Source organism: Mesorhizobium sp. M0045, assembly GCF_040323385.1.
Lineage (GTDB): Bacteria > Pseudomonadota > Alphaproteobacteria > Rhizobiales > Rhizobiaceae > Mesorhizobium.
Genome location: NZ_JAMYUY010000009.1, coordinates 55,670 through 247,157 on the forward strand (window position 1 = coordinate 55,670; position 191,488 = coordinate 247,157).

Below are 191,488 nucleotides of genomic sequence, written 5' to 3' on the forward strand. Positions count from 1 at the left end.
GGGTCCGGAATTCTGTCGTCGCGGCCTCTGCGGCACGAAGCGTGCCGGTCAGCGCAACCGCAAAACCCCTCCGCAGGGGATCTCCCCGGCTTGCGCCGGGGAGATCGTTCACATGGGCGGGTGCTTACTTGGCGTCTTCGATCGCGCTGACCAGTTGGGTCACCGCCTCGTCCGAGGTCTTGATCTGGCCGTGGACGAACTTCGAGACGACATCCTTGTAGGCGTTGGCAACCGCCGGAGGGGCGCCGTAGCCTTGCGCCAGCGAGCCGAACAGGGTGCCGCCTTCGTTGGCGGCCTTCAAATCGGCCATGCCCTTCTTGCCGCATGCGTCGAAGTCGGTGTCCGGCACGTCGGTGCGGGCCGGGACCGAGCCCTTGACCACGTTGAAGGCCGACTGGAAGCTCTTCGACAGAGTTGCGGTGGCCAGAGCGATCTGGGCGGCCTTGCGGTCTTCCGGAACCTTGAACATGCCGAACATGTCGGAGTTGTAGATCACGCTGCCGTCGGTGCCCGGGAAGCGATAGCAGAGAAAGTCGGTGCCCGGGACCTTCTTGGCGGCGTTGAATTCGCCCTTGGCCCAGTCGCCCATCACCTGTACCAAGGCGTCGCCCTTGATGACCATGGCGGTGGCGAGGTTCCAGTCGCGGCCCGAGAAGTTCGGGTCGACATAGGTGACGAGCTTGGCGAGATTGTCGAACGACTTCTTCATCGTGTCGGACTTCAGGGATTCCTCGTCGAGGTCGTTGAAGGCCTTCTTGTAGAACTCAGGTCCGCCGGTCGACAGCACGACCGAGTCGAACATGGTCGCTTCCTGCCAGTTCTGGCCGCCCAGCGCGAGCGGGATGACGCCCGCCGCCTTGGCTTTGTCGAGCAGCGCGATGAAGTCGTCGAAGGTCTTGGGCTCGGTCCCGCCGATCTTGTCCATCACCGCCTTGTTGATCCACAGCCAGTTGACCGAGTGGACGTTGACCGGAGCCGCGACCCACTTGCCGTCATAGACGGAGAATTTCTGCAGGGCGGCGGGAACGGACTTGTCCCAGCCTTCCTTTATCGCCGTCTCGGTCAGGTCGCCCATGACGCCGGCCGCGGCGTAGTCGAGCACGGTATAGCCAAGCATCTGCGAGGCGGTCGGGTAGTTGCCGGCCGCCACCATCGCCTTCAGCGCGGTCATGGCGGCGTCGCCGCCACCGCCGGCCACCGGCACGTCCTTCCAGGCAAAGCCTTCCTTGGCCAGATCCTGCTTGAGCACGTTCAGAGCGGCAGCTTCGCCGCCCGACGTCCACCAATGCAGCATCTGGACTTCCTTGACGTCCTCGGCATGGGCCGCGAACGCAACGCCCGCTGCGAGAGCCGTCCCGATAAGCAGTTTGCGCAACATGTACTTCCTCCCTTGTTGAACTTACAACGACCGGCGGATGGCCACCGGGTTCTTCCCAACTCAGCCGACCCACCATCCGGTGCGCTGGCCGCGATGAAACTGGATTGTCTTTTCCTCGGTATAATCCTCGACGGCGCGCTTGCCGAGTTCGCGTCCCAGACCGGACTGCTTGTAGCCGCCGAAAGGCAGTTCGGGATAACCTTCCATGAACGTGTTCACCCAAACGGTTCCCGAACGCACATTCCGCGCCACCGACATGCAGGTATCGATGCTGGCGCTCCACACGCCGGCCGACAGACCATAGGGCGTGTTGTTGGCGATGCGCAACGCCCTTTCAATCGATTCAAAAGTCAGCACCGAGAGCACCGGCCCGAACACTTCCTCGCGCGCAATGGCCATGTCTTCGGTGACGTCGCGAACGATTGTCGGATCAAGGTACTGGCCGGCGCTTGAAGCACGCTGCTTGCCGCCGCAATAGATCCGGCAACCGTCGTTTTCCGCTGCCGTCACGTAGCCGGTGACCTTGGCCACATGGTCGGCGGAGATCATCGCGCCGACCTTGGTGCGGTCGTCGAGCGGGTCGCCGACAACCATCTTGGCAGTAAGTGCTTTGACGGCGCCGAGGAAGTCGTCGGCGATCGCCTCATGGACGATTAGCCGGCTGCCGGCATTGCAGCATTCGCCGGCGTTGAAGAAGCCGCCGAATACCGCCGCGTCAGCAGCGGCTTCGAGGTCGGCATCGGGAAAGACAAGCTGGCCGTTCTTGCCGCCGAGTTCCATCGAGACTTTCTTCAGCGAGTTGGCAGCAGAGGCCATGGTCATCCTACCGACCCGGGTGGAGCCGGTGAACGACACCATCTCGACCAGCGGGTGGCTGACCATCGGTGCGCCGACATCGGCGCCCAGACCGGCAAGGATGTTGACGACGCCATCCGGCAGGCCGGCCTGCATCAGGATCTCGCCGAGCACGAAAGTCGAGGCCGAGGTCATCTCGCTCGGCTTGATCACCGCCGTGCAGCCGGCGGCGAGCGCGAAGGGCAGTTTCTGGCTGACGATAAGGAACGGGAAATTCCACGGCGTGATGATGGAGACGACGCCGATCGGTTCGCGCAGCACGACGCCGAGCATGGCGTCGCCGAGATTGGCGTAGCTTTCGCCGTGAAGCGTGCGGGCAAGTGCCGCGGCATAGCGCCAGATGTCGACGGCGCCGCCGATCTCGCCGCGCGCTTGGGCAATCGGCTTGCCGGATTCCAGCACGTCGAGCCGGGCAATCTCGTCCAGCCGCGCCTCGATCAGGTCAGCAGCCTTGAGCAGGATCGCGGCGCGTTCGGCGGCCTTCATGCGCGGCCAGGGGCCGGTCTCGAAGGCCTTGTGGGCAACCTGTACCGCCGTCTCGACGTCCGCCGCGCCGGCCTGTGCATAGCGCGAGACGGTGAAGCCGTGGCCGGGGCTGCGGCGCTCCAGCGTGCGGCCGTCCTGGGCATCGACGAACTTGCCGCCGATCAGCAGCCGGTAGCTTTTCGGCGCTGCGGCTGCCTCGGCGGGCATGGCGATGTTGAGAGGTGCGTTCATGTGAGTTTCAGGTTCCTAAGATCTTGAGAACGCCGGTTTCTGCTTGGCGCTGAAAGCCTCGACGCCGGTCCTGAGATCGCTTGTCAGCGCGATGAAGCCGCTGGCCAGCGCTTCGGTCGCGGCAGCACTCTCTTCGCCCTCCGCGATGGCAATCATCAGCTTGGCGGCTTCGGTCGCGAGCGGGCCGCGCTCGGCGATCTTGCCGGCCCAGGCCTTGGCTTCGGCGAACGCCTTACCGGTCTCGACCACCCGGTCGACAATCCCCAGAGCAAGAGCCTCGGTAGCCAGAAACACTTCGCCGCCGAGCGCCATCCGCCGCACTGCCTGCGCGCCGAAGCGGCGCACGGCGCGCTGGGTGCCGGACCAGCCGGGAACGACGCCGATCGAGGTTTCGGGGAACCCCAGCTTCACCTGTGTTTCCGCCACGCGGAAGTCTGCAGCCGCCGCCAGTTCCAGCCCGCCGCCCAGCGCATGGCCGGCAAGCACGGCGATCGTCGGCTGCCGCAGCCGCGCCAGCCGATCAAAGACGCGGTGGCCGTAGCGCACCCATTGCACCTGGAAATCGGCGGCGCTCATTTCTGCCCATGCCTCGACGTCGCCGCCGGCGCAAAAGCCCTTGCCTTCGCCGCAGATCAGCACGACGCGGATGCCGTCCGCCGCCTCGGCTTCGTCGAGTGCTGCTTCCAACGCTCGCAGCATCGGGATGTCGAGGGCGTTGAATTTCTCCGGCCGGCGCAGCGTGATTGTGCCGATGGCGCCGTCGGTTTCAAAGGTGACGAGGCGCTCAGCCATGGGCGCCTCCAAGCGAGGCGCCGCCATTGAGCGACAGGCCGATCGGCCGGTCCCGGTAGAGCGCATCCGGTGTGATTTTCAGGTCGTTGGCGACGGCGAGCGGGATCTCGGCCTGCGCCAGCACATCGCGCTCGAGGTCGATGCCCGGCGCCAGCTCCGTCACCATCAGCCCCGCCGGCGTCAGCTTCATCACGCAGCGCTCGGTGACATAGGTGATGTCCTGCCCCTGCGCGACGGCACGCTTGCCCGAGAAGGAGATATGCTCGACTTCGCCGACGACTTTCTTGACCTTGCCCTCCTGGTCGATGCGGATGCCGCCATCAGCAAGCGACAGCTTGGCACCGGCGTTGAAGAAACCGGAAAAGACGATCTTCTTCGCTCGCGCGGTGATGTCGACGAAGCCGCCGGCGCCGGCGGTGACGTGGGGCCGCGCCGAAAGCTTCGAGACGTTGACAGAGCCGTGGCGGTCGATCTGCAGGAAGGACAGCAGCGAGGCGTCAAAGCCACCGGCCTGGAAATAGATGAACTGGTGCGGAGAGGGCATGAAGGCGTCGGCATTGGACGAGCAGCCGAACTTGAAGTCGAGCAGCGGCACGCCGCCGACCGCCCCCTGTTCGATGACCCAGGTGACCTTGCCGTGCTGGCCTTCCTCGATCAGGATACGCGGCACATTGGCCGAGATGCCGAAGCCGATATTGACCGCCATGCCGTCGGCAAGCTCCATGGCGACGCGGCGGGCGATGACCTTCTGGACGTTCATCTCGGCGTTGCGAAAGCTCGACAGCGGCCGGAAAATCTCGCCGGAGATGGCCGGATCGTAGGGCGTCAGCGTCGTCTGCAACTGGTCGGGCGCCACGACAATATGATCGACCAGCACGGCGGGCACGCGCACATCGTGTGGCTTCAGCGTGCCGTTCTCGACGACGCGCTTGACCTGCGCGATGACGATACCGCCATTGTTGCGGGCGGCCAGCGCCTGTTCGAGGCCGCCGAGATAGGCACCTTCATGCTCATAGGTGAGGTTGCCGCGCTCGTCGGCGGTGGTGGCGCGAATGACCGCGACCTGCGGCACGATCGCGCGGAAATAGAGCCACTCCTCGCCATCGAACTGCTGCACCGAAACGATCGGCTCGCTGGCGGCAGCATTCATGGCGCAGCCCTGGTGGCGCGGGTCGGCGAAGGTGTCGAGCCCGACCTTGGTCAGCACGCCGGGACGCTTGGCGGCGGCTTCGCGATGCATGTCGAACAGGATGCCGGACGGCACGTTGTAAGCAGCGACCGAATTGTCGCCGATCATCTTCCAGATCTGCGGTGGTTCGGAAGATGACGGCCCGGAAGGATAGGAACCGCACAAAGTGCGCTTCAACAGGCCGGGCTTGGCTAAGTGATCGATGCCCTTGATGCCGTACATGTCACCGGCGGCGATCGGGTGCAGCGTCGTGATGTCCTTGGGATGGCCTTCGGCGTCGAAGCGCTCGCCGATCGCGGCAAGCACCGCATCCGGGCAGCCGAGGCCGCTCGACGACGACACGGAAACGACCACGCCATCCCTGATCAGGCCGGCAGCCTCAGCCGCGGACACGAGCTTGCTCATCCAGCACTCCCGAGCTTCGGGTCGATGGCAACGGCCTTGCCGGACCTGGCCGATTGCAATGCCGCTTCGGCTGATGTCAGCGACCAGACGCCGTCTTCGCCGGTGGCGGAAGGCTGGCCCTCGCCACGGATCGCCGCGTGGAATTGGCGCAGCGAACGGGCATAGAGATCTTCGCGGTCGAAGCTCAATTCCTCCTCGCCCTGTGCCGTGCGCAGCAACACCGAGCCGACCGGCTTCTGCGTCATCACATCCCTGGCGATCAGCGAGCCTTCGCTGCCATGCACCTCGAAGCCGGTGCCGGCGAATCTGGTGGTGAAGCCCTCATGCGACTGGGCGATGACGCCCGATGCGAAGCGCCAGAGGCACATGGCGCCGTCTTCCAGCCCGCAGGCGGCCATGCCGGCCGATTGCGTGAACGCCGAGATCTCGACGGGATCGTCGCCGAGCACGAAGCGCAGCGTGTCGGCATCGTGGACGGTGATGTCGAGCACCACGCCGCCGCCGGCGTCCGGCCTGGTGATGCGCCAGCCCTGCAGGTTTTCCGGCAGATAGACGGAGTGGAAGACGCGCGCGGCGATCGGTCTGCCGATGCGGCCGGCAGCGATCGCTTCGCGCATCGCCCGATGCGAGCCCGCATTGCGCAGATGGTGATTGGTGCCGAGCACGACGCCGGCGGCCCTGGCCGCCGCGACCATCTTGCGGGCGTCGGCGCTGGTCAGCGCCAGCGGCTTTTCGCAAAGCACATGCTTTCCCGCCTCAATGGCGGCGAGTGCCTGTTCGAGATGCAATTCGTTGGTGGTCGAGATGTAGACGGCGTCGATGTCGGAGCCGAGCAATTCATCAAGCGTCGAGACCGCCGCCGGAATGCGGTTTTCCCGAGCGTAGGTGGCGGCGCGCTCCGGGCTGGAGCTCATCACTGCGGCGATCTCGCCGTCCGGCCGCGCGCGGATGGCGCCGATCATGAACTGTCTTGCGATCGTGCTGGCGCCGATCAGCCCCCAACTGACGGTCATGCCGCGTCTCCCATTCCTGCGCAGCCATGCTCCTTGCGATCGGGGCCGCAGCTTTCCCTGACCACGAGGTTGACGGCGCCGATATGATCCTCGGCGCGCGTGGTGCGCGATTGGATCATCTTCAGCACGACATGGGCGGCGCGCTCGCCGAGGCCGGCGGTGTTCACCGCGACGCTGGTCAGCGCCGGCATGTAGTGCTCGGCCTCGGCGACGTCGTCGAAGCCGACGACGGCAAAGTCCGCGCCGGGTTCCAGGCCGCGCTTGCGCAGCGCCAGCAAGACGCCGAAGGCGACCGCATCGTTGAAGCAAAGGGCCGCGGTCGGCGGCGCGGCCATGGCGAGCGCGGTTTCCAGGCAGGCTATGCCGCCCTTGCGGCTGGTTTCGCCCTCAAAGACCAGCCTGTCGGCTGGTGCGATGCCGAGCGCTTCACAGGCCGCGCGAAAGCCGCCCAGCCGCTCGTGGTAGACGACAAGGTCGGACGAGCCGCCGAAGAAGGCCAGCCGGCAGTGGCCCTTGCCGATCAGATGGGCGGTGGCAAGATAGGCGCCGCGATGATTGTCGGGCGTGATCACCGGGATGCGGCTTTCGGGGAGGCGGCGCATGACGAAAACGACCGGAACGCCTGCGGTCTCAAGGCGGCGGAACGCGCCCGGCGTGGTGCCGCGCGCCGGCGACACGACGAGCCCGGCGACACCCTGCTCCATCAGCGATTTCAGAACCTCTTCCTGGCGCACCGGGCTCTCCGCCGTGTTGGCGATGAAAGGCACGATCCCGGCCGACTGGAAGACGCGCTCCATGCCGACCGCCATCTCGGCGAAAAACGGATTGGTAAGATCGTTGATGACCATGCCGATGACGTTGGAATGGGCCTTGCGCAGATTGGCGGCGCCGCGGTTGTAGACATAGCCGACATCCTCGATCGCCTTGCGCACCTTGAGCGCGGTCTCAGGCCGGATCAGCCGGCTGCCTTGCAACACCAGCGATACCGTCGATTTGGACACGCCCGCCTCACGGGCGATGTCGAGTATCGTTGCCTTGGCCCGGCTGGCCATCCAGATCTGTCCTCCCGGAGGTTTCTTATGCGATTTTTATTGGAACGATCTAATCTCTGCGAGGCATTTGAGTCAATCGTGTTTTTGCGAACCCGAGAAAAATGCGGCTCAGTGGGCACAATCGTCCACTAAGCACGGCTTTCACCTGCTGCGATGCAGCAATTTGAGTTGCGCGAGGCAGGGCGGCAAAGTCTCTTGATTTATTGGAACGTTCCACTTAATAGGCGCTGGGAAGGAGAAAGCCATGGACATCACCTTGCCCGGGGAAGGCGGCGGCCGCATCCTCTACCGGCTTATCGGCCAGCCGGTGCAGCCTGTGGCCGGCGCGCGGTTCTCGCGTATCGCCTACGCCGCGGCCCACGTCGTCGCCGATCCTTTCGCCATGACCAATCCATGGTCGAGGCCGGCGGTCGACTGGGACAAGACGATGGCGTTTCGCCATCACCTCTGGCGGCTCGGCTTCCGTGTCGCCGAAGCGATGGATACCGCGCAGCGCGGCATGGGCTTCGACTGGGTAAATGCCAGGGAATTGATCCGCCGCTCGATCGCCGAGGCGCGGAGCGTCGAGGGCGCCGCTCTCGCGTCAGGCGCAGGCACCGACCATCTGACGGCGGGGGCGGCGAGCACGCTCGACGATGTCATCGCGGCCTACGAGGAGCAGTTCGGGTTCATCGAAGGGCTTGGCGGCAAGGTGATCATGATGGCCAGCCGCCCGCTTGCGGCGATCGCCAAAGGCCCCGACGATTATGCCAGCGTCTACGACCGCATCCTGTCCCAGGCATCCGGCAAGGTCATCCTGCACTGGCTGGGCGACATGTTCGACCCGGCGCTGAAAGGCTATTGGGGCAGCAGCGATTTCGAAACTGCGCTCGAGACGGTGATCGCGATCATCGAACGTCACGCCGGCACCGTCGAGGGCATAAAGATATCGATGCTCGATGCCGGCAAGGAGATCGCGCTCAGGGACCGGCTGCCCGAGGGCGTGGTGATGTTCACCGGCGACGACTTCAATTACCCCGAGCTGATCGCCGGCGACGGCGACAGACATTCGCACGCGCTGCTCGGCATTTTCGATGCGATCGCGCCGGTCGCCAATGCAGCGCTGGCAAAGCTGGCCGACGGCGACCGCGCCGGCTATGACACGCTGATGGCGCCGACAGTGCCGCTGTCGCGCAAAATCTTCGAGGCGCCGACCGAATATTACAAGGCCGGCATCGTCTTCATGGCATGGCTGAACGGCCACCAGGAGCATTTTTCGATGATCGGCGGCATGCAATCGGCGCGCGGCATCCGCCACTATTCCGATGTCTTTCGCCTTGCCGACCAGGCAGGGTTGCTGGCCGACCCCGAGCTTGCCATTGCCAGAATGACAAGCCTCTGCGCGGTAGCGGGCGTCTGATCGCGAGCGCTACAGCGTCCGATCCAAAGGTTGCATCGGGTGGCTTTGCGATTTGCCTTGTCTGGGCAAATCTGTATGCGGTATGCGTCCGGCAACAGAGAAGCCGATCCGGCGCTCCGCCGGCCAACTGGCATAGCTGCCGTTCTGCATTGGGGTAAGCTGATGACCTTCGACCTTCAGGGCAAGCGTGTTTTCGTGGCCGGACATCGCGGCATGGTCGGCTCGGCTATCCTGCGCCGATTGGCCGACGAGGATTGCGAGCTCCTGACCGCCTCGCGCGCCGAGCTCGATCTTCTCGACCAGGCCGGCGTGCGGCGCTGGATGGCCGACCGCAAGCCGGATGCAGTGGTGATGGCGGCGGCCAAGGTTGGCGGTATCCTGGCCAACAACAGGCTTCCGGTCGATTTTCTGCAGGACAATCTCGTCATGCAGAACAATGTCATCGACAGCGCCTTCCACAACGAGGTGCAGAAGCTGCTGTTTCTTGGTTCATCCTGCATCTATCCCAAATTCGCCGCGCAGCCGATCTCCGAGGACGCCTTGCTGACCGGGCCGCTCGAGCCCACCAACGAATGGTATGCGATCGCCAAGATCGCCGGGCTGAAACTGTGTCAGGCATATCGGCGCCAGTACGGCGTCGACTACATCTCGGCGATGCCGACCAATCTCTACGGTCCGGGCGACAATTTCGACCTCAATTCCAGCCATGTCGTGCCCGCTCTGATGCGCAAGGCGCACGAGGCCAAGCGCGCCGGCCGCAAGAGCCTGGAGGTGTGGGGATCAGGCACGCCGATGCGTGAATTCCTGCATGTCGACGACGCCGCCGACGCGCTGGTCTGGCTGCTGAAGAATTATTCGGGCGACAGCCACATCAATGTCGGCTCGGGGGAAGACATCACCATTGCCGACCTTGCCCGCACCATCGTGTCGGTCGCCGGCGCCGATGCCGCAATAACATTCGATGCGACGAAGCCGGACGGCACGCCGCGCAAGCTGATGGACGTATCGCGTCTGTTCGCCACCGGCTGGCGCCCGCGCTACTCGCTGCGCAGCGGATTGGAACAGACCTATGCGTGGTTTCTCCAGCACGTCGAGACCGGCGATCTCCGCCTCGGCGCGGCCTGAAGCTGAATTGGCGAGCTCGGCATCAGGATTGGATGAGGCTGAGAACGACAGCCGATGAAAATACCGACGGCCAATCGAGGGATTGTCTGGATGGTGGGCGTGACAGGGATTGAACCTGTGACCCCTGCAATGTCAATGCAGTGCTCTCCCGCTGAGCTACACGCCCATCCGAAGCCGCGCATACACCATTTTTGGTTCTGCACGTCAATAGCGGGAAAGGGGAAAGAATGGCTGGCTTGCGGCGTCGGTCAAGACGCGACAAAAAGCGCGTCAGGCGGCCTGCAGCATCTTTTCGACTTCGTTGACGAGGTCGCGCAGGTGGAACGGCTTCGATAGCACCTTGGCGTCTTTCGGCGCCTTGGAGTCAGGGTTCAGGGCGACGGCGGCGAAGCCGGTGATGAACATCACCTTGAGGTCAGGATCGATCTCGGTGGCGCGACGGGCGAGCTCGATGCCATCCATCTCGGGCATGACGATGTCGGTCAAAAGCAGCGAAAAAGGCTCCTCGCGCAGCCGCTCATAGGCACTGGCGCCATTGTCGAAATCGCTGACCTGATAACCGGCGCGCTCCAGCGCCTTGACGAGGAACCGGCGCATGTCGTCGTCGTCTTCCGCCAGCAGAATGCGTGCCATCTTGTCCCGTCCGAATCACCCAACCGACAATGCCGTGCGGCAAGCCCGTTAACCATGCTGTATATGAGGAGGTGACGGTAAACATCAAGTGAACGTTGGGCGCACAATCCTGATTTGGCTGGCGCTTCGGCGGCTGGACATGCGAGCGGCGAGGTGGCACTTTCCTATCATGATGCATTGGTATTCCCGGGTTCGTTCAAATTGAAAACGGCAGCCGAGGATTTTTCGGTCGTTCCACCCTTCGAAATCCGATCGGGCGCCGAACAGCGCGTTCCCTTCCTCTTCAACTCGCCGCATAGCGGCCGCTACTATCCGGACCGGTTCATGGCGATGGCCAAGCTGGACCGCAACGCGATCCGTCGCTCCGAGGACTGCTATGTCGAGGAATTGTTCGGCGGTGCCGTCGCGCTAGGGGCGCCGATGCTGGCGGCAAACTTCCCGCGTGCCTATCTCGACGTCAACCGGGAGCCGTGGGAACTCGACCCGCGCATGTTCGCCGAACCGGTGCCGTCATTCTGCAACATCCGCTCAGCGCGGGTGGCCGGCGGACTCGGCACCGTGCCCAGGCTTGTAGGCGAGGGGCTCGATATCTATTCCGGCCGCTTGCCGCTGGCGGAAGCCGTGGCGCGCATCGAAGCGGTCTACAAGCCCTATCACGAGACGCTGAAACGGCTCTTGACCAGAACCCATGCGCGCTTCGGCTATGCCGTGCTGATTGACTGCCACTCGATGCCGGCAAGCATAAGGGTCGGCGACAGCGGATTGCGGCCGGATTTCATCGTCGGCGACCGTTTCGGCATCTCGGCCGCGGCGGCGTTGACCGAAACCGCGATCGGCCTGCTCACCGGCATGGGCTACAGCGTCGCCCACAACAAGCCCTATGCCGGAGGCTTCATCACGGAGCACTATGGCCGCCCGGTGCGCCATCTGCATGCGCTGCAGATCGAGGTCAATCGCGGGCTCTACATGAATGAGCGGACGTTCCAGAGATCATCTGGTTTCGACGCCCTGGCGGACGATCTGGCGCGGTTTTCAGCCGAACTGATGGCGATGCCCGATCACAATTTCATGGATCTGCCTCTGGCCGCAGAATAGCGCCGGAATCGCGGCACTCGCCGCTCATGCGGCGGCATAAAAAAAGACCGCATCGTTTGCACGACACGGTCGAAGTCTAGGGAGGAAACGCCCAAGGAGGGCATGGACAGGAACGCTGTCCGAGAACAAACGTATTGTGCGCTGCACAAATGTCAAGGCGCGTTCCGGCTTTTTTAATTCACTGTGAAGTGGAAATTGCATTTCCACGATGATTGCGTTGCATTCGAGCAACAGTTAGCGTCCAGCGAAAGGCTCCGAACGCCCTTGTTTCGGCATAAAACCGTGGGCTAACGGGCATCTCAAACATGCTGGAGCGGGAGAATCAGTTGGACGTCAGCATCGAGTTCATGCGGCGCGTTGCGCATGCCGCCGCGGCCGAGACCTTGCCGCGCTTCCGCAATCAGGGCGCGGTCACCAACAAGGAGCGCGGCAGCTTCGACCCCGTCACCGAGGCCGACCGCGAGGCCGAGCGGGCCATCCGGGCGCTGATCAACGCGCAATACCCCGATCACGGCATCCTCGGCGAGGAGCATGGCAGTGAAAACATCTCCAGCCGGCATGTCTGGGTGATCGATCCGATTGATGGAACGCGCGCCTTCATTTCCGGCCTGCCGGTATGGGGAACACTGGTCGGGCTGACGGTCGACGGCGATGCCGTCGCCGGCATGATGTCGCAGCCCTTCACCGGCGAGCTGTTCTACGCCAATGCCTCCGGCTCGCATTATGAAGGTCCCGGTGGCCCGCGAAAACTCGCCACGCGCAAGACGACGAATCTCGCCGAGGCGACGCTGTTCACCACCACGCCGGCGCTGTTCAAGGGAGACGCGCGCCTGCGCTACGACGTATTCGAGAAGCAGGTCCAGCTCGCCCGTTACGGCACCGACTGCTATGCCTTCGCCATGGTGGCCGCGGGCAGCGTCGATATCGTCGCCGATCCCGGATTGAAACCCTACGACATCGTCGCGCTGATCCCGATCATCGAGAAGGCAGGCGGCGTTGTCACCACCTTCGAAGGCGGGCCGGCGGAAAACGGCGGCGACATCCTGGCGGCGGCGACACCGGAACTGCACGCGGCGGCGATGGCGGCGCTGCGCGGCTAGGCATCCGTGCACCCACGCGTCTGGTTTTTGCGCAAATCCGACGGAAACCGCGGTACGGTTCCAAAGTGCGTCGCGCGTTGAATGGCGCGCGCTCGCATTTTTTGTATGTCGTTATCGCACAACCGCTGCGCACTTTTGCGCGACATGCATTAGCTATCGGCAGGCCAAGCATCCGAGAGACGCAGGCCCCACAAAATGAGCACGAAAGAGATGAGGCCGGTCGGCGCGGACGAATACGCCACACCTTTGATCACTGCTTCCTGAAGGGCACTTCCGTGGAAGGCTCCGGCCGCTAACGGCATAGTCTCGTTGCCGGCCGCCCAGGCGCTGGCGATCACGTAGGCGGCCAGGATCGCCAAAGCCGAATAGATCAGCAGCCAATGCAATCCGCGACGTCGCCGCGCCGAGATTGAGCCTAGACCATGTGAGGCCTAGCGCCAGCAAGAGAACGCCCTCCAGGGCGCCGAGCGTGTGCGCGGACAGTCCGAGCCGCGGTGCGGCGAGATACGGTATTGCAACCCTTCGAATGACGAAAACAGCAGCAGCGCGACGCCAATCTGCAGTAGCCGATGCCCCTGACGTGACAGCGTGTTCGATGCGTTCATGGTCGTTTTTCTCCCGGCGAATGGCCTCCAACCTCTTTGGCAGCAAGCTAGCGCTCGATGCCTGAACGGGAATAAGGGGGCACGCTGCGCCGGACAAGCGACCCGTGCGGGCCTTGTCGGCGGGCGCCGGCGAAGCGGTCAAACAGCGTCGCCGGTTCCGGGGATGAAGGCATCGAATGCCGCAAGCAACTGCTCGCGATAGAGGTCGGCTTCCTGGAGGATCTCATGGCGGGCGCCGTCGATCATCACTAGCGAGCCGACGCGCAGACGTCTCGCATAGGCTTCGACTGCCCTGGTCGAGACGACCTGGTCGGCGCCGGCGGCAATCATCAGCAAGGGCACCTGGATCTTGGCCATGAAATCCGGGTCGCTGACGATCAAGGATGCTTCCGTGGCCGCCTTCAGCCAGCGGATCGTCGGTCCGCCGAGCGCCAACTGGGGATAGGTTTCGTAGATCAGCGTATTGCGCCGATAGCGCGCCGGGTCGCTGGTCAGCTTGTTCATGGCGAAGGGCACCGATTCCTTCGGCCGCGGCCCCCATGCGGCATAGAGCCGGCCGAGGCCGAGAAGGCAGAACAGCGAACAGATGCGGCGAACGGTTTTTACCGAAACCGGCAGGTCGGGCACCGTGAAGAACGGTGCGATCAGCACCATGCGGCGCACGCGGTTCGCCATTGAGGGCGCGGCAAGCAGCGCAATCACCGCGCCAGCCGAATGGGCCAGTATGTAGTAGGGTCCTCGGCAATCGGGCAGCACGATCTCTTCGAAGAACTGCTCCAGATCACCGGTATAGTCGAAGAAGCTCTGGACGTGGCCGCGCTGTCGGTCGCCGATCATCCGATCGGAAGCGCCCTGGCCACGCCAGTCGAGGGTTGCCACGCCAAAGCCCCGGTCGGCAAGGTTGCGAATGGTCTCGAAATACTTCTCGATGCACTCGTTGCGGCCGGTCAGGACGACCACGGTGCCCTTCATGGGGCGGGCAACAGCGGCAAACAGCCCATAGCGGATCTTCTTGCCGTCGCGCGTGGTGAAGAAGCCACCGGCTGCGTTTTCCGGCAGCGGATTGTCCGGAGTTTCGTGGAAGACGGGGGTCTGGTGGAAAAGATCGGTCATACGGTGTTTGGCTGGTGTCGGTGCCGACGGGCGCAAGTCAGGCATAAACGCCCATGCGCCAAAAGCAAAGGAATTCGGGACGCCGGGGAGGTCGACAGGCAGCGAAGAAATAAGGCCGGAAGCAGCCTTGGGCGTACTTCCGGCCTCTGTCGACCCGGGAGGAAGGGACGTTGCACCCGGTTCGGCCTCGTCGTGTCGCCTTTTTCGCGACCTGTTCGTTATCTCGAGAACAGTTTAATGCCGCCTGGCTGAACGCTCGCCGAAGCCACCGTTCATCTGCCGTTCATCGGCATTGGGACGTCGGCCGAGACCAGTCCCGTTTGGACGCGGGAAAATCTTGAAATGCCGTCGTCCGCTTCCCAAATTTGTCATGCGGTCGCCAATGTCGGGGCCGCTGGCCCATCCGAAACGCTGTTACGGGTTTCGCACCGGCCATACGCAACCTTGTTGCTCAACAGGAGAACACATCATGCGTCACGTTGATTTTTCCCCGCTCTACCGTTCGACCGTCGGTTTCGACCGGCTGTTCACCATGCTCGATTCGCTTGCGCAGCCGGAAGGCCAGACGTATCCGCCTTACAACATCGAGCGCACGGGCGAGGATGCCTATCGCATCTCGATGGCTGTGGCCGGCTTCTCGGAAGATGAGATTTCGATCGAAGCTCACCGTAATGTGCTGACCGTCAAGGGTGAGCGCAAGGAGGAAGGCAATGGCGAAGGCTCCGAACTGCTCTATCGCGGTATCGCCAGCCGAGCCTTCGAGCGCCGCTTCCAGCTTGCCGATCACGTCGAGGTTGTCGGCGCCGCGCTGAAGAACGGGCTGCTCTCCGTCGACCTCAAGCGCAACATCCCCGAAGAGCTGAAGCCGCGCAAGATCGCGATCACCTCGGCTCCGGCCAAGGCCAAGCAGATCGAGGCCAAGACTGCCGCCTAAGCCAGGCAGCTAAGTTCTCTGGGGACGCCAACTCCCCGGGAAGAAAGGGCGGTGCAGCAATGCGCCGCTCTTTTTGCTGGTGGGGGTAAGGCTTGCTAACCGGCAAGCAGGTAGCCGAAACGGTCGACCTCGTCGGGCGTGGTCGCGAAGCTGGTGACGAAGCGGTAGAGCGCTTCGTCCTCGCCGATGTGGCCATCGTAGCCGAGCGGCCTGTGCCAGTCATGGAAGGCCGCGCCTGCCGCTTGCATGTTTTCGGCCTCGGCCTTTTTCATGACCGCGAAGACCTCGTTCGCCTGCGGCAGCCAGGCCAGCCGGGCGGAAGGCGAATCTTCTATCGCCGCGGCAAGCCGTGCCGCCATCGCATTGGCGTGCCGTGCCGTATCGAGCCATAGCCCACCCCTGAAATAAGCATCGAATTGCGCGGCGATGAAGCGCGATTTCGAGAACAGCTGGGCCGCGCGCTTGCGCAAAAAGGCCAATTCCTTGGCTCGCTCGAGGTCGAACAGCACGATCGCCTCGGCGCACCAACAGCCATTCTTGGTGCCGCCGAAGGAGAGGATGTCGACACCGTGCTTCCAGGTCATTTCGGCCGGCGTCGTTTCCAGCGCGACGAGCGCATTGGCAAAGCGGGCCCCGTCCATGTGCAGCGGCAGTCCGTGCTGCTTTGCGATCGCCGAAATCCTGGCGATTTCGTTCAGCGTGTAGACGGTACCGACCTCGGTCGACTGAGTGATCGAAACGGCAACCGGCCGCCCGGAATGGACGTTTTCGGGTGCGAAACGCTCCACCGCCCGTTCCAGATTGCCGGCATCGAGCTTGCCGAGCGCCCCTTCGACTGTATAAAGCCGCGAACCGCCGCTGAAATATTCCGGTGCACCGCATTCGTCCTCGATGATGTGCGATTCGCGATGGCAGAAGGAAATGCCGCCTGGCTTGTTATAGGTAGTCAGCGACAGCGAATTGGCAGCGGTGCCGGTGGCGACGAAAAACACCGCGACTTCGCATTCGAAGATCTCATTGAAGCGTTGGTAAACTGCTCTGTCGAGGACGCCGTCGCCATAGGCGGTGGAGAAGCCGTCGGCATGGGCCGACAGGCCGGCAGCGATACGGGGATGGGCGCCTGCCCAATTGTCGGAAGCGAAAATCATGCGTCTGCCTATGCTGGGGAAATCGGTGCGAGCTTGGCCGCTTTCGCATGCCGGCCGCAAGGGGCAGATACCGAAAATCCGCTAAAGCCAGCGAAAGGCATGAGCGTACATGCAGCGACGGAAGGTTACGCTGACACCGCGTTCCGCGCAATTTTCTGTCGCGAAAGCTTCAAGAATTTTGTGAATCGGTCTTGTGTGCATCCAAAATTTCTGTCATAAAAATTTAGGACAGTAGTGCTGTCTTATTTTGTCGCACAAAACTGGCCGCATTGGCATATGATTGCGCCTCTGCGGCCATTGCCGCGAGCGACAGCTAGACAGCCTGGCTCCGGCCTGTACGAATACCATATGCGAACGATGCGGAAAGCCGCACGGTCGGCAAGAATTTCGCAAGACGTGCCGCAAGATTGAAAGGGGAGCCACGCGCTTCCCGACGGAAACCAGCGCCCGAAGGGGACGGAACGGAGGACAGGACGATGACGGACATGACGCCATCTGCGACGAAGGCCGCGCAGACGAAAGCGGCAGCCGTCAAAAATCCGTCCCTGACCAATATTCGGCGAACCAACACCGGCTATGCCGCGCGCGGCCTCTACGATCCGCGCAACGAGCATGATGCCTGCGGCGTCGGCTTCATCGTCAACATGAAGGGCGTGAAGTCGCACCAGATCGTCGAGGACGGCCTTGCCGTGCTCGAAAACCTGACGCATCGCGGCGCGGTCGGCGCCGATCCGCTGATGGGCGACGGCGCCGGCGTGCTGGTGCAACTGCCGGACCGCTTCTTCCGTGAGGAGATGGCCAAGCAAGGGGTCGAACTGCCGAAGCCCGGCCACTATGCCGTCGGCCAGGTGTTCATGCCGCGCGACCCGGAGCTGCAGGCGCATATCGAAGGCATCATCGCCGAGGTGGCGCAACTCGAGGGCCAGCCGCTGCTCGGCTTTCGCGACGTGCCGGTCGACAATTCGTCTCTGTCCAAGGCGCCCGACATCGCCGCTTCCGAGCCGGTGCACCGGCAGGTGTTCCTGGGCCGCGGCGCCGAGATCGAGAACGACGACGATTACGAGCGGCGGCTCTACATCCTGCGCAAGGTCATTTCCGGACGTATCCACGAGGAGACCAAAGGCGTCGACAACGGCTTCTATGTCGTCTCGATGTCGTCGCGGACCATCGTCTACAAGGGCATGTTCCTGGCCTATCAGGTCGGAGCCTACTACAAGGACCTCACCGACCCGCGTTTCGAGACGGCGCTGATCCTGGTCCACCAGCGCTTCTCGACCAACACGTTCCCGTCGTGGAAGCTGGCGCATCCCTACCGCATGGTCGCCCACAATGGCGAGATCAACACGTTGCGCGGCAACGTCAACTGGATGGCGGCGCGCCAAGCTTCGGTCGATTCCGAACTGTTCGGCAACGACATCTCGAAACTGTGGCCGATCTCCTACGAAGGGCAGTCGGACACCGCCTGCTTCGACAATGCGCTCGAATTCCTGACGCAGGGCGGCTATTCGCTCGCCCACGCCATGATGATGCTGATCCCGGAAGCCTGGGCCGGCAACAAGCTGATGGGTCAGGACCGCAAAGCCTTCTATGAGTATCACGCAGCCCTGATGGAGCCGTGGGACGGGCCGGCGGCGGTCGCCTTCACCGACGGCCGCCAGATCGGTGCCACGCTCGACCGCAACGGGCTGCGGCCGGCGCGCTACATCGTCACCGACGACGACCGTGTCATCATGGCCTCGGAAGCCGGCGTGCTGCCAGTGCCGGAGGAAAGGATCGTCAAGAAGTGGCGGCTGCAGCCCGGCCGCATGCTGCTGATCGACCTGGACAAGGGCCGCATCGTTTCCGACGAGGAGATCAAGTCGGAGATCGCTACCAGGCACCCCTACAAGAGCTGGCTCGCCAACACCCAGCTCATCCTCGAAGATTTGAAGCCGGTCGAGCCGCGCGCCCTGCGCAGGGACGTCAGCCTGCTCGACCGCCAGCAGGCGTTCGGCTACACCCAGGAAGACACCAAGCTGCTGATGTCGCCGATGGCGACCACCGGCCAGGAAGCAGTCGGCTCGATGGGCACCGACACGCCGATTTCGGCGATGTCGGACAGATCGAAGCTGCTCTACACCTATTTCAAGCAGAATTTCGCCCAGGTCACCAACCCGCCGATCGACCCGATCCGCGAGGAACTGGTGATGAGCCTGGTGTCCTTCATCGGGCCGCGGCCCAACATCTTCGACCTGGTCGGCAATTCGCGCCGCAAGCGGCTCGAAGTGCGCCAGCCAATCCTGACCAATGGCGATCTCGAAAAGATCCGCTCCATCGGTCACACCGAGGACCGTTTCGACACCAAGACGATCGACATCACCTATGCTTCGAATGAAGGCGCGGCCGGCATGCAGGGTGCTATAGACCGGCTATGCGAGCGCGCCGAGGCGGCGGTCGCCGGCGGCTACAACATCATCATACTGTCGGACCGTCAGCTCGGCCCGGACCGCATTGCCATTCCGGCGCTGCTGGCAACGGCGGCCGTGCATCATCATTTGATCCGCAAGGGATTGCGCACCTCGGTTGGGCTCGTCGTGGAATCCGGCGAGCCGCGCGAGGTGCATCATTTCTGCTGTCTCGCCGGCTACGGCGCCGAGGCGATCAATCCCTATCTCGCTTTCGACACGCTGCTCGACATGCACAAGCGTGGCGAATTGCCGGCGGAGGTCGATGCCTACGAGGTCGTCTCCCGCTACATCAAGTCGATTGGCAAGGGCATCCTGAAGGTGATGTCCAAGATGGGCATCTCGACTTATCAGTCCTATTGCGGCGCGCAGATCTTCGATGCCATCGGGCTGAAGTCGGAGTTCGTGCACAAATACTTCACCGGTACGGCGACGCTGATCGAAGGCGTCGGGCTGGACGAGATCGCCGCCGAAACGGTCAGCCGTCACACCGACGGCTTCGGCAACGACCCGGTCCTGCGCAACAGCCTCGAGGTCGGCGGCGAATACATGTTCCGCATGCGCGGCGAGGCCCATATCTGGTCGCCCGACGCAGTGGCGACCTTGCAGCACGCTGTGCGCCAGGGTTCGTGGGAGACGTTCAAGGACTATTCCGCCCAGATCGACAGCGAGACGGCGCAGGCGCAGACCATTCGCGGCATGTTCAAGATCAAGCTTGCGCAAGAGACCGGGCGCAAGAAGGTCGAACTCAACGAGGTGATGCCGGCGGCCGATATCGTCAAGCGCTTCTCGACCGGGGCGATGTCCTTCGGCTCGATCTCCAGGGAAGCGCATACGACGCTGGCGCGCGCCATGAACGCCATCGGCGGCAAGTCGAATACCGGCGAGGGCGGCGAAGAGGCCGACCGCTATCTGCCACTGCCAGGCGGCGGCAAGAACCCCGAACGCTCGGCGATCAAGCAGGTCGCTTCGGGACGCTTTGGCGTCACTGCCGAATATCTGGTCAATTCCGACATGATGCAGATCAAGGTCGCGCAAGGGGCAAAGCCCGGCGAGGGCGGCCAGCTGCCGGGCCACAAAGTCGACGCAACCATAGCCAAGGTCAGGCATTCGACGCCGGGCGTCGGCCTGATCTCGCCGCCGCCGCATCATGACATCTATTCGATCGAGGATCTGGCGCAGCTCATCTACGACCTGAAGAACGTCAATCCGGCGGCCGACGTATCGGTCAAGCTGGTCTCGGAAGTCGGCGTCGGCACGGTTGCGGCCGGCGTCGCCAAGGCGCGTGCCGACCACATCACCATATCAGGCTATGACGGCGGCACCGGCGCTTCGCCGCTGACCTCGCTCAAGCATGCCGGCAGCCCGTGGGAGATGGGCCTTGCCGAGACGCACCAGACGCTGGTGCTCAACGGCCTCAGGTCGCGCGTCGCGCTGCAGGTCGATGGCGGCCTGCGCACAGGGCGTGACGTCATCATCGGCGCACTGCTCGGCGCCGACGAGTTCGGCTTCTCGACCGCGCCACTGATCGCGGCCGGCTGCATCATGATGCGCAAGTGCCATCTGAACACCTGCCCGGTCGGCGTCGCAACGCAGGATCCGGTGCTGCGCAAGCGCTTCAAGGGCACGCCCGAGCACGTCATCAACTTCTTCTTCTATGTGGCGGAAGAGGTGCGGGCGCTGCTTGCGGAGATGGGCTACACCCATCTCGACCAGATCATCGGCGACACCGACCTTCTGGAAAAGCGCGAGCTGATCCAGCACTGGAAGGCGCGCGGACTCGACTTCAGCAAGATGTTCTACAAGCCCGATGCGCCGCACGAGGCGGTGCACTGGACCGAGCGGCAGAAGCATCCGATCGACGACGTGCTCGACCGCAAGCTGATAGAACTGGCAAAGCCGGCGCTCGAAGCCAGGCAGCCGGTCAGCATCGAACTGCCGATCCGCAACGTCGACCGTTCGACGGGCGCCATGCTGTCGGGTGAAGTGGCAAAGCGCTTCAAGCACAAGGGCCTGCGCGAGGACACGATCTCGGTGAAGCTCACCGGCACGGCCGGCCAATCCTTTGGCGCCTTTCTGGCGCGTGGGATTTCGTTCGAACTGGTGGGCGCTGCCAATGACTATGTCGGCAAGGGGCTGTCGGGCGGCCGCATCGTCATCCGCCCGCCGGAGAACACGAAAATCGTTGCTGCCGAGTCCATTATTGTCGGCAACACCGTGCTCTACGGCGCAACCGAGGGCGAGGCCTATTTCTGCGGCGTTGCCGGCGAGCGTTTTGCTGTGCGCAATTCGGGTGTCGCCGCGGTCGTTGAAGGCGTCGGCGACCACGGTTGCGAATACATGACTGGTGGTATCGTCGTCGTCATCGGCCAGACCGGCCGCAACTTCGCCGCCGGCATGTCGGGCGGCGTCGCCTATGTGCTCGATGAGGCGGGCGATTTCGCCGAACGCTGCAACATGGCGATGGTCGAGTTGGAGCCGGTTCCGGAAGAGGACGACCTGATGGAGAAGCTGCTCCACCACGGCGGCGATCTCGACCATAAGGGCCGTGTCGACGTATCGGGCGATATGACCAGCCACGACGAGGAGCGGCTCTACCAGCTGATCTCCAACCACGTCCACTACACGGGCTCGGTACGAGGTCGCGAAATCCTCGACGATTGGGCGACTTTCCGGCCGAAATTCCGGAAGATCATGCCGGTCGAATACCGCCGCGCGCTGATCGAGATGGAGCGGATGCGCATGAACGTGGCGGCGGAATAGATTTGGAAATTGCCGGGGGCCCATGCGTCCTGGCAACCATCTTCATCAACAATCCTGACCTCGGACTGAAGGTTGCCACGGCTGCCTTATGAGGTTAACGGGTGCGTCGCCAGGCGTACCTTCCGGACAGCAGGGACTGGACTATGGGCAAGGTAACAGGGTTTCTCGAGATCGACCGGCAGGTGCACAAGTACCAGCCGGCTTCCGACCGCATCCGGCATTTCCGTGAGTTCACGCTGCCGATGTCGGACAAGGAGGTCGAGAAACAGGCCGCGCGCTGCATGGATTGCGGCATTCCGTATTGCCATGGACCGACCGGCTGCCCGATCCACAACCAGATCCCGGACTGGAACGACCTCGTCTACAATGGCGACTGGGAAAACGCGATCCGCAACCTGCATTCGACCAACAATTTTCCGGAATTTACCGGCCGCATCTGCCCCGCACCTTGCGAGGAAGCCTGCACGCTGAACCTCGAGGATATTCCGGTCGCCATCAAGACGATCGAGCAGGCGATTGCCGACAAAGCCTATGAGACCGGCCATATCCGGCCCTATCCGCCGGAACGGAAGACCGGCAAGCGCGTCGCGATCATCGGCTCGGGGCCGGCGGGAATGGCGGCTGCCCAGCAACTCGGACGCGCCGGCCATGATGTTCATGTCTATGAGCGCGAGAGCCGGCCGGGCGGGCTGATGCGCTACGGTATCCCCGACTTCAAGATCGAGAAGCATTATATCGACCGGCGTATCGAGCAGATGCAGGGCGAAGGTGTCAGCTTCCATTGTGGCGTCAATGTCGGCGTCGACAAGCCGGTCGCCGAACTGCTCGCCGAATATGACGCGGTCCTCTATTGCGGCGGTTCCGAAACACCGCGTCCGGCCAACATCCCTGGCGACGATCTCGACGGCGTGCACGACGCGATGCCGTATCTGGTTCAGCAGAACAAGCGTATCGGCGGCGAGCCGATCCAGTCGGTGGCATGGCCGTCGCGCCCGATCGTCGCCGGCGGCCAGCACGTCGTCGTCGTCGGCGGCGGCGACACTGCCTCCGACTGCGTCGGTACCGCCTTCCGCCAAGGCGCGGTGCGCGTCACCCAGCTCGACATCCGGCCGCAGCCGCCGGAAAAGGAGGACAAGCTGTCGGTGTGGCCCTACTGGGCGACCAAGATGCGCACGTCATCCTCGCAGGCCGAAGGCGCCGAGCGCGAATTCCAGGTGGCGACGCTTGAATTCATCGGCGAAGACGGCCAGCTGACCGGGGTAAAATGCTGCGAAGTCGACGAAAAGCGCAAGCCGATCGCGGGCACGGAATTCGTCATCCGCGCCGATCTCGCGTTCATCGCCATCGGCTTCGCCGGGCCAGCCGCTCGCGGGCCGGTCTCGGAACTCGACGGGCAGATGAAGATCGTCACCGACAGCCGCCGCTCGAAGAATGTCGAGGCCAATGACCGGGACTACAGGACCAGCGTCGAAAAGCTCTATGCGGCGGGCGACGTGCGGCGCGGCCAGTCGCTGGTCGTCTGGGCGATCCGCGAGGGCCGCCAGGCGGCGCGTGCCATCGACGAGGCGCTGATGGGATCGAGCGTGCTGCCGCGCTGAGAGCCCGTTCCGAAACTCTACAGAAAGAGGCGCCAGCTTTACTGCCGGATCGCCGTCGTCGTATCGGATGCGGCCGCCGTCGCAGGCTGTGTCTTGGGCGGCCAGGAGAAATCGTCAGCGCGGCCCGGTGAGGCGTCGGGCGCCTTGCCCTCGACGATCAGCCTTTCGCCCGGCAAATTCTTGTCAGCTTTTGCCGGCGGGGCGGCGCCGAGAAGTTCCGAACCGCCGTCCAGCGCTGGATCGCTGAGCAGCATCGGCACGGTGCGATCGACAGCTATCGGCGCGGCAGCAGGTGCCGGCGCCCCGACGGGAGCGCCGGCCGGGGCAGAAGCCGTCACCACGCTTCCCGGCGCGGCCAGCCCCAGGATCTTCATCAACGGCTTTTCGGTATAGAAGGCGAGCTTGCGCTTGCCGGCCTTCGACATGTTGATGCCGTCGTCGGAGCGCAGGCGCACCGATTGGCCGTTGATGTCCGGTCCGCTGGTGATGAAGGCGCCGTTCTCGTCGACAAACCCGTCCCAGACGTCGACGAATTCGCCGCCGTGGCTTTCGGCGGACGAGCGGAAGATATCGTTGAAGGCCAGCATGTCGGAGGTCATTTTCGAGACCCGGAAGGCCGGCATGCCAACCCACAAATACGGCACCTTGGTTGCGGCGATGGCCTTGCCGAACGCATCGGTCCGGCGCTCGTATTCCTTGGTCCAGTTCTCGGATCGCGGCTGCTCGCGCACATCGCCGACGCGCATCTGCTGCCGGTCGTTGGATCCGAGCATGACGACGACGGCTGCCGGTTTTTCGGCCGCGATCAGCGACTTGACCTGTTCTGGCCAGTTGTAGACATCGTCACGCACGAAGCCGGACGATCCGTTGGCACGGACGACGATCCTGACGCCGGTGTTTTCGGCAAAGGCGGCGTCGAGCCCCTCAGCCAGCCCAGACGCCATGAAATCGCCGACCACCAGAACGACGCGTGCATCCGGCGCCTTCTCGGCCACTGGGGTTGTCAGCTCGGCCGGCGGCGGCCGGCGAACTGACCGGGGCTTTCTCAGCTTGGGCCTAGGCTTTGTTCTCTGGAATTCTCTCTGGAATTCGGGCGGCGGCTGCTCAAACCGCTCGCTTCTGCGCGGAAACAACAGGTCGCGCAGCGACCAGCCACGACTTTCCGGCTCCTGCGCCATGGCCGAGGTATGAAAGGCACTGGCGGCACCGACTGCCAGAACGGCGATCGCCAGAACCAGAATCGGCACGCGACGAACGATTAACCGGATGCGCGCAGCCGAAACCAATCACCCTCTCCATCCCGTAACCGGCTCTAGTTCTGCCTGAGCCATTTGAGCACTTCCTTGCTCGGATACCCGTCCTGGGTCAAGCCGGCCTTTGCCTGGAAGGCCATGATGGCGGTTTTCGATCCGTCACCGATCTTGCCGTCGAACTTGCCGTCGTAAAAGCCGTGCTCGGAAAGTCGCTTCTGAAGCTCCTGCCTTTCCTCGAAAGAGAGCTTGGTAAACGGTCGCTTCCAGTCCTGCACAAGCCCGCCATAGCCGGCGATTTCGTCGGCAAGAAGGCCCACGGCGAGCGCATATTTGTCGGCATTGTTGTAACGCTTGATGACCGAGAAATTCGTGATCATCAGGAAAGCCGGCCCGCCGCGGCCGCCGGGCAGCTTCAACGTCGCCTTGTCGGCACCGTTCTTGAACGGCTTGCCGTTGGCACGGGTGACGCCCAGCGCCTGCCATTGCGACAGCGACTTCGAGCCTCCGGGCAGCTTCTTGCCGTCCGGAAGGCTGACTTCATAGCCCCAGGTCTTGCCTGCCTGCCAGCCGTTCTTCCGCAGCAAATTGGCGGCTGTCGCCAGTGCGTCGGGAATCGAATTCCAGATGTCGCGCTTGCCGTTGCCGTCCATATCGACCGCATAGGACAGGTAGCTGGTAGGGATGAACTGGGTATGACCCATCGCGCCGGCCCATGAGCCGCTGAGATGGCTTTCGTCGATGTCGCCGGTCTGCAGGATCTTCAGCGCCGCGATCAGCTGGGTGCGGGCAAATTTCGCTCGCTTGGGGTCGGCATAACCAAGCGTCGCCAGCGAGCGCACGACATTGCGCATGATATCATCGCGCTTGAGGGTTTCGCCGTAGTTCGATTCCATCGACCAGATGGCCAGCAGGATGTAGCGGTCGACGCCGTATCTTGCCTCGATCCTGTCCAGCCAAGGCTTCCATTTCCTTGCCATTTGCTGGCCGACGGCGACCGACTGGTCATGGACGCGGTTGTCGAAATAATCCCAGGCGGGTGCGGTGAATTCGGGCTGAGTACGAGCCTTTTCCAACACCACCGGGTCAGCATCGTTGATGCCCTTGAATGCCTGGTCGTAGACGGAGCCGGAAACGCCGCTCGCCACGGCGGTAGCACGGAAGCTGGCGACCCATTGGCGGAAGCCGGCATCGGCAAAAGCCGGCCCGCTGGGCACGAGCAAAGCAAGCGAGAGGCTGGCGGCCGTCAGGACGCTGGTGAAGCGCCTTGCGGCGTTGCGAACGGACATCTTTTCCTCCTTCTTCATCTCAGGAAGACTATTCATCGCCGAACCCGGTTAGCATTTGGTTTACCATAGGTGCCGTGCGGGGTGAAAAGATGCGTCAATGCTTTACCAGCTGAGATTTATGACCCGCCGTTCAGTAATCCTCGATTTCGGCATGAAAATGTCTCGAATCGGGATTGCCGAACAGGCATGCAAATGGATAATTGGCACATGAAGAGAGTTCGCAAGGCAGTGTTCCCGGTTGCCGGTCTCGGCACGCGCTTTCTCCCTGCTACCAAGGCCATTCCCAAGGAAATGCTGACGGTCGTCGACAGGCCGGTCATCCAGTATGTGGTCGATGAGGCGCGCGATGCCGGGATCGAGCATTTCATCTTCGTGACCGGCCGGAACAAGGCGGTCATCGAGGATCACTTCGATGTCCAGTTCGAGCTCTACGACACGCTTGCGCAGCGCGGCAAGGACGACCAGCTCGCCCGCCTGCAGCGGCTGCAGCCGGCGCCGGGGCAGACCAGCTTCACCCGCCAGCAGGTACCACTCGGCCTTGGTCACGCCGTCTGGTGCGCGCGCGAGCTTGTCGGCGACGAGCCCTTTGCGCTGCTGTTACCCGACATGATCATGCAGTCGGAAAAAAGCTGCATGAAGGATATGGTCGAGCTTTACGCCGAGACCGGCAACAACATCGTCGCCGTGCAGGAATGCGATCCGGCCGAGGCGCACAAATACGGCATTGTCGGCCGCGGCGATGACGCACATCACGGTTTCCGCATCACTGGCATGGTGGAAAAGCCGAAGACCGGCACGGCGCCGTCGAACCTCTACATCAACGGACGCTACATCCTGCAGCCTGAGATATTCAAGATACTCGAAGGCCAGGAAAAAGGCGCCGGCAACGAGATCCAGCTCACCGATGCAATGCTGAAACTGCAGAAGCAACAGCCCTTCTACGGCTACCATTATCGCGGGCGCACGTTCGACTGTGGCTCGCCCGAAGGCTTCGTCGAGGCCAACGTTGCCTTCGCGCTGTGGCGCAGCGACATGAATGGAAGCATGGCCGGTGTCATTCGCACACTTCTCGACGAACTCGCGCCGTCAGAGCGCCGCAGCCTAGCCTTATAGTGTCAGCACCGGTTGCCGCGCTGGTCGGCGAAAGCGCGCCGCGTTCGACGGGCCTCATGCGACGCACCTAGGTTCTTGTTTTTATGCAAGTCGTTATCGCAAAACCGCTGCACACCCTCGGGTCAAGCCCGAGGGCATGCTTTTGCGCGACATGCATTTAGCGCTGCAACTTCACGCCAACGAAAATGCTATTGGCCGTGTAGTCGCGCCCAACCAGGTTGCTGGTCAGTTTTTCAGTCCTGGCGCGGGTGGTTAGCCCGGTGTAGCGGTTCAGCCACCACGTCAGCCCTGCCTCGGCGCTCAGCGTCAAATCATGATCGTCGGAGCCGGTATAGTCGCGCCATTCAAGGCCGAGAGCGGCATTTCCGGTCAGGTTGGCGCGGATCTGCCGCTCGCCCGTGAGGCTGCCGGAATAGAGCATGGAGCCGCTTTCGCCCGCATTCGTCGTGTTCTCGGCGGTCGTCTGTGCGGTGAGCCCGATCGTGGTGCCGCGTTCCGGCGACCATTTGAGATCGGCATTGACCGTCGCGCCCGAAATCGCCGGCAGGGCGTCGTCGTCGATAGCTTCGCGCAGCCAGCCGACCGAGAACTCGCCGGTAAGCTTCTCGCGGAGATCGAGCTCGACGCCGGCCCGTGCGCCAAGCCTGGTCGAGGAGCGCTGGAAGCCGTTTGGATCGACGCGCAAATCATAAGCGCGCCGGCCGATCTCGATTTCGGTGAACGGCGTGATGGCAGGCGAGATCTCGTAACCAGTGCGCAAAATGGCCGTGTAGAGCGTCGAGTCGCGGCCCTTCTGCGACAGTGATCCGCCCGACGAAAGCTTAGCGTCGCCAAAGATGTCGTGCTCGACCGCGCCGGTCAGCGCGAAGCGCATCTTGCCGGCATCCTTCTCGACGGCGAGACTGCCGTTCACTGTCTGGCGCACCGGCTGGCCAACGGCGCCGACGACTGCGTCCGGCGCCGAGGCCGATTCGGGCACGGCCTCATAGCCCAGCTTGGCGATGGCGCGCAGATCATTGTCGAGATCGATGTTGAGTGTGCCGTCGACGTGGCCTTGCGCCTCGTGAATGTCATAGCCGGACAAGGTTTCGCGGAAGATGCCATAGCCCTCAACCGTCGCCGAATTCTCCCGCCAATCGGAGACGGCGTTGAAGCGCAGCGTCGTTTCCGACAGCAGGGCCGGCTTGCCGAGGCTGCTCGAATCGGCGTTTGTCGAAGACGTCAGGCCTTGCTCGAGCGTGGGCCGGATCACGAACGAGCCGAGCTTGATGCCGGTGGCGGCGAACGGGTCGTCCTCGTTCTTTTTGTTCTGGCCTTCGATGGCCTCGGTGCGCTCGGCGCCGGGGTCGAGCCTGAGCCTTTCGGCGGAATCGATGGTCACCGCACGGCGGTTGGCCGTATCCTGCTCGTCTATGGCGGCGGCGTCGGTGTCATTGGTCGTCGCTGCAGTCGCGGTTCTCTTGCTCGTATGGCTGTCCGTGGTCTCGGCTTCGGCGTTGGCCGCGTTGGCGGCGCGCGTTGCGCTTGGCCGCCGTCGCGGCGGCGGAGGAGGGTTGTCGGGAAATGGGTCGCCGCTGGCCGCCGGCGGATCGAAAGTGCCGCCGGTTGCGGCCGCTTTGCCCGTGCCGTCGTCAGGCAACGCCCCCTGGCTGGCCGGACGATAGGTAGGCAGCGGCGTATTGTCGTTGGGGGTTGCAGCCGCCTGGGCGGCTTGGGTTCCAGCCATGCTCGTTTGCCTGATCTTGTACTGCTGGTCGTCCAGGATTGTCGATTCCGAAACCTCGCCGCGCAGCTCGGTTTCCTGGGCGCAAAGCAGTGTCGGACGCGACAACGCAAAGACAGTGGTTGCCAGCAGCAATGCGCGAACCGCCTTGCCCTTTCGTCCCGTTTTGTTTTGAGGCTGAAACCCGGACATCGGCACCACTGCTTGCGCGGCGCACGCGCGCCATACTTACGAAACCGTAAATGGGGATGGTTAACGGAGCGTTGAGGGATGGCCCGCCAGGGTGTTCGGGGCGGCAATTCCGTTGGACAGGCGCGCGCCGAAGCGCTAATCGCATCGTCCATGGACGTGAAATCCCCAGACAGGAAGCGGCACGACGGGCAGGCCGCGATTGCCTCGGCGCTGAGAACGGTGGCGACAGAGCAGGCCGGCGTCGCGGCATTGGCCGACGCGCTCGAAAACGGGCTGGCCGAGCCGTTCGCACGGGCCGTCGACATGGTGTCGCAGATCGATGGCCGCGTCATCGTCACCGGGGTCGGCAAAAGCGGCCATATCGGCTCGAAGATTGCCGCAACGCTCGCCTCGACCGGCACGCCAGCCTTCTTCGTTCACCCTGCCGAAGCCAATCACGGCGACCTCGGCATGATCGCCAGGAACGACGCCATCATCGCCCTGTCGTGGTCGGGGGAAAGCCTCGAGCTCAAGGGCATCATCGCCTATTCGAGGCGCTTCTCGATCCCGCTGGTCGCGGTCACCGCGGGCGAAAAATCGGCGCTGGCGCGTGCGGCCGACGTGGTGCTTCTGCTGCCGCGAGCACCGGAAGCCTGCCCGCACGGGCTTGCGCCGACGACCTCGACGCTGCTGCAAATGGTGATGGGCGATGCGCTGGCCATCGCGCTGCTCGAGGCCCGCGGCTTCACCCCGGACCATTTCCGCACGTTCCATCCCGGCGGCCAGCTCGGAGCCAACCTGACGCAGATCCGCGAGATCATGCATGTCGGCGATAGGCTGCCGCTGGTGTCGTCCGGCACCGGCATGCGCGAGGCAATCCTCGAATTGTCGCGCAAGGGGTTTGGCTGCGTGGCGGTGACTGCCGCGGACGGCAAGCTGATCGGCATCATCACCGATGGCGACATCAGGCGCCATATCGGCAGCGATCTCTTGGCCATGAGCGTCGATCAGGTGATGACCAGAGAGCCAAAAATGGCCGCGCCCGACACGCTGGTGGCGACGGCGCTGCAGACGATCAACGACTCGGCCATTACCAGCCTGATGGTGGTCGAAGGCAGGCGGCCGATCGGGCTCGTCCATCTGCACGACCTGCTGCGTATCGGTGCTGCCTAGTCTAGCGAGTTTTCTAGACCGCCTCGACCGTCAGTTCCAGATCGGTATCAGCGGCACCCGTCACGCGCACCTGCGTGCCGGCCGGGAGGTCGGGGCCGGAGACACGCCACAAGGTGTCGCCCAGCTTGATGCGGCCGCGCCCGTCCTTGATCGGCTCGGCAAGGGTCGCCGTCCGGCCGACCATCTGTGCGCCGCGGCGGTTGAGCAGGGGCTGGTCGGTCTCATCGTGGCGTCCCCCCACCAGCCGCTTGCCGACATAAGCCGAGACCAGCGACAGCACGAGGAAGGCGACGACCTGGACCTGCCAGGTCCAGAAACCGGCGCCCCAGATGAGCAGCGAGACGACGCCGATCAACAGTGCGGCAATGCCGATCCACAGCATGAAAATGCCGGGCGCGATGACCTCCATCACCAGCAGGACGAGGCCGAGGACCATCCAGCTCCACGGGCCGAGTTCGGAAACAATGCGGTCGAACATGGCCTCAGGTCTCGCTGGGACGAACCACGGGCGGGCGGGCCTGTCGTGCTGGACCGGCGGTGCCTTCGCCCTTGAAAACTTCCCTGGCGATTTCGCCAATGCCGCCAAGCGTGCCGATCAGTGAGGAAGCCTCTATCGGCATCAGCACGAGTCTACTGTTTGTCGCGGAGCCGATCCTGGTCAGCGCTTCGGTGTATTTCAGCGCGACGAAGTAGTTGAGCGCCTGCACGTCACCCTTGGAAATCGCCTCCGACACCACCTGCGTGGCGCGTGCTTCAGCCTCGGCCGATCGCTCGCGCGCCTCGGCGTCGCGGAAGGCGGCTTCCTTGCGCCCCTCGGCCTCCAGAATCTGCGACTGCTTGAGGCCCTCGGCGGCGAGGATCTGGGCGCGCTTATTGCGCTCGGCCATCATCTGGCGGCCCATCGATTCGACGAGATTGGCCGGCGGGTTGATGTCCTTGATCTCGACACGGGAGATCTTGATGCCCCAGGGATGCGCCGCCTCATCGACGACGCGCAGCAGGCGCTCGTTAATGGCGTCGCGGTTCGACAACAGCTCGTCGAGGTCCATCGAGCCCATGACGGTGCGGATGTTGGTCATCGTCAAATTGAGGATAGCGTTCTGCAGGCCGGCGACCTGGTAGGCGGCCTGCGCCGCGTTCAGCACCTGATAGAAGGCGACGCCGTCGACGGCAACAGTGGCGTTGTCGCGCGTGATGATCTCCTGCGTCGGGACGTCGAGCACCTGCTCCATCATGTTCATCTTGGCGCCGATACGGTCGACGAAGGGCATGATGAGGTTGAGGCCCGGGCTCAATGTCTTGGTGTAACGGCCGAAGCGTTCGACGGTATAATTATAGCCTTGCGGAATTGTCCGGATGCCTTTGAAAAGCACCAGCACGACAAGGGCGACAAGAACAAGAAGCGCGATATCGAAACCACTGAAACCCATTTGGCTCTCCCCTCAAAGGCCGGCCATGCCGGACAGTTCCACGCGGCCGGCTTGATCAAACACTTAAGTGTGTTTCAGCAACGTTACAATCAGGTGATCATGGATTGCCGGTGAATAGACGGGTGATCTGTTCAGGCCCAGCCGGACAGCTCGCGCCGCACCATTGCCTCGATCACCGCCATGCCCTCGGTACTGTCGTTGAGGCAAGGGATGTGTGCGAACTTTTCACCGCCGGCATGGTGGAAGGTCTCGGCCGCTTCCCTGCCGATCTCGTCCAGCGTCTCGATGCAGTCGACGGAAAAGCCGGGGTTGACGATGGCGATCGATTTCACGCCTTCGCGCCCTAGTCTTTCGACCGTCTTGTCGGTGTAGGGCTGCAGCCATTCCTGCGCGCCGAAGCGCGACTGAAAGGTGGTGATCAGCTTGTTTTCCCCCCAGCCGAGCTTTTCGCGCAGCAGCCGCGTCGTCTCGAGGCAATGGGCCTGGTAGGGATCGCCCTTGTCGGAATAGGGTTTCGGAATGCCGTGATAGGAAGCGATGACAATTTCCGGTTCGAAGTCGAGGTTCGCCAGATGCTTTTCGATCGAACGGGCGAGCGCCTCAATATAGGCCGGCTCGTTGTAATAGGGCGGCACGCTGCGAATGGCCGGGGCGCGGCGCATCTTCATCAGCGCGCGAAACAGCTGGTCGTTGGCAGTCGCAGTCGTCGTCGCCGAATATTGCGGATAGAGCGGGAAAGACAGGATGCGCTCGCAGCCTTGCTCGACCAGTCTCTTGGCCACGCTCGCGGTCGAAGGGTTGCCGTAGCGCATCGCCCAGTCGACAACGACATTGGGGAGGTCGCCGAGCGCGAGCCCGAGCTTCTCGGCCTGGCCGCGGGTGTAGGTGCGCAGCGGCGACTCGTTGCGCTCCCGGTTCCATATCCTGGCATAGTTGGCGCCCGACTTCTTCGGCCGGGTGGTGAGGACCAGGCCGTAGAGGATCGGATACCAGATCGCCTTGTTTAGCTCGATGACGCGTGGATCGGACAGGAACTCCCGGAGGTAGCGCCACATCGGCTTGAAGCCGGTGCCGTCGGGGGTGCCGAGATTGATCAGCATGACACCGACCTTGCCGGTCCTGACCGGAGGGCGCCCTGCCGACGGCGAGGCGGCGGTCTTCTCGGCTTTGATTTCAGCAGGGTTGGCAAGCGTCATGAGGTTCTCCAACACCGCGAACCAACGGTGCCGCGGCGAAAGTAGCGATGCCGCGCCGGTTTTCAAATGCTGCGTCTGGCCGCACCTTATCCCAGAAATGCAACACCCGCCCGGTCTGCCGGGCGGGTGCATTGCGTTCCTGCGGCCGGATTACTTCGACGCCGCCGGGATCGTCAAAGTTGCGCCGACCGGCAGCCGGCGTGGCTCGTAGGCTTTGTTGGCATCGGAGATTATTTTCCATTTGGTGCCGTCGCCATAGGCCTTCACCGCGAGATCCCAATAGGTATCGCCGGCGACGATTATATGGCTGCCTTCGGCCGGTGCCGGCTCAGCCGGCTTGGCGGGCTCGGCAGGTTTTGCCGGCTCGGTTGGCGCCGGTTCACTTGGGGCTGGCTGACTCGGGGCCGGCTGACTCGGGGCAGGCGCCGTCTCGGCCGGTTCAGCCGGAGCAGGGGTCGCCGGAGCCGGTGTGACCGGAGCCGCAGGTGCCGCCGGCTGGGCCGGCTCGGCGGGTGCGGGTGCCACCGGCGCGGTTTCCGCCGGGACGGCCGGCGGCGTCTTGGAAATGTCGCCTGAGCCGGCCGGCATTTCGGGCATTGCCGGTTCAGCAGGCTTTGCCGGCGCAGCCTCAGCAGGTTTTGGCGGTTCGGCAGGCTTGGCCGGTTCCGCGGCCGGGGCCACGGTCGCGGCGATCTCGGTGATGCGGCCGTCGAGCTTGGGCGTATAGGGCCGGTGCGCGCCGAGGTAGTCGGCGACGACCTGTTCCAGCCCCGGGCCGTAATCATAGGCGTTCTTGGCCTTCTCGGCGAACACCTTATAACCGTCGCCGCCCTGGCGGACATAGTTGTTGGTGGCGACAAGGTAGTCCTTGTCCGGCTTGATCGGCGTCCAGACGCCGCCTTCCATGACCTCGACCGATTTGACGCGTCCGTTAGGCGGCGCCGATTTGTCGAACGCATATTTCATGCCGGCAACCTGCGGGAAGCGCCCGGCGCCGTCCTCGACCTGGCTGAGGCCGCTTTCGAGGCCGGCAACCAGATCCTTGCCGGAGATCTGGAAGGTCGCCAGCGTGTTCTGAAACGGCAGAACGGTGAGAATCTCACCCATGGTGACGGTGCCCTGGTCGATCGAGGCGCGCAAGCCGCCGCCATTTGAGATGACGATCTCGACACCCTGGCCCTTGACCCGGTCGAGGACGGCGTCGGAGACCAGATTGCCCATCTCGCATTCGCGGGCGCGGCAGTTTTCCCGGCTGCCGTCGATCGCCTTGGTGGTCTCGGCAACTTCCTTGTTCTTCAGAGCCTCGATCGGCGCGCCGAGTTCCTTGATGCGGGCAAGCACGGCGGGGTCGGGCGTGATCGATTTGTCGAGATGGATGGGATCGCCGCTGGCCTCTTTGACAACGCCGTTGTCGTCGAACACGACCTTGAACTCGCCGAGATATTTCGAATAGGACGCCGCCTGGACGACCGGCACTTTGTAGCCGTCCGGATTGTCGACCATCGTCGGATAAGGGCCTTCCGCCTTGGGGTCGGTGTTGGAGAGCAGCGAATGGCTGTGGCCGCCGACCACCACGTCGACGCCCGGGATCTTGGCGATCACGTCGCGCTCGCGCTTGTAGCCGATATGGGTGACCGCGATGATTTTGTTGACGCCCTCTCCCTTCAGTTTCTCGACCTCGGCGGTGATCGACTTGACGTCGTCTTCGATGGCGATGTTCGGGCCAGGCGAGGTAAGCTCCGGCGTGTCGTTGGTGACCGCGCCGACGATGCCGATCTTCTGGCCGCCGACCTCGACCACGATCGATGGCTTGACGCGGTCGCCGAGCTTGGATTGCGCATTGGCCTTCACGTTGGCGCCGAGCACCGGAAACTGGATCATGTCGAGAAACGGCGCCAGCGCCGACTCGCCATCGTCGAACTCATGATTGCCGAGAGCCTCGGCATCGAACTTCATCTGGTTGAGGAATTCGCCTTCTGTCTTGCCCTTGTAGGTCGTGTAGAAGAGCGAGCCCTGGAAATTGTCGCCAGCGCTGAGCAGCAGCACGTTCTGGCCTTCCAGCTTCTTGCGCTCCTGCGCGATCGCTGTGACGAGGCGGGCGGCGCCGCCGACGCATTCACCCTTGGTCTCTTCCTCGGCCGAGCAGGTCGATTCGTACTTGTTGTTGCTCTCGATGCGGCTGTGCCAGTCGTTGATGTGCAGGATGTTCAGCGTGTAGTCGGCAAAGGATACCCCTGCCGACAGGCCAAGTGCCGATGCCGACAGCGCGGCGATGGCAGCGATCTTCTTCATTCTCGTCTCCCGGATGACTCGAGTACAGCGCCGCGCGTCATTTGGGACGCGCAAAGGACGCTGTACCATTTTTATTTTGCGCATGATCCTTTCCGAAAATCGACTCCGATTTTCGGGGTCATGCGCAGACGCGTTTAACGCTCTTGTTTGACTTGGATGTAACAGCCCTCTCGGGCCATGTTCACATCGCGTTTCAGTCGATGCAAGCGGAAATCGGCATCAGCTTTGCCGGCGCAAGAAGACGGCGGCTTGAAGCCGCCGCCCTTGTGCAAAGTCAATTCGGAATCGAACTTCAGGTGCGCCTGGTCAGCACAAAATTTTGTCCGCTCGCGCTGGTGCAATTGAGCTGGCTGGTGGAGACCATCAAGCAGTTGAAGCTGATCGGCGTCTGGCGGATCAGCGAAGTGCCATGGATCTCGACCGAGGTGCCGCCGGTCATGGTGTAGCTGCCATCGGCAAGCTTCTGGCCGGTGTCGGTGGCGACGGTCGCGAAGCTGCCGCCCTTGAAGGTGGATAAGCCGGTGCCCTGCGCGTCGATCCAGGAGCCTTCGACCCCTTTGGCGGTGATCACCGGTGGCTCGCCCGGGCCGGTGGTGGTGCAGGCCGCCAACGTGACGGCAGCGGCCGCGGCAATGCCAGCCGAAAGCAGTCTTTGCGCAATCGTCATCATCAAGATCCTCTCCTCTCGCATCGGCTCGAAAATCGATCCGATTTTCGGAAAGCACGATGCGCACATTCAAAGTGCTGGAGCGTACTTTGTGCGTCCAAATGGACGCACGTCGCTCTAGGCCGCCCCTCTTCAATCGCCCGATTTCCGGGCGATTGCAAGCTGGCGGAGTGTCGAGGCAACGCTGCTATCGAACGAGGATGTTGCGGAATTGCCACGGGTCTTTGGTGTCGAGGTCCTCGGGAAACAGACCAGGCCGATTGTCGAGCGGTGTCCAGTCCGTATAATAGCTCCTGACCGGCCCCAGATAGGGGTTCTGCACGTCGAGGCAGCGCTTGTAATCCATCTCGTCGGCTTCGACGATGCCGGCCTCCGGATTTTCCAACGCCCAGACCATGCCCGCCAGCACCGCCGACGTGACCTGCATGCCGGTAGCGTTCTGATAGGGCGCCAGCTTGCGCGCCTCGGCCAGCGACAGCTGCGAGCCGTACCAGTAGGCGTTCTTGGCGTGGCCGTAGAGCAGCACGCCGAGTTCGTCGATGCCATCGACCAATTCGTTTTCGTCGAGCACGTGATGCGCGGGCTGGGCCTTGCCGGCGGCACCGAACATCTCATGCAGCGACAGCACGGCGTCGTTGCAGGGATGATAGGCGTAATGGCAGGTCGGCCGGTACTGCACCTTGCCCTTCTTGCCATGCAAGGTGAAGAAATCGGCAATCGAAATCGCCTCATTATGCGTCACCAGGAAGCCGTATTGCGGACCGGCCGTCGGGCACCATGTGCGCACGCGCGTGTTGGCGCCGGGCTGCTCCAGAAAGATAGCGGCCTTCGAGCCGTTCTTGTGCTTTTTGGCGTTCTTCGGCATCCACGCCTCGTGCGTGCCCCAACCGAGCTCGGCCGGCTGCAGGCCTTCCGAAATGAAGCCTTCGACCGACCAGGTGTTCCAGAACACGTTCATCGGCTTGGGTTTCTTGGTGCGCTGGGTGTCGCGCTCGGCGATATGGATGCCCTTTACGCCGGCCTTCTTCATCAGCTTGGCCCAGCCTTCGCGATCGTGCTGCGCGGGTTCCGCGAAGTCGAGGCCAAGATCTGTGGCGAGGTTGACCAGTGCCTGCTTGACGAACCACGAGACCATGCCGGGATTGGCGCCGCAGCATGAGATCGCGGTAGTGCCGCCCGGATTCTTTGCGATTTCCGTACGCACCGTTTCGCGCAACGCATAATTGGTGCGTGAGGCGTTGTCGGCCTTTTCGTCGAAATAAAAGCCGAGCCAGGGCTCGACCACCGTGTCGATATAGAGGACGCCAAGCTTGCGGCAGAGCTTCATCAACTCGAGCGAGGAAGTGTCGACCGACAGGTTGACACAGAAGCCCTGGCCGCTGCCATTGGTCAAAAGCGGCGTCAGCAGCTTCTTGTAGTTCTTCTTGGTCACTGCATCCTGCATGAAAGTGATGCCGCGCTCGTCGAGCAATTTGCGGTCGGCGTCGCGCGGGTCGATAACGGTCATGCGCGACTTGTCGAATTTGAAATGGCGCTCGATCAGCGGCAGCGTTCCCCGTCCGATCGAGCCGAAGCCGATCATCACGACAGGGCCGGTGATCTCACCGTAAACGGGCCAGTTTTCATTCGCCATTTATCGATTACTCCCTCAAAAAACGCTTCGGAACAGCGGCTTGGCCGCGGCGCGACAAACCATAGATCATTGTCACAATAAAGCGAAAAGCGGACGGCCGGGCTCACGCCGCGCCATTCCGGCTACGGCTCGACCAGTCTTGCGAATTCAGGCTTGAAGAGGGCATGTGCCTCGGAGACCGGCAGTTCAAGCAGATCGTCGGCGCAGGCCTGGATGGCATGCGGTAGGGTCTGGAGCCCGAACACCAGAACCTGCTTGTCGCCCTCACGCCAGAGGCTGACCGCCAAATATTCGCCGACGAGATCGTCCATACCGCATTCAGCTTCGTGATCAATATCGGTCTGATCGGTCGGTTTCTTGCGCCGCTGCTTGACCAAGGAGACGAGGGAAGGACCGGGCTTGCCATCCACCGTATCTGAGAAAATGTCCTGAAGGCCAAGCAGGACGCCGCGCCGCACATCCATGATGTAGGCGTCCGAATAGTTGGTCGGATGCGCTCCGCCGCAGAAGATGCTGCCGGACTCCCGCCAGCTCATCAGCAGCGGCGTCAGCGAGCTCACTTCGAATGTGCTGTCCGCATAGCCTCCGAGCGTGCCGTCGTTCACGCCGTCAATCGGCCCGCCTTCGTTGAAACCGGCATCTTGCGCCGCCACGCAGCCCAGTGCGCCGATGTTTGCGCGCCAGTGCCTGTCTTGCAGCAGAGCATTCGCGGCCTCGATCGGAACGTTGCCGGACAGTTCGACAATGCGCGGCGTGGCGAATTTGGTGCGGGGGTCGACGACATAGCGGTAGGTCGCGTCCGGCCAGCCAGTCGTCTTGCCGTTATCAAGCTGAGTGTTCAGCCGCAGATAGTCATACGGGGACGTCTCCATGGTGATCGGCGTGTCATTGGCGAAGAACTTCATGAAGCTGAAATCGTAGAGATCGAGCGGGCTGCCGGGCTCGTTCCCGGTCACCTGCCGACTTGCGACCCGCTCCAATCTGAGCGGCAGCGCCCTCTTTCCGTTCCAACTGCCTTCAAGGGTCTTGCCGTTACTGGATGAGGCCAGGCGCCACACGGCGGCAATCGGCGCGGCCTTTCCGTCATCGCAATTGTCGGCGCCGCATGCCTCCTCCTCGGCCAGTTCGAACCTGCTGCCCTTTTGGGACCGGGCCTGCAGCGGGATGTCGACGCCCTTCGAGCGGTAGAAATAGCGGCCGGCCAGCGGGCTGCCGGGCGCCGCGGGGTCGTCGGTGAATTCGACGACGATATCGCTCTTTCCAAGCTTGCCGGCATAAGTCACCGGCTCTGCCTCGGCTGCTGTCGACAGTACCAGGATCGCGGCCATGAACGTGACCGGCCTGCTAAGATGCTGGATCATTGTTCCCCCAAGCCACAAGTTAGAGTTGTCGTCCGCCAGCAGTCACGGTCGGCTGTCAGGCCCTTGTAGTCAAGTTGTGCCTCGTCCAGCACCAGACGCTGCTCAGCGAAAAAAGCTGCGACGCCGCCCCTGGTGCGGCTGCCGCATCCGCCCGTTTCAGCTACACCGGAGTGGCGCTGATTGCGCTCGGCTTATCTGGATCAAGGGGCAACTCGAAGCCGAGCGGCTCTATCTCGCGGGGGGATTGGCCGCGGCCATGTATGGAGCATTCTTCGCGGCCATGCTCTCGCGGCCGATCTACGGCGGCGTGCTGTATGACGAGAACGGCTATCTGCCGTTCCGGCCGCCGTTTGGACCGGCGGGCTGGCGGTGGGATGTCAACGTCACCGTCTTTACCGCGATGTCCGCGATCCTGCTGCTGGGCGTGGCTGCGATTTAGGGAATCCGAGGAAAAGTGTGAAACGGTTTTCCGTCCGGAATTGCGCAAGAACAAAGAGATAGAGCGGTTCGGCGTTTCCGTGAAACGACGAACTGCTCTAGGACAGCGCCAGCGCCCCGAGCCGCTCGACCAACCGGTCACGGTCGGCGGTCATCCCCTTGTAGTCGAGCTGTGCCTCGTCCAGCGCCAGAAGTTGTTCGGCAAAGGACGCTGCGAGCGCCGCGCGGTCGCGGTGGCGCTCCAGCAGGGCGAGCGGGTCGAGATGAATGCGGATGGTGAAGAGTATGTCGCCGGAGACCGGGAGCTTTCTCAGCGTCTGACGCTCGACGCGGATGAAAGCATGAGCGTCGATGTCGCCGTCCGGGAATCTCGACGGGCGATTGCTGGCGCGGTCGATGCGTTCGATGTTGGAGAGCGGATGGTAGAGTGCGTCGCCGGCCTGGATCGACCAGTTGTAGCGCTCGACGGCTTGGCCCTGGAGGCCATCGAACATGCGGTTGATGAGATCGGCCGGGCGTGTGCCTGGACCGAAACCCGGTACCGGCGCATGGATCTGCTGCAGCGGCTTGCCGAATTTTTCGATCAGCGACCATGACGACGGGAAGCAGAGCGAGCCGGCCGCCAGACGCCAGCCGCTCTCGTCACGGCGCATCAGGATCAAATCCTCCTGGACGAGCAACGAGGCCGCGACAAGCGGCGCATCGCTGAAAGAAGCTGAGGTGCCTGAACCCTCGAGATTGTCGATGCCGTCGATCACCTCGATCGCATTGTCGGTACGCCTGTGGGTTTCAGGAAAGTTCGCCGCCAGATGCGCACCGAGCAGATCGAGCACTTCGCGCTGGGCGTCGCGCGTTGCTTGCTCCTCGACAAAAACCTTGTCTGGAATTTCCGTGTAAAGCCGGCGTTTCTCGGCAAGATAGGGCAGCAGATATTCGTCGACCTCGATCCATCTATCGAGACTGAGCGGCTTCAACCCGATGGTGAACAGTTTCGAGGAGCCGTCATAGGGTGTGTGAGTCGGTGGGCGGAAACTCATGCTTCTTTGTAGGCTTCCAGTGCGGCAGCGGCCATTCTCGCCGTGAATTCGGTGATTTCATAATCGGCGGCACCTGCCTTGGCGAAGGGATCATCCGCCAGTCTGGCATCGAGCACTTTGCGTGGACCGCGCGCGATGATGATGCCGCCGGTCCTTGGCCGCTTTGGCCCGGAGGCGACAAAGATACCTTGCGCATAGCAGGCCTTCAGCCACTCGACATGCGCTTGCTGCAGGCGGTCGATCTCGGTCAGCGGCACCTTGTAGTTCAGCGAAACCACGAACATTGTTGTCTCCCGATGCTTCAGCCCAGCCGCGCCGGGATCAATCCGCGCAGCGAGTTGCCGACGAACAGCGCCTTGGCCGATTTCAGTTCGTTCCACGTGTAGACCGCTTCACCGGCGCGGCCTTGATCCAGCAGTTCGCCGCGCAGGACGCCAGGCAGCAGGCCGCAATCGAGCCGCGGCGTGGCCAGCACGCCGTCGCCGAAATCGGCAAAGACGTTGGTGATCGTGCCCTCGCAGATTTCGCCGCGCTCATTGGCGAGCAGCACCTCGTCGGCCCGGCCGGCCAGATATTCGGCGCGGGCGCGCGTATAGGTTTGTCGGCGGCTGGTCTTGTGACGCAGCAGCGTGTCGCTCGAATCAAGCCGCACCCGTGCCAGCTGCAGGGTCCAGACCTTGTCTGCGGCGAGCGGCTCGTAGGGCTGCACCGAAACCGCGACTTCGCCATTGCGCGACAGGACGAGGCGGGTGCGCAACGCGATATGCTGGCGGCCGACCGCATTCATCAGCGCTTCGCCGACCCGTTGCGGATCGCAGGCGAAGCCGAGTTCGTTTGCCGAGCCGTAAAGCCGCGCGAGATGGCGGTCGAAACGGAGGAAACCCGAGCCGGGTTCCCAGCGCATTGTTTCGATCAGTTCGAAATCGGCAGTGTTCCCGTCGCGAAACGGGCTTTCAGCAGACACTCCTGATACTCCTCTTCGGCTGTCGAATCGAAGACGACGCCACCGCCGACATTGTAGACCGCCTCGCCATTGGCAAAGAGCGAGATGGTGCGGATCGCCACCGAAAAGCGCATCCGGCCGCCGGGCGCGATCCAGCCTATGGCGCCGCAATAGACATCGCGCGGGCCACCTTCCAGCTCGCGCAGGATCTCCATGGCGCGGATCTTCGGTGCGCCGGTAATCGAGCCGCAGGGGAACAGCGCGGCGAAAATCTGCCGGATGGTGAGGCCGGGCAAGAGTTTCGCCCGCACGCGGCTCACCATCTGGTGGACGGTCGGGTAGCTCTCGATGCGGAAAAGCTCCGGCACGTCGAGCGTGCCAACCTCGCTGATCAGTGAGATGTCGTTGCGCAGGAGATCGACAATCATCCGGTTCTCGGCCTGGTTCTTCTCGTCGTTGCGCAAGAATGCTTTCAGGCGATCATCCTCGGCTTTTGTTGCGCCGCGCGGCGCGGTGCCCTTCATCGGATGCGTCTCGATCATGCCTTCCACGTCCACCTCGAAGAACAGTTCGGGCGAACGCGACAAGACGATCGGATCGCCGAGCGCGACCAGCGCCCCATACTTCACCGGCTGGCGTTCGGTTAGCGCGTTGAAGGCGACCAGTGGATCGCCCGACCATTGTGCGTGGACCGGAAAGGTCAGATTGCCCTGATAGCAGTCGCCCTTGCGGATATGGTCATGCAGCCTGGCAAAGCGTTTGGCGTAGTCGTCCGAAGACCAGGCTGCCTTGGCGTCAAAGATTGGGCCGTTGCTAACCAGCAGATCGCCTGGCGCGACCGTCTCTTCGACTGGCGCGTCGAACACGCCGAGGCAGAAAAGCGGGGCGCGGCGGCCGGCCGGCAGCAGCGGAACGAGCTTGGGTTCGAGCAGGTAACCGGCCTCGTAGGAGAAATAGCCGGCCAGCCATTTGCCGCCGTCATGTGCTGCCTGCGCGGCTTCCAGGGCCGGCAAAAAGTCCGCCTCGCCATGCGCTGCGATTATCTCGGCCGGCCGGTCGAAAACGAGCTGACGCGCGGTCTCGTCGTTCCGGAAAATTGCAAAGGGCAGGGGCATAAGGCTCGAATGCTGCGGTCACCAGCGATCGATCTATATGGGGGCTCGACCGTCTGCAATCGAGGGAGCGGCGTCTCAAGACGCAAAGGCGCGGGGCAAAAACAAATGCGGCGCCAATGGGCGCCGCCTTGTTCCAAAAGGCCACCTTGCGATGGATCAGGTGTTGCTGGCTTCCCCCGCGGTCGGGAAGCGGCGCGCGAATTCCTTCTCGTCACCGGCGGCAAGCAGTTTCGCCTGCTCGATCCAGCGTTCACGTTCGATGCGGCCGTCGAAATTCAGCGTCGCCTCGATCCGCTTGACATCGTCGGGCGTCCAGGCGGCGATCTGGGCATAGGTCGTGACGCCAAGCCCTTTGAGCAGCCGCTCGTTGGTCGGGCCGATGCCGATCAGGCGACGCAGATCGTTGGCTTTGCCTGGGGCCGTGGCTGTTGCCTTGCCGGTCGCGGCTTTCTTTGCAGCTGGTGCGGCCTTGCTTGCAGCCGGCGCAGCCTTGCTTGCCGCCGGCGCGGTCCTGGGCGCACTCGCTTTCGATGCAGGCGGTTTCGGCGTTGCTGTTTTCGCGGCACTTGCGCGTGGCGCGGTCGCAGCCCTGGCCGTTGCAGATTTCTTCGGCGCCGGTTTGGCTGGTGCGGATGTCGACATCAGCGTTGAAGGCGCCTGCATCGCGGCCTTGGTCGTGCCGGTCTTGACGGCTGGCGCCTTGGCTGTTGCCGCCTTCGCGGTTGGCGCCTGGGTGGTTTTCGCCTCGCCCAGCCGGCGTTCGAGATCGGCGCGGGCGCGGCCGCATGCATCCAACTCGCCGGTCAGACGGTCGCTATCGGCCCGCAATCTGTCGCGTTCGCTGCGCGTGCGGTCTAGATCGCCGCGCAAACTGTCGAGCTCGCCACGCAGGCGTCCCCAAATGAACCAGCCAACCAACACACCTACCAGGAACGCCAGGAGCATGTAGAAAAAAGTGCCCATTGTCTTTCTCTCTCCAGTCCCATCCGTCCGCCCTGGCCTGTAGAGCCATGACCTCGGCGAAGGACCATTCGATGGTGGTTCCGCAATTTGCAGAACAGCCGGCTTCGATCGAGCTGTCGGCGACCGGTTTGCCCCTGGCCAACAGCCATTGTCGCATCCGCCGACACGCCATGACCGGTCGGGACTTTCCGACCAGGCCCATTCGTGCCCGGCTGAGCTTGAGGGCGGACGCTATCATACAGCTTACGGGAATCTAACGGAAAACTTCCATGGAAAGTTATTTAAGAACAAATAACCAAGACAAGAATAGAACCATCGCCAATATGCATTGCAGCTAAACTGTTCTGGAAAACCGTCATCCGGTGTTGCGCATCACCAGTGTTGCGCATCAATTGTCGAGTGCTTCCAGCTCGTCGATCAGTCCGCTGATCACGCCAAGCCCGATTTGCCAGAAGGCAGGGTCGGCCGCGTCGAGGCCGAACGGCGCCAGAAGCTCGGAATGATGCTTGGTGCCGCCGGCGCGCAGCATGGCAAAATATTTCTCCTGAAAGCCGCGCTCGGCGTTCTGGTAGACCGCGTAGAGCGAGTTCACCAGGCAATCGCCGAATGCATAGGCATAGACGTAGAAAGGCGAGTGGATGAAATGCGGAATATAGGTCCAGAAAACCTCGTACCCGTCGCGCAGCTTGATCGCCGGCCCGAGGCTTTCCGCCTGCACTTCCAGCCAGAACTGGCCGAGCTTGTCGGAGGTCAATTCGCCGCTCTTGCGCTCGGCATGCACCTTGCGCTCGAACTCGTAGAAGGCGATCTGGCGCACGACGGTGTTGATCATGTCCTCGACCTTCTGCGCGAGCATGGCCTTGCGTTCGCGCTTGTCGGTGGTCTGCTCGAGCAGCGAGCGGAAGGTCAGCATCTCGCCGAACACCGATGCCGTTTCGGCCAGCGTCAGCGGCGTCGACGCCATCAAGGCGCCCTGGCCGCCGGCCAGCACCTGGTGCACGCCGTGGCCGAGCTCGTGCGCCAGCGTCATCACGTCGCGCGGCTTGCCCATGTAGTTGAGCAGCACATAGGGATGCGCCGAAGGCACGGTCGGATGCGCGAAGGCGCCAGGCGACTTGCCGGGTCTCACCGGTGCATCGATCCAGTTGCGGTCGAAGAAAGTTCTGGCGATCTCCGCCATGTCGGGCGAAAAGCGCTGGTAGGCGGAAAGCACGGTGTTCTTGGCCTCGTCCCAGCCGATGACCGCCTGCGGGGTCTCCGGCAGGGGCGCATTGCGGTCCCAGTGGTTCATCACCTCCATGCCGAGCCAGCGCGCCTTCATCGCATAATAGCGATGCGACAGGCGCGGATAGGCGTCGCGAACCGCGGCGGCGAGTGCATCCACCACGCTGCGTTCGACGCGGTTGGCGAGATGGCGGGAATCGGCAATATCCTCGAAGCCGCGCCAGCGGTCAGAAATCTCCTTGTCCTTGGCCAGCGTGTTGGTGACCAGCGTAAAGACGCGCAAATTCTTGCGGAAGGTCGTGGCCAGCGCCTCGGACGCCCGGCGGCGCACCTCGCTGTCTGCGTCCTGCAGGCGATTGAGCGCCGGCTCCAGCGTCAGCTCCTCGCCGTCGACGTCGAAGCGCAAATCGGTCATCGTCTCGTCGAACAGGCGGTTCCAGGCGCCGCGCCCGGTGATCGATTTTTCATGGAAGAGCTGCTCGATGCGGTCTTCGAGCTGATAGGGCTTGTCCTTGCGCAGATCGAGCACCCAGGGCCGGTAGTGGGCGAAGGCCGGATCGGCGGCGAGTGCGTTTTCGATCGCGCCATCGTCGATGAGGTTCAGCTCGAGCGCGAAAAACAGCAGGTGGGCGCTGGCATCGGTCATCTTTTCCTGGATGTCGCCGTAGAGCTTGGCGCGCTGCGGATCCGACGTGTTGCCGGCATAGACAAGCCCGGCATAGGAGACGATGCGGCCGATCAGCTCCTCCAGCGCTTCATAGGCCTGAAGCGCCTCGCCAAGCCTGCCGGCGCTGCCACGCCCGGCCTCGGCGGCGAGCGTGCCTTTCCAACGACTCTCGAAGGCGACGGCATCGGCGGCGGCCTTGGCGATGTCGCGCTTCAACTCGGGCGCTTCCATGCCCGAATAGAGATCGGCCAGATTCCATTCCGGCAGATCGCCAAGCTCCGCCACGCCCTGACCGGGCGCCGCCGCCAGCTTTCGAGCAAAAACCATGCGCATTGCCGATCCTTCCAGACACAAAAATTCGAGGAAACGAGAAGCCGGTCAAATCCTAAGGAATTCGTTCACCGGGTTTTTTGAAAGCTTATTTAGAACCCTGTGCCAAGATGATCCATAGGGCGCATTCTCGGGCGGGCACGGTCGGATCAGTCATGGCAGCTTCCATACTCATAGTCGATGACGATCCCGTGCAGCGCCGGCTGCTCGAGGCGGCGGTGACGAAATTCGGCCACACCGCGATCGTCGCCGATGGCGGCGAGGCCGGTCTCGATGTCGTCGACGGACCCAATGCGCGCGACGTGTCGGTGGTCATCCTCGACCTGATGATGCCCGGGCTCGACGGCATCGGCGTGCTGAAGGCGATGCGCGAGCGCGGTATCCACATCCCCGTCATCGTGCAGACCGCGCAGGGCGGCATCGAAACCGTCGTTTCGGCAATGCGTCACGGCGCCTTCGACTTCGTCGTCAAGCCGGCCTCCCCCGACAGGCTGCAGGCGTCGATCGGCAACGCCCTCAAGGTCGAAGCGCTCGAAGGCGAAGTGAAGCGCTCGTCCCGACAGCGCGGCGGCCATCTGACGTTCAAGGACATGATCACCCACAGTCCGGCGATGGATCGGGTGATTCGGCTCGGCCGCAAGGCGGCGGCGTCCAACATTCCGATCCTGATCGAAGGTGAATCCGGCGTCGGCAAGGAACTGGTGGCGCGCGCCATCCAGGGCAGCGGCGACCGCCGCTCGAAACCCTTCGTCACCGTCAATTGCGGCGCCATCCCCGACAATCTGGTCGAATCGATTCTATTCGGGCACGAGAAGGGTTCGTTCACCGGCGCCACCGAAAAACATACCGGCAAGTTCGTCGAAGCGCACACCGGCACGCTGTTCCTTGACGAAATCGGCGACCTGCCGCTCGACGTGCAGGTCAAGCTGTTGCGCGCGGTACAGGACGGCGAGGTCGATCCGGTTGGCGGGCGCTCGACCGTCAGGGTCGACATCAGGCTGATCTCGGCAACCCATCGCAACCTGCTGCAGCAGGTCAAGGACGGCAAGTTCCGCGAGGACCTATTCTATCGGCTGAACGTCTATCCAATCTTCGTGCCGCCATTGCGCGACCGTCGCGACGACATCCCCTATCTGGTGGAGCATTTCATGGAGAAGGTGGCGCCCGCCGATCCGCGCCACCGCCTGCGAGGCATCTCGGCTGCGGCGCTTACCATGCTGCAGGCCTATGACTGGCCGGGCAACATAAGGCAGCTCGAAAACGCCGTCTTCCGGGCCTCGGTGCTCGCCGACGGCGACATGCTGACCGAAGAAGAATTCCCGCAGATCCGGGCGCAGGTCGAGGGCACCGTCAATCTCGATTCGGGTATCGCCTTGCCCAATTCAGTGGGGCCAGCTTCAGGGTGGCCAGTTTCCGGGTTGGCTTCGGGCAGCCAGGCGCGCGACAACATATCGGCCGCTGGCGGCATCGCATCCGCCGACGCCGATGCACCGGCCAAGCCTCGTTTCGGCACGCTGCGGGCGCTCGACGAGCGCGGCAATGTGCGTGCGCTGGCCGACGTCGAACTCGAAATGATCAAGCTCGCCATCGATCACTACAACGGCCAGATGAGCGAAGTCGCCCGCCGCCTCGGCATCGGTCGGTCGACGCTCTACCGCAAGCTCAAGGAATACGGCATCGACCCGGAAACCGGCCGCGTCGAACGGCTCGCTTCCTGAGTCACAGGGCCAAGCCGGTTCGCATCCGGACATCATTCCACGCAACTGCGCCTCGAAATGATGTGTTCGCCACAGTGTTCACGTATTAAGGCGGACGGTAACAGATCGTGTTTCGAGCTGGCGACAAAACATGATCTAAACCAGCGGTTTACCAAGATATCCGGCGCAATATTTTTGGCGGGATATCGCCACCGTGTTACCGCATTTCGGCTTCAATAAGCGATGATTAACCATTAGGATCGATATTCGGATGCACACACCACGCATCCGTTTGGTCAAATCCGGGGACAAAACGGCAGCCTGCAAGGCCTTTTGATTTGAACAGAATCGAACGACACGAAAACGGGCGGCATTATCATATGAGCGTCTGGCCGAGATGGCTGGCAGCGGTGATTGTTGCCGTCGGGTTCCTTGCAGCGGCGGCAACCGGCGCCAGCGCCGAGACACGTTCGCTGAAGCTCTATCATCTCCACACGCATGAAAAGGCGGAGATCGTCTACAAGCGCAACGGCCGCTACGACCAGGCGGGCTTGCGAAAGATCAACATCATCCTGCGCGACTGGCGTCGCAACGAGCCGACCAAGATGGATCCGCGTCTGCTGGACCTGGTCTGGGAAGCGTACCGGGAGAGCGGCGCCACCGATTACATCCAGGTCGTCTGCGGCTATCGTTCGCCGGCCACGAATTCGATGCTGCGCAGCCGCAGCAGGGGCGTCGCCGAGAAGAGCCAGCACATGCTCGGCAGGGCGATGGATTTCTACATTCCCGGTGTCCCATTGAAGAAGCTGCGTGATATCGGCCTCAGGATGCAGGGCGGCGGCGTCGGCTACTATCCCAGCTCCGGCTCGCCCTTCGTGCATATGGATGTCGGCAATGTGCGCCACTGGCCCGGCATCAGCCGCCAGGAACTGGCGCGCGTGTTCCCCAACGGCAAGACGCTGCATGTGCCGAGCGACGGCAAGCCGCTGCCTGGTTATCAACAGGCGCTCGCCTCCTACAAAGCCCGCAAGGGCGCCGGCGCGCCGGCCATTGAGCTGGCCAGCGCAAGCGGCGGCAAAAAATCCCACGGGTTCCTGGCAGCCTTGTTCGGCGGTGGCGAGGACGAGGCGGACGACAGCGCCGATGTGGCGATGGCCGAGCCGGCACCAAGGCCCCGTAACGTGAAGCCGGCGCCGTCCGCCAAGAGCAGCAACCTGCCTGGTATTGCCATCGTGGCGCCTCAGGATGCCAAGCGCGCCGAGATTCCGGAAGTCGCCGATGCTCCGGCGCCTGAACCGGAGAACGACACGCCGGAGACGATCATCGCGGCATTGCCGGCGCGCAGCATTCCGCTGCCGGATTTTGCTCCGCGTCCGAAGACCGACGTCGGCGCTCAGCCGCCTGAAAACGTTCCGTTCGGCGTGGCGGATGCGGCTGGATCGACTGAACAGGCGGTGGCGACCGCGCAAACGCCGGCAAGCGTGGCGCCGGCAAATGTTCCGTTCGGCATGGCAGACGCGTCTGCTGCGGCCGGCCCGGTGCAGGTCGCGGCAAACAACATTCCCGTGCCGAGCTGGCGGCCCGATCATTCGCTGCCGGCCGACCTGTCACCGGCGGGTCTTGCGCCGCAGGACAAGCAAGTGTTGCTGGCGCTGGCGAGTGCGACAGAGCGGAGCAACACCGCCACCGACGCATTCTCGGTATTGCCGTCGGCGCGGCCCGACACTTCCCAGCCCGACGAGGTCAAGGCCGTTCTGGAAAGGGTCAGCGCGACCGACGAATACAAGGTCGCGTCGCTTTCCGAGCAAGCATCGGTGTTCGAGGAACCGGCTAGCGACGACCGGGCATCGAACGACGGGGCATCGCCACGCGAGGCCATCGTTGCCCGCCCGGCCGGCTCCGATCCGGCTGCCGTCATCGGTGCAGGCGTGAAGACCACACGCAAGGAACCCAGGGCAACCGCCCGCGACCTGAAACCCGGCCCCAAGCCGGTGGTGGTCGCCGCCGCGCCGCAGGCCGCCCGTTGGGCGCTGCACAGCGGTGAGTATGTAGCAACCGTTTCAGATGCGACAACGGCGCCGCGCTACGCCTACGACTTCGTCCGTACGGCGCCGAGCGAGGTCTATACGGTAGGCTTCCAGCCGGGCAACGAGATGGCCGACGCCAACCGGTTCACCGGCAAGGCCGTCAAGTTCATGTCGGTGGCACGCTTCAAGACCGAGTAGGCCGCGCTCGGCACCTCGCGCGGCTGCCTCCACACCGGCACTGGATTCCTTCATCCCGGGATGCTAACCAGCGGTCAGCATTCTCCCGCTTCGTCTAATGGTAGGACAGCGCCCTTTGAAGGCGTGAATCGTGGTTCGAGCCCATGAGCGGGAACCAGCCGGCGAACCAGGTCGGCCAGATCGGCGGCGACTTTTGATGCAGATGATGCTAGCGCCCGAGCTTGCTTGCCGCGCGTGCCAAGGCTTCGATCTCGTCCCATTTGCCGGCCTTGACCAGATCGTCCGGCGCCACCCAGGAACCGCCGACGCAGATGACGTTGGGCAGGCTGAGATAGTCGGCGGCGTTCTTGCCGGTGATACCGCCGGTCGGGCAGAATTTCACGTCGGCAAGCGGCGAGGCGAAAGCCTTGAGCGAGGCAATGCCGCCCGACTGTTCGGCCGGGAAGAATTTCAGAAAGCGCAGGCCGGCTTCGCGCGCGGCCATGACCTCTCCCGGCGTGATGGCGCCGGGCAGCAACGGCACATCGCTGTCCTTGGCTGCCGCGAGAAGCTCGCGGGTGATGCCGGGGCTGACGATGAATTTCGAACCGGCGGCCGCCGCCTCGCCGAACTGGCGGGCGTCCAGGATGGTGCCGGCGCCGACGACGGCGTCTTCGACCTCGCCCGCCACCCGGCGGATCGCCTCCAGCGCGTCGGCGGTGCGCAGCGTAATCTCGATCGCCGGCAGGCCGCCGCGGGCGAGCGCCCGGGCCAGCGGCACCGCGTCGGCGGGATTGGCGATCTTCAGCACCGGTATGACCGGCTGGCCGTTGAGGAGCGACAGGAGCTTTTCGGTCGTGCTGGGCATTCGTCGTCTCTCCTATGTTGATCAAGTCGACCGGTTAGCAGAAGGCGGTTTTTCTGTCCACGAAACGCGGCGTGTCGCGATGTCACGCGTGATGTTCGAAACGCACCCGCGGTCAGACCGCTCCCGGCTCTGCCTTGATCCGGCTGCCGTGAGCGTTTAGTGGCTTGGCGATGACACTGCCCAGCCAAGCCTTCCGCGTTGCCGCGCTTTACCGCTTCGCCCGGCTCGACACCTTCGAGGCGCTGCGCGCGCCGCTTGCTGCCTTCTGCTGCGCGCGCGGCATCAAAGGCACGCTGCTGTTGGCGCGTGAGGGCATCAACGGCACGGTCGCCGGCAGTGAAACGGCAATCGCCGCGCTCATCGATCATCTCGAATGCATCGACGGTCTCGCCGGCCTCGAGATCAAATTCAGCAGCGCCGCAACGATGCCGTTCCACCGCATGAAGGTGCGGTTGAAGCGCGAGATCGTCACCATGGGCGTGGACAATATCGATCCGGCAGCTGCAGGAACCTATGTCGCGCCGGCCGACTGGAATGCACTGATCTCGGATACGGGTACCATCGTCATCGACACGCGCAACGCCTACGAGGTGTCGCTCGGCACCTTCAAGGGCGCTGTCGATCCCGCCACCAACAGCTTCCGCGAATTCCCGGCCTGGGTCGAGCAGCATCGGCACGAGCTCGACGGGCGCAAGGTCGCCATGTTCTGCACCGGCGGCATACGCTGCGAGAAGGCGACGGCCTATGTGAAGTCGCTCGGTTTGGAGCATGTGTTCCACCTCAAGGGCGGCATTCTGAAATATCTCGAGGACGTGCCCGCCGAACAGAGCCTCTGGCAAGGCGAATGCTTCGTCTTCGACGAGCGCGTTTCGGTATCGCACGGGCTGGTCGAAGGCGAGGCCGAACTCTGCCGCGCCTGTCGGCATCCGCTAGCCGCAGAAGACCGGCTGTCGCCGAGATATGCTACCGGCGTTTCATGCCCGCATTGCTTCGATGCCCGCTCGGACGAAGATCGCGCCCGTTACGCCGAGCGCCAGCGCCAGGTCGAGCTGGCGCAAGCACGCGGCTACCGCCACATCGGAAGTTAGCTCACGTGAAGCAACTTCACGTCAAGCAACAGAGAAGCGATCGATGACCCACAGCCATGTCCCGTCGTTCTGCCGGCGCGCCACCTCGGTGGTGATCGTGCCGTCGGGAAGCCGGGTCGAGGTGAGCGCCAGGTCGCCATTGATGACAGCCGGACGCTGATCTCCGGATTGAAATTTTCGGCCGGTTGCGGTGATCTCCGCGAACAGCGCCCGGATGGCTTCGCGGCCGAACGTCAGCTGTCCGCCACCGCTGTCGATGACTGCATGCGGCTCAAAAAGCGCGGCCATGCCGTCAATGTCTCCGATCCATTGCCGTGAAATCAGCAGGCGCTCCAGTTCCTGGGGGTCGCGTGCCGGTTCGCGGTCAGTCTCATCGGTCATGCCAGGCTCCTCTCAAGCGACATGCCGCGACATTAGTCGAAGTCGAGGGCGGTTTCGACACGTCCAATGTCCAAAGCGCCGCCTGTTTTTTGAGCACGGAAGGAGGCTGCAGCACTTTGAGTTCCGCGTGAAATCCCAGCAGATGTCGGTGCGAGGTCATGCGTGGCGACGGGCAAAAGGATGCACCCGTCATTGTAATGTCAAACTGCGGGACCTAGGTCTTCGACGTCCAAACCTGCCCGCGCACCTTCGGCCGGGCCAATTCTGGAGGCATAGATGTTCGATCCCAAGAAGCTCCTCGACGATCTGCTCGGCTCGCAAATTCCTGGCACCGGATCGACCGTCCGCGACAAGGCCGGGCAGGCGGTGCAGATGGCCAAGGACAATCCGCTTGCAGCCGGTGCGCTGGCCGCGGTGCTGCTCGGAACCGGCCCAGGCCGTCAGGTCACCGGTGCGGCGGTGAAGCTTGGTGGGTTGGCTGCGATCGGTGGCCTCGCCTACAAGGCCTACCAGAACTACAAGAACGGCAACGCGCCGGCCGAGACGCAAGCTGCAGGCGAACCGGAATTGCTGCCGCCGCCGGCCGATACCGCCTTCCATCCGTCGCAAGCGCCGCAGGGCGAAGACGAATTCACGCTGACGCTGGTCAGGGCGATGATCTCGGCGGCGAAGGCTGACGGTCACGTCGATGACGAAGAGCGGCAGAAGATCGCCGGCAAGCTCAGCCTCGCCGGCGTCGGCGCCGAAGCGGAGAAATTCCTGATGTCGGAACTGGAGGCGCCGCTCGATCTGGATGTGCTGATCGCAGGGGGCAAGACCGATGCGCAAAAGCTGGAACTCTACACCGCCTCGCGTCTTGCCATCGATCCGGACACGCGGGCCGAACGCGGCTATCTCGACCTGCTTGCCGGCCGTCTCGGCCTGCCGGATGCACTGGTCGACCATGTCGAGGCGACGGTGACGGCGGCGAAGGTGCCGGCAGCGGGCAGCACAGCCAAGCCGGTCGCAGGCTCGCGCTGGTAGCTCGAAAGAGGAAGCCTGGGAACTCGGCGCCGTTGGCGTTAGCTTCTCGTTAACCGCGGAAGCGCATGATTTCAGGCAGTCGGATCGGCTTTCCTCCTCCCGTGCCCGGTTCGGATCAGGGGCGGTCGCCAACGGCCGCCCTTTTTGTGAGCACAGGCTTTGGGCCGGCTTGCCATGGTTCCCGCCATTTGCGATGCCTCATTCCTTTCAGGGAGTACAGCCATGACCGACTATAAAACCGCCATCGTCACCGGCGCCGGCACGGGCATCGGCAAGAGCGTCGCCACAGCGCTGCTCAAGGCCGGCTGGAATACGGTCTTCTGCGGTCGTCGCAAGCCGGTGCTGGAGGATGCGATCGCCGCGGCCGGGCCGACGCAGGCCAAGGCATTGGCCTTTGCCTGCGACATCAGCAAGGCCGATCAGGTCGACGATCTGTTCGAGACGGTGGCTGCGGCTTTCGGGCGCGTCGACCTGCTCTTCAACAATGCCGGCACGAGCTACAAATCGACATTGATCGACGACATCCCGGTCGAAGTGTGGAACGACATCGTCGGGGTCAATCTCACCGGCTCGTTCCTGTGTGCTCGCGCCGCGTTCGGCGCCATGCGCAGGCAGCAGCCGATGGGCGGCCGCATCATCAACAACGGCTCGGTATCGGCCTATGCGCCACGGCCGGGCTCGGTGCCCTATACGGCGACCAAGCACGCCATCACCGGGCTGACCAAGACGCTGGCGCTGGACGGCAGGCCCTTCGACATTGCTTGCGGTCAGATCGACATCGGCAACGCGCTGACCGACATGGCGCAAGCGATGACGGTCGGCGTGCCGCAAGCCAACGGCACCATTGCCGCCGAAGCGGTGATGGATGTCGAGCGCGTCGCCGATGCGGTCCTCCATATGGCCAGCCTGCCGCTCGACGCCAACGTGCTGTTCATGACCGTGATGGCGACGAAGATGCCATTTGTCGGGCGAGGCTAAATCAGTCTCAACCCGGTCCTAAATCAGGGCCGGGTGACCGGAAGCGGCACGCCGGGTAAATATAGCGAAATCGGGCGGATTTCGTAGACGGCGGTCGGATTGACGCGGCGAAGGTCGCGCGCAATATCGATAGCGGCGTCACGGTTGGCGCAGTCGACGACATAGAGCCCCAGCAATTGTTCCTTGGTCTCGGCGAAGGGGCCGTCGATAACCATTCCGGTGCCTGGCCCGCGCAAGGTGCAGGCGTCTTGTGTCGCGCCGAGCCGGGCCGCAGGCCCAAGGGTGCCTTGACGGTAGAGCCGATCGTTGATCTGGAGAAGATCGGTCATCAGCGCCGCATCCTGCTCAGGCGTCAGCGCCGTGATCGCTTCTTCCTCGTGATAGGCAAGAATGGCATAGAACATCTGGCGTCTCCTTTCGTCGTCCTCACTTCGCCAGGAACGCCTCGATCCGCTCCAGCGCGCGCAGGATGTTCTCTTCGGAATTCGCGTAGGACAGCCTGACATAGCCTTCGCCGAGAATGCCGAAATCGGGGCCGCCGATCAGCGCCACGCCGGCATCCTCGAGCAGCGCCGAGGCGAGCTTCTTGGCCTTCCAGCCGGTCTTGGAAACATTAGGGAAGGCATAGAAGGCGCCTTTCGGCGTGATGCATGAAACGCCCGGCAAGGCATTCAACCCCTCAACCACGACCTTCCTGCGGCGGTCGAAGGCGCGCATCATCTTGTCGACGTCGTCCTGCGGGCCGTCAATGGCGGCTATGCCGGCATACTGGCTCGGCGCGTTGACGCAGGACCAGCAATTGACCGCCAGCTTGCGCACCTTGTCATAGAGATGCGCGCCCTTGTCGCCGTTCGGCCAGATCGACCAGCCCATGCGCCAGCCGGTCATCGCCCAGGTCTTCGACCAGCCGTTGAGGACGATCAGCCGATTACGGATTTCGGGGAAGGTGAGCAGCGAACAGTGCGTCTCGCCGTCATAGGTCATCACGTCGTAGATCTCGTCGGAGAGGATGGCGACGTCCGGGTGTGCTTCCAGGCCCCTGACCAGCTTCTCGATCTCGGCTCGGGGGGTGACGCCGCCGGTCGGGTTGGCAGGCGAGTTGAGGATCAACAGCCTGGTCTTCGGGGTGATCAGCGCCAGTGTCTCCGCAGCCGAAAAGGCAAAGCCGTTCTCCTCGCGCATCGGCACCGGGATGGGGGCAGCGCCAGTGAACTCGATCATCGAGCGGTAGATCGGAAAGCCGGGATCAGGATAGAGAATTTCGGCGCCCGGCTCGCCGAACATCAGGATCGCCGCGAACATTGTCGGCTTGCCGCCGGGCAGGATCATCACCGCTTCCGGCGAGACTTCGACGCCGGTGGTGGCCAGTGTGCGGCGTACCACCGCTTCGCGCGTCGCCAGCAGGCCGTTGGCCGGCGTATAGCCGTGATGGCCGTCGCGCAGCGCCTTGATCGCCGCCTCGACGATATGCTGCGGCGTCTTGAAGTCGGGCTGGCCGATGCCGAGATTGACGATGTCGCGGCCTTGATGGGCCAATAATGTCGCCCGCGCGAGCACCGCGAATGCATTTTCCTCGCCGAGGCGGTCGAAGGCCGAAATCGTGTGGAGCATTTTTCCCGTCCGTGTGGTTCTTTCAGCGAGCGTGCGTTTTTGTGAGCGTCCGCCCGAAAAAGTCAACGGATCGGAGCTTCGCGTGTCGGAAAATCTCAAGAATTGGCAACCGCGCCCGCGGCCCGAACGCAAGGTGCTGGAGGGCCGCACCGTCAGGCTGGAGCCGCTCAACGCCGAAAAGCACGGCGACGGCCTGTTCGAGGCCTCGTCGGTGGCCGATGCCGGCGATCGCTTCGCCTGGCTGCCCGACTACCCACCGCAGACCCGTGCCGCCTTCCAGCCTTGGCTGGACAAGGCCGAAGCCAGCGAGGACCCGCTGTTCTTCACCGTGATCGACAAGGCCAGCGGAAAAATTGCCGGACGCCAGACGCTGATGCGCATCGACGCCGCCTATGGCGTGATCGAGATCGGCAACATCTATTGGGGTCCGCTGATCTCGCGTAAGCCGGCGGCGACGGAAGCGCAGTTCCTATTCATGAAATACATCTTCGATGAGCTTGGCTATCGCCGCTACGAATGGAAATGCAACAACCGCAACGAGCCGTCGAAGCGCGCGGCGGAACGTTTCGGCTTCAAGTTCGAGGGCATTTTCCGCCAGCATCTTGTGGTCAAGGGCGAAAACCGCGATACCGCGTGGTACTCGATCATCGACAAGGAGTGGCCGGCATTGCGCAGAGCCTATGAGGCATGGCTCGATCCGGCTAATTTCGACAGCGATGGCCAGCAGAAGCGGCGGCTCGAGGATTTTCGCGCTGAGTTCGGCGCCTGACCATGATCCCCGAAAAGTGAACGCCGGTTTTCGGATAAGATCATGGTCAAACATGAAGACAGAGCCTCCGTTCCGAGTCTGCCGGGATGGATCAGGCTCTAGCAGGAGCTCATAGATGGCGCATACCCACGACCATGCTGCGCAGGGCCACGACCACAGCCATGGCGCAGGTCATGTGCACGGCTCGACCGACAAGAAGCGCGTGCTGATCGCTGCTTGCTTGACCGCCGGCTTCATGGTTGCGGAGACGCTGGGCGCCATCTTCACCGGCTCATTGGCGCTGCTGGCGGATGCCGGCCATATGCTTGCCGATTGCGTCGTGCTCGGCCTTGCCTGGTATGCCTTTCATCTTGCAAGCCGGCCGGCCACCGTGCGCCTCACCTATGGCTTCGGCCGGGTCAAGACGCTGGTCGCCTACACCAACGGCATCGCCATCTTCGCCATTGCGCTGTGGATCGTCTACGAGGCTTGGGGCCGCTTGCAAGCGCCGGTTCCGGTGCTCGGCGGGCCGATGCTGGTCGTCGCGATCGCCGGCCTGCTGGTCAATCTCGGCTCGTTCTACGTGCTGCACGGCGGCGACCGCGGCAGCCTGAATATGCGCGGCGCCATCCTGCACGTGCTCGGCGATCTGCTTGGCTCGGCGGCGGCGATGGTCGCGGCGCTGGTGATCCTGGCGACGGGCTGGACACCCATCGATCCGATCCTGTCGATCCTGGTCTCGCTGCTGATCCTGTCCACGGCCTGGTCGCTGATGCGCGAGGCTGCCCACGTCCTGCTCGAAGGCGTGCCTGCAAGCCTCGACCGCGACCTGATCGCGAGGGACATCGAAGGCTCGATCAAGGGCGTGCGCGAGGTGCATCACATGCATGTCTGGTCGCTCGACGGCTCCAGCAACATGGCGACGTTGCATGCCTGCCTCAACGACGGCGTCGACGCGCATATGGCGGTAAGCGCGATCAAGAAGCGGCTTGCGGCGGAACATGGCATAGCCCATGCCACGGTCGAACCGGAATTCGGTCAATGTGCAGACAGACATGAGCATGATGACGAGCACGAGCATGCGCATGACACGGCAGCGCACCGCGGCCATTATCACTGACTTCGGGAGTTCTGGGCATTGGCAACGATCGACATGAACTCTCGCCGCCCTGGCGCCGCGTGATGGACCGCGACACTCGCAATGCGGCGATCGGCGCCGGCTGGGTTTTGCTGCTGTTCGGCATCGCAGCCTATTATCTTCCAACAGTGATGCTGGCGGTCGGCAAGATCTCGACGGTTCTTGCCGGCGTCGTCGCGGCGATCTTCATGGTGGCAATCTTCGTCGTGTTCTGGCTGCGTAGCCGCAGCCAGCGCAAAAAGGGAAAGTGACATGCGCATTCTGATTACCGGCGCGGCAGGCATGGTCGGCCGCAAACTCATCGCCAGGTTGGCCAAGGACGGGGCGCTCGGCGGCCGCAGGATCGCCGCGCTCGATCTTCACGATATCGTGCCGCCGCAAGCGCCGGTGCTCGAAGGTGTCGGCATTACCCTCCACACCGGCGACCTTGCCGCACCGGAAGCGACCACAAATCTGGTCGCGCTGCGCCCCGACGTGATCTTTCATCTCGCCGGCGTGGTGTCGGGCGAGGCGGAGGCCAATTTCGATCTCGGCTACCGCGTCAATCTCGACGGCACAAGGGCGCTGTTCGATGCCATAAGGCTGGCGGAGTTTGCGCCGCGTGTTGTCTTCACCTCGTCGATCGCCGTGTTCGGCGCACCGTTTCCCGATGTCATTCCGGACGAGTTCCACCCAACGCCGCTGACCTCCTACGGCACGCAGAAGCTGATCGGCGAGGCGCTGCTTGCAGACTATACGCGGCGCGGTTTCTTCGACGGCATCGGCATCAGGCTGCCGACCATCTGCGTCAGGCCGGGAAAGCCGAACAAGGCGGCCTCGGGCTTCTTCTCCGGAATCATCCGCGAACCGCTGAGCGGCCATGAAGCGATCCTGCCGGTGCCGCGCTCCGTCGTCCACACACACGCCAGCCCGCGTTCGGCGGTGAATTTCCTGATCCATGCGGCTCAGATCGACGGTGCCGCCGTCGGACCGCGCCGCAACCTGACGATGCCGGGCGTCGCCGTCAGCGTCGGCGAGCAGATCGAAGCGCTGGAGCGTGTCGCCGGCGCCAAGGCGGTGAAACTGATCCGCGAGGAGCCCGACGAGACGATCTGGGCTATCGTCAAGGGCTGGCCGACACGCTTCGAGGCGCAGCGCTCGAGGGACCTTGGCTTTGCCGCCGAGACGAGCTTCGACGAGATCATACGCGTCCATATCGAGGACGAGTTGGGCGGCAATATCCCTAGTTAAAGCGCTCCGATCGGACGCAACGAGGTCAGGCGCCGGTCAGGCTGGCCGAGAGCAGCAGCAGGCCGAACAGGAAGACGAAGGCGGCGCCGCCGATCTCGACGAAGGAATGGATGCGGTTGCCCATGCGGCCGTCGCCGGCGAAATACACCGCCCAGTTCTTGGCGGTCACCGCAAGCGTTGCCAGGGCCGAGACGGTGATTGCGGTGCCGAGGGCCATGGCCAGCACCGACAGGATGCCGCCGAACCATAGCCCGTTCAGCAAGGCGAAGCTCAGCACGATCAGCGCGCCGGAGCAGGGGCGGATGCCGACGGCAGCGACAGCCGACCAGGCCGTGCGCCAATCGAAGCGATCGCCCGAAAGCAGCGCCGGGTCGGGCGCATGCGAGTGGCCGCAGGTCTCGCAGACCTCGCCAGCCGCATGGCTGTGGTGATCGTGCGCAGCATGGGCGTGGCCGTGTGCGCCGTGGTCATGATGGTCATGCGCATGGTCGTGATCGTCATGCGCATGAAGCGCGTGGGAATGTGCCGCATGGGCGTGCGCGGAATGTGAGTGGCTGGCATGTGAATGGCCGGCATGGGCAGCCGAGAGGCTGTAGCCAGGGCTTGCGCCGAACAGGCGAAGGATGGCCGGGCCGGCCTTGCGCCACAGCAGCCAGGCGCCGAACAGGGTGACGAAGACATAGCTCATGATTTCGAGGAACCATGCGGCGTCGGTCATCGAGACAGCGGTGCCGCGCAACACGAAATAGGCGAGCAGCATCACCACGATCGCGGTCAGCGCCTGCAGCAGGGCCGAGACGAAGGACAGCATGATGCCGCGCTTGAGCGCCACCTCATTGGCCACCATGTAGGACGAGATCACCGCCTTGCCGTGACCGGGGCCGGCGGCGTGGAAAATGCCATAGGCAAAGGACAGGCCGATGAGCAGCCACAGCTTGCTGCCATCCTGGCGCATCGCCTTCATCGCGCCGGCAAGCGCATGATAGAATTCCTGCTGGCGCAGATTGATCCACATCAGGATGTGCGCGAACGGGCCGGTGGCGGTTGGAGCCATGCCGTCATTGGTGCCGATGCCCAGCGAACTCTGGGCGTGGGCCGAGCCGAGAAAGTGCGTCATCACCAAGGTGGCGGCCAGAAGACCGAATGCCAAACGCAGGGACGGTTTCGCCACTGGATCTATCCTTCCGGCTGACAGGTCAGTTCAAGCTTGGTGGCAAAGATCTTGCTCATGTCGGTGCCTGTCGGATCGTTGAAGAAGGCCTCGGTCAGGGTCTTCTGGTTCTCGGCGATCGCCTCGTCCGGGTTGGGGCGGACAACCTTGCTGGTGCAGGCCGGCGGCAAGCCATCGACCTGCAGATTGGCATCCTCGGTGAAATCGATCGCGGTGTAGAAGGTCGGATCGTAGACGCCGATATCGATCTTGCCGCTAAGTTTGATCGGCACCTTCGGTTCGGATTCAAACAGGATGATCAGCTGGTCATTATCGAAATTGGCCATCAGATGCGGCGGCGGGGTCATTGCCACGTCCTTGCCGTCGACGGTGACGAGCTGGAAGTAGTTGAATTCGGCAAGCGAGGCATGGACGGTGTCGGCAACATCCTTCAGCTCCTTGTCGTCGAGCTTCAGGTCGGAATTCTTGTCGAACTCCATCATCACCGTGCTCGAAAACAAATCGTCGAACCGCCAGACATGGCGCAATGCCTTCACAGTTTGGTGATCCGGGCCCAGGACCACTTCGAGGCGGGCTTCGGCGAAGACGTGGGGATGCACCTCAGCCGGTCCGACGGCGGCAAACGTCGCGGTCAAGGCCGAAGCCAGCATGGTGGCTTGCTGTTTCAGGTGCATTCTCGGTCGCGATTCAATCGGCTTCGGTGAATTGCCGACAGTTACCAGAAAGGGGGCGAAAATGGGACCGCAAGGCGGCTGAAAGCTCATGCGTTGTCCAGCGCCTTGAACCACTGCACCAGGAAGTCGACGAAAACGCGAACTTTCGCAGGCAGATAGCGCCGGTGCGGATAGACGGCGAAAATGCCGCCGCCAGGCAGGATGCGGTCATCCAGCGCAGTCACCAGCTTGCCGTTTTCGATGTCGGGCGCGGCGATGAAATCCGGCAGGATGGAAAACCCCAAGCCCGCCACGGCCGCCGCCCTTGCCGTCATCGGGCTGTTGACCTCCATCGGGCCGGAGACCGAAACGCTCACCGTATCGCCGCTGTCGCCCTTGAAAGGCCAGTTGGTCAGCCAGCGGCCATTGGTGTCGATAATGCAGGGCACACGGGCCAGATCCTGCGGCCTGACCGGCATGCCGTGCTTGGCGATCAGCTCGGGAGACGCGCAAAGCCGCACCGAAAACGGCGCCAGGCGCCTGGCGATCAACGAGGAATTTTCCAGCCGCGAAATGCGCACCGCCAGATCGAAGCCCTCCTCGACCAGATCGACGAAACGGTCGTCGAGTTGAACGTCGAGTACGATATCGGGATGCTGCTTGGCGAAGTCGATCAGCGACTGGCCGATCGGCGCGTCGGCGAAAGTGCGCGGCGCCGACAGCTTGATCCTGCCGCGCACGTCGCCGGAGGATTCGCGCACCGCATCGGCAAGGCTGTCGACCTCGCGCACGATCTCCGAGGCGCGCCGGTAATAGGTGTGGCCCGCCTCGGTCAGCGAGAATTGCCTGGTGGTCCGATTGAGCAGCAGCGCGCCGAGTTCGTCCTCCAGTTCGCGCACATATTTTGACAGCAGCGCCTTCGAGCGGCCGATCTTGCGCGCCGCCGCCGAAAAGCCTTCGGCCTCGACCACGTCGATGAAGGCGCGCATGCGGGTCAGCGTATCCATGTCATGCGCCTCCCTGGTAAGCTGAAAGGATGCGGGCGGCCAGCGCAATCAACTGCCGGTCGCTGTTCTTCGGACCGAGCAGCGAAAGCCCGAACGGCGCCCCGTCGACCTTGCCGAGCGGCAGCGTGATCTGCGGAAAGCCGGACAGGCCGGAAAGACACAGCAATCTCAGCGCGCGCTCGCGATAGGCCTGCAAATCGTCGAATGACGCGGCCTTGAGAGGCGCGGCACCCGGAGCGGTCGGCAGCACAAGAACGCCGTCATCGCCAAGCAGGCCGGCAACCTCGAGGCGAAACGAAACGCGACGTTCCGTTTCACGCTGTGCGGTTGCCGCGTCGATGGTCGCGCCGTGCTCGAAACGCTCCTTGACCCCGGGTCCGAGCATGCGGTCGCCGCCGGCGATCCAGGCGCCGTGACTTTGCCAGGCTTCATAGCCTTGCAGTTTGCGGAAGCACCAATAGAGATCGTCGGTGGAATGCGACAGCGGGCCGACGGTGCGCGGAGCGCCCAGCACGGACGCGACACTGCGGATCATCGAGCGATATTCCGCGGCCTCCAGCGTGCCGAGCACGAGGCCGTCCAGTGCATCGAGAGCGATGGGGCGCCTCAGTTCGTGGCGATGCGGATCGTCGCCGAGCAGCAGCGTGCCGACCTTTTCGTAGATGACGATGTCGCTTGCGAACCAGCCGAACGTGTCCAGCGAAGGCGCCAGCGGCATGGCGCCGTCGAGCGAGATGCGGCCATGCGTCGTCCTCAGGCCGATCAGGCCGCAGAAGCTTGCCGGCGCACGGATCGAGCCGCCGGTGTCCGATCCGGTGGCGATGTCGGCCAGCCTGCCGGCGACTGCCGCGGCAGAACCGGAGGACGAGCCGCCGGTGACGCGGTCGGGTGCTGCCGGGTTGACCGGCGACGGGAAATGCGCGTTCAACCCCAGCAGGGAAAATGCGAGTTCGTCGGTCTGCGTCTTGCCGACGAAACGCGCACCCGAATCAAGCAGCGCCTGGACGGCCGGCGCGGTCGCCATCGCCGGTGAAGCGTCCCGGTATTTCTGCGGATTGCCGCAGCCGGTGCGGTAGCCGGCGACATCGAAGATGTCCTTGACGGCCAGCCGCAAGCCGGCAAGCGGGCCGGATTGCGCATTGGCTACAGGGATTGGATCAAGGTCGAGAAAAGCGTTCAGCGGGCCGCGAGTGCCTGTCATGCGTTCGATATCCGGATGTGCTTGCCGCAGCATTTTTCTTCTGGTTGCCGCAGCATTGTTCGATGCCACAAATTTTACAACCTGCCATACGATTTTTATTGATTGTGAAATCTTTCGATCTTATATCGCGCTTGCCCAAAGTCGCACGTGCCTGTGGGTGTCCGCCGATCCTCGAATGGTGAGGGCAATCGGTAAGGTAACTGGAGCCAACCCCTCCAGTCGGTTTAGCGGCCAACCGCCAACCGAGGACACCTTGAAGCAACGACGGTGCGGGCCTTTCTGGTGTTCTGCCGGTCGTCCAAAGACCGGGGTTACTGAAGAGGCACACCTTCATTGCCGGCAGTGCGGACGGGTCTCCCATCCAAGCCAAGGCAGACAAAGCGAACCGAGGCCGGGCAAGGCCAAGGTTCACCGCCGCGAGACGGCGCTTCATGGTTCCGGGGTCTCCACCGGCTGGTTCCATGGAATTGACGTCCCGCCTTTGTCCACCGCGTGTTCGCGGGGCCGAGAGCCCGCGTCCGCAAGCCTTTGTGCGCGCCGAAAGGCGCTGATGGAGAGACCTGATGGCTACCCAGCGCATCCTTGACTTTCTCGCCACCCGACGTCCGAACGGCCCGTGCCTCGTCGTCGACCTCGATGTCGTGCGCGACAATTTCCGCGCCTTTGAGAAGGCGCTTCCCGATTCCAAGGTCTACTATGCGGTGAAAGCAAATCCGGCGCCGGAAATCCTGCGCCTGCTTGCTGCGATGGGCTCGTCCTTCGACACCGCTTCCGTTGCCGAAGTCGAGATGGCGATGGACGCCGGTGCGCCGGCGGACCGCATCTCCTTCGGCAACACCATCAAGAAGGAGCGCGACATCCAGCGCGCCTACCAGCTCGGCATCCGGCTGTTTGCGGTGGACTGCGTCGAGGAAGTCGAGAAGATCGCACGCGCTGCTCCCGGCGCCCGTGTGTTCTGCCGCGTCCTGACCGACGGTGAGGGCGCCGAATGGCCGCTGTCGCGCAAGTTCGGCTGTGTGCCGGCGATGGCGGTCGACGTGCTGCGCCATGCCAAGGCGCTCGGCCTCGACGCCCATGGCGTGTCGTTCCATGTCGGCTCGCAGCAGACCGACCTGACCGCCTGGGACCGCGCGCTCGCCGACGCCAAGAAGGTATTCGCGACGCTGGCCGACGAAGGCATCGTGCTGAAGATGGTCAATATGGGCGGCGGCTTCCCGACCCGCTATCTCAGGGATGTGCCGGTGGCGCAGGCCTATGGCCAGGCGATCTTCTCGGCGCTCAGGAAGCATTTCGGCAACGCCATCCCCGAGACGATCATCGAGCCGGGCCGCGGTATGGTCGGCAATGCCGGAGTGATCAAATCGGAGGTCGTGCTGATCTCGAAGAAGGCCGACAACGACAATGTGCGCTGGGTGTTCCTCGACATCGGCAAGTTCGGCGGTCTCGCCGAGACGATGGACGAGGCGATCCGCTATCCGATCGTCACCGCGCATGACGGCAGCGAGACCGCGCCTTGCGTGCTCGCCGGCCCGACCTGCGATTCGGCCGACGTGATGTATGAAAAGACGCCGTATCCGCTGCCCTTGTCGCTGACCATCGGCGACGAGGTGCTGATCGAGGGCACCGGCGCTTACACCACGACCTACGCCTCGGTCGCCTTCAACGGCTTCGAGCCTCTCCGATCCTACGTGATCTGAAGGCTTCGGCCCTCAGATCACCCCGAGGTGGGCGCCTGTCGCCCGCCCGGGTTCGCCTGTGGAACAGATCTCCGCTCGTGAAGGATCGCGGAAATGGACATTGTAGATTTCGTTGTTGAAGGCGCCGCGGGAATCTCCCCCCTTGAGGGGGAGATGGCCGCGAAGCGGCCAGAGGGGGTCGCCGCGCGTGAAGCGCCGACGTTCTTCGTCCACGATAGGGTGTCGCGTCAGGACGGGCCGACCCCCTCTGTCGCCTGCGGCGACATCTCCCCCTCAAGGGGGGAGATAACCGGCGCTTTTGCGATCGTCGCCGAAACTGCGGCAGATATTGCATCGCGCGAGGCTTTGCTCGATCGCGCCATGGGGCCGAAGCGCCGGAAGAAGTCGTCGGAAAAGCTGCGGCGCGGCCGCCGGCCGTCGGAGGGCCTGGCCTTTGTCGCGCGCGACGCGTCGGGCACTGTTGCCGGCACCGTGCGGCTGTGGGACGTGGTGCTGGGCGAGGGCGGCAAGGCAGCGCTGCTGCTCGGTCCGCTTGCGGTCGATCCGGCGCTGAAAAATGCCGGCATCGGCTCGGCGCTGATGCGCCATGCCGTCACTGAGGCCGAGCGCCTTGGCCATGCGGCGATCCTGTTGGTCGGCGACGCGCCCTACTACGAGCGCTTCGGGTTCTCGGCCGAAAAGACCGGCTCGCTGGCCATGCCGGGGCCTTACGAGCGGCACCGCCTGCTGGCGCGGGAACTGGTTGTCGGCGCGCTCGACGGCGCGCAAGGCACGCTGAACGCGGCCGGGCGCAAGCTGAAGGCACAGCGGCTGCCGCTCGCTGCGTGACGGATCAGAAACAAGCCGCCCATTGCACGGCGGCTTGTTTTCATCCCGGACCGGAGTGGATCAGCCGATCAGCTGGCTGAGCGCCATGGCGACGCTCATGTCGCCTTCGACCTTTATCTTGCCGGACATGAAGGCCATGGTCGGGTTGAGATCGCCTGAGATCAGCGAGTCCAAATCGTCGAGCGACAGCTTTATCGTGCAATCGGCCGGCGCATCGGTGGTCGAGACATCGGCGCCGTCGATGACGATGACGCCGTCGCTGCCGGTGTCGAATTTCACGGAACGGTCGAACCCGGCGCTCGCCACGCGCGCGCTGATCTTGTCGGCAATTTCCTGAACGCCCATGGCGGTTCTCCTCGTCTCATTGCGTTTGTCGCACGTTGGCACTTCGACCCGGGACTCTTCGATCTGGCCGAAGTCGCCGTCTTGCGCATTTCGCGATCACGGTCGCCGGCGCATATAGCTTCGGGTTGACGTTTACGTCAACGCGGCTCCCCGAGATGAAGATGGGCTTTATCGCCGCAGCATCACGCGGGCATGACACCTTGGCGGCCGGCATGTTGCCATGCGATGCCGCCGGGCGTATCAGGCACCACTCCCCCTTGTATATCGGCGAGCCGCCCGGTGCTTTCCAGAAAAGAACCGCCCAGAAACGAACCGCAAGTCTATGCCCGCCGGTTGCGCGCGGTGCTGATCAGATCTATCCCGCTGCTTGAGGCACGCGGCATTGCCGTGGTCATTCTGGCGGCCCTGGTCGGGATGATGGCGGGTGCGCTGGTCACCGGCATGAGCGGACTGGTGCAGGTCCTGCATCGGCTCATGTTCGGCGTTCAGCCCGGCGGTCGGCTTTCGGCGATGTTTTCGCTGCAAAGGCCGGAGCAGGCGCTGATACCGGCGATCGGCGGCATCCTGCTCGGGCTGACGGTGATCTGGCTGAGAAAGCGGAAGTTCCGCACGCCGGTCGATCCGATCGAAGCCAATGCACTTTACGGCGGCCGCATGTCGCTGACCGACACCTTCATCATCGCCGGGCAGACGATGATCTCGAGCGGCTTCGGCGCTTCGGTCGGGCTCGAGGCCGGCTATACGCAGGTGGGTTCGGGCCTGGCGTCGCGGCTGGCGCGCTTCTTCAGGCTGCGCCGCAACGATGTTCGCATCCTGGTCGGCTGCGGTGCCGCCGGCGCGATCGCCGCCGCTTTCGACGCGCCGCTGACCGGCGCCTTCTACGGGTTCGAGCTGGTCATCGGCATCTACTCGGTCGCCAATGTCGCGCCGGTGATGGCCGCCGCGATCTCAGCCTCGCTGACCGCCGAGGTGTTCGGCGGCGTGCCGTTTCCGCTGGAGCTCGCCGGCCTGCCGGCGCTCACCGTCAGCCAGTATTTGCCGTTCATGCTGCTCGGGCTTCTGGGCGGCGGCGCTTCCATCGCCATCATGCATCTGGTGAGCATGATCGAGCGCGTCTTTGCGCGGCTGTCGATCGACGCCTCGCTGCGCCCAGCTATCGGCGGCGTCATGGTCGGGCTGATGGGCCTGGTCACGCCACAGGTCCTGTCCAGCGGCCATGGCGCGCTGCACCGCGAATTCGCGATGAATTACGGGCTGGCCGTGGTGGCCAGCGTCTTCGTGCTGAAGCTGGCGGCGTCGGCGATCTCGCTCGGCTCCGGCTTCCGTGGCGGCCTGTTCTTTGCCTCGCTGTTCCTCGGCGCGCTGCTCGGCAAGATGTTTGCCGGCGCTATGGCATTCGTCTCGCCGGCGACCGGCATCGACCCGGCCGTCGCCGCCGTCGTCGGCATGACCTCGCTCGCCGTAGGCGTCGTCGGCGGCCCGTTGACGATGACCTTCCTGGCGCTGGAATCGACCCGTGACCTGACGCTGACCGGCGTGGTGCTGGCGTCCTCGCTGATGGCGGCGATCCTGGTGCGCGAAACTTTCGGCTATTCCTTCTCGACATGGCGTTTTCACCTGCGCGGCGAAACCATCCGCAGCGCGCATGATGTCGGCTGGATGCGCAGCCTGACTGTCGGCTCGATGATGCGAAAGGATGTCCGCACCATCGACGCCTCGACGACGCTTGCGGAATTCCGCAAGCAGGTGCCGCTCGGTGCCTCGCAGCGCGTCATCGCCGTCGACGCCGACCTGCATTATGTCGGCGTGCTGATCGTCGCCGAACTGCACAGCCATTTGTCGGACGACGAGAGGCCCGTGCTGTCTTTCGTCAAGTTCAAGGACGCGGTGCTGGTGCCGAGCATGAACGTGCAATCGGCGGCCGAGACTTTTCAGCGCGCCGGTGCCGAGGAGTTGGCGGTGGTCGAGGATTTCACCGATCGCAAGGTGGTCGGGCTGCTGACCGAAGGCCATCTGATGCGCCGCTATGCCGAAGAACTCGACAAGGCGCGGCGCGATCTGTCGGGCGAGGGCTAGCGCACGTAATCGGCTACGTCTTGGTCATCAATGGTAGTGAGACGGTTGTCCCGGTTATCCCCATGCAAGAGGCGGCATCAACGCAGCCTCGACAAGGTCGACCTGCCATGCTTCGGGTCTGCCGGTAATCATCGAAGGAGAGCATCAAGGTGAACGAAGACGCCGCCAGTCCAAGGCCGCTTTCGGAAATTGCCAGCTATCACGCGCACATCTACTATGACGGGCAGGCCGAGCGGCAGCATGCCGAATGGCTGCGCCTGCGCATCGGCGAGCGTTTCCGCGTGCGCCTGGGCAATTGGCGCGACGAGCCGGTCGGCCCGCATCAGCAGGCCATGTACCAGGTCTCCTTCGCCACCGGGATTTTCGCTACGCTGGTTCCATGGCTGATGCTGAACCACGGCGGCCTGAGCATCCTCATCCACCCCAACACCACCAACCCCAAGCGCGACCATCTGGTCGACCCGATCTGGATCGGGCGGCCGTTGGGGGTGAACGGCGAGGTTCTCGGCGAGGACGATGAGGCGGAGGAGGCGCTGGAGGTGAATACGTAGCCGACGGTGGGGGTGTAGCAGGCAATCGCATAGGGCAACCAAGGTCTTCGCTCTACGAGTACCCCCACCCCTAACCCCTCCCCACAAGGGGGAGGGAAACTTCTGTTGGCGCTGACCTCGGCAAATTGCATGCCCTTCCAATGCCAAGGAGGACGTAAAGGTGCGCGGCAGCGTTCCCCCCCTTGTGGGGAAGGTTAGGGTGGGGGCCTCCTCGCAAGAATCTCATATGCGGTTGTCGGGGCGGGCGAAGAGTGCGGTAACTTTGGGCCGGTGTCTGCTTGACGAAGATCGGTGCTCTGTTTGAGAACGGGAGCTGCATGGGCAGACAAGCAAGCGGTGGGGCGACTGTGAGGCGCGTTCTTCGAATACTGGCCGCGCTGACCATGGCGTTCGGGGTGGCCGGCTGCACAAGCATTTCCTACTACGCGCAGTCGCTGGAGGGTCATGTACGGATCATGGCGGCGCGCAAGAATATTGGAAGACTGATCCGTGATCCTTCGACGCCCAGGGCATTGCGCAGCAAGCTGACGTCGGCGAGCGCCATAAGACAATTCGCGACAGATGAACTGGCTCTGCCTGATAACAGCAGCTACCGCAGCTACGTCGACATCCACCGGGACGCTGTGACCTGGGCCGTTTTTGCCGCGCCGCAATTCTCGCTCGCGCCGAAAACATGGTGCTTTCCGGTTTTTGGCTGCGTTCCGTACCGGGGTTACTTCTCCCGGAAATCCGCGACGGACAGCGCTGTCGCGCTTCAGAGACAGGGGCTGGACGTCTACGTCACAGGCATCACCGCCTATTCCACGCTGGGCTGGTCCAGCGACCCGCTGCTCAGCACCATGCTTGGTCAGGACGACACCTATCTCGCAAGCCTTGTCTTCCATGAACTGGCGCATCAGCGCCTCTATGTGGAGGGCGATTCCGCGTTCAACGAGGCTTTCGCGGTTGCCGTCGAAACCACCGGCACAAGGAAATGGCTTCGCGCCGCCGGCGATCGGGCAGGATTGCGCCGCTACGAAGTCGCTCGCAAGCGCAACGCCGATTTTCTCAAACTGGTGGCGAAAACGCGCGACGAGCTGGCCCAGATCTATGGAGGTCCCCGTACCCCGCAGCAGATGGCGGCCGCCAAGGCAGCGGCGATCGACAGGCTGCGGATGCGCTACCGGCACATGCGCGACCGGCGCTGGGCCGGATACCGGGGATACGACCGCTGGTTCGATACGCCGATCAACAACGCCAAGCTCGCCGCGACTTCCGTCTACGGCGAACAGGTTCCGGCATTTCTCCGCCTGTTCGACCTGTGTTCCGGCGACTATCCAAGGTTCTACGCGTCTGTTCGACGGATCGCGGACAAACCGTCCCGCGCCGAAGCGCTGAAGGCGGTGAAAAGCTGTGATTGAGTTGAACAGGCGCGGCGGGCTGGGTATCCACCCCAACACTACCCGCCGCGACCATCTGATCGACCCGATCTGGATAGGCCGGGCGCGGGGGTGCACACAGGGAGATTCTCGGCGAGGACGACGAGGCGGAAGAGGCGCTGGAGGTGAATACGGAGCCGACGCTGGGGGCGTAGGGGGGGCGGGGTAGCCCTTCGGTATGTGAGGTTCGGCGTCGGAAATCGCGTGTGCCTGCAGTGCAGTTCAGGCTGGCATGACCGGCCGCTTTGCGCCCAATACCAGTCACTACGACAGCGCCGTTCCTTCGCCAAAAGCGGCCATCACGAAATTCACAGGCCAAGCAACTTTACTCCCAAAGCAGAGGTCATCATCAGTGAAAGAAGTTTCGTTGACGATTGCTACTTCAGCGTAGCTAGAAGGTGCTCGGCAGCCTTAACATCCGCAGTGTCCTGGCCCTCAACGAAATGCTCCACGACTGGTTGCAAGAGCTCGCGAGCGCTATCCGCCTCCCTTCGCCCGGCCATCAGCGTCGCCATGTCGGTTGCGGTTCGCAACTCCCATGCCCGTGCGCGCTGACTTCGGCTCAACTCCAGTGCCTGCATGAGGTAGGCGGCAGCTTCATCACGGTTGCGCTCCGACTGGAGAATGAGGCTTCCCTTCATCCGGAGCAACTCCGGGAGGTACAATTGATCGCCGTTCTGTTCGACTTGACCAAGCGACTCGTCGATCAACGCAATGGCTTCATCAACCTGACCGGTCGCGGACAGTCCCCTAACTAGCGAGAGATTGAGCGGCGTCGTGAGCAATTCATAAGGCGCCGCGTGGAGCTTCTGAAGAGATGTCTGCAGGCCCTCGACGCCGCTTTTTGCATCGCCGTGACGGATCGCGACTTCGCTTTTGAAGCCCCGACCGACCAGCAGGTAAGGAGTCATGGAATGGGATTCCGCGCGAGCGATGAGCATATCTATGTACGCCTCGGCGCTCTTCAGGTCGCCGGTCCAAAGGAAGACCGATATCGCCCAGATCAACGCGATCGCCAACGTTAGAGAATGATCCATGGCGGCAGCCTCTTCGACGGCCTGTCGGGCGTGTGCCATGGCTTGATCCGGATGGCCTTGTAGCCAAAGGTTCCTCGCCAGGATGGCCCTGGCCAGGATTTTGCCTTCGAAGCCCAGATAGATCGTCGTGGTCCGCTGGGAGCGCGGCCCACGGTCGAGCGCCGCCTCCAGCTCTGCGCGGGCCTGCGCGAGGTCGCCTCGCAGGTGGAGCGAGATGCCCAGGATCGAGTGTGCCAGCGCGCTGGCGACCGAGTCGTCCAAGGTCGCGGCTGTGGCTGAACAACGCCTTGCAAACTCAAGGGCGGTTGCGAAATTGCCCGTCCGCAGATGGAACATGTTGAGCGGCCCCAACAGACGCACCCGGTCCAGCGGATTGCCGCGCTCCTCGGCGATCGCCAGGCTCCTCTCCAGAGCTACGCGCGCCCTGTCGCGTCCTCCCCGCATGAACATGAAGGACACGCCGAGGGCTGCCTGAAGATGCATCTCGTCAAGTCCGCCGCGGGCGGCATCGTCGAAAGCGAATATTGCTCTTTCAGACCAGCGATGACACTCCGGTAACAAGGACATTGCCAGGAAAACCGGCGCGACAGCGGTGGCGAGTCCGACGCCGATGTCGGCGTTTCCGCTGTCGCCGAAGCACCATTCCAAGGCAGCCCGGACATTGTTGATGGCGGCGAAGTGAGGCGCCCGCTCCTCACCGGTCGCCAGGCTTGGCCACTCGATCCCGGTCTGCTCCAGCCATCTCCGATAGTAGGCGGCGTGGCGCACTGCCAGATCGGCAGCCTCGGCGTCATCGATCGGGATGTCGAGAACGTAGGCGCGCGTCGTATCGAGGAGCCTGTAGCGCATCATTGCTCCGACCGGACGCGTCGCCACGATCGATTTGGCGACAAGACTGTCCATGGCGCCAAGGACGGTCGATCGGTCGAGGGTCGCGCTCGTCACCACCTCCAGTGCGGCATCGAGCGTGAAATGACCGACGAATACAGCGAGCCTGCGAAGCACCACGCGCTCAAGGTCGGTCAGGAGCCCCAAGCTCCAGTCTAGTGTCGCCTGCAGGGTTTGCTGACGCGGCGGCGCGGTCCGCGAACCGAGCCACAGCAGTGTCAGGCGTTGATCGAGAAGCGCGGCGGTCTGTTGCAGCCCATAGGATTCGACGCGCCTGGCCGCCAGTTCGATCGAGAGCGCCACGCCGTCGAGCTTTCGACAGATGCTTGCGATGAGCAGGGCTTCCGCATCGCTGACGTCCAAACGAGCGCCGCCTGCCACCGCTCGTTCGACGAACAGTTGGGTGGCCGGGAAGGTCTGGACAATGGCCGCCGTTAGTCCAGGTTCGTCGGGCGGATAGGCAAGCGCATCCAATCGATAGATATGCTCGCCCTCAACCCGAAGCACCTCGCGGCTCGTTGCCAGAATGTGGACCTGTGACGTCGCATCGACGATGCTTGCTGCCAAAGGCGCCACCGCATCCAAGAGATGCTCACAGGTATCGAGGATCAAGAGAATCCGCTTGTTGCGCAAGTAAGCGATTAGGTTGGGCGTGGCATCTTCTGTTTGAACGGACAGCCCAAGCATCGAGGCGACGGCTGTCGTCACCAGACCGGGATCACCGATCATTCCCAGATCGACGAACAGAACTGCCCCATAAAATGCGTCGATCAGATGATGCCCGACTGCGATCGCGACGGTGGTTTTACCGACACCGCCGGCGCCAACGATGGTGACGAACCGCGAAGCATTCAGCTGCGCCGACAGCTTGAGAACGTCCTCATCCCGCCCGACCATTCTGCTCAAGCGGTTTGGAAGATTCGCATGCGGAAACCCAGCGGCGATGAATGGGGCTTCGTCGTGTGTGCTTGATCGCGAGACCGGTGCAACGAAGCAATAGCCGCGCCCCGGAAGCGTCGCGATGTAACGCGCGCCATCCTTTCCATCGCCCAGCGCCTTGCGCAGCCCGGTCATGTGGAACCGCAGGCTGCCTTCCTCGACAACCACATCGGGCCAGACCCGCGACATCAGATCCTTCTTGCTGACGACTTCATTCGGCGCGGAAGTCAGGACGATGAGAATTTCAAGGGCGCGCGAGCCCAACTCTACGGGAGCGCCCTCTCTTGTCAGGAGCCTTTCACCCGCAGCCAAGCAGAAAGGGCCAAACGACAATCTGTCTTTGGCCTGACTTGCCCTTCTCGTCATGGCGTCTCTTCTTTTGGGAGCCGCCTGCACCCAGCGCCTCAGTTTAAGTCAAGGAACGCTCCCGCACCATAGGGAGTCTCCACTGTCTGGCCCCTCCTACCTGCTCAAAAAAGCGGCTGGCGGGCAGCGACTAACAAGAGCTCACGACGCATAACGGGCTAATCCCATCTCCCGGGGGTACGTCAAGCAGTGCAGATCGCATCCATCAACCCCAGGAGAGTCCCATGGACACGACCAGAACCTCCGAAACAATCGACCAGGATCGCCGGCGACTCTTGGGCACTGCCGCGGTCGGCATCGCCGCCGCAGGCGCCGCGAGCCTGCTCCCGTCACACAAGGCCGCCGCATCAACCAGCGATGACATCCGTCCCTTCACCGTTAGCTTCCCGCAGGAGGAGCTCACCGAGCTTCGCCGGCGCATCGTCGCTACGCGCTGGCCCGAGGGCGAGCTCGTATCCGACGAGGCCTCCCGGCGGATCTGGTCGACCCCTGCGACGGTAGGGCCAACGCAGGGCGTGCAACTCGCCACGATGCAGAAGCTCATGCAGTATTGGGGAACGGAATATGATTGGAGCAAATGCGAGGCGCGGTTGAAGGCGCTGCCGAATTTCGTCACCGAGATCGACGGCCTCGACATCCACTTCATCCACGTGAAATCCAAACATCGGGGCGCACTGCCTGTCATCATCACGCATGGCTGGCCCGGTTCGGTCATCGAACTCCTGAAGATCATCGATCCGTTCACCAATCCCACTGCGCACGGCGGTACCGCGGCCGACGCGTTCGACGTGGTGATCCCGTCGATGCCGGGCTACGGCTTTTCCGACAAGCCCACCGAAACCGGTTGGGATCCGGGGCGCATCGCGCGGGCGTGGATCGTGCTGATGAAACGCCTCGGCTACGACCGCTACGTCGCGCAGGGCGGCGATTGGGGAGCACTCATCACGGAACAGATGGCCCTGATCGCACCTCCCGAGCTGGTCGCCATCCACACGAATATGCCGGGGACCATTCCGCCGGAGATCGTGAAGGCGCTAGCCTCCGGCGGTCCGCCCCCCGCCGATCTTGGCCCCGACGAGAAGCGTGCCTACGAGCAGGTAGCGTTCTTCTACAAAAACGGCCTGGGCTACGCCAACGAGATGGCTCTTCGTCCGCAAACTCTCTACGGGATCGTCGATTCACCGGCCGGCCTGGCGGCGTGGATCCTCGACCACGATGCGGACAGTTATGCGCTGATCGCCCGTTCCTTCGATGGAGAGCCGGAGGGCCTTACCCGCGACGACATCCTCGACAACATCACGTTCTACTGGCTGACGAACACGGCGATCTCGTCGGCGCGTCTCTATTGGGAACATACGCAAACGGCGAAGGCTGGCTTCTTCGACGCCAAGGGCATCACAATTCCCGTCGGTGCGACTGCGAACCCCAGCGAAATCTACACCGCACCGAAGAGTTGGACCGAACGCGCGTTCCCGAAGCTTCTGCACTATGGCCGCACGGACAAGGGCTGCCATTTCGCCGCCTGGGAGCAGCCGAAGAGTTTCACCGATGAGGTGCGCGCAACATTCAAGACGTTGCAGACATGACGTGTTGGCGGGGGATGGCGCGCCGGACGCGCGTCATCTTCCGCCCAGCGATAGCTGCGTAGCGAACCTCCGAAGGGAGCGACTGCAATGAACCCCCTCATCAAGACGCTCGCCGCACTCGCGGCTTGCACTGTGCTCGCCACGGGCGCGTTTGCCCAGAGCACAGTCGTTCCCATCGACAACGAGCCCGCACCCAAGCTGATCGTGGAGCCGCCGCTTCCGGGTCCGCTGGCCGGCGGCGTCGTGTTCATCCCGTACCGGGTGGAGAACTTGCGCATCCTGCCTGTGGGCGGGGCGGCCGCGCGCAACGTGTCTCCGCGGGTCGGGCATCTGCACGTCACCGTCGACGACCTGCCTTGGGCGTGGGCGGACTACGGTCAAAGCAACACCATCATCTTGGTGGGAATGCCAAGCGGCCAGCACATAGTGCTGATCGAGGTGGTGGATCCAGAAGGCAAAGTCTTCACCAAACAAACGGTGACGTTCCACACTCCGGACAAGACGGTGCAGCCATGAGGCTCGACCAACTGGCGGCCCTGCTGGCATTCGGGCTTTGCGTCCTTTCCGCGCCCGCCTCCGCCAACCCAGTTGAGGATCGCTCGATCCGGCCCTTCAAAGTCTATGTGCCGCAAGCGCCGCTCGATGATCTTCGCAGTCGCATTGCGCAGACACGGTGGCCCGACCGGGAGACGGTCGATGACCAGTCGCAGGGCATACAGCTCGCGAAGATCAGGACGCTCGTCGAGTATTGGGGCACGGCCTACGACTGGCGGACAGCGGAAGCGAAGCTGAATTCCCTGCCCCAGTTCATGACCACGATCGACGGCGTGGAAATCCACTTCATTCACGTTCGCTCGAAACATCCCAATGCCCTGCCGCTGATCATGACGCATGGCTGGCCCGGCTCGGTGCTCGAACTGCTCAAGACCGTCGGCCCGCTCACCGATCCCACGGCGCATGGCGGTAGCCCGGAAGACGCGTTCGACCTCGTACTGCCGTCGTTGCCGGGTTTCGGCTTCTCCGGCAAACCCACAGATACTGGCTGGGGTACTGACCGCATTGCACGAGCCTGGGCAGAGCTGATGAAGCGCCTTGGCTACACAGATTACGTCGCCCAGGGCGGCGACTGGGGCTCTCCCGTTTCGAATGCAATGGGACGTCTGGCCCCGGCAGGCCTGCTCGGCATTCATGTCAACCTGCCGGCTGTCGTACCGCCAGAGATTGCCGCGGTGCTCGCCGCCGGCGGACCGGCGCCGTCGGGGCTCACGGACAAGGAGCGCGCGGCGTTCGATGCGCTCAGCATGGCCGCCAAGATGGGGAACAGATCCTACGCCACGATGATGGGCACCCGGCCCCAGACGATCGGTTACGCCATCAATGACTCCCCCGCAGGGCTCGCCGCTTGGATGCTCGGACATCCGGGCTTTTCGGGCTGGACCTACGACAAAAGCGACCCTGAAAAGTCGCCTGACGAAGTGCTGGACGATATCACGCTGTACTGGCTGACGAACACCGCCACCTCGTCCGGGCGAATTTACTGGGAGTACGGCGGCGGGCGCAGTCCCGTTTTTGCCGGCGCTGAAAAGACCAGCGAAGTCTCGCTGCCGGTGGCCATCACGGTCTTTCCGGGCGAAGGCTATCGGGCCCCCGAGACCTGGGCCCGGCGCGCCTACCCCAACCTGATCTACTTCCATGAGGTCGACAAAGGCGGCCACTTCGCCGCGTGGGAGCAGCCGGAGCTCTTTTCTGCCGAGTTGCGCGCCGCGTTCAGGCCGCTGCGGCAAACCAAACAACCACCTCACTCGAAAGGAACGACAAATGTCTCAAACCATGAAAACGCCCCATGACGAAAAGCGCGAAACTGCGACCGGGACCCTCAAAAAGCAGGCGCTCGACATGAAGCTCGAGGTCGTGGTCATCCCCGTCTCGGACGTCGATCGCGCCAAGAGCTTTTATAGCGGCCTGGGCTGGCGGCTCGACGGCGATTTCGTCGTCGGCGATACGTTCCGGGGTGTGCAGTTCACACCTCCGGGCTCGCCTGCCTCGATCCACTTCGGCACGGGGATCACGACGGCGGCGCCCGGCTCGGCAAGCGGACTTTATCTTGTCGTGTCGGACATCGAGGCGGCGCGCGTCGAGCTCATTGGCCACGGCGCCGAGGTCAGCGAGGCGTTTCACCGCACAGGTCCCGGCAGGCCGGCGGTCAAGGGGCGCGATCCCGAGCGGCGCAGCTACTCCTCGTTCGCTACGTTCAAGGACCCGGACGGCAACGAATGGCTGCTGCAGGAAATCACCACCCGCTTTCCCGGCCGGATCGACTCCAATGTCACGACCTACGCTTCCGGAGCGGATCTTGCTGCCGCGCTGCGACGCGCGTCGGAGGCCCACGGCGAGCACGAGAAGCGCAACGGCGGCCAGCGCGATGAGAACTGGCCGGACTGGTACGCGGAATACATGGTGGCTGAGCAGGCCGGCAAAGAGCTTCCGCTTTGAAGGATTCAGCGCGCAGCGCGCCGCCGAATCGTCTGCGCGGCGATATCGATCGAAACTGAAAAGGCGTCGTCGATGAAAGCAACCAAGCTGCTCGTCGCCGTGGCGCTCGCACTGGCAATCGGGGCTCCGATTGCCAGTTTTCTGGGAGACACGAATGTGGCTCAGCCGATAGCCTCCGCACCGATGAGGGTTCCGTTTCTTCACGGACTTTTCTCCCTCCAGTTTGAGGGTCAATCCGAGCTTGCTTCGCTTGGCGTGGCGAACGAGTGGATAAATTCGCCGCCGCTGACGGCGTCGGCTTTGCATGGCAAGGTCGTCCTCATCGATTTCTGGACCTACACCTGCATCAACTGGCTGCGCACGCTTCCCTACGTTCAGACCTGGGACGAGAAATACCGGAAGCATGGTTTGGTGGTGATCGGAATCCACGCGCCGGAGTTCGCGTTCGAAAAAGACCTGAACAACGTGCACCGGGCGGTGAAAGACCTGGGGATCGATTACCCGATCGCCGTCGACAATGACCATCTCATATGGCGGGCTTTCAGCAACCAGTACTGGCCGGCACTCTATTTCGTCGATTCGCGAGGACGCGTCCGGTATCACCACTTTGGCGAGGGCTCATACCAACAGTCGGAAATGGTCATCCAGGAATTGCTGACTGAGGCTGGCGCCGGCGGATTCGACCGTGAGCCTGTGTCGGTGGATGCCCGCGGCATCGAAGCCGCGGCCGATTGGGAGACCCTCAAGTCTCTGGAAAATTATCTCGGCTACGAACGCACCCAGAATTTTGCCTCCGGCGATGAAGCGGTCTTGGACGCGCCGCACATCTACGACGTGCCGGCGCGACTACCCCTGAATGAGTGGGGGCTGTCTGGCAGTTGGACGGTAAGGAAAGAAACCGCCGTACTGAACAAGTCCGATGGCCGCATCGCGTACCGTTTTCACGCGCGCGACCTTCATCTGGTCATGGGTCCGGCAGCGCCGGGAACGTCTGTGAGATTTCGCGTGCTGATCGACGGACAGCCGCCAGGCAAGGCTCGCGGCGTCGACGTCAATGAAAAGGGCGAAGGCGCAGTGACAGAGCAGCGCCTGTACCAACTGATCCGACAATCGAAACCCATCATCGATCGGCAGTTCGAGATCGAGTTTCTCGACTCAGGCGTGGAGGTCTTTGCATTCACGTTCGGCTGATCGCCCGCGCCAGGATAGAGGTTCCCAAATGCATTCGCTCAATACCCCGGATGAGATCGACCAAGATCGCCGTCGGTTCTTTGGCGCCGCCGCGATGGCTGTCGCCGCCACTCAGTTCGGCCTGATCGGCCCGGCACAAGCGCAACAGACGACTGGCGAGCCTGCGGCGTCCTTTGGGCCCTTGAAGCGGATCGAGGCCGGCGTGCTGAGCGTCGGCTATGCGGAACTTGGACCGACCGACGGCCCGCCCGTCATCCTGCTACATGGCTGGCCGTATGACATCCACACCTATGCCGATGTCGCTCCCCTGCTTGCCGCAAAGGGGTACCGCGTGATTGTGCCCTACCTGCGCGGATACGGCACGACCCGATTCTTGTCGGATGACACGATGCGCAACGGTCAGCAGTCTGCGATTGCCGTGGACGTTGTCGCCCTGATGGACGCGCTGGGCATCGAAAAGGCGACGATTGGCGGCTGCGACTGGGGCGCCCGCACCGCGAACATCATTGCCGCACTATGGCCTGAACGCTGCAAGGCGATGGTCTCCGTGAGCGGCTACCTCATCGGCAACCAGCAAGCCGGCAAGCTGCCGCTGCCACCCAAGGCCGAGCTGCAATGGTGGTATCAATATTACTTCGCCACCGATCGCGGCCGCGCCGGCTACGAGAAATACACACGGGATTTCGCCAGGCTGATCTGGCAACTCGCGTCGCCGCAGTGGAATTTCGACGATGCTACATTCGAGCGCAGCGCCGCAGCCTTCGACAATCCCGATCACGTGGCCATTGTGGTCCACAATTATCGCTGGCGGCTCGGACTCGCCGCCGGCGAGCAGCAATACGACGCGTTCGAGGAGCGACTCGCGCAGGCACCGGTCATCGGCGTGCCGACGGTCACCCTCGAAGGCGACGCCAATGGCGCGCCGCATCCGGACGCCAGCGTGTACGCCACGATGTTCCCGGCCAGATACGCGCATCGGGTCGTCACCGGCGGCATCGGGCACAACCTGCCGCAGGAAGCGCCGCAGGCCTTTGCCGATGCAGTTGTCGAAGCCGACGCCTGATGGAGTTCGCGGCAACCGCCCAAGCGGCGGTTACCGCTACCAGCAAAAGAATGCCAATGAGCCACATCGCAAGGGTTGTCTATACGGCCAGGACCGCAACCACGGGCAGCCGCGAAAATGGCGCCTCGCGCAGTTCCGACGGCCTTCTGGACATCTGGCTATCGACGCCTGGATCGGCGCGCATCGGCACCAATCCGGAGCAGTTGCTCGCGGCCGGCTGGTCGGCCAGCTTCGCAAGCGCAATCGCATCTGCGGCCCACGAACGAAAAATCGCGCTGCCTGCAGGGATGAGCATCGAGGCCGAGGTGAATCTGAACTACGGAGAAAACGGCCACTTTCTTAGCGTCCAACTGGATATTGCCGTGCCGAGTCTGGAGCGCGATATGGTACAAATTCTGGTGGATGAAGCGCACGAGATTTGTCCTTACTCCAAAGCGACACGGGGCAATATCGATGTCATAATGAGGATCGTCTGATTTGACCTACATCGCTCTTCGGCGTTGAAGCTTTTGGCACCTCGCTCCCAGTCTGTTCGGGGTCAGATCATGATCATGCCCACTCGACGTGAATGTCCGCTTTCGATATCCGCGGGCTCGAAGCTGCCGGTCCGTTGTCGGCCCCATCAACGACGTTTGAGACCTTGATGCTAGGCAATGCCGACGACCTCACCTACCCCCCAGCCAACCGCGGCAACAAAAAAATCTCCGCCCCCTCTGGCAATTCCTTCGACCACGTATCCCGATAAATCGTCCCGTCGATGGCGACGGCAATGCCCTTCTCGATCAAGGGCTCGAGGCCGGGATACTGTTCAGCCAGTTTCCTGAACAGCTCCCGAATATCCTTGGCCTCGATCTCGACCTTGCTCTTGCCTCCGGCGAGCGCGCCAAGCGATCCCCAGAGCGTTACTTCGACCATCAGCCTTCCCGTTCAGCCTCGATCGCCGCCAGGATGCGCGGCGGCGACATCGGGATATGCGTCATCCGCACGCCCGCGGCGTTCGACACCGCATTGGCGATCGCCGCCAGCGGCGGCACGATCGAGGTCTCGCCGACGCCGCGCACCCCGTAAGGATGGTTGGGATTGGGGATCTCGAGGATCTGCGTGTCGATCATCGGCAAGTCCGAGCAGACCGGAATGCGGTAATCCAGGAAGCCAGGGTTCTGCAGCCGCCCGTCCTTGCCGTAGATATACTCCTCGTTGAGCGCCCAGCCGATGCCTTGCGCGGCACCGCCCTGGTACTGCCCCTCGACATAGGTCGGATGCACCGCCTTGCCGGCGTCCTGAACGACGGTGTAGCGCAGCACCCTGGTCGAGCCTGTCTCGGGATCCACCTCGATATCGCAGATATGGGTGGCGAAGGAGACGCCGGCGCCGTCGGCGACGAGCTCGCTATGGCCTGCGATGGGTCCGCCCGTCTTTCCGGAAGCGGCCGCGATCTCCTTCAGCGACAGCGGCGAGAGGTTGCCGTGCGTCGCGCCCTTGGCAATCGCGTGACCCTCTTCCCAGACCACCTCGTCGACGGGTATGTCCCACATTTGCGCGGCGCGCTGCCTGAGGACCTTGATGGCGTTGCGAGCGGCGGAGATCGTCGCCATCGAAGACGAGAAGGTGCCGCGGCTGCCGTCCGTCATGTCGTTGTAGCCGAGGCTGGAGGTATCGGCGACCACCGTCTTGATCTGCTCATAGGGGATACCGAGCTCCTCCGCCGCCACCAGCGACAGCGACGCGCGGGAACCACCCACATCGACCGTGCCGACGGCAAGCGAGACCGAGCCATCCATGCCGATGTTGAGGTCGGTGCAGGTCTGGCCACCGAAGTTGAACCAGAAGCCGCAGGCCATGCCGCGGCCCTGATTCTTGCCGAGCGGCGCCTTCATGTGCGGATGGTTCTTCGCCGCCTCCAGCGTCGGCCCGATGCCGATCGGCCCATATACCGGGCCGTAGGACGATCTGGTGCCTTCCTGCGCCGCGTTCCTGATCCGAAACTCGACCGGGTCCATGCCGATCTCCTTGGCCAGCTCGTCGACCGCGCTTTCCACCGCAAACGCTGCCATCGGCGCCGAAGGCGCGCGATAGGCCGCGGTCTTGGGCCGGTTGACCAGCACTTCGTAGCCGACCGTCTTGACGTTCTCGAGCTTGTAGCAGGCAAAGGCGGTCATGGCGCCGATCTCGGCCCACATGCCGGCATAGGGGCCGCAGGAATAGCGCAGCGTCGCCTCGGCCGCCGTGATCGTGCCGTCCTTGCGGGCGCCGATCCGAACATCGATCGAGGTGGCGCTGGTCGGGCCGGAGGCGCGGAACACCTCGTCGCGCGTCATGACCAGCTTGACCGGCCGCCCGGCCTTGCGCGACAGCGCCAGCGCCACCGGCTCGGCCCAGACATGGGTCTTGCCGCCGAAACCGCCGCCGATCTCCGACGAGGTGACGCGCAGCTTCGAGGCTTCCATGCCAAGCAGCTGTGCACAGTGCTGGCGGTAGACAAAATGGCCTTGCGTACAGACCCAGAGGTCGGCGGTGCCGTCGGAGCTGACATTGGCGACGCAGGCATGCGGCTCGATATAACCCTGGTGCGTCTGCTCGGTCTTGAAGGAGCGTTCGACGACGAAATCGGCCTGGCCGAAGCCTTCATGGATGTCGCCATGGCCGTACTGGGTGCGCTTGGTGACGTTTGAAGGCTTGACGGGCTTTTCCTCGAGGCCCTCGGTGAAGATGGCGTCGTTGATCAGGGGTGCGGAGTGCTTCATCGCCTCGTCGACGTCGGTGACATGCGGCAGCACCTCGTAGTCGACCTCGATCAGCTTCAGTGCCTGCTTCGCCGTGCGGGCATCGACCGCAGCGACCGCGGCCACGGCATGGCCGTCATAGAGCGCTTTCTTGCGCGCCATGCAGTTGTCGAGGATGTCGTACATGGCGGCATCGCCGTCGGTCAGGTCGGGCAGGTCGGCCGCGGTGATCACCGCCTTGACGCCGGCGAGCTTCTCCGCCTTCGACGTGTCGATCTTCCTGATCGTGGCATGCGCATGAGGACTTCTGAGAACGCGCCCGACCAGTTGCCCGGCCATGTTGAAGTCGGCGCCGTAGCGTGCGCGGCCCGTCACCTTGTCGACACCATCGGGACGAATGGGACGCGTGCCGACAGAGGTGAAATTGCGTCCGGAGTAACGCGGATCGAAATTCATCGTCATGCTCCCTTCATCACGCTTGTTTCATTACGATGGCGGCGTCCTGGACGGCGCGCACGATCTTGTCATAGCCGGTGCAGCGGCAGAGGTTCCCGGCGAGGCCGAAGCGGATCTCCTCCTCGGTTGGATCGGGGTTCTTGGCCAAAAGGTCCTTGGCCGCCATGAGGAAGCCCGGCGTGCAGACGCCGCATTGAAGTGCGGCGTGCTCCAGGAATTTCTGCTGCAGCGGATGCAGCCTGTCGCCATGCGCCATGCCCTCGATGGTCTCGAGGTGCCGGCCCTCGGCTTCCGCACCGAGCACCAGGCACGAGCACACCAGCCGGTCGTCGAGGATGATGCTGCAGGCGCCGCAGTCGCCAGTGCCGCAGCCTTCCTTGGCGCCCGTCAGCCCCAGGCGATCGCGCAGGACATCAAGCAGCGTCTCGTCCGGCTGGCAAAGGAACTCGACATTGTCGCCGTTGATTGTCGTTGATACTGCCACACCAGCCATCATTTGCCTCCTGCACGTGCATAGGCGGTCGTGGCGGCCCGCTTGGCCAGCACACCCGCAACTTTCCGTCTGAATTCGATAGTGCCTCGCTTGTCGTCGATCGGACGGCAGGCACCCGAGCAGACCTTGGCGAGCCTTTCCAGCGTGGCTTCGTCCAGCTTGGAGCCGATGAGAACCTCGGCGGCCTCCTCGACCAGAACCACCGTCGGCGCCACGGCGCCCAGCGCCAGGCGGGCGGATTTGACGCGACCTTGCTCATCGAGCGTCAGGTTCACGCCGGCGCTGACCACCGCGATGTCCATCTCGGTGCGTGGAATGAAACGCAGATAGGCATCGCCCGAACGCGGCAGACGTTTGTCGAGCAGGATTGCCTCGATGATCTCGCCCTTTGCCAGCGACGTCTTGCCCGGCCCAGTCGGCACCGCTTCCACGGCAATCGTGCGCCTGGTTCCCGGGCCGACGACCACCGCCTTGGCGCCAGCGGCCACCAGCGCCGGCACGCTGTCGGCGGCCGGCGAGGCGTTGCAGAGATTGCCGACGATGGTGCAGCGTCCCTGCACCTGCTTGGAGCCAATCAGCTTGGCCGCTTCGACGACGCCGGGCCATGCCTTCTGCAGGGCCGTGTTCTCGCCCAGCACGGCGCATGGGACCGCCGCGCCGATGCTGAAGCCCTCGGCTGTTTCCCTGATCTCGCCAAGCCCGTCGATCGCCTTGATGTCGACGATCAGGTCGGGTTCGATAAAGCCGCCCTTCATTCTCACCAGGAGGTCGCTGCCTCCGGCGAGGATGGCGGCCGTGCCGGCTGAGTCGGCCAACAGGCCGGCGGCGTCTTCAATTGAAAGCGGACGTATGTAACGCATCGTCTCCCCTTACTGGTCATAGTCACATCAACTGATATAACCGTCTCTCGACAATGGCCATCCTGTTCGTGCATTCGCGGATTGGGCCAGGCGCCGCAATTTCATTTTGCTCGTCCAACTGGACGCACCGCCAGCCACTAATGCTCGATCGGCCCCTTCGGCATGACCAGCGCCGTGCCAGCGGTCGTCGGGCGCTCGATCATGCGGCGGACGCGCGGTGGCTCGTTGCCGCTGTGCAGCGCCCTTATACGCTCGCCGATGACGGCGTCCGCGTAGGTGGCGCGCCTGTTGTGGCGGATATATTCGACCCAGGTCGGCGTGTGGTAGTGCTCGATCCATATCGACGGATTTTCAAGATCGCGCGCCAATGTCCAGTTGCGGGCGCCGTCACGGCGGCGGATGCGGCCGCGCTCGGCCATGGTGGCGAGGAATTCCGGCACGTCCTCGTTACGGATGATATATTCGATCATGATGGCGATTGGACCGCTGCGCGGCTTGAGATCAAGCGCCAGATGCGGCTCCTGGAAGCGGTTGAGCGGATCGAGGTTGAGCACAGCCTGCTGCGGCAGCGGCAGCAGCAGGCCGATGGCACCGCCCGCCAGCATGGCGACGCTGGCCGCCATCAGGGCGACTTCGGCGCCATGCGCGTCGGCGACGACGCCCCAGACCCAGCTGCCGAGCGCGATGCCGCCGAAGGTCGCGGTCTGGTAGACCGAAAGCACGCGGCCGACCACCCAGCGCGGCGTCGACATCTGTACGGTGACGTTGAAGTGCGACAGCGCCGTCACCCAGCAGGCGCCGCCGACCAGCAGGCCGAGCGACGTCTGCCAGGCATGATTGCTGACGGCGGCGTTGAAGGCGCAGACGGCGAAACCGGCGAATGCCGTGCGCACCATGGTTTCGCTGGACAGCAGCTGCCGCAGCCTGACGCTGATCAGCGCGCCGCCGACGGCGCCGATGCCGAAGGCGCCGAGCATGATGCCGTAGCTCAGGGCATCACCCTTGACGACGTCACGCGCGACCAGCGGCAGCAATGCCAGGACCGCGCCGGCGCTGAAGCCGAAAGCGGAGCTCCTGACCAGCACCTTGCCGATGTTAGGCGACATGGCGACGTAGCGCAGGCCGGCGCCCATTGCGGCGCCCAGCGTCTCGCGCGGCAAGGTCGATGCCGGCAGTTCCGGCTTCCAGCGGGCCAGCACGACGATGAGGCCGACATAGCTCAGCGTGTTGACGGCGAAGGCCGCGGCGGCACCTGCCGCGGCAACGATGATACCACCGATCGCCGGGCCGACGCTGCGCGTCAGGTTGAAGCCCATCGAGTTGAGCGCGATCGCCGCCGGCACCTTGGTGCGAGGCACCATGTCACCGACCGAGGCCTGCCAGGACGGGCTGTTGAGCGCGGTGCCGCTGTCGATCAGGAAGGTGAAGGCGAGCAGCGTCCACGGCGTCATCAGGTCGAGATAGGTGAAGACGGTCAGAAGAGCCGAGACGACGAGCATGAAGATCTGCGCGATCAGCATGATTTTGCGCCGGTTGAAGCTGTCGGCGATAGCGCCGGCCAGCAGCGCAAACAGCATGATCGGCAAGGTGGTCGAGGCCTGGACCAATGCCACCTGGTAGGACGAGGTGGCGATCGTCGTCATCATCCAGGCGGCGCCGACGCCCTGGATGAGGCCGCCGAAATTGGAGACGAGGCTGGCGGACCACACCGCCCGGAAGATGCCGTGCCGGAACGGCGCCAGCGCCGAGGCGCTTTCGCTTTCCGGTGTGTCGTCCCTCATAAATGCTTTCCCGGGCTCAAACGCGTTTGTTCTTCCGATGAATTCGGCCCCTCAAAGCCATGGATTCAAAAAATAGAACATCATTTCGCAAAGGGCGAACGCATTCTGGAAAAACATCATGGTCCAACAACACGATAGCGCCGGCCCGCCGTGGCGCTCGCCGCGCCGAGTGCGCCATATGAGTTGCGGGCACCGGCAGCGCCTCTAGCGGTCCTCGAAGCCGGTCAGCACGCCGACGGCGTTGATGCCGATCTCCTCGACGGCGTAGCCGCCTTCCATGACGAACAGCGTCGGCAGGCCGAGCCTGGCGATGCGGCGGCCGATCCTGGGATAGTCGCGCGTTTTCAGCTTGAACTGGCTGATCGGGTCCTTCTCGAAGGTGTCGACGCCGAGCGAAACCACGACGACGTCAGGAGCATAAGCCGAAAGCCTCGTGCAGGCGTCCTCAAGTGAGGCGTTCCACACCTCCCAGCCGGTGCCGAAGGGCATCGGATAATTGTCGTTGAAGCCTTCGCCGTCGCCCTCGCCGCGTTCGTCGGCATGGCCGAGGAAGAAGGGATATTCGGTCATCGGATCGCCATGCAGGTTCAGCACCTGAACGTCGCCGCGGCGGTAGAAGATCTCCTGGGTGCCGTTGCCGTGGTGATAATCGACGTCGAGGATCGACACGCGCCCGGCGCCATGGTCGCGAAACCATTGCGCGGCGACGGCGGCGTTGTTGATGAAACAGTAGCCGCCCATGAAGGCCGCGCCGGCATGGTGCCCCGGCGGGCGGCAGAGCGCGAAGGCCGAAGGCTCGCCGGCCTTGACCAACGCGGCGGCGGTCAGAGCGACGTCATAGGACGACTTGATCGCGTCCCATGTACCTTTGACGAACGTCGCGCCGCCATCGAAGGAGTAGAAGCCGAGCAGCGCATCGATGCCTTTCGGGCGCACGTCGCCGCGCAGGCCGCGCGTCGGCCAGGTGAAGGGAATCGCCGAACCGCTGCGGCCCGATGCTTCCCAGAGCGGCCATACGGTCGGCAGGAAATCGATGTAGTCGCTGGCATGCACCTTCCTGGCGGCGACGAGGTCGTGGATTTCCGGCGGCAGGATCGGACCGAGCTTTTCGCTCTCCACCCGCGCCCTGATGAACTCGGCGCGCGAAGGCTTTTCAAATGCGGGCACGATGGCGCCGGCGATCAATTCGACATTGCCGGAATGGCCGGCATGGAGAGGCGAAAAAACAGTCTTCATGAATTGTTCCGTGGTGAGACGCGGCGACCCTAACCGTCCCGCATGGCCCTTCACAAGGCGCTGGGCCAACCAGCCATGGCTTGCTGGCCCGGCAGCCGGTCGTCTAGCCTGCCGGCAGCGCAACCGAACCGCGGGTAATCATGAGTTCAAATGCCGACCTGATCGTCACCAATGCCCGTGTGCTGACCATGGACGAAGGCAATCCGACGGCCGAGGCGGTGGCGATAAAGGACGGCAACATCCTGGCGGTTGGCGATCGCCGGACGATCGAGGCGCTGAAAGGGCCGGCCACGAAGGTCATCGATGCGCAAGGCGGGTCGGTGGTGCCGGGCTTCATCGAAGCGCATATGCATCTTTTCGGCGGCGCGGCCGAACTCGACAATCTGCACCTTCAGGGCGTGCATGGCTTCCATGCGCTGAGGGAAGCGATCCGTGCCTATGCGGCGGCACGACCGTACGCCAAGCTGCTGCTTGGGGCCGGCGTCGACTACACCATCCTCTCCAGGGAAGAGCCGGTCACCCGCCACCATCTCGACCGCATCATCCCCGATCGGCCGTTCGCGATGTCGGCTTCCGATCACCACACGATGTGGGCCAATACCAAGGCGCTGGAGCTGGCCGGCATCCTGCACGGCAAGCAACTCGGGCCCGGCAACGAGATCGTCATGGGCGCCGACGGCCTCGCGGCCGGCGAATTGCGCGAGGGCGAGGCGTTCGGGCCGATCCTCGAGCTTTCCGGGCAGAACCGCGTGCGGCTCGGCCTTGCGACAGGCGGCGAGCCCGACCCTTATCCTTCCGCCGCCGAAGTCGCGGCCGATCGCGACCTCATGCGTCGCGGGCTGGAATGGTGCGCCCGCCACGGCATCACCTCGATCCAGAACATGGACGGCAACCTCTACCAGCTCGAGCTGCTTGCCGGTTTGGAGCAGGAAGGGCGGCTGCTCTGTCGCACCAAGATACCTTTTCATTTCAAGAACTTCATGACGCTTGACAGGCTGGAAAAAGCGTCGAGGATGGCCTCCGCCTACCGATCGGAATGGCTGTCGTCCGGCATGGTCAAGATGTTTTACGACGGCGTGCTGGAAGGCTGGACCGCGGTCATGGTCGATGACTATGCCGACCGGCCGGGCTGGCGCGGTGAGCCGCTGTTCACGCCGGAGCATTTCGCCGAGGTGGCGCTGGAGGCCGACCGACGCGGCCTGCAGATCGCCGTGCATTCGATAGGCGACGGCGCGGTGCGCGCGGTTCTGGACGGCTACGAGGCGGCGCGGCGGAAGAACGGCAGGCGCGACAGCCGGCACCGCGTCGAGCACATCGAGGTCATCACCGGCGCCGACGTGCCACGCTTCGCCGAACTTGGCGTCATCGCCTCGATGCAGCCGCCGCACCCGCCCGGCGCAATGGACTTCCCGCTGGAACCGACGCTTTCGCGCATCGGCCGCGAAAGATGGCCGCTCAGCTATGCCTGGCGGACGCTGAAGCAGGCGGGCGCGCATGTCGTTTTCGCTTCCGACTGGCCGGTGTCGCGGGTCGACCCGATCTTGGGCATTCAGGCGGCGATGCTGCGCAAACCGTGGGCAGAAGGCGACCCCGACCAGAGCTTCTCGCTGATCGAGGCGCTTGCCGGCTACACGGTCGAAGGCGCCTATGCCGAATTCATGGAGCACCGTAAGGGCCGGCTGAAACCAGGCTATCTGGCCGATCTGGTGGTGCTGTCGGCCGATATCGAGGCAACTGAACCGGCTTCCTTGCACAAGCTGCATCCGGTCAGCACCATCTGCGGCGGCAAGATCACTTATCAGGTTTGATGATGGCGCTGACGATGGCACGGAGCTTGCGTTTTGAACCGAGGCCCAGATGCACGGTTGCCAAGCCGACCGGCATATGCTGACAATCGAATGGGAACTGGATCCGCCATCAAGAGCGAACATGAGAATGGGGTAATGCGTGCCGGATCAACCGGGTAAGAGTGCAATCGAGGTTCGCGGCGTCCGCAAGGTGTTCGGTATCGGGGACGCACAAGTCGCCGCCCTCGATACGGTTTCGGTGTCGATCCGCGAGAACGAGTTCTTCACGCTGCTAGGACCGTCGGGCTGCGGAAAGACGACGCTGCTGCGGCTGATCGCCGGCTTCGACTTCCCCAGCGAAGGCGAAATCCTGCTGCATGGCCAGGACATCGCGCCGCTGCCGCCGTTCAAGCGGCCGGTCAACACCGTCTTCCAGTCCTATGCGCTGTTCCCGCACATGACGGTGGCCGAGAATATCGGCTTCGGCCTTGAGATGCTGGGCAAGCCGAAGACCGAAATCAAGGCGCGCGTCGCCGAGATGCTGAAGCTGGTCAAGATGGAGGCGCTGAGTGCCCGCCGCACCAGCCAGATCTCCGGCGGCCAGCAGCAGCGCGTGGCACTGGCGCGCGCGCTGGCGCCGCAGCCAAAAGTGCTGTTGCTCGACGAGCCATTGTCGGCGCTCGACTACAAGCTGCGCAAGGAAATGCAGATCGAACTGAAACGGCTGCAGCACCAGACCGGCATCACCTTCATCTTCGTCACCCACGACCAGGAAGAAGCGCTGACCATGTCTGATCGCATCGCCGTGATGTCGGCTGGCAAGATACTGCAAGTCGGCACGCCCTGGGACATCTATGACAAGCCAGCCGAGCGCTTCGTCGCCGACTTCATCGGCGAAACCAATTTCCTGACCGCGGCCATCACCGGCATCGGCAACGGCAAGGCGCGCGCGACACTAAAGTCCGGCGCGACGATCGACGCGACGGTGGCTGAGGGCTTCCAGCCGAAGGCGAATGCCACCCTGGTGGTCAGGCCGGAACATGCAAAGCTGACCGGCGGCAAGGGCGATCTTTCCGGAACCGTCGAAAACATCGTCTATTTCGGTACCGATACGCATATTCATGTCCAACTGGATAGCGGCGAAGCCTTCACCGTGCGCCAGCAGAACACGCGCAGCGCAGGCTGCGGTTTCGAGCGGGGCGACAAGGTCGGCGTCTCGATCGGCAACGACGCCGCGCAAGTGCTGAGGGATTGATGGCGAGCGCGGAAGAAGTCGCCAAGGCGGCCGAACGGCGCGACATCCGCGACCGCTGGCTGCTGTCGGCGCCGGCCCTGCTGATCATCTTCCTGGCAGCGACCGGCCCATTGCTGATCGTGCTGGTCTATTCGTTCCTGACACCCGGTCCTTATGGCGACGTGAAGTGGCAATTCTCGCCGGAGGCGTGGATATCGGTGTTCATGGAACGCGATATCTTCGACGACACGCTGTCGCTCGCCGCTGCCCATGTCACCATCTTTTGGCGCTCGATCAAGCTTGCCATCGTGACCACGCTCGCCACCCTGGTCCTTGGTTTTCCTACCGCCTATTTCATGGCAACGCGCAGCGAGAAGACGCGCGATCTCTGGCTTTTCCTGATCACCATTCCGTTCTGGACCAACTTGCTGATCCGCACTTTCGCCGTGCTGCAGATCATCCGCAACGAAGGGCTGATCAACACGGTGCTGCTCAAGCTCGGCATTATCTCCGCGCCGATCCAGATACTCTTCACCGACACGGCGATCCTTATCGGCATGGCCTATGTCTATCTGCCGCTGATGGTGCTGCCGATCTATGCCAGCATGGAGAAGCTCGACTTCCGGCTGGTCGAAGCGGGATACGATCTTTATGCGACGCGCTTCCAGGTGCTCAGGCGCATCATTTTCCCGCTGGTCAAGCCCGGCGTCGTCGCTGGCTCGATCCTCGTCTTCATCCCGGCGCTGGGCGCCTATGTCACGCCGAGCCTATTGGGCGGCGGCAAGAACATGATGCTTTCCAACCTGATTGAATTGCAGTTCGGGCAAGGCCGCAACTGGCCGCTCGGCTCGGCGCTGTCGATCGCTGTGATGGTCATCGTCATGGTGGCGCTGCTTGCCTATGTGCGCAATGCCGGACAATCGGAGATGCGTCATGGCTAGCAGCTTCTCCATCAAGCATCAGTCCGGCTTCACCGCGATCGCCGCCACCTGCTTCGTCGTGCTTTATCTGCCGATCGTCGTGCTCGTCGTCTATGCCTTCAACGCCGCGACCTCGACGTCGGAATGGGGCGGCTTTTCGCTCAAATGGTTCCAGTCGGCGTGGCAGAACACGCAAGTCATAGACGCCACCTTGCGCTCCTTTCAGATCGGCGCCACGGCGGCGATCCTGGCCACCGTCTTCGCCACCATGGCGGCGCTCGCTACCACGCGCACGCCGCCCTATCCCGGCCTGACCTTCAAATATGCCGCCATCAACCAGCCTTTGATGGTGCCCGAGATCGTCACTGGCGTGGCGTTGCTGATCTTTTTTTCGCGCATAAAGATATTCACCGGCTATTCGGGGCTCGGCTATCTGATCGCCGCGCATACGGCGTTTTGCATTCCCTTTGCCTATCTGCCGATCCGGGCGCGGCTGGAGAACATGGACCTGACGCTGGAGCGCGCCGCCGCCGATCTCTACGCGACGCCGTGGCAGACGTTCAGGCGCATCACGTTGCCGCTGCTGTGGCCCGGCATTCTGGCGGGACTGATGTTGGCCTTCGTCATTTCGCTCGACGATGTTGTCATCACCGAGTTCGTGAAGTCGGGCGGCCAGGACACGTTGCCCACTTACATGCTTGGCCAGATACGTCGAGGGATAACGCCGGAGATCAACGCGATATCGACCGTGTTCCTGCTCTTGTCGGTCGCCATCGTGACGTTGTTTTTCTTCATCAGCAGGAAACGGGACTAGACATGAAAATGGGAGCTAAGACCATGAACTGGAAGACCACGGCGACCGCCATCGGGCTGGCGCTGCTCGCCTCGACGAGCCTTGCTCGCGCCGACGGTGAGCTCAACATCTACAATTGGGGCAACTACACCAGCCCCGATGTGATCAAAAAGTTCGAGCAGAAATACAACGTCAAGGTGACCATCACCGATTACGATTCGAACGATACGGCGCTGGCCAAAGTTCGCCAGGGCGGCACCGGCTTCGACATCGCGGTGCCTTCGCAAACCTTCGTGCCGATCTGGATCAAGGAAGGCCTCGTGCAGGAGACCGATCCCGGCAAGATGGAGAACTTCAAGAACGTGGCGCCAGAATGGGCCAATCCCGATTTCGATCCCGGCCGCAAATATTCCGTGCCGTGGGCTTGGGGCACGGTGGGCATCGTGGTGAACACCGATGTCTACAAGGGGCCGTCGGACAGTTGGGGGGTCATCTTCAACACACCCGACGAATTGAAGGGCAAGGTCAACGTCGTGCCGGAAATGAACGACGTCATGTTTGCGGCGACCAAATATGTCGGCGGCGCGCAATGCGCCAGCGACAAGGAAACGCTGAAGAAGGTGCGTGACACGCTGGTTGCCGCCAAGCCGAACTGGATCGCGATGGAATACAATACCATCGAGAAAATGGGCGCCGGCGATTTCAAGGCAACCAGCGACTGGAACGGCTCAGCCCTGCGCCAGCGGCTGGCGAATCCCAAGATCCACTATTTCTATCCCAAGGAAGGTTTTGGCCTCTGGAGCGACAATGTCATGGTCCTGAAGGACGCAAAGAATGTCGAGAACGCCAAGCTGTTCCAGAACTTCATCATGGATCCGGAAAACGCCGCCGGCCTGTCCGCCTTCCACCGCTACGCCAACGGCATTGCCGGTTCCGACAAGTACATGCCAGCCGATATGAAGGATGCGCCGGAAGTCATCATCCCGGAAGACGTCAAGGCGCATGGCGAGCTGCAAAAATTGTGTTCAGAGGAAGTGCAGGCCATCTACAGCAAGATCTGGACCGAACTGCAGAAGTAATCCACATCCGGACGAAACCCGGCGGCAATTGCCGCCGGGCCTTTTCCCGGCGATCGGACTGCCTATGATTTCTTATCGCAACAGCGAACCGGCGCCGCCGATCATGCAGGGTTCGCCGCCGCGGATGGTGCCGCCGAAGCTCGACTGGGACCGGCCGCCATGGAACCGCTGGGCGTTTCAGCATATTCGCGAAATCCTGCCGACCGTCGAGGTCTGGCGCGGCAATGGCCATCGCCACAGGCTGGAGCGAGCCGAGGTCGATCTCGACGTGCTGCCGGTGGGCGACAGCATGGGGCAGCCGACGACGCTGGCTGGACTGCTTGACGAGACTTACACCGACGGCTTCCTGGTGCTGAAGGGCGGCAAGGTCGCCTATGAGCGCTACTTCAACGGCATGACCGAGCGCACGCTGCATCTGTCGCAGTCGATGGCGAAGTCGGTCACCGCATCGGTGTTCGGCATACTGGTCGGACGCGGACTGATCGATCCGGGTTTGCCGGTGACCACCTATCTGCCGGAGCTGGAAGCGACCGGCTGGGAGGGCGCCAGCGTGCAGCATGTGCTCGACATGACGAGCGGGGTGCGCTTTTCCGAGGAATACACTGACCCCTATTCCGACATCGGCCAGGTCGATGTCGCCACCGGCTGGAAGCCGGTGCCGCCGGACTGCGATCCGGAATTGCGCTGGCCATCGCATATGTTCGAACTGATCCTGGGGCTCAAGGAAAAGAGCCGGCCGCACGGCGCTGCCTTCGAATACCGCTCGATCGAGACCGACGTGCTTGCCTTCATCATGGAACGGGTGAGCGGCAAGCGCCTGGCGCAGCTGGTCTCGGAAGAGCTCTGGCAAAAGCTCGGCGCAGATGAAAGTGCCTGCTTCACCGTCGATAGCGCCGGTTATGCGGTTGCCGATGGCGGCTTCAACGCCACGCTGCGCGACTATGGCCGCTTCGGCCAGCTGATCCTCGACAATGGCGGCGGCGTCGTGCCGGCCGAGTGGATCGAGGCGACGCGCAATGGCAGGCATGGGCCGGACTTCAGCCCCAGCCTGCCGGAAGGCAGCTATCGCAACCAGTTCTGGATCGAGGATCCGCGCTCGTGGGCGCTGATGTGCCGTGGCGTGTTCGGGCAGCTGATCCACATCGACTGGGATACGAAAATGGTCGTGGTCAAGCTTTCGAGCTATCCGGATTTCACCAACGTCGCCTATTCTGTGGCGACGCTGAAAGCGGTGCACGCCATCGCCGCGGCGCTCGCCTGAAACTCGGCCAAAAGATCCTGAAGGAAACGCTATGACCGGCAAGACCGCGTTCGAGACCAGGTATGGCTTTGCCCGAAACCAAGTGCTGCTCGGCAATTGGCGGGAAAGCCCGTTCAGCCGGTGGTCGTTCCAGAATGTCGGCGAGCTGGTGCCGAGCGCTGCCGTGACGGCAAGGCCGGGCAGCAGCGAGGCGCCGGCGCAGGATTTCGGCGGGCTACTTGGCGAAAAGGTCACTCTGGCAGGCGGAGCGGAGACTGTCGCGGCGTTTCTCGCGCGCTCCGACACCGACGCTCTGACGATCATGAAAGCCGGCAAATTCGTCGGCGACTGGTTTGCACCGCATATGGAGTTCGGTGAGCGCCACATCGTCTTTTCGATCAGCAAGTCGCTGACCGCCATTGTTGCCGCCATATTGGAAGGCGAGGGGATTTTCGATCCGCAGGCTCCGGTAAGCCGCTACCTGCCCGAAGCCGTCGGCTCGGCCTATGGCGATGCGCGTGTGCGGCACGTGCTCGACATGAGTGTCAGCCTCGATTTCGAAGAGGCCTATCTCGATCCGGAAAGCGCCTTCGCCCGCTATCGCCGTGCAATGCTGTGGAATCCAGGCGGGGGCACCGAGAGCCTGGCCACTTTCCTCACGACGCTGCAGGGCCTGACCGAGCCGCATGGCCGGACGTTCCGCTACCTTTCGCCCAATTCCGACCTGCTCGGCATCCTGCTCGAACGCGCGTCAGGCCAGCGTTTCGCCGATCTGATGCGCGAGAAATTATGGGAGCCGCTCGGCGCCGTCGGCGACGCCTCGGTGACAGTCGACATGGAAGGCACGGCGCGTACCGCCGGCGGCATTTCGGTGACACCGCGCGACCTTGCGCGCGTCGGCGAGATGATGCGGCAAGGTGGCGTGGCCAATGGCCGCCGCGTCGTGCCGGAAGCCTGGATGCGCGACACGACCGAATCCGGCGGTGACGCCGAGGCATGGCGGCGCGGTACGATGGCGTCCCTGTTTCCGCGTGGCCGGTATCGCAACAAATGGTACCAGACGGGCGCGGCAAGCGGCGCCTTCTGCGGCATCGGCATCCACGGCCAGTGGCTTTACGTCAATCCGATGGCCGAAATTGTGATCGCAAAGATGTCGTCGCAGCCGGTACCGGTCGACGATCCGCTCGATCTGGATATGATTTCTTTCTTCGAGGCGCTGAGCCGGATGGTCTGATCCGATCCGTACCGCTTATGCAGCTTTCCTGTGGACCTTTCAGCGGGTTGAAAACGCTGCGGTTGGCGCAGCGGGCGTCTCCGCCTATGGTCGCTGCTCTTTTCGACCAACGACAGGTAGGACATGGCATCCGACATCAAGCGCATCGCAACCATCATAGCCGCCGAAATCGGCGCGCGGCCCGAACAGGCTGCGGCGGCGATCGGTTTGCTGGACGACGGCGCGACAGTGCCGTTCGTGGCGCGTTACCGCAAGGAGGTCACCGGCGGCCTCGACGACACGCAGCTGCGCGATCTTGCCGAGCGGCTCGCCTATCTGCGCGAACTCGACGCGCGCCGCGACACCATCCTTGGTTCGATCCGCGAGCAGGGCAAGCTGACCGAGGAGCTTGAAGCGAAAATCGCTGCTGCCGTGACCAAGGCGGAACTCGAAGATATCTACCTGCCTTACAAGCCGAAGCGCCGGACCAAGGCGGAGATCGCGCGCGAGCGTGGGCTGAGCCCGCTGGCGGAAGCTATTCTCGCCGACCGTACGGCCATGCCCGCCGAGCTGGCGCTGGCCTACATCAGCGAAGACGTGGCAGACGCCAAGGCAGCGCTCGAGGGTGCGCGCGACATCCTGTCCGAGCAGTTCGCCGAGAATGCCGACCTGGTCGGCAGATTGCGGACTTATATGAAGGAACGCGCATTCCTGCGGTCGCGCGTCGGCGACGGCAAGCAGGAGGCCGGCGCCAAATTTTCGGACTATTTCGACCATGTAGAGCGCTGGGCCAACGTGCCGAGCCATCGCGCGCTGGCCATGCTGCGCGGCCGCAACGAGGAGGTTCTGTCGCTCGACATCGAGGTCGATGCCGACGATGCCTCGCCGGTGAAGCCGGTCGAGCGGATGATTGCCGATGCTTATGCCATCGGCCGCCAGTTGCCGGGAGACCGCTGGCTGATGGAAGTAGCCAGCTGGACCTGGCGCATAAAGCTGTCGCTGCACCTGACGCTCGATCTGATGCGGGACTTGCGTGAACGGGCCGAGGAAGAAGCGATCCATGTCTTCGCCCGCAATCTCAAGGATTTGCTGCTTGCCGCCCCTGCCGGCTCACGGCCGACGATGGGCCTCGATCCGGGCATTCGCACCGGCGTCAAGGTGGCGGTGGTGGACGGCACCGGCAAGCTGCTGGCGACGACAACGGTCTATCCGTTCCCGCCGAAGAACGATGTCCGCGGCACGCAGGCCGAACTGGCCAAGCTCATCCGGCTGCATAAGGTCGAGCTGATCTCGATCGGCAACGGCACCGGCAGCCGCGAGACCGAAAGGCTGGTGGCCGACATGCTGGCTGACATGCCTGCCGGGTCCGGGCCGAAGCCGCTCAAGGTGATCGTCAGCGAAGCCGGTGCCTCGGTCTATTCCGCCTCGGCAACGGCGGCGGCGGAATTTCCCGGCCTCGACGTATCGCTGCGCGGGGCGGTGTCGATCGCCCGGCGCCTGCAGGATCCGCTCGCCGAACTGGTCAAGATCGAGCCGAAGTCGATCGGCGTCGGCCAGTATCAGCACGACGTCGATCAGTACCGCCTCGGCCGCTCGCTGGAAGCGGTGGTCGAGGATGCGGTCAACGCCGTCGGCGTCGACCTCAACACGGCGTCAGCGCCGCTTCTGGCGCGGGTTTCGGGTCTCGGCGCATCGCTGGCCGAGGCGATCGTCGCGCACCGGGACGCGACCGGCCCGTTCGCAAACCGCCGCGAGCTGTTGAAGGTCTCCCGCCTTGGACCCCGCGCGTTCGAGCAATGCGCCGGCTTCCTGCGCATTCCCGACGGCAGCGAGCCGCTCGATGCCTCCGCCGTGCATCCGGAAGCCTATGGCGTGGCCAAGAAGATCGTTGCGGCCTGCGGGCGCGACGTTCGCTCTCTGATGGGCGACAGCGCCGCACTCAAGGCGCTCGATCCGCGCGTCTTCGTCGATGAGCGCTTCGGCCTGCCGACGGTGCGCGACATCCTGGCGGAGCTGGAAAAGCCCGGCCGCGATCCGCGCCCCGGCTTCAAGACCGCGACCTTTGCCGATGGCATCGACGACATCAAGGATCTGAAGCCCGGCATGCAGCTTGAAGGCACCGTCACCAATGTCGCGGCCTTCGGTGCCTTCGTCGATATCGGCGTGCACCAGGACGGATTGGTGCACGTCTCGCAACTGGCTGATCGGTTCATCAAGGACGCGCATGAGGTGGTCAAGGCCGGCGACGTGGTCAAGGTGCGTGTCGTCGACGTCGATATCAAGCGCAAGCGCATCGGCCTGTCGATGCGCAAGGATGGCGACGGTGGCGCACCGAAGCCACGCGACAATGGCAGCAGGCCGGTGCCGCGTGCGCCGGCGCCCCAACGCCAGCCGGAGCGGCCGGCGCAGCAGGGCGCGTTCGGCGCCGCGTTGGCCGATGCGTTAAAGCGGAAATAATTTCGCGAGCCGGGCTGTGGCAGGTCAGACGGCGGCGCTCGACATTGATGATCCATCACCAATGCTCATAGATCGGCGAAGCTATTTCGTTTGATTTTTTCAGGACGGGAGCCGATAAGCCGCGCGTTTCAAGATTTCTGTTTCGATGCATGTCGTTATCTCCAGGCTGCCGAACACCCCTCGGGTCAGGCCCGCGGGCAAGCTTTGGGCGACATGCATGAGTTTGGGAGACCGAGAGCCATGGCCACCGACAAGAACGCATTCGTCTGGGATGATCCTTTCCTGATCGAGGACCAGCTTTCGGAGGACGAGCGCATGGTGCGCGATGGCGCCGCGGCGTTTGCCGCCGACAAGCTCGCTCCGAAGATCGAGGAAGCCTACCTCGAGGAAAAGACCGACGCCGGGATCTTTCGCGAAATGGGCGAGGCGGGTCTGCTCGGCATTACCATCCCCGAGGAATATGGCGGGCTCGGCGCCAACTACGTCACCTACGGGCTGGTCGCGCGGGAAGTGGAGCGGATCGATTCCGGCTATCGCTCGATGATGAGCGTGCAGTCGTCGCTGGTGATGTATCCGATCCATGCCTATGGCTCGGAAGAACAGCGCAGGAAATACCTGCCGAAGCTGGCGTCGGGCGAATGGATCGGCTGCTTTGGCTTGACCGAACCTGATGCCGGTTCCGACCCGGGCGGCATGAAGACGCGGGCCGAGAAGACCGCGAACGGCTACAGGATCTCCGGCTCGAAAATGTGGATTTCCAACGCGCCGATCGCCGACGTGTTCGTCGTCTGGGCAAAGTTGTCCGACGAAAGTGGGGGCGCGCATGACAACCAGATTCGCGGCTTTGTCCTTGAAAAGGGCATGAACGGGCTGTCGGCACCGAAGATCGGCGGCAAGCTGTCGCTTCGCGCGTCGATCACCGGCGAAGTGGTGATGGAAGGCGTCGAGATCGGCGAGGACGCGCTGCTGCCCAATGTGTCGGGCTTGAAGGGGCCGTTCGGCTGCCTCAACCGGGCGCGCTACGGCATCTCCTGGGGCGCCATGGGCGCGGCCGAGGATTGCTGGCACCGCGCCCGCCAGTATGGCCTTGATCGCAAGCAGTTCGGCAAGCCACTGGCCGGGACGCAGCTTTTCCAGAAGAAGCTCGCCGACATGCAGACCGAGATCGCGCTCGGCCTGCAGGGCAGCCTGCGCGTCGGGCGGCTGATGGATGAAGGCAAGATGGCGCCGGAGATGATCTCGCTCGTCAAGCGCAACAATTGCGGCAAGGCGCTCGACATCGCCCGCCAGGCCCGCGACATGCATGGCGGCAATGGCATCCAGATCGGCTACCACGTCATGCGCCACGCCCAGAACCTGGAAACCGTCAACACCTATGAGGGCACGCATGACGTGCATGCGCTGATCCTCGGACGGGCGCAGACCGGGTTGCAGGCGTTCTTTTAGAGCAATTCCAGGAAAAGTATGAAACGGTTTTCCGCCCGGAATTGCGTCAAACAAAAGGAATAGAGCGGTTCGGCGTTTCCTTGAAACGATGAACCGCTCTAGCATTGGCAGGGGTCCTCCGCTTCCAGGGCGCCATTGCCTGGTATCCCCCCGTAAGGCCGGCGATCGGCAGCTTTCGACGACGGTGCCACATTTTGTTCTTGCTTTGTGCCGGCAGCTATGCTACTAATTCGGATATGGTGCTAATTGGCTCCAACGACCCGCCCGCCGAGGCGGGTTTTTCTTTTCCGCTGTTTTCGACGAAGCATCGCGTGTGCTGCCGATCATCGATATCGGCGGGAAGCGCCCGGTGCTGACCCGCCGCACTTCGGCTCTGCAGCGTTGCAACGTTTTGCCGCCACACTGCGGAATCCAGGGGTCGGCGCTCCGTTTCGTGAGCTATGAAAGCTGCTTAATTTAGGTGCAGCGCAACATCTCTGCTTGGAGAATGCTCAGCATTCGTGTCAGGGTTCAGCGAACTCCTTTGAAACGCCGACCTCAGGGGCACCATGGCAATTCTGGCAGCCGTCTATCACCTGACCCATTACAAATACGACCGGCCGGTCGTATTAGGCCCGCAAGTCATAAGGTTGCAGCCTGCGCCGCATTCCCGCACGAAAGTGCTCAGCCATTCGCTGAAGGTCGGGCCGGCAAATCACTTCGTCAATTTGCAGCAGGACCCCTACGGCAATTTCCTTGCCCGCTTCGTCTTCCCCGAGCCGGTGACGGAACTGAAGATCGAGGTCGATCTCGTTGCCGACATGACGGTCTACAATCCGTTCGATTTCTTCGTCGAGCCCTCGGCCGAGACGTTTCCGTTCGAATACCCCGAAGAGATCCGGGACGATCTGACCATCTACCGGACGCCGGAACCGGCGGGGCCGCTGTTGGAGGCATTCCTCAAAACCCTCGACCGCAGCCCGACCAACACCGTCAATTTTGTCGTCGACCTCAATGCGCGGCTGCAGCGCGAGATCGCCTATATCGTGCGCATGGAAACCGGCGTCTTCTCGCCCGAGGAAACGCTGGCCGCCGGCAAGGGGTCGTGCCGGGATTCCAGCTGGCTCCTGGTGCAGATACTGAGGAACCTCGGCATCGCTGCGCGCTTCGTTTCCGGCTACCTGATCCAGCTGAAGCCCGACCTCGTCGCGCTTGACGGGCCGCCCGGCACCGCCGTTGACTTCACCGATCTCCATGCCTGGTGCGAGGTGTATCTGCCGGGGGCCGGTTGGATCGGCTTCGACCCGACCTCCGGCCTGCTCACCGGCGAAAGCCATGTGCCGCTCGCGGCAACGCCGCATTTCCGCAATGCCGCGCCGATCTCCGGCATGGCGAGCTTCGCCAATGTCGAGTTCGGCTTCGACATGCGGGTCGACCGCATCGCCGAGCATCCGCGCATTACCAAGCCGTTTTCCGACGAAAGCTGGCAGGCGCTCGATGCGCTGGGCAACCAGGTTGACGCCGCGCTTGATGCCGGCGACGTGCGGCTGACCATGGGCGGCGAGCCGACCTTCGTCTCGATCGACGATTTCGAGGCTGCAGAGTGGAACACCGCCGCCGTCGGGCCAACCAAACGCGAAAAGGCCGATGCGCTGATCCGCCGGCTGCGCGAGCGCTTCGCGCCGGGCGGCTTCCTGCATTACGGGCAAGGCAAGTGGTATCCCGGCGAAAGCCTGCCGCGCTGGACCTTCTCGCTCTACTGGCGCACCGACGGCGAGCCGGTGTGGAGCGACCCGTCGTTGATCGCGCGTGAAAAAAGCGAGGCCGATGTCGGGCCGATGCAGGCCGAAAACCTGCTGACGGCGATTGCCGATGAACTCGGCATCGACAAGACCATGGTCAGCGAAGCCTATGAGGATCCCGCCGAATGGCTGCTCAAGGAAGGCAAGCTGCCGGAGAATGTCGATCCGTCCAATTCGAAGCTGGAGGACCCGGAGGAGCGCAGCCGTATGGCGCGGGTGTTCGAACGCGGGCTGACCAAGCCGTCGGGCTATGTGCTGCCTGTCCAGCGCTGGAACAGCCAGGCGTCAGGACCGCGCTGGCGCTCGGAGAAGTGGAAGACGCGGCGCGGCAGGCTGTTCCTGGTGCCGGGAGATTCACCGGTAGGTTACCGCCTGCCGCTCGGCACGCTGCCTTACGTGCCGCCGGCGCGGTTCCCCTACATCGTGCCGGTCGACCCATCGCTGCCGCGCGGACCATTGCCGGCGCGTGAGGCGATCTTGCCCGATTCTGCTTCTTCGCCTGCGTCGGCCGAACTTGAAGGCGCCGACGAGATGGCGCGACGCCAGCAGGCCGTTTCCTTCACGGCCGCCACCGGCCAGCAGGACCGCGTCGAACAGCAGATCACCGAGATCGGCGGCGCCGTGCGCACGGCACTTTCGGTCGAGCCGCGCGACGGACGGCTTTGTGTGTTCATGCCGCCGGTCGAGGCGCTGGAGGACTATCTCGAACTGGTCGCGGCGGCGGAGAACGCGGCAAAGGCTATTGGCCTGCCTGTGCATATCGAGGGTTACGGCCCGCCGCACGATCCGCGCCTCAACGTCATCCGTGTGGCACCTGATCCCGGCGTTATCGAAGTCAATATCCACCCCGCTGCGAATTGGCAGGATTGCGTGGCGACGACCACGGCGATCTACGAGGAGGCGCGGCAGACGCGGCTTGGCGCCGACAAGTTCATGATCGACGGCCGCCATACCGGCACCGGCGGCGGCAACCACGTCGTCGTCGGCGGCGCAACGCCCAATGACAGTCCGTTCCTGCGCCGCCCCGACCTGTTGAAAAGCCTGGTGCTGCAGTGGCAGCGGCATCCGTCGCTGTCCTATCTGTTCTCCGGCCTGTTCATCGGCCCGACCAGCCAGGCGCCGCGCTTCGACGAGGCACGCCACGATTCGCTCTACGAACTCGAAATCGCGATGGCGCAGGTGCCGCATCCGGAGGGCGCGGCACCCCTGCCGTGGCTGGTCGACCGGCTGTTCCGCAACCTTCTGACCGACGTGACCGGCAATACCCATCGCTCGGAAATCTGCATCGACAAGCTGTTTTCGCCGGACGGGCCGACCGGCCGGCTCGGGCTGGTCGAATTCCGCGGCTTCGAGATGCCGCCCAACGCGCGCATGAGCCTGGCGCAGCAATTGCTGGTGCGCGCCATCATCGCTCGGGCCTGGAAGAACCCGCTCGACGGCCGCTTCGTGCGCTGGGGCACCTCGCTGCACGACCGTTTCATGCTGCCGCATTATGTCTGGGCTGACTTTCTCGATGTGCTGGACGACCTCAAGCTGAACGGCTTTGCATTCCGTCCGGAATGGTTCGACGCCCAGCTCGAATTCCGCTTCCCGTTCTGCGGCGAGGTCCAGCATGCCGGTATCAAGCTGGAGCTCAGGCAGGCGCTGGAGCCGTGGCATGTGATGGGCGAGCAAGGCGCGATCGGCGGCACCGTGCGCTTTGTCGATTCCTCCGTCGAGCGGCTGCAGGTGAAGACCGAGGGGCTCAACCCGGAGCGTCACGCGGTCGTCTGCAACGGCCGCCTGGTGCCGATGAAGGCGACCGACAACCGCGAGATCGCGGTGGCGGGCGTGCGCTTCAAGGCCTGGCAGCCGGCGTCGGGCCTGCATCCGGCGCTGCCGGTCAACACCCCGCTGGTCTTCGACATCTATGACCGATGGTCGGGCCGCGCGGTCGGCGGCTGCGTCTACCACGTCGCGCATCCCGGCGGGCGCAGCTACGACACGTTCCCCGTCAACGGCAACGAAGCGGAGGCGCGGCGGCTCGCCCGCTTCGAGCCGCGTGGCCATACGCCGTCCAGCTATGTGCTGCGCAACGAAGAAGCCTCTGAAGATTTCCCGATGACCCTTGACCTTCGGCGACCGCAAAGACTCTGATCAGCCATGGCGAAGGGGAATCACAAAAGGCTGCGCAGCAAGCCGCAAACCCACAGTCTGCTGGAGCACTACCAGCCGATCGACGGCGTCGTCGACGAGATGGTCGATGCGTCAGGCAATCCGCGGCCGGCCTGGCGGCACTTCATCGAGGCGCTGGAGGACCTGGGGCCGGAAAAGCTTGCCCAGCGCTTCGCCCGCGCCGACCAATACCTGCGCGACGCCGGCGTCTACTACCGCGTCTATGACAAGGCCGGCGCCAACGAGCGGGAATGGCCGCTGGCACATGTGCCGCTGCTGATCGAGGAGCAGGAATGGGCTGACATCAGCGCCGGCCTGGTCCAGCGCGCCGATCTGTTCGAGGAGACCATCGCCGACATCTACGGGCCGAACCGGCTGGTCGAGAAAGGCATTCTGCCGGCCGGATTGATCGCGGCCAGCCCGGAATATTTGCGGCCGGTCGTCGGCACCAGGCCGGCCAGCGGCCATTTCCTGCATTTCTGCGCCTTCGAGCTCGGTCGGGGCCCGGACGGCCGCTGGTGGGTGCTTGGCGACCGCACACAGGCCCCATCCGGCGCCGGCTTCGCACTGGAAAACCGCGTCGCCACCACCAGGGCACTGTCCGACATCTACGGCGAAATGCACGTGCACCGCCTGGCCGGCTTCTTCCGCCGTTTTCGCGATGCGCTGATCGGCATGGCCAAGCAAGCCGGCGGCCGTGTCGCCATCCTGACGCCGGGACCGCTGAACGAAACTTATTACGAACATGCCTATATCGCCCGCTATCTCGGCATCATGCTGCTCGAGGGCGAGGACCTGACCGTCTCGGGCGGCAGGCTGATGGTGCGCACGGTTTCGGGGCTGATGCCGGTGAGCGTCTTGTGGCGGCGGCTCGACGCCGCCTTCGCCGATCCGCTCGAACTGCGGCCGGACTCGCAGATCGGCACGCCGGGGCTGGTCGAAGCGGTTCGGCAGGGGGCGGTTTCGGCCGTCAACGCGCTGGGCTCCGGCCTGATGGAGACACGCGCGCTGCTCGCCTTCCTGCCGAAGATTTCGCGCGCCCTGCGCAACGAGGAACTGCGGCTGCCGACCGTCGCGACGTGGTGGTGCGGGCAGGAGGCAGAGCGCGAGCATGTGCTCGCCAATATCGATAGCATGGTGATCGGCCCGGCGCTGTCGACGCGGCTTGCCTTCGAGGACGACGGCTCGACCAAGCTAGGGTCAGCGCTGTCGGTCGAGGAGCGGACCGAACTCGTCGCCCGGATCGAACGGGACGGCGGCGACTTCGTCGGCCAGGAAGCGGTGACGCTGTCGACCACCCCGGTCTATGTCGGCGGCTGGCTGGAGCCACGGCCGGCAAGCCTGCGCGTCTATCTGGCGCGGACGCCCGAAGGCTGGACCGTGATGCCGGGCGGTTTTGCCCGTGTCGGCTTTTCGCTCGAGCCGACGGCCATCGCCATGCAGCGCGGCGGCCAGGCGGCGGATGTCTGGGTGGTCAGCGACAGGCCGGTGGAGCGCGAGACGCTGCTGCCGCAGGAGCACGACAGCTTTACCCGAACCTTGCCAGGCAGCCTGCCCAGCCGCGCGGCGGAAAACCTGACATGGCTTGGGCGCTATATCGAGCGGTCGGAAGACACGGTGCGCATCCTACGCGCCTACCATGTGCGGCTGGCCGAGACATCCGATCCCGAGATGCCGCTGCTCGCCGATATCAGGGACCATCTCGCGCCGTTCGGCATCGATGTCGAGACGGCAATCCCATTGGGGCTCATCAGCACCCTGGACAGCGCCGTCTACAGTGCCGGACAGATCCGAGACCGTTTCTCGCCGGATGGCTGGCTGGCATTGAAGGATCTGTCGAAGACCATCCATCAATTTGCCGCCACGGTGGCGCCGGGCGATGACGCGACAAGGGCAATGACGGTGATCCTGCGCAAGCTGGCCGGGTTTTCCGGCCTGCTGCACGAGAACATGTACCGCTTTGCCGGCTGGCGTTTCCTCGAAATCGGCCGCAGGCTCGAACGCGGCATCCAGATCGCCCGCACGCTCGCCCGGCTGACCAGAGCCCAGGCGCCTGAAGGCGCACTCGACATGATGCTGGAGATCGGCGACAGCGTCATGACGCACCGTCGGCAGTATCCGGTGCAGGCGGGGCGGCGCACCGTGGTCGACCTTCTGGCGCTCGATCCGCTCAACCCACGATCAATCCTTTTCCAGCTCGAACGGCTGAAAGCCGAAATCGCGCTGCTACCCTCCGTCGGCGCTGAAGGCCATATGTCGCCGGCGGCCAAGGAAATTCTGCAGCTCAACACGTCGATCGCCATCAAGGAGCCCTCGGACATGACGGCCGAGGCCCTCGGCGATCTCGCCAATGAAATCGGCGGGCTCTACAACAGCCTCGCCAAAGCCTATTTCGGGTAGAGACAGCATGCTCTACGACATCAGGCTTCACCTGCGTTACGACTATGATGCGGCGGCCGGCGGCGGCCGCCATCAGGTGCGCGTGCTGCCGCCGACCATCCCTGGCGTGCAGCGCGTCGTCGCCGCTTCACTGTCTTTTGTGCCGGCGCCCAGCGAACGCTCCGACTTTTCCGACTTTTTCGGCAACAGTGTCACCTCGATCGCCTTTCGTGACGCGCATGATGCGCTCGACATCAGGATGAGCGCGCGTGTTTCAGTATCGCGGCAGGAGCCCGGGCTCGACGTATCGCCGGACATACGCCGGCTGAGGGAAGAACTCGGCGCCGTGCACTCGCTGGCGCCGGCGTCGCCGCATCACTTTCTGGCCGCCAGCGATCATGCCGGCATCGACCCGGCAATCACTGCCTATGCGAAAGGCAGTGCCGGCAGTTCGACAGTCGGCACGGCCATGGCTCTGTGCAACCGCATTCACCGCGATTTCACCTATGACGGCGAGGCGACCACCGTGCAGACGCGGGCCAGCGACGCCTTCGGCCTGAAGCGCGGCGTCTGCCAGGATTTTTCCCACATCATGATCGCCGGCCTGCGCGGCCTCGGCATTCCCGCGGGCTATGTCAGCGGGTTCCTGCGCACCATACCGCCGCGCGGGAAGCCGCGGCTCGAAGGCGCCGACGCCATGCATGCCTGGGTCAAGGTATGGTGCGGACGCGATGCCGGCTGGCAGGAATTCGATCCGACCAATGGCATGCGGGCAAGCAACGACCATATCACGGTCGGCTACGGCCGCGACTACTCCGATGTGGCGCCGATCGTCGGCGTGTTGAAAACCACGGGCGGGCAGGTCGGCGAACAGGCGGTCGACGTCATACCGGTCGTGCTCGAAAAGGCGTGACGACGCACGTCGTCATTGCACGCGACGTCGCTAGGCTGTCCTGAGACCAAGAAATCAAGAGGCGTGGAACCGGCAGCCGGCAAGCGGCTTATCTACGGAAATTCCGTGGAGAGGACATGCTGGACAAATCCGAGTCGTCGTCTGGCCGATCGGCTGTGAGGAAAGCTGCACCAAAGAACGGGGTGCCGCAGAACGGGGCGTTGGAGAATGGCGCGCAAGCCTCGGCCGTTCGGGCCTCGCTCAACTATGTCAGCGACACTGAGCCCGGTATTCGCCGGCTGCGTTCGGGCAAGGGGTTCTCGTACAAAGGACCCGACGGGCGGATTGTCGACGGGGAGGCGCTGGCACGCATCAAGGCGCTCGCCATCCCCCCGGCCTGGACGGATGTCTGGATCTCGCCGGATGCCGACGGTCACATCCAGGCGACCGGTCGGGACCAACGCGGGCGCAAGCAATACCGCTATCATCCGCACTGGGCCGAGGAGCGCGACGGCGTCAAATATTCGAGCCTGGTCGCCTTCGCCGAAGGCCTGCCCGAACTGCGGCGGCAGATCGACGTCGATTTGCGCCGTCACGGCCTGCCGCTGGAACGCGTCGTAGCGGCTATAGTCTGGTTGCTCGACAACACGATGATCCGTGTCGGCAATGCCGCCTATGCGCGCGACAACAAGAGTTTTGGGCTGACCACGCTGCGGGACCGCCATGTCGACATCAGGGGCTCGAGCCTGCGTTTTGCCTTCGTCGGCAAATCCGGCAAGGAATGGAGATTGAAGCTTGTCGATCGCCGGATTGCCAAGGTCGTGCGCGGAGCGCAGGACTTGCCGGGGCAGAAGTTGTTCCAGTATCTCGACGAGGACGGAAACAGGCGTCCGGTGCGCTCAGACGACGTCAACCGCTATATCAGGGAAAACGCCGGAGCGGAGTTCAGTTCCAAGCACTTCAGAACCTGGGGCGGCACCATTCATGCCGCGTCGCTGTTTGCCCAAACCGAACGTCCCGAAAGCCAGGCGCAGCAAAAGCGGGTGATGAACAATGTCATCGACAAGGTTGCCGAGCGGCTCGGCAACACACGCGCGGTCTGTCGCCAATGCTACATCCATCCAGAAGTGTTCCGTGCCTGGTCGGAAGGACGGCTGCTTGACGAAATGGCGGATGCCAACAAAGGCAAGCGCTCGGTCGCCGGGCTCGACGACGAGGAGGCCCTGGTCTTGAGATGGCTGAAGGCGAGAGAAAGCTGACGTCGGACCGCGGCGTATTTTTTTGTCGACGCCATGTCGGCATCGGTCCTAGTGTTTCGTCCTTTGACAGAGAAAAGGACGAACCATGCTCTACGCGATCCTCTGCTATGCCTCTGAAGACGTCGTCTGCTCCTGGAGCAAGGAGCAGGACGATGCCGTCATGGAAAAACTTCTGGGTGTGCAGGAAAAATATGCCCAGGCGGGCCGCCTTGGCCCGGTGGCGCGGCTCTTGCCGACGACCGCGGCGACGACACTGAGGAAGGTCAAGGGCGAATCGATCGTCATCGACGGCCCGTTTGCCGAAACCAAGGAACAGTTCCTCGGCTTCTACACGCTCGAATGCGCCGACCTCGATGAGGCCGTCGACTTCGCGCGTGAGCTTTCCGAGGTCAACCCGAGCGGCGGCTCCTATGAAATCCGGCCGGTCTCGCTCTTCAATCCCGCCAAGGTTTCCGCATGACCGAACTCGCCTGGATCAGCACGGCAATCAGCACCGCTCGCCCGCAGGTGATGGGGGCATTGCTGCGCTACTTCCGCGACCTCGATGCCGCGGAGGAAGCATTCCAGGACGCCTGCCTGAGGGCACTGAATAACTGGCCGAAAAACGGCCCGCCGCGCGATCCGGCAGCCTGGCTGATCTTCGTCGGCCGCAACAGCGGCATCGATGCGGTGCGCAAGCGCGCCAAGCAGGCGCCCCTGCCGGAGGAGGACCAGATCTCCGACCTGGAGGATGCCGAGAGCGACGTCGCCGAGCGGCTGGACGGGGCGCATTACCGCGACGATATTTTGCGGCTGCTGTTCATCTGCTGCCATCCCGACCTGCCGGCCACACAGCAGATCGCCGTGGCGTTGCGCATCGTCTCCGGCCTGACGGTCAAGCAGATCGCCCGCGCCTTCCTCGTCGGGGAAAGCGCCATGGAGCAGCGTATCACGCGCGCCAAGGCGCGCATCGCCGACGCCGGGGTGCCGTTCGAGACGCCGGGAGCGGTCGAGCGCTCCGAACGGCTCGCCGCCGTCGCTGCCATGGTCTACCTGATCTTCAACGAAGGCTATTCCAGCAACAGCGGCGAGGCATCGGCGCGTGCGCCGCTTTGCGAAGAGGCGATCCGGCTGGCCCGGCTGCTGCTCAGGCTGTTCCAGACCGAGCCGGAGATCATGGGACTTACGGCGCTGTTGCTGCTGCAACACGCACGCGCGCCTGCCCGCTTCGACGAGAACGGCGAGATCGTGCTGCTCGAAGACCAGGACCGCAGCCTGTGGAGCCGCAAGATGATCGATGAAGGCCTGGCGCTGGTCGATAAGGCGTTGCGCCATCGCAAGCCCGGTCCGTACCAGGTGCAAGCGGCGATCGCCGCACTGCATGCGCGGGCGGAAAAGCCCGAGGATACGGACTGGAACGAGATCGACCTGCTCTACGGCCTGCTCGAGCAGATGCAGCCGTCGCCGGTGGTGACGCTCAACCGCGCCGTCGCGGTCTCCAAGGTGCGTGGACCGGAAGCCGCACTCGCCATGATCGAGCCGCTGGAGGGGCGGCTTTCCGGCTATTTCCATTTCTTCGGCCTCAAGGGCGGACTGCTGATGCAGCTTGACCGCGGCGAGGAGGCGCGCGTCGCTTTCGACCGCGCCATCGCGCTTGCCAATACCGCCGCCGAGGCAGCGCATATCCGCATGCATATCGACCGGCTGATGAAAGAAGGCGCCAAGCAAACGGCGCATTGATCCGACGCCTTCGCCTGGTTCAACGGTCTGACCTTTGCTTAGACCATGCCGGGGTGGCGATTTTTCCCTGAAACGAGTAATGCCACGCCATGACAGCGCCTGGTGTGCCGACCGGCAGGTGGCGGGTATGGCGCAAGGCTTGGACCGAGGCCGTATGAGCGACGGGATCTGAAAGGGATGAAAATGACGATTGCGAAGGAAACGGCCGGGCTTCTGGCGAAACTGGGCGTTGCCGAAGGCGCGCTTACGGGCGGCGACCTCATCGTGCGCAGCCCGGTGACCGGCGAGCAGATCGCCGCGCTGAAGACCATCTCGCCGGCCGATGCGACGACGACCATCGACAATGCCTACAAAGCTTTCCTGGCGTGGCGGCAGGTGCCAGCTCCCAAGCGTGGAGAATTGGTACGGCTGCTCGGCGAGGAATTGCGCACACACAAGACCGAGCTTGGCCGGTTGGTATCGATCGAAGTCGGCAAGATCCCATCCGAGGGTCTTGGCGAAGTGCAGGAGATGATCGACATCTGCGATTTCGCCGTCGGTCTTTCCCGGCAACTGTACGGCCTGACCATCGCCACCGAGCGTCCCGGCCATCGCATGATGGAAACCTGGCATCCGCTCGGCGTCGTTGGGGTCATCTCGGCCTTCAACTTTCCGGTCGCGGTATGGTCGTGGAACGCAGCACTTGCGCTGGTCTGCGGCGACGCGGTGGTGTGGAAGCCGTCCGAGAAGACACCGCTGACGGCGCTCGCCTGCGAAGCGATCTTCAAGCGTGCAGCAGAACGTTTCGGCGATGCGCCGAAGGGGCTGGCGCCGGTTCTGATCGGCGACCGCGCCGTCGGCGAGATCCTGGTCGATCATCCCAAGGTGCCGCTGGTCTCGGCCACCGGCTCGACGCGCATGGGCAGGGACGTCGGACCACGGCTGGCGAAGCGCTTTGCCCGTGCCGTGCTGGAGCTCGGCGGCAACAATGCCGGCATCGTCTGCCCGACGGCCGATCTCGACATGGCGCTCCGCGCCATCGCCTTCGGCGCCATGGGCACGGCCGGCCAGCGCTGCACGACTCTCAGGCGCCTGTTCGTGCATGAGAGCGTCTACGACCAGCTCGTTCCTCGCCTGAAGAAGGCTTATGAAAGCGTCTCGGTCGGCAATCCGCTGGAGACAAGCGCTCTGGTCGGCCCGCTGATCGACAAGGCTGCCTACGAGAATATGCAGAAGGCGCTGGAGGAGGCGGCTTCGCATGGCGGTAAGATAACCGGCGGAATGCGGGTCGAGAACGGCCATCCCGAGGCCTACTATGTGCGTCCCGCGCTGGTCGAAATGCCGCGGCAGGTTTCGCCAGTGACGGAGGAGACCTTCGCGCCCATCCTCTACGTGATGAAATATTCGGACTTCGACGCCGTGCTAGAAGAACACAATGCGGTGGGAGCGGGGCTGTCATCGTCGATCTTTACCCGCGACCTGCAGGAATCCGAGCGCTTTCTTGGCGTCGACGGATCGGACTGCGGCATCGCCAACGTCAATATAGGCACGTCAGGGGCCGAGATCGGCGGCGCCTTCGGTGGCGAGAAGGAAACGGGCGGCGGCCGCGAGAGCGGCTCCGATGCCTGGAAGGCCTATATGCGGCGCGCTACCAATACGGTGAACTATTCCAAGGCGCTGCCGCTTGCGCAGGGCGTGTCGTTCGACATCGATTGAAATGCCAGACGTCCGTCGCGGCGGCGCCAAGGCCGCCACGACGGCGTTCGGCTCGCGGTTCAGCTGGCTTCGGCAGATCCAACGCAATTGTCGAAGGCTGAATCGATGATGGCGAGCTTGACCGCCTGGGCGGTCATGTATTCCTGATAGAACTCGCTCGACACCCACATGACCGAATGACCGCGCTGGCCCAGCCAGCCAATACTGCCAAGTTCCTCGGCAGCGCGCAATTTGCGTGACAGGTGGGTCCGGGAAAGCTTGAGCCAGTTCGCGAAATCCCCGATTGAGACGACACCAGTCGGAATTCGGTCCAGGTCGGCATGATCGGGATCGATGCCGGACATCAGCCAATCCATGACAATGCCGCCATTGTCGAGCCAGGTGAACAAGGAAAAGGTCTGTCTCGGCTCGCGCACGGCATGCGACGAAAGCAGGCCGTCAGCCACCAGCGGCTGCAGTTTGGCGAGCACGTCCGGTTGTGCGACGAATGCTGCCAGTCGAGATCCACCGTCCAGGCTGTCCAGCGTTTTCAGATGAGCCATGACCCAGCCGGCAACCGTCTCCAGAGTGCCGGCGACCGGCTCAAAGGGGCGGATGCGCCCGTGTTTAATCGGCAGATGCCGGATGAAACCGTAATGCAGCATCTCCTTCAGGAAGGCATCGGCGGTGTTGCGGCTGGCCACCGAATGCCGGCGGATGCCGTCCATGAACCGTGCGGACGTAAGTCCCTTGCGATGGTCGTCCGGCTCTCGATCGAAATACAAGGCAAGGCCGATGTGGGCCATCAGCCAGCGTTGTTGCGTGGCGAACACCGAAGCCAGCCGCGGGGTTGCTTCATAGGTCTGGAGCAGCGTCCGCGACTGAGCCTGGACGTGCCGACGCAATGCCGGATGGCTGGCAATGTCTTCAGAAACCAGCGCCATCCCCGCCGAGCCCAACCAAATTTGCAACTGGAAATACCGGTCACAATTTCAGCCTTCGCGGACCGTGTCCAGAGCCGGCTCACCAGGATACGAGCTGAATCTCGCCGGTTAGCAATTACGCGAGTTGGTCGCCGAGGATGCGATCTCGCGAGGCGCTGATCTTGCCGCGCGAGACTAGCCTGCTTGAACCCATAATGGTGGCTTCGCCTGGCCAGCCGGGATTCCCCGACGGCGAGGCGGAACCAACACCGGTTTTGCTCGTTGAAGAACGCCGATTGGACTGAGACAGTGAGGAATTACAAAATGGAGAATGGGCTTTTCGCCACGCCGCCTGCAGCGTTCCGAAAAACAGAGTCGGTTTGGCTACGGGCGCTCAAGTGGCTGTTAAGCCGGGTGCCCAGCGCCTCCGACAGCTCCGGAACCATGTTGAAGCCAATCCTTGCTGGACCCGAGAATGATGGCGGGGTCCACTCCGCCTCGACGCGTTTGAGCCGATCTCGACGCGTTTGAGGCCGATCGCGCTGCGATTTTGTCTCCAAAAATAGCCGCTCACATATTTTTTCTTTCTATGGCCGCCGCCGCAACCGACGCCCATAGCCGCTTCGAAGGCCGGCCACGGCGGCTTGTCGGCCTGATGCAGCAGGCGGGAACCATCGGGCATGCTTGGCTATTAGATACAGGCGGCTGCTGGTCTGCCGGGCCAGGAGCCATTGCTTATGATCATCGATCCCCCACCGAAAAGCGCCATCCCGGCATCAGTTCCGTCGGTCGATCCAAAAGCCGCCCCGACGCCTCGCAATGCCGAAGCGGAGGTCTTTTATATCGAAGCGATCCGCGAGCTTGTCGCGACCGGCATCCCCTTTCTCGTCGCCGGCACCTATGCCGTAAGCGCCTATACCGGGATCACCCGCCCGACCAAGGATCTGGACATTTTCTGCAAGGCCGGCGACTGCGCGCGCATCCTCGCCCATTTCAAGCAGATCGGCTACGCCGTCGTGGTCGAGGACGACCGGTGGCTGGGCAAAGTGTTCAAGGGCACGCATTTTTTCGACGTCATCTTCACCTCGATGAACGGCACAATGCCTGTCGACGACCAGTGGCTGGAGCATGCTCGCCAGGCCGAATTGCTGGGCAGCCAGGTGCGGATCATCGGCCCAACCGAGCTTATCTGGTCCAAATGCTTCATCCAGGATCGCGGCCGCCACGATGGGGCCGACGTCGCGCATACCATCCTCAAGGCGCACGACCAGATCGACTGGCAAAGGCTGCTTTCCTACATGGAAGTCCATTGGGAAGTTCTGCTGATGCATCTCTTGAACTTCCGATGGATCTATCCGACGGAGCGCGACCGGGTGCCCGCGTGGCTGCTCGACGAACTGCTTGACCGGCTGGCCAAGCAGCGCGAATTGCCGCCTTCCCGGATGCGGATCTGCCGCGGGCGCATGCTTTCACGAACCGACTATGAGATCGACGTCAAGCAATGGGGCTTTGCCGACGTCGGCGGTGAAGGAGAATATAGCGATGGCTGACGGGCTCGAATCTGCTTCGGCAAAGGCGGAAAATGGCGGCACTCTCAAGGTCGCCGCAATCGGCGATCTGCATGTCGGCAAGGAGGACCAGGCCTCGTACCGCGACCTTTTCGGCGAGATGTCGCGTGAAGCCCAGGTTCTCGTGCTGACGGGCGACCTTACCAATCTCGGCAAGCCTAGGGAGGCCGAAATCCTTGCCGAGGAACTGCGTGCCTGCACGATCCCGGTCGTCGCCGTACTTGGCAACCACGACTATGAGTCAGGCGCCGTCGAGCAGGTTACCGATATTCTGCGCCAGGCGGGCGTTCACCTCCTCGACGGCGAGGCGACGGAGATTCATGAGGTCGGGTTCGTGGGGGTCAAGGGTTTCGTTGGCGGTTTTGGATCGCGCATGCTCGGCTCCTTCGGCGAACCGGCCATCAAGTCGATGGTGGCGGAAAGCGTGAACGAAGCGATGCGGCTTGAAAACGCTATGCGGCAGGTCCGCGCCAAACGCACGCTTGTCGTCCTGCACTACGCGCCTGTCGTCGAGACGGTCGAAGGCGAGCCGCTGGAGATCTTCCCGTTTCTCGGTTCGTCACGTCTGGCCGAGACGATAGACCGGTTCCAGGTCAGCGCGGTTGTGCATGGTCATGCGCATCGCGGCGCTTACGAGGGCCGCACGCCGGGCGGGGCGTCGGTCTATAACGTTGCCATGCATGTCGCCAAGCCGACCGGCCGCCCCTACGCCATGCTCGAAATCTGACAGGCGGCGCCACTGGCGCAGGCAATCGCAGTACACACTGCAGAACGATCACGGCAATTGCCGGCTAAAAAGCCGTCCGCTTCGGTGGAATGTCGTTTTCATCCGGGTTGGGAACGGGGTCCTCGTCGGGGAGCCTGTCGGGGTCCGGCTCACGCACGGGCTTGGGATCGGGAATAGGAGGCGGTGGCACCGGCGTCGGTGTCGGCTCGGGTGTGGGGATAGTGGCCATCGTAATCATCTCCTCTTGGCGCAGAACAACGCAACGGGTCGGCTGGTTCCCGGCTTGCCCGTTTTTGGAAAACCACACCGTCGCACTTGCCGGTCAGCCCATTTCGGGATTCTGGCTGCCACCCGACTTGCTTGACCGCAGCAGCAGCGCCAGCGGAACCAGCAGGGCGGTTGCCACCGCGCAGTAGCGGAAGACATCGACATAGGCGAGCAGCGTGGCCTGGCGGGCGATCAACTGACCAAGCCAGCCGATCGCCTGCTGCTTCGCCTCGACCATCGGCGAACCCTGGGCGACGAAATGCTCAGTCGCCTGCCGAAGCGCCTGCTGATAGGCGGGCGACGATTGCACGGTGTGGCCGACCAGATTCGATTGATGGATCTGGGAGCTTTGCGAAATGACGGTGTTGGACAGCGAGACGCCGATGCTGCCGCCGATATTGCGTGCAACGTTGATCAGCGCCGACGCCTGGTTGGTCTTCTGCGGGGGCAGGCCGACATAGGCCGCGGTTGAAATGGGAATGAACAGGAACGGCAGCCCGACCATCAGGAAAACACGGGCAAAGGCAAAGAAGCGGAAGCTGGCGTCCGGAGTAAGCGAGGTCATGTGCCAAAGGGCCACTGCGACCACCGACATGCCCATCATGATCAGATATTTGGGCTGCACGATGCTGCCTACAAATCCGGACACCGGCATCAAGATCAGCATGGCGATGCCGCCCGGCATCATCGAAAGGCCCGAGAGCGTTGCGGTGTAGGCAAATGTCGTCTGCTGCAGCTGCGGCACGATCTGGGTGGTGCTGAACAGGATAGCACCGACTGCCATCATGACCAGGAACGCCGTGCCGAACTGGCGCGTGAACAATAGGCGCATGTCGACGACCGGATCGCTGCGACTGATTTCCCATGGGATAAGCAGCAGGAACGCGATCGCGGAAATCACTGCGAAAGTGGTGATGAAATTCGAGGCGAACCAATCGTAGCGCTGGCCCCGGTCGAGAAAGATCTCCAGGCACCCCAAGGCTATCGCCACCAGGACGAAACCGACCCCATCGATCTTCAGGCCGCCTTTCAGCCGTTCCTTGCGTTCGCGTTCGAGTACGTCCGGTTCGATCAAGAGCCACTGCACCAGCGCCAGCGACAGGATGCCGAACGGCACGTTGATGAAGAAGATCCAGTGCCAGGAGAAATGGTCCGTCAGCCAGCCGCCGATCGTCGGCCCGACCGTCGGCGCGACGATGACCGCAATGCCGTAAAGCGCGAAGGCCTGCGAGCGCTTTTCTGGCGGGAAGGTATCGGCAAGGATCGATTACTCGCTTGGCGCCATGCCGCCGCCGCCGAGTCCCTGAAGGACCCTGAACAGGATGAGCAGTTCCAGGTTGGGCGCCAGTCCGCACAGCAGCGACGCGACGGTGAAGGTCGCAACGCAGAGCATGTAGTAGCGCTTGCGGCCGATGACGTTTGCCAGCCAGCCGCTGACCGGGATGATCACCGAGTTGGCAACGAGATAGGTGGTAATCACCCAGGTGCTTTCGTCCATTCCGGCCGCCAGGCTGCCGGCGATATTGCGCAGGGCGACATTGGCGATCGAGGTGTCCAGCACCAGCATGAAAGTGGCGATGGAGACGACGACGGCGATAAGCCAGGGATTGTGCGTCCCGGCGGCGGATCGGCTTTCGCCCTGATTTCTGGCGGTTTCGCCGTTCATCGCACCTTGACCGTCGGCACCACCGACAGACCTGGACCGAGAAGCACATCCGGCGGCTTGTCGAAGACGATCTTGACCGGCACGCGCTGCACCACCTTGACGTAATTGCCGGTGGCATTTTCAGCCGGCAGGAGGCTGAAGGCGGTGCCGCTGCCGGCCTGGATGCTGTCGACGCGGCCATGGAAGGACTTGTCCGGGTAGGCGTCGATGTCGATGTCGACCGGCTGTCCCTGCCGCATCAGATCGAGCTGCGTCTCCTTGAAGTTGGCCTTCACCCAGACCTCGTCGGGAACGAACATCATCAATACCTGGCCGGGTTGGGCGTAGGTGCCGTTCGCGGCGGAAATGCTCGTTGCGCGCCCGGCTGCGGGTGCTGTGATAGTCGTGCGCGACAGCGTCGTGCGAGCTTGCTCCTGGCTGGCCTTGGCCTGCTCGAGCTGCGCCTCGGCGCTCCTGGCCTGTGCCTGCAAGACCGAAACCTGGCTTTTTGCCGAGGCGACATTGGCCTCGGCGCTGTCCAGCGCGGCCTGGTCCTGACGCAACGTCGATGCCGCCTGCTGCGCCTGCTGCTGCGTTGCCGTGCCCCTGGCCAGGAGTTCGCGGTTGCGTTGATCCTCGGCCTTGGCGAAATCCAGCGCCGCCTTGGCCTGGGCAACCTGCCTCTGGGCAGCGTTCACCTTTGCGTTTTGAGCCTCGATCTGGGCGGTGACATTGACGATTGCGGCCTCGGCCGCAGCGACGCCGGCATCGGCCTGCTTCAGGTTTGCCTGATAGTCGCTGTCATCGATACGCAGGAGGACATCGCCGGCCTGTACATGCTGATTGTCGGTAACCGCCAGCTCGGTCACGCGGCCGGCTATTTGCGCGCCGATCGTCACCGTGCGCGCGTCTATGAAGGCGTCGTCGGTCGATTCGTACTGGCGAGCGTTCAGCCACCAGATCGCGATGCCTGCCGCGACGAGCAACAGCGCAAGTGCTATCGCTGCGGCCGCATAGGGATGGCGCCTGGGAAAGCCGAGCAGACCGGCCTTTCGTTGCGAGGCATTCCCGTCGGGCTGTTCCTGCCGGGGCTCTGCCGATCGCCCACGAGATTCTCGCACCCGGGCCGGTTGCTCCCGAGTTTCATTTACGGGCTCGACGTCTTGCTCGACGCTTTGAGGCTTCGTGTCCAACGGAATTGCTTTCAAGACTGATATTGCAGCCGCCGAAGCGGACGCAAAGCCAAACGGCAAGCTTCCGCAAAAGTTCCTGTCCGGAATGGGGTGGTCGGGTTAACGGGTCGACATCGAACGCATCGAGCGGTGCCGACGCGTTGGAACTAGAGCGCCGTTTCACCGGGCAGGTGATTCATATGCTTCATGTTGCGGCGGTCCGGCCTTGTCAGCGCTCCACGGCGCGATAATTGCTCATGAAGGCGTGGGCAAATTCACCTGTCGACAGGAGCCGACCATGAAACATCAAACACTCGACCAACTGCAAGCCGTCGCGGAAGTTGAGTCCTTCGCGGCGTATCCGGCGATGACTCGAAACCAGCGGATTGAACGTTGGGCGGAACTTCTCGAACAAAACCCGACGCGATGCCTTGGGGCGCTTCCAGGCACCGAATATATGAACAGGGAAGCGCGCGACAGATCGCGTGGTGCTGGAACGCCGCTCACCGTCGCCTTCGAGGATCCGGTTCTGCGTGCCATGGGGCTGAAGGACGATACCTATGGTGAGGCAAAGCGCTTCTTCGAACTGAGCGATCGGCAGTTGCACCAAATCGTTTGCCATTGCCATGTCGGTGCTACGATGCAAGCGCGATGGGCCGCTGCCAGGGTGCGCGGGATAGTCCGCGGCAACAGATTTGTTGCCTGGTTGAAGGGATTGATCGCGCATTGACGCGGTACGAGGAACGGCGGAACACGCGTTCTTTCCGCGCCGTGGAGAGCGCTTCCGAACTTGGAAGGGCACGTGCCACGTCGGGCCGCGCAGATTGTGAAAGTCCTCGACGCTTGGCTGCGCCTTGTCGCGGCCATGCGTCCGTTTTGATGCGAGAATTTGAGTTGGCCCGCCGCAAGTGAGAGCCGTCGTCCGACCGGCGTTCGAGCGCAGTCGAGGCAGGTGCGATCTGGCTACGATGGACCCGCGACCCTTTGACGTGGCTAACGATCGATTTCTCCGAACACGATGTCGAGCGAGCCGATGATCGCGGCGACATCGGCGATCATATGGCCTCGGGACAGGAAATCCATCGCCTGCAGGTGGGCGAAGGAAGGTGCGCGGATCTTGCATCGGTAAGGAATATTGCCTCCGTCCGACACGAGGTAGACGCCGAACTCGCCCTTCGGCGCCTCGACGGCGGCATAGACTTCACCGCTCGGCACGCGAATGCCTTCGGTGTAGAGTTTGAAATGGTGGATCGTCGCTTCCATCGAGCGCTTCATCGTGGCACGCGGCGGCGGCGTGATCTTGTGGTTCGGGATCGCGACCGGTCCCTGGTCTTCGGGTGAGCGCAACTTTTCCAGGCATTGCCGCATGATCCGGACCGACTGGCGCATTTCCTCCATGCGTACAAGATAGCGGTCGTAGCAGTCGCCATGCTTGCCGACCGGAATATCGAAATCCATCTCCGAATAGCATTCGTATGGCTGCGCCTTGCGCAGATCCCAGGATGCCCCCGATCCGCGCACCATCACGCCGGAAAAGCCCCAGGCCCAGGCATCATCGAGGCCGATCACGCCGACATCGACATTGCGCTGTTTGAAGATGCGGTTCTCGGTCAACAGCTCGTCGAGATTGTCGCAGACCTTGAGGAACGGATCGCAGAACTTCCAGATGTCGTCGAGGAGTTCCGGCGGCAGATCCTGATGCACGCCGCCGACCCTGAAATAATTCGCGTGCATGCGGGCGCCGGACGCGCGCTCATAAAAGACCATCAGCTTCTCGCGCTCGGCGAAACCCCAGAGCGGCGGCGTCAGCGCGCCGATGTCCATGGCTTGCGTGGTGACGTTGAGGAGGTGCGATAACAGCCGGCCTATTTCGCAGAAAAGCACGCGAATGAGCTGTCCGCGTTTCGGAACCGATATTTCGAGGAGCTTCTCGGCGGCGAGACAGAATGCATGCTCCTGGTTCATCGGCGCGACGTAGTCGAGCCGGTCGAAATAGGGCAAGGCCTGCAGGTAGTTCTTGTACTCGATGAGTTTTTCGGTGCCGCGATGCAGCAGGCCGATATGGGGATCGGCGCGTTCCACGATCTCGCCGTCGAGTTCGAGCACCAGCCGCAGGACGCCGTGAGCGGAGGGATGTTGTGGCCCGAAATTGATGGTGAAGTTGCGAACTGCAGCCTCGACCATGACAGTCCTCCGCGATCAGGCGGGCTTTGGTTCCGTGCCGGAGCCGGCTTGTGCGCTTTCAGCCGCTCACGTCGTCGTCTGGATGATCAGCGTCAGCGTGCCGTCGCCGTCGATATTGGCCGCCACGACCTGCGTGGAATTAAGCCCGTTCGCCGCCAGTGCCGATGCCGCCTGCGGCGATGCGTCGATCGAACTTTGCAGGATGCGCAAATCCTCGGCGCTGGTCTGCGTGACGACGGCCTCCGCCTGTGCCTTGATGTCAGGAGGCAGATCCTCCATCGCTACGATTGTCACTGCGGTGAAATTCTGGGCGGAGAAGGCATCGTCCGGTGTAGCCTGGTCGGGAGTGGTCCCTTGGGGCGTGGCTTGCTCTGGCAAGGTTTGCGGCGCCGTCGGCGGCACAGGGGCAAGCTCGGGTTCCACGGATTGCGCATAGACCGGCGAGGCAAGGGCCAGTGCCGAAAGTGTGGCAATTGTCGTCGATAGGCGCATGGCCGTTCCTTCCGTTTGCTCAGCGGACGATCAATTCGGTGACGACAAAACCATCGTGTCGAAATATGGTTCCGTGACTGAGGTGCTGTCTGTACTGAGTGCTGTCTGGCCGAAAGCCGTGATTGTCGCGGAGAGCAGGGCGCGAAATCCGGCGTTGCCTGTCTCAGGCAGCGGCGTGGCTGCGATCGGGCTGCGGCCAGCGCTGCAAGGCTTCACGGCCCTGAGCGGTCAGTTCGTAGATCCCGCGATCGGTGCGCGCGAACCAGCGATACACGTTGTGCAGCAGAATCTTGGGTGCGTTCGGCAGGTTGGGCTTCAAGTCACGCGGCCGTTTTGGGCCGTCGGCGAGTGCGGCGGCGCATGCCAGTGCCTGCTGGCGATAAGCGGTCATGATCGGCGCACGTGAGCCGCCGCCGGCGACAGGATCGCCCTGCCGACGCCGATGTTCGTCGATTAGTTTCGAGCGGCGCCGGGGGTCCCGACGCGGAGCCAATGCCGTCGGGCTGAGCAGTACCTGAACCTCGCCGTTCGGTCGCACGCCAAGCAGGCCAAAGCCGAGCCGACGGCAGAGATTGCGGTATCTCACATCGCTCTCGCGGCCCTTGCCACGGGCCGACATGCATGCCGCGAGCCAGACCTCGTCGCTCGCCGCCATACGGTCGACGCCCTGGAGGATCAGCTCGAGATTGAACTTCAGCTTCAGCTCGCAGATGACGACGATCGGTGGAGAGTCGGCACTCAGCGCCAGCAGGTCGCAGCCGCCGATCTCGCCCTTGACCATAAATCCCAGCCCTTCGAGGAAGGCCTTGACCGGGCTGTAGAGGGAGGTTTCGAGCATGGGCCTTTGTTGGCTGCGAATCATCCCGCCGATCGGCGGGTCAGCGCGATGATCGCTCTTTGCCGTTGAACAGGAGGTAAACGACGGGCAAACAATAGGTCAGAGTAGTGCCGCGGCCGCTTGCGAATTTGGTATGCTGGTATAATGTGTACCTGAGGTAGCATGCTCCGCGTGGCTGGGCTGGACATCCGGGCGCCCGAGACATCGTCCAGGCATCGTCATTTGAGCGACGGCGTCCCCGCGTTTTATCCGCCAGCCAGCGGCAATGTGCATACAAGTCAATGAGATGACGATCGGTAGGGCCGTCGTTGGAATTCAGGAGTAACGGACATATGACAACGATTGCGCTGTTTGGTGCAGGCGGCAAAATGGGTTACCGTCTGGCGACCAATTTTCGCGGATCTTCGTATACGATACGCCATGTCGAGGTCAGCGACGCCGGCCGCGAGCGGCTGAAGTCGGGCCTCGGCATCGATGCCGTCAGCGCCGATGAGGCGCTTTATGGCGCCGATGTGGTGATCCTAGCTGTGCCCGACACGCACATAGGCAAGGTTGCGGCGAGTATCGAGAGCAAGCTTGCGTCAGGCACGATGGTCGTCGTGCTCGACGCCGCGGCACCTTTCGCCGGGCATTTGCCGAAGCGGCCGGATCTGACCTATTTCGTCACCCACCCCTGCCATCCGCCGATCTTCAACGACGAGACCGACATGGCGGCCAAGAAGGACTATTTCGGCGGCGTCAAGGCCAAGCAGCATATGGTCAGCGCCTTGATGCAGGGACCGGAGGAGGATTTCGCCAAGGGTGAGGCGATCGCAAAGATCATCTGGGCGCCGGTCATGCGCTCCCATCGCGTCACTGTCGATCAGATGGCCCTGCTCGAGCCCGGCCTTTCGGAAACGGTATGCGCTTCGCTGCTCGTCGTCATGAAAGAGGCGGTCGACGAGGTGGTGGCGCGCGGGGTCGACAAGCAGGCGGCGCTCGACTTCCTGCTTGGTCATATGAACGTGCTTGGCGCCGTCATCTTCGGCGAGACCAAAGGCGTGTTCTCCGACGCATGCAACAAGGCGATAGAGTTCGGCAAGCCGGTTCTGATGCGCGACGACTGGAAACGGGTGTTCGAGCCGGAGGAGATTGCCGCAAGCATCCAGCGCATCACTTGAGGGCAGCGACGCGTCTTTCGGAACATGTCACCTGAAATTGTCATTGACTCATTATACCAGTTGCCTTAGCTGTTCGATGGATCGAACCGTCAAGCTTCGCAGCAGGCTCAGGGGCTGGATGAGTGGAGGATAGTGGGAAGCGATCCGTCGAAGTGAAGCCGGCAAAGGCTTGTGAATCTGACGCGACCCGCCGCCTACGGCCGGCTAGCGAAATCGAATGCATATAGCCTTGGGACAAGGCGCGGATTTTCAACGGGAGGAATACATGAAACTGACACGCAGAATGACGCTTGCGGCTTTCGCCGGCATGCTGGCGCTTGGCACCGCCGCACCCGCCTATGCGGCGGATTTGATCGCCATCATCACGCCCTCGCATGACAATCCGTTCTTCAAGGCGGAAGCTGTCGGCGCGGAGGCCAAGGCCAAGGAACTCGGCTACGAGGCGTTGGTGCTCGTCCATGACGATGACGCCAACAAGCAGTCCGAATTGATCGATACGGCGATCGGCCGCGGCGCCAAAGCGATCATCCTCGACAATGCCGGCGCCGACGCCACAGTCGCTGCGGTGCAGAAGGCCAAGGACGCAGGCGTTCCTTCCTTCCTGATCGATCGCGAGATCAATGCCACCGGCGTTGCCGTCGCGCAGATCGTCTCCAACAATTATCAGGGCGCCCAGCTCGGCGCGCAGGAATTCGTCAAGCTGATGGGCGAGAAGGGTAATTTCGTCGAGCTCGTCGGCAAGGAATCCGACACCAATGCCGGCATCCGCTCCAAGGGTTACCACGACGTCATCGACGACTATCCGGACCTGAAGATGGTGGCGCAGCAGTCGGCCAACTGGAGCCAGACCGAGGCCTACTCCAAGATGGAATCGATCCTCCAGGCCAATCCGGACATCAAGGGCGTGATCTCGGGCAACGACACGATGGCGATGGGCGCCTATGCGGCACTTGCCGCTGCCGGCCGCAAGGACGTGATCGTCGTCGGCTTCGACGGGTCGAACGACGTGCGCGACTCGATAACCTCCGGCGGCATCAAGGCGACGGTCCTGCAGCCGGCCTTCGCGCAGGCGCAGATGGCGGTCGAGCAGGCCAACGACTTCATCAAGAACAAGAAGTCTCCGGGCGAGGAAAAGCAATTGATGGATTGCGTCCTGGTCAATGGCGACAATGCCGCCAAGCTGGAGACATTCGCGCTCACCAACTGAGCCGGCGTAACATCAAGAGCAAGGGACGAGCTCCGGTTCGTCCCTTGCTTCCATTTCGCCCTTGCTTCCATTTCTGGGTGCTCCTGACCGCCATGCCGAACGAGCCGACATGTTCAACACGCTGACCCGGCCGATCCTCGTGTCGTTCCTTGCAGCTATAGTCAGCCTGACCGCCTGCAAGATCCTGCCGACGCCGTCAGCGGAAAACGGCGGCACTGGCTCGGCCTTCAATCCCGACAAGATGGTCGAGGACATCTGGGCGGCGAAAGCGATACCCTATCTGCAGCAGAAGGCCGGCCCGTTTCCCGAGGTTCATGCTTTGGCGAAGACCGATCCCGCCGCTGCCGGCGCCAAATACGGCAATCCGAAAAAGCAGGCGAATTCGCCGTGGACCTTCGCCGTCCGGCTCGGGGGCAAGGTCGTTGCAGCCAATACACAGTCACGCGCGGCGACAATGGACGTCGATGCCGACGGCGACGGCAAGGCGGATGCGCGAGTGCAGATCGGACCCGCCATGCGCGGTACAGCGCTGCGCGACAGCCTTGACTTCATTCAATTCAACGATTTCACCAATCAGATCGACTTCGCCCAGTTCGGCAAGGCCTTCAACGCCTACGCCGACAAGACCGTGCTTTCCAAGCTGCCGCGCGAGGCACTCGAGGGCCGAAGCGTCAAGATCCTCGGCGCCTATACGCCAGGCAGTGGCCAGGACCTGCCGCTGGTGACGCCGGCGGAGGCAGAGATCGGGCCGAAGCCATGACCGGCGATCAAGACGTCATCCTGAAGCTGGAGGATGTCTCGAAAGTCTATTCCGGCACCGTCGCGGTCAAACGTGCGAATTTCGAGGTGCGCAAGGGTGCGGTCAACGTGCTGGTCGGCGAAAACGGGGCCGGCAAATCGACGCTGATGAAGATCATTGCCGGCGTCGAGCAGCCGACCCTCGGGCGCATTCTGCTGGACGGCGAGGAGGTCTCCTTCTCGTCGTCCGGAGACGCGGTAACCCGCGGCATCGGCATGGTATTCCAGGAGCTGAACCTGTTCGGCAATCTGACCGTCGCCGAAAATATTTTTGCCACCCGCGAGATCACCAACCGCTTCCGCAAGATCGACCGCAAAGAGCAGGAGCGCCGCGCGGCGGAATTTCTTGAACGCCTGGAGGCTGGCATACGGCCGGACATGCTGGTCGAGGATCTGCGCATCGGCCAGCAGCAGCTGGTCGAGATCGCCAAGGCGGTTTCGCTCGATGCGCGCATCCTGATCATGGACGAGCCGACCTCGGCGCTCAGCGCGGCGGAAGTCGAGATCCTGTTCAAGGTGATTGCCGACCTCAAGGCGGGCGGCGTGGCAATCGTCTACATCTCGCATCGGCTCGAGGAATTGATCCGCATCGGCGACACCATCACGGTGCTGCGCGACGGGCGCATCACCGGCCAGGCGGAGATGAAAGACATCGACACCCAGTGGATCGTGCGGCAGATGATCGGCTCGGACGCCAAGGACTTCGCCAAGGCCGACGGCCATGTGCCGGGCGAAGAGATATTCCGCGCCGAAGACATTTGCCTACCGCGCCTCACCGGCGGGCTTGCGGTCGACCACGTCTCGCTGTCGCTGCGCGCCGGCGAGATCCTCGGAATCTACGGCCTGATGGGCGCCGGACGCAGTGAGCTGTTCGATTGCATCATGGGCCGCCACGGCCATTCGACCGGCGCGATATTCATTGCCGGCAAAAAGGTGCACGAGCGCGACACGACGCGGCGAATCCGGCGCGGGCTGGCGCTGATCCCCGAAGACCGCCAACGCGAAGGGCTGGTGTCGATCCTCTCCGTCGCCAGCAATCTGACTCTGGCCAGCCTGTCACGGTTCGTGCGCCTGTTCCACATTCGTGATGCCGCCGAACGACAGGCGGTGACCCAGACGGTGCGCGAACTGGCCATCAAGGTCGCTGATCCGACGCAGGAAGTCTCGTCGCTGTCGGGCGGCAACCAGCAGAAGGTGGTGATCGGCAAGGCGCTGCTCACCGGACCGAAGGTGCTGCTGATGGACGAGCCGAGCCGCGGCATCGACGTCGGCGCCAAGGCCGACGTTTTCCGCACCATGCGCAAGCTGTCGCGCGACGGTCTGGGGATCCTGTTTGCCACCTCCGATCTCGACGAAGTGATGGCGTTGTCCGACCGTATCGCAGTGATGAGCAATGGAAAATTGACCGGTATCTTCGATCGCGCGGAGGCGACTGAGGCCGCGCTCGTCGCTGCCTCGGCCCTCGGCCACGGCCCGGTCCCGCACGGAGAGCAAGGCGCATGACTGACATTCCAGCCAAGGCGGTGGTCAACTCCATTTCGAGCGGCTCGGTCCTGCTGACGCTGATGAAGGCGAGGACGTTCATCGCGCTGATCGCCGTGCTGTTATTCTTCTCGATAGCTGCGCCCAATTTCCTATCGGCCGCCAATCTTATCCTGATGTCGAAGCACGTGGCGTTGAACGCATTCCTCGCAATGGGCATGACCTTCGTCATCATCACCGGCGGCATCGACCTGTCGGTCGGCTCGATCGTCGGCCTGTGCGGCATGGTGGCCGGCTATCTCGTGCTGAACGGCGTCGACCTTCAGGTCGGCTACACCATCTATTTCAACGTCTTCGAGGTCGCGCTGATCACGCTTGCCGTCGGCATATTGATCGGCGCCGTCAACGGCTTGCTGATCACCAGGCTTAACGTTGCGCCGTTCATAGCCACGCTCGGCGTGCTCTATGTCGCACGCGGCCTGGCACTGCTGTCGTCCGACGGGCGCACCTTCCCCAATCTCGTCGGCAAGCCGGAGCTCGGCACCGCCGGGTTCGGCTTCCTCGGCGCCGGCCGGCTGCTCGGCTTGCCGGTTTCGATATGGATCTTGGTCGTCGTGGCACTGGGGGCGGCCTATCTCGCCAGATACACTCCGCTCGGCCGCCATATCTTCGCGGTTGGCGGCAATGAGCGGGCGGCGCGCATTTCGGGCGTCCGCGTCAACATGGTGAAGATGTTCGTCTACATGTTTTCCGGGTTCTGCGCGGCGATCGTCGGGCTGACCATCTCGTCCGAACTGATGGCCTCGCATCCGGCGACCGGAGAGAGCTTCGAACTCAACGCCATTGCCGCGGCAGTGCTCGGCGGCACCTCGATGTCGGGCGGACGCGGCACCATCGGCGGCACCATTGTCGGCGCCTTCGTAATCGGCATCCTTTCGGACGGGCTGGTGATGATGGGGGTGAGCTCGTTCTGGCAAATGGTAATCAAGGGCCTCGTCATCATCGTAGCCGTTGTCGTCGACCAGGCACAGCGCCGGCTGCAGAGCCGCGTCACGCTGATGCAGATGGCAAAGGCCGGCTGACATGGCGGAGCTGCGTGGCGCGCTGATCGGCTGCGGCTTCTTTGCCGTCAACCAGATGCATGCCTGGCGCGACATAGAGGGCGCTTCGATTGCCGCCATCTGCGACCGCGATCCGGACCGGTTGAGGGTCGTCGGCGACCAGTTCGGCATCACGCGGCGCTATACCGACGCTGCTGCGCTGTTTGCCGGCGAAAGGTTGGATTTCGTCGACATCGCTACCACCGCACCAAGCCACAGAACGCTGGTGGAGATGGCGGCGCAGTGTGGCGTTCCGGTAATCTGCCAAAAGCCGTTCGCGCCGTCGCTTGCCGACGCCAAGGCCATGGTGAAAGCCTGCGCCGACGCCGGCGTGCCGTTAATGGTGCATGAGAATTTTCGCTGGCAGTCGCCGATCCAGACGGTGCGTGCGGTGCTCGACAGCGGCGAAATCGGCGCCCCCTTCTTCGGACGGATCTCGTTCCGATCGGCTTATGACGTGTTTTCCGGCCAGCCCTATCTGGCGACCGGAAGGCGCTTCATTATCGAGGATCTAGGCATTCATATCCTCGACATCGCCCGCTTTCTGCTGGGCGACGTCTCGACGGTCACCGCGCGAACGGCGCGCGTCAATCCCGGCATAACCGGCGAGGACGTTGCGACGATGCTGATGGACCACACGGGCGGCGCCACTTCCGTGGTCGACTGTAGCTACGCCAGCAAGCTCGCGACAGAGCCGTTCCCCGAGACGCTGATCGAGATCGACGGCAAGGATGGCACGATCCGGCTGGCGCAGGGCCACCGCCTCACCGTCACCGGCAGGAGCGGAACGGTCGTTAGCGACGTCTCGCCGCCGCTGCTCGCCTGGGCATCGCGGCCGTGGCACAACATCCAGGAAAGCGTCGTCGCCATTCAAAAACATTGGGTCGATTGCCTGACCAACGGAACCGAGCCCGCGACCTCGGGCGCGGACAACCTCAAGACATTAGCGCTGGTCGAGGCAGCGTACGCCGGCGCCGCAAGCCGGGAGCCGGTGCAACTCGACGCCTTGCTGAAATGACAGCCGACCCCTTCCTCCTCTACGGCACACGTGACGTTGAAGCCGAACCGGTCAGGCTGCAAGCCGGCGCGCTGACGGCGGACTTCGTCAACGGCAATCTCCGCACCATTCGGCATGGAGGCACCGAAGTTCTGCGCGCTATCGCCTACATCGTCAGGGATCGCGACTGGGGCACCTACGAGCCGAGACTGGCCGATCTTGCCATCGAACAAAATGCCGAGGCTTTTTCCGTCAGCTATTCGGCAAATTGCCGGGCACCGGACGGCAGCCGGCTCGACTTCCGCGCCACCATCAAGGGCTCCGCCGATGGCAAATTGGTCTTCGACGTGAGCGCTCTTCCCGAGAGCGATTTCGAAACCAATCGCTGCGGCTTCTGCATCCTGCACCCGATTGCCGGCTTGGCCGGCAGCCCGGTCACGGTCGAGCATACCGATGGCAGCGTGGTCGCGACCAGGCTTCCAGAGCTGATCGATCCTTGGCAGCCTTTCAAAGACCTGCGGGCGATCACCCATGAGGTCCGGCCGGGCGTCACCGCTGAATGCCGGATGGAAGGCGACGTTTTCGAGATGGAGGACCAGCGCAACTGGTCGGATGCCTCCTACAAGACCTATGTCCGGCCGCTCGCGCTGCCATGGCCATACGTGCTGCCTGCCGGCAAGACCTTCCGCCAGACCATCAGCTTGCGGATGGAGGATGGCGGGAAAGCGCCGGCTGCCGCGGCAAGCGCCGAACCGATTCGTATCACGCTCGGCCAAGCCGGACCGGTGCTGCCGGATATCGGCGTGATCATCTACCCGGATGAGGTCGAGGCGGCGTTGGGCAAGCTGCCGATGCTGTCCGAGCTTGGCCCGCAGCAATTGATGTTCCACTATGACCCGACGCGCGGCCACGAGCTCGACGTCTTGCGGGCTTACGCCCAGCTCGCCGCCGCCTATCCGGTCCGGACAACGCTCGAATGTGTCATTGCCGGCGACGGCGATCTCGATGCCGAGCTTTCAGGCGTCGCCGACAGGGTGCGGCAGGCCGGGCTCGAGCTTTCGGCCATTGCCGTCTCGCCCTCGGCCGACCGGCAGTCGACGCCACCGGGCAGCGCGTGGCCGCACTGCCCGCCGCTCGAGGACGTCTATGCCGCGACGCGGCGCGCCTTTCCCGACAGCCGCCTCGGCGGCGGCATGTTCAGCTATTTCACCGAACTCAATCGCAAGCGTGTGCCGGCCGACCCGCTCGATTTCGTCACGCATTGTACCTGCCCGATCGTGCACGCCGCCGACGATCTCAGCGTCATGCAATCGTTGGAGGCGCTGCCTTCCATCACAGCCGCGGTGAGGGCGATCTTCGGGGCAAAACCCTATCGGATCGGGCCGTCGACCATTGCCATGCGCCAGAACCCCTATGGCGGTGCGACCAAGGCCAATCCCGACAGTCAGCGCATTGCCATGGCCGACCGCGACCCTCGCCATACCGGGCTGTTCGGAGCCGCATGGACGATCGGCTATGCCGCACGTGTTGCGCCGGCCGAACTCGAAATGCTGACGCTCTGCAGCTTCACCGGACCATTCGGCGTGCTGGCCTCGTCGGGCGAACCTGTCGAAGAAGGTACACCCCGGCCGATTTTCCACGCGGTGAAAGGACTTTGCGATCTGGCCGGCCATGCGCATGTGGCGGCGACAACGACCGATGAGAGGCGAGTGCTGGCACTTGCCGGCCGCTCCCAGACAGGCAAGATCATCATCTGGCTGGCGAACCTTACCCCGGTCGACGTTCCGGTCGACGTTTCCGGGCTCGGCTCCGATCAGGGTCCTCTCAAGATTTGGGATGGACGACTGTCACGCCAGATTCCGCGCGATACGTCGGGCCGAGACCATCTTGTGATGACACCCTACGCAATCGTCAGGATCGGCTGAAGTCATTTGCCGAGGCTCATGGGTAGCCTTCCGTAGCGGTTGCGTGTAGCCGCAGCACTCCCCTGCCGAGTTGTCACCGGATTTGCTTTCGAAACTCGCCCGGTGCCATTCCAGTTGTCTTGGAAAAAAGACGGCTGAACGAGGCGACGTCCTGATAACCCACCCGATAGCAAATTTCTGAAACGCTCAGTTTCGTTTCCTCAAGCATGGACCTTGCCAACTCCAGCCGCCTTTCCTGGATCCATTTTCCCGGCGTTGTCTGGAGTTCGTCGAAAAACCTGCGAGACAGCGTTCGCGAAGACATGCCCAATTCGGTTGCCAGAAATTTCAGATCGATTTCCGACATCTTGTCTTTCGAGAGTTCACGCAACTTGTCCTCGAATGGGCTGGCCCCGTTCGAAATTCCATCGAGGGAAAATTCGTAGGGACTCTGGAATGTGCGCGGCGGCGGGAGAACCAGAAGTTTTCGAATGATCCGCTCTTCCTTCGAGAAGCCCAGATCGATCAGCAAAGCCCTGGCGAGTTCGAGTCCGGAAAACCCGCCTCCGCATGTGTAGAGGCGGTCCTGGCGAATGAGGAGCCGGGAAGCGTCCCATCGCACTTGCGGAAACCGGCGGCTTGCCTCGGCTCTCAGCCACCAGGATATCGTCGCGCGTTTACCGTCCAATAATCCCGAATTGGCGAGCAGATAACACGCGCCGCAATGTGCTGCGATGATTGCGTCCTGCTGCTGCGCGAGCGCGATCAGCGGTTTTGAATGTTCACTCTCCTCGTCGAGCGAGCGCAGAAGCTCCGGAATCTCGACACCCGGCATGGCAATGAGAATCAGGACATCCATTTTCCGGGATGGTTGAGCTTTTGTCGGGAAAGAAATTCCGGTGCTTGATGCCAACGGCGCGCTCCTTGAAACGAACTCACAGGAGAGAACCTGCGAACGGCAGACGTCATTCACAAGCTGAAACATTTCCACGAGCGTCGAGACGACGGCCGAATAGAAATTCGACGGCAGCCAGATCACAACGTGGAGGCTCCTGACAGCCATTGCGGTACTCCAGTGTCGTTCTCGTGGATGGCAAGCCTAGCATAGTCTTTGCAAGAATTGCCAATTCCAGAACAAGCGCGCGGGCTCCAGGAGGGCCTATGCGGGCTTGCTGATGAAGGCGGGGCCGCGGAAATCGTTGAATGAAAACACGCGGCAAATACATCGGATTCAGAGGGCAACAGAAAACTGCGTCGGTCCGGGCTCAGGCTGATCTGTGGTCAGTCAGTAGGCCGAGAGCAGGTGCCGGCCGCTACGCCGGTCGGGACCTTGCTCTTGTTTTCAGCTGCCGGAGTTCATCACGTAAAGCGCACGCGAGCGTTCGAGGTGCTTGATCATCGCCTTCTCGGCGCCATCCGCATCCTTGGCTTCGATGCGTCCGATGATCTCTTCGTGCTCGGTCAGCGTGAACTTTTCCTTGCCGGTCCAGATCAGCATTTCGGTGTGGTATTCCTTTAGCCAGCCAAGCATTGCCTCGCTGACGGCGACATAGATCGGGTTGCCGGATATTGCCGAGATCTGGGTGTGGAATTTCATGTCGGCGGATATGAAGGCTTCCGAGTCGCCACGATGGCTGCGCTGCTCTGCAACCGTTGCGCGCAACCGCTGCACGTCCTCGGCGGTTGCCTTCTCCGCGGCCTCCCTGACCATGCCGCGCTCGAAGAAGATACGCGCGTTCTTGAGGTGCTCCAGCGTGTCCTTCGACGACGACAGGATGATCTTGGCGGCGCCGTCGACCTGTTTGATGATCGACTTGGCGGTCAGCTGCAGCACTTTCGCCCGTTCGCCATGCGAGATCGCGACGAGGCCCATATTGCTCAACGCCTGCATTGCCTCGCGGATCGCCGGCCTGCCGACCTCGAAGCGCTCCATCAATTCGCGCTCCGATGGCATGTCGTCACCCGGCAGCAATTCGCCGCTGGTGATCAGGCGCTTCAGTCTCAAGAATACTTCGTCGGAAAGCTTGCGCCGGACGATCGGCTCCGAACGGTTCATCGTCGCGAATCACTCCTTTGACCGGCCCCTATCTAGCATTTTCGGCGCGAATTCCGGAACGCCTGCTGCCGGCTCGTCCGGCTCTGCCCAGCCGGATAGGGCTTGCAAAGCTTATGTACTCATTATACCAGATTTCAAGGGCCAAGGAACCTTTTTCGAACCACCCCGGCAGGCCGCGCGAATATGATTGTTCTCACCTATCGCATCGAAACGCCCGGCAATATCGAGGCGCTGGCGGCCAAGATCGCAAGCGACCAGTCGACCGGAACCTTCGTCGCGCTGGCCGGCGAGACCGAAGAGCTCAAGGCCAGGGTCGCGGCGCGAGTCCTGGCGATACGGCATCTGCCCGATGCGGATCGGCCGTCTCTTCCTGAAACCGGTCCCGAAACGCGCAATGGCCCGGTCAAGCGCGCCGACGTCGACATCGCGTTTCCGCTAGACGCCATCGGCACCGATTTGTCGGCGTTGATGACCATCGCCATCGGCGGCACATTTTCGATCAAGGGCCTGTCCGGTATCCGGATCGTCGACATGAGGCTACCCGAGGAGTACCGGGGCGCGCATCCGGGCCCGCAATTCGGCGTCACGGGCAGCCGCAGGCTGACCGGTGTCGCGGATCGTCCGATCATCGGGACCATCGTCAAGCCGGCGCTGGGGCTCCGCCCGCCCGAGACGGCCGCAATGGTGCAAGAGCTGATTGCCGCCGGCGTCGATTTCATCAAGGACGACGAGAAGCTGATGAGCCCGGCCTATTCACCGCTGTCGGAGCGGGTGAGGGCAATCATGCCGCTGATCCTCGACCACGAGCAGAAGACCGGCAAGAAGGTCATGTATGCCTTCGGCATCTCACATGCCGATCCCGACGAGATGATGCGAAACCACGACCTGGTGGCAAAGGCCGGCGGCAATTGCGCCGTGGTCAACATCAATTCGATCGGTTTCGGCGGCATGGCTTACCTTCGAAAACGCTCCAGCCTTGTGCTCCATGCCCACCGCAATGGCTGGGACATTCTCACCCGCCATCCCGGCCTCGGCATGGATTTCAAGGTCTGGCAGCAGTTCTGGCGGTTGCTCGGCGTCGACCAGTTCCAGATCAACGGCATCGCCTCGAAATACTGGGAACCCGACTGGTCCTTCGTCGAATCCTTCAAGGCGGTGGCCACGCCGATCTTTTCGCCGGCCGATTGCGCATTGCCGGTCGCCGGTTCCGGCCAGTGGGGCGGGCAGGCGCCTGAAACGTTCCAGCGAACCGGCCGGACGGTGGATCTTCTCTATCTGTGCGGCGGTGGCATCGTCAGCCACCCGGACGGGCCGGGCGCCGGCGTGCGCGCCGTGCAGCAGGCCTGGCAGGCGGCGGTCCAGGACATTCCGTTGGCGGATTATGCCTTGAGCCATATCGAGCTGGCGCGGTCGATCGAGAAGTTCGGCGGCGGCGAGGCGGCCTGACGCCATGCAAAACCTGCTTCTGAGTTACTATGGCGACGACCTGACCGGCTCGACCGACGTTATGGAGGCGCTCGAGCTCGGCGGCGTGCCGACCGTGCTGTTCATGCGCCAGCCGGACGAGGCGCTGCTTTCGCAATTTGCGCATTGCCGCGCCCTTGGGCTGGCCGGCACCAGCCGCAGCGAGACGCCGCAGTGGATGGACACGCATCTGCGAGATGCCTTCGCCTGGCTGAAGACCGTCAACGCCGAGATCTGCCACTACAAGGTCTGCTCGACCTTCGATTCCAGCCCGGCGATCGGCAGCATCGGCCGGGCGATCGAGATCGGCCGCTCGGTTTTCCGGCAAGACGGCGTGCCGCTGGTGGTCGGCGCGCCGCAGCTGAAGCGCTACACCGCGTTCGGTCATCTGTTCGCGGCCTATCGCGAAAAATATTTCCGCATCGACCGCCATCCCGTGATGAGCCGCCATCCGGTCACGCCGATGGACGAATCCGACCTGCTGATCCATCTGTCGCGCCAGACAGACCTCAGCTCGGGCCTGATCGACCTGGCGACGCTGCAGGCTGCGTCGCGGTCGGAAGCATTCGACCGGCTTGTGGAGGATGGCACAGGTATCGTGCTTGTCGATGTCGACAGCCTGGAAACCCAAGCGCTTGCCGGCAAGGAGATTTGGCGCGCTCGCAAGCCGGGCGGTTATTTCGTCGTCGGCTCTTCGGGCATCGAATATGCCTTGCTGGTCGAATGGGCATCGAGCCGAATCGTGGATGCCAAATCTGCCTTTTCGCCGCCGGGCGCTGCCGACAGGATCGCCGTGGTCTCGGGGAGCTGCTCGCCGACGACGGAACGACAGATCCGGCATGCCCTGGCCGAAGGCTTCGACGGGATCGAGCTCGACCCGGTCGAACTGGTTTCTGAGGCTTCGAACGACGCTATTGCGCGCGCGGTCGCAACCGGCCGCTCCAGCCTACGGGCCGGGCGCAGCGTCATCCTCTACACCGCGCTCGGACCTGCGGCCGAGCGCGGTGCTGAAATCGATCTCAGGGAGGGCGCCCGCCATAAGCTCGGCCGCGGCCTTGGCGAGCTTCTCCGCGAACTGACGCTTCAAGAGAACCTGCCGCGCGTGGTCATCGCCGGCGGCGACACGTCGAGCCATGCACTTGGCCAGATGGGCGTCGACGCGCTGACGGTGCGAATGCCGCTGCCGGCATCGCCGGGCTCGCCGCTTTGTGTGGCGCATTCGCGCATAAAGGCGATCGACGGGCTGGAAATTGCCCTCAAGGGCGGGCAGGTCGGAACCGACCGCTATTTCTCCGCTATTCGCGATGGGGTCGGCGGCTGAGCGCGGGGAACATCAGTTCAAATCGGTGATGCTTGATCGAGATCCAGAAACCCCAGACGTTTAGGTCGGCGGCAATACCACTCATCCCGCTATCTTGTACGGCGCATTGCCCTGCTTGGATGATACTGACGGGCATAGGCGACACAGGCGTCCACCGTGCTGACACAGAGCGCATCGCGGTTGTTCGGCAGGTTGTTGTCGCCGGCGTAGGCAACCTCGGCAACACGACCGTCAACCATTCGAATTTGCGTGTTGCAATAGCCGCCGGGGGCGACGTTGACGGAACCTCCGAGCGCAGGGACCGGGCCAATGGCCACGGTCGGAACCACAATGTTGAGATTGCCGCGTTGAACGACCCGCTGATAGGTCCAGATCTGGCCGGATTTGCCGACATCGGCAGTGGCGGTCGGAAAGCCGGCGCACATTCGAACGTCCGCCTCGCTAAGGCCGACCATCTCCTTGCGGGCTGCCGCCGCCGTGGCGTCTTCCCTCGCGGTGCTCGACGTGTCGTCTGGCATGACGCAGGAAGACAGGATGGCGGCGCCCGCCGATAGAAGGAGAAGGGCAAGCTTTCGGGTGTGGAAAGATATCATACCAACTTCGGATTGCACGGGAGCCCCGAATGCCAACCTAGGAAGTGGGCCAATCGAGTCAACCGGTAGAAAATTCACGAAGTCGTTTGGCACGTCATTCCGCCGCACGCATCTGCTGCAAGAGGTTGAGGCTGCCGCCGTGACCCTCGCGCCCTATCTTCCGCCTGGGTATCGGATTCCCGATCCCTTCTTGTCAGATGTACTGGCGCACGGTGCTGTGACTTTGGTTCGGCCGACGGTGTGCTAGTTTCCAGCCAATTGCTCCGGAGACGTCATGCCTATCAAGCTGCAAGAAATCGCCCTCGCTCTTCTGCTGCTGGTTGCCGGAACTGGGGTCGGTCATGCGGAGACGGCCCAGCGGCCGCCGCCCACAGGCGGGGTTCTCTCGCTCCTGCCACCGCCGCAGACTTCCGATCATTCGATCGTCATTGCCGGACGGACGCTCGATTACGAGGCCAGGGCCGGCACGCTGTCGTTACCGTCCGGCAAAGGCGATATCACCGCCGAGATTTTCTATGTCGCCTATGCTCTGCACGCCGGGAAAGAAACGGGACCGGATCCGCGTCGCCCGATCACCTTCGTTTTCAATGGCGGTCCGGGAGCAGCTTCCGCCTATCTTCATTTGGGCGCGCTCGGTCCGCGGGTTCTGGCGACAGCGGCCGATGGAAGTTTCCTGCCGCCGCCGCAGAGGCTGTTCGACAACCCCAACACTTGGCTCGACATGACCGACCTGGTCTTTGTGGACCCTGTCGGAACCGGTTACAGCCGTGAAGCGCCCGGCACGGAAGCACACAGCTTCTGGGGCGTCAGCCAGGACGCCGCGTCGATAGGCGCGTTTATCCGGCTCTATCTGGCGCAGACCAGCCGTACGGCATCGCCTGTCTTCCTGGCTGGCGAAAGCTATGGCGGCTTTCGAGCAGCATTGCTCGCCAGGAAGCTTCAGGAAGACATCGGCATCAGCCCGAGCGGCGTCGTGCTGATTTCGCCGGCCCTCGAATTCACACTGGTGCGTCCGGACGAGTTCCAGCCGCTCCACTGGGCGCTGGAACTGCCGTCGCTGGCGGCAGTGCGCCTGCACAGCGAAGGCGTTTCCGGCCCGGCCCTGCAGAAGCGGCTGGCGGAAGTCGAACGCTATGCGCTCGGCGATTATCTGGCCGCGCTGGCAGGTGGGCTGGAGCAGGGTGGACGCCTAGCGAGCCAGCGTGTCGCCGCAATCACCGGTCTGCCGCTCGATCTCGTCCAGCGGCACTTTGCACGCATTCCCATAGGGCTGTTCGCCAAGGAGTTTGCACGGGCAAAGGGCAATGTTCTCAGCGCCTATGACGGCAACATCGCAACGGCGGACGTGGCGCCAGAGAGCCTGGGAGTCGAGGGTCCCGATCCGGTGCTCGACCGAAGCGTGCCGGCGCTTACCTCCGCTTTCGTCGGCTATGTGCGTGATGAATTGAACTTCCGTACGGATATCAGCTATCGGCTTCTCAACCGCGAAGTCAGCGGCAATTGGGATTATGGAACGAGCCCGACGCGTCAGGGCTATGCGGGTGTCATGGACGACCTTCAGCAGGCGCGCACGCTGAACCCCAGCCTCGGCGTGCTGATCGTCAACGGCTACAGCGACCTGGTGACGCCGTACATGGGCTCGCGCTACCTGCTTGGTCAAATTCCTTCGCTTGCCGGCGCAAAGCCGATTCGCAGCGAGGTGCTGGAAGGCGGGCACATGATGTATCTGAGGCCGGATGGGCGGGCGGCGCTGAAGCAGGCTGCGTCCGAGCTTTACCGAATAACGCAATGAGACGATTTGCGCAAAAAAGCGCCGGATGCGCTGTTCGCCCTCTCATCAGGCCCTAGTTCCATCGCGATTGATCGGTTACACACCTAGGATGGCGTCTTTTAGCGACGTTCGACAGCGGATTAGCCGGCTCTCCAGAATCGCGCCACTGGCGCGGCGTGCTGCCGAGCGGGCCATTCGGAATACCAGGCCACACAGGCTGACAAGCCTCGTTGACCGCTGGAATGCGCTGTCGCTGGCCACGCAGTTCCTGCTCGCGGGTGGTCTATTCTCCCTGTCGGCCATGGTGGTGGTGGGGATTTCAGTCACGAACCATATAGAAACCGTGGTCACGCAGAATTCGGCTTCCGCTACGGCTCTTTACGTGGACAGCGTTATTGCACCGCTGCTTCCGGATATGCGCAAGAGCGAAGTCCTCGACGAGAGCGTAGCCCATGCGCTCGATGAAACGCTGGGACAAGGGGCACTCGGCACAAGGCTCGAATCCTTCAAGCTCTGGCGTCGCGACGGAACCATCCTGTATTCGACCGACAAGACATTGATCGGCAAGCGCTTTGAACCCAGCGACAATCTCCGGGCGGCATTCGCCGGCCAAATGGTTTCGGAGTTCGACAGGCTCGACGATCCGGACAGCGAGGCCGAAAGAGCCAGCGGCTTGCATCTCCTCGAGATCTACAATCCGGTGCTGCAGCCATGGTCGGGGGAAGTGGTGGCCGTTTCGGAATTCTACGAAGTCGCCACTGATTTTGAAAGAAACCTGCATCAGGCCCTCATTCGAACCTGGCTGGACGTTGCCGCGGTCACAGCGGCCTTCTTTCTCGGGCTGTCGGCAATCGTGTTTCGTGGCAGCCGCACGATCAGTTCGCAGAGCCGCTCGTTGAAACAGCGCATTGCCGAGCTTTCCGATCTGCTCGCTCAAAACAGATTTTTGAGGCTGCGGGTGCAGCGCGCTTCGCAGCGTGCCACCGCACTCAACGAACGCTATCTCAGGCGCATCGGCGCGGACTTGCACGATGGCCCCGCGCAACTGGTTGCTCTCGCGGCGCTGGGGATCGATAGCCCGGTCATTGCCGATCCTGCTACGCCGCAATCGAAGCGTGCGCAGGAATTGCGGGCCATCAAAGCACATCTGGACGATGCCATGCGCGAGATCAGGAGCATCAGCAAGGGCCTTGTCCTGCCGCATATAGAGCATGCCGAACTGCGTGAAATTCTCCAGATTGCCGTACAGGCGCACGAAGAACGAACCGGCGTCAAAGTAAGATTATCGATGACCGGCGGCCATACACCGCTGTCGCCAGCGGCCAGGATCTGTATCTTCCGCTTCGTCCAGGAGACGCTGAACAATGGATTCCGTCATGCCGGAGGTGAAGGTCAGTCGGTCGAGAAACATTTCGACGGCGAACGCGTTTGTATCGAAGTGTCCGACGCCGGCCCCGGCTTTGATCCACAAATCGTGCGTCCCGAGGGGCTGGGGCTTGTTGGGCTGCGCGAGCGGGTGGAAAGCCTCGGGGGCCAGTTTACCGTGACGTCCTCACAAAGTGGCACGATCGTGAAAATGGCTCTCAACATCGTTGAAATGGGGCAGACATGACAGCAGCCATCAGGCTCGCCATCGTTGACGACCACCCGCTGTTCAGGGAAGGCGTTGTGCGCACGCTCGATCAGATCGGCGGGTTCGAGATCGTCGGCGAAGGAAGCAGCAGGGATGATGCCTTGCGGATAGTCGAAGACCGGCGGCCCGACATTCTGCTGATGGACATCTCGGTGCCCGGAGGCGGCCTCAGCGTGATCGGACCGGCCCTCGAGAGCCATCCGGCACTGAAAATCGTGATGCTGACCGTTTCGGAAGAAAACCAGCACGTGATGACCGCATTGCAGAGCGGGGCAAGGGGCTATGTTCTGAAGGGGGTCGGATCGAGGACGTTGGCTACGATCCTGCGCACGGTAGCGTCGGGCGAACGATATGTCTGTCCACAATTGTCGGCACGCCTGTTGGCCGATCTGTCGGCTCAATCAAATGAGCCGGCGAAAGCCGACGGACTTGCCGAACTCACCAGCCGCGAAAGGGAGATCCTGACGCTGGTTGCCGCGGGACTGAGCAACAAGCGGATCGGGCTTCGGCTGAACCTGCATGAGAAAACGATAAAGCACCACATGACGCGAATCCTGGCCAAGCTCAACGTCAGCAACAGGACCGAAGCCGCAATGACTTTACGCGATGCGACTGAGCGCCGGCATTCGCCTGTTCGCGATCATGCTTGAGCCGAAATTGCCGCACAGGCGGCTATGTGAACCGGCCTCAGTTGATCATTTCAAGCAACCTGTCCCGATCGGAACGCGTCGCCAGGCGCCGAATGATGGTACGGCCCTTGGCATCCCGCATTTCATATTGGCCGCTATCAACGCGCTCGCTGAGGCCGTTCGAATGCACCACGCCAATGCTCGGCCCACTCACCTCGATCCGGTCTCCCGTGGTTGCATTGATAAAGAGTTTTGGCCTGCTGCCCGGGGTTACCGCAGCGGCGGGATCAGGGAGATTGTCGTCCTGCGACTTTGCTTTGCCTTTGCCGGCACCGGCGTTCGAGTTCGAATTGCCGGAGTTTCCACCCGGATTGCCGGAATTGCCGCCCCCATTCCCATTTCCGTTCCCGCCATTGCCGTTGCCGTTCCCGCCGTCTTTGGCCCAGGCGGCCTGCGGGCCGAGCGGCTGCGATAGTCCGTCGAACACGACGCGATAGGGGCTCACGACGAGAACGAAGGTCAAAACGACTACAGAAATGCCGACATGACGTCCTCGCGAAGATCCGGTCCTTCGTCTCCGGGTCGTCATCAACGAACTTGCCACTCGCATGGCGGAAATCCCCTTAATCATACGGACCTGTCGTGCTGCCTCCAGTTCGAATTCGTGTGATGCTTAAAACAATGGTTTGTATCGGTAAGGTCAAGACCCACCAGCCCCACGATGGTAACTGGTGGGTCTCGCTGGCGCAGGAAGGGACTATTTACTGCGCAAGTCTTTTGCCTTCGCTTCGTTGCGTCTCTCGGCGGGGGCGCCGAGTTCTCACCGTCAGCCAACAATAAATCCAATGGCTGCGATCCCGAAACACAGGCCAAATAACGGAAAAAGCAGCCAACGCGCCTGGTGAACGCTCGAATCCATAGCGGCCTCCTGTAACAGTCGGCATCGCAACGGGGCTCTTCTGAACTCGGTTCCTGAAACTCTCGCGTTTCGGGCTTTTGCGATAGCAGCTTCGGACCAAAGTTCGGCTGTGCAGGCCCTTGGTCGACAGGCCTACAGACTGAAGTCCCTATGCAAGGAGCCGCCTGCATTCGGCGACCTTTGTGTCCACCAGGCGGCGCGATCCACCGGTCCCTTCGAATGCTTTACCTTCCTGGCTCTATGGCGAGGCGACGTTGGTCCACTGCATGTCATTGAAACGTCACCAGTAGCGACCCATATGCGGATTGCGTCGGATGTCTCCTCCCATTGCGTCCGGCGCGTTCCCCTCTGGAGGTTACAGACCTTCACGCTTGGCCGGGCTCAACAGTCCGGCCTTTTCTTTTGGTCATCGCGTCTGGGTTGAGCATCGTCCTGCCGCAGCGCGCCGCTTCAGTTGCGAGGAGGGAGCTGCTGGACAGACCATGTGTTGCCGTCAGGATCCTCAAAGAAGACAAATCTGCCCCAGGGAAAATCCTTGATATCGCTGACCTCGATGCCTTGGGCGGCCAGATGCCGGTGCGCCTCATCGATGTCGGGCACAACCAGCTGCAGACGCGGTATGGATCCCGGGGTGCTGTCGACGATGCCTTTGCCCATGGCAATCGAACAGGCCGAACCGGGCGGCGTCAATTGCACGAAACGTATCTCGTCGCTTACCGTGTGATCATGATCGAGGTGAAAGCCGACCTTCCCAACATAAAAGGCGATGGCATTGTCGACGCCCGATACGGGGACCGGGACCAGTTCCAGCTTCCAATCCATGACAACCCTTTCGCAGCTTTCGCCAAGTGGTGCCGAACACCGTGGGCGACATCCCGCCATCTTCCCAATGCCATTGTCGGCGCGGGCCGCTCAATCGGTCAAGAGATATCCGGCAAAAGCCGGGTTCGGGCAACGTGAGGACTGGTCTCATTGCTGACGGCGTTCGGAACCGATAAGCGCAAGCTCAGTGTTGGCCAAGACGTTCTTGTGCTTTCCGCCACGCCCGAACCGGGCAGGGTGGCGGTTCGGCCGAGTTTGCCGCGCGCTATGCAGCGCGCTTCGGACCGATCGGCAATTATGCCGTGAACGCCCACGATTCGGCCTGTCTTCTTCTTGCCGCGATCAAAGACGCCAGCACTGTATCCAAGGGATATCCGAGCCGGCGCGACGTTCTGGCGGCAGTGCGCGATATCCGTTTCAAGGGAATCGCCTATCGGGAGCCCATGAAAAGGCGACAATCCGGCCGCGGTGACTGCACTCAACGTGGTGGCAAATGGCCGGTTCCGACAGATCGCCGAAATCCGGCAGATGCAGAGCGTAGAGCAGACCTGATGCCGACAGGCCTCTCCGACCGAACCGGTTTCCGCCGCTTTGCCAGGCGATTTTCACATGACCACGAAACAATTATCTCCGGTCGCCGTTTCGCCCGCAGAACCTTCGAGGAGGCGACGATGAGCGCAACCGGCTTGGACGCCTTTGACAAAACGCTGCAGATAACAAACATCTGGCTTGACGAGATCATGGTGGATCTTGGTCCGGATCGACACGTCGCCTGGCATACATTGGGCGCCGTTCTGCGAACCCTTCGGGACAGGCTGCAGATCGGACTGGCGGCTAAATTGGGAGCGGAACTGCCGCTGCTCGTGCGGGGCGCCTACTATGATCGCTATCGGCCCGCCGACATGCCCGACAAGACACGCTCGCTCGAGGAGTTCCTGCAACACATCGCCGATGAATTGAAATCGACCCGTGCTGTCGATCCCGGGGATGCGGCACGCGCGGTGCTGCGTGTGCTTGCACGGCATATCGACCTTGGCCAGTCGGCAAAGGTGCGGGATGCGCTGCCAAAGGAAATCCAGGTCCTCTGGCCTGAAAGCGTGGGCGTCAAATAGCGGCGATCCTGCTCATGCGGACGCGCGACGGACCGAAGCTTCGAACGTAAGCGCGGGTGGGTCTGGTCGACCCCGGTGACGCTATGCTCGATGGCGAGGCTTAGCTGGGCAGCCGATGTGAACTGTCGCGGCTTAACCTGGAAAGATCGTGAAACCGCCGTCGACGCGGATTACCTGCCCGTTGATGAAGCGCGCGCGCGGACCGGCGAGGAAGGCCACCGCTTCGGCGATCTCTTCCGGCTCCGCATACCGGTTCAGCGATTTCTTGCTCGAGTCCATACGCTGCGGATCGACCACGCGGCTCGCCTGGAAGCGTGCCGTCTTGGTGGCGCCAGGGCTCACCGCATTGACGCGCACGCCATCGTCGATCAATTCCTTGGCGAGGCAGCGCGTATAATGGACGACAGCCGCCTTGAGCGTCGAGTAGACCACCTCGGGCGAGCATCCGATATGCGCTGCCGCCGAGGCGATGTTGATCACCGAGCCCGAGCCGCGCTTGATCATGGGCGGAACAAAGGCCTGGCAGACCAGCATCGTGCCTATGAGATTGTTCTCGGTCAGAACCTTGATGTCTTCGTAGTCGATATCGAGTGCGTTGTTGGGATTGGGCTTTACGCCCTTGGCGCCGATGTCGCCGCCGGCGCAGTTGACCAGAATGTGCACGTCGCCGAGATCGGCCTCGATCTTCCTCTTCATTTCGGCGACAGCTTGTTTGTCGCCTATATTGCCGGTGACCGCGGTCACCCGCGTCCCATGCTTCTCCAAGCCCCGGGCAGAGTCGCCGAGATCCGCGAATTCGCCATATTGAGATGGCCGGGTCCAATCGAGGTCGTGGACCGCGACGTTTGCGCCAAGTCCGGCCAAGCGGTCGGCCATCACGCGGCCGAGGCCGCGTCCCGAGCCGGTTACGAAGGCGGTCAGGCCGCTGAGTTCTCGGGCAGTCATGCTGATTTCTCCATTGCAATGAAATCGAACTTCTTCATGTTGGCGGCGCTGCGCCGGATCATGTCGAGCTCGTACGAAACGAGCGCGCCGTCATCGTCCCGTTCCCATGGCGTGCGGTAATCGGCGTCGTCCGCAAGGCGGTTCACGCGCGCAGCACTCAGGCACGCGGCGAACTCCCGGGCGGTCTTCGGCGCATATCCGTTCCACCAGTCGTCGGTGAGCCAGCGAACGTGACGGGCCTCCAGCGCGCCTGGCTCAAGCACCGCCGTCAGCGTGTCGTGGTGCTCGCCAAGGATGGCTGCCAGTTCGGCGAATGGCACGGCGCCGTCGCCGATCGCGCAGCGGACCAGACGGTAGCCCTCATCCGTGAACTGAATGCGATAATCCTTGAGGTGAACATGGCGGACATGGGGCGCGATCCGGCGCGTGAAGGCAAGCGGCGCCTCGCCGACAGGAAAGGTGTTGCCGGTGTCGTAGGTGATGCCGACACCCGGCCCGCCGAGTTCGCAGAACGCAACCAGTTCGTCGCTGCCGAAGTCCTGATGGTTCTCGATGCCGAGCATCCAGCCCTCGGCCGCCGCACGCGGCCCCCATTCCGTCAAGGCAGCGCGAATCGTTGCGTTGAACTCACTCCATTTCGGTCCCCACGCATTGCGGTCGCCGCACAGGACAGGCGTCAGTGCGATACGGATCGTCGTCGCCTCGAGCAGGCGAGCAGCCCGAAAGGCGTTGTCCAGCGGACCTGCCACTAGAAATCCGCCGCTCACCACCGGGACGATGTCCAGCGCGGCAAGACGCCTGCGCAGGGCGACGATTTCGGCGTCAGTCAAGTCGGTCAACCAGGGTTCGTAGATCTCGAGCGTGCGTGCGCCTATTTCCTGCGCCAGCGTAATGAAGCCTTCCAGCCCCACGCCGTCCGGATTGTGCCGCGGCGTGCCGCGGCCCTGCAGTCCGAGATGATAGGTCAGTCCGTAGGGGTTGAGGCCGAGACGAAGCATCAGCTTGGCGGTTCCAATGGAGAGCGAAGAAGCGTCACTAGCGCAGACCAGCATCGACGGTAATGGACTGTTTGGTGATCATGCGGCTGTCGTCGGCTGCCAGGAAGAGCACTGTGCGTGCAATCTCCTCGCCCAGCAGGACGCGGCGGATCAATTGCCGCTGCACCGTCTGGTCGACTGCCTCCTGCGTCTTGAACCACAGCTCGCGTTGCCGCTCGGTCATGACGGCGCCGGGTTCGACCGCATTGACGCGGATGTTATCCGGTCCGAACGAGCGCGCCAAAGCACGCGTCAGCGCCACCACAGCCCCCTTGGCGGTGGCATAGGCCACCATCTGGTCCGCTCCGAAACGCCAGGCGATGGAAGAGAAGTTTATGATCGAGCCGAAGCCGAGTTCCTTCATATGCGGATGCACAGCCTGCGCGGCGAAGAAGTGATGCCTCAGATTGACGTCGAAGCTGCGGTCCCAACAGTCGGCCGTTACCGCGTCGATGGGATGGCGTTGGTCATTGGCGGCGTTGTTCACCAGGGCGGCGACCGGACCAAGCCGCGCGCGCACGCCTTCTACCGACGCCTTTAGGGCATCGACGTCGGTCACATCGCAATGGAGATATAAGGGAGCCTGCCCGGCGGCACCAGCGAGCTCGCGCACCAACGCCTCCGCTGGCTCATCTTGCACATCGAGAAAGGCTACCCGGGCGCCATTCGAGGCGAAGGCACGGACCATATCGGCGCCGATGCCGGAGGCGCCGCCGGAGATCAGCACGACCCGATCGGTCAAGCTCGGATAAGTCGCGAATTGTACGGACATCGATTACAGAAGCGCCTTGGTTGTTGGATCGAACAGACAGGCGCGCGACATATCGATGCCCAGCGTTATCGTCTCGCCCATGACGGGAGCGTCGTCCGGCTCGAAACGGCCGGTGATCTCCAGGTCACCCAGCCTGAGCACGGCAAGCGTCTCGGCCCCGGTCGGCTCGACCAGTTCGACCGGCGCCTGCATGGACGCCACAGCAGTTTTGCGCGACTTCAGGTCGGTCGTGAAACGATAGATGTGTTCCGGCCGGATACCGAGCACGACGTCCTTTGGCGCACCAGCGGGCATCGGCGCGGCAAGAGCAAGGCTGGCGTCGCTGCCGTCAGCGGCGCGTACCGAGATGCTGGTCGATCCCGTAAGCCGGGCGGGGATGAAATTCATCGCCGGCGATCCCATGAAACCGGCAACGAACATGTTGGTCGGCCGGTCGTAGATCCGCTTCGGCGTGTCGAACTGCTGGACCGAGCCCTGGTTCATCACCGCAATGCGGGATGCAAGCGTCATCGCCTCGACCTGATCATGGGTGACGTACACCGTGGTCTTGCCGACGCGATGGTGAAGCTTCTTGATTTCGGTACGCATATCGACGCGCAGCTTGGCGTCTAGGTTGGACAGGGGCTCGTCGAACAGAAACAGCTTCGGGTCGCGTACGAGGGCGCGCCCCATCGCGACGCGCTGCCGCTGGCCGCCCGAGAGCTGGCCGGGCTTGCGTTTAAGCAGCTGTTCGATCTGCAGGAGCGCGGCAACCCGTTGGACAGCTTCCGCCTGCGCCGCTTTTGGCACGCCGCGGCTTTCCATGCCGAAGGTGATGTTCTGGCGCACCGTCATGGTGGGATAGAGGGCGTATGACTGGAACACCATCGCAATGTCGCGGTCCTTGGGTTGCACGGAGTTCACCAGCCGGTCGCCGATCCATATCTCGCCCGACGTGACGGTTTCGAGGCCAGCGATCATGGCGAGCAAGGTTGACTTGCCGCAACCCGACGGGCCGACAAGGGCGACGAATTCTCCGGTCTTAGCCTCGAGATTGATGCCGGCAAGAATCTCGAGCGAGCCGTAGCTCTTGTGAAGGTTGCGGATCATCAACGCGGACATGGGCGACGCCTCATTTGATGGCGCCCTGGGTGAGGCCGCGCACGAAGTATTTTCCCCCGAACAGATAGATCAGCAGCGGTGGCAACGCGCCGATCAGCACGGCTGCGCTCATCACATCGTAAGCACGCGCGGTCGTGCCGCCGGCCGTGAGCGCGACCAGTGCCGCGGTAATCGGCTGCTGCTGGCCTGATGTGAAGACGACGCCGAACAAATACTCGTTCCAGATGCCGGTGAACTGCCAAATGACGGTGACGATCAGAATGGGCGGCGACAGGGGCAGGATGATCTTGCGGAAGATCCGCCAGAAGCCGGCGCCATCAATGCGTGCCGCCTTGATCAGGTCGTCCGGTATGCTGACGTAGAAATTGCGGCAGAACAGGGTGGTGAACGAGATGCCCTGGACGACGTGGATCAACACCAGCCCATATGTGGAATTGGTCAAGCCGAGCTTGCCGAGCAGGAACGCCCACGGCATCAGCGAAATCTGGCCGGGCATGAATACGCCGAGCAGCATCAGATTGAAGATCAGTTCGGAACCCCTGAAGCGCCATTTGGAGAGGATGTAGCCGTTCATCGCTCCGAGAATGGTCGAGATGATGGTGGCGGGGATCGTCATCGCCAGCGAGTTGAAGAAATTGCGCTTCATGCCCTCGCAGGTACCGCTGACGCAGTAGGATCCCCAGGCCTGCGCCCATGCATCGAACCGGAAGCTGCGCGGTACGGAGATGAGGCCGTTGCGGGCAATCTCCGACTGCTCGCGCAACGAGTTGAAGATCACCACCAGCAATGGCACGAGATAGACGACCGCGAAAAGCGTCAGCACGGCATAGACAAGGAAGCGGCTCCAGAAATGCCGGCGCGTGGCAGCGGCTTCCTCCGGATCAAAACGTGGCATTGGGGGCAACTTCAGCCATTGCGGCCCTCCGCCCGCCGGCGCCAGACGATCCACAAGGAGTACGGCACCAGCACCACCGCGACCGCCGCGAGCATCATCATCGCCGCGGCGGCACCCTCGCCGATTTGGCCGCGCTGGAACATCAGGTCGTAGACATAGATGGCGGGGAAGGTCGTGGACACGCCCGGCCCGCCCCGCGTCAACGCCGCCACCAGGTCGAAGGTCTTGATGGCGAATTGTATCTGAATGACCGCCACCGCCAGAAATATCGGAGCGATGGTTGGCAGGATGACCCTCCGATAGGTCCGGAAAACCGACGCGCCGTCGATTTGCGCGGCTTTGACGAGATCCGGATCGACCGACCGCAGACCGGCCAGGAAAAGTGCCATTGCGAAACCGGACGACTGCCAGATACCGGTTATGATCACCGCATAGATCGCGGTGTTGCGGTTGGCCGTCAGGGCGAAGCTGAAGTCGGTCCAACCAAGCCCGCGAACGAAGGCCTGGATACCGTCGACAGGGTTATACAGCCAGCTCCACACCGTACCGGTGACGATGAAGGACACCGCCAACGGATAAAGGAAGATGGTGCGCCAAACCGCCTCGCCGCGGACGCGCTGGTCGATCGCGATCGCGAGCAGCAGGCCAACCGCCATCGAGCCTACGATATAGAAGCCGCTGAACAGGAAGAGATTCGTATAGGCGATGTTCCAGCGCCGGTTCGCCCAAAGCGAAGCGTAGTTGTCCAGGCCGACGAATCCATAGGTCGGCAACAGCGACGAATTGGACAGCGAGATGTAGAGCGTCCAGAATGTGAAGACGAAAACATAGATGAAACTCGCCGCAATCGACGGCGCCAGCACCAGAATGGGCACCATCGTGCCCAGGCGCTCGCGCCACGGACGGGCGGCGGCAGCTGCGGCTGGTACAATCAGATCATGGGTGGACATCGGGCTGCTCCGGCGAGGTCTGGCCAGGCGCTTCGCCCCCGGCCATCATCGGCAGCGTCACTTCTGCGCTTCGGCCGCATCCGCCATCGCATTGGCCGCGTCCTGCGCACTCATATCCGGCGTTGCTACAAACTCGGTGATGCTGTCCATTATTGCGCCGCGGACCTTTTGTGGCACCGTCATGTTGTGCGCCATCGAACGGACGAGCGTGCCGGCGGCGATCGAGGCTTGCAGATCCTTTTGCGAGAGTTGCTGGCAGGGATTGAAGCCGTTCGAAAGATCGACGTCGAGGCGGGCCGGGATGGACCCTTTGGTCTGATTGAAAATGGTCTGAAATTCGGGCGACAGGATGATGCTGGCAAGCAGCTTCTGTCCCTCGATGTAGTCCGGGTCCTTCTGCTTGAAGAACACGACCGAGTCCGAATTCAAGATGAAGCCGGGCTTGCCCCAATCGGTCGGCGCCTGTGCGCAGACATAGTCGGTGCCCTCCTTGAAGCCGCCGGCCGTCAGCAGGCCGATCGTCCAGTCGCCCATGATGTGGAAGGCGGCCTCGCCGCGGCCGACGAGATGCGACATGGTATCCCAGTCACGCCCGTTCATGCCGGGGTCCATGTACTTCGAGGTCATGGTGCGAAACTGCTCGAAGGCCTTGACCATGCCGTCGCTGCGCATGGCATCGACGTCGCCCTCGACGAAAGCTTTCCTGTAGAGATCGAGGTCCTGACCGTACACGACCACTTCGAAGACCGTCGAGTCGGTCCAGTCGGCGGTTGAGTGTGAAATGCAGATCTTGCCGCTGGCCACGATCTTGTCGCAGGCGGCGTTGAACTCCGCCCATGTCTTCGGCATCTCGTTGACGCCCGCATCCTTCATGACCTTCGGCGATGCCCACAGCCAGTTGATGCGGTGGATGTTCATCGGCGCTGCCACCCAATTCCCGGTCGGCTTCATCACCGGCAGCAATTCGGGAGCGACGACCTTCTCCCAATTTTCCGCCTTCGCCAGGTCGTCGAGATTGGCTGTCATGCCCGTCTCGTTCCATTCGGCGATCTCGGGGCCCTTTAGCTGCACAGCGGGAGGTGCGTTGCCGGCGATCACATCGGCACGCAGTTTGGCCAATGTATTGGCCGTATGGCCTGCGATGGAGGTCTGCTGCCAGGTGCCACCCTTGGCGGTAAACATCTCGCCGAGCTTGGCGATAGCCTGGGCGTCCGATCCGGTGGCCCATTGATGCAAGAGGTTGGTCTTCGGCTCCGCGAGCGCTGTTCCGGTAATCAAGGTGAAGGCGGTAGCGGCCGCAAAGGCCGTCCTCAGGTATTTCATCGTTTCACTCCCATATGTGATGCACGGTTCGTTTCGACCGCTTGTGGCCTGCGATTTGAGGTCGTGGCCGGCGAGATGCAGTAATCTCCGTTCTTTCCAAAATGACATATTTGAGCTATCAGTCAACATGCCTTGTGCTCATCATGAACAAACCTTCGCTTAGAAATTGGCTGATCGACAGGCCGTCCGCGTCGCCGGAGAGCCTGATCGTCCGATGCTTGCGCGAGCGCGGCGTGCTTTCCGCGTCGCAAATTACCCGCATTACCGGTTTGGCGCGGTCGACGGTTTCAACCGCGCTCAACGGCTTGAGAAAGTCAGGGATGGTGATCGAATCCTCGGCCCATCATGACGCGGCCAGGGGCATTGGCAGGCCGGCCACGACATTGACGCTCAATCCTGCTGCGGGCACCTGCGTTGGCATCCATCTGGGCCTCGACGAGATGCGGTGCGTCGTCGCCGACGTCTCGCATTCTTTCGTAGCCGAACAAACTATCCCCATGGGTCTGGACTACCAGCCGCAACAGGCGGCCCAGCTCGCCAAGTCAGTAATTGCCCGATGCTACGAAGAGAACGGTCTGCCGATGGCGGGGCTCCTGGGGGTTGGGGTCTCCGTCTCGGGCCCAGTCAGCCGCGAAGGAGTGGTGCTGCGCGCGAGTATCGTTCCGACCTGGGCCGGGGTCAACATCCGCGATGTGTTCGGGCCGGTCCTCGAACAGCCGATCTTCGCCGACAATGAGAGCAACTGCTCGGCCATTGCTGAGCTGATGTGGGGTGCGGCCGTCGGCCACGACGATTTCGTGCTGTTCAAGGTCGATCTGGGCGTCGGCGGGGCCATTGTCCAGCACGGCCGGCTGGTGAGCGGCATCGCCGGCGGCGCCGGCGAATTCGGGCACATCAGTATCGATCCCGGCGGCGACCTTTGCCGGTGCGGCAATCGCGGATGCCTGGAGCTCTATGCCAGCTTTGCCCGGCCGCTCGAGCAGATTTCGCGCATCGTGCGGCGGCCGGTCACGATGGACGATGTGATCATGATGGCCGAGCAGGGCGACGTGAGGGCGCTGCGGATGATCGAGGACACCGCCGAGTTCGCCGGCCGTGGCCTTGGCCTGATCGGTTCGGTGCTCAATCCGCCGCTCATCATAATCGGCGGCCGCATGGCCTTGGCGGGCGACATTCTCCTGGCGCCACTGATCGCGTCATATGAACGCCATACGCTGATCAAGTCCCGCGATGTGGCACCTGCGCTGCGCACGCGGATAATCGTTGGCAAGCACACGGAGAACGACGCATTGCTCGGCGCGGTCGGCCTCGTGCTGCGCCACAACAGCCGGCTTCAATGACCTGACTCCGCTTCGGTTGGTACTCTGAGGCTCGTTGTTCCAAATCGGTGCGCACCCGCATCGCAGCCAAGTCCCTCCGGCCTTTGGACTGGTTCACTCTGGCGCGTTAGAGCGTGGCCGATGATGAGCGTGCCGAGAGGTGTTACAAGAATCGCGTAGGTTTATGGTGTTAACGGGCAAAGCTTGGGGAGCAGTCGTCAATGCCGTATTGCTGCAGCAGGCCGAGCCCTGCCTCTCGCCCGGCCGGGAGAACTGTACGATGAAGCAAAGCGGAGTTGTCTTGCCGCACGGCGGTGGGCGGATGGTGCCGGCTCTCGGGATCGACGTCCATGTGTGGCGGGTTGCTCTCGATGCTCCCCTTTCGCAGTCGGACATGGCCGTGCTCAATCCAGCCGAATTGACCAGGGGCGGACGGTTTGTTTTCGAGCAGGATCAGCGGCGCCATCTGGCAGCTCATGCCGGCTTACGCCGGGTGCTATCCATGTACACCGGCCGAGCGCCGGGAGAGCTCGATCTGCGGGAGACCCCACAGGGAAAGCCGTTCCTTGCGGACGGGCGCCTCGCCTTCAACCTTTCGCATTCGGGGGATCTTGCCCTTGTGGCCGTGGCTGCCGCCGGGCAAGTCGGCGTCGATGTCGAGCGCGTCGCCCCGCGGAGCGGCGAGATGTCCATGGCCCGTTCTCTGTTCGCGCCCGGCGAGATCGCACAACTTGAGTCACTGGCGCCAGAGGCCCGCCGCCTCATGTTCTGCCGGCTTTGGACTTGTCGCGAAGCCGTGCTCAAGGCTGCCGGCGTCGGCCTCGCCGGGGTGGGACTCGAGATTGGGATGGACGGGAGCGGCGAGGCCTATATCCTCTCGCCGCCACTGGAATTGGTTGAACCCCTCAGGCTCATTGAGTTCCGCCCAAGCGCGCACCACGTGGCCGCCGTCGCCTGGAGTGCACGCAGTCCTCAGGTCGTCGCACGCCGCTTCGATTTCGACTTGGGATTGCGTTGACGCTCCGGAACGGGCCTCGGGGAACGCCTGTTTTTGGCGACGAGGATCGAGCGGACGGGTTCTCTTCAAAAGCAGCCACATCGGCCTAAAAACTAATCAAATTGGCCTAAAAAGTAATCAAATCGGCTTAAAAGACACATTTTGCGATAAAAATGCTAACCTGGCGAGTTTTGCTCTTGGAGCTTCGTTAGGACATGCACTTAAATACGCCGTGACTTTAAGTGCGCCGTGGGTTGGGCAACCCACGGTGTATACTAGGCGGGGGTCTGGGCATGAACATTCATCGTGGGGGCGATGCCCCTCAGCAGGTCATTGAGTCAACACAGCCAATCGCAGTTATCGGAATTGGTTGCCGGTTTCCTGGAGGAATCCAGGACGCGGACTCGTACTGGAACTTTCTCCTGGAGAAGAACTGCGGCATCGTCGATATCCCGGCGGATCGATGGAATGTCGATGCTTTCTATGATCCGGAGCCCGATGCCCGGGGAAAGATGCGGACGCGCTGGGGTGGGTTTCTTGCCAGCGACGTTTTCGGCTTCGACCCGAGTTTCTTCGACATGTCGCCCCGCGAGGTGACAACGATGGACCCGCAGCAGCGCCTGGCGTTGCAAGTGGCCTTCGAGGCCGTCCAGGATTCCGAACGCACATTGGCCGACCTGCGCCGCGGGCGCACCGGCGTGTTCATCGGAATCTCGACCAACGATTTCGCGCAGAACCTGCGCCGCGGACGTGTCGGTGGTGGGGATATTTTTGCCGGCACCGGTTCGGCGTTCTCGATCGCGGCCAACCGAATATCCCACCGTTTCGATCTGAAAGGGCCGAGTATCGCCGTCGACACGGCATGCTCGTCGGCGCTCGTTGCCATCGACCAAGCGGTGCGCCACCTGAGCACCGGCACCTGTGAGACGGCGCTCGCCGGCGGCGTCAACTGCATGCTCGATCCAGGTCCGTTTATCGCATTCTCCAGCGCCAACATGCTTTCGCCGACCGGCGGTATCTACACCTTCGACGAAAGGGCGGACGGGTTCGTGCGCGGCGAAGGCTGCGGTTTCGTTTTGCTGAAGCCTCTTGAGCGGGCAATTGCCGACGGCGACCGGATCTATGGCGTGATCCGTCATTCGATGGTCAATCAGGACGGGTATACGCCCACCCTGACCTCGCCGAGCGGGGAAGCACAGCAAGCGATGCTGGAGGCGCTGGTGGAAGGCGCCGCCATCGATCCGGCCGATGTCGACTATGTCGAGGCCCATGGGACAGGCACGCCGGTCGGCGATCCAATCGAGGCGGCTGCCATCGGCCGCGTGTTCGGTGTGAATTCACGGTCAAAGCCGGCCTATGTCGGATCGTTCAAGCCCAATCTCGGCCACCTCGAATCAGCGTCCGGTATTGCGGGTTTCATCAAGACGGTGCTGACGGCGGGAAAGGGCATCGTGCTGCCGAACCGGAATTTCGAGCGCCCGAATCCGAGCATTCCGTTCGACGCGCTCAACATCGCTGTAGCAACGACGCCGACGCCGATCGACCATCACGGCCGGCCGGTCCTGGCCGTCGTCAACTCCTTCGGCTTTGGCGGCACCAATGCCTCCATCGCAGTGGAAGGATGGCGGGGGTTGTCCGCGAACGCCAACCGTGCGCCAAGGCCCGTGATAGCCGGCCATCCGATAGCCGTCCCGATCTCGGCCGGCAGCACGGCCGGACTGGAACTGTGGGCAGGCCGTCTGGCCGATGCGCTGGAGGAGGGGGGCTCCCTTGCGAAGACCCCGGTCGAAGACATCACCGCCCATTTGAGCAGCACGCGCGATAACTTCGCGCAACGGGCGGCGCTCATCGTCGAGCCGGAGCGTGCCGCGCTCCAGGCCCAACTGCGCGCATTAGCTAAGGGAGCCATCGAGCAAAGCGTGGAAGGGCCGACCATCATCACCGGGAGGGCATCCAACCGTCGGCTCGCCATCGCCTTCTCGGGCCAGGGCGGCCAGTGGTGGGCCATGGCGCGCCGCCTGTTGAAGGAAGACCGTGCGTTTCGCCGAACCGCCGAGATGTTCGACGAGGTGCTGCGTCCGATGGTCGGCTGGTCGACCGTCGAGGAGATGCTGCGGGACGAGACGAAGACCCGCATCAACGATGCCGACGTTACCCAGGCATCCATCTTCACCACGCAGATATCCCTCTACGAGCGCTGGACAAAGGCCGGCGTGCGGCCTGAGCTTCTGATCGGCCACAGCTTCGGCGAGGTCGCGGCCACCTACGTTTCAGGTATCATCGATATCGAGACGGCGGCTCGCATCATTGCCAAACGCGGCCTCATCCCGCTGAAGAGCGAGCGGCGCGGTGCAATGGCCACGATAGGGCTGACGGTCCATCAACTCGAACCTTTGCTGCCCGGTGACGAAAGCGTTGTCATTGCCGCCTACAACGGCCCGATCGCGCAAACGATTTCCGGCATGGAGGACGCGGTGCTTGGCGTACTGGCCAAGGTCGCGGAAGCCTATCCCGATGCGACGGCCCGCCGGATGACCATGGATTTCGGATGGCACAGCGCGCATCTGGAAGACTGCAAGGAATGGTTCCTCGGCGAGCTGGGTCCGGTCGCCTGGAAAGAAGGCCGTCTGCCGATCATCTCGACCGTCACCGGCATATTCGAGACGAAGTTCGACGCCGACTACTGGTGGGCCAATTTGCGCCAACCCGTCAGCTTTACCAGGGCCTTGGATTTCACCCTCGATTTCGGCATCAATACTTTCCTGGAAATAGGTCCGCACCGCACGCTGACGCCGCTCATCCGAGGCATCTCGCAGGAGCGCGGGGTAGACGCCGCCGCGGTGAACTCGCTCGATCGCAAAACTGACGATTTCTGGACGCTGGCGCGGGCCGAGGGCAGCCTTCATGTTGCCGGCGTCGAATTCGACCGGCCGAAATCGTTGAGTGGCCACGTGGCCGTTCCCAAGTTACCCTGGAACAACCAGCGCCTGCTGAATACATCCGAGGAGACCAAGAACTTCCTGTTCGAGGCACCCCGGCACGCACTGCTTGGATGGCGCGACTTCACTGCGGCGCCGTCCTGGACGAACGAAATCACGCTCAGAGGCTTCAAATTCCTGGCTGACCATCGGGTCAGCGGCGATTGCCTCTTCCCGGCCGTCGGTTACATCGAAATCATGGGGGCCGCACTGCGCGACCATTTCGGCTCTGAGTCCGTGGAACTGCGTGATTTCAAACTGTACGAAGCGCTTTCCATCGCGGAGGACGACGTCGTACTGTTTACGACGACGTTCGATCCGGTCGGTAGCAGGCTGCGCATCGCCACGTTCCATCGAGGTTCGGAAGATGGCTGGAGGACGCGTGCCGAAGCTTATGGCTTCAGCCACAAATATGAACTTGCACCAGCTCCCGCCGACCTCCTGCTGGATCGCCCGAACCTGGTCGAAAAGACGGAATTCTACCGTCTCGCCGAACGGCACGGGCTTGAATACGGTCCCTATTTCCAGTCGGTGAACGCACTCGACATTGTCGGCGACCGCCTGGTTGCCAGGCTGTCAAGCAAGGATCCCAACTTGGCGAAGCAGTATTTCGCCTTCCCCGGATTGCTGGACGCGGTGCTCCAGGCCGGCATCGGCCTGGCTTCGCATCGAGACGGCGTGTGGGTTCCAGGTGAACCGCTGCCGCCGGCTAATGAAGACAAGGCCCAGTATCAGTTGCGCCTGCCAACCGGCGCCCGCAAGATCCTGCTGGGCGCTCCTTTGACGCCCGAGGTGATCGTCGACATCCAGCCGGGTCCCGACCCGTACTCGATGCGGTTCAGCGTGTTCTCGCCGGAAGGGCAGCCGCTCATCGTTCTCGACAACCTTCAGACAAAGGCGTTGGGGAAGGTCAGGGGCAGCAGGGCCAAGCAAGGTACCGGCTCGGGATCCAGTGTTTTCGAGGAGCATTTCGAGAAGCAGGAAGCCAAACCGGCAGCGCCTTCATTGCGTTGCGCCCACTGGCTGGTGGTGGGTGATGGAACGCAGCGCCTCGAAGCGACATTGGCGGAGTTGGTTAGCCGCGGAGCGACGGTCGAGGTCGCAAACCCCGCGCCGTTCCTCAACCTCGATGCGGATGAAGCGCTCTCCACGATCCGGGCATTCATGACCAAATCGGGTGGGACAGGTGGCATCCTGTTCAGCGCCGCCACCCCCGAAAAACTCGACGACAAAGCAGGCGGGGACGAGCTCCTCGCCAGGATCACGCCTATCGTGCACCAATTGATCACGCTTGGAAAAGTCATCGACCGGCTGCACAGTTCGTCCGAACAGCGGCCCGAACTGGTTGTCGTCACGTCCGGCAGCCGGCTTGTGCAAGGTGACCAGCCGATGAGCCTTTCAGGCCTGAGTGAGAGCGCCTTGATCGGCATTGCTCGCACAATGGCAAACGAGTTCAAAGGTTTGGGCATCCGCCTTATCGATGCGGATCCCACATCGCTGCAGTCGGGGGTGAGCATTTCGGGTGCCGTGCTGGAGGAAACCGCAGAGACGGAATTCGTCCTGCGCGGCGCCGAACGCTATGTCCCGCGGCTGGAGCAACTGGCTTTGCACGAAGTGGCGCCCTTGCGGCGGACGCTGGAGACCGCGCGGGATTCTTCCAACTTCGCCGTCACAATGACGGGGCCTGGCACCATCGACAACATCGTACTACGCGAAATCGCCGATCCCGAATTGGCGCCAGACGAGGTCATGGTCGAGGTCGCCGCGGTCGGACTGAACTTCCGCGACATCATGGCGGCCACCAGCATCTTGCCGGACGAGTTGGAGAATGACGAGGCATACTGGCGCAATCTCGGGCTGGAGTTCGCCGGCACCGTCCGCAGGGTCGGCGAACGGGTGACCAATCTCAAGCACGGCGATCGCATCATGGGCATGGGCAAGGGCTACCTCAGACGCTTCGCCAAGCTCCGGGCGGATCTCGCCATGCGCGTACCCGATGGTATTGATCTGATCGAGGCCGCGACCCTCCCGACAGCCTTCCTTACCGCTCACTACGCTCTCAAACATATCGGCCGATTGGCACAGGACGAAACCGCGCTGATCCATCTGGCTTCGGGTGGTGTCGGGCTCGCCGCCATCCAGGTCGCGCATGATGTGGGGGCTCGAGTCTTCGGCACCGCAGGCAGCGACACAAAACGCGCCTTCCTGAAGACATGGGGCGTGGATGAGGTCATGAACTCGCGCGCTCTCGATTTCGCCGACGAGGTGCGTTCCTTGACGCGTGGCCGCGGCGTCGACGTGGTGCTGAACGCGCTGTCTGGCAACGGCATCGACAAGAGCCTGGAGTGCCTGGCGCCCTTCGGCCGGATGGTCGAAATCGGCAAGCGCGATCTCGCCGACGACAAGCCCATCGGGCTTCGCTCGCTTTATCGCAACAACGCCTATTCGGTCATCGATCTCTCGACGCTTCCCGTCGAGAAGGAGAGCCTCTTCAGACAATTGCTGGCGGAGGTGGAGGCTAAGGTTGCCGCCGGCGTCTATAAGCCGCTGGAGGCGACCCGCTTCCCGGCATCGCGCGCGGCGGAAGCCATGCGCATGCTTTCGCGAGCGCTGCACATCGGCAAGGTGATCGTCACTTTCGACGAACCTTCCGTGGACATCGAACTTGACCTAGGCGCACAGTTCGCCGTCTCCGCTCAGGCTTCCTACCTCGTCACCGGTGGGCTCAAGGGATTTGGCGTTGCGATCGCCGAGTGGCTCAGTCAGAAAGGCGCGGGAACCATCATCCTTGCCAATCGAAGCGGTGTTCCAGATGCCGAAGCGGCTGTGGCTATCGAGATCATGGAGCAACGTGGCACGCGCATTGTTCGCGCCGCTCTGGACGTGACCGATGCCACTGCCGTCGGCAGGCTGATCGGCGAATATGCTGGGGGTGACGCTCCTTTGCGCGGCATCGTGCATGGCGCCGCGGTGATCGAGGACGCTTTCGTCTCGCAGCTCGATGCAGGCAAGATCGACCGTGTGCTGAGGCCGAAGATAGCCGGCGGGTGGAACTTGCACGTCGCCGTTGTCGAACACGATATCCCGCTGGATTTCTTCGTGAATTTCTCTTCGATCGCGCAGGTTATCGGTTCGTCTGGGCAGGCCAACTACACAGCGGCCAACTCTGTTTTGGACGCAATCGCCACGTACCGCAGGGGTCGCAACCTGGCCGGCTCGTCCACCGCCTGGGGCATGATCGCCGGCAGTGGATTCGTTGCCAGGTCGGAAGCAATGACCAACTATCTCGATAGCGTAGGCATCAAGCCGGTTCAGGATTCTGAAGCGGCGGCGGCCCTGTCCTATCTTGTGCGCGCCAGATCGGAGAATCTCGGCTTTGCGAATATCGACTGGGCTGCGATCGCACGCACGAACCCCGGCGCAGCGACGAATCCGAGGATTTCGTCGCTGCTTGGAGACAGAACCGGAGGGCGGTCTCGCATTCAGGCCGAGCTTGCAGCCGCGCCGCGCGAGGCGTGGGACGACCTGCTCGCCGACATGATCCGGCGCGAAGTGGCGAAAGTCCTCAAGGTCGAGGCAAGCGCCTTGGCGGATGACCGCAAACTCAGTGAGCTCGGTCTCGACTCCCTCTCATCGTTCGAACTGAAAAACCGCGTCGAGGCTCAGGTCGAAGTCGACATCCCTGTCGCCAAGTTCCTGCAAGCGCCGACGATCGCGGGACTGTCGCGCCTCGTTGCTTCCGCTTTTGAGGCGAAGCTGAAGGCGTCCGCCTTGCAGGTCCTGGCCGCACAAGCGAGTTCCGATGGCGTTGCAGCGCAGGAAGCCTTCCGGCCTCTTGGCCGCCAGGTCAATGCGATGATGCTGGATGGACTGCCGATGTCGTCGGCGGTCGCAAAGGCGGACAATCAGATCCTGGTCGAGACGAGTATTGAGCCTGGCGTGTCGCTGGCCGCGCTTGCGACAAGATTGGCGCGACTGGTCGAGCGACACGACGCGCTCCGGATGACCGGTGCGATATCGGCGTCCGGCGCCGTGGAGATCGGCTTCGAGGCTCAACCGATTGTTGAAGTGCTTTCGCCGGGCGGTCGTTTGGGCGATGTGGCGCTGCCTGGTCCGCTATGGCGGATCGGCGCGTGGCAGCGGCAGGATGGCGGTCACGAGCTACAAATCCGGGCTCATCGCGCGGCTGCGGACACGTTGTCGGTTCATCTTTTGCTTGCGCAGCTTGTGCAAGGCGAAGCAGAAGCGGTCGAAGCAGGGCCTAGTTTTACCGACTATGCGCGCACAGCTCATCCGATGCCCGGATCGAGCGAGTATCGTCGCGACCTCGCCTATTGGAAGGAGATACTTCACCACGCGCCTGCGATCGCACCGATCCCCGGCCGCAGTCGTGCCGCGTCTCCCGTCGGTATGGGAACCAACAGGGGCCGTGTCGGGTTGCTGGAGATCACGCTTCCAGCAGCAGCATTCGCATCGGGATCGGAGTTGACGGCCGCGCGCTTTCTGGCCGCCTATGCCAAGGCCTTGGCAAGCCGCCTCTCGCTCCAATCAATCGTCGTCGACCGCTGGTATAGCGAGCGCGGGCAGGGAGCACCAAGCGGATTGATAGGCCCCTTGGATGGGTCCTATCCGATTGTCCTGCGAGCCATGAATGAACTCGGTTACGATCTGCTGAGGAAGGTCGAGCGTGCCGACGCAAACGGCCACGCGCATCGGTCAATGGATACGTCGTCTCTGGAACTGGCGCTCGAAGAAGATCTGCGCATTCGCCATGTTTCGCTGCGCCAATTCGGCTTCGCTTTTCTCGACCGTAGTCAAGTTACGGCGCTCGCCGCCTTGGACCATCCTCTCTATGCGATCCCCGCATCCGCGCACGAGATACAATTGTCCGCAGCGACCAGCGAAGCCGGCGTTGTCTGCCGGCTGACCGTGGATCTCGACGTCGTCGAAGAAGCAGCAGCGCGGTTGCTACTCGATCAGTTTCTCGACGAGCTTTCCTCCGAGCTCGAAACGTCAGGCCGCCTGGTGCCCATCGCAATGGGCTGGAGTCTGCGCGAGTGGTCTGGTCAGCCGAGTGGAGGCCAGGATGTCGAGCGCTCACCGCTCAACGGCGTGCCCAACGTCGAAAGAGAGATAGCAGTAACTAGCACGCAATTGGGATTACTGCGTTTCCAGGAACATCCAGACGCGACTTCGCATGCGCGTGCCGCATTCATTGTAAGCAAGGAGTTCAAGATCCGGCCGCAAATGGACGCCGATCGTCTCAGACGGGCGATCGAAACGGTCATGGCGCGACACGAGGTGATGCGTACCCGGTTCTTCCGCAAGGGGGCTAGATACGGCGCGTATCTGGAAAGGACCCCGACCGATTTCTTCAGGGTCGAGCAAGTCGCCGACGAATCCGAAGCGTTAGAGCGCGCAACCGAACTCGCGCAGGAAGGCATAGATATCCAGGCGCCGATGTTCCGGGTCACCGTCATCCGGTTCGGCTCCGAGAGCGACCTTATCGTCGCCAAGGCACATCATCTCGTTATTGACGGCTATTCCCTCGGCCTCATCGTCGAGGAAACAGTCAAGGCTTATCTCGGCCTGCCTCTTGATCCGGTGGAAATGAGTATCGACCGATTCATCCGGGATTTCGACCATGTCGGAAAACCCGGTTCGTTCGAACGGCGAGACGCATTCCTGCGCAAGGTATTCGCCGAGCCCTTGCCGCAAATTCCCAATCTCGGGCGCAAGGCGAAAGGCCGGCGGACGAATGTCAACCTGATCGATTGCAGCCTTAGCGAGGACGTGACGCTCTCGATAGCCAGCGACCAGCAGGATGCGCTGCGCAAGCGTGCCAGGGCAGCCGGCACGACGGAAACGGCCATGATCATCGCGGCCTTTGCGCAGACCATCGGGGCGCGCGGCGGCGTGGACGATATAGTGATGCAGGTTCCAGCAGCCTTGCGCCACGACCGGCGGCTGGAGAACTATGTCAATTTCGTCGCCTCGGACGTCCCCGTGCGTGCGCGGCTGTCGCGGTTCGAGACAATCGAAGCGCTAGCCGGTTCGCTCGGAGAAGGGATCGAAGAGGCTATCCAGTTCGCGCCCTTCATGGATTCGAACTACTTCGGAGACGTGCATGACGAAGTCGTGGCCAAGGGCTCCTATACCTCCCTCTTCGTCGCCGGCACCCAAACAGTCGACAGATGGACACGCGCCACACAGTCGGCCCCGCTTCAAAGGGCCCATGCCAGTGGCGAACTTGATCTCGGCATGTTCAAAGTGACGCCCCTGCCTGACATGCGACGAGAAAAACCACGTACCAGCGAGATGGATCTGCGTACCTTTCCGACCGCGAACGGTCTTGGTCTGACCTTGATATTCGACCAATTGGGCTATGACCGTGCAGAAGCAGAAGATATCCTGAGGGAAGTCATCGAACGGCTGTTGGCTGGGCAACCGGCGGTCGATGCAGCCGAGCAGGCGGCGATATAGTGATGCGTCGATTCAGGGTCAGCGGGGCCGGTGGAAGCCGGTGCAGGTAAAAGGCACGTGATTCGCTTCATCTTAATCTTGTTTGCCGTTCTGGCGGCAGTCGGGCTTTTTTCTGGTTGGTATATCTGGCCTGCTCAGGTGGAGTCCTATGTCGCCCAGCGAAGGCTGATCGCGCGTGAAATCGCCGGACCCGGCCTCCTTGGTGCAACCAACCAGGTCGTCGTGACGGCAAGGATCCAGGCATTCCTGGCCGACGTTCGCGTCGACCGGAATGACGAGGTAAAGACCGGCGATATCCTCGCCACGCTAAACGCGACTGAAATCGAGTATCAGCTTGCCGCAGCGGTCGCCAACGACCGGGCCGCTGCGGAGAGCGTGCGCGAGGCCGAATTGGAGCGTGACCGGCTGGTTATCGCCGCCCGTACTGCAAAGGCAGATCTGGATCGCAGGAAGAGCCTGCTCGCCAGCAAATCGATTTCTCAGGCCGAGTTCGACCTCTTCGAAGGCACCCAGAAGCAAGCCGAGGCCGCATTGGCGCGAGCGACCGCTAGCATCGAGCGCGCAAAGGCCCAGGCCGCGGCCGCCTCCGCCGAGGTCGAGCAGATACGGAGCCGTTTCGGCGAAACCTCGATACGCTCGCCTGTCAATGGGGTGGTGGTTTCCCGCAGCCGCACGGTGGGAGACCTGCTTTCTCCGGGCGTCGAACTGATGCAGATCGTCGACCCGACGTCATTGCTGGTCATGGCACGCTTCGACGAATCCGCGATGGGGTCGCTTCGGCCGGGGCAAGTAGCCAAAGTCACCTTCTCATCGGATCCGCAACGGCCCTACGCTGCTTCCATTGCGCGGATCGGCCGGCAGGTCGATCAAGAGACGCGCGAGTTCACGGTCGATCTTAAATTGCGCGAGGTGCCGGCGAACTGGGCTGTGGGTCAGCGTGCAAGCGTCACCATCCAAGCGGAATCGCCGTCACCGGGCATTGCGGTGCCACAGCGGTTCCTGGCGAGAAACCAGGGACGGGTGGGTCTTTGGATTGCACATGACGGGCGGGCCTATTGGGCTCCTGTTTCGCTGGGCTACTCCAGCGGCACCGATATCGAGATCACGCGCGGCCTAAAGGTCGGCGATGTCGTGCTCAGTCCGACAGGCCGCTTCCAGTACCAAGCGGTTAACCTCCAGGCATTGAGCAGGTGAATCTCGCGGTCAAAGATATCAGGCATAACCTGCTGAGGTTCATCCTGACCGTTTTCGGCGTCGGCCTGCTGATGGCGGCGACGATCGGCATGCTGGGCATGTATCGCGGCATCGTCTACGAAGCCTTGATCGTGATCGACGGCATTGGTGCCGACCTCTGGGTCGTCGAAGGGGGAAAGTCCGGACCGTTCGCCGAATCCTCCGCCGTACCGGCCAATCTCGATCGCCGCGTGGCCGGTGTGGCCGGTGTGGCGGCAACGCGGCGGTTCATCCAATACAACCAGCAGTTCGAAATTGACGGGCTTCCGCTGCGAATGTCCGTCACTGGTGTGGACTATCCAAGCGACAGTGGCAGCTGGATACCGTTGATCGCCGGCCGGTACTTCCAATCAAATCGCTACGAGGCCATAGCCGACAAGACTTTAGGCCTGGTTGTGGGTGACGAGATCCGGCTTGGACGAGATAGCTATACGATTGTCGGCGTGTCAGCCGGGCAGGTCGACATGGGTGGCGACGGATTGTTGTTCGTCACCATCCCGGACGCGCAGGTCATCAACCGACTGCTGCCCAGCGAGGCGATCCTCCTCAACCGTGCGGCCAAGGGCAAGACGCGCATGGGTCTCGGCGACGAGACCGGAAGTGTCGCTGCGGTCATCGTCGAAACTCTCCCGGGCGCTGACAAGGAGGTCGTGCGTGACTCGATCAAACGCTGGGGCGACGTCGAGGTCCTCACGCAGCAGGACCAGGAAACGCTTCTACTGGACGGCCGCCTCGGCAAGCTCCGCGTCCAGATCCTGGCTTTCACGACGATGACGCTGCTGATCTGCTGCGCCGTCATAGCACTGACCATCTATACGATGACAATCGAGAAGGTCGCGCAGATAGCACTTCTGAAGCTGATCGGCGCCCGTGACCGGGTGATCATCGGCATGATTGCGCAGCAGGCGGGGTTGATCGGCTTTTGCAGCCTCGTTCTGGCCATAGCCATCTCGTTTACGATCTATCCGAGATTTCCGAGAACTGTGCTGATGACCGAATCCGATCTTGGCGTGTTGTCGTTCGTGCTGATGGCACTCAGCCTTGCGGCCAGCTGGTTTGCGATTCGTCGCGCGCTCGCGGTCCGTGCACAGGAAGTGTTGGCCTGATGTCGAAGCGCCGCCTCGCCACGCTGGAGGTTCGGAACGCCAGCAAGGTCTACGAGAGCGGCGGCTCGCCGGTCACCGCGTTGGCGGCAGGTTCGCTGACCTTGAGCCCCGGCAGTGTTACCGGTATCGTCGGGCCCAGCGGCTCCGGCAAGACGACGCTGCTGATGATCGCCGGTCTGCTGGAGACACCGACAACGGGAGAGGTCCTGTTCGACGGCAAGGTGATTTCGCGTCCCGGTGCGAAGCTCAACGAGCTACGGGCCTTCAGGCGGACCCATCTTGGGTTTGTGTTCCAGAAAGCGAACCTGATCCCCTTTCTCACGGCCGCCGAAAACATTGCCATCGCCATGCAGGTCAATGATGTCGGTCGCCAGCAGGCGCAGGCGCGAGCCAGCCGGCTTCTCGCCGCGTTGGGCATCGAACATCGCGGCTCCAATTATCCTTCCCAACTTTCCGGCGGCGAACAGCAGCGCGTTTCAATCGCCAGGGCCTTGGCAAACGATCCCACCGTTATTCTAGCCGACGAACCTACCGCCGCACTGGATGGTACACGGGCGGAGATGGTGATGAAGGTTTTCAGGCATCTGGCGGACAGCCGCAATGTCGCGATCTGCGTTGTGACCCACGATACGCGCTGGAAGACGTATTTCGATTCGATGCTCGAGCTCGAGGATGGGCGGGCACGAGAGCCGTCTCCCTTTGGCATGATGGCTGAACGGCATTGATCACCGCTCGACGCGGCCATGGCGCGGTATTCCCGCAGAGAAGATGTTATGGCGATCCAACACGCGCCGCCTTCAATGTCATGGGCTGCACCGGCCGAAAGGACTGTCAAAGACTTACGAGTTGCTGGCCGAAGCGGCGGTGCTGAGGTTCACTACGCGACACGCACCGTGCGCTGCCTCGGCTTGATCGCGGTGGCGAGCAGCAGGCCGGCGATGATGAGGGCGGCGCCGGCGAGATCGTAGTCGTGCAAGCTTTCGCCGAGGAACAGATAAGCGAGAACGGCGACGAAGGCGGTCTGCAGATAGAGCAGCATGCTGGCGCGCCCGGCGCCAAGCGTCTCGACGCTACGGTTGTAGAGATAGTACATCAGGGCGCCGCCCGGGCCAGCAACATAGGCGAGGGCCAGCAGGCCGTTCGCATGCAGCGCCGAACGATCCCCGGAAAACAGTTCCCAGAGATAAAGGGGCAGTGCGGCCAGCGCGCCGGCTCCCAGCAGCAGGACCACCATCGGCAGAAGCTCGATAGCGAATTTGGCGCGACGCAGCAGCACGGTGTAAAGGCCCCAGCAAAAGGCGCTGCCGACGATCCACAACTCGCCGGGATTGAATTGCAGCTGCATCAGCGCGGCAAGGTCGCCGCGCGCCACGATCACCACCATCCCGGCCAGAGCGACCAGCGCTCCAAGCGCTTTCCAGACACCGAGGGGCTCGCCGAGCACGAAGCGGGCAAGCACCATCGTCATGATCGGCGACAGCGCCATGATGATGCCGGCGGTTGTCGCGTTGGTGTAGTTGAGGCCCGTGTAGATCATGCCCTGACACAAGGTCAGCCCGATGGCGCCGATGACCAGCACCTCGATCACCCGGGAATGGATCAGCACGAGCATCGCCCCGTGATGACGATGGACGATAGGCAGCAGGATCGCGCAGGCAAGCGTCAGCCGCCAGAAGCAGAGCGCCCAGGGCGGCATCTCGGGGGCAACCCACTTGGCGGCGATATAGACGCCGGCCGACAGGAGCCAGCAGAGCGTCGCGAGGGAATAGGCGAGCGGAAGTGATGCGCCGGGTGTCGCCTTCGCTACACTTGGATGTGCTATCGGCAGCGATTGGATATCCGTCTCCTCCCATCGCAGACTTTAGCAGATTTGCAGCGCCTTGCTAAGCAGCGACAACAGCTGTTTCACCAGCCAGTGCAATCGGTGGGTCATTGTGGGTCCCGCCGTTCACGGTCTCGTTCCATTCCAACGCATGTTGGCCCATGAGCAACTCGATACCGAAAAGCGCAAGCCGTATCGATTTCGCGCGATACGAATGTGAGATTCATATCGCGCGACAGATATTCGGGCGGTTGCCACAATCTCCTCGCGCCATATTTCTACCGAGAGCAGATCTGTCGCGAATTCCTGGCCCTCGGATCACGCGCCGCTGTTTCGAAGCAATTGGAAGAATAAGCCACTGACTTCCGTTTGCACAAAGAGCGCGACACAGATCCATGCGGAGGACGTCCGATGCATGCCGGCTTCCGAGGAAGCGTACTCGTGGCGGTATTGGGAGCCGTCATGGCGAGCTGCGTCGGTATTCCGGCGCAAAAAACCGGGCCGGCGCAAAAAACCGGGGCAATAACCGGCTATGGCCCCAACCCCACCTTACCGAAACCAAGACCGACGCTGATCCCGACTGTTAACATCGCCGAGGCGAAAGGCTGGCAGAAAGAAGGTATGCCGACCCCGGCGAAGGGGCTGACAGTGAACGCCTTCGCCACCGGCCTCGACCATCCGCGCTGGCTGCATGTGCTTCCGAACGGCGACGTGCTGGTTGCTGAGACCAATGCCCCTGCCAAGCATGACGAAGGCTTTAGTCTCAGAAAGGTCTTCATGGACCTGGCTATGAAGCGGGCCGGCGCCGCGACCAAAAGTGCTAACCGCATCACGCTCCTGCGCGACACAGATGGCGATGGCATTGCGGATGTGCGCACGACGTTCGCGGGAGGCCTCAATTCGCCCTTCGGCATGACGCTGTCCAAAGGCAAGCTCTTTGTCGCGAATACCGACGCGCTCGTCGCTTTCCCCTACTCCAACGGCCAGACCCGAGCCGGCACGTCGCCGGAAAAGATCATCGACTTGCCGGCCGGGGACCTCAACCATCATTGGACCAAGGACGTGATCGCAAGTCCCGATGGACGCAAGCTCTATGTCACCGTTGGTTCCAACAGCAACGTTGGAGAAAACGGCATAGCCGCGGAGAAGAACCGCGCGGCTGTCCTTGAAGTGGATCGGTCGAGCCGTCGTACTCGGGTCTTCGCCTTGGGCCTGCGCAACCCGAACGGGCTCTCCTGGAATCCTGAAACTGGCGAGCTTTGGGTCGCCGTGAACGAGCGTGACGAGATCGGCGACGACCTCGTGCCGGATTACATGACCTCGGTTCGTGACGGCGCCTTCTATGGCTGGCCCTACAGCTACTACGGACAGAACGTCGACGAACGCGCCAAGCCGCAGCGCCCCGATCTCGTGGCGACGGCGGTCAAGCCCGACTACGCACTGGGCTCTCATACCGCCTCGCTGGGACTGACCTTCTCCAAAGGCGCCCGGCTCGGTCCGGCCTACGGCAACGGCGCCTTCGTCGGCCAGCACGGCTCTTGGAACAGAAGCGTGCATAGCGGCTATGAGGTGATCTTCGTGCCGTTCCGTGGTGGCAAACCGAGCGGTCCTCCGACAGATGTGCTCACTGGCTTCATCGGGCGTAATGGCGAGGCGATGGGCCGTCCGGTCGGCGTAGCTATCGATCAGACTGGCGCACTGCTCGTCGCCGATGACGTCGGTAATGTCATCTGGCGGGTCCGCCGGGCGAATGGCCGTTGAGCGCAGGTGCCTTTCTGAGTCCAACCTCAGCCTTCGGCTACAGCGCCACGCCCGATATGACTTTCAGTCGGCTGCGACTCGATGCAAATGCCAGGTGACGACACCGCGTCTGCCGCATGTCGGTCGCTACGGCGAGGTCTATTTTGCGCATGGCTATTCGGGCAAGGGGTGATCCTGTCGACGCTGCCGTTCCCTGGCGGCACGGCGCTGAGCGGCCCGCTCCACGTGCTCGGCATGCTTTGGTACGCACTGCGCGACCGCATCAAACATTGAGCGCAGGCAGTGGCAACTTCTGTCCCGCAGGATCAAGCCTGCGTAGCCTGCACGTCGATAGACTTGCCTGCTTTTCCGCAGCTAATAGATCGATATGATTGCAGGATTAACCATTTCATAGCCCAGGCGCGGCTCCGATTTGCCTTTCGAAATCCCGCTGGAGACAGTTCCGGTTGAACTGCGATCCAGCTTTGTTTCCCTGGTTTTCTTGATCGTGCTGCGCGACAGGTCGGCGCAGGCCGACGCTGTGTTGACCACCCTCTTTTTCTCGTGCGCAACGGCGACGGTGGATACGGCAATCACCATTGCCGCACAAATAATCGCCAATCTCATTGATTTCTCCCTTAGAGCACCGCAAACGTGTGGTCGACTGCCTTGAAACGCAGGCGAAGACGATACTCGCGCCTGGCCGATCCATACGGCTTCCGACTGCCCAAGAATGTGACTACATTAGCTGTAGCGCAAGTAACCATTTCGGACTAGGCAACGGGTTCACCCTTCGACGGAAAGCGGCTGAGCTGCCGACGAAAAAGCAGGCGTTTTAGCCGTTTCCGCCGCCGAGCGCCTTCTGAGAGCGATGCAGTCGATCGCGATGGAATGCGGCTATGCAGGAGGCTGGCAGAATAGAGCGACCGCTCTGCTTCGAGCGCAACGCTCGCCGGCCAGAGGCTCGGAATCACCAAAGTCGACGACGGGATTTGGCTCGTCTCCGTCATGCACATTCGTGCTCAACGCTAACTGGGCGCAGCTTCGTTGCGGCACCGGCGGGCGCGTACAGCGGAGTGCTGGAATGGCAGCTATTCACCTCCCGCCAGTCCGCTTCCGGCGGACTGCAGCAACGCGGCATTTTCCACTTTGAGGCGAAGTAATTCTCAACTATGGTTGAGCTAGGCTTTTGGCATGGGGGATATTGCCGATGGTTTTGTCACGCAGGGGTGTCGTGCTCGGCGGCCTGGCGCTGGTCGCGGTGGGTGCAACCAGCAATATTGCTCAAGCCGCGGCGGCAAAATCCTTTTTCGCGGGTACCGCCAGCGACAACAATTTTGTCTATCGCAAGACCAACTTCGCCAAGATCGACAAGAGATGGCATCGCCAGATCGTCAAGTATTTCAGCAGCGAGCCGGTCGGCACCGTCGTGGTCGATACCCGCCACCATTTCCTCTACGTCATCATGGAAAACAAGACCGCCATCCGCTACGGCGTCGGCGTCGGTAAGGACGGCTTCAAATGGTACGGCCGCGCGACGATCGACCGCCGCGCGCTGTGGCCGGATTGGGTCCCGCCCCCCGAAATGCGTAAGCGCAGGCCGGAACTACCGCCCATGATCGCAGGCGGCGCGTCCAACAATCCGCTCGGGCCGCGCGCGCTCTATCTGCACCGCGACGGCGCTGACACCGGCTACCGCCTGCATGGCACGCTTGAGCCATGGAGCATCGGCACCGACGCTTCCAGCGGCTGCATCCGCATGTTCCCGGAAGACATCATCGACCTCTACCAGCGCTGCCCGATCGGCACCGCGGTGCAGGTCCTGCCGCACATCGCCGACCAGGCGCCCGCTTCCACCACTGTCGAATGATTGGCGCCTCATGAACCGTATGATTGAAAACACGCGCCGGCTGCTCGCTGCCGGCCTGCTGATGCTGGTCGCATCCTGCTCGACCAGCAACACGCTCGCCCCTTCCACGCCTGACATTACCAACACCGAGGTTGCCGGCTTCCAGAACGTGCAGCCGGGTAGCGAGGAGGATTTTATCCTCAATGTCGGCCGCCGCACCTATTTCACGCAAGGTTCGGCCGCGCTCGATTCTGTCGCCAAGGCCACCCTCGACACCCAGATCGCCTGGTTAACAAAGCATCCGCGCTGGCTGCTCAAGCTGCAGGGTTTCGCCGACGATCCCGGCGCAAGTGAAATGGCGCTGTCGCAGCAGCGCGCCGATGCGGTGATGGACTACCTCGCCGCCGGCGGCATAGACCGCAACCGCATGTGGGCCAAGGGCTACGGCAAGGACAGGCTCGTCCGCGACTGCCCGGACACCGCCTGCAGGTCGCAGAACCGCCGCGTTGTGTCTAATTTGCGCGATGAGAGGGACGAGTCGTAGAGGCTGTCCATGCGGGTTCGGAAGACGAGATCGTGCGCGGTGGCGAGCGCATGCTCGCGCAGATCCTCCACGTTTGCCAGTTCGTCACCTTCGTGATCGGGTATCAGCCGACCGCGGTAACGAATGTTCATGAAGTAACGCAAGTCCGCCACTCATCTCTCTCTCGCTTGATCGGGAACTGGAATACGTTGGAGTATTCCCTCTCGGCGAGCCGTAGGACTGGCCGGCGATCTGTTCCAGCTTCGCTCGATCCCTCATCCCGACGCGACCACGCGTGGCCCTGATCGCACCGGCGCCCTCCAGCATCTGCACTGCAAGGTCACGCCCGGACGACGCGCGCCCAGCATAATGCTCATGAATTCGTGGGTGATGGGCATGTCGTCCTGCTCTAGCCGGTCGTGCGTCATGAGAAGCCAGCGCGCGAGCCGCTCCTCGACGGAGTAGCCGGCGTTGGCATAGGCCGTCTGACTGACCTGCACGATGAAGGTATGCACGAAACGCAGAAGGAGCGCGCGCAGCGCGGGGCTATGGTCCATAGCGGCCTGTAGCTCGCCCGCCCCAATGCGGAATGCTTCGCCTGCGACCTGGACCAGGCAGGTGTGCGGCGAACGGTCCACGCCGAGCACGATGGGGGCACCCACCAGGCCCTCCGATCCCACCATGCCGACCTCGAACCGTCCTTCCCCGGTGTCGGCGACGATTGAGGCAACCCCATATTCGGGGAAGGTGACATGGGTGATCCTTTGATCGGCTCTGAACAGATGTTCGCGCAGTCCAAACGACACCGCCTCCAGGTGCGGCTGCACCAGGACAAAGTCGTCAGGCGACAACGAAGCCAGCAGACGGTTGCGAAGGATCGATTGCTGAAGCTGAGCCATGCTCACAGCCTCCGTTTTGGAGCAAGAGCACGAGCACACCTCAGCCATTTCTCAGCCGCTTGCGCCCTAACGATCAGCAAGCGATCGTATCCTCCTCAGATCCTAGCGAAGCAATGGTGAACGCATTTTTCAGCGTCAGATCGGAGCTTAGATACAGATTCGTACCGACATGTCTAAATGCAGACTTGCTTTCCACGGTTCTGGTCTAGAAATGCGTACCAAATCGCTCCTGGTAGTGGTCTTTCCCCAAGACTGATTTCGGCAGTTTGGGCGCCAGTAGCCACGTGTCAGCAAGTTCGCTCGCGCGGCCTCTGTGGCAAGCATAACGAAAGGAACCAAGCTGCCAGGGCCAGGTTCGAAGCCGGTTCCTGAAGAGGTCAATCCATGTCGCGCGCGTGTCGCGTGGATTTGCCGAGTGTCGCAGGAAATCCTTGCAAATCACCGGTAGCTGCTTGCAACATGGCGCGAAACACAATCGGCCAGCTTTAAGGGCTAGCCGATTGTCAAGTTTACTTGAGAAATTCTTGGTAGTGGGAGACCGCTACATCGCGACACCCACTATTGAGGGGGCGCTTTTTTGCTATCGTTGGCAAGCGGCCTGACAGCAAATCGAGATCGAGCAACCACGAACTCGACGATGATGGATGGGACGAACTGCGCCGAAAAAGCTGACAAATTCGGATACTTAACGTAAAGCCTTGGGTCATGCGGTACCGAATGCAGTACCGTTCGGGCGATCAACCAACGATTGGCGAAATTTTGAACGGGCTACCATTACCGATGGCCTAAACACCATCTTCGTCCTTCGTTGCCGCAAGAAAGGTTCCCCAAGCGCCGGATCAATCCGATCAGCCTGTGCCAACGCGCAACGGCTCCAATACTCAAACGTTTCGGGCGGGACTGAAGAGGTTGATGACTGCCGCACCCGGAGCAGTTCGACGTATTTCCTTATTTCGCTTGGCCTGCTGAAATGCAGCCGCGTTTTTAGAAGGAACGACCGTCTGGCAGGACGACGCAAGCACTTGATGGCAAGGCCGTCGAGCGGATGGAGAAAGTCAGCGACGAACAATACCGCCGCTGAACCTTACCGGGCCGCAGCGTCTCGCACTTGGCGAAGTCTTGCGCTGCCGAGTCCTGCAATAGTGACAGGCACGCTGCCAACTCACCCCAGCCAATACCTCGGCCCCGGCCCCTTGCGTCCTGCCATATCGGCAGGGTTCGCAAGGCTACACCGGTCCATCGACAGACAGCCGCAACCGATGCACTCGGTAAGCCCGGACCTCAGGCGCTGCAACTCCGCGATGCGCTGGTCGATGCGCTTAGTCCACTGGCCCGACAACCGCGACCAATCCCGACGCGACGGCACGCGATCGGCTGGCAACTTGGCGAGCTCGGCGCCGATCTCCTCCAGCGTCAGCCCAATTCGCTGCGCGAAGACGATGAAGGCGATCCGGCGCAGCACGGATCGCGGATAGCGTCTGTGTCCCGAGCCGGCCCGCTCGGACGCGATCAGCCCGCGCTCCTCGTAGAAGCGCAGGGCCGATGAGGCGACGCCGCTGCGCCGCGACACGTCGGTGATGGTCAGCATGGAATCCATGCATGAACGAAAGCACGATTCCCGCTTGACTTCAAGTTAACTTGAACTTGTAGCAAGGGCCATAAAGCTTGAAGGAGCACCGGCAATGCAGTCGAATATTGATCTTCAAGGACTTCGCGTGGCGGTCACGGGCGGCACCTCCGGGCTCGGAATGGCGCTTGTGCGGCAGCTGACCGCGCAGGGTGCGTGCGTGGCCTTCGTCGCTCGCACCGCCGCGAATGTCGAACGCATCGCTGACGAGACGGGCGCGCACGGCATTGTCGGCGACGTCGGCAAGAAGGAGGACACCTACTCGATCGCACTACAGGTCACTGCCAGCCTCGGCGGGCTCGACGTCCTGATCAACAATGCCTCGAGCCTCGGCCCTGTCCCTCTGGCGCTCCTCGCCGATACTGAGTGCGAGGAGCTGGAAGTGGCGCTCGCGGTCAACCTGGTCGGCGCGTTCCGGCTGACGAAGGCCCTGTTCGGTGCGCTTGCCGCGTCCGCACGCGAGGGCCGTGGCGCGATGGTGATCAACATCTCCAGCGACGCGGCGGTGAACGCCTATCCCGGCTGGGGCGCGTATGGGGCGAGCAAGGCCGCTCTTGCCCATCTGACGGCGATTTGGGAGGAGGAGGCGAAAGCCGACGGCATACGGCTCCTCGCACCCGACCCTGGCGACATGGACACCCCGCTGCACGCGCTAGCGCTTCCTGACGCCGATCCGTCTACATTGAAACGCCCCGAACTGGCTGCTGCCGAGATCATCGAAAAGATGATCGACGCGTTACAGGTCCGCGCTACGCTTCACGCCGGGGCATGCGCATGATTGCCGCCGATCGTTCCGATCGGCGCGCAGCCAGGCTGTTGGTCGTCGAGGCGGACGGCACGATGCGCGACCTGCCGCGCGCTGGAATCGCGACGCTATTCGGTCCCGGCGATCAGGTCGTCGCCAATGACGCCGCGACCTTGCCTGCCAGCTTGCACGGCACGCATGTCCCAAGCGGTGAGGCGATCGAGATCCGCCTGGCGGGCTGGCTGTCACTTCCCGATCCAACCCGTTTCGTGGCGATTGCCTTCGGCTCGGGCGATCACCGCACGCGCACGGAAGACCGGCTGCCTCCACCTCCGCTGTCACCAGGCGATCGCCTCCGGCTCGGCTCGCTTGACGCCGTCGTCGAGCGCCTTCTCGACCATCCACGCCTTCTCGAGTTGCACTTCCCAGGCAACCGCGCAGCGGTGCTTGCAGGACTGGCGCAGCACGGCCGGCCGATCCAATACGCGCATGTTCCCCAGCCGTTGGCACTGTGGGATGTTTGGACGAAGATTGCCGCCGGGCCGGTCGCGTTCGAGGCGCCGTCGGCAGGCTTCGCGCTCGACTGGCGCACGCTCCAAGCCTGGCGTCGGCACGACGTTGGCTTTGCAACACTCACGCATGCTGCGGGCGTGTCTTCCACCGGCGATCCCGCGCTCGACTCGCGCCTTCCCTTCGACGAGCCATACCGCATCCCTGGGCGCACCGCGGCGCAGGTCGCGCGGGCGAAGCTGCGCGGCAGCCGCATCATTGCGATCGGCACAAGCGTAGTGCGCGCACTTGAAGCAGCCGCCAATCCCGGCGGCAATGTGCGTGCCGGAAATGGCATTGCGACAGGGCGCATCGCGCGGGGCACGCGGCTTCGCGTGGTCGATGCGATTCTCACAGGCGTCCACCAGCCCGGCGAAAGCCATTTCGAGCTCCTGCGCGCCTTTGCCGATGATGCTCTGCTCGCTAAGGCCTCCGCAGCCTTCACCGCGTATCGATACCGCGCGCATGAATTCGGCGATTCCATGCTGCTCAATCGCCAACCGCTGCTTCTATCGCGCGAACGGAACCGTGCCGAGGTGCTCGAGACGAAGCCTCTACTCGAGGCGTGGCTATGATGTCGGCAGGTTCGGTGGCATTCCGGGCCGCACCGCGAACGTCAGCTTCGGAGAAGTGGAACAGACCCAAGGTTGATTGACGATTCTCCCCAGGTCCACCCGGTTCCGAACCGGCACAACGCGCCAATTGCCGACCTTTCCGGCGAGTGTACCACTACCCACTGCCGCCCCGAGCATCCCCGACACCGAGCCGTCGGCATGACGTCGACCGATCGCTCCGCCGCGGCCTGGATCGACCAATCGCTGGCCCACGTCGCTGAAGCCATCGGCCGCATGGACGACGATCGGTTCCTGGCCGAGCACCAGTCCGCCCACGATGAACCGCGCTCGCCGTCTGTGGACATGGTTGCCGCGGTGCTTGAGTGGTGGCGCCGGTGGCCGGTGGGGCGCGACGAATGAAGCGCCGGCCCAGTTCAACCTGGGCGACGCCGTTCAAAGCTGGGGGGATCGATCTTCACCAAGCGGTCTGCGGCCTCGACCGCAGCTCGTATCCTGCTGCGCAGCGCGAGATTCTTGGCCAGCATTTCTTCAGTGCGTTGAAGCGCGAGCTCGGTCCGATGGATGCGCTGCCTGGCAATGGCAACTTCCGATGTCAAAATATCGGCCGCTATCCCGTGGCCGTGGGGTTCCATAGTGTCCATCAGTTTCTAATACATGGGGGGCGATATCGTTCCCTAATATCGGGCGAGCGGGGTGCCGCCGTTCCTCTATCAGTGATGAGCGCTGCCAATATGGTCCGGCCGTCTTTGCAGCCGCGACAGGCGCGATGGGCCGAATGACCAACGCGCTCCCTGTCAAAACAGCGCCAGAAACAAGGCGCCCCCCTCGATCCATCCTGATGCGGCCCGATGAAGTGCGGGATATCAAATCAGCCGCCGACTATGCTGGCCGCGATGACAGGACCATTCGTCGTTGGGCAACGCGATATGGGATCGGGCGCCAGAGTGGACGAGGTGCGCCCCATCGAAATTAGCCTGCCAGCCTTGGAAATGGTTGCACGGCAAATTGGAGGCGCTGGAGACGCTGCGCGCCGGCGACAGATCAAATCGATGCTGCGGCCGCGCTCGAGTTTCAAACGGGCAACCGGCGTTGGAGACGGTCGCCCGGCCGCTTCACGTAACGGCGCGGCGGGCGAACGCCGCCGCGTCAACCCAGGGGTAGCACATCGCCGTTCCGATCAAGTTCCTCCGCGACGACACGTCGGCCCGGTTCCTCGACAACCGCATATCCTCGTCGGGCGCCTCCATAGATTCGTTGAACCAACGACTGGAAAGGATCGGTGTTTCGCGTTCCGTTAGAGTCGCAAGAGCGTGGGGTGAGCGGTACTACATCCACCCGGCCAGACGCCATTCCAACCGCTGATCCGTCTCGACGCTTTCGGCCGCCTCGGCCGTCTCGCTAGGTCGCTTCGCCCGGCTTATGGAAGTTCGATCTCGCCGTCCACCACGTGGTTAAGGCCGGTGCCTTCCGCCGTCAGCGTCATGCGGACCTTCAGCTTCTTGCCGCCGATTTGCCCTTCGCGCACCGTCTCCTCGATCTTGCGCTGAGAGGTGACGCCGACTTCCTTCAGGAACTTGCGGATCGACATGTTGACGGCGTCTTCGCTCATGGCGGAACTCCTCTGTATCCGGAAGGGATTGTAAGGGAAGGCAAGGGATCAAGGAAGCAGGACGGTGACGCACGGTTTTATAGAAATAGACCTGGAGCCGGGTGGAGACGTCGGGTCCTTAAACTTGATCGGCCCCTGGCAGGAGGAGTGGAACCGATCGACGTCTTGCGCAGAAGGAGCACTATGACGGCTATCTCGGCCTTGCTCTGACCGATCAGGAAAAGAGTGATCTGATCGAGTACCTCAATCGATCTGATCAGCACTCGGCGCTTCTTTGGGTTCGATTGGGAGGAAAGATCATTAAAGAAGATCGTGGTGAGGTAATTGCGGGTCGGCACAACAGGCCAAGCGCTGTCTCGCCGGAAACTTCTTAAGGTGTCGATGACCGGCGCGGGCGATTGCAGGTGCAGGTGGGCTTGCTTCCTGCATGACAGGTCAGCCTGCGGCGCGGCGCCGAAACAACCCCAAAGCCTGTGGCGCTTTATTAGGATGTTCCAAACAAACGTCGCCGCTGGGCCGGGTGCTCCCATTTCCTGAAGCCGAATGCATCCGAGATTGTCGCGGGTGAAATCAGCCCCGATGGTTGGTGCCGCTTTTACAAAGCACGGCCGGCCTGATCGGTCGAACCCAGCGGAGACTTTCGTTGTCTGCTGCGCTGGCGGGTGATGGTCTGCAGGCCTCGCGTCGAGGATGTCGGGTCACATTAGGCATTCGACAAGTCCGGAGTCAGAGCCGAAGTGATCGATCACCTTTCCAACATTTGCCTTCCCGATTGATCCCTCCCGGTGGGTCAAGCAACCCAAATATCAGCGTTCCTCTGGCGGCTTGACGTTCTGGAACTGCATCAGCAGCAGCAGATCATAAATGATTTTGAGTGTGCCGCAGATCAGGAGGGGCCATGCCCGGAACGAGGCAGCGAACAGAGCGCCCGCCAGGGCGGGACTGGCTGCGGCAGCCAAACTGCGAGGTACCGATGTGAAGCTCGCGGCTGCTGCCCGCTCCGCCTCCGTGACGACCGCCATGACGTAAGATGAGCGCGTCGGGACGTCCATCTGCGAAAGCGCGGCACGGATCAGCAGCAGGGCGAGCGCCAGAGGGAGCGTCGGCGCAAGCGCCGCCAGCATCAGGGCGATGCTGGACGGAATGTGTGTGAACACCATCGTGTTGATGAGTCCGATGTGCCGCGACAGCCAGGCGGCAACGGGGAATGAGAACGCCGAAAGGACGCCGGACCAGAAGAAGAAAAAGCCCGCTTCCGAAAGCGACAGGTCGAATTTTTCGAAAAGCCACAGGGCAAGCAACGACTGGACGAGGAAGCCGCCTGCAAAGGCATCAAGGCTAAAAAGGGCCGCAAGCCTGAAAACGATATTCCGCGAGGGGCCAAGCGCGGACGTGCTGCCGGAGTCCGACGTTGGACGGCGCTGCGGGATCTGCGCGTAAAGGAGACCGCCGAGCAGGCCCAGCAACGCATAGAGCACGAACATCGCCTTGATGCCGGTGAGTTGATCGAGGCCGGCTGGAGCCAGAAGATCAGGTGTCGCCGAAGCGAGCGCGCCAACCGCGGCTGCGAGCGCACCCACAAGGCTGTAGCGCGCGAACATCTTGGTCCGCGCGGCGTCGGTGACTTCGCGTGTGAGCACGGCATGCTCTAAGGGCACGAATACGCTGACGCTGCCGGCCGACGGGTTGATGGTGCCTGCGAAGGCGATCACCAAAAGCAGCGCGTAGTCGTGGACCACAGCAAAGGCCACACCCGTGGCGACCATCAGACTGGCGGCGGCAAGCAGGAGTTGGCGGTGATCGTGTCGGGCACCAAGGAGTCCGACGGCGATGGTCAAGAGCGCTGAACCAAGCAGCGATGCGGTTGCAATGATGCCGACCTGCAGAGGCGCGAAGCCTAATGCGAGGAGATATACCGGCAACAGAACGGCCACGAAGCCGTCGCCCATGTCCCGCAGGGCTCGGGCCGCAAAAAGAAAAGTCGCCGGGCGGATCTGCTGCACTGATCTAGCCTGACCTCATCACCTGCATTGGCGTCACCGGCTTTGGCAGCGTCGCTCGACGGGGCCGGAAGGATCATGACGGAGTCGCATTAGACATTCCAGCGAGGCGAATATCGGATTCAATCCTCGGGCTACCGCCCAACAATGCTGAATCATATCGTGTCAACGGCTTGCAACGACCGAAGACGCAACTGGCGCATATTGCACTTGGCTGTCAAGGTCGGGAAGAAGGGTCGGATCGCGAAGTTCCCCGCCGCATTGAACGTCCCAAGATGGCGCATAGTGCCGTTTCGGAACCGGGTGGACCGGGGGCAGGATCGCCAATCAACCTGGGATCATGTTGCAACCAAGTTCGAATGTCGCGTTGCTGGCAAGTAGAAATGTCGCATTGGGACGTTTCAGGGGTAGGCGCCAAGTCAGGATTGCGGGGTGACGTGCATCCTGGCTTCGCCGTGAGCGCCCGATCGGGGGCGATCAAGTATGGCACTTCGGCTTTACTAGCTTTGAGAGCGGCCACTTACGCGCGAGCTTCGTTGGCCGGTGTCGGTTGCGGGTGATCCGATATTCGTCCAGCATCGCGACGACATCTGCAATGCGAAGCTTGGCGAAGAGTTTGACAGCGCAGATCAGCGCAAGATGTCCGACAGGCTCTCGGGCTTCTTCTCGCCAAGCGACAGATCAAGGCCGGACAGAAGTTCGACGAGATGGCTTCGCATCAGGTCGGACGCGTTTTGTGCGTCGTGCTTTTCGATGGCATCGACGAGGGCGTGATGGGCGTGGCTTTCGCAGGTGGTGTCGCGGCGGCGCCAGTAGAGCGCGATGATCAGCGACGACCGCGACAGCAGGTCTTTGACGAAACCGGTCAGGATAGAATGGCCGGCGATTTCGGCTATGCCGACATGGAATTTTGCCGACAGCATGATGGCGTCGCTGTCGCGGCCGGCATGCAGGGCCTCGTGCTCTTTTTCGAGATGAAGCCGCAGTTGCGCGATCTCGGCCGGCTTTGCCACTTCGGCGGCAAGCGCCGCGACCTTGGGCTCGATCAGCGCCCGCGCCTCGAAGACCTCGCGCGCTTCCTGCTTGGTCGGCTGGGCGACGAACGCGCCGCGGTTCGGCTCGAGCCGAGCCAAGCGGTCATGCGACAGCGCCTGCAGCGCCGCGCGTATCACCGCGCGGCTCACCGAATAGATCGAGGCGAGTTCGTCCTCGGGTAGTTTTGTGCCCGGTGCGAGGCGGTGGCTGACGATGGCGTCGCGCAGGCCGGCATAGACCGGAAACCAGCGCATCGTCGGCTTGTCGCCATCCCGTGGCTTTGGCCCAAGCAGGTCCATCGTCTCATTGTCCCGGCGGCCGGATCGCATAGCGGCACGAACACCGCGTTTCCGGCCGCACATCGAACATCCTGTGTGGGAATGTCAACAATTTTGCACGCATCAGGATACACGGCCGGAGGGCGAAAAGGGCGCAAAGATTCCGGCGAAGGATTTTTCGAGTGGAACCTGGTAGCCGCCGCGCTTTGAGGTCGACAGGCCAAGGCCGACGAGGCTCTCGCAGAGTTTTACTGCGCAGGCGACGCCGTCGAGCACGGGAAGGCTATGTTCGCGGCTGAGCGCGGCGGCGAGGTCGGCCATGCCGGCGCATCCCAGCACAATCGCTTCGGCCCGGTCGTCGCGGATGGCGCGCTCGATCTCCTCCGAAATTCGATGGCGGGCGTTGGAGCCGGGCACTTCGAGCTCCAGAACGGGAACGTCGCTTGCCCGCACCCTGGCGCAGCGGCTGGCGAGGCCGTAGCGCACCAGATTGTGCTCGATCGCCGGCACCGAACGCGACAGCGTCGTCACCACGCTGAACTTGCCGGCAATCAGGCTCGCCATGTGAAACGCCGCTTCGCCGATGCCGACCACCGGCATCTCGCCGACGCAGCGTACTGCGTCGAGGCCGGTGTCGTCGAAGCAGGCGATGACGCAGGCGCTCGCCGCCGGATGTCTCAGGATCTCGCCGATCATTCCCGGGATGGCGAAGACCTCGTCGAAATAGCCTTCGACGCTCGGCGGCCCGTCCTTCGGATTGACGGCGATGATCCTGGTGGCGGCCGAAGCCGCAAGGCGCGCCGCCTCGCCGATCTTTTCGGTCATGGACGCGGTGGTGTTGGGATTGACGACGAGTACGTCCATTTGCGCTTTCATATTTCGCCGCCGAGATAGAGTTTCTTGACCCGGTCGTCGCCAAGCAGCTCAGCCGAATGTCCGGCCAGCGCGATCTTTCCGGTCGTCAGTGCGTAGGCGCGCTGCGAGATGCGCAGCGCCATGCGCGAATTCTGCTCGACCAAGAGAACACTGACCTTTTCGTCGCGATTGATCGCCACGATGGAGCGGGCGATGTCCTGAACGAGCTTCGGCGCGACGCCGAGCGAGGGTTCATCGAGCAGCAGAAGCTTCGGTTTGGCCATCAGCGCCCGCCCGATCACCAGCATCTGCTGTTCGCCGCCGCTCATCGTACCCGCCGTCTGGGAATAGCGTTCCTTCAGGCGCGGGAAGCGCCCGAGCACCATGTCCAGCGTCCTTGCGATTTCGGCCTTGTCGATGCGGGTGAAGGCGCCCATCATCAGATTGTCGCGCACCGTCATGTAGGAAAAGACGCGCCGACCCTCCGGCACCATGGCGATGCCCATCCTGACCAGCTCGTCAGGGCGCGTTCCGTCGATGCGGTGGCCCTGGAAATGAATCTCGCCGCTGCGGACCTTCTTCAGGCCGGTGATGGCGCGCAGGATCGAAGATTTGCCCGCGCCGTTCGCGCCGATTAGCGCGACGGTCTCGCCCTCGTTGACGTTGAGCGACACACCCTTCAGTGCATAGACATGGTCGTAGTAGAGTTCGACGTCGGAGACTTTCAGCAGTTCGCTCATGGCTAAAATCCGATCGTCTCATCTTCGGCGCCGAGGTAGGCCTCGATGACCTTTTCGTTCTCCTGGATTTCCTTCGGCGTTCCCTCGGCGATTTTCACACCGAAGTTCAGGACGACGATTCGGTCGGAAATGTTCATGACGGCGGGCATATCGTGCTCGACCAGCAGGACAGTCACGCCGCGCTTCCGCACGCCGCGCACCATCTCCACCGCGCGCACGGTTTCGTCATGGTTCATGCCAGCGAAGGGCTCGTCGAGCAGAAGGACGGTCGGGTTCGTGGCGAGCCCGATGGCAATCCCGAGCGCGCGCAGATGGCCGTGCGGCAGCGTGCTGGCGATCTCATGCCGTTGCGCGCCGAGACCGAGGAAGTCGATGATCTCGTCGGCCGAGCGGCCGAATTCATCTTCGTCGCGCCGTGCGGTATTCGTGCCGAGATAGAAGCCGGCAAGGCTGGCATTGGAACGCAGGTGATGCGCGATTATGACATTGTCGCGCACCGTCATGCCCTTGAAGATCGTCGTCTCCTGGAACGTGCGCACGACGCCCTTCCGGGCGACGATATGCGGCGCCAGGCCTGAAATCCGCTCTCCCCGGAACAGCACTTCGCCCGAGGTCGGATTGAGAAAAGAGGAAATCAGCTTGAACAGCGTCGATTTGCCGGCGCCGTTGGGGCCGATGACGGAAAGGATCTCGCGTTCGCGGACCGCGAAGGAAACATTGTTGACCGCGACCAGCCCGCCGAAGCGTTTGGTCACTGCCTTGATCTGGAGAAGGTCAGTCATGGTCCTAGCCCTGCTTCTTGCCGAACAGCCGGAGGCTGAGCAGGCCGTTGGGAAGGAACAGCATCAGCGCGATCAGCACCGACGAGAAGATCAGCAACTGGAACTCGCCGGTCTCGAACAGGAAATCCCAGCCGAAATAGAGCACGAAGGTGCCGATCATCGGCCCGAAGACGTAGCCGAGCCCGCCGAGGAAGCAGTTCAGCATGAAGTTCACCGAGTCGGTGACGGTGAAGCTGGACGGATAGATCGACTGAGAGATGGCGACGAACATCGCGCCGCCGAGACCGCCGAGGAACGAGGAGATGGCGTAGGCGATGACGCGCAGATAGGCGATATTGACGCCGATCGAGGAGGCCAGTTCCTCGTTCTGCTGCAACGACTGGCAGAGTTTGCCGATGCGCGAATGGACTAGGCGGTAGAGCGCTGCAAAGCACAGCACCATCAGCACAACCGACACCAGATAGAAGGCGGGACGCGGATTGGCGAGCGTCGCGAAATCCGGAAGGATGGTCAGCCCGAATATCGAGATGCCGCCGGGGAGCGGAATGCTGACCATGCCCTTGGCTCCGTTGGTGATCGGCAGTGCCAGTGCGAGCAGCCGCGCCACTTCGGTCAAAACCAGCGTGACCATGGCGAAATAGACGCCGCGAAGCCTGAGGATGGGCAGCCCGATCAGCACGCTTGCAGCGGCGCAGAATAGCCCAGCCAGCGGCAGTGTCAGCCAGAACGACACACCATACTGGACGACAAGGATGGCCGAAACATAGCCGCCCATAAGCGCGAAGGCACCCTGGCCGATATTGATGCGGCCGATGTAGAAAGTCACCCACACCCCGGCGCTGGCGATGCTGAGCAGCGCGACCGAAGTCAGCGTGTAGTAGAGGTCGAGCCGACCCGTCGCCTCGATCAGCCAGGGCACGCCGATGAGTACGACCAGCAGGAAGACAGCGACGCCGAGGATGTTGCGTGTACGCTTCATGTCGATCACCCCCACGGCTTGCCCATGAGCCCGTTCGGGCGGATGCTCAGGAACACCATCAGCGCGGCGAAGATGACGAGATAAGTGACGTCGCCATATTGGCGTAGCACCGTCAGGCCGACCGATTCCATCATGCCGAGGATGAAGCCGCCGGCGATCGCTCCGCTGACCACGCCGGCGCCGCCGATCATCACCATCAAGAACGCCTTGATCGAGATCGGCCCGCCGATGCCCGAATTGACGCCGGTGATGGCGACCAGCAGCCCGCCGACTATGCCGGCAAGCATCGCGCCGAGCGCAAAGCCGATCATCGAATAGCGGTCGACCTCGACGCCCATAAGCTGTGCCGCGACCCGGTCCTGCGCCAGCGCCCGCATGGCGCGTCCCGGCTTGCTGTACTGCATGAAAAGCACGAAGGAGGCGATGAACAGTATGGCGAGTGCGCCGACCAGCAGCCGGTCGTAAGGCATTATGAGGCTGTCGGAGACGAAGACGCCGTTGACGATCTTCGGCACGCCGCGCTGCTTTTCGCCGAACAGGAGGAGGATCACGGCGTCGAGGAAGAATGCGACCGCCGCCGCGAGAAGCATCGTACTTTCCTCCCGCACGCTTCGCCTAATCACCGTTCTGAAAAGGAATTTCTCGACCAGCGCTCCAATGACCAGCAGCGTGATCCCGGACGCGACGAGCGCGACGACGAAAGGCATGCCGAGCTGGCCATAGACGGTGTAGGTGATGAAGCCACCGAGAACGTACATCTGCCCATGGGCAAAGTTTAGCACGTTCATCAGAGCGAAGATCAGGGTCAGACCGAGCGCGATCAAGGCGTATTGCGCACCAAGATAAAGCCCGTTGGCGATGACTTGTTCCATCAGGATGGTTCCCGGCCATTCAGAGGCTCAAGGCGAATGCACGAGCCTCTGCGGCAATCCGCTTCAGTGCAATTGCGTCAATCGACTTGAGCGACGAAGAGCGTCTCGAACTTGCCGTCGCGGTATTCCGTGACCACCATCGGGACCGAAAGCTGGCGCTTCTGGCCAAACGACGTCATTCCGACATAGGTCAGCTTGGCATCGCCCTTCAGATAGGGATTGGGCGCCGAGAAAGTGTCGATCGTCTTCTTGAACTCCTCGACATTGTCGATCGCGGCCGGATTCGCCTTCAGCGTCTCGATGATGTATTCGAGCGCGTAGACCTTGGTGTTGGACTCGTCATTGTATTCGCCGAACATTTTCGTATAGCGGTCGACGAACTCCTTCATCATGTCGGACGCGATTTCGGGCGTCGATGCGCCGCCGACTGAGATGAAGCCGTTGGCCAACTCGCCCGCGCCCTCTTCCAGCACCTTGGCATCCTGCGCCGTTTCGGTGGAGATCAGACCTTCGTAGCCGAGCTCGCGCGCGGCGCGGATCAGCAGCGGAGCATTGCCGGGCGCGACACCCGAAAGCACCAGCAGGTCCGGTTTTTGCAAAACGATCGGCGTCAGTACCGGCGTGAAGTCGCGGGTATCGTTTTGGTAGACGTCCGTGGCAGCCACAACCTCAAGCCCGAGCGCCTTTGCCGCGGCAACACCGCCATCTCGCTGGCTCAGCGGATCGGATTCGTTGGCGGCGACAAAGGCAACTTTTTTCACGCCCCTGTTTTCCATGAGATATTTGTAGATCGCCGGAGCTGACTGGTAGTTGGCGATCATGCCGAGCACGGCGTTGGACGCCGGCGGGGTGTAGAGTTCCTTCGGGAATGCGTAGGGAAAATAGATGATGCCCTTGGATTCAGCCACAGGACGCACCGCCGCCGCGCCGTCGTCGACATTCGGACCGACGACATAGTGGATGCCCTCCTGGGCCATCTTCTCCATGCCGGCGATCGCCCGCTTCGGGTCCTTCTGATCGTCAAAGGTGACGATTTTGATGTCATAGGTCTCGTCACCAATCTTCACACCTCCGGTTTCGTTGATCCAGGCGGCGCGCGTCTGCATCGAGCGGACGTTGGATGTGCCCCACGCAGCGGCCGCGCCACTCGTCACGCCGACAAAGCCGATCTTGAGTTCCTTGTTGGCGGCTTGCACTGTGATTGTGCCGCCGGCCATGATTGCCAGCGCAGAGACGGCGCCGAGTGCGGCGAATGTGATTATTGAACGTCTGTTGATCATTGTTCTTTCCCCTTTGGAGGCCGCGCATTGTTGCGACAGAACTCGACCGATACGCGGACTTTTGTGAGTCAAGGCTCAAATCAATTATCTGTCAACAAAACTTTTACAGATTGTTGACAATCTTATGCGGTCGTAGATGAAGGTCGTAGGACCGAAACGGCTTCGTGTCGGCGAGGGTGCGGCATCCACAAAATAGGATTATATTCCGCCGTCAAGGCACATAGACTTCGTCCCGCCCTCAGCGCATGCTCGTATCGGGGAGCTGAAGGGCAACATGGACGCGATCAACGCACACCGACGAAAGGGCGGCTGTGTTGCCGGCACATTGTAAGCCGTTCCAACGTTAAAATTGTCGGCTTGATTCCCGCCCCTCGCGACTGCGGGGTGGTCGTTTAGTCGATTGACTCGCGTAATGCACCGGCAGTTAATCTCCCCGCCAGGGCAAAAAGAGGGGCTATGAAACTGGGAGCAAACGATGACTGTCCAAAAAGAAGACTATCGAACCAACAGAGCCGACTACGCCACAGCTGCGATGCATAGCCGAGCGACCGCTGAGGGCGATCGTGACGATTTGGTGGCGAGGAAAAAGTCCCTGTGGGTAACAGATCGGCGATCTGCAAAATTGGCTGCAAACCCGTCAGAAAGCTCGCCAGAACCCAAGGCAAAAGCGCGCGGTAAGTGAATCGTGCCAGCCACTTTCTTACCGCCGCGTACTTCGTTCGCATGGTTCAAGTACATTAGATTTGTCTAATGTACTAACCAGTCAGTCGAGCATTCCCGAACGCTCGCTGGTCAGGCCAAGCGGCCCCCTAATCCAAGCTGCTGGGCCGCCCCCTAAGGAAGTGCGTGTATCCCTGAGGCGGTCGTCGGTGACCCGCCTCCGTACCGCGGCCGGGATCGCAACCACGTCATCGACCCAACGCCCCGCATCGGTACCGCTCAAACGAATGGCAATTTTCTGTCCAGATGCGTTTAGTATCCATTCTCGGGAGACCCACGCGTGGTCGCGTGGGAGACAAGTGACTCCCCTTTAAAGGCATCGAGATGCTACGAGCGCTGAAAAGTCAGTTCCTTAGACCTAAAGATCGGGCGATTTGCCAGCGGGTTGTCGACCAGATAACCGCCGACGCTAAATGGTACAGCACTTCGATAGACGGTCAGATTCTGGTCTCGACCACGCTGAATCTCTTTCAATCAGGGGTCGTAAACGAAACGAATTTGCTGGCACATGTTCGCGCGCGGCGCCACGACTTCACTAAACTGACAGCCTAGCTCCACCCGGGCGGAAACAGCGCGCTAAGCTGACGATGAGCTGGTCTACCTTATAGTCACTGCGGCCCCGGCCTTCGGACTGTCAGTCGCGTTCGACCTCCACGAATAGTTCTCCCGGCAGCCCATTGGTTCGGCCTCAGGTGTACGTCGGGACGACCGATCCGGGGTTGTGGGACCAAAGGCGGATCGAGGCGCGCTCTATAGGGTCGAGAGGGCAGGGGGGCCTCGCGCGAGCCAGTAATCCGATCCCCTGCTGAGAAATTTCTACCAAACATTCCGCCCATCATTCAAAGGAACAAATCCGCTCGCGGTGCAGTTCGGTCCTTTTAAGCATGCAGGCCCGAACATGGCTGAAATCGATAAAGCCAAACAGAAGGTTATTGCCGAAGTTGTGCGGCGGTGGATCACTTCAGAGGTAATCCGCAATCACCTTCGCAACCTGCTAAATCTGCCTGTAGAACGGGAGCTGCCGGCTGAGCAAAAGCATTTGCTGCAGGAACTTGATAGGGCCGACAAAGAGTGACTGTATGGCACTCCATTGGTTCTCCCCTCCGGTCCCCGTCAAGACCGAGCGTCCCGGGACCCTTCGCAACGTCAACAACGCCGAGACAGCCGGCGAGGAGCTGCTGAAGTGGACGAAGCGTGGCCCTTGCTGGGACCTCGCGGTGAGCGTTTGCATGGCCGTGATATTCGACGAGATGGAAGCTGAGGAGGCCCGTAAGGCATTCCTGGCTGCCGCTAAGGAGGAGGGTAGGCTTTTTCCTGATTAGCAGGCCGCGTCGCTCTTCGCGCGAGCCAAATTCGATCACCGGCCCAGACATCTCTACCAAACATTCCCACCCCCTCTAATTATCCCTCAATGGCAACCCATTGGTTCGTTCCTTCGGTGTTCGTGAAGACTGAAACCGGCGACAGGCATGGCTGCAACAATGCGAGGGCAGCCCTTGAGCAACTCAAGAGGTGGACCCGCAGTGGACCCCGCTGGCACAAGGCGGTGAACCTTTGCCTGTCAGATCTAGAGGGCGATCCGATTGACCCTCAGGTGGTACGAAAGGCCTTTGAGGCTGCCGCCAAGGAAGCCAAGGTGTATCTCTCACCAGAGTAGGAACCCTCCACTCGTGTTCATCGACCCGGTTCGCCATCCGGTCCAGCAGCTTACGGGATGCCGCAATTACGCGGCGGGTTGCATCAAGGGAGAGCCGAAGGTCATCGATGTCTGCGCGCGCGCGACGCTCATTCAACCGAGAACTGTCTATTTGTAAGCGAGAGCTGTTTATTAAGTGATACCAATCGGAAACCATCTTTGCAGAGCTAGACTAGCGCGCCCGCATCTCAAACTTGATCATAGCCTCTAAGAACGTTTCGTTGGACTCGTCGCGAACGGTCATCACAAATTCTCGAGAGGGGCCATCCGGCAGCTTATCCTTAGTAATCTCGACCAAGGCCTTTACCGCCTCCGCCTTTGCAGCTTCGAGGTCCGGGAGATCGGTACCCACAACGTCAAGGAAGACTTTGCCAGTGTCGGTGAAGTCGAAGAAATAGCGCGGCGTCCCTACAAACACAGTAACGCGAGAATGGTTCACGCTTGCGTTGCGATTGGCTGTGCAGCGGGCCCTTGCCGCTCTAATGTGCGCAACGCTAACGAGCGTGACCTGACGTCCAATGATGTCCGCGACATTGGTTAAAAACGTACGCGCCAAGACTCATCGCCCCGATCGGCTTAGAGTTACTTCCGAAAGGAAGCGCTCTCATGCTGCCATTGCCCCACGCCGTCGATCCAAAAGTAGTTGCCGAGATCAACAATCTTCTAGACCAGTACGCAGGGGCGGTACCGGTGCCCGTTCACAAGCTCGCCGCGGTTGTCCGGCTGCGCCTCAGAAGCCATCTTTCCATCGCGACTATTGAGGCGCTGATCGTGGACGAAGCCGAGTGTCGCCACCTGCCCATGCTGTTCGAACTGCCGGCAACACATGCGGCTGTAGTTTCATCTGCTCTGGGCCGTGCGATTTGAAGTTTAGGCGCTCTGCCCGTCTGGCAACGAAAGCGGACCTCTGGCTCGCGAAGCGGTATGCCCACGGCCTTCGATGATGAGCGCAGAGCGGCCCCCTCATGGCAACCCATTGGTTCTCCCCTCCGGTGTACGTCAAGACCGACCGACCTGGGATCACCTACGGCTGCAACAATGTCGAGGGTGCCGCCGAGGAACTCATGAAGTGGACCGAGAGGGGACCGAAGTGGAATCTGGCGGTGCAAGCCTGCAGCGACGCCTTTGAGGGCCGGGTCTCGCCCAACGATGTCCGTAAAGCCTTCGAGGAAGCTGCCGAGGAGGAGGGGGTGCTACGCTAAATCTAGCTAGGTCTCCATTCCGCTTTCCACCGCGTCCCACGTCTGATTACTGGTCGTTCTCAAACATTGGGAGAGAATTTATGTCTGATTTCAAAGTTGGCGATGTGGTGGAGCTAAAGTCTGGCGGTCCTAACATGACGATCAACGAGGCGCAGAGTGCCGGCGGGTTTATGTGTCAATGGTTCAACAACGACGGCGGGGCGTACAAGCTTGAGACCGTCAGGATTAAAGGTGAAATGCTCAAAGCCGTGCCGAAGTAGTCGCCGCGCCTTCCTGACAGGGGGTCCCACGTTGCCTTTGATTGTTACGAACGGAGCATTGCTTGATGGCGCTGATCTTGGAGAACGTTACCAAGCCCAGAACCTCATGAGCAAGATCGGCCCACCCATCTGCCGATGTGGGCTTATCACGGCAGCAACTTCGCGGGCATGTGCCTAGAGTTCGATACTGCTGACCTCATGATCAGTGACTTCCATGCAGAGAAACTGCGCCCGGTGACCTATGCGTGCGCAACGCTCTGCCATCGCTCACGCTCGCCGACATGGGGGCGCAGCATCTCGAAGAGGCGGTGATCGCTCGCATCACGCGCAAGCGCGGTGAATGGGCTCACGAGAAGGAATGGCGCTTCGTTACTGGCCAAGCCGGGCCTAAGCACTTTCTCGACGATGCGCTTCGTCGCGTGTGCCTGGGTCCCCGTGTCAAACCTGAACACGCCGCGCGGGTATGCGAGGTGATGGACCGGCGACCGGTGGAGGGGGGAAATCAGGGGTTTTGAACTAGCGTTTCGCAGCATTAAGCCAGCTAGGCCGCTGGGCGAATGCGAGCGGGTCGGCATCGGCAAGTTCGATCCCGTGGAGGACCTGTTCGCGGAAGCGGAACTGAAGCAGTTTCTGACGGTGCCATTCGAGGCACTTCTTGAGGAATGCCGCCGAACCGCTTCGAGGCCGAACATGGAGGCAATGGCCGGGATTGATCTCGCCGGCAGCAACAGAAACGCCATTTACTTCTGGACGACCTATAAGCTCCGGAGCGGCCGTGAGGTCTTTCACAAGCGTTACTTCGACCGACGATTGCGCCTTGTCCTCGGGAAGGACTAAGTGGGGCCAGAAGACGGGATCGGGAGCATTGCCGTGGAAGGTTTGGACGAAGACACTCGGAAACGGCGGGAGACGCTGACTGCAGTTCAGTATGGCGGGATTTATCCCCCTCACGAAGCGTTCTACATCCAGTCGATCATCTACGCCGAGCCGGCTTTCGCCCTAATGGCCGAGCGTGGCACAGGACGCTATGTCGGGAGCGCCTTTATCACCTTGAACCGGGAGATGCGGGAACGCTTCACTTGCGGCCGAGGAGTATGAAACGTGCGGTGCCCCCCGCCGCAGCGACAGCCTTCGCTATTCCTTCTTGTCGACCAGCGCCCGTAGTGCCGAGACGTCATGCAGCAATAACCTGCTGCCGCGCTTTTCGATCAGGCCTCTCTTGGCGAGGTCGCTCATTTCGCGCGAGACCGCTTCCCTGTGCGTGCTCATCGTTGCCGCCAGCTCGGAATGCGTCGGTGCCGGGCTTATGGACACCTCGCCGTCCACGAGTGCGGCTTTCTCCGCCCGATGCAGGATCTCGACGATCAGCCGTTTTCGCACGACCAGAGTGCTGTATTCGAATACCCGCTCGGTCATGCGCCGGAGCTGGGCAGACAGATGCTCAAGCAGCACCCAGGCAAAAGTCGGGTGGGTCATCACGATATCCCGGAATGCTGTGCCGGACAGCCGTGCAGCGCGGGTTGCCTCCAGCGCGACTACGCTGGCGGAGCGTGCAATCCCGTCAATGCCTCCGAGCTCCCCGAAAATGTCACCCGGTTCGACATCGCGATACGCTATCTCCCTGCCGTCCGCTGAAACCAGTGTCACGCGAGCACGTCCTTCCAGCAGGAAGAAGACATCGCGACCAGTGTCGCCGTGGGAAATGATTAGCTCGTTGTGTCGATAGCTGCGCTCGTGCCACCGTTTGGTCAGCGCGGCGAGGTCGGCATCGCAAAGTCTTGAGATGAAGGCCAGAGAGCCTGTCACAACGGTCTCTTGTTCAATCAAGTGTACTTCACCTTACTCCCTATCCAAGGAAATTTGATGGCCGCAGGCCCCGCTTTCCGGGATGCAAACTGGGAGCGGATTTCGCCAATCTTTTTCCCGGTGTGGGAATTCCCACAGCCGAGCCTGGTTCGACTGTCATATCCTTGTTGCAACGTCAGGCCCGCCGGCTCGTGTGCAAGCCGGCGAAGGGAAAGGGAACAGTCATGAAATTCTTGGCTCCCGTCACAAAACTTGCTGCGGGGTTTCGCAAATTCGTCGCGCCGCGCTACCGCCCGGAGCTTTATTACATGCGTGGCCCGGGGCCAGCCACCGCCCGCCGTATGGGCACGCCGCGGCAAAACCAATCCATCGACCACTACGCCTAATTTGCCTCGCGGACGGCTGACGCTCTCGCCCGGAGTGCCGTTCGCGCCGTTCCGTACCGGTCAATTCAGATCAATGAAGGGAGGATCTAATCATGGTTATAATTCATGCTGCCGCCATTGGTCCATTTCGCAGGTGGTTACGCCTCCGCGCCGAGCGAAAAGCTCTCTTGTCGGCAACGGACCAGTTGAGCCGTTTACCCGATGACGTCCTTGGCGACATCGGCATCTCACGTGACGAAATCATGTGCGATTTGCGAAGCCGCGCCATCCGTCATGCGGAGGCAGGCGCGGCCGGCACGACGATCGAGCGCACCAGGATCGCTTCGGCCTCGATCCCGAAACGGTTGGCCGCCGGCAGTGGCTACGCCTCGGCCGAGATCCCCTTTGGCTGGTCCACGAGCGCGCGATCGAGCCTTACATCGAGGTTTCGACAAGCAGCGGCGCGCGGACGGGACCTTCGAACGGCACTACACCTGCGACCCCAAGGACTGGATGTTGACCGACGGGAGCTGGGGAGGATCTCAAAATGATCATGTCAGTTGTTAAGTCCCTCGCGCCTGTGACGCTCGGCACCGTGCTGATCGCAATCAGTCCGGCTTCATTGTCGGCTTCTGACGCCCAGGACCTCGCGTTCGCTCACGCTGACATGCCAATCAAACAGCTGAAAGACGTCTATTTGGATTGCGAGCGGGGAGGCCGCCGGTGCGCTGGGGACGGACGATGTGATGTACTGTTCGATGCGCGAGTTCCGACTAGGCGCGCGATAGCAGTTTGCGCATAATCAACGATGCATGGCCTTCTGCACCGTGCGACGCGGCCCTGCGATCGGCAACTTCGAACCATGTTTGGACCGCGCACTTCGCCGATCAGCGCAGTAACCAACCCGCGGAGTTCCGCGAGCGACAGCCTTCAAACGAATCAGTCGGTGGTAGCGTCACGCATAGGGTGAATCACGAACGCGCTCGCCTGCAAACCCCTTCGCCCGGAAATCTGCCCCGGTTACGCGGTTCGCCAGCAGACTGAGAAGGAGCGGCTTCAGCCGATCGCCGATGCTATTTGTTATCTTTGTGCCGAATGGTCGGGGCTCCGGCCCTCTCAAACCCTCCACCGCCGTTGTCGCGCATGTGCCGCGTGCCACCTGCCGCGCTTTCAGCGAGCCGACCTTACCTCCAGTCTGGAACCTAGCAGTCGCCCAACTGGTTCAACCTTCCGCCACGGCCGGGCAGGGGAGGGCGTGCAAAACGGTAGGCGCGACCTAAGAAACGGTCGCGGTTCGAGTCGGTAGAGGGATACCGCCAATACAGTGCTGTGACCGAGTTCGTTTGCTGACGGGGCCTCTTAATCAGTGCAAATAAGTCCGACTCCGGACTCCGCAACCAGTTTCAGCATAAATCACTAATAGTCGCGATCTGACCAAAGCCCCGCCGGAAAAAAACGGCAGGGCCTTTTCCACGGCAGGTTTGGCGAAGCGCGGAAGGGCACTCGGCCGCCCACGTAACCGGCATGCACGGTGAAGACGAGAAGGACGCTCTTCCAAGCGCGGAGTTCGAATCCTCCCTCACCGAAAACGGCGTATTCGCGGCACGTCAGCTTACGACACAAATATGCGGGGTTGATGGTTCGACCTGGTAGATGGCAGAGATCAACTTCGGCCTCGCTAAGCGAAGTCGTGGGGTTTATCCGACAGCGGAATCAGGATACGCGACGAGCACCCCGTGCCGGGTCAACCTCGCCGTCGGCAAGTACCGATCGGTGCGGAACCAAGCGGAATCACGCTTGTCGGCAGCGGACGCCGGCGGTGGCGATCAGCACCCGAGCAGGCTCCTCATTAGCAAGACAAACGTCCAGAGCGGAGGCCAATCTTGGCACGCGACTGCGCCATCCTGAACGACCGCTCTCCTCGGCTTAGTCAAACATACCTGCGGAATGATGCGCCTGGCCGGTGACAAATGAATCTCTGCTGGACCGCGGATGATATGGGGAGGCGCTCGCAAATCGCGCCCTACGCGCGGGTTGATCGGTTGATTAACATCAAAGCTTGAATATCAGAAATGCGCCAACTGTGACGGCGGTGGTCACCGTGGCTCGAGTGTCAGCAGATGTGGTAAGGTTGAGTGTCGGCGAGTGGCAGAGGTCCAGCAACAATGACTTTGAGACGAACCAGAGCTTACGGCACATCCGGCTTGGTTCTAGCGGTTTGCACTGTGTTTGCTTGGCAGAACGCCACTGCCGCTCAAAATTGCGACGCAGCCGCGACGCCTGGCGTCAATTGGCAAGAGTGTGACAAAAAGCTTCTCATCCTAGATGGACA

Annotated in this window: 161 protein-coding genes, 2 tRNA genes and 3 pseudogenes; 85 read left to right on the forward strand and 81 right to left on the reverse strand. The window is 62.6% G+C overall.

Annotation, left to right across the window (positions count from 1 at the left end; translation table 11 throughout):
• Nucleotides 1-124: 124 nt before the first annotated feature.
• From NKJ72_RS16295 to NKJ72_RS16320, 6 genes are read right to left on the reverse strand one after another with little or no spacing between them, the layout of a single operon-like run.
• Nucleotides 125-1,378, reverse strand: coding sequence for an ABC transporter substrate-binding protein (locus NKJ72_RS16295; RefSeq protein WP_254816907.1), 1,254 nt, complete (start codon nucleotides 1,376-1,378; stop codon nucleotides 125-127).
• 60 nt (nucleotides 1,379-1,438) lie between these two features.
• On the reverse strand, nucleotides 1,439-2,950 hold the full coding sequence (locus NKJ72_RS16300; RefSeq protein ID WP_352478188.1) for an aldehyde dehydrogenase family protein: 1,512 nt from the start codon (nucleotides 2,948-2,950) through the stop codon (nucleotides 1,439-1,441).
• 15 nt (nucleotides 2,951-2,965) lie between these two features.
• Nucleotides 2,966-3,742, reverse strand: a complete 777-nt coding sequence (locus NKJ72_RS16305; protein ID WP_352478190.1) for an enoyl-CoA hydratase/isomerase family protein — start codon at nucleotides 3,740-3,742, stop codon at nucleotides 2,966-2,968.
• Nucleotides 3,735-5,336 (reverse strand): acyl CoA:acetate/3-ketoacid CoA transferase, encoded by a 1,602-nt coding sequence (locus NKJ72_RS16310; protein WP_352478191.1) that lies wholly within the window; start codon nucleotides 5,334-5,336, stop codon nucleotides 3,735-3,737. Before NKJ72_RS16310 ends, NKJ72_RS16305 begins: the two co-directional genes overlap by 8 nt.
• Nucleotides 5,333-6,349, reverse strand: a complete 1,017-nt coding sequence (locus NKJ72_RS16315) for a Gfo/Idh/MocA family protein (RefSeq protein WP_352478193.1) — start codon at nucleotides 6,347-6,349, stop codon at nucleotides 5,333-5,335. The genes NKJ72_RS16310 and NKJ72_RS16315 overlap by 4 nt, the downstream gene beginning before the upstream one ends.
• On the reverse strand, nucleotides 6,346-7,401 hold the full coding sequence (locus NKJ72_RS16320; protein WP_352478195.1) for a LacI family DNA-binding transcriptional regulator: 1,056 nt from the start codon (nucleotides 7,399-7,401) through the stop codon (nucleotides 6,346-6,348). Before NKJ72_RS16320 ends, NKJ72_RS16315 begins: the two co-directional genes overlap by 4 nt.
• A 244-nt stretch (nucleotides 7,402-7,645) precedes the next feature.
• On the opposite strand from NKJ72_RS16320, the gene NKJ72_RS16325 reads away from it, so the two are divergent.
• Both NKJ72_RS16325 and fcl read left to right on the forward strand, forming a co-directional pair.
• Complete coding sequence (locus tag NKJ72_RS16325) at nucleotides 7,646-8,800, forward strand: dihydrodipicolinate synthase family protein (protein ID WP_352478197.1); 1,155 nt, start codon at nucleotides 7,646-7,648, stop codon at nucleotides 8,798-8,800.
• A 162-nt stretch (nucleotides 8,801-8,962) separates the two neighbouring features.
• Nucleotides 8,963-9,925 (forward strand): GDP-L-fucose synthase, encoded by a 963-nt coding sequence (fcl, locus tag NKJ72_RS16330; RefSeq protein WP_352478199.1) that lies wholly within the window; start codon nucleotides 8,963-8,965, stop codon nucleotides 9,923-9,925.
• A 91-nt stretch (nucleotides 9,926-10,016) separates the two neighbouring features.
• Here fcl and NKJ72_RS16335 read toward each other — a convergent pair.
• Both NKJ72_RS16335 and cpdR read right to left on the reverse strand, forming a co-directional pair.
• Nucleotides 10,017-10,091 (reverse strand) — tRNA-Val (locus NKJ72_RS16335).
• A 104-nt stretch (nucleotides 10,092-10,195) separates the two neighbouring features.
• Nucleotides 10,196-10,558 carry a cell cycle two-component system response regulator CpdR gene (gene cpdR / locus NKJ72_RS16340; protein WP_006199474.1) on the reverse strand — a complete coding sequence of 121 codons (363 nt, stop codon included), beginning with the start codon at nucleotides 10,556-10,558 and terminating at the stop codon, nucleotides 10,196-10,198.
• Nucleotides 10,559-10,711: 153 nt separating this feature from the next.
• Between cpdR and NKJ72_RS16345 the strand changes: the two genes are divergently transcribed.
• Together NKJ72_RS16345 and hisN are read left to right on the forward strand one after the other, a co-directional pair.
• A complete protein-coding gene (locus tag NKJ72_RS16345; RefSeq protein WP_352478201.1) occupies nucleotides 10,712-11,653 on the forward strand; it encodes an N-formylglutamate amidohydrolase in 942 nt (313 codons plus the stop codon).
• A gap of 326 nt (nucleotides 11,654-11,979) precedes the next feature.
• A complete protein-coding gene (hisN, locus tag NKJ72_RS16350; RefSeq protein ID WP_352478202.1) occupies nucleotides 11,980-12,753 on the forward strand; it encodes a histidinol-phosphatase in 774 nt (257 codons plus the stop codon).
• A 149-nt stretch (nucleotides 12,754-12,902) separates the two neighbouring features.
• Here the strand turns inward: hisN and NKJ72_RS16355 are convergent, their stop codons facing one another.
• Both NKJ72_RS16355 and NKJ72_RS16360 read right to left on the reverse strand, forming a co-directional pair.
• On the reverse strand, nucleotides 12,903-13,163 hold the full coding sequence (locus NKJ72_RS16355; RefSeq protein ID WP_502895537.1) for a styrene oxide isomerase: 261 nt from the start codon (nucleotides 13,161-13,163) through the stop codon (nucleotides 12,903-12,905).
• 333 nt (nucleotides 13,164-13,496) lie between these two features.
• Complete coding sequence (locus tag NKJ72_RS16360) at nucleotides 13,497-14,471, reverse strand: alpha/beta fold hydrolase (RefSeq protein ID WP_352478206.1); 975 nt, start codon at nucleotides 14,469-14,471, stop codon at nucleotides 13,497-13,499.
• 469 nt (nucleotides 14,472-14,940) lie between these two features.
• Between NKJ72_RS16360 and NKJ72_RS16365 the strand changes: the two genes are divergently transcribed.
• Nucleotides 14,941-15,405, forward strand: coding sequence for an Hsp20 family protein (locus tag NKJ72_RS16365; RefSeq protein ID WP_352478207.1), 465 nt, complete (start codon nucleotides 14,941-14,943; stop codon nucleotides 15,403-15,405).
• A gap of 95 nt (nucleotides 15,406-15,500) precedes the next feature.
• Here NKJ72_RS16365 and NKJ72_RS16370 read toward each other — a convergent pair whose 3' ends face one another.
• On the reverse strand, nucleotides 15,501-16,553 hold the full coding sequence (locus NKJ72_RS16370; RefSeq protein ID WP_352478209.1) for a threonine aldolase family protein: 1,053 nt from the start codon (nucleotides 16,551-16,553) through the stop codon (nucleotides 15,501-15,503).
• Nucleotides 16,554-17,029: 476 nt separating this feature from the next.
• Between NKJ72_RS16370 and gltB the strand changes: the two genes are divergently transcribed.
• Entirely contained in the window at nucleotides 17,030-21,760 is a 4,731-nt protein-coding gene (gene gltB / locus NKJ72_RS16375) for a glutamate synthase large subunit (RefSeq protein ID WP_352478211.1), read from the forward strand.
• A 143-nt stretch (nucleotides 21,761-21,903) separates the two neighbouring features.
• Nucleotides 21,904-23,358, forward strand: a complete 1,455-nt coding sequence (locus tag NKJ72_RS16380) for a glutamate synthase subunit beta (protein WP_254816922.1) — start codon at nucleotides 21,904-21,906, stop codon at nucleotides 23,356-23,358.
• Between the two features lie 38 nt (nucleotides 23,359-23,396).
• On the opposite strand, the gene NKJ72_RS16385 is transcribed toward NKJ72_RS16380, so the two are convergent.
• A complete protein-coding gene (locus tag NKJ72_RS16385; RefSeq protein WP_352478213.1) occupies nucleotides 23,397-24,644 on the reverse strand; it encodes an SGNH/GDSL hydrolase family protein in 1,248 nt (415 codons plus the stop codon).
• A 26-nt stretch (nucleotides 24,645-24,670) separates the two neighbouring features.
• Nucleotides 24,671-25,897, reverse strand: coding sequence for a lytic murein transglycosylase (locus tag NKJ72_RS16390; protein ID WP_352478215.1), 1,227 nt, complete (start codon nucleotides 25,895-25,897; stop codon nucleotides 24,671-24,673).
• A 207-nt stretch (nucleotides 25,898-26,104) separates the two neighbouring features.
• Here NKJ72_RS16390 and galU point away from each other — a divergent pair, with 207 nt between their 5' ends.
• Nucleotides 26,105-27,010: a UTP--glucose-1-phosphate uridylyltransferase GalU gene (galU, locus tag NKJ72_RS16395; protein WP_352478217.1), complete on the forward strand. Its 906-nt coding sequence runs from the start codon at nucleotides 26,105-26,107 to the stop codon at nucleotides 27,008-27,010.
• 157 nt (nucleotides 27,011-27,167) lie between these two features.
• Here the strand turns inward: galU and NKJ72_RS16400 are convergent, their stop codons facing one another.
• Complete coding sequence (locus NKJ72_RS16400; RefSeq protein WP_352478219.1) at nucleotides 27,168-28,925, reverse strand: outer membrane beta-barrel protein; 1,758 nt, start codon at nucleotides 28,923-28,925, stop codon at nucleotides 27,168-27,170.
• 150 nt (nucleotides 28,926-29,075) lie between these two features.
• Between NKJ72_RS16400 and NKJ72_RS16405 the strand changes: the two genes are divergently transcribed.
• Entirely contained in the window at nucleotides 29,076-30,077 is a 1,002-nt protein-coding gene (locus NKJ72_RS16405; protein WP_254817072.1) for a KpsF/GutQ family sugar-phosphate isomerase, read from the forward strand.
• A gap of 13 nt (nucleotides 30,078-30,090) precedes the next feature.
• On the opposite strand, the gene NKJ72_RS16410 is transcribed toward NKJ72_RS16405, so the two are convergent.
• From NKJ72_RS16410 to NKJ72_RS16440, 7 genes are all read right to left on the reverse strand, one after another.
• Nucleotides 30,091-30,555, reverse strand: a complete 465-nt coding sequence (locus tag NKJ72_RS16410) for an NfeD family protein (protein ID WP_352478220.1) — start codon at nucleotides 30,553-30,555, stop codon at nucleotides 30,091-30,093.
• A 4-nt stretch (nucleotides 30,556-30,559) separates the two neighbouring features.
• Nucleotides 30,560-31,507: an SPFH domain-containing protein gene (locus NKJ72_RS16415; RefSeq protein ID WP_352478222.1), complete on the reverse strand. Its 948-nt coding sequence runs from the start codon at nucleotides 31,505-31,507 to the stop codon at nucleotides 30,560-30,562.
• 131 nt (nucleotides 31,508-31,638) lie between these two features.
• Nucleotides 31,639-32,703 carry a ferrochelatase gene (gene hemH / locus NKJ72_RS16420; RefSeq protein ID WP_352478224.1) on the reverse strand — a complete coding sequence of 355 codons (1,065 nt, stop codon included), beginning with the start codon at nucleotides 32,701-32,703 and terminating at the stop codon, nucleotides 31,639-31,641.
• A gap of 150 nt (nucleotides 32,704-32,853) precedes the next feature.
• On the reverse strand, nucleotides 32,854-34,995 hold the full coding sequence (locus NKJ72_RS16425) for a 5'-nucleotidase C-terminal domain-containing protein (RefSeq protein WP_352478226.1): 2,142 nt from the start codon (nucleotides 34,993-34,995) through the stop codon (nucleotides 32,854-32,856).
• Nucleotides 34,996-35,287: 292 nt separating this feature from the next.
• Nucleotides 35,288-35,662, reverse strand: a complete 375-nt coding sequence (omp10, locus tag NKJ72_RS16430; protein ID WP_254817073.1) for an outer membrane lipoprotein Omp10 — start codon at nucleotides 35,660-35,662, stop codon at nucleotides 35,288-35,290.
• A 187-nt stretch (nucleotides 35,663-35,849) separates the two neighbouring features.
• Nucleotides 35,850-37,295, reverse strand: a complete 1,446-nt coding sequence (locus NKJ72_RS16435; protein ID WP_352478228.1) for a homospermidine synthase — start codon at nucleotides 37,293-37,295, stop codon at nucleotides 35,850-35,852.
• A gap of 122 nt (nucleotides 37,296-37,417) precedes the next feature.
• A complete protein-coding gene (locus NKJ72_RS16440) occupies nucleotides 37,418-38,656 on the reverse strand; it encodes a hypothetical protein (RefSeq protein ID WP_352478230.1) in 1,239 nt (412 codons plus the stop codon).
• Nucleotides 38,657-38,912: 256 nt separating this feature from the next.
• Between NKJ72_RS16440 and NKJ72_RS16445 the strand changes: the two genes are divergently transcribed.
• A complete protein-coding gene (locus tag NKJ72_RS16445; protein WP_352478232.1) occupies nucleotides 38,913-39,095 on the forward strand; it encodes a hypothetical protein in 183 nt (60 codons plus the stop codon).
• Nucleotides 39,096-39,192: 97 nt separating this feature from the next.
• On the opposite strand, the gene NKJ72_RS16450 is transcribed toward NKJ72_RS16445, so the two are convergent.
• The 6 genes from NKJ72_RS16450 to NKJ72_RS16475 form a co-directional block, all read right to left on the reverse strand.
• The gene (locus tag NKJ72_RS16450; RefSeq protein WP_352478234.1) at nucleotides 39,193-40,131 is read right to left on the reverse strand and encodes a heme-dependent oxidative N-demethylase family protein; all 939 of its coding nucleotides are present in this window, start codon (nucleotides 40,129-40,131) and stop codon (nucleotides 39,193-39,195) included.
• Nucleotides 40,128-40,415: a YciI family protein gene (locus NKJ72_RS16455; RefSeq protein ID WP_352478236.1), complete on the reverse strand. Its 288-nt coding sequence runs from the start codon at nucleotides 40,413-40,415 to the stop codon at nucleotides 40,128-40,130. The genes NKJ72_RS16450 and NKJ72_RS16455 overlap by 4 nt, the downstream gene beginning before the upstream one ends.
• A 17-nt stretch (nucleotides 40,416-40,432) precedes the next feature.
• Nucleotides 40,433-41,095, reverse strand: coding sequence for an aminotransferase class IV family protein (locus NKJ72_RS16460; RefSeq protein ID WP_352478238.1), 663 nt, complete (start codon nucleotides 41,093-41,095; stop codon nucleotides 40,433-40,435).
• Nucleotides 41,044-42,189, reverse strand: coding sequence for an aminodeoxychorismate synthase component I (locus NKJ72_RS16465; protein WP_352478239.1), 1,146 nt, complete (start codon nucleotides 42,187-42,189; stop codon nucleotides 41,044-41,046). The genes NKJ72_RS16460 and NKJ72_RS16465 overlap by 52 nt, the downstream gene beginning before the upstream one ends.
• Before the next feature lie 156 nt (nucleotides 42,190-42,345).
• Nucleotides 42,346-43,152 carry a helix-hairpin-helix domain-containing protein gene (locus NKJ72_RS16470; protein WP_352478241.1) on the reverse strand — a complete coding sequence of 269 codons (807 nt, stop codon included), beginning with the start codon at nucleotides 43,150-43,152 and terminating at the stop codon, nucleotides 42,346-42,348.
• Nucleotides 43,153-43,540: 388 nt separating this feature from the next.
• Entirely contained in the window at nucleotides 43,541-45,376 is a 1,836-nt protein-coding gene (locus tag NKJ72_RS16475) for a M3 family oligoendopeptidase (RefSeq protein WP_352478243.1), read from the reverse strand.
• 152 nt (nucleotides 45,377-45,528) lie between these two features.
• Between NKJ72_RS16475 and NKJ72_RS16480 the strand changes: the two genes are divergently transcribed.
• The 3 genes from NKJ72_RS16480 (at nucleotide 45,529) to NKJ72_RS16490 (ending at nucleotide 49,452) form a co-directional block, all read left to right on the forward strand.
• Nucleotides 45,529-47,091, forward strand: a complete 1,563-nt coding sequence (locus NKJ72_RS16480) for a sigma-54-dependent transcriptional regulator (RefSeq protein WP_352478245.1) — start codon at nucleotides 45,529-45,531, stop codon at nucleotides 47,089-47,091.
• 359 nt (nucleotides 47,092-47,450) lie between these two features.
• Complete coding sequence (gene mepK / locus NKJ72_RS16485) at nucleotides 47,451-49,295, forward strand: peptidoglycan L,D-endopeptidase MepK (RefSeq protein ID WP_352478247.1); 1,845 nt, start codon at nucleotides 47,451-47,453, stop codon at nucleotides 49,293-49,295.
• An 83-nt stretch (nucleotides 49,296-49,378) separates the two neighbouring features.
• Nucleotides 49,379-49,452 (forward strand) — tRNA-Gln (locus NKJ72_RS16490).
• A 51-nt stretch (nucleotides 49,453-49,503) separates the two neighbouring features.
• On the opposite strand, the gene NKJ72_RS16495 is transcribed toward NKJ72_RS16490, so the two are convergent.
• A complete protein-coding gene (locus NKJ72_RS16495) occupies nucleotides 49,504-50,142 on the reverse strand; it encodes a 2-dehydro-3-deoxy-phosphogluconate aldolase (RefSeq protein ID WP_352469543.1) in 639 nt (212 codons plus the stop codon).
• A gap of 170 nt (nucleotides 50,143-50,312) precedes the next feature.
• Between NKJ72_RS16495 and trhO the strand changes: the two genes are divergently transcribed.
• Nucleotides 50,313-51,230, forward strand: coding sequence for an oxygen-dependent tRNA uridine(34) hydroxylase TrhO (gene trhO, locus NKJ72_RS16500; protein WP_502901851.1), 918 nt, complete (start codon nucleotides 50,313-50,315; stop codon nucleotides 51,228-51,230).
• A gap of 21 nt (nucleotides 51,231-51,251) precedes the next feature.
• Here trhO and NKJ72_RS16505 read toward each other — a convergent pair whose 3' ends face one another.
• Nucleotides 51,252-51,611 (reverse strand): YybH family protein, encoded by a 360-nt coding sequence (locus tag NKJ72_RS16505; protein ID WP_352478251.1) that lies wholly within the window; start codon nucleotides 51,609-51,611, stop codon nucleotides 51,252-51,254.
• 276 nt (nucleotides 51,612-51,887) lie between these two features.
• On the opposite strand from NKJ72_RS16505, the gene NKJ72_RS16510 reads away from it, so the two are divergent.
• On the forward strand, nucleotides 51,888-52,634 hold the full coding sequence (locus tag NKJ72_RS16510; protein ID WP_352478252.1) for a tellurite resistance TerB family protein: 747 nt from the start codon (nucleotides 51,888-51,890) through the stop codon (nucleotides 52,632-52,634).
• Between the two features lie 222 nt (nucleotides 52,635-52,856).
• Entirely contained in the window at nucleotides 52,857-53,612 is a 756-nt protein-coding gene (locus tag NKJ72_RS16515) for an SDR family oxidoreductase (RefSeq protein ID WP_352478254.1), read from the forward strand.
• A 23-nt stretch (nucleotides 53,613-53,635) separates the two neighbouring features.
• Here the strand turns inward: NKJ72_RS16515 and NKJ72_RS16520 are convergent, their stop codons facing one another.
• Nucleotides 53,636-54,016, reverse strand: a complete 381-nt coding sequence (locus NKJ72_RS16520; RefSeq protein WP_254816974.1) for a YciI family protein — start codon at nucleotides 54,014-54,016, stop codon at nucleotides 53,636-53,638.
• Nucleotides 54,017-54,038: 22 nt separating this feature from the next.
• On the reverse strand, nucleotides 54,039-55,223 hold the full coding sequence (locus tag NKJ72_RS16525) for a pyridoxal phosphate-dependent aminotransferase (RefSeq protein WP_352478256.1): 1,185 nt from the start codon (nucleotides 55,221-55,223) through the stop codon (nucleotides 54,039-54,041).
• Nucleotides 55,224-55,305: 82 nt separating this feature from the next.
• Here NKJ72_RS16525 and NKJ72_RS16530 point away from each other — a divergent pair, with 82 nt between their 5' ends.
• The 4 genes from NKJ72_RS16530 to denD all read left to right on the forward strand — a co-directional run bounded on the left by NKJ72_RS16530 (nucleotide 55,306) and on the right by denD (nucleotide 58,339).
• The gene (locus tag NKJ72_RS16530) at nucleotides 55,306-55,992 is read left to right on the forward strand and encodes a GNAT family N-acetyltransferase (RefSeq protein WP_352478258.1); all 687 of its coding nucleotides are present in this window, start codon (nucleotides 55,306-55,308) and stop codon (nucleotides 55,990-55,992) included.
• A 115-nt stretch (nucleotides 55,993-56,107) separates the two neighbouring features.
• A complete protein-coding gene (locus NKJ72_RS16535; RefSeq protein ID WP_352478260.1) occupies nucleotides 56,108-57,091 on the forward strand; it encodes a cation diffusion facilitator family transporter in 984 nt (327 codons plus the stop codon).
• A 62-nt stretch (nucleotides 57,092-57,153) separates the two neighbouring features.
• Nucleotides 57,154-57,360: a hypothetical protein gene (locus tag NKJ72_RS16540; protein ID WP_352478261.1), complete on the forward strand. Its 207-nt coding sequence runs from the start codon at nucleotides 57,154-57,156 to the stop codon at nucleotides 57,358-57,360.
• A gap of 1 nt (nucleotide 57,361) precedes the next feature.
• Complete coding sequence (gene denD / locus NKJ72_RS16545) at nucleotides 57,362-58,339, forward strand: D-erythronate dehydrogenase (RefSeq protein WP_352478262.1); 978 nt, start codon at nucleotides 57,362-57,364, stop codon at nucleotides 58,337-58,339.
• A 25-nt stretch (nucleotides 58,340-58,364) separates the two neighbouring features.
• Here denD and NKJ72_RS16550 read toward each other — a convergent pair whose 3' ends face one another.
• From NKJ72_RS16550 to NKJ72_RS16565, 4 genes are all read right to left on the reverse strand, one after another.
• Complete coding sequence (locus NKJ72_RS16550; protein ID WP_352478427.1) at nucleotides 58,365-59,519, reverse strand: nickel/cobalt transporter; 1,155 nt, start codon at nucleotides 59,517-59,519, stop codon at nucleotides 58,365-58,367.
• Entirely contained in the window at nucleotides 59,516-60,184 is a 669-nt protein-coding gene (locus NKJ72_RS16555) for a DUF1007 family protein (protein WP_352478263.1), read from the reverse strand. Before NKJ72_RS16555 ends, NKJ72_RS16550 begins: the two co-directional genes overlap by 4 nt.
• An 86-nt stretch (nucleotides 60,185-60,270) precedes the next feature.
• A complete protein-coding gene (locus NKJ72_RS16560) occupies nucleotides 60,271-61,170 on the reverse strand; it encodes a LysR family transcriptional regulator (RefSeq protein WP_352478264.1) in 900 nt (299 codons plus the stop codon).
• Between the two features lies 1 nt (nucleotide 61,171).
• Complete coding sequence (locus NKJ72_RS16565) at nucleotides 61,172-62,371, reverse strand: amidase (protein ID WP_352478265.1); 1,200 nt, start codon at nucleotides 62,369-62,371, stop codon at nucleotides 61,172-61,174.
• Nucleotides 62,372-62,934: 563 nt separating this feature from the next.
• Between NKJ72_RS16565 and odc2 the strand changes: the two genes are divergently transcribed.
• Both odc2 and NKJ72_RS16575 read left to right on the forward strand, forming a co-directional pair.
• Nucleotides 62,935-64,068, forward strand: a complete 1,134-nt coding sequence (gene odc2 / locus NKJ72_RS16570) for an ornithine/lysine decarboxylase (RefSeq protein ID WP_352478266.1) — start codon at nucleotides 62,935-62,937, stop codon at nucleotides 64,066-64,068.
• Nucleotides 64,069-64,332: 264 nt separating this feature from the next.
• Nucleotides 64,333-64,896: a GNAT family N-acetyltransferase gene (locus NKJ72_RS16575; protein ID WP_352478428.1), complete on the forward strand. Its 564-nt coding sequence runs from the start codon at nucleotides 64,333-64,335 to the stop codon at nucleotides 64,894-64,896.
• Nucleotides 64,897-64,956: 60 nt separating this feature from the next.
• Here NKJ72_RS16575 and NKJ72_RS16580 read toward each other — a convergent pair whose 3' ends face one another.
• Nucleotides 64,957-65,241, reverse strand: coding sequence for an SCP2 sterol-binding domain-containing protein (locus tag NKJ72_RS16580; RefSeq protein WP_352478267.1), 285 nt, complete (start codon nucleotides 65,239-65,241; stop codon nucleotides 64,957-64,959).
• A 333-nt stretch (nucleotides 65,242-65,574) separates the two neighbouring features.
• Here NKJ72_RS16580 and NKJ72_RS16585 point away from each other — a divergent pair, with 333 nt between their 5' ends.
• The 3 genes from NKJ72_RS16585 (at nucleotide 65,575) to NKJ72_RS16595 (ending at nucleotide 69,268) form a co-directional block, all read left to right on the forward strand.
• Nucleotides 65,575-67,317, forward strand: coding sequence for a chloride channel protein (locus NKJ72_RS16585; RefSeq protein ID WP_502901852.1), 1,743 nt, complete (start codon nucleotides 65,575-65,577; stop codon nucleotides 67,315-67,317).
• Between the two features lie 149 nt (nucleotides 67,318-67,466).
• On the forward strand, nucleotides 67,467-67,868 hold the full coding sequence (locus NKJ72_RS16590) for a DOPA 4,5-dioxygenase family protein (RefSeq protein ID WP_352478271.1): 402 nt from the start codon (nucleotides 67,467-67,469) through the stop codon (nucleotides 67,866-67,868).
• A gap of 383 nt (nucleotides 67,869-68,251) precedes the next feature.
• Nucleotides 68,252-69,268: an aminopeptidase gene (locus tag NKJ72_RS16595; RefSeq protein WP_352478429.1), complete on the forward strand. Its 1,017-nt coding sequence runs from the start codon at nucleotides 68,252-68,254 to the stop codon at nucleotides 69,266-69,268.
• A gap of 395 nt (nucleotides 69,269-69,663) precedes the next feature.
• Here the strand turns inward: NKJ72_RS16595 and NKJ72_RS16600 are convergent, their stop codons facing one another.
• On the reverse strand, nucleotides 69,664-72,516 hold the full coding sequence (locus NKJ72_RS16600) for an ATP-binding protein (RefSeq protein ID WP_352478272.1): 2,853 nt from the start codon (nucleotides 72,514-72,516) through the stop codon (nucleotides 69,664-69,666).
• A 224-nt stretch (nucleotides 72,517-72,740) separates the two neighbouring features.
• On the opposite strand from NKJ72_RS16600, the gene NKJ72_RS16605 reads away from it, so the two are divergent.
• From NKJ72_RS16605 to NKJ72_RS16635, 7 genes are all read left to right on the forward strand, one after another.
• Entirely contained in the window at nucleotides 72,741-74,102 is a 1,362-nt protein-coding gene (locus NKJ72_RS16605; RefSeq protein ID WP_352478274.1) for an epoxide hydrolase family protein, read from the forward strand.
• 87 nt (nucleotides 74,103-74,189) lie between these two features.
• On the forward strand, nucleotides 74,190-74,618 hold the full coding sequence (locus NKJ72_RS16610; RefSeq protein WP_352478276.1) for a DUF6130 family protein: 429 nt from the start codon (nucleotides 74,190-74,192) through the stop codon (nucleotides 74,616-74,618).
• Entirely contained in the window at nucleotides 74,615-75,949 is a 1,335-nt protein-coding gene (locus NKJ72_RS16615; protein ID WP_352478277.1) for an epoxide hydrolase family protein, read from the forward strand. Before NKJ72_RS16610 ends, NKJ72_RS16615 begins: the two co-directional genes overlap by 4 nt.
• Nucleotides 75,950-75,998: 49 nt before the next feature.
• A complete protein-coding gene (locus tag NKJ72_RS16620) occupies nucleotides 75,999-76,595 on the forward strand; it encodes a VOC family protein (protein ID WP_352478279.1) in 597 nt (198 codons plus the stop codon).
• A gap of 72 nt (nucleotides 76,596-76,667) precedes the next feature.
• Nucleotides 76,668-77,786, forward strand: coding sequence for a redoxin domain-containing protein (locus NKJ72_RS16625; protein ID WP_352478281.1), 1,119 nt, complete (start codon nucleotides 76,668-76,670; stop codon nucleotides 77,784-77,786).
• 28 nt (nucleotides 77,787-77,814) lie between these two features.
• Nucleotides 77,815-78,849: an alpha/beta fold hydrolase gene (locus NKJ72_RS16630; RefSeq protein ID WP_352478283.1), complete on the forward strand. Its 1,035-nt coding sequence runs from the start codon at nucleotides 77,815-77,817 to the stop codon at nucleotides 78,847-78,849.
• Nucleotides 78,850-78,905: 56 nt separating this feature from the next.
• A complete protein-coding gene (locus NKJ72_RS16635; RefSeq protein WP_352478285.1) occupies nucleotides 78,906-79,325 on the forward strand; it encodes an Ohr family peroxiredoxin in 420 nt (139 codons plus the stop codon).
• A 193-nt stretch (nucleotides 79,326-79,518) separates the two neighbouring features.
• Here NKJ72_RS16635 and NKJ72_RS16640 read toward each other — a convergent pair whose 3' ends face one another.
• From NKJ72_RS16640 to NKJ72_RS16665, 6 genes are all read right to left on the reverse strand, one after another.
• Nucleotides 79,519-79,764 carry a MoaD/ThiS family protein gene (locus tag NKJ72_RS16640; protein ID WP_126043243.1) on the reverse strand — a complete coding sequence of 82 codons (246 nt, stop codon included), beginning with the start codon at nucleotides 79,762-79,764 and terminating at the stop codon, nucleotides 79,519-79,521.
• Nucleotides 79,764-82,028: a xanthine dehydrogenase family protein molybdopterin-binding subunit gene (locus NKJ72_RS16645; protein WP_352478430.1), complete on the reverse strand. Its 2,265-nt coding sequence runs from the start codon at nucleotides 82,026-82,028 to the stop codon at nucleotides 79,764-79,766. The genes NKJ72_RS16640 and NKJ72_RS16645 overlap by 1 nt, the downstream gene beginning before the upstream one ends.
• A gap of 16 nt (nucleotides 82,029-82,044) precedes the next feature.
• Nucleotides 82,045-82,521, reverse strand: a complete 477-nt coding sequence (locus NKJ72_RS16650; RefSeq protein WP_352478287.1) for a (2Fe-2S)-binding protein — start codon at nucleotides 82,519-82,521, stop codon at nucleotides 82,045-82,047.
• Nucleotides 82,521-83,381 carry an FAD binding domain-containing protein gene (locus NKJ72_RS16655; RefSeq protein ID WP_352478289.1) on the reverse strand — a complete coding sequence of 287 codons (861 nt, stop codon included), beginning with the start codon at nucleotides 83,379-83,381 and terminating at the stop codon, nucleotides 82,521-82,523. Before NKJ72_RS16655 ends, NKJ72_RS16650 begins: the two co-directional genes overlap by 1 nt.
• Before the next feature lie 137 nt (nucleotides 83,382-83,518).
• On the reverse strand, nucleotides 83,519-85,162 hold the full coding sequence (locus NKJ72_RS16660) for an MFS transporter (RefSeq protein WP_352478291.1): 1,644 nt from the start codon (nucleotides 85,160-85,162) through the stop codon (nucleotides 83,519-83,521).
• A gap of 204 nt (nucleotides 85,163-85,366) precedes the next feature.
• Nucleotides 85,367-86,398, reverse strand: coding sequence for a histone deacetylase family protein (locus NKJ72_RS16665; protein WP_352478293.1), 1,032 nt, complete (start codon nucleotides 86,396-86,398; stop codon nucleotides 85,367-85,369).
• Nucleotides 86,399-86,538: 140 nt separating this feature from the next.
• Between NKJ72_RS16665 and NKJ72_RS16670 the strand changes: the two genes are divergently transcribed.
• The 16 genes from NKJ72_RS16670 to amaB all read left to right on the forward strand — a co-directional run bounded on the left by NKJ72_RS16670 (nucleotide 86,539) and on the right by amaB (nucleotide 110,446).
• Nucleotides 86,539-88,206, forward strand: coding sequence for an amidohydrolase (locus NKJ72_RS16670; RefSeq protein ID WP_352478295.1), 1,668 nt, complete (start codon nucleotides 86,539-86,541; stop codon nucleotides 88,204-88,206).
• Between the two features lie 139 nt (nucleotides 88,207-88,345).
• A complete protein-coding gene (locus NKJ72_RS16675; RefSeq protein ID WP_352478297.1) occupies nucleotides 88,346-89,440 on the forward strand; it encodes an ABC transporter ATP-binding protein in 1,095 nt (364 codons plus the stop codon).
• Nucleotides 89,440-90,360, forward strand: a complete 921-nt coding sequence (locus NKJ72_RS16680; RefSeq protein ID WP_352478299.1) for an ABC transporter permease — start codon at nucleotides 89,440-89,442, stop codon at nucleotides 90,358-90,360. Before NKJ72_RS16675 ends, NKJ72_RS16680 begins: the two co-directional genes overlap by 1 nt.
• Nucleotides 90,353-91,153 carry an ABC transporter permease gene (locus NKJ72_RS16685; protein WP_352478301.1) on the forward strand — a complete coding sequence of 267 codons (801 nt, stop codon included), beginning with the start codon at nucleotides 90,353-90,355 and terminating at the stop codon, nucleotides 91,151-91,153. Before NKJ72_RS16680 ends, NKJ72_RS16685 begins: the two co-directional genes overlap by 8 nt.
• Nucleotides 91,154-91,176: 23 nt before the next feature.
• A complete protein-coding gene (locus NKJ72_RS16690) occupies nucleotides 91,177-92,211 on the forward strand; it encodes an ABC transporter substrate-binding protein (RefSeq protein ID WP_352478431.1) in 1,035 nt (344 codons plus the stop codon).
• Nucleotides 92,212-92,275: 64 nt separating this feature from the next.
• The gene (locus NKJ72_RS16695; RefSeq protein ID WP_352478303.1) at nucleotides 92,276-93,472 is read left to right on the forward strand and encodes a serine hydrolase domain-containing protein; all 1,197 of its coding nucleotides are present in this window, start codon (nucleotides 92,276-92,278) and stop codon (nucleotides 93,470-93,472) included.
• A 31-nt stretch (nucleotides 93,473-93,503) separates the two neighbouring features.
• Nucleotides 93,504-94,685, forward strand: a complete 1,182-nt coding sequence (locus NKJ72_RS16700; protein WP_352478305.1) for a serine hydrolase domain-containing protein — start codon at nucleotides 93,504-93,506, stop codon at nucleotides 94,683-94,685.
• Nucleotides 94,686-94,808: 123 nt separating this feature from the next.
• Entirely contained in the window at nucleotides 94,809-97,121 is a 2,313-nt protein-coding gene (locus NKJ72_RS16705; RefSeq protein ID WP_352478307.1) for a Tex family protein, read from the forward strand.
• Nucleotides 97,122-97,361: 240 nt separating this feature from the next.
• The gene (locus NKJ72_RS16710) at nucleotides 97,362-98,567 is read left to right on the forward strand and encodes an acyl-CoA dehydrogenase (protein WP_352478309.1); all 1,206 of its coding nucleotides are present in this window, start codon (nucleotides 97,362-97,364) and stop codon (nucleotides 98,565-98,567) included.
• 548 nt (nucleotides 98,568-99,115) lie between these two features.
• Nucleotides 99,116-102,484 carry a transglutaminase family protein gene (locus NKJ72_RS16715; RefSeq protein WP_352478311.1) on the forward strand — a complete coding sequence of 1,123 codons (3,369 nt, stop codon included), beginning with the start codon at nucleotides 99,116-99,118 and terminating at the stop codon, nucleotides 102,482-102,484.
• A gap of 6 nt (nucleotides 102,485-102,490) precedes the next feature.
• Nucleotides 102,491-104,902, forward strand: a complete 2,412-nt coding sequence (locus NKJ72_RS16720) for a circularly permuted type 2 ATP-grasp protein (protein ID WP_352478313.1) — start codon at nucleotides 102,491-102,493, stop codon at nucleotides 104,900-104,902.
• A gap of 7 nt (nucleotides 104,903-104,909) precedes the next feature.
• Entirely contained in the window at nucleotides 104,910-105,794 is an 885-nt protein-coding gene (locus NKJ72_RS16725; RefSeq protein ID WP_352478315.1) for a transglutaminase family protein, read from the forward strand.
• A 116-nt stretch (nucleotides 105,795-105,910) separates the two neighbouring features.
• Complete coding sequence (locus NKJ72_RS16730; RefSeq protein ID WP_352478317.1) at nucleotides 105,911-107,032, forward strand: DNA topoisomerase IB; 1,122 nt, start codon at nucleotides 105,911-105,913, stop codon at nucleotides 107,030-107,032.
• Between the two features lie 85 nt (nucleotides 107,033-107,117).
• Nucleotides 107,118-107,492: a YciI family protein gene (locus tag NKJ72_RS16735; RefSeq protein WP_254817007.1), complete on the forward strand. Its 375-nt coding sequence runs from the start codon at nucleotides 107,118-107,120 to the stop codon at nucleotides 107,490-107,492.
• The gene (locus tag NKJ72_RS16740; protein ID WP_254817008.1) at nucleotides 107,489-108,751 is read left to right on the forward strand and encodes an RNA polymerase sigma factor; all 1,263 of its coding nucleotides are present in this window, start codon (nucleotides 107,489-107,491) and stop codon (nucleotides 108,749-108,751) included. Before NKJ72_RS16735 ends, NKJ72_RS16740 begins: the two co-directional genes overlap by 4 nt.
• 183 nt (nucleotides 108,752-108,934) lie before the next feature.
• Nucleotides 108,935-110,446 carry an L-piperidine-6-carboxylate dehydrogenase gene (amaB, locus tag NKJ72_RS16745; protein WP_352478432.1) on the forward strand — a complete coding sequence of 504 codons (1,512 nt, stop codon included), beginning with the start codon at nucleotides 108,935-108,937 and terminating at the stop codon, nucleotides 110,444-110,446.
• A gap of 59 nt (nucleotides 110,447-110,505) precedes the next feature.
• Here amaB and NKJ72_RS16750 read toward each other — a convergent pair whose 3' ends face one another.
• On the reverse strand, nucleotides 110,506-111,369 hold the full coding sequence (locus NKJ72_RS16750; protein WP_352478319.1) for a hypothetical protein: 864 nt from the start codon (nucleotides 111,367-111,369) through the stop codon (nucleotides 110,506-110,508).
• 716 nt (nucleotides 111,370-112,085) lie between these two features.
• Here NKJ72_RS16750 and NKJ72_RS16755 point away from each other — a divergent pair.
• Nucleotides 112,086-112,898, forward strand: a complete 813-nt coding sequence (locus NKJ72_RS16755; protein WP_254817010.1) for a nucleotidyltransferase family protein — start codon at nucleotides 112,086-112,088, stop codon at nucleotides 112,896-112,898.
• Nucleotides 112,891-113,643, forward strand: coding sequence for a metallophosphoesterase family protein (locus tag NKJ72_RS16760; RefSeq protein WP_352478321.1), 753 nt, complete (start codon nucleotides 112,891-112,893; stop codon nucleotides 113,641-113,643). The genes NKJ72_RS16755 and NKJ72_RS16760 overlap by 8 nt, the downstream gene beginning before the upstream one ends.
• Nucleotides 113,644-113,707: 64 nt before the next feature.
• Here the strand turns inward: NKJ72_RS16760 and NKJ72_RS16765 are convergent, their stop codons facing one another.
• The 3 genes and pseudogenes from NKJ72_RS16765 to NKJ72_RS16775 all read right to left on the reverse strand — a co-directional run bounded on the left by NKJ72_RS16765 (nucleotide 113,708) and on the right by NKJ72_RS16775 (nucleotide 116,676).
• On the reverse strand, nucleotides 113,708-113,872 hold the full coding sequence (locus tag NKJ72_RS16765) for a hypothetical protein (RefSeq protein WP_352478323.1): 165 nt from the start codon (nucleotides 113,870-113,872) through the stop codon (nucleotides 113,708-113,710).
• A 93-nt stretch (nucleotides 113,873-113,965) separates the two neighbouring features.
• Nucleotides 113,966-115,576, reverse strand: a pseudogene (locus NKJ72_RS16770) (DHA2 family efflux MFS transporter permease subunit).
• The gene (locus NKJ72_RS16775) at nucleotides 115,573-116,676 is read right to left on the reverse strand and encodes an HlyD family secretion protein (RefSeq protein WP_352478325.1); all 1,104 of its coding nucleotides are present in this window, start codon (nucleotides 116,674-116,676) and stop codon (nucleotides 115,573-115,575) included. The pseudogene NKJ72_RS16770 and the gene NKJ72_RS16775 overlap by 4 nt, the downstream one beginning before the upstream one ends.
• A gap of 349 nt (nucleotides 116,677-117,025) precedes the next feature.
• Here NKJ72_RS16775 and NKJ72_RS16780 point away from each other — a divergent pair, with 349 nt between their 5' ends.
• A complete protein-coding gene (locus NKJ72_RS16780) occupies nucleotides 117,026-117,457 on the forward strand; it encodes a hypothetical protein (protein ID WP_254817079.1) in 432 nt (143 codons plus the stop codon).
• Nucleotides 117,458-117,720: 263 nt separating this feature from the next.
• Here the strand turns inward: NKJ72_RS16780 and NKJ72_RS16785 are convergent, their stop codons facing one another.
• The 3 genes from NKJ72_RS16785 to NKJ72_RS16795 form a co-directional block, all read right to left on the reverse strand.
• Nucleotides 117,721-118,911, reverse strand: coding sequence for an NADH-quinone oxidoreductase subunit D (locus NKJ72_RS16785; protein ID WP_352478327.1), 1,191 nt, complete (start codon nucleotides 118,909-118,911; stop codon nucleotides 117,721-117,723).
• Nucleotides 118,912-118,977: 66 nt separating this feature from the next.
• Complete coding sequence (locus tag NKJ72_RS16790) at nucleotides 118,978-119,403, reverse strand: hypothetical protein (protein ID WP_352478329.1); 426 nt, start codon at nucleotides 119,401-119,403, stop codon at nucleotides 118,978-118,980.
• Nucleotides 119,404-119,566: 163 nt separating this feature from the next.
• A complete protein-coding gene (locus tag NKJ72_RS16795; protein WP_352478434.1) occupies nucleotides 119,567-120,241 on the reverse strand; it encodes a DUF2161 domain-containing phosphodiesterase in 675 nt (224 codons plus the stop codon).
• A 332-nt stretch (nucleotides 120,242-120,573) separates the two neighbouring features.
• Between NKJ72_RS16795 and NKJ72_RS16800 the strand changes: the two genes are divergently transcribed.
• The 7 genes from NKJ72_RS16800 to apnL all read left to right on the forward strand — a co-directional run bounded on the left by NKJ72_RS16800 (nucleotide 120,574) and on the right by apnL (nucleotide 128,910).
• Entirely contained in the window at nucleotides 120,574-121,401 is an 828-nt protein-coding gene (locus tag NKJ72_RS16800; protein WP_352478331.1) for a phosphogluconate dehydrogenase C-terminal domain-containing protein, read from the forward strand.
• A gap of 265 nt (nucleotides 121,402-121,666) precedes the next feature.
• Nucleotides 121,667-122,608 (forward strand): D-ribose ABC transporter substrate-binding protein, encoded by a 942-nt coding sequence (locus NKJ72_RS16805; protein ID WP_352478333.1) that lies wholly within the window; start codon nucleotides 121,667-121,669, stop codon nucleotides 122,606-122,608.
• 109 nt (nucleotides 122,609-122,717) lie between these two features.
• Nucleotides 122,718-123,368 carry a DUF2291 family protein gene (locus tag NKJ72_RS16810; RefSeq protein WP_352478337.1) on the forward strand — a complete coding sequence of 217 codons (651 nt, stop codon included), beginning with the start codon at nucleotides 122,718-122,720 and terminating at the stop codon, nucleotides 123,366-123,368.
• Complete coding sequence (locus NKJ72_RS16815; protein ID WP_352478339.1) at nucleotides 123,365-124,909, forward strand: sugar ABC transporter ATP-binding protein; 1,545 nt, start codon at nucleotides 123,365-123,367, stop codon at nucleotides 124,907-124,909. Before NKJ72_RS16810 ends, NKJ72_RS16815 begins: the two co-directional genes overlap by 4 nt.
• On the forward strand, nucleotides 124,906-125,970 hold the full coding sequence (locus NKJ72_RS16820; RefSeq protein ID WP_352478340.1) for an ABC transporter permease: 1,065 nt from the start codon (nucleotides 124,906-124,908) through the stop codon (nucleotides 125,968-125,970). Before NKJ72_RS16815 ends, NKJ72_RS16820 begins: the two co-directional genes overlap by 4 nt.
• Nucleotide 125,971: 1 nt before the next feature.
• The gene (locus NKJ72_RS16825; RefSeq protein WP_352478341.1) at nucleotides 125,972-127,006 is read left to right on the forward strand and encodes a Gfo/Idh/MocA family protein; all 1,035 of its coding nucleotides are present in this window, start codon (nucleotides 125,972-125,974) and stop codon (nucleotides 127,004-127,006) included.
• Nucleotides 127,003-128,910 (forward strand): D-apionate lactonase, encoded by a 1,908-nt coding sequence (apnL, locus tag NKJ72_RS16830; RefSeq protein WP_352478342.1) that lies wholly within the window; start codon nucleotides 127,003-127,005, stop codon nucleotides 128,908-128,910. Before NKJ72_RS16825 ends, apnL begins: the two co-directional genes overlap by 4 nt.
• 73 nt (nucleotides 128,911-128,983) lie before the next feature.
• Here the strand turns inward: apnL and NKJ72_RS16835 are convergent, their stop codons facing one another.
• Complete coding sequence (locus NKJ72_RS16835; protein WP_352478343.1) at nucleotides 128,984-129,952, reverse strand: GlxA family transcriptional regulator; 969 nt, start codon at nucleotides 129,950-129,952, stop codon at nucleotides 128,984-128,986.
• 279 nt (nucleotides 129,953-130,231) lie between these two features.
• Nucleotides 130,232-130,945: a transcriptional regulator NanR gene (locus NKJ72_RS16840; protein ID WP_023720267.1), complete on the reverse strand. Its 714-nt coding sequence runs from the start codon at nucleotides 130,943-130,945 to the stop codon at nucleotides 130,232-130,234.
• 183 nt (nucleotides 130,946-131,128) lie between these two features.
• Here NKJ72_RS16840 and oiaX point away from each other — a divergent pair, with 183 nt between their 5' ends.
• Complete coding sequence (oiaX, locus tag NKJ72_RS16845; RefSeq protein WP_352478344.1) at nucleotides 131,129-132,391, forward strand: 3-oxo-isoapionate-4-phosphate decarboxylase OiaX; 1,263 nt, start codon at nucleotides 131,129-131,131, stop codon at nucleotides 132,389-132,391.
• 4 nt (nucleotides 132,392-132,395) lie between these two features.
• Nucleotides 132,396-133,730: a four-carbon acid sugar kinase family protein gene (locus tag NKJ72_RS16850; RefSeq protein WP_352478345.1), complete on the forward strand. Its 1,335-nt coding sequence runs from the start codon at nucleotides 132,396-132,398 to the stop codon at nucleotides 133,728-133,730.
• Nucleotides 133,731-133,819: 89 nt separating this feature from the next.
• On the opposite strand, the gene NKJ72_RS16855 is transcribed toward NKJ72_RS16850, so the two are convergent.
• On the reverse strand, nucleotides 133,820-134,323 hold the full coding sequence (locus NKJ72_RS16855; protein ID WP_352478347.1) for a hypothetical protein: 504 nt from the start codon (nucleotides 134,321-134,323) through the stop codon (nucleotides 133,820-133,822).
• Between the two features lie 274 nt (nucleotides 134,324-134,597).
• Between NKJ72_RS16855 and NKJ72_RS16860 the strand changes: the two genes are divergently transcribed.
• The 3 genes from NKJ72_RS16860 (at nucleotide 134,598) to NKJ72_RS16870 (ending at nucleotide 138,377) form a co-directional block, all read left to right on the forward strand.
• Entirely contained in the window at nucleotides 134,598-136,115 is a 1,518-nt protein-coding gene (locus NKJ72_RS16860) for a S10 family peptidase (RefSeq protein WP_352478349.1), read from the forward strand.
• Nucleotides 136,116-136,203: 88 nt separating this feature from the next.
• Nucleotides 136,204-137,706 carry a sensor histidine kinase gene (locus NKJ72_RS16865; protein ID WP_352478351.1) on the forward strand — a complete coding sequence of 501 codons (1,503 nt, stop codon included), beginning with the start codon at nucleotides 136,204-136,206 and terminating at the stop codon, nucleotides 137,704-137,706.
• On the forward strand, nucleotides 137,703-138,377 hold the full coding sequence (locus NKJ72_RS16870) for a LuxR C-terminal-related transcriptional regulator (RefSeq protein WP_352478353.1): 675 nt from the start codon (nucleotides 137,703-137,705) through the stop codon (nucleotides 138,375-138,377). The genes NKJ72_RS16865 and NKJ72_RS16870 overlap by 4 nt, the downstream gene beginning before the upstream one ends.
• Nucleotides 138,378-138,414: 37 nt before the next feature.
• Here the strand turns inward: NKJ72_RS16870 and NKJ72_RS16875 are convergent, their stop codons facing one another.
• Together NKJ72_RS16875 and NKJ72_RS16880 are read right to left on the reverse strand one after the other, a co-directional pair.
• Nucleotides 138,415-138,879 carry a hypothetical protein gene (locus tag NKJ72_RS16875; RefSeq protein WP_352478355.1) on the reverse strand — a complete coding sequence of 155 codons (465 nt, stop codon included), beginning with the start codon at nucleotides 138,877-138,879 and terminating at the stop codon, nucleotides 138,415-138,417.
• Nucleotides 138,880-139,725: 846 nt separating this feature from the next.
• Entirely contained in the window at nucleotides 139,726-140,097 is a 372-nt protein-coding gene (locus NKJ72_RS16880) for a VOC family protein (protein ID WP_352478357.1), read from the reverse strand.
• A gap of 671 nt (nucleotides 140,098-140,768) precedes the next feature.
• Between NKJ72_RS16880 and NKJ72_RS16885 the strand changes: the two genes are divergently transcribed.
• Entirely contained in the window at nucleotides 140,769-141,209 is a 441-nt protein-coding gene (locus tag NKJ72_RS16885) for a DUF2267 domain-containing protein (RefSeq protein ID WP_352478436.1), read from the forward strand.
• Nucleotides 141,210-141,341: 132 nt separating this feature from the next.
• On the opposite strand, the gene NKJ72_RS16890 is transcribed toward NKJ72_RS16885, so the two are convergent.
• From NKJ72_RS16890 to NKJ72_RS16920, 7 genes are read right to left on the reverse strand one after another with little or no spacing between them, the layout of a single operon-like run.
• Entirely contained in the window at nucleotides 141,342-142,154 is an 813-nt protein-coding gene (locus NKJ72_RS16890; RefSeq protein ID WP_352478359.1) for an SDR family NAD(P)-dependent oxidoreductase, read from the reverse strand.
• A complete protein-coding gene (locus tag NKJ72_RS16895; protein ID WP_352478361.1) occupies nucleotides 142,151-143,152 on the reverse strand; it encodes a sugar phosphate isomerase/epimerase family protein in 1,002 nt (333 codons plus the stop codon). The genes NKJ72_RS16890 and NKJ72_RS16895 overlap by 4 nt, the downstream gene beginning before the upstream one ends.
• 37 nt (nucleotides 143,153-143,189) lie before the next feature.
• Nucleotides 143,190-143,963, reverse strand: a complete 774-nt coding sequence (locus NKJ72_RS16900) for an SDR family NAD(P)-dependent oxidoreductase (RefSeq protein ID WP_352478363.1) — start codon at nucleotides 143,961-143,963, stop codon at nucleotides 143,190-143,192.
• A 3-nt stretch (nucleotides 143,964-143,966) separates the two neighbouring features.
• Nucleotides 143,967-145,064 carry an ABC transporter ATP-binding protein gene (locus NKJ72_RS16905; protein ID WP_352478365.1) on the reverse strand — a complete coding sequence of 366 codons (1,098 nt, stop codon included), beginning with the start codon at nucleotides 145,062-145,064 and terminating at the stop codon, nucleotides 143,967-143,969.
• A gap of 10 nt (nucleotides 145,065-145,074) precedes the next feature.
• Entirely contained in the window at nucleotides 145,075-145,959 is an 885-nt protein-coding gene (locus NKJ72_RS16910) for a carbohydrate ABC transporter permease (RefSeq protein ID WP_352478367.1), read from the reverse strand.
• Nucleotides 145,960-145,970: 11 nt separating this feature from the next.
• Nucleotides 145,971-146,909: a carbohydrate ABC transporter permease gene (locus tag NKJ72_RS16915; protein WP_254817038.1), complete on the reverse strand. Its 939-nt coding sequence runs from the start codon at nucleotides 146,907-146,909 to the stop codon at nucleotides 145,971-145,973.
• 57 nt (nucleotides 146,910-146,966) lie between these two features.
• Complete coding sequence (locus NKJ72_RS16920) at nucleotides 146,967-148,232, reverse strand: ABC transporter substrate-binding protein (RefSeq protein ID WP_352478369.1); 1,266 nt, start codon at nucleotides 148,230-148,232, stop codon at nucleotides 146,967-146,969.
• A gap of 143 nt (nucleotides 148,233-148,375) precedes the next feature.
• On the opposite strand from NKJ72_RS16920, the gene NKJ72_RS16925 reads away from it, so the two are divergent.
• The 6 genes from NKJ72_RS16925 (at nucleotide 148,376) to NKJ72_RS16950 (ending at nucleotide 163,073) form a co-directional block, all read left to right on the forward strand.
• Nucleotides 148,376-149,572 (forward strand): ROK family transcriptional regulator, encoded by a 1,197-nt coding sequence (locus NKJ72_RS16925; protein WP_352478371.1) that lies wholly within the window; start codon nucleotides 148,376-148,378, stop codon nucleotides 149,570-149,572.
• A 259-nt stretch (nucleotides 149,573-149,831) separates the two neighbouring features.
• Entirely contained in the window at nucleotides 149,832-150,569 is a 738-nt protein-coding gene (locus tag NKJ72_RS16930; RefSeq protein ID WP_352478373.1) for a 4'-phosphopantetheinyl transferase family protein, read from the forward strand.
• 272 nt (nucleotides 150,570-150,841) lie between these two features.
• Nucleotides 150,842-160,009, forward strand: coding sequence for an SDR family NAD(P)-dependent oxidoreductase (locus tag NKJ72_RS16935; RefSeq protein ID WP_352478375.1), 9,168 nt, complete (start codon nucleotides 150,842-150,844; stop codon nucleotides 160,007-160,009).
• A gap of 57 nt (nucleotides 160,010-160,066) precedes the next feature.
• The gene (locus NKJ72_RS16940) at nucleotides 160,067-161,203 is read left to right on the forward strand and encodes an efflux RND transporter periplasmic adaptor subunit (protein ID WP_352478377.1); all 1,137 of its coding nucleotides are present in this window, start codon (nucleotides 160,067-160,069) and stop codon (nucleotides 161,201-161,203) included.
• Complete coding sequence (locus NKJ72_RS16945) at nucleotides 161,200-162,348, forward strand: ABC transporter permease (RefSeq protein WP_352478379.1); 1,149 nt, start codon at nucleotides 161,200-161,202, stop codon at nucleotides 162,346-162,348. Before NKJ72_RS16940 ends, NKJ72_RS16945 begins: the two co-directional genes overlap by 4 nt.
• The gene (locus NKJ72_RS16950; protein ID WP_352478380.1) at nucleotides 162,348-163,073 is read left to right on the forward strand and encodes an ABC transporter ATP-binding protein; all 726 of its coding nucleotides are present in this window, start codon (nucleotides 162,348-162,350) and stop codon (nucleotides 163,071-163,073) included. The genes NKJ72_RS16945 and NKJ72_RS16950 overlap by 1 nt, the downstream gene beginning before the upstream one ends.
• Nucleotides 163,074-163,225: 152 nt before the next feature.
• Here the strand turns inward: NKJ72_RS16950 and NKJ72_RS16955 are convergent, their stop codons facing one another.
• Nucleotides 163,226-164,185 (reverse strand): DMT family transporter, encoded by a 960-nt coding sequence (locus NKJ72_RS16955; protein WP_352478438.1) that lies wholly within the window; start codon nucleotides 164,183-164,185, stop codon nucleotides 163,226-163,228.
• 396 nt (nucleotides 164,186-164,581) lie between these two features.
• Here NKJ72_RS16955 and NKJ72_RS16960 point away from each other — a divergent pair, with 396 nt between their 5' ends.
• Entirely contained in the window at nucleotides 164,582-165,931 is a 1,350-nt protein-coding gene (locus tag NKJ72_RS16960; protein ID WP_352478382.1) for a PQQ-dependent sugar dehydrogenase, read from the forward strand.
• Nucleotides 165,932-166,025: 94 nt separating this feature from the next.
• Nucleotides 166,026-166,204, forward strand: a pseudogene (locus tag NKJ72_RS16965) (FAD-dependent oxidoreductase); the annotation flags it as partial.
• 81 nt (nucleotides 166,205-166,285) lie between these two features.
• Here NKJ72_RS16965 and NKJ72_RS16970 read toward each other — a convergent pair.
• Nucleotides 166,286-166,537, reverse strand: coding sequence for a hypothetical protein (locus tag NKJ72_RS16970; protein ID WP_352478384.1), 252 nt, complete (start codon nucleotides 166,535-166,537; stop codon nucleotides 166,286-166,288).
• Nucleotides 166,538-167,120: 583 nt separating this feature from the next.
• Here NKJ72_RS16970 and NKJ72_RS16975 point away from each other — a divergent pair.
• Nucleotides 167,121-167,780, forward strand: a complete 660-nt coding sequence (locus NKJ72_RS16975) for a L,D-transpeptidase (RefSeq protein ID WP_254817044.1) — start codon at nucleotides 167,121-167,123, stop codon at nucleotides 167,778-167,780.
• 10 nt (nucleotides 167,781-167,790) lie between these two features.
• Nucleotides 167,791-168,303, forward strand: coding sequence for an OmpA family protein (locus NKJ72_RS16980; protein ID WP_352478386.1), 513 nt, complete (start codon nucleotides 167,791-167,793; stop codon nucleotides 168,301-168,303).
• On the opposite strand, the gene NKJ72_RS30985 is transcribed toward NKJ72_RS16980, so the two are convergent.
• The 3 genes from NKJ72_RS30985 to soxR all read right to left on the reverse strand — a co-directional run bounded on the left by NKJ72_RS30985 (nucleotide 168,201) and on the right by soxR (nucleotide 170,769).
• The gene (locus NKJ72_RS30985) at nucleotides 168,201-168,434 is read right to left on the reverse strand and encodes a DUF6894 family protein (RefSeq protein ID WP_502894195.1); all 234 of its coding nucleotides are present in this window, start codon (nucleotides 168,432-168,434) and stop codon (nucleotides 168,201-168,203) included. The two genes, NKJ72_RS16980 and NKJ72_RS30985, sit on opposite strands and share 103 nt — an antisense overlap.
• Nucleotides 168,435-168,557: 123 nt before the next feature.
• The gene (locus NKJ72_RS16985) at nucleotides 168,558-169,181 is read right to left on the reverse strand and encodes a Crp/Fnr family transcriptional regulator (protein WP_352478388.1); all 624 of its coding nucleotides are present in this window, start codon (nucleotides 169,179-169,181) and stop codon (nucleotides 168,558-168,560) included.
• 1,162 nt (nucleotides 169,182-170,343) lie between these two features.
• The gene (soxR, locus tag NKJ72_RS16990) at nucleotides 170,344-170,769 is read right to left on the reverse strand and encodes a redox-sensitive transcriptional activator SoxR (RefSeq protein ID WP_502895522.1); all 426 of its coding nucleotides are present in this window, start codon (nucleotides 170,767-170,769) and stop codon (nucleotides 170,344-170,346) included.
• A gap of 94 nt (nucleotides 170,770-170,863) precedes the next feature.
• Between soxR and NKJ72_RS16995 the strand changes: the two genes are divergently transcribed.
• The 3 genes from NKJ72_RS16995 to NKJ72_RS17005 all read left to right on the forward strand — a co-directional run bounded on the left by NKJ72_RS16995 (nucleotide 170,864) and on the right by NKJ72_RS17005 (nucleotide 173,076).
• A complete protein-coding gene (locus NKJ72_RS16995) occupies nucleotides 170,864-171,586 on the forward strand; it encodes an SDR family NAD(P)-dependent oxidoreductase (protein ID WP_352478390.1) in 723 nt (240 codons plus the stop codon).
• Nucleotides 171,583-172,677 (forward strand): S-adenosylmethionine:tRNA ribosyltransferase-isomerase, encoded by a 1,095-nt coding sequence (locus NKJ72_RS17000; RefSeq protein ID WP_352478392.1) that lies wholly within the window; start codon nucleotides 171,583-171,585, stop codon nucleotides 172,675-172,677. The genes NKJ72_RS16995 and NKJ72_RS17000 overlap by 4 nt, the downstream gene beginning before the upstream one ends.
• A 198-nt stretch (nucleotides 172,678-172,875) precedes the next feature.
• Nucleotides 172,876-173,076 carry a hypothetical protein gene (locus tag NKJ72_RS17005; protein WP_352478394.1) on the forward strand — a complete coding sequence of 67 codons (201 nt, stop codon included), beginning with the start codon at nucleotides 172,876-172,878 and terminating at the stop codon, nucleotides 173,074-173,076.
• A 14-nt stretch (nucleotides 173,077-173,090) separates the two neighbouring features.
• Here NKJ72_RS17005 and NKJ72_RS17010 read toward each other — a convergent pair whose 3' ends face one another.
• The 11 genes and pseudogenes from NKJ72_RS17010 to NKJ72_RS17060 all read right to left on the reverse strand — a co-directional run bounded on the left by NKJ72_RS17010 (nucleotide 173,091) and on the right by NKJ72_RS17060 (nucleotide 183,107).
• Nucleotides 173,091-173,318, reverse strand: coding sequence for a hypothetical protein (locus tag NKJ72_RS17010; RefSeq protein ID WP_352478395.1), 228 nt, complete (start codon nucleotides 173,316-173,318; stop codon nucleotides 173,091-173,093).
• 477 nt (nucleotides 173,319-173,795) lie between these two features.
• A pseudogene (locus NKJ72_RS17015) lies at nucleotides 173,796-173,916 on the reverse strand (AAA family ATPase); the annotation flags it as partial.
• 178 nt (nucleotides 173,917-174,094) lie between these two features.
• Nucleotides 174,095-174,286: a DUF6494 family protein gene (locus tag NKJ72_RS17020; RefSeq protein WP_023679340.1), complete on the reverse strand. Its 192-nt coding sequence runs from the start codon at nucleotides 174,284-174,286 to the stop codon at nucleotides 174,095-174,097.
• Between the two features lie 806 nt (nucleotides 174,287-175,092).
• A complete protein-coding gene (locus NKJ72_RS17025) occupies nucleotides 175,093-176,235 on the reverse strand; it encodes an MFS transporter (RefSeq protein WP_352478440.1) in 1,143 nt (380 codons plus the stop codon).
• 680 nt (nucleotides 176,236-176,915) lie between these two features.
• Nucleotides 176,916-177,620, reverse strand: a complete 705-nt coding sequence (locus NKJ72_RS17030; protein ID WP_352478397.1) for a GntR family transcriptional regulator — start codon at nucleotides 177,618-177,620, stop codon at nucleotides 176,916-176,918.
• Between the two features lie 102 nt (nucleotides 177,621-177,722).
• A complete protein-coding gene (locus NKJ72_RS17035; protein ID WP_352478399.1) occupies nucleotides 177,723-178,463 on the reverse strand; it encodes an aspartate/glutamate racemase family protein in 741 nt (246 codons plus the stop codon).
• Between the two features lie 8 nt (nucleotides 178,464-178,471).
• Nucleotides 178,472-179,194, reverse strand: coding sequence for an ABC transporter ATP-binding protein (locus NKJ72_RS17040; protein WP_352478401.1), 723 nt, complete (start codon nucleotides 179,192-179,194; stop codon nucleotides 178,472-178,474).
• A gap of 2 nt (nucleotides 179,195-179,196) precedes the next feature.
• Nucleotides 179,197-179,976, reverse strand: a complete 780-nt coding sequence (locus NKJ72_RS17045; protein WP_352478402.1) for an ABC transporter ATP-binding protein — start codon at nucleotides 179,974-179,976, stop codon at nucleotides 179,197-179,199.
• A 4-nt stretch (nucleotides 179,977-179,980) separates the two neighbouring features.
• A complete protein-coding gene (locus tag NKJ72_RS17050) occupies nucleotides 179,981-180,955 on the reverse strand; it encodes a branched-chain amino acid ABC transporter permease (protein WP_352478404.1) in 975 nt (324 codons plus the stop codon).
• Nucleotides 180,956-180,960: 5 nt separating this feature from the next.
• The gene (locus NKJ72_RS17055; protein WP_352478406.1) at nucleotides 180,961-181,827 is read right to left on the reverse strand and encodes a branched-chain amino acid ABC transporter permease; all 867 of its coding nucleotides are present in this window, start codon (nucleotides 181,825-181,827) and stop codon (nucleotides 180,961-180,963) included.
• Nucleotides 181,828-181,904: 77 nt separating this feature from the next.
• Nucleotides 181,905-183,107, reverse strand: a complete 1,203-nt coding sequence (locus NKJ72_RS17060) for an ABC transporter substrate-binding protein (RefSeq protein WP_352478408.1) — start codon at nucleotides 183,105-183,107, stop codon at nucleotides 181,905-181,907.
• Between the two features lie 1,618 nt (nucleotides 183,108-184,725).
• On the opposite strand from NKJ72_RS17060, the gene NKJ72_RS17065 reads away from it, so the two are divergent.
• The 3 genes from NKJ72_RS17065 to NKJ72_RS17075 all read left to right on the forward strand — a co-directional run bounded on the left by NKJ72_RS17065 (nucleotide 184,726) and on the right by NKJ72_RS17075 (nucleotide 185,484).
• Complete coding sequence (locus NKJ72_RS17065) at nucleotides 184,726-184,902, forward strand: hypothetical protein (RefSeq protein ID WP_352478410.1); 177 nt, start codon at nucleotides 184,726-184,728, stop codon at nucleotides 184,900-184,902.
• Nucleotides 184,903-184,906: 4 nt separating this feature from the next.
• Nucleotides 184,907-185,149: a DUF982 domain-containing protein gene (locus NKJ72_RS17070; RefSeq protein WP_352478412.1), complete on the forward strand. Its 243-nt coding sequence runs from the start codon at nucleotides 184,907-184,909 to the stop codon at nucleotides 185,147-185,149.
• Nucleotides 185,150-185,238: 89 nt separating this feature from the next.
• Complete coding sequence (locus NKJ72_RS17075; protein WP_352478413.1) at nucleotides 185,239-185,484, forward strand: DUF982 domain-containing protein; 246 nt, start codon at nucleotides 185,239-185,241, stop codon at nucleotides 185,482-185,484.
• Nucleotides 185,485-185,695: 211 nt separating this feature from the next.
• Here NKJ72_RS17075 and NKJ72_RS17080 read toward each other — a convergent pair whose 3' ends face one another.
• Nucleotides 185,696-186,079 carry a DUF6894 family protein gene (locus NKJ72_RS17080; protein ID WP_352478415.1) on the reverse strand — a complete coding sequence of 128 codons (384 nt, stop codon included), beginning with the start codon at nucleotides 186,077-186,079 and terminating at the stop codon, nucleotides 185,696-185,698.
• Between the two features lie 50 nt (nucleotides 186,080-186,129).
• On the opposite strand from NKJ72_RS17080, the gene NKJ72_RS17085 reads away from it, so the two are divergent.
• From NKJ72_RS17085 to NKJ72_RS17100, 4 genes are all read left to right on the forward strand, one after another.
• Complete coding sequence (locus tag NKJ72_RS17085; protein ID WP_352478416.1) at nucleotides 186,130-186,390, forward strand: hypothetical protein; 261 nt, start codon at nucleotides 186,130-186,132, stop codon at nucleotides 186,388-186,390.
• 98 nt (nucleotides 186,391-186,488) lie between these two features.
• Nucleotides 186,489-186,725, forward strand: a complete 237-nt coding sequence (locus NKJ72_RS17090) for a DUF982 domain-containing protein (protein WP_352478418.1) — start codon at nucleotides 186,489-186,491, stop codon at nucleotides 186,723-186,725.
• A gap of 80 nt (nucleotides 186,726-186,805) precedes the next feature.
• Complete coding sequence (locus tag NKJ72_RS17095; RefSeq protein ID WP_352478420.1) at nucleotides 186,806-186,985, forward strand: YodC family protein; 180 nt, start codon at nucleotides 186,806-186,808, stop codon at nucleotides 186,983-186,985.
• Between the two features lie 245 nt (nucleotides 186,986-187,230).
• Nucleotides 187,231-187,500 (forward strand): hypothetical protein, encoded by a 270-nt coding sequence (locus tag NKJ72_RS17100; protein ID WP_352478422.1) that lies wholly within the window; start codon nucleotides 187,231-187,233, stop codon nucleotides 187,498-187,500.
• 1 nt (nucleotide 187,501) lies between these two features.
• Here NKJ72_RS17100 and NKJ72_RS17105 read toward each other — a convergent pair whose 3' ends face one another.
• A complete protein-coding gene (locus NKJ72_RS17105; protein ID WP_352478423.1) occupies nucleotides 187,502-187,774 on the reverse strand; it encodes a hypothetical protein in 273 nt (90 codons plus the stop codon).
• A 345-nt stretch (nucleotides 187,775-188,119) separates the two neighbouring features.
• Nucleotides 188,120-188,791, reverse strand: a complete 672-nt coding sequence (locus tag NKJ72_RS17110; RefSeq protein WP_352478425.1) for a Crp/Fnr family transcriptional regulator — start codon at nucleotides 188,789-188,791, stop codon at nucleotides 188,120-188,122.
• Nucleotides 188,792-189,015: 224 nt separating this feature from the next.
• Between NKJ72_RS17110 and NKJ72_RS17115 the strand changes: the two genes are divergently transcribed.
• Nucleotides 189,016-189,177, forward strand: a complete 162-nt coding sequence (locus NKJ72_RS17115; RefSeq protein ID WP_167522729.1) for a hypothetical protein — start codon at nucleotides 189,016-189,018, stop codon at nucleotides 189,175-189,177.
• The last annotated feature ends 2,311 nt before the right edge of the window (nucleotides 189,178-191,488 follow it).

Excerpts from the sequence above, each read along its gene's own strand:
- NKJ72_RS16295 (WP_254816907.1), bottom strand. The coding sequence starts at position 1,378 with ATGTTGCGCAAACTGCTTATCGGGACGGCTCTCGCAGCGGGCGTTGCG.
- NKJ72_RS16300 (WP_352478188.1), bottom strand. The coding sequence starts at position 2,950 with ATGAACGCACCTCTCAACATCGCCATGCCCGCCGAGGCAGCCGCAGCG.
- NKJ72_RS16305 (WP_352478190.1), bottom strand. The coding sequence starts at position 3,742 with ATGGCTGAGCGCCTCGTCACCTTTGAAACCGACGGCGCCATCGGCACA.
- NKJ72_RS16310 (WP_352478191.1), bottom strand. The coding sequence starts at position 5,336 with ATGAGCAAGCTCGTGTCCGCGGCTGAGGCTGCCGGCCTGATCAGGGAT.
- NKJ72_RS16315 (WP_352478193.1), bottom strand. The coding sequence starts at position 6,349 with ATGACCGTCAGTTGGGGGCTGATCGGCGCCAGCACGATCGCAAGACAG.
- NKJ72_RS16320 (WP_352478195.1), bottom strand. The coding sequence starts at position 7,401 with ATGGCCAGCCGGGCCAAGGCAACGATACTCGACATCGCCCGTGAGGCG.
- NKJ72_RS16325 (WP_352478197.1), top strand. The coding sequence starts at position 7,646 with ATGGACATCACCTTGCCCGGGGAAGGCGGCGGCCGCATCCTCTACCGG.
- fcl (WP_352478199.1), top strand. The coding sequence starts at position 8,963 with ATGACCTTCGACCTTCAGGGCAAGCGTGTTTTCGTGGCCGGACATCGC.
- cpdR (WP_006199474.1), bottom strand. The coding sequence starts at position 10,558 with ATGGCACGCATTCTGCTGGCGGAAGACGACGACGACATGCGCCGGTTC.
- NKJ72_RS16360 (WP_352478206.1), bottom strand. The coding sequence starts at position 14,471 with ATGACCGATCTTTTCCACCAGACCCCCGTCTTCCACGAAACTCCGGAC.
- NKJ72_RS16365 (WP_352478207.1), top strand. The coding sequence starts at position 14,941 with ATGCGTCACGTTGATTTTTCCCCGCTCTACCGTTCGACCGTCGGTTTC.
- NKJ72_RS16370 (WP_352478209.1), bottom strand. The coding sequence starts at position 16,553 with ATGATTTTCGCTTCCGACAATTGGGCAGGCGCCCATCCCCGTATCGCT.
- gltB (WP_352478211.1), top strand. The coding sequence starts at position 17,030 with ATGACGGACATGACGCCATCTGCGACGAAGGCCGCGCAGACGAAAGCG.
- NKJ72_RS16380 (WP_254816922.1), top strand. The coding sequence starts at position 21,904 with ATGGGCAAGGTAACAGGGTTTCTCGAGATCGACCGGCAGGTGCACAAG.
- NKJ72_RS16390 (WP_352478215.1), bottom strand. The coding sequence starts at position 25,897 with ATGTCCGTTCGCAACGCCGCAAGGCGCTTCACCAGCGTCCTGACGGCC.
- galU (WP_352478217.1), top strand. The coding sequence starts at position 26,105 with ATGAAGAGAGTTCGCAAGGCAGTGTTCCCGGTTGCCGGTCTCGGCACG.
- NKJ72_RS16400 (WP_352478219.1), bottom strand. The coding sequence starts at position 28,925 with ATGTCCGGGTTTCAGCCTCAAAACAAAACGGGACGAAAGGGCAAGGCG.
- NKJ72_RS16405 (WP_254817072.1), top strand. The coding sequence starts at position 29,076 with ATGGACGTGAAATCCCCAGACAGGAAGCGGCACGACGGGCAGGCCGCG.
- NKJ72_RS16410 (WP_352478220.1), bottom strand. The coding sequence starts at position 30,555 with ATGTTCGACCGCATTGTTTCCGAACTCGGCCCGTGGAGCTGGATGGTC.
- NKJ72_RS16415 (WP_352478222.1), bottom strand. The coding sequence starts at position 31,507 with ATGGGTTTCAGTGGTTTCGATATCGCGCTTCTTGTTCTTGTCGCCCTT.
- hemH (WP_352478224.1), bottom strand. The coding sequence starts at position 32,703 with ATGACGCTTGCCAACCCTGCTGAAATCAAAGCCGAGAAGACCGCCGCC.
- NKJ72_RS16425 (WP_352478226.1), bottom strand. The coding sequence starts at position 34,995 with ATGAAGAAGATCGCTGCCATCGCCGCGCTGTCGGCATCGGCACTTGGC.
- omp10 (WP_254817073.1), bottom strand. The coding sequence starts at position 35,662 with ATGACGATTGCGCAAAGACTGCTTTCGGCTGGCATTGCCGCGGCCGCT.
- NKJ72_RS16435 (WP_352478228.1), bottom strand. The coding sequence starts at position 37,295 with ATGGCGAATGAAAACTGGCCCGTTTACGGTGAGATCACCGGCCCTGTC.
- NKJ72_RS16440 (WP_352478230.1), bottom strand. The coding sequence starts at position 38,656 with ATGATCCAGCATCTTAGCAGGCCGGTCACGTTCATGGCCGCGATCCTG.
- NKJ72_RS16445 (WP_352478232.1), top strand. The coding sequence starts at position 38,913 with ATGTATGGAGCATTCTTCGCGGCCATGCTCTCGCGGCCGATCTACGGC.
- NKJ72_RS16450 (WP_352478234.1), bottom strand. The coding sequence starts at position 40,131 with ATGAGTTTCCGCCCACCGACTCACACACCCTATGACGGCTCCTCGAAA.
- NKJ72_RS16455 (WP_352478236.1), bottom strand. The coding sequence starts at position 40,415 with ATGTTCGTGGTTTCGCTGAACTACAAGGTGCCGCTGACCGAGATCGAC.
- NKJ72_RS16465 (WP_352478239.1), bottom strand. The coding sequence starts at position 42,189 with ATGCCCCTGCCCTTTGCAATTTTCCGGAACGACGAGACCGCGCGTCAG.
- NKJ72_RS16470 (WP_352478241.1), bottom strand. The coding sequence starts at position 43,152 with ATGGGCACTTTTTTCTACATGCTCCTGGCGTTCCTGGTAGGTGTGTTG.
- NKJ72_RS16475 (WP_352478243.1), bottom strand. The coding sequence starts at position 45,376 with ATGCGCATGGTTTTTGCTCGAAAGCTGGCGGCGGCGCCCGGTCAGGGC.
- NKJ72_RS16480 (WP_352478245.1), top strand. The coding sequence starts at position 45,529 with ATGGCAGCTTCCATACTCATAGTCGATGACGATCCCGTGCAGCGCCGG.
- mepK (WP_352478247.1), top strand. The coding sequence starts at position 47,451 with ATGAGCGTCTGGCCGAGATGGCTGGCAGCGGTGATTGTTGCCGTCGGG.
- NKJ72_RS16495 (WP_352469543.1), bottom strand. The coding sequence starts at position 50,142 with ATGCCCAGCACGACCGAAAAGCTCCTGTCGCTCCTCAACGGCCAGCCG.
- trhO (WP_502901851.1), top strand. The coding sequence starts at position 50,313 with ATGACACTGCCCAGCCAAGCCTTCCGCGTTGCCGCGCTTTACCGCTTC.
- NKJ72_RS16505 (WP_352478251.1), bottom strand. The coding sequence starts at position 51,611 with ATGACCGATGAGACTGACCGCGAACCGGCACGCGACCCCCAGGAACTG.
- NKJ72_RS16510 (WP_352478252.1), top strand. The coding sequence starts at position 51,888 with ATGTTCGATCCCAAGAAGCTCCTCGACGATCTGCTCGGCTCGCAAATT.
- NKJ72_RS16515 (WP_352478254.1), top strand. The coding sequence starts at position 52,857 with ATGACCGACTATAAAACCGCCATCGTCACCGGCGCCGGCACGGGCATC.
- NKJ72_RS16520 (WP_254816974.1), bottom strand. The coding sequence starts at position 54,016 with ATGTTCTATGCCATTCTTGCCTATCACGAGGAAGAAGCGATCACGGCG.
- NKJ72_RS16525 (WP_352478256.1), bottom strand. The coding sequence starts at position 55,223 with ATGCTCCACACGATTTCGGCCTTCGACCGCCTCGGCGAGGAAAATGCA.
- NKJ72_RS16535 (WP_352478260.1), top strand. The coding sequence starts at position 56,108 with ATGGCGCATACCCACGACCATGCTGCGCAGGGCCACGACCACAGCCAT.
- NKJ72_RS16540 (WP_352478261.1), top strand. The coding sequence starts at position 57,154 with ATGGACCGCGACACTCGCAATGCGGCGATCGGCGCCGGCTGGGTTTTG.
- denD (WP_352478262.1), top strand. The coding sequence starts at position 57,362 with ATGCGCATTCTGATTACCGGCGCGGCAGGCATGGTCGGCCGCAAACTC.
- NKJ72_RS16555 (WP_352478263.1), bottom strand. The coding sequence starts at position 60,184 with ATGCACCTGAAACAGCAAGCCACCATGCTGGCTTCGGCCTTGACCGCG.
- NKJ72_RS16560 (WP_352478264.1), bottom strand. The coding sequence starts at position 61,170 with ATGGATACGCTGACCCGCATGCGCGCCTTCATCGACGTGGTCGAGGCC.
- NKJ72_RS16565 (WP_352478265.1), bottom strand. The coding sequence starts at position 62,371 with ATGACAGGCACTCGCGGCCCGCTGAACGCTTTTCTCGACCTTGATCCA.
- odc2 (WP_352478266.1), top strand. The coding sequence starts at position 62,935 with ATGGCTACCCAGCGCATCCTTGACTTTCTCGCCACCCGACGTCCGAAC.
- NKJ72_RS16580 (WP_352478267.1), bottom strand. The coding sequence starts at position 65,241 with ATGGGCGTTCAGGAAATTGCCGACAAGATCAGCGCGCGCGTGGCGAGC.
- NKJ72_RS16595 (WP_352478429.1), top strand. The coding sequence starts at position 68,252 with ATGGCGTTCGGGGTGGCCGGCTGCACAAGCATTTCCTACTACGCGCAG.
- NKJ72_RS16600 (WP_352478272.1), bottom strand. The coding sequence starts at position 72,516 with ATGACGAGAAGGGCAAGTCAGGCCAAAGACAGATTGTCGTTTGGCCCT.
- NKJ72_RS16605 (WP_352478274.1), top strand. The coding sequence starts at position 72,741 with ATGGACACGACCAGAACCTCCGAAACAATCGACCAGGATCGCCGGCGA.
- NKJ72_RS16610 (WP_352478276.1), top strand. The coding sequence starts at position 74,190 with ATGAACCCCCTCATCAAGACGCTCGCCGCACTCGCGGCTTGCACTGTG.
- NKJ72_RS16615 (WP_352478277.1), top strand. The coding sequence starts at position 74,615 with ATGAGGCTCGACCAACTGGCGGCCCTGCTGGCATTCGGGCTTTGCGTC.
- NKJ72_RS16620 (WP_352478279.1), top strand. The coding sequence starts at position 75,999 with ATGAAGCTCGAGGTCGTGGTCATCCCCGTCTCGGACGTCGATCGCGCC.
- NKJ72_RS16625 (WP_352478281.1), top strand. The coding sequence starts at position 76,668 with ATGAAAGCAACCAAGCTGCTCGTCGCCGTGGCGCTCGCACTGGCAATC.
- NKJ72_RS16630 (WP_352478283.1), top strand. The coding sequence starts at position 77,815 with ATGCATTCGCTCAATACCCCGGATGAGATCGACCAAGATCGCCGTCGG.
- NKJ72_RS16635 (WP_352478285.1), top strand. The coding sequence starts at position 78,906 with ATGAGCCACATCGCAAGGGTTGTCTATACGGCCAGGACCGCAACCACG.
- NKJ72_RS16640 (WP_126043243.1), bottom strand. The coding sequence starts at position 79,764 with ATGGTCGAAGTAACGCTCTGGGGATCGCTTGGCGCGCTCGCCGGAGGC.
- NKJ72_RS16645 (WP_352478430.1), bottom strand. The coding sequence starts at position 82,028 with ATGAATTTCGATCCGCGTTACTCCGGACGCAATTTCACCTCTGTCGGC.
- NKJ72_RS16650 (WP_352478287.1), bottom strand. The coding sequence starts at position 82,521 with ATGGCTGGTGTGGCAGTATCAACGACAATCAACGGCGACAATGTCGAG.
- NKJ72_RS16655 (WP_352478289.1), bottom strand. The coding sequence starts at position 83,381 with ATGCGTTACATACGTCCGCTTTCAATTGAAGACGCCGCCGGCCTGTTG.
- NKJ72_RS16660 (WP_352478291.1), bottom strand. The coding sequence starts at position 85,162 with ATGAGGGACGACACACCGGAAAGCGAAAGCGCCTCGGCGCTGGCGCCG.
- NKJ72_RS16665 (WP_352478293.1), bottom strand. The coding sequence starts at position 86,398 with ATGAAGACTGTTTTTTCGCCTCTCCATGCCGGCCATTCCGGCAATGTC.
- NKJ72_RS16670 (WP_352478295.1), top strand. The coding sequence starts at position 86,539 with ATGAGTTCAAATGCCGACCTGATCGTCACCAATGCCCGTGTGCTGACC.
- NKJ72_RS16680 (WP_352478299.1), top strand. The coding sequence starts at position 89,440 with ATGGCGAGCGCGGAAGAAGTCGCCAAGGCGGCCGAACGGCGCGACATC.
- NKJ72_RS16685 (WP_352478301.1), top strand. The coding sequence starts at position 90,353 with ATGGCTAGCAGCTTCTCCATCAAGCATCAGTCCGGCTTCACCGCGATC.
- NKJ72_RS16690 (WP_352478431.1), top strand. The coding sequence starts at position 91,177 with ATGAACTGGAAGACCACGGCGACCGCCATCGGGCTGGCGCTGCTCGCC.
- NKJ72_RS16695 (WP_352478303.1), top strand. The coding sequence starts at position 92,276 with ATGATTTCTTATCGCAACAGCGAACCGGCGCCGCCGATCATGCAGGGT.
- NKJ72_RS16700 (WP_352478305.1), top strand. The coding sequence starts at position 93,504 with ATGACCGGCAAGACCGCGTTCGAGACCAGGTATGGCTTTGCCCGAAAC.
- NKJ72_RS16705 (WP_352478307.1), top strand. The coding sequence starts at position 94,809 with ATGGCATCCGACATCAAGCGCATCGCAACCATCATAGCCGCCGAAATC.
- NKJ72_RS16710 (WP_352478309.1), top strand. The coding sequence starts at position 97,362 with ATGGCCACCGACAAGAACGCATTCGTCTGGGATGATCCTTTCCTGATC.
- NKJ72_RS16715 (WP_352478311.1), top strand. The coding sequence starts at position 99,116 with ATGGCAATTCTGGCAGCCGTCTATCACCTGACCCATTACAAATACGAC.
- NKJ72_RS16720 (WP_352478313.1), top strand. The coding sequence starts at position 102,491 with ATGGCGAAGGGGAATCACAAAAGGCTGCGCAGCAAGCCGCAAACCCAC.
- NKJ72_RS16725 (WP_352478315.1), top strand. The coding sequence starts at position 104,910 with ATGCTCTACGACATCAGGCTTCACCTGCGTTACGACTATGATGCGGCG.
- NKJ72_RS16730 (WP_352478317.1), top strand. The coding sequence starts at position 105,911 with ATGCTGGACAAATCCGAGTCGTCGTCTGGCCGATCGGCTGTGAGGAAA.
- NKJ72_RS16735 (WP_254817007.1), top strand. The coding sequence starts at position 107,118 with ATGCTCTACGCGATCCTCTGCTATGCCTCTGAAGACGTCGTCTGCTCC.
- NKJ72_RS16740 (WP_254817008.1), top strand. The coding sequence starts at position 107,489 with ATGACCGAACTCGCCTGGATCAGCACGGCAATCAGCACCGCTCGCCCG.
- amaB (WP_352478432.1), top strand. The coding sequence starts at position 108,935 with ATGACGATTGCGAAGGAAACGGCCGGGCTTCTGGCGAAACTGGGCGTT.
- NKJ72_RS16750 (WP_352478319.1), bottom strand. The coding sequence starts at position 111,369 with ATGGCGCTGGTTTCTGAAGACATTGCCAGCCATCCGGCATTGCGTCGG.
- NKJ72_RS16755 (WP_254817010.1), top strand. The coding sequence starts at position 112,086 with ATGATCATCGATCCCCCACCGAAAAGCGCCATCCCGGCATCAGTTCCG.
- NKJ72_RS16760 (WP_352478321.1), top strand. The coding sequence starts at position 112,891 with ATGGCTGACGGGCTCGAATCTGCTTCGGCAAAGGCGGAAAATGGCGGC.
- NKJ72_RS16765 (WP_352478323.1), bottom strand. The coding sequence starts at position 113,872 with ATGGCCACTATCCCCACACCCGAGCCGACACCGACGCCGGTGCCACCG.
- NKJ72_RS16780 (WP_254817079.1), top strand. The coding sequence starts at position 117,026 with ATGAAACATCAAACACTCGACCAACTGCAAGCCGTCGCGGAAGTTGAG.
- NKJ72_RS16785 (WP_352478327.1), bottom strand. The coding sequence starts at position 118,911 with ATGGTCGAGGCTGCAGTTCGCAACTTCACCATCAATTTCGGGCCACAA.
- NKJ72_RS16790 (WP_352478329.1), bottom strand. The coding sequence starts at position 119,403 with ATGCGCCTATCGACGACAATTGCCACACTTTCGGCACTGGCCCTTGCC.
- NKJ72_RS16795 (WP_352478434.1), bottom strand. The coding sequence starts at position 120,241 with ATGCTCGAAACCTCCCTCTACAGCCCGGTCAAGGCCTTCCTCGAAGGG.
- NKJ72_RS16800 (WP_352478331.1), top strand. The coding sequence starts at position 120,574 with ATGACAACGATTGCGCTGTTTGGTGCAGGCGGCAAAATGGGTTACCGT.
- NKJ72_RS16805 (WP_352478333.1), top strand. The coding sequence starts at position 121,667 with ATGAAACTGACACGCAGAATGACGCTTGCGGCTTTCGCCGGCATGCTG.
- NKJ72_RS16810 (WP_352478337.1), top strand. The coding sequence starts at position 122,718 with ATGTTCAACACGCTGACCCGGCCGATCCTCGTGTCGTTCCTTGCAGCT.
- NKJ72_RS16815 (WP_352478339.1), top strand. The coding sequence starts at position 123,365 with ATGACCGGCGATCAAGACGTCATCCTGAAGCTGGAGGATGTCTCGAAA.
- NKJ72_RS16820 (WP_352478340.1), top strand. The coding sequence starts at position 124,906 with ATGACTGACATTCCAGCCAAGGCGGTGGTCAACTCCATTTCGAGCGGC.
- NKJ72_RS16825 (WP_352478341.1), top strand. The coding sequence starts at position 125,972 with ATGGCGGAGCTGCGTGGCGCGCTGATCGGCTGCGGCTTCTTTGCCGTC.
- apnL (WP_352478342.1), top strand. The coding sequence starts at position 127,003 with ATGACAGCCGACCCCTTCCTCCTCTACGGCACACGTGACGTTGAAGCC.
- NKJ72_RS16835 (WP_352478343.1), bottom strand. The coding sequence starts at position 129,952 with ATGGCTGTCAGGAGCCTCCACGTTGTGATCTGGCTGCCGTCGAATTTC.
- NKJ72_RS16840 (WP_023720267.1), bottom strand. The coding sequence starts at position 130,945 with ATGAACCGTTCGGAGCCGATCGTCCGGCGCAAGCTTTCCGACGAAGTA.
- oiaX (WP_352478344.1), top strand. The coding sequence starts at position 131,129 with ATGATTGTTCTCACCTATCGCATCGAAACGCCCGGCAATATCGAGGCG.
- NKJ72_RS16850 (WP_352478345.1), top strand. The coding sequence starts at position 132,396 with ATGCAAAACCTGCTTCTGAGTTACTATGGCGACGACCTGACCGGCTCG.
- NKJ72_RS16855 (WP_352478347.1), bottom strand. The coding sequence starts at position 134,323 with ATGATATCTTTCCACACCCGAAAGCTTGCCCTTCTCCTTCTATCGGCG.
- NKJ72_RS16860 (WP_352478349.1), top strand. The coding sequence starts at position 134,598 with ATGCCTATCAAGCTGCAAGAAATCGCCCTCGCTCTTCTGCTGCTGGTT.
- NKJ72_RS16865 (WP_352478351.1), top strand. The coding sequence starts at position 136,204 with ATGGCGTCTTTTAGCGACGTTCGACAGCGGATTAGCCGGCTCTCCAGA.
- NKJ72_RS16870 (WP_352478353.1), top strand. The coding sequence starts at position 137,703 with ATGACAGCAGCCATCAGGCTCGCCATCGTTGACGACCACCCGCTGTTC.
- NKJ72_RS16880 (WP_352478357.1), bottom strand. The coding sequence starts at position 140,097 with ATGGATTGGAAGCTGGAACTGGTCCCGGTCCCCGTATCGGGCGTCGAC.
- NKJ72_RS16885 (WP_352478436.1), top strand. The coding sequence starts at position 140,769 with ATGAGCGCAACCGGCTTGGACGCCTTTGACAAAACGCTGCAGATAACA.
- NKJ72_RS16890 (WP_352478359.1), bottom strand. The coding sequence starts at position 142,154 with ATGACTGCCCGAGAACTCAGCGGCCTGACCGCCTTCGTAACCGGCTCG.
- NKJ72_RS16895 (WP_352478361.1), bottom strand. The coding sequence starts at position 143,152 with ATGCTTCGTCTCGGCCTCAACCCCTACGGACTGACCTATCATCTCGGA.
- NKJ72_RS16900 (WP_352478363.1), bottom strand. The coding sequence starts at position 143,963 with ATGTCCGTACAATTCGCGACTTATCCGAGCTTGACCGATCGGGTCGTG.
- NKJ72_RS16905 (WP_352478365.1), bottom strand. The coding sequence starts at position 145,064 with ATGTCCGCGTTGATGATCCGCAACCTTCACAAGAGCTACGGCTCGCTC.
- NKJ72_RS16910 (WP_352478367.1), bottom strand. The coding sequence starts at position 145,959 with ATGCCACGTTTTGATCCGGAGGAAGCCGCTGCCACGCGCCGGCATTTC.
- NKJ72_RS16915 (WP_254817038.1), bottom strand. The coding sequence starts at position 146,909 with ATGTCCACCCATGATCTGATTGTACCAGCCGCAGCTGCCGCCGCCCGT.
- NKJ72_RS16920 (WP_352478369.1), bottom strand. The coding sequence starts at position 148,232 with ATGAAATACCTGAGGACGGCCTTTGCGGCCGCTACCGCCTTCACCTTG.
- NKJ72_RS16925 (WP_352478371.1), top strand. The coding sequence starts at position 148,376 with ATGAACAAACCTTCGCTTAGAAATTGGCTGATCGACAGGCCGTCCGCG.
- NKJ72_RS16930 (WP_352478373.1), top strand. The coding sequence starts at position 149,832 with ATGAAGCAAAGCGGAGTTGTCTTGCCGCACGGCGGTGGGCGGATGGTG.
- NKJ72_RS16935 (WP_352478375.1), top strand. The coding sequence starts at position 150,842 with ATGAACATTCATCGTGGGGGCGATGCCCCTCAGCAGGTCATTGAGTCA.
- NKJ72_RS16950 (WP_352478380.1), top strand. The coding sequence starts at position 162,348 with ATGTCGAAGCGCCGCCTCGCCACGCTGGAGGTTCGGAACGCCAGCAAG.
- NKJ72_RS16960 (WP_352478382.1), top strand. The coding sequence starts at position 164,582 with ATGCATGCCGGCTTCCGAGGAAGCGTACTCGTGGCGGTATTGGGAGCC.
- NKJ72_RS16970 (WP_352478384.1), bottom strand. The coding sequence starts at position 166,537 with ATGAGATTGGCGATTATTTGTGCGGCAATGGTGATTGCCGTATCCACC.
- NKJ72_RS16975 (WP_254817044.1), top strand. The coding sequence starts at position 167,121 with ATGGTTTTGTCACGCAGGGGTGTCGTGCTCGGCGGCCTGGCGCTGGTC.
- NKJ72_RS16980 (WP_352478386.1), top strand. The coding sequence starts at position 167,791 with ATGAACCGTATGATTGAAAACACGCGCCGGCTGCTCGCTGCCGGCCTG.
- NKJ72_RS30985 (WP_502894195.1), bottom strand. The coding sequence starts at position 168,434 with ATGAACATTCGTTACCGCGGTCGGCTGATACCCGATCACGAAGGTGAC.
- NKJ72_RS16985 (WP_352478388.1), bottom strand. The coding sequence starts at position 169,181 with ATGGCTCAGCTTCAGCAATCGATCCTTCGCAACCGTCTGCTGGCTTCG.
- soxR (WP_502895522.1), bottom strand. The coding sequence starts at position 170,769 with ATGCTGACCATCACCGACGTGTCGCGGCGCAGCGGCGTCGCCTCATCG.
- NKJ72_RS16995 (WP_352478390.1), top strand. The coding sequence starts at position 170,864 with ATGCAGTCGAATATTGATCTTCAAGGACTTCGCGTGGCGGTCACGGGC.
- NKJ72_RS17000 (WP_352478392.1), top strand. The coding sequence starts at position 171,583 with ATGATTGCCGCCGATCGTTCCGATCGGCGCGCAGCCAGGCTGTTGGTC.
- NKJ72_RS17005 (WP_352478394.1), top strand. The coding sequence starts at position 172,876 with ATGACGTCGACCGATCGCTCCGCCGCGGCCTGGATCGACCAATCGCTG.
- NKJ72_RS17010 (WP_352478395.1), bottom strand. The coding sequence starts at position 173,318 with ATGGACACTATGGAACCCCACGGCCACGGGATAGCGGCCGATATTTTG.
- NKJ72_RS17020 (WP_023679340.1), bottom strand. The coding sequence starts at position 174,286 with ATGAGCGAAGACGCCGTCAACATGTCGATCCGCAAGTTCCTGAAGGAA.
- NKJ72_RS17025 (WP_352478440.1), bottom strand. The coding sequence starts at position 176,235 with ATGGGCGACGGCTTCGTGGCCGTTCTGTTGCCGGTATATCTCCTCGCA.
- NKJ72_RS17030 (WP_352478397.1), bottom strand. The coding sequence starts at position 177,620 with ATGGACCTGCTTGGGCCAAAGCCACGGGATGGCGACAAGCCGACGATG.
- NKJ72_RS17035 (WP_352478399.1), bottom strand. The coding sequence starts at position 178,463 with ATGGACGTACTCGTCGTCAATCCCAACACCACCGCGTCCATGACCGAA.
- NKJ72_RS17040 (WP_352478401.1), bottom strand. The coding sequence starts at position 179,194 with ATGAGCGAACTGCTGAAAGTCTCCGACGTCGAACTCTACTACGACCAT.
- NKJ72_RS17045 (WP_352478402.1), bottom strand. The coding sequence starts at position 179,976 with ATGACTGACCTTCTCCAGATCAAGGCAGTGACCAAACGCTTCGGCGGG.
- NKJ72_RS17050 (WP_352478404.1), bottom strand. The coding sequence starts at position 180,955 with ATGAAGCGTACACGCAACATCCTCGGCGTCGCTGTCTTCCTGCTGGTC.
- NKJ72_RS17055 (WP_352478406.1), bottom strand. The coding sequence starts at position 181,827 with ATGGAACAAGTCATCGCCAACGGGCTTTATCTTGGTGCGCAATACGCC.
- NKJ72_RS17060 (WP_352478408.1), bottom strand. The coding sequence starts at position 183,107 with ATGATCAACAGACGTTCAATAATCACATTCGCCGCACTCGGCGCCGTC.
- NKJ72_RS17065 (WP_352478410.1), top strand. The coding sequence starts at position 184,726 with ATGGCTGAAATCGATAAAGCCAAACAGAAGGTTATTGCCGAAGTTGTG.
- NKJ72_RS17070 (WP_352478412.1), top strand. The coding sequence starts at position 184,907 with ATGGCACTCCATTGGTTCTCCCCTCCGGTCCCCGTCAAGACCGAGCGT.
- NKJ72_RS17075 (WP_352478413.1), top strand. The coding sequence starts at position 185,239 with ATGGCAACCCATTGGTTCGTTCCTTCGGTGTTCGTGAAGACTGAAACC.
- NKJ72_RS17085 (WP_352478416.1), top strand. The coding sequence starts at position 186,130 with ATGCTGCCATTGCCCCACGCCGTCGATCCAAAAGTAGTTGCCGAGATC.
- NKJ72_RS17090 (WP_352478418.1), top strand. The coding sequence starts at position 186,489 with ATGGCAACCCATTGGTTCTCCCCTCCGGTGTACGTCAAGACCGACCGA.
- NKJ72_RS17095 (WP_352478420.1), top strand. The coding sequence starts at position 186,806 with ATGTCTGATTTCAAAGTTGGCGATGTGGTGGAGCTAAAGTCTGGCGGT.
- NKJ72_RS17115 (WP_167522729.1), top strand. The coding sequence starts at position 189,016 with ATGAAATTCTTGGCTCCCGTCACAAAACTTGCTGCGGGGTTTCGCAAA.